Origin of the sequence: Streptomyces sp. NPDC002566 (assembly GCF_042889585.1) — a bacterium.
In the GTDB taxonomy this organism is placed as follows: domain Bacteria; phylum Actinomycetota; class Actinomycetes; order Streptomycetales; family Streptomycetaceae; genus Streptomyces.
Genome location: NZ_JBIARD010000005.1, coordinates 165,954 through 370,296, shown reverse-complemented (window position 1 = coordinate 370,296; position 204,343 = coordinate 165,954). Strand labels below are relative to the sequence as shown.

176 protein-coding genes, 2 tRNA genes and 2 pseudogenes (1 of these 180 running past the window's edge) are annotated in these 204,343 nt (G+C 71.8%); 80 read left to right on the top strand and 100 right to left on the bottom strand.

All coding sequences use genetic code 11. The annotated features are described in order from the left end of the window. Positions 1 to 171: 171 nt before the first annotated feature. The 4 genes from ACFYXA_RS23225 to ACFYXA_RS23210 form a co-directional block, all read right to left on the bottom strand. Positions 172 to 2,295 (bottom strand): fructose-specific PTS transporter subunit EIIC, encoded by a 2,124-nt coding sequence (locus ACFYXA_RS23225; protein WP_389035826.1) that lies wholly within the window; start codon positions 2,293 to 2,295, stop codon positions 172 to 174. A 250-nt stretch (positions 2,296 to 2,545) separates the two neighbouring features. Then, positions 2,546 to 3,493 (bottom strand): 1-phosphofructokinase, encoded by a 948-nt coding sequence (pfkB, locus tag ACFYXA_RS23220; protein WP_352246417.1) that lies wholly within the window; start codon positions 3,491 to 3,493, stop codon positions 2,546 to 2,548. Continuing rightward, complete coding sequence (locus ACFYXA_RS23215) at positions 3,490 to 4,251, bottom strand: DeoR/GlpR family DNA-binding transcription regulator (RefSeq protein WP_130442264.1); 762 nt, start codon at positions 4,249 to 4,251, stop codon at positions 3,490 to 3,492. The genes pfkB and ACFYXA_RS23215 overlap by 4 nt, the downstream gene beginning before the upstream one ends. A gap of 217 nt (positions 4,252 to 4,468) precedes the next feature. After that, complete coding sequence (locus ACFYXA_RS23210) at positions 4,469 to 6,046, bottom strand: MFS transporter (RefSeq protein WP_389035822.1); 1,578 nt, start codon at positions 6,044 to 6,046, stop codon at positions 4,469 to 4,471. 63 nt (positions 6,047 to 6,109) lie between these two features. Between ACFYXA_RS23210 and ACFYXA_RS23205 the strand changes: the two genes are divergently transcribed. Next, positions 6,110 to 7,111 carry a helix-turn-helix transcriptional regulator gene (locus tag ACFYXA_RS23205; RefSeq protein ID WP_389035819.1) on the top strand — a complete coding sequence of 334 codons (1,002 nt, stop codon included), beginning with the start codon at positions 6,110 to 6,112 and terminating at the stop codon, positions 7,109 to 7,111. Between the two features lie 2 nt (positions 7,112 to 7,113). Here ACFYXA_RS23205 and ACFYXA_RS23200 read toward each other — a convergent pair whose 3' ends face one another. After that, on the bottom strand, positions 7,114 to 7,704 hold the full coding sequence (locus tag ACFYXA_RS23200; protein WP_389036192.1) for a TetR/AcrR family transcriptional regulator: 591 nt from the start codon (positions 7,702 to 7,704) through the stop codon (positions 7,114 to 7,116). A 596-nt stretch (positions 7,705 to 8,300) separates the two neighbouring features. Continuing rightward, positions 8,301 to 9,296, bottom strand: a complete 996-nt coding sequence (locus ACFYXA_RS23195) for a sigma-70 family RNA polymerase sigma factor (protein ID WP_352246421.1) — start codon at positions 9,294 to 9,296, stop codon at positions 8,301 to 8,303. Between the two features lie 173 nt (positions 9,297 to 9,469). Between ACFYXA_RS23195 and ACFYXA_RS23190 the strand changes: the two genes are divergently transcribed. Then, the gene (locus tag ACFYXA_RS23190) at positions 9,470 to 9,985 is read left to right on the top strand and encodes a GNAT family N-acetyltransferase (RefSeq protein ID WP_389035816.1); all 516 of its coding nucleotides are present in this window, start codon (positions 9,470 to 9,472) and stop codon (positions 9,983 to 9,985) included. A 54-nt stretch (positions 9,986 to 10,039) separates the two neighbouring features. Here ACFYXA_RS23190 and ACFYXA_RS23185 read toward each other — a convergent pair whose 3' ends face one another. After that, entirely contained in the window at positions 10,040 to 10,804 is a 765-nt protein-coding gene (locus tag ACFYXA_RS23185) for a dioxygenase (protein ID WP_389036189.1), read from the bottom strand. Positions 10,805 to 10,978: 174 nt separating this feature from the next. Between ACFYXA_RS23185 and ACFYXA_RS23180 the strand changes: the two genes are divergently transcribed. Further along, the gene (locus ACFYXA_RS23180) at positions 10,979 to 11,488 is read left to right on the top strand and encodes a MarR family winged helix-turn-helix transcriptional regulator (protein ID WP_130442254.1); all 510 of its coding nucleotides are present in this window, start codon (positions 10,979 to 10,981) and stop codon (positions 11,486 to 11,488) included. A gap of 82 nt (positions 11,489 to 11,570) precedes the next feature. Here ACFYXA_RS23180 and ACFYXA_RS23175 read toward each other — a convergent pair whose 3' ends face one another. Both ACFYXA_RS23175 and ACFYXA_RS23170 read right to left on the bottom strand, forming a co-directional pair. Further along, the gene (locus ACFYXA_RS23175) at positions 11,571 to 13,109 is read right to left on the bottom strand and encodes an MFS transporter (protein ID WP_389035811.1); all 1,539 of its coding nucleotides are present in this window, start codon (positions 13,107 to 13,109) and stop codon (positions 11,571 to 11,573) included. A gap of 163 nt (positions 13,110 to 13,272) precedes the next feature. Next, positions 13,273 to 13,917, bottom strand: coding sequence for a TetR/AcrR family transcriptional regulator (locus ACFYXA_RS23170; protein ID WP_389035808.1), 645 nt, complete (start codon positions 13,915 to 13,917; stop codon positions 13,273 to 13,275). 519 nt (positions 13,918 to 14,436) lie between these two features. Here ACFYXA_RS23170 and ACFYXA_RS23165 point away from each other — a divergent pair. Then, positions 14,437 to 15,663: a M6 family metalloprotease domain-containing protein gene (locus ACFYXA_RS23165; RefSeq protein ID WP_389035805.1), complete on the top strand. Its 1,227-nt coding sequence runs from the start codon at positions 14,437 to 14,439 to the stop codon at positions 15,661 to 15,663. 172 nt (positions 15,664 to 15,835) lie between these two features. Then, on the top strand, positions 15,836 to 17,599 hold the full coding sequence (locus ACFYXA_RS23160) for an IclR family transcriptional regulator C-terminal domain-containing protein (protein WP_389035802.1): 1,764 nt from the start codon (positions 15,836 to 15,838) through the stop codon (positions 17,597 to 17,599). Between the two features lie 79 nt (positions 17,600 to 17,678). On the opposite strand, the gene ACFYXA_RS23155 is transcribed toward ACFYXA_RS23160, so the two are convergent. Next, entirely contained in the window at positions 17,679 to 19,949 is a 2,271-nt protein-coding gene (locus tag ACFYXA_RS23155; RefSeq protein ID WP_389035799.1) for an ADP-ribosylglycohydrolase family protein, read from the bottom strand. 486 nt (positions 19,950 to 20,435) lie between these two features. Here ACFYXA_RS23155 and ACFYXA_RS23150 point away from each other — a divergent pair. The 3 genes from ACFYXA_RS23150 to ACFYXA_RS23140 all read left to right on the top strand — a co-directional run bounded on the left by ACFYXA_RS23150 (position 20,436) and on the right by ACFYXA_RS23140 (position 21,391). Continuing rightward, positions 20,436 to 20,508, top strand: a tRNA-Arg gene (locus ACFYXA_RS23150). A gap of 113 nt (positions 20,509 to 20,621) precedes the next feature. Then, on the top strand, positions 20,622 to 20,951 hold the full coding sequence (locus tag ACFYXA_RS23145; RefSeq protein ID WP_389035796.1) for a hypothetical protein: 330 nt from the start codon (positions 20,622 to 20,624) through the stop codon (positions 20,949 to 20,951). A 104-nt stretch (positions 20,952 to 21,055) separates the two neighbouring features. Further along, complete coding sequence (locus tag ACFYXA_RS23140; protein ID WP_389035793.1) at positions 21,056 to 21,391, top strand: deoxyxylulose-5-phosphate synthase; 336 nt, start codon at positions 21,056 to 21,058, stop codon at positions 21,389 to 21,391. Positions 21,392 to 21,469: 78 nt separating this feature from the next. On the opposite strand, the gene ACFYXA_RS23135 is transcribed toward ACFYXA_RS23140, so the two are convergent. Together ACFYXA_RS23135 and ACFYXA_RS23130 are read right to left on the bottom strand one after the other, a co-directional pair. After that, positions 21,470 to 22,606 (bottom strand): tyrosine-type recombinase/integrase, encoded by a 1,137-nt coding sequence (locus ACFYXA_RS23135; protein WP_389035790.1) that lies wholly within the window; start codon positions 22,604 to 22,606, stop codon positions 21,470 to 21,472. A 102-nt stretch (positions 22,607 to 22,708) separates the two neighbouring features. Further along, on the bottom strand, positions 22,709 to 22,990 hold the full coding sequence (locus ACFYXA_RS23130) for a helix-turn-helix domain-containing protein (protein ID WP_389035787.1): 282 nt from the start codon (positions 22,988 to 22,990) through the stop codon (positions 22,709 to 22,711). 477 nt (positions 22,991 to 23,467) lie between these two features. Here ACFYXA_RS23130 and ACFYXA_RS23125 point away from each other — a divergent pair, with 477 nt between their 5' ends. From ACFYXA_RS23125 to ACFYXA_RS23100, 6 genes are all read left to right on the top strand, one after another. Beyond that, a complete protein-coding gene (locus tag ACFYXA_RS23125) occupies positions 23,468 to 23,689 on the top strand; it encodes a helix-turn-helix transcriptional regulator (protein WP_389035784.1) in 222 nt (73 codons plus the stop codon). Between the two features lie 679 nt (positions 23,690 to 24,368). Next, positions 24,369 to 25,535 carry a DUF3631 domain-containing protein gene (locus tag ACFYXA_RS23120; protein WP_389035781.1) on the top strand — a complete coding sequence of 389 codons (1,167 nt, stop codon included), beginning with the start codon at positions 24,369 to 24,371 and terminating at the stop codon, positions 25,533 to 25,535. 305 nt (positions 25,536 to 25,840) lie between these two features. Continuing rightward, positions 25,841 to 26,341 carry a plasmid mobilization relaxosome protein MobC gene (locus ACFYXA_RS23115; RefSeq protein ID WP_383475389.1) on the top strand — a complete coding sequence of 167 codons (501 nt, stop codon included), beginning with the start codon at positions 25,841 to 25,843 and terminating at the stop codon, positions 26,339 to 26,341. Next, the gene (locus tag ACFYXA_RS23110) at positions 26,338 to 28,035 is read left to right on the top strand and encodes a mobilization protein (protein ID WP_389035776.1); all 1,698 of its coding nucleotides are present in this window, start codon (positions 26,338 to 26,340) and stop codon (positions 28,033 to 28,035) included. Before ACFYXA_RS23115 ends, ACFYXA_RS23110 begins: the two co-directional genes overlap by 4 nt. Positions 28,036 to 28,148: 113 nt before the next feature. Further along, entirely contained in the window at positions 28,149 to 29,888 is a 1,740-nt protein-coding gene (locus ACFYXA_RS23105; protein ID WP_389035773.1) for a hypothetical protein, read from the top strand. Positions 29,889 to 29,913: 25 nt separating this feature from the next. Next, complete coding sequence (locus tag ACFYXA_RS23100; protein WP_155058527.1) at positions 29,914 to 30,309, top strand: hypothetical protein; 396 nt, start codon at positions 29,914 to 29,916, stop codon at positions 30,307 to 30,309. A gap of 18 nt (positions 30,310 to 30,327) precedes the next feature. On the opposite strand, the gene ACFYXA_RS23095 is transcribed toward ACFYXA_RS23100, so the two are convergent. After that, entirely contained in the window at positions 30,328 to 30,876 is a 549-nt protein-coding gene (locus tag ACFYXA_RS23095; protein ID WP_389035768.1) for a flavoprotein, read from the bottom strand. Continuing rightward, positions 30,873 to 32,144: a helix-turn-helix domain-containing protein gene (locus tag ACFYXA_RS23090; protein ID WP_389035764.1), complete on the bottom strand. Its 1,272-nt coding sequence runs from the start codon at positions 32,142 to 32,144 to the stop codon at positions 30,873 to 30,875. The genes ACFYXA_RS23095 and ACFYXA_RS23090 overlap by 4 nt, the downstream gene beginning before the upstream one ends. A 175-nt stretch (positions 32,145 to 32,319) precedes the next feature. On the opposite strand from ACFYXA_RS23090, the gene ACFYXA_RS23085 reads away from it, so the two are divergent. From ACFYXA_RS23085 to ACFYXA_RS23020, 14 genes and pseudogenes are all read left to right on the top strand, one after another. Further along, positions 32,320 to 32,757: an ATP-binding protein gene (locus tag ACFYXA_RS23085; RefSeq protein ID WP_389035761.1), complete on the top strand. Its 438-nt coding sequence runs from the start codon at positions 32,320 to 32,322 to the stop codon at positions 32,755 to 32,757. A gap of 2 nt (positions 32,758 to 32,759) precedes the next feature. After that, positions 32,760 to 34,079: a UDP-N-acetylglucosamine 1-carboxyvinyltransferase gene (locus tag ACFYXA_RS23080; protein ID WP_389035758.1), complete on the top strand. Its 1,320-nt coding sequence runs from the start codon at positions 32,760 to 32,762 to the stop codon at positions 34,077 to 34,079. Next, positions 34,076 to 35,305 carry a metallophosphoesterase gene (locus ACFYXA_RS23075; protein WP_389035755.1) on the top strand — a complete coding sequence of 410 codons (1,230 nt, stop codon included), beginning with the start codon at positions 34,076 to 34,078 and terminating at the stop codon, positions 35,303 to 35,305. Before ACFYXA_RS23080 ends, ACFYXA_RS23075 begins: the two co-directional genes overlap by 4 nt. Beyond that, a complete protein-coding gene (dcd, locus tag ACFYXA_RS23070) occupies positions 35,302 to 35,841 on the top strand; it encodes a dCTP deaminase (protein WP_383475410.1) in 540 nt (179 codons plus the stop codon). Before ACFYXA_RS23075 ends, dcd begins: the two co-directional genes overlap by 4 nt. Then, positions 35,838 to 36,374 carry a deoxycytidine triphosphate deaminase gene (locus ACFYXA_RS23065; RefSeq protein ID WP_389035752.1) on the top strand — a complete coding sequence of 179 codons (537 nt, stop codon included), beginning with the start codon at positions 35,838 to 35,840 and terminating at the stop codon, positions 36,372 to 36,374. The genes dcd and ACFYXA_RS23065 overlap by 4 nt, the downstream gene beginning before the upstream one ends. Next, positions 36,371 to 37,468 (top strand): glycosyltransferase family 4 protein, encoded by a 1,098-nt coding sequence (locus ACFYXA_RS23060; RefSeq protein ID WP_383475415.1) that lies wholly within the window; start codon positions 36,371 to 36,373, stop codon positions 37,466 to 37,468. The genes ACFYXA_RS23065 and ACFYXA_RS23060 overlap by 4 nt, the downstream gene beginning before the upstream one ends. 88 nt (positions 37,469 to 37,556) lie before the next feature. After that, positions 37,557 to 38,609 carry a serine hydrolase domain-containing protein gene (locus ACFYXA_RS23055; protein WP_389035747.1) on the top strand — a complete coding sequence of 351 codons (1,053 nt, stop codon included), beginning with the start codon at positions 37,557 to 37,559 and terminating at the stop codon, positions 38,607 to 38,609. Positions 38,610 to 38,729: 120 nt separating this feature from the next. After that, complete coding sequence (locus tag ACFYXA_RS23050) at positions 38,730 to 41,471, top strand: TIGR02391 family protein (protein ID WP_389035744.1); 2,742 nt, start codon at positions 38,730 to 38,732, stop codon at positions 41,469 to 41,471. 624 nt (positions 41,472 to 42,095) lie between these two features. Then, entirely contained in the window at positions 42,096 to 42,851 is a 756-nt protein-coding gene (locus tag ACFYXA_RS23045) for a DUF5131 family protein (RefSeq protein ID WP_389035740.1), read from the top strand. Between the two features lie 99 nt (positions 42,852 to 42,950). After that, on the top strand, positions 42,951 to 44,078 hold the full coding sequence (locus tag ACFYXA_RS23040; protein ID WP_389035737.1) for a three-Cys-motif partner protein TcmP: 1,128 nt from the start codon (positions 42,951 to 42,953) through the stop codon (positions 44,076 to 44,078). 594 nt (positions 44,079 to 44,672) lie between these two features. After that, positions 44,673 to 48,116: an NACHT domain-containing protein gene (locus ACFYXA_RS23035; protein ID WP_389035734.1), complete on the top strand. Its 3,444-nt coding sequence runs from the start codon at positions 44,673 to 44,675 to the stop codon at positions 48,114 to 48,116. A 95-nt stretch (positions 48,117 to 48,211) separates the two neighbouring features. Further along, a pseudogene (locus ACFYXA_RS23030) lies at positions 48,212 to 48,399 on the top strand (phosphotyrosine protein phosphatase); the annotation flags it as partial. A 214-nt stretch (positions 48,400 to 48,613) separates the two neighbouring features. Then, positions 48,614 to 48,694 (top strand) — tRNA-OTHER (locus tag ACFYXA_RS23025). Between the two features lie 249 nt (positions 48,695 to 48,943). Then, positions 48,944 to 49,138 (top strand): DUF5708 family protein, encoded by a 195-nt coding sequence (locus tag ACFYXA_RS23020; protein ID WP_389035731.1) that lies wholly within the window; start codon positions 48,944 to 48,946, stop codon positions 49,136 to 49,138. Positions 49,139 to 49,225: 87 nt separating this feature from the next. Here ACFYXA_RS23020 and ACFYXA_RS23015 read toward each other — a convergent pair whose 3' ends face one another. Next, positions 49,226 to 50,005, bottom strand: coding sequence for a DUF4239 domain-containing protein (locus ACFYXA_RS23015; RefSeq protein ID WP_389035728.1), 780 nt, complete (start codon positions 50,003 to 50,005; stop codon positions 49,226 to 49,228). Positions 50,006 to 50,044: 39 nt separating this feature from the next. Between ACFYXA_RS23015 and ACFYXA_RS23010 the strand changes: the two genes are divergently transcribed. Both ACFYXA_RS23010 and ACFYXA_RS23005 read left to right on the top strand, forming a co-directional pair. Continuing rightward, positions 50,045 to 50,311: a hypothetical protein gene (locus ACFYXA_RS23010; RefSeq protein WP_389035725.1), complete on the top strand. Its 267-nt coding sequence runs from the start codon at positions 50,045 to 50,047 to the stop codon at positions 50,309 to 50,311. Between the two features lie 123 nt (positions 50,312 to 50,434). Further along, positions 50,435 to 50,656, top strand: a complete 222-nt coding sequence (locus ACFYXA_RS23005) for a cold shock domain-containing protein (protein ID WP_389035722.1) — start codon at positions 50,435 to 50,437, stop codon at positions 50,654 to 50,656. Positions 50,657 to 50,726: 70 nt separating this feature from the next. On the opposite strand, the gene ACFYXA_RS23000 is transcribed toward ACFYXA_RS23005, so the two are convergent. The 3 genes from ACFYXA_RS23000 to ACFYXA_RS22990 form a co-directional block, all read right to left on the bottom strand. Beyond that, positions 50,727 to 51,311: a hypothetical protein gene (locus ACFYXA_RS23000; RefSeq protein WP_389035719.1), complete on the bottom strand. Its 585-nt coding sequence runs from the start codon at positions 51,309 to 51,311 to the stop codon at positions 50,727 to 50,729. Between the two features lie 252 nt (positions 51,312 to 51,563). Beyond that, entirely contained in the window at positions 51,564 to 52,850 is a 1,287-nt protein-coding gene (locus ACFYXA_RS22995) for an MFS transporter (protein WP_389035716.1), read from the bottom strand. Between the two features lie 290 nt (positions 52,851 to 53,140). Beyond that, a complete protein-coding gene (locus ACFYXA_RS22990; protein ID WP_389035713.1) occupies positions 53,141 to 54,082 on the bottom strand; it encodes a LysR family transcriptional regulator in 942 nt (313 codons plus the stop codon). Positions 54,083 to 54,207: 125 nt separating this feature from the next. Between ACFYXA_RS22990 and ACFYXA_RS22985 the strand changes: the two genes are divergently transcribed. From ACFYXA_RS22985 to ACFYXA_RS22955, 7 genes are all read left to right on the top strand, one after another. Continuing rightward, positions 54,208 to 55,212: a fumarylacetoacetate hydrolase family protein gene (locus tag ACFYXA_RS22985; protein ID WP_389036186.1), complete on the top strand. Its 1,005-nt coding sequence runs from the start codon at positions 54,208 to 54,210 to the stop codon at positions 55,210 to 55,212. Beyond that, positions 55,209 to 56,180 (top strand): cyclase family protein, encoded by a 972-nt coding sequence (locus ACFYXA_RS22980; protein ID WP_389035710.1) that lies wholly within the window; start codon positions 55,209 to 55,211, stop codon positions 56,178 to 56,180. The genes ACFYXA_RS22985 and ACFYXA_RS22980 overlap by 4 nt, the downstream gene beginning before the upstream one ends. A 23-nt stretch (positions 56,181 to 56,203) precedes the next feature. After that, on the top strand, positions 56,204 to 57,325 hold the full coding sequence (locus ACFYXA_RS22975) for an FAD-dependent oxidoreductase (protein ID WP_389035707.1): 1,122 nt from the start codon (positions 56,204 to 56,206) through the stop codon (positions 57,323 to 57,325). A 71-nt stretch (positions 57,326 to 57,396) separates the two neighbouring features. Beyond that, positions 57,397 to 58,398, top strand: coding sequence for an amidohydrolase family protein (locus ACFYXA_RS22970; RefSeq protein WP_389035704.1), 1,002 nt, complete (start codon positions 57,397 to 57,399; stop codon positions 58,396 to 58,398). Positions 58,399 to 58,419: 21 nt separating this feature from the next. Next, complete coding sequence (locus ACFYXA_RS22965; protein ID WP_389035701.1) at positions 58,420 to 59,358, top strand: VOC family protein; 939 nt, start codon at positions 58,420 to 58,422, stop codon at positions 59,356 to 59,358. A 107-nt stretch (positions 59,359 to 59,465) separates the two neighbouring features. Then, positions 59,466 to 60,443 (top strand): fumarylacetoacetate hydrolase family protein, encoded by a 978-nt coding sequence (locus ACFYXA_RS22960; RefSeq protein ID WP_389035698.1) that lies wholly within the window; start codon positions 59,466 to 59,468, stop codon positions 60,441 to 60,443. Beyond that, positions 60,440 to 61,291 carry an SDR family NAD(P)-dependent oxidoreductase gene (locus ACFYXA_RS22955; protein WP_389035695.1) on the top strand — a complete coding sequence of 284 codons (852 nt, stop codon included), beginning with the start codon at positions 60,440 to 60,442 and terminating at the stop codon, positions 61,289 to 61,291. The genes ACFYXA_RS22960 and ACFYXA_RS22955 overlap by 4 nt, the downstream gene beginning before the upstream one ends. Positions 61,292 to 61,614: 323 nt before the next feature. Here the strand turns inward: ACFYXA_RS22955 and ACFYXA_RS22950 are convergent, their stop codons facing one another. From ACFYXA_RS22950 to ACFYXA_RS22895, 12 genes and pseudogenes are all read right to left on the bottom strand, one after another. Next, positions 61,615 to 62,466, bottom strand: a complete 852-nt coding sequence (locus ACFYXA_RS22950) for an SDR family NAD(P)-dependent oxidoreductase (RefSeq protein WP_389035692.1) — start codon at positions 62,464 to 62,466, stop codon at positions 61,615 to 61,617. Between the two features lie 34 nt (positions 62,467 to 62,500). Further along, the gene (locus ACFYXA_RS22945) at positions 62,501 to 63,937 is read right to left on the bottom strand and encodes a hypothetical protein (RefSeq protein WP_389035689.1); all 1,437 of its coding nucleotides are present in this window, start codon (positions 63,935 to 63,937) and stop codon (positions 62,501 to 62,503) included. A 75-nt stretch (positions 63,938 to 64,012) separates the two neighbouring features. Further along, a complete protein-coding gene (locus ACFYXA_RS22940; RefSeq protein WP_389035686.1) occupies positions 64,013 to 64,657 on the bottom strand; it encodes a guanylate kinase in 645 nt (214 codons plus the stop codon). Next, entirely contained in the window at positions 64,654 to 65,214 is a 561-nt protein-coding gene (locus tag ACFYXA_RS22935; RefSeq protein WP_389035683.1) for an AAA family ATPase, read from the bottom strand. Before ACFYXA_RS22935 ends, ACFYXA_RS22940 begins: the two co-directional genes overlap by 4 nt. Before the next feature lie 189 nt (positions 65,215 to 65,403). Next, the gene (locus ACFYXA_RS22930; protein WP_389036183.1) at positions 65,404 to 66,096 is read right to left on the bottom strand and encodes a response regulator; all 693 of its coding nucleotides are present in this window, start codon (positions 66,094 to 66,096) and stop codon (positions 65,404 to 65,406) included. A 102-nt stretch (positions 66,097 to 66,198) separates the two neighbouring features. Further along, positions 66,199 to 66,684, bottom strand: a pseudogene (locus ACFYXA_RS22925) (sensor histidine kinase); the annotation flags it as partial. Positions 66,685 to 67,275: 591 nt separating this feature from the next. Next, positions 67,276 to 68,064: a hypothetical protein gene (locus tag ACFYXA_RS22920; protein WP_389035680.1), complete on the bottom strand. Its 789-nt coding sequence runs from the start codon at positions 68,062 to 68,064 to the stop codon at positions 67,276 to 67,278. Positions 68,065 to 68,161: 97 nt separating this feature from the next. Further along, on the bottom strand, positions 68,162 to 68,893 hold the full coding sequence (locus ACFYXA_RS22915) for a ferritin-like domain-containing protein (protein ID WP_389035677.1): 732 nt from the start codon (positions 68,891 to 68,893) through the stop codon (positions 68,162 to 68,164). A gap of 91 nt (positions 68,894 to 68,984) precedes the next feature. Then, positions 68,985 to 70,280, bottom strand: coding sequence for a phosphatase PAP2 family protein (locus ACFYXA_RS22910; RefSeq protein WP_389035673.1), 1,296 nt, complete (start codon positions 70,278 to 70,280; stop codon positions 68,985 to 68,987). Positions 70,281 to 70,573: 293 nt separating this feature from the next. After that, a complete protein-coding gene (locus tag ACFYXA_RS22905; RefSeq protein ID WP_389036180.1) occupies positions 70,574 to 71,779 on the bottom strand; it encodes an acyltransferase family protein in 1,206 nt (401 codons plus the stop codon). 141 nt (positions 71,780 to 71,920) lie between these two features. Then, entirely contained in the window at positions 71,921 to 72,526 is a 606-nt protein-coding gene (locus ACFYXA_RS22900; protein ID WP_389035670.1) for a hypothetical protein, read from the bottom strand. Then, the gene (locus ACFYXA_RS22895; RefSeq protein WP_389035667.1) at positions 72,523 to 73,215 is read right to left on the bottom strand and encodes an RNA polymerase sigma factor; all 693 of its coding nucleotides are present in this window, start codon (positions 73,213 to 73,215) and stop codon (positions 72,523 to 72,525) included. Before ACFYXA_RS22895 ends, ACFYXA_RS22900 begins: the two co-directional genes overlap by 4 nt. Positions 73,216 to 73,339: 124 nt before the next feature. Here ACFYXA_RS22895 and ACFYXA_RS22890 point away from each other — a divergent pair, with 124 nt between their 5' ends. Further along, entirely contained in the window at positions 73,340 to 74,014 is a 675-nt protein-coding gene (locus ACFYXA_RS22890) for a nucleotidyl transferase AbiEii/AbiGii toxin family protein (protein ID WP_389035663.1), read from the top strand. A gap of 20 nt (positions 74,015 to 74,034) precedes the next feature. Here ACFYXA_RS22890 and ACFYXA_RS22885 read toward each other — a convergent pair whose 3' ends face one another. The 3 genes from ACFYXA_RS22885 to ACFYXA_RS22875 form a co-directional block, all read right to left on the bottom strand. Continuing rightward, positions 74,035 to 75,192, bottom strand: coding sequence for a M20/M25/M40 family metallo-hydrolase (locus ACFYXA_RS22885; protein WP_389035660.1), 1,158 nt, complete (start codon positions 75,190 to 75,192; stop codon positions 74,035 to 74,037). A gap of 97 nt (positions 75,193 to 75,289) precedes the next feature. Then, the gene (locus tag ACFYXA_RS22880) at positions 75,290 to 76,024 is read right to left on the bottom strand and encodes a rhomboid family intramembrane serine protease (protein WP_352246449.1); all 735 of its coding nucleotides are present in this window, start codon (positions 76,022 to 76,024) and stop codon (positions 75,290 to 75,292) included. After that, positions 76,021 to 77,253: an MFS transporter gene (locus ACFYXA_RS22875; RefSeq protein ID WP_389035655.1), complete on the bottom strand. Its 1,233-nt coding sequence runs from the start codon at positions 77,251 to 77,253 to the stop codon at positions 76,021 to 76,023. Before ACFYXA_RS22875 ends, ACFYXA_RS22880 begins: the two co-directional genes overlap by 4 nt. Positions 77,254 to 77,422: 169 nt before the next feature. Here ACFYXA_RS22875 and ACFYXA_RS22870 point away from each other — a divergent pair, with 169 nt between their 5' ends. Together ACFYXA_RS22870 and ACFYXA_RS22865 are read left to right on the top strand one after the other, a co-directional pair. Further along, positions 77,423 to 78,406 carry an ArsR family transcriptional regulator gene (locus ACFYXA_RS22870; protein ID WP_389035652.1) on the top strand — a complete coding sequence of 328 codons (984 nt, stop codon included), beginning with the start codon at positions 77,423 to 77,425 and terminating at the stop codon, positions 78,404 to 78,406. 661 nt (positions 78,407 to 79,067) lie between these two features. After that, positions 79,068 to 79,571, top strand: coding sequence for a glutathione peroxidase (locus ACFYXA_RS22865; protein WP_352246452.1), 504 nt, complete (start codon positions 79,068 to 79,070; stop codon positions 79,569 to 79,571). 147 nt (positions 79,572 to 79,718) lie between these two features. Here ACFYXA_RS22865 and ACFYXA_RS22860 read toward each other — a convergent pair whose 3' ends face one another. From ACFYXA_RS22860 to ACFYXA_RS22850, 3 genes are all read right to left on the bottom strand, one after another. After that, positions 79,719 to 79,910: a DUF397 domain-containing protein gene (locus ACFYXA_RS22860; RefSeq protein ID WP_351091464.1), complete on the bottom strand. Its 192-nt coding sequence runs from the start codon at positions 79,908 to 79,910 to the stop codon at positions 79,719 to 79,721. A gap of 252 nt (positions 79,911 to 80,162) precedes the next feature. Beyond that, positions 80,163 to 81,020 (bottom strand): helix-turn-helix transcriptional regulator, encoded by an 858-nt coding sequence (locus tag ACFYXA_RS22855; RefSeq protein WP_130442206.1) that lies wholly within the window; start codon positions 81,018 to 81,020, stop codon positions 80,163 to 80,165. A gap of 346 nt (positions 81,021 to 81,366) precedes the next feature. Beyond that, positions 81,367 to 82,122 (bottom strand): GPP34 family phosphoprotein, encoded by a 756-nt coding sequence (locus ACFYXA_RS22850; protein ID WP_351091466.1) that lies wholly within the window; start codon positions 82,120 to 82,122, stop codon positions 81,367 to 81,369. Between the two features lie 238 nt (positions 82,123 to 82,360). Here ACFYXA_RS22850 and ACFYXA_RS22845 point away from each other — a divergent pair, with 238 nt between their 5' ends. Both ACFYXA_RS22845 and ACFYXA_RS22840 read left to right on the top strand, forming a co-directional pair. After that, positions 82,361 to 84,907 carry a D-alanyl-D-alanine carboxypeptidase gene (locus ACFYXA_RS22845; protein ID WP_389035644.1) on the top strand — a complete coding sequence of 849 codons (2,547 nt, stop codon included), beginning with the start codon at positions 82,361 to 82,363 and terminating at the stop codon, positions 84,905 to 84,907. 172 nt (positions 84,908 to 85,079) lie between these two features. Next, positions 85,080 to 87,062 (top strand): MFS transporter, encoded by a 1,983-nt coding sequence (locus ACFYXA_RS22840; RefSeq protein ID WP_389035641.1) that lies wholly within the window; start codon positions 85,080 to 85,082, stop codon positions 87,060 to 87,062. Positions 87,063 to 87,115: 53 nt separating this feature from the next. Here ACFYXA_RS22840 and ACFYXA_RS22835 read toward each other — a convergent pair whose 3' ends face one another. After that, positions 87,116 to 87,955: a hypothetical protein gene (locus tag ACFYXA_RS22835; protein WP_352246456.1), complete on the bottom strand. Its 840-nt coding sequence runs from the start codon at positions 87,953 to 87,955 to the stop codon at positions 87,116 to 87,118. A gap of 88 nt (positions 87,956 to 88,043) precedes the next feature. Here ACFYXA_RS22835 and ACFYXA_RS22830 point away from each other — a divergent pair, with 88 nt between their 5' ends. Together ACFYXA_RS22830 and ACFYXA_RS22825 are read left to right on the top strand one after the other, a co-directional pair. Beyond that, positions 88,044 to 88,829 (top strand): SDR family oxidoreductase, encoded by a 786-nt coding sequence (locus ACFYXA_RS22830; protein WP_389035636.1) that lies wholly within the window; start codon positions 88,044 to 88,046, stop codon positions 88,827 to 88,829. A gap of 173 nt (positions 88,830 to 89,002) precedes the next feature. Beyond that, positions 89,003 to 90,562 (top strand): sodium:solute symporter family protein, encoded by a 1,560-nt coding sequence (locus tag ACFYXA_RS22825; RefSeq protein WP_389035633.1) that lies wholly within the window; start codon positions 89,003 to 89,005, stop codon positions 90,560 to 90,562. Positions 90,563 to 90,630: 68 nt separating this feature from the next. On the opposite strand, the gene ACFYXA_RS22820 is transcribed toward ACFYXA_RS22825, so the two are convergent. The 4 genes from ACFYXA_RS22820 to ACFYXA_RS22805 form a co-directional block, all read right to left on the bottom strand. Beyond that, positions 90,631 to 91,755 (bottom strand): ADP-ribosylglycohydrolase family protein, encoded by a 1,125-nt coding sequence (locus ACFYXA_RS22820; RefSeq protein ID WP_352246459.1) that lies wholly within the window; start codon positions 91,753 to 91,755, stop codon positions 90,631 to 90,633. A 130-nt stretch (positions 91,756 to 91,885) separates the two neighbouring features. After that, positions 91,886 to 92,461 (bottom strand): hypothetical protein, encoded by a 576-nt coding sequence (locus ACFYXA_RS22815; protein ID WP_352246460.1) that lies wholly within the window; start codon positions 92,459 to 92,461, stop codon positions 91,886 to 91,888. 186 nt (positions 92,462 to 92,647) lie between these two features. Continuing rightward, a complete protein-coding gene (locus ACFYXA_RS22810; protein WP_389035627.1) occupies positions 92,648 to 95,260 on the bottom strand; it encodes a bifunctional FO biosynthesis protein CofGH in 2,613 nt (870 codons plus the stop codon). 67 nt (positions 95,261 to 95,327) lie between these two features. Further along, on the bottom strand, positions 95,328 to 96,194 hold the full coding sequence (locus ACFYXA_RS22805; RefSeq protein WP_389035624.1) for an LLM class F420-dependent oxidoreductase: 867 nt from the start codon (positions 96,192 to 96,194) through the stop codon (positions 95,328 to 95,330). A 186-nt stretch (positions 96,195 to 96,380) separates the two neighbouring features. Here ACFYXA_RS22805 and ACFYXA_RS22800 point away from each other — a divergent pair, with 186 nt between their 5' ends. Beyond that, a complete protein-coding gene (locus ACFYXA_RS22800) occupies positions 96,381 to 97,892 on the top strand; it encodes a CehA/McbA family metallohydrolase (RefSeq protein WP_352246463.1) in 1,512 nt (503 codons plus the stop codon). Between the two features lie 191 nt (positions 97,893 to 98,083). On the opposite strand, the gene ACFYXA_RS22795 is transcribed toward ACFYXA_RS22800, so the two are convergent. Genes ACFYXA_RS22795 through ACFYXA_RS22785 form a run of 3 tightly spaced genes read right to left on the bottom strand, consistent with a single transcriptional unit; the run spans position 98,084 to position 99,633 of the window. Continuing rightward, a complete protein-coding gene (locus ACFYXA_RS22795; protein WP_352246464.1) occupies positions 98,084 to 98,476 on the bottom strand; it encodes a PIN domain-containing protein in 393 nt (130 codons plus the stop codon). After that, entirely contained in the window at positions 98,473 to 98,751 is a 279-nt protein-coding gene (locus ACFYXA_RS22790) for a hypothetical protein (protein WP_389035620.1), read from the bottom strand. The genes ACFYXA_RS22795 and ACFYXA_RS22790 overlap by 4 nt, the downstream gene beginning before the upstream one ends. Before the next feature lie 24 nt (positions 98,752 to 98,775). Beyond that, complete coding sequence (locus ACFYXA_RS22785) at positions 98,776 to 99,633, bottom strand: endonuclease/exonuclease/phosphatase family protein (RefSeq protein ID WP_389035617.1); 858 nt, start codon at positions 99,631 to 99,633, stop codon at positions 98,776 to 98,778. A 45-nt stretch (positions 99,634 to 99,678) separates the two neighbouring features. Between ACFYXA_RS22785 and ACFYXA_RS22780 the strand changes: the two genes are divergently transcribed. Both ACFYXA_RS22780 and ACFYXA_RS22775 read left to right on the top strand, forming a co-directional pair. Next, positions 99,679 to 99,909 (top strand): hypothetical protein, encoded by a 231-nt coding sequence (locus ACFYXA_RS22780; protein ID WP_352246467.1) that lies wholly within the window; start codon positions 99,679 to 99,681, stop codon positions 99,907 to 99,909. After that, complete coding sequence (locus ACFYXA_RS22775) at positions 99,906 to 100,205, top strand: type II toxin-antitoxin system PemK/MazF family toxin (RefSeq protein ID WP_352246468.1); 300 nt, start codon at positions 99,906 to 99,908, stop codon at positions 100,203 to 100,205. The genes ACFYXA_RS22780 and ACFYXA_RS22775 overlap by 4 nt, the downstream gene beginning before the upstream one ends. Before the next feature lie 16 nt (positions 100,206 to 100,221). On the opposite strand, the gene ACFYXA_RS22770 is transcribed toward ACFYXA_RS22775, so the two are convergent. The 6 genes from ACFYXA_RS22770 to ACFYXA_RS22745 all read right to left on the bottom strand — a co-directional run bounded on the left by ACFYXA_RS22770 (position 100,222) and on the right by ACFYXA_RS22745 (position 107,792). After that, complete coding sequence (locus tag ACFYXA_RS22770) at positions 100,222 to 101,712, bottom strand: aldehyde dehydrogenase family protein (RefSeq protein ID WP_389035611.1); 1,491 nt, start codon at positions 101,710 to 101,712, stop codon at positions 100,222 to 100,224. Next, positions 101,709 to 103,439, bottom strand: coding sequence for an amidohydrolase family protein (locus ACFYXA_RS22765; RefSeq protein WP_389035608.1), 1,731 nt, complete (start codon positions 103,437 to 103,439; stop codon positions 101,709 to 101,711). Before ACFYXA_RS22765 ends, ACFYXA_RS22770 begins: the two co-directional genes overlap by 4 nt. Before the next feature lie 124 nt (positions 103,440 to 103,563). Further along, positions 103,564 to 104,682 carry an LLM class flavin-dependent oxidoreductase gene (locus ACFYXA_RS22760; RefSeq protein WP_351091494.1) on the bottom strand — a complete coding sequence of 373 codons (1,119 nt, stop codon included), beginning with the start codon at positions 104,680 to 104,682 and terminating at the stop codon, positions 103,564 to 103,566. 123 nt (positions 104,683 to 104,805) lie between these two features. Further along, on the bottom strand, positions 104,806 to 105,576 hold the full coding sequence (locus tag ACFYXA_RS22755) for an SDR family NAD(P)-dependent oxidoreductase (RefSeq protein ID WP_389035604.1): 771 nt from the start codon (positions 105,574 to 105,576) through the stop codon (positions 104,806 to 104,808). 9 nt (positions 105,577 to 105,585) lie between these two features. After that, positions 105,586 to 106,542: a TIGR03619 family F420-dependent LLM class oxidoreductase gene (locus ACFYXA_RS22750; RefSeq protein WP_389035601.1), complete on the bottom strand. Its 957-nt coding sequence runs from the start codon at positions 106,540 to 106,542 to the stop codon at positions 105,586 to 105,588. Then, positions 106,539 to 107,792, bottom strand: coding sequence for an amidohydrolase family protein (locus ACFYXA_RS22745; RefSeq protein WP_389035598.1), 1,254 nt, complete (start codon positions 107,790 to 107,792; stop codon positions 106,539 to 106,541). Before ACFYXA_RS22745 ends, ACFYXA_RS22750 begins: the two co-directional genes overlap by 4 nt. A 241-nt stretch (positions 107,793 to 108,033) precedes the next feature. On the opposite strand from ACFYXA_RS22745, the gene ACFYXA_RS22740 reads away from it, so the two are divergent. Both ACFYXA_RS22740 and ACFYXA_RS22735 read left to right on the top strand, forming a co-directional pair. Further along, entirely contained in the window at positions 108,034 to 111,006 is a 2,973-nt protein-coding gene (locus tag ACFYXA_RS22740) for a BTAD domain-containing putative transcriptional regulator (protein WP_389035595.1), read from the top strand. 203 nt (positions 111,007 to 111,209) lie between these two features. Next, positions 111,210 to 111,500 (top strand): hypothetical protein, encoded by a 291-nt coding sequence (locus tag ACFYXA_RS22735; RefSeq protein WP_352246476.1) that lies wholly within the window; start codon positions 111,210 to 111,212, stop codon positions 111,498 to 111,500. A gap of 67 nt (positions 111,501 to 111,567) precedes the next feature. On the opposite strand, the gene ACFYXA_RS22730 is transcribed toward ACFYXA_RS22735, so the two are convergent. From ACFYXA_RS22730 to ACFYXA_RS22720, 3 genes are read right to left on the bottom strand one after another with little or no spacing between them, the layout of a single operon-like run. After that, entirely contained in the window at positions 111,568 to 111,966 is a 399-nt protein-coding gene (locus ACFYXA_RS22730) for a type II toxin-antitoxin system VapC family toxin (protein WP_389035590.1), read from the bottom strand. Next, positions 111,966 to 112,262, bottom strand: a complete 297-nt coding sequence (locus ACFYXA_RS22725; protein ID WP_389035587.1) for a hypothetical protein — start codon at positions 112,260 to 112,262, stop codon at positions 111,966 to 111,968. The genes ACFYXA_RS22730 and ACFYXA_RS22725 overlap by 1 nt, the downstream gene beginning before the upstream one ends. Before the next feature lie 55 nt (positions 112,263 to 112,317). Continuing rightward, positions 112,318 to 113,940 carry a FadD3 family acyl-CoA ligase gene (locus ACFYXA_RS22720; protein WP_389035584.1) on the bottom strand — a complete coding sequence of 541 codons (1,623 nt, stop codon included), beginning with the start codon at positions 113,938 to 113,940 and terminating at the stop codon, positions 112,318 to 112,320. A 96-nt stretch (positions 113,941 to 114,036) separates the two neighbouring features. Here ACFYXA_RS22720 and ACFYXA_RS22715 point away from each other — a divergent pair, with 96 nt between their 5' ends. Genes ACFYXA_RS22715 through ACFYXA_RS22705 form a run of 3 tightly spaced genes read left to right on the top strand, consistent with a single transcriptional unit; the run spans position 114,037 to position 116,391 of the window. After that, on the top strand, positions 114,037 to 115,194 hold the full coding sequence (locus ACFYXA_RS22715; protein ID WP_389035581.1) for a lipid-transfer protein: 1,158 nt from the start codon (positions 114,037 to 114,039) through the stop codon (positions 115,192 to 115,194). A 10-nt stretch (positions 115,195 to 115,204) separates the two neighbouring features. After that, positions 115,205 to 115,621: an OB-fold domain-containing protein gene (locus tag ACFYXA_RS22710; protein WP_352246481.1), complete on the top strand. Its 417-nt coding sequence runs from the start codon at positions 115,205 to 115,207 to the stop codon at positions 115,619 to 115,621. Then, a complete protein-coding gene (locus ACFYXA_RS22705; protein WP_389035577.1) occupies positions 115,618 to 116,391 on the top strand; it encodes an enoyl-CoA hydratase/isomerase family protein in 774 nt (257 codons plus the stop codon). The genes ACFYXA_RS22710 and ACFYXA_RS22705 overlap by 4 nt, the downstream gene beginning before the upstream one ends. Before the next feature lie 10 nt (positions 116,392 to 116,401). Here the strand turns inward: ACFYXA_RS22705 and ACFYXA_RS22700 are convergent, their stop codons facing one another. Then, positions 116,402 to 118,735, bottom strand: a complete 2,334-nt coding sequence (locus ACFYXA_RS22700) for a PQQ-binding-like beta-propeller repeat protein (RefSeq protein WP_389035575.1) — start codon at positions 118,733 to 118,735, stop codon at positions 116,402 to 116,404. Positions 118,736 to 118,939: 204 nt separating this feature from the next. Next, entirely contained in the window at positions 118,940 to 119,683 is a 744-nt protein-coding gene (locus ACFYXA_RS22695) for a VOC family protein (protein ID WP_352246484.1), read from the bottom strand. A 122-nt stretch (positions 119,684 to 119,805) separates the two neighbouring features. On the opposite strand from ACFYXA_RS22695, the gene ACFYXA_RS22690 reads away from it, so the two are divergent. Beyond that, positions 119,806 to 120,453, top strand: coding sequence for a TetR family transcriptional regulator (locus ACFYXA_RS22690; protein WP_351091517.1), 648 nt, complete (start codon positions 119,806 to 119,808; stop codon positions 120,451 to 120,453). 167 nt (positions 120,454 to 120,620) lie between these two features. Here ACFYXA_RS22690 and ACFYXA_RS22685 read toward each other — a convergent pair whose 3' ends face one another. Then, positions 120,621 to 121,073, bottom strand: a complete 453-nt coding sequence (locus tag ACFYXA_RS22685) for an Lrp/AsnC family transcriptional regulator (RefSeq protein ID WP_130442156.1) — start codon at positions 121,071 to 121,073, stop codon at positions 120,621 to 120,623. An 82-nt stretch (positions 121,074 to 121,155) separates the two neighbouring features. Between ACFYXA_RS22685 and ACFYXA_RS22680 the strand changes: the two genes are divergently transcribed. Then, on the top strand, positions 121,156 to 121,773 hold the full coding sequence (locus ACFYXA_RS22680; RefSeq protein WP_352246485.1) for a LysE family translocator: 618 nt from the start codon (positions 121,156 to 121,158) through the stop codon (positions 121,771 to 121,773). 6 nt (positions 121,774 to 121,779) lie between these two features. Here ACFYXA_RS22680 and ACFYXA_RS22675 read toward each other — a convergent pair whose 3' ends face one another. Continuing rightward, the gene (locus ACFYXA_RS22675; protein WP_389035569.1) at positions 121,780 to 122,277 is read right to left on the bottom strand and encodes a nitroreductase/quinone reductase family protein; all 498 of its coding nucleotides are present in this window, start codon (positions 122,275 to 122,277) and stop codon (positions 121,780 to 121,782) included. Next, positions 122,274 to 123,494 (bottom strand): acyl-CoA dehydrogenase family protein, encoded by a 1,221-nt coding sequence (locus ACFYXA_RS22670; protein WP_389035566.1) that lies wholly within the window; start codon positions 123,492 to 123,494, stop codon positions 122,274 to 122,276. Before ACFYXA_RS22670 ends, ACFYXA_RS22675 begins: the two co-directional genes overlap by 4 nt. A gap of 150 nt (positions 123,495 to 123,644) precedes the next feature. Here ACFYXA_RS22670 and ACFYXA_RS22665 point away from each other — a divergent pair, with 150 nt between their 5' ends. The 3 genes from ACFYXA_RS22665 to ACFYXA_RS22655 all read left to right on the top strand — a co-directional run bounded on the left by ACFYXA_RS22665 (position 123,645) and on the right by ACFYXA_RS22655 (position 128,916). After that, entirely contained in the window at positions 123,645 to 124,820 is a 1,176-nt protein-coding gene (locus ACFYXA_RS22665; protein ID WP_389035563.1) for an acetyl-CoA acetyltransferase, read from the top strand. Between the two features lie 57 nt (positions 124,821 to 124,877). Continuing rightward, the gene (locus tag ACFYXA_RS22660) at positions 124,878 to 125,576 is read left to right on the top strand and encodes a pyridoxal 5'-phosphate synthase (RefSeq protein ID WP_352246488.1); all 699 of its coding nucleotides are present in this window, start codon (positions 124,878 to 124,880) and stop codon (positions 125,574 to 125,576) included. Positions 125,577 to 125,910: 334 nt separating this feature from the next. Continuing rightward, positions 125,911 to 128,916: a protease pro-enzyme activation domain-containing protein gene (locus ACFYXA_RS22655; RefSeq protein ID WP_389035560.1), complete on the top strand. Its 3,006-nt coding sequence runs from the start codon at positions 125,911 to 125,913 to the stop codon at positions 128,914 to 128,916. A gap of 109 nt (positions 128,917 to 129,025) precedes the next feature. Here the strand turns inward: ACFYXA_RS22655 and ACFYXA_RS22650 are convergent, their stop codons facing one another. The 6 genes from ACFYXA_RS22650 to ACFYXA_RS22625 all read right to left on the bottom strand — a co-directional run bounded on the left by ACFYXA_RS22650 (position 129,026) and on the right by ACFYXA_RS22625 (position 133,665). Beyond that, a complete protein-coding gene (locus ACFYXA_RS22650) occupies positions 129,026 to 129,949 on the bottom strand; it encodes an oxidoreductase (protein ID WP_389035556.1) in 924 nt (307 codons plus the stop codon). 163 nt (positions 129,950 to 130,112) lie between these two features. Next, on the bottom strand, positions 130,113 to 130,802 hold the full coding sequence (locus ACFYXA_RS22645) for a class I SAM-dependent methyltransferase (protein WP_389035554.1): 690 nt from the start codon (positions 130,800 to 130,802) through the stop codon (positions 130,113 to 130,115). 63 nt (positions 130,803 to 130,865) lie between these two features. Beyond that, on the bottom strand, positions 130,866 to 132,056 hold the full coding sequence (locus ACFYXA_RS22640) for a hypothetical protein (RefSeq protein ID WP_389035551.1): 1,191 nt from the start codon (positions 132,054 to 132,056) through the stop codon (positions 130,866 to 130,868). Positions 132,057 to 132,127: 71 nt separating this feature from the next. Then, on the bottom strand, positions 132,128 to 132,718 hold the full coding sequence (locus tag ACFYXA_RS22635) for a GNAT family protein (RefSeq protein WP_352246493.1): 591 nt from the start codon (positions 132,716 to 132,718) through the stop codon (positions 132,128 to 132,130). A 4-nt stretch (positions 132,719 to 132,722) separates the two neighbouring features. Further along, entirely contained in the window at positions 132,723 to 133,214 is a 492-nt protein-coding gene (locus tag ACFYXA_RS22630) for a Zn-ribbon domain-containing OB-fold protein (RefSeq protein ID WP_389035546.1), read from the bottom strand. Position 133,215: 1 nt separating this feature from the next. Further along, complete coding sequence (locus ACFYXA_RS22625; protein ID WP_389035543.1) at positions 133,216 to 133,665, bottom strand: DoxX family protein; 450 nt, start codon at positions 133,663 to 133,665, stop codon at positions 133,216 to 133,218. Between the two features lie 189 nt (positions 133,666 to 133,854). On the opposite strand from ACFYXA_RS22625, the gene ACFYXA_RS22620 reads away from it, so the two are divergent. The 4 genes from ACFYXA_RS22620 (at position 133,855) to ACFYXA_RS22605 (ending at position 140,283) form a co-directional block, all read left to right on the top strand. Further along, on the top strand, positions 133,855 to 135,054 hold the full coding sequence (locus ACFYXA_RS22620; protein ID WP_352246496.1) for an NAD(P)/FAD-dependent oxidoreductase: 1,200 nt from the start codon (positions 133,855 to 133,857) through the stop codon (positions 135,052 to 135,054). A gap of 404 nt (positions 135,055 to 135,458) precedes the next feature. After that, on the top strand, positions 135,459 to 137,006 hold the full coding sequence (locus ACFYXA_RS22615) for an FAD-dependent oxidoreductase (protein ID WP_352246497.1): 1,548 nt from the start codon (positions 135,459 to 135,461) through the stop codon (positions 137,004 to 137,006). A 144-nt stretch (positions 137,007 to 137,150) separates the two neighbouring features. Then, the gene (locus ACFYXA_RS22610) at positions 137,151 to 139,376 is read left to right on the top strand and encodes an acetate--CoA ligase family protein (RefSeq protein WP_389035538.1); all 2,226 of its coding nucleotides are present in this window, start codon (positions 137,151 to 137,153) and stop codon (positions 139,374 to 139,376) included. A 7-nt stretch (positions 139,377 to 139,383) separates the two neighbouring features. Then, on the top strand, positions 139,384 to 140,283 hold the full coding sequence (locus ACFYXA_RS22605) for an enoyl-CoA hydratase/isomerase family protein (RefSeq protein ID WP_389035535.1): 900 nt from the start codon (positions 139,384 to 139,386) through the stop codon (positions 140,281 to 140,283). Between the two features lie 3 nt (positions 140,284 to 140,286). Here the strand turns inward: ACFYXA_RS22605 and ACFYXA_RS22600 are convergent, their stop codons facing one another. Then, positions 140,287 to 141,144 (bottom strand): hypothetical protein, encoded by an 858-nt coding sequence (locus ACFYXA_RS22600; protein WP_389035532.1) that lies wholly within the window; start codon positions 141,142 to 141,144, stop codon positions 140,287 to 140,289. 177 nt (positions 141,145 to 141,321) lie between these two features. On the opposite strand from ACFYXA_RS22600, the gene ACFYXA_RS22595 reads away from it, so the two are divergent. Next, positions 141,322 to 141,906, top strand: a complete 585-nt coding sequence (locus ACFYXA_RS22595; protein WP_389036177.1) for a flavin reductase family protein — start codon at positions 141,322 to 141,324, stop codon at positions 141,904 to 141,906. Between the two features lie 28 nt (positions 141,907 to 141,934). Here ACFYXA_RS22595 and ACFYXA_RS22590 read toward each other — a convergent pair whose 3' ends face one another. Then, positions 141,935 to 143,239 carry an MFS transporter gene (locus ACFYXA_RS22590; protein WP_389035529.1) on the bottom strand — a complete coding sequence of 435 codons (1,305 nt, stop codon included), beginning with the start codon at positions 143,237 to 143,239 and terminating at the stop codon, positions 141,935 to 141,937. Between the two features lie 71 nt (positions 143,240 to 143,310). Between ACFYXA_RS22590 and ACFYXA_RS22585 the strand changes: the two genes are divergently transcribed. Next, positions 143,311 to 144,312, top strand: coding sequence for a GlxA family transcriptional regulator (locus ACFYXA_RS22585; protein ID WP_389035526.1), 1,002 nt, complete (start codon positions 143,311 to 143,313; stop codon positions 144,310 to 144,312). On the opposite strand, the gene ACFYXA_RS22580 is transcribed toward ACFYXA_RS22585, so the two are convergent. The 3 genes from ACFYXA_RS22580 to ACFYXA_RS22570 form a co-directional block, all read right to left on the bottom strand. Next, complete coding sequence (locus ACFYXA_RS22580; protein ID WP_351091554.1) at positions 144,302 to 145,351, bottom strand: Zn-dependent alcohol dehydrogenase; 1,050 nt, start codon at positions 145,349 to 145,351, stop codon at positions 144,302 to 144,304. The genes ACFYXA_RS22585 and ACFYXA_RS22580 overlap by 11 nt on opposite strands. Further along, on the bottom strand, positions 145,351 to 146,508 hold the full coding sequence (locus ACFYXA_RS22575; protein WP_389035523.1) for an acyl-CoA dehydrogenase family protein: 1,158 nt from the start codon (positions 146,506 to 146,508) through the stop codon (positions 145,351 to 145,353). Before ACFYXA_RS22575 ends, ACFYXA_RS22580 begins: the two co-directional genes overlap by 1 nt. 333 nt (positions 146,509 to 146,841) lie before the next feature. Beyond that, the gene (locus ACFYXA_RS22570; protein ID WP_389035520.1) at positions 146,842 to 147,753 is read right to left on the bottom strand and encodes an SDR family oxidoreductase; all 912 of its coding nucleotides are present in this window, start codon (positions 147,751 to 147,753) and stop codon (positions 146,842 to 146,844) included. Positions 147,754 to 147,838: 85 nt separating this feature from the next. Between ACFYXA_RS22570 and ACFYXA_RS22565 the strand changes: the two genes are divergently transcribed. Beyond that, entirely contained in the window at positions 147,839 to 148,774 is a 936-nt protein-coding gene (locus ACFYXA_RS22565; RefSeq protein ID WP_351091560.1) for a cyclase family protein, read from the top strand. 419 nt (positions 148,775 to 149,193) lie between these two features. Here the strand turns inward: ACFYXA_RS22565 and ACFYXA_RS22560 are convergent, their stop codons facing one another. The 4 genes from ACFYXA_RS22560 to ACFYXA_RS22545 all read right to left on the bottom strand — a co-directional run bounded on the left by ACFYXA_RS22560 (position 149,194) and on the right by ACFYXA_RS22545 (position 153,496). Beyond that, positions 149,194 to 149,697, bottom strand: coding sequence for an ATP-binding protein (locus tag ACFYXA_RS22560; protein ID WP_389036175.1), 504 nt, complete (start codon positions 149,695 to 149,697; stop codon positions 149,194 to 149,196). 529 nt (positions 149,698 to 150,226) lie between these two features. Beyond that, a complete protein-coding gene (locus ACFYXA_RS22555; RefSeq protein WP_389035516.1) occupies positions 150,227 to 151,135 on the bottom strand; it encodes an acyl-CoA dehydrogenase family protein in 909 nt (302 codons plus the stop codon). Position 151,136: 1 nt separating this feature from the next. Continuing rightward, positions 151,137 to 152,273, bottom strand: coding sequence for an acyl-CoA dehydrogenase family protein (locus ACFYXA_RS22550; protein WP_389035512.1), 1,137 nt, complete (start codon positions 152,271 to 152,273; stop codon positions 151,137 to 151,139). 5 nt (positions 152,274 to 152,278) lie between these two features. Then, the gene (locus ACFYXA_RS22545) at positions 152,279 to 153,496 is read right to left on the bottom strand and encodes an amidohydrolase family protein (RefSeq protein ID WP_389035509.1); all 1,218 of its coding nucleotides are present in this window, start codon (positions 153,494 to 153,496) and stop codon (positions 152,279 to 152,281) included. A 220-nt stretch (positions 153,497 to 153,716) separates the two neighbouring features. On the opposite strand from ACFYXA_RS22545, the gene ACFYXA_RS22540 reads away from it, so the two are divergent. After that, a complete protein-coding gene (locus ACFYXA_RS22540) occupies positions 153,717 to 155,234 on the top strand; it encodes a class I adenylate-forming enzyme family protein (RefSeq protein ID WP_389035506.1) in 1,518 nt (505 codons plus the stop codon). A 22-nt stretch (positions 155,235 to 155,256) separates the two neighbouring features. Here the strand turns inward: ACFYXA_RS22540 and ACFYXA_RS22535 are convergent, their stop codons facing one another. Then, on the bottom strand, positions 155,257 to 155,763 hold the full coding sequence (locus ACFYXA_RS22535) for an EF-hand domain-containing protein (RefSeq protein WP_389035503.1): 507 nt from the start codon (positions 155,761 to 155,763) through the stop codon (positions 155,257 to 155,259). A gap of 184 nt (positions 155,764 to 155,947) precedes the next feature. Then, positions 155,948 to 156,328: an STAS domain-containing protein gene (locus ACFYXA_RS22530; protein ID WP_130442101.1), complete on the bottom strand. Its 381-nt coding sequence runs from the start codon at positions 156,326 to 156,328 to the stop codon at positions 155,948 to 155,950. Between the two features lie 400 nt (positions 156,329 to 156,728). Here ACFYXA_RS22530 and ACFYXA_RS22525 point away from each other — a divergent pair, with 400 nt between their 5' ends. Continuing rightward, entirely contained in the window at positions 156,729 to 157,295 is a 567-nt protein-coding gene (locus ACFYXA_RS22525; RefSeq protein WP_389036171.1) for an RNA polymerase sigma factor, read from the top strand. After that, positions 157,292 to 158,587: a zf-HC2 domain-containing protein gene (locus tag ACFYXA_RS22520; RefSeq protein ID WP_389035500.1), complete on the top strand. Its 1,296-nt coding sequence runs from the start codon at positions 157,292 to 157,294 to the stop codon at positions 158,585 to 158,587. Before ACFYXA_RS22525 ends, ACFYXA_RS22520 begins: the two co-directional genes overlap by 4 nt. Positions 158,588 to 158,629: 42 nt before the next feature. On the opposite strand, the gene purU is transcribed toward ACFYXA_RS22520, so the two are convergent. Together purU and ACFYXA_RS22510 are read right to left on the bottom strand one after the other, a co-directional pair. Next, a complete protein-coding gene (purU, locus tag ACFYXA_RS22515; RefSeq protein WP_389035496.1) occupies positions 158,630 to 159,514 on the bottom strand; it encodes a formyltetrahydrofolate deformylase in 885 nt (294 codons plus the stop codon). A 130-nt stretch (positions 159,515 to 159,644) separates the two neighbouring features. Then, positions 159,645 to 160,091, bottom strand: a complete 447-nt coding sequence (locus ACFYXA_RS22510) for a hypothetical protein (protein ID WP_130442094.1) — start codon at positions 160,089 to 160,091, stop codon at positions 159,645 to 159,647. A gap of 174 nt (positions 160,092 to 160,265) precedes the next feature. On the opposite strand from ACFYXA_RS22510, the gene ACFYXA_RS22505 reads away from it, so the two are divergent. Then, positions 160,266 to 161,582: an ABC transporter substrate-binding protein gene (locus ACFYXA_RS22505; protein ID WP_389035493.1), complete on the top strand. Its 1,317-nt coding sequence runs from the start codon at positions 160,266 to 160,268 to the stop codon at positions 161,580 to 161,582. Between the two features lie 88 nt (positions 161,583 to 161,670). On the opposite strand, the gene ACFYXA_RS22500 is transcribed toward ACFYXA_RS22505, so the two are convergent. Next, positions 161,671 to 163,383, bottom strand: a complete 1,713-nt coding sequence (locus tag ACFYXA_RS22500; protein WP_389035490.1) for a hypothetical protein — start codon at positions 163,381 to 163,383, stop codon at positions 161,671 to 161,673. 214 nt (positions 163,384 to 163,597) lie between these two features. Continuing rightward, positions 163,598 to 164,983, bottom strand: a complete 1,386-nt coding sequence (locus ACFYXA_RS22495; protein WP_352246514.1) for a transcriptional regulator — start codon at positions 164,981 to 164,983, stop codon at positions 163,598 to 163,600. Positions 164,984 to 165,299: 316 nt separating this feature from the next. On the opposite strand from ACFYXA_RS22495, the gene ACFYXA_RS22490 reads away from it, so the two are divergent. The 3 genes from ACFYXA_RS22490 to ACFYXA_RS22480 are packed head-to-tail and all read left to right on the top strand — an operon-like array spanning position 165,300 to position 168,396. Further along, on the top strand, positions 165,300 to 165,962 hold the full coding sequence (locus ACFYXA_RS22490; RefSeq protein WP_352246541.1) for a bifunctional DNA primase/polymerase: 663 nt from the start codon (positions 165,300 to 165,302) through the stop codon (positions 165,960 to 165,962). 50 nt (positions 165,963 to 166,012) lie between these two features. Beyond that, on the top strand, positions 166,013 to 166,804 hold the full coding sequence (locus tag ACFYXA_RS22485; protein ID WP_351091582.1) for an ABC transporter ATP-binding protein: 792 nt from the start codon (positions 166,013 to 166,015) through the stop codon (positions 166,802 to 166,804). After that, positions 166,780 to 168,396 carry a transporter gene (locus ACFYXA_RS22480; RefSeq protein WP_389036166.1) on the top strand — a complete coding sequence of 539 codons (1,617 nt, stop codon included), beginning with the start codon at positions 166,780 to 166,782 and terminating at the stop codon, positions 168,394 to 168,396. The genes ACFYXA_RS22485 and ACFYXA_RS22480 overlap by 25 nt, the downstream gene beginning before the upstream one ends. Before the next feature lie 340 nt (positions 168,397 to 168,736). Here the strand turns inward: ACFYXA_RS22480 and ACFYXA_RS22475 are convergent, their stop codons facing one another. Beyond that, the gene (locus tag ACFYXA_RS22475) at positions 168,737 to 169,672 is read right to left on the bottom strand and encodes an alpha/beta hydrolase (RefSeq protein ID WP_352246517.1); all 936 of its coding nucleotides are present in this window, start codon (positions 169,670 to 169,672) and stop codon (positions 168,737 to 168,739) included. A 511-nt stretch (positions 169,673 to 170,183) separates the two neighbouring features. Continuing rightward, positions 170,184 to 170,876 carry a metal-dependent transcriptional regulator gene (locus tag ACFYXA_RS22470; RefSeq protein WP_351091588.1) on the bottom strand — a complete coding sequence of 231 codons (693 nt, stop codon included), beginning with the start codon at positions 170,874 to 170,876 and terminating at the stop codon, positions 170,184 to 170,186. 273 nt (positions 170,877 to 171,149) lie between these two features. Here ACFYXA_RS22470 and ACFYXA_RS22465 point away from each other — a divergent pair, with 273 nt between their 5' ends. Then, positions 171,150 to 171,905, top strand: a complete 756-nt coding sequence (locus tag ACFYXA_RS22465) for an SIS domain-containing protein (protein ID WP_389035484.1) — start codon at positions 171,150 to 171,152, stop codon at positions 171,903 to 171,905. A 69-nt stretch (positions 171,906 to 171,974) separates the two neighbouring features. On the opposite strand, the gene ACFYXA_RS22460 is transcribed toward ACFYXA_RS22465, so the two are convergent. From ACFYXA_RS22460 to ACFYXA_RS22450, 3 genes are all read right to left on the bottom strand, one after another. Further along, positions 171,975 to 173,423, bottom strand: coding sequence for a PAS domain-containing protein (locus tag ACFYXA_RS22460; protein WP_389035481.1), 1,449 nt, complete (start codon positions 173,421 to 173,423; stop codon positions 171,975 to 171,977). A 145-nt stretch (positions 173,424 to 173,568) separates the two neighbouring features. After that, complete coding sequence (locus ACFYXA_RS22455) at positions 173,569 to 174,033, bottom strand: GNAT family N-acetyltransferase (protein WP_389035478.1); 465 nt, start codon at positions 174,031 to 174,033, stop codon at positions 173,569 to 173,571. Positions 174,034 to 174,397: 364 nt separating this feature from the next. Beyond that, positions 174,398 to 175,498, bottom strand: coding sequence for a citrate synthase 2 (locus tag ACFYXA_RS22450; protein ID WP_130442074.1), 1,101 nt, complete (start codon positions 175,496 to 175,498; stop codon positions 174,398 to 174,400). 328 nt (positions 175,499 to 175,826) lie between these two features. On the opposite strand from ACFYXA_RS22450, the gene pdxH reads away from it, so the two are divergent. Continuing rightward, positions 175,827 to 176,456: a pyridoxamine 5'-phosphate oxidase gene (gene pdxH / locus ACFYXA_RS22445; RefSeq protein WP_352246542.1), complete on the top strand. Its 630-nt coding sequence runs from the start codon at positions 175,827 to 175,829 to the stop codon at positions 176,454 to 176,456. Between the two features lie 56 nt (positions 176,457 to 176,512). Here pdxH and ACFYXA_RS22440 read toward each other — a convergent pair whose 3' ends face one another. The 9 genes from ACFYXA_RS22440 to ACFYXA_RS22400 all read right to left on the bottom strand — a co-directional run bounded on the left by ACFYXA_RS22440 (position 176,513) and on the right by ACFYXA_RS22400 (position 189,206). Beyond that, positions 176,513 to 177,130: a TetR/AcrR family transcriptional regulator gene (locus ACFYXA_RS22440; protein ID WP_130442072.1), complete on the bottom strand. Its 618-nt coding sequence runs from the start codon at positions 177,128 to 177,130 to the stop codon at positions 176,513 to 176,515. Then, a complete protein-coding gene (locus ACFYXA_RS22435; protein ID WP_389035473.1) occupies positions 177,118 to 177,861 on the bottom strand; it encodes an enoyl-CoA hydratase family protein in 744 nt (247 codons plus the stop codon). The genes ACFYXA_RS22440 and ACFYXA_RS22435 overlap by 13 nt, the downstream gene beginning before the upstream one ends. A gap of 52 nt (positions 177,862 to 177,913) precedes the next feature. Next, positions 177,914 to 179,044 carry an acyl-CoA dehydrogenase family protein gene (locus tag ACFYXA_RS22430; protein WP_389035471.1) on the bottom strand — a complete coding sequence of 377 codons (1,131 nt, stop codon included), beginning with the start codon at positions 179,042 to 179,044 and terminating at the stop codon, positions 177,914 to 177,916. Positions 179,045 to 179,124: 80 nt separating this feature from the next. Next, positions 179,125 to 180,978: an acetyl/propionyl/methylcrotonyl-CoA carboxylase subunit alpha gene (locus ACFYXA_RS22425; RefSeq protein ID WP_389035468.1), complete on the bottom strand. Its 1,854-nt coding sequence runs from the start codon at positions 180,976 to 180,978 to the stop codon at positions 179,125 to 179,127. A gap of 11 nt (positions 180,979 to 180,989) precedes the next feature. Then, positions 180,990 to 182,588: an acyl-CoA carboxylase subunit beta gene (locus ACFYXA_RS22420; RefSeq protein WP_389035466.1), complete on the bottom strand. Its 1,599-nt coding sequence runs from the start codon at positions 182,586 to 182,588 to the stop codon at positions 180,990 to 180,992. After that, positions 182,585 to 184,264 (bottom strand): acyclic terpene utilization AtuA family protein, encoded by a 1,680-nt coding sequence (locus ACFYXA_RS22415; RefSeq protein WP_389035464.1) that lies wholly within the window; start codon positions 184,262 to 184,264, stop codon positions 182,585 to 182,587. The genes ACFYXA_RS22420 and ACFYXA_RS22415 overlap by 4 nt, the downstream gene beginning before the upstream one ends. Then, positions 184,261 to 185,073, bottom strand: a complete 813-nt coding sequence (locus tag ACFYXA_RS22410; RefSeq protein ID WP_389035461.1) for a TIGR03084 family metal-binding protein — start codon at positions 185,071 to 185,073, stop codon at positions 184,261 to 184,263. The genes ACFYXA_RS22415 and ACFYXA_RS22410 overlap by 4 nt, the downstream gene beginning before the upstream one ends. A 95-nt stretch (positions 185,074 to 185,168) precedes the next feature. Further along, positions 185,169 to 186,119 (bottom strand): DMT family transporter, encoded by a 951-nt coding sequence (locus tag ACFYXA_RS22405; protein WP_389035458.1) that lies wholly within the window; start codon positions 186,117 to 186,119, stop codon positions 185,169 to 185,171. A gap of 156 nt (positions 186,120 to 186,275) precedes the next feature. Then, positions 186,276 to 189,206, bottom strand: a complete 2,931-nt coding sequence (locus ACFYXA_RS22400; RefSeq protein WP_389035456.1) for an FAD-binding and (Fe-S)-binding domain-containing protein — start codon at positions 189,204 to 189,206, stop codon at positions 186,276 to 186,278. A gap of 121 nt (positions 189,207 to 189,327) precedes the next feature. Here ACFYXA_RS22400 and serC point away from each other — a divergent pair, with 121 nt between their 5' ends. Then, the gene (serC, locus tag ACFYXA_RS22395) at positions 189,328 to 190,446 is read left to right on the top strand and encodes a phosphoserine transaminase (protein WP_352246529.1); all 1,119 of its coding nucleotides are present in this window, start codon (positions 189,328 to 189,330) and stop codon (positions 190,444 to 190,446) included. A 98-nt stretch (positions 190,447 to 190,544) separates the two neighbouring features. On the opposite strand, the gene ACFYXA_RS22390 is transcribed toward serC, so the two are convergent. Both ACFYXA_RS22390 and ACFYXA_RS22385 read right to left on the bottom strand, forming a co-directional pair. Next, complete coding sequence (locus tag ACFYXA_RS22390) at positions 190,545 to 192,110, bottom strand: cellulase family glycosylhydrolase (protein WP_389035452.1); 1,566 nt, start codon at positions 192,108 to 192,110, stop codon at positions 190,545 to 190,547. A gap of 354 nt (positions 192,111 to 192,464) precedes the next feature. Continuing rightward, the gene (locus ACFYXA_RS22385; protein ID WP_389035450.1) at positions 192,465 to 193,451 is read right to left on the bottom strand and encodes a WD40 repeat domain-containing protein; all 987 of its coding nucleotides are present in this window, start codon (positions 193,449 to 193,451) and stop codon (positions 192,465 to 192,467) included. A gap of 89 nt (positions 193,452 to 193,540) precedes the next feature. On the opposite strand from ACFYXA_RS22385, the gene ACFYXA_RS22380 reads away from it, so the two are divergent. Then, entirely contained in the window at positions 193,541 to 194,215 is a 675-nt protein-coding gene (locus ACFYXA_RS22380; RefSeq protein ID WP_389035447.1) for an SGNH/GDSL hydrolase family protein, read from the top strand. A 123-nt stretch (positions 194,216 to 194,338) separates the two neighbouring features. On the opposite strand, the gene ACFYXA_RS22375 is transcribed toward ACFYXA_RS22380, so the two are convergent. Together ACFYXA_RS22375 and thpR are read right to left on the bottom strand one after the other, a co-directional pair. Beyond that, on the bottom strand, positions 194,339 to 195,331 hold the full coding sequence (locus ACFYXA_RS22375; protein WP_389035444.1) for an aldo/keto reductase: 993 nt from the start codon (positions 195,329 to 195,331) through the stop codon (positions 194,339 to 194,341). A gap of 289 nt (positions 195,332 to 195,620) precedes the next feature. Beyond that, positions 195,621 to 196,193: an RNA 2',3'-cyclic phosphodiesterase gene (thpR, locus tag ACFYXA_RS22370; RefSeq protein WP_352246546.1), complete on the bottom strand. Its 573-nt coding sequence runs from the start codon at positions 196,191 to 196,193 to the stop codon at positions 195,621 to 195,623. A gap of 121 nt (positions 196,194 to 196,314) precedes the next feature. On the opposite strand from thpR, the gene ACFYXA_RS22365 reads away from it, so the two are divergent. Next, on the top strand, positions 196,315 to 196,902 hold the full coding sequence (locus ACFYXA_RS22365; protein ID WP_352246547.1) for a Uma2 family endonuclease: 588 nt from the start codon (positions 196,315 to 196,317) through the stop codon (positions 196,900 to 196,902). A 47-nt stretch (positions 196,903 to 196,949) separates the two neighbouring features. On the opposite strand, the gene ACFYXA_RS22360 is transcribed toward ACFYXA_RS22365, so the two are convergent. Further along, positions 196,950 to 198,314 carry an MFS transporter gene (locus tag ACFYXA_RS22360; RefSeq protein ID WP_389035441.1) on the bottom strand — a complete coding sequence of 455 codons (1,365 nt, stop codon included), beginning with the start codon at positions 198,312 to 198,314 and terminating at the stop codon, positions 196,950 to 196,952. A gap of 24 nt (positions 198,315 to 198,338) precedes the next feature. Further along, positions 198,339 to 198,776 (bottom strand): MarR family transcriptional regulator, encoded by a 438-nt coding sequence (locus ACFYXA_RS22355; protein WP_352246549.1) that lies wholly within the window; start codon positions 198,774 to 198,776, stop codon positions 198,339 to 198,341. A 166-nt stretch (positions 198,777 to 198,942) separates the two neighbouring features. Between ACFYXA_RS22355 and ACFYXA_RS22350 the strand changes: the two genes are divergently transcribed. Next, on the top strand, positions 198,943 to 199,125 hold the full coding sequence (locus ACFYXA_RS22350; RefSeq protein WP_351091634.1) for a ribbon-helix-helix protein, CopG family: 183 nt from the start codon (positions 198,943 to 198,945) through the stop codon (positions 199,123 to 199,125). A gap of 139 nt (positions 199,126 to 199,264) precedes the next feature. Here ACFYXA_RS22350 and ACFYXA_RS22345 read toward each other — a convergent pair whose 3' ends face one another. Then, a complete protein-coding gene (locus ACFYXA_RS22345) occupies positions 199,265 to 200,716 on the bottom strand; it encodes an NCS2 family permease (RefSeq protein WP_389035436.1) in 1,452 nt (483 codons plus the stop codon). A 112-nt stretch (positions 200,717 to 200,828) separates the two neighbouring features. Between ACFYXA_RS22345 and ACFYXA_RS22340 the strand changes: the two genes are divergently transcribed. The 3 genes from ACFYXA_RS22340 to ACFYXA_RS22330 form a co-directional block, all read left to right on the top strand. Further along, positions 200,829 to 201,221, top strand: a complete 393-nt coding sequence (locus ACFYXA_RS22340; RefSeq protein WP_389035432.1) for a DUF2530 domain-containing protein — start codon at positions 200,829 to 200,831, stop codon at positions 201,219 to 201,221. Between the two features lie 107 nt (positions 201,222 to 201,328). Continuing rightward, the gene (locus ACFYXA_RS22335) at positions 201,329 to 203,731 is read left to right on the top strand and encodes an HAD-IC family P-type ATPase (protein ID WP_389035429.1); all 2,403 of its coding nucleotides are present in this window, start codon (positions 201,329 to 201,331) and stop codon (positions 203,729 to 203,731) included. 183 nt (positions 203,732 to 203,914) lie between these two features. Further along, a protein-coding gene (locus ACFYXA_RS22330; RefSeq protein ID WP_389035426.1) for a DUF4344 domain-containing metallopeptidase crosses the window boundary here: on the top strand, positions 203,915 to 204,343 show its start. The gene runs 492 nt beyond the window's last position; 429 of the gene's 921 nt are visible here — the first part of the coding sequence; the start codon lies at positions 203,915 to 203,917; its stop codon lies beyond the right edge, outside the window.

The following is a 204,343-nucleotide window of genomic DNA, read 5'->3' as shown; positions in this document are numbered from 1 at the left end:
AATTCGCGTGTATTGTGTTTGTTGTTTTGGTTCGGCGCCGGGTGGGGTGCGCTCGGCGGGGCGCCCGGGGTCGGGGGCCCCCCCCGCCCCGGGCCCCGCCCCCCCCCGGGGGGGGGGGCCCCCCCCCCGGCCGTTCGTGTCAGCCGAGTGGCCGGTACCGCGAGCCGCGGCTCACGCCGCGACCGGCTGCTTCTGCTGCGTGGCCGAGGTGGCCGCGCCGGTGCCCGGGCCTGCGGCGGAGGCGTCGGGGGCCGTCTTGCGCAGGCCCTTGAGGACGACGACCAGTGCGGTCGTGACGCACACGCCGGCGGCGATGGCGACCAGGTAGAGGACCGCGTTGCCGATCAGCGGGACCACGAAGATGCCGCCGTGCGGGGCGCGCAGCGTCGCGCCGAAGGCCATCGACAGGGCGCCGGTCACCGCGCCGCCCGCCATCGAGGCGGGGATGACGCGCAGCGGGTCGGCCGCGGCGAACGGGATCGCTCCCTCGGAGATGAAGGAGGCGCCGAGGACCCAGGCGGCCTTGCCGTTCTCGCGCTCGGTCTGGGTGAAGAGCTTGCCGCGCACGGTGGTGGCCAGGGCCATCGCCAGCGGCGGGACCATGCCGGCCGCCATGACCGCGGCCATGATCTTCATCGCCGAGTCGCTGGGGTTCTGGACGGCGATGCCGGCCGTGGCGAAGGCGTACGCGACCTTGTTGACGGGGCCGCCGAGGTCGAAGCACATCATCAGGCCGAGCAGGATGCCGAGCAGGATGGCGTTGGAGCCGGACAGTCCGGCGAGCCAGTCCGTCATGGCCTTCTGGGCCCCGGCGATGGGCTTGCCGACCACGACGAACATCAGGAAGCCGACGATCATCGAGGAGATCAGCGGGATCACCACCACCGGCATGATGCCGCGCAGCACCGGCGGGATCTTGATCCGCTGGATGCCGAGGACCACGCCACCGGCCAGCAGACCGGCGACCAGGCCGCCGAGGAAGCCCGCGGCGATGGTGGAGGAGATCATTCCGCCGACGAAGCCGGGCACGAGACCGGGCCGGTCCGCCATGCCGTACGCGATGTATCCGGCGAGGACGGGGATGAGGAAGTTGAAGGCGACGCCGCCGATCTGGAACATCAGGGCGGCCCAGCTGTCGACCTGGGTCCAGGAGAAGTGTTCCGTGACCGCGGGTGCCTTGCTGATCTCCCAGCCGCCGATCGCGAACCCGAGGGCGATCAGCAGACCGCCCGCGGCGACGAACGGGACCATGTAGCTGACGCCCGTCATCAGCCACTTGCGGAGCTTGGTGCCGTAGCCGTCGCCGGCTTCCCCGGCCCGCTCGACCGGCGTGCCGCCGCCGGCGGAGGCGCTGACCTCGCCGCGCTCGGCCTTGCCGCGGACCTCGGAGATCAGCTCGGCCGGGCGGTTGATGCCCGCCTTCACGCCGACGTCCACGGTGGGCTTGCCGGCGAAACGGTCCTTCTCACGTACGGGCACGTCGTGGGCGAAGATCACGCCGTCCGCGGCGGCGATGACGGCCGGGTCGAGCCGGGTGAAGCCGGCCGAGCCCTGCGTCTCGACGACCAGTTCGACGCCCGCCTCACGGCCGGCGTTCTCCAGCGACTCGGCCGCCATGTAGGTGTGCGCGATGCCGGTGGGACAGGAGGTGACGGCGACGACGCGGAAGGGGCGCTCGGCGGGGGTCTCGCCGGGTGTGCCGCTCGGAGCCGGCATGGGTGTGGTGCTGCCCGCCGTGGCGTCGGCGGAGGCCGCCGCCGACGCCACGGCGGCGTCCTGGGTGTGCTCACCGGCGCTGCCGGTGGCGTCGGCCGCGGTGTCCGTGTCCGCCACGGTGTCCGTGCCGGCCGCCGGCTCTTCGCCGCGGATCAGCGCGGCGGCGGCGCCCGCGTCCCGCACCGACCGCAGTGCGGAGGTGAAGTCGGCGTTCATCAGCTGACGGGCCAGGGAGGACAGGATCGTCAGATGGGCGTCGTCGGCGCCGGCCGGGGCGGCGATCAGGAAGATCAGGTCGGCGGGGCCGTCGGGCGCGCCGAAGTCGATGCCTTCGGCGGCGCGCCCGAAGGCGAGCGTCGGCTCGGTGACGTGGGTGCTGCGGCAGTGCGGGATGCCGATGCCGCCGTCGAGGCCGGTCGGCATCTGCGCCTCGCGGGCGGCGACGTCGGCGAGGAAGCCGTCGAGGTCGGTCACCCGGCCCTGGGCCACCATGCGCTCGGCGAGGGATCGCGCCGCCGCTTCCTTGGTATCGGCGGACAGGTCGAGGTCGACCAGGTCCGCGGTGATCATGTCACTCATCGCGGGCTCCTTCGCACGCGTATCGCCCGGAGCGTGAGGTGGGCGGGGGTGGGGACGGGGACGGAGAGGGGGGAGGGGGAGGAGCAGGAGGCGGGGCGGGGGACCCCTCGCCTCGGCGGTGTCACACGGCGGCTCAGGTCGCCTCGCGACCCGTTGCCCTGCTGCCCGCCACGAGCGGCGAGTAACACATCCGCTCGCCACCCCTGCCCGGGGCGTGCGACGAGGGGCGCGGCCGTGCTCTGCGGTGCGGTCATGACACCGGCTCCTTCAGTTCGCGGTCCGTCGGGAGTTCCGCCGTGACCGTCACCGCCGCCGGGTCCAGATCGGCCGGGGTCGGCATCACGCTGCCGGGGAGCTGGACCGCGGCCGCGCCGTGCGCGACGGCGGAGGCGAGGGCCTGCGGGCCGCTGCCGCCGGCGATGAGGAAGCCGGCGAGCGAGGAGTCGCCGGCGCCCACGTTGCTGCGTACGACGTCCACTCGCGCAGAGGCAAACCAGGCGCCCCCGTCCTCGACCAGCAGTTGTCCGTCGGCGCCCAGGCTGGCGAGCACCGCGCGCGCCCCCATCTGCCGCAGTTCCTCCGCCGCCTTCACGGCGTCGCCCACCGTCGCCAGCGGCCGCCCGACGGCCTCCGCGAGCTCCTCGGCGTTCGGCTTCACCACGTCGGGCCGCTCGCGCAGCGCCTCCAGGAGGGCGCGCCCCGAGGTGTCCAGCGCGATCCGCGCTCCCCCGGCGTGCGCCCGCGCGACGACATCGGCGTACCAGGACGGCGCGAGGCCCCGGGGAAGGCTGCCGCAGCAGGCGATCCAGTCGGCGTCGTGCGACTGCTCGCGCACGGTCTCCAGGAGCAGTTCCTGCTCGGCGGCGCTCAGCTCCGGGCCGGGCGCGTTGATCTTCGTGAGCACCCCGTCGGACTCGGCGAGCGCGATGTTGGAGCGGGTGGCCCCGGCGACCGGCACCGGTGCGACCTCGATGCCCTGCGCGTCGAGCAGGTCGGCGACGAGCGCGCCCGGCGCGCCGCCCAGGGGCAGGACGGCGACCGTACGCCGTCCGGCGGCGGTCACGGCGCGCGAGACGTTGACGCCCTTGCCGCCGGGGTCCATGCGTTCGCCGGTGGCGCGGATGACCTCGCCGCGCTCCAGCGACGGGACCTCGTACGTGCGGTCGAGGGACGGGTTGGGGGTGACGGTGAGGATCATGCGCGCACTACTTCCGTGCCGCCGCGCTCGATGGCGGCGGCGTCGTCGGGGCTCAGCCCGCTGTCGGTGATCAGCAGGTCCACGTCGCTCAGGTCGCCGAAGCGCGCGAAGTGCTCCTGGCCGTGCTTGGCGGAGTCGGCCAGCAGCACCACCCGGCGGGCCGCCGCCATCGCCGCGCTCTTGACGGCGGCCTCGGCGAGGTCGGGCGTGGTCAGACCGTGCTCGGCGGAGAAGCCGTTGGCGGCCACGAACAGGACGTCGGCGCGGATCTCGCCGTACGCGCGCAGCGCCCAGGCGTCCACGGCTGCGCGCGTACGGTGCCGTACGCGCCCCCCGACCAGGTGGAGCTGCATGCCCGGGTGGTCCGCGAGGCGGGCGGCGATGGGCAGGGAGTGCGTGACGGCGATCAGCGAGGCCTCCAGGGGGAGGGCGGCGGCCAGGCGGGCGATCGTCGTACCGGCGTCGAGGATCATCGTGCCCTCGGACGGCAGCTCGGACAGGGCCGCCTTGGCGATGCGGTCCTTCTCGTCCGCGGAGGTGCTCTCGCGCTCCGCGAGGTCCGGCTCGAAGTCGAGGCGTCCGACGGGTATGGCGCCGCCGTGGACGCGGCGGACGAGGCCGGCGCGGTCGAGGGCCTTCAGATCGCGGCGGATGGTCTCCGCGGTGACCTGGAACTCCTCGGCGAGCGACACGACGTCCACACGGCCGCCGTCACGGGCGAGCCGCAGGATCGCCTGCTGACGCTCCGGTGCGTACATGTCCGCTTCGCCTCCGAGTCGTGCCCGAACGTGTGGTTTCTACAGGGAGGCTACGCCCGGTTTTCCGGAAAGTAAACAGGTTCGGGCCCGAATCGGGCATGAACGGACTTCACGCGGCCGCCGTCGCAGGGTTGCGCACACGCCGAAGGGCCCGGCGTCCATCGCCGGGCCCTTCCTCGGAGACCTCGTTCTCGGGACCTCGTCCGCGCGACCCCGTTCAGCCGACGAGTTCGGACGCCGTCTTCTGCCCGGGCAGCTTCCTCGCGTCGGCAGGCTCCCCGGCTGCCGCCTCCTCCTCGGTGCCCTCTTCCCCGGCCGCCGCGTCCGCGCCTTCCACGTGCTGCGCGGGCCGCTTCGGCAGGGCGAACATCAGCAGGAAGATCGCGCCCATCACCGCGGCCACCCAGCCCAGCGCGTACCGGAAGGCGTCCGCGAACTCCGGGCCCACCTGGGCCGGCGTCAGACGCTCGCCGATCCGGCCGAAGAAGACCACCGCCACCAGGCCAAGACCGAGCGCGTTGCCCATCTGCTGCACGGTGTTGATCAGCCCGGAGGCCGACCCGGCGTGCTCGCGCGGCACCCCGGACAGCACCGCGTCCGTCAGCGGCGCGACGATCAGGCCCATGCCGACGCCCATCACCACCAGGGGCGGCGCCATCTGCCAGGACGTGATGTCGAGGCCGTACCGCGCGGACTCCCAGATGTAGAGCAGAACGCCGAGGGCCAGGGTCAGCGCGCCCGCCTGGAGCACCTTGCGGCCGAAGCGCGGGACCAGCTTCTGCACGGACAGACCGGCGGCCGTCGAGACAGCGAGGGAGAAGGGGACGCCGGTCAGACCGGCGTGCAGCGGGGTCCAGCCCAGCCCCTCCTGCATGTACAGCGTCCACACCAGGAAGAAGATGCCGAGGGCGATGCCGAAGACGAGTTGGACCGCGATGCCGGCGGCGAAGCTCTTCACCCGGAACAGGGAGAGCTCGATCAGCGGAGAGCCGTCCCGCGTGCCCTTGCGCCGCTCGTACACGACCAGGGCCCCGAAGACGACGAGCGAACCGGTCATCGAGACGTGCCCCCACAGCGGCCAGCCCAACTCGCGCCCGCGGGTGAGCGGGTAGAGCAGCATCAGCAGACCCAGCGTCACCAGCGCGACGCCGACGAGGTCGAGCTTGAGCGCCCTGGGGGCGCGGGACTCGGTGATGAAGCGGCTGCCGAGGATCAGACCCGCGACGCCCACGGGGAGGTTGATGAGGAAGATGGGCCGCCAGCCCAGCCCGAACAGGTTCCACTCCGTCAGGAGCGCGCCCAGCAGCGGGCCGGAGACCGCGCCGAGCCCCACGATCGCGCCGAACAGCCCGAACACCTTGCCCCGCTCATGCGCCGGGAAGGTCGCGTGCACGATCGACAGCACCTGCGGGACCATCAGCGCCGCCATGGCTCCCTGGAGGATGCGGGAGGCGACGAGCATCTCCGGGTTCACGGCGAATCCGCACAGCGCGGAGGCGAGGGTGAAACCGCCGATGCCGACGAGGAAGAGCCGCTTGCGGCCGTGGATGTCACCGAGACGACCGCCGGTGACGAGACCGGCGGCGAACGCGAGCGCGTAGCCGGCGGTGATCCACTGGATCTGGCTCCAGGAGGCGCCGGCCTCCTGCCGGATGGACGGGATGGCGATGTTGACGATCGTGACGTCGACGAGGTCCATGAAGGCCGCGGTCATCACGATCGCGAGGGCGAACCAGCGGCGGCGGTCCCCGGCGCTCGGGGGTGTGGACGTCGGCGGTGTCTCGGTGGAAGTCATGCCCCGGAGACTAGGAGCCCAGTAGGTCAGATCGTGTCCTAGTGGTGCGGCATCCTCGAAGGCATGACGACGGACACTCCGGCACGGCTGCTGCAGCTCCTCTCCCTCCTCCAGACGCCCCGCGAATGGCCCGGCGGCGAGCTCGCCGACCGGCTCGGGGTGTCCCGGCGCACGGTCCGGCGCGACATCGACCGGCTGCGCGAACTGGGCTACCCGGTCCAGGCCACGATGGGGTCGGACGGCGGCTACCGGCTGGTCGCCGGCAAGGCCATGCCGCCGCTCGTCCTCGACGACGAGGAGGCGGTGGCGATAGCGGTCGGCCTGCGGGCCGGCGCCGGGCACGCGCTGGAGGGCGTGGACGAGGCCTCGGTGCGTGCGCTGGCCAAGCTGGAGCAGGTGCTGCCGGCCCGGCTGCGCCACCGCGTCTCCACGCTGCAGGCCGCGACCACCCCGCTGACCAGCGGCGACGGCGCGAGCATCGCCCCTGAGACGCTGACCGTGATGGCGTCCACGGTGGCCGGCCATGAGCGGCTGCGGTTCGCCTACCGAGCCAAGGACGGCACCCAGTCCCGCCGTCTGACCGAGCCGTACCGGCTGGTGTCGACCGGTCGGCGGTGGTACCTGGTGGCCTACGACCTCGAACGGGAGGACTGGCGGACCTTCCGCGTCGACCGGGTGCGCGACCCTTTCGCCACCGGCGCCCGCTTCACCCCGCGGGAACTGCCGACGGGGGACGCGGCGGAGTACCTGCGCCGGTCGATCCACCGCCGCCCGGACACCCGTGAGTACGCGTACGACGTCACGTTCGCGGAGCCGGCCGAGTTCGTCACGGCCCGGCTGCCCGCCTGGCTCACCTCGGCCTCCGAAACCGGCGAAGGTTCCGACGACGGGACCACGGGCGGCTGCCGGCTGCGTGGGGTGACCAGTGACCCGGTGGAATGGGTGGCGATGCGTCTGGCTCTGGTCGGCTGCGAGTTCACCGTTCACGGGCCGGCTGAACTGGTCGAGTGCGTGAGGGAGTTGGGCGGGAGGCTGGGCAGGGCGGGGGCGGGTCCGCAGAGGTAGGGCTACTCCCAGCCGGCCCCGCGGAGCTTCTCCAGGTTGCGCAGGGCCAGTTCGGCCGGGCCCTGCGGGCCGGTCGGCGGCTGGTCGCCCCGGGACCAGCTCTCGACGGCCACCCTCACCGCGGCGTCGGCGACCGCCGCGGTGAACCGTTCGTCGGCGGTCAGGCCGGTTGTGTCGTCGTGCTCCTGCGTGCCCGCTCGCCGCTCCCGCAGGATCTGCGCGAGCGTCTCCTCCGAGGTGTGGCAGACCTCGGCCCAGACCTTGCCCAGGGCAGGACTGCTCGCGGCGAGGCGGATCAGGGTGCGAGCCCATTCCCAGGACGCGGCCGACACCCCCTCGCCGGGGGTGAGGGTGTGCCGCACCGCGTGTTCCAGCGCCTGCGGCAGGGGCAGTTCGGGCGGGGCATCGCGCACCGCGTCGGCCCAGCGCCGGGCGCCCTCCGCGTAGAGGGGCGCGACGGCTTCCTCCTTGGTCGCGAAGTACCGGTAGAAGGTGCGGGGAGCGATGCCCGCGGCGCCGGCGATGTCCTCGGCCCGGGTGGCTTTGAGGCCGCGGCTCACGAAGAGGCGGGCGGCCGCCCGCGCGATCTCCATCCGTGTCGCCGCTTTGCGCCGCTCGGTGAGTGAGGCCGAGGACGGGACCGGAGCGGGGGTGGAACTGGTCACAGTTGCAGGCTATGCCCCTGTGACACAATCTGCCATTCAGGCGGGCCACCCCGGGGTTCAGGTACGGGGTGACCCGCCCTTCGGCAGGTCCGGGCGCGGGCGGGCGAGCCTGGCGCGCGTGACCGGGGTGAGAAGAAGGCCGGGCCCGGCGCCTTGGGGGGGAAGGCGCCGAGGCCCGGCCTGGGGCAGTCCCGCCGCCGGGGGGGGTGCGTCGGGACGTGGTCCGGGGGTTCCTGCGCATGGCATGCGAAGCGGACGCTCGGCGCGGAACCGAGATGCGACGCAGGCCACGTGGTCGTACGGCTTCGGGGTCCGGTGGGTCCGAACTCCCGTGCCTGGAATTCTTGTTCCCCCGGTGTCACCGGTTAAGCGGCGTTGTATCGCCATGTTGGCCGCGGACTTCGGCCACCGTGCGCGCGAGGCGGCTCAGTCGGCTCGTCCACGCAGCGGCGCGGCGCCGCCCGCGAGGGGCGGCGCACAGCGCGGTGTTCACGGCGCCTTGAGGACGGCACCGGTCCCTTGGGCTACGCCGCCGCCTCGAACCCGGTGGACCGGGCGAGCTTCTTCAGCTCCAGCAAGGCGTGCTTCTCGATCTGGCGGATGCGTTCACGGGTCAGGCCGTGCTGCTTGCCGACCTCCGTCAGGGTGCGCTCCCGGCCGTCCTCGATGCCGTAGCGCATCTTGATGATGGAGGCCGTGCGCGGGTCGAGGCGGTCGATCAGGCCGTCGAGCTCCTCGCTGCGCAGCAGCGTCAGAACGGACTGCTCCGGCGAGACCGCGGAGGTGTCCTCCAGCAGGTCGCCGAACTGCGTCTCGCCCTCGTCGTCCACCGACATGTTCAGCGAGACGGGGTCACGGGCCCAGTCGAGCACGTCGATGACGCGCTCCGGCGTGGAGCCCAGCTCCTCGGCGATCTCCACGGGCTCCGGGTCACGGCCGTTCTCCCGGTTGAACTCGCGCTGGACGCGGCGGATGCGGCCCAGTTCCTCCACCAGGTGGACGGGCAGCCGGATCGTGCGCGACTGGTCCGCTATCGAGCGCGTGATCGCCTGGCGGATCCACCAGGTCGCGTACGTGGAGAACTTGAAGCCCTTGCGGTAGTCGAACTTCTCGACCGCGCGCACCAGTCCCGCGTTGCCCTCCTGGATCAGGTCGAGCAGGGGCAGGCCGCTGCGCGGGTAGCGGCGGGCGACCGCGACGACCAGGCGCAGGTTGGAACGGATGAAGACGTCCTTGGCGCGCTCCCCGTCGGCGACGAGGGCCTCGAGCTCCTCACGGGAGGCGTCCGCCTTGGACTCCTCGTACCCGTCGAGGACCTGTTGCGCGAACACACCCGCTTCGATGATCTGCGACAGCTCGACTTCCTTGGCGGCGTCGAGCAGTGGTGTGCGCGCGATCTCGTCGAGGTACATGCCGACCAGATCGCGGTCGGCGAGCTCCCCGCCGTGGACGCGAACACTGCTTGCCGCGCCGGTCTCGCCGGTGGCGGACTGACGACGGGCGACGGCACGGGTTGCCATGCGTGCTCCCTTGCGATGGTGGGTCAGCGGGTGGTCCGTAGACGCTCGGCACTCTTCTCGTGTGCCCGGCATCCGATGGAAACAACGACTGGAATCAGGACAGAATTCCCAACCCGACCCACGAATTTTCTGATCATGCAGTACCCTGTCCGGCCACCCAGGGAGGCGAGAGGATGTCGGACCGTACAGAGGTGCAGGTCAGACCGGGAGTCGAGGCGGACCTCGAAGCCCTCACGGAGCTCTACAACCACTACGTACGTGAGACGCCCATCACATTCGACACGGTGGCCTTCACGGTGGAAGAGCGCCGCCCTTGGCTGCTCTCCCACCCTGAAGACGGGCCGTACCGCCTGATGGTTGCCGTGGACGCCGGTTCACAGGAGATTCTGGGCTACGCCACCTCCAGCCCTCACCGCCCGAAGGCCGCCTACTCGACGTCGGTGGAGGTGGCGGTCTACGTCGCGGCGGGCGCCGGCCGCCGCGGTGTCGGCACCCTTCTCTACGAGGCGCTCTTCGAGGCGCTGGCCGGCGAGGACCTGCACCGCGCGTACGCGGGCATCGCGCTGCCCAACGAGGCGTCCACCCGTCTGCACGAACGCTTCGGGTTCCGCTACCTCGGCACCTACCGGGAGGTCGGCCGCAAGTTCGGCAGGTACTGGGACGTGGCCTGGTACGAGAAGGAGCTGTGACGGCACGGGGCGGCTCGGCGAGGCGGCGCGGGCAGGCGCGGTGCCCCCGCGCGCTCAGCCGAACTGCACCGACCGCTTGGCCAGGCCCAGCCAGAAGCCGTCGATCACCGACCGTTGCTCCCCCAGCTCGCCGAACGCGTCCGCGGCGCCCATCGTCACGAACAGCGGTGCGAAGTGCTCTGTGCGCGGGTGGGCGAGCAGGCCCGCCGGTGACTTGCGCGTGAAGTCGAGGAGCGCGTCGACGTCGCCGGCGTCGAGCGCCCGCCGCCCCCAGTCGTCGAACTCGGTCGACCAGCGGGGCACGCCGCCGGCGTGGCGCAGCGCGGCGAGGTTGTGGGTGAAGAAGCCGGAGCCGACGATCAGCACGCCCTCCTCCCGCAGGGGCGCGAGCCGGCGCCCGATCTCCATCAGCCGCACCGGATCGAGGGTCGGCATGGAGATCTGCAGCACAGGGATGTCCGCGTCCGGGAACATCTCGACGAGCGGGACGTACGCACCGTGGTCGAGGCCGCGGTCGGGGATGTCCTGGACGGGCATACCGGGGGCGCGCAGCAGCTTGCGCACGCTTTCGGCGAGCTCCGGCGCGCCGGGGGCGCCGTAGGTCACCCGGTAGTAGTGCTCGGGGAAGCCCCAGAAGTCGTAGACCAGGGGGACGGTCTCCACGGCGCCGAGGGCGAGGGGGGCCTCCTCCCAGTGGGCGGAGACCATGAGGATCGCCTTGGGGCGGGGCAGGCCGGCGGACCAGGCGGCGAGCTGGCCGGGCCAGACCGGGTCGTCCGCGAGGGGTGGAGCGCCGTGGCTGAGGTACAGGGCGGGCATGCGCTCCCGCTCCTGCGGGACGGCGCGTTCCTGAGCGGCGGGGGCGGACATGGCGGTGACTCCCTCCGAGGGCGGGACCCTCGACAGCTTTGCTTGAAGACTAAACTTCATCTCCATCTCACTGTACGCACCACTTGTTTAAGTTTCAAGGACGAAACCCGTACAGTGGAGTACATGAAGACGGCTGCCGCACCCGCTGAAGAGCCCCAGTGGCTCACCGCAGAGGAGCAGCGCATCTGGCGCTCCTACCTGCACGCCACGTACCTCCTCGAAGACCACATGGACCGCCAGCTCCAACGTGACGCGGGGATGCCGCACGTCTACTACGGGCTCCTCGTCAAACTCGCCGAGGCCCCGCGCCGGCGGCTGCGCATGACCGAGCTGGCCATGCAGGCGAAGATCACCCGGTCCCGTCTCTCCCATGCCGTCGCCCGCCTGGAGAAGAACGGCTGGGTGCGCCGCGAGGACTGCCCCTCGGACAAGCGCGGCCAGTTCGCGGTGCTGACCGAGCAGGGACTGGAGATGCTGAAGAGCGCCGCGCCCGGCCATGTGAACGCCGTCCGCAACGCGCTCTTCGACCGGCTCACCCCGGAACAGCAGAAGTCCCTCGGCGAGATCATGGAGATCATCGCCGAGGGACTGCAGCCCAACGAGGCGGGGGCGGACCTGCCCTGGCTGAGGTGAGGCCCGCCGGGACGCGGGTGCCAGCCGGCGGGCGCCGATCCGCACGCGCCGGCCGGCGGGGAGCCTCCCTAGCGGCCGGGGGTCAGTGGGCGACCACCGGGACCGGCATCGCGTCGTCGGCGTCCTGCGCGTCGGAGCCGGTCACCGCGCCCATGTCCGGCTTGCCGGCGTTGACGAGGGTGAGGGCGATCACCGCGGCGGTGACCAAGATCCCGACGGCGAACCAGATCGCGTTGGTGTAGCCGTGCACCATGCCCTCCAGCTGGACCAGCTGCCGCTGCGGAGCGGAGGTCGCCGAGGCCATGTGGTCCGTGATGTACGACGTGGTCGCGGACGCGGCGACGGTGTTCAGCAGGGCCGTGCCGATCGCGCCGCCCACCTGCTGCGAGGTGTTGACCATCGCGGAGGCGACACCGGCGTCCCGGGCCTGGACGCCCTGCGTGGACAGGGACATGGCCGGCATGAACGCCGAGCCCATGCCCAGGCCGAGCAGCAGCATCGCCGGCAGCAGCAGGGTCGCGTAGGAGGAGTCGATCTCCATGCGGGTCAGCAGCAGCATGCCGAGCGCGGCGACCAGGAAGCCGGGGCCCATCAGCAGCCGCGGCGGGACCCGGGTCATCAGCCGGGCGCCGATCTGGGTGGACCCGGTGATCATGCCCACGATCATCGGCAGGAAGGCGAAGCCGGTCTTCACCGGCGTGTAGCCCTTCACGACCTGCAGGTAGTAGGTCAGGAAGAGGAACAGGCCGAACATGGCGATGATCGCCAGGCCGAGCGAGAGGTAGACGCCGCCGCGGTTGCGCTCGGTGACCACGCGCAGGGGCAGCAGCGGGGCCTTGACCTTCGCCTCGACCAGCACGAACGCCAGCAGCAGCACACCGGACGCGACGAACATGCCGACGGTCAGGGAGTCGCTCCACCCATCGGACTCGGCGCGCGTGAAGCCGTACACCAGCGCGACCAGGCCCAGGGTGGACAGGACGACGCCGGGGATGTCGAGCGGCGAGCGGTTGCGGCCGCCCTCCGGCTCACGGATGACGAAGTACGCGCCGGCCGCGGCGACGACGGCGAAGGGGATGTTCACGAAGAACGTCCAGCGCCAGTCCAGGTACTCGGTGAGGAAGCCGCCGAGGATCAGGCCGACGGCGCCGCCGCCGCCCGCGATCGCGCCGTAGATGCCGAACGCCTTGGCGCGCTCCTTGGCGTCGGTGAACATCACGGCGAGCAGGGAGAGCGCGGCGGGTGCGAGCAGCGCGCCGAACACGCCCTGGAGTGCGCGGGCGCCGAACATCATCGCCTCGTTGGTGGCCGCGCCGCCCAGCGCGGAGGCGGCGGCGAAACCGGCCAGGCCGACGACGAAGGCCCGCTTGCGGCCCCACAGGTCGGCGATCCGGCCGCCGAAGAGGAGCAGACCGCCGAAGGCGAGGGCGTAGGCGGTGACGACCCACTGCCGGTTGCCGTCGGAGATGCCCAGATCCTGCTGGGCGGAAGGCAGGGCGATGTTCACGATGGTGGCGTCGAGGACGACCATCAGCTGGGCCAGCGCGATGAAGACGAGCGCTTTCCAGCGGCCCGGGTCCGCCTGGACGGCGCCGGGAGCCTTGCTGGCTGTTTCAGACATGGAGGTACCCACTTCGGGACTGCGTGACGGAAAAAAGACGAGAAAAGGCGCGGCACGTCGACGACACGGCAACGGCGACGGCCGGAAGGTCTGCGGGCTGACGCGGGTCAGCTCGGGTCTGACTGAGTGACGTAGGTCGGATGGGTGAGGTGACTCAGGTGGGTCAGGCCTGGCGGAGGTCCTCCATGGTCACGGCCGCGCCCGGCAGAACGGATCGGGCCGGGGCCCGCAGTCCGTCCAGGAACAGCTGAAGATGGCGGTGGACGAAACGGTCGGCGCTCAGGCAGGCGGTGCCGGCCGGCGGGCGGCTGAGCTGGGCCACGGCGACCATCAGGTCCCCGATGCCCACGTCGGCGCGGAGCTGCCCCGCCTGCCGGGCGCGCTCCATGACCTCTTCGATCAGCTGCTCGGCGCGGAGCCGGGCGGCCACGAGGTCGGGGTGGTTCTCGTCGAACGTGCTGGCGACCATCGGGCAGAGCGCGCCGATGCGCTCGTCGGCGGCCCCGTGCACGAAGCGCTCCAGCGCGCCGAAGGCGTCGCCGGTCTCCGCGAGCGCCTGCCGGGCCGTCTCGGCCGTCCGGTCCATGACGGAGCAGACGACCTCGCGGATCAGCGCGTCGCGGTCGGGGAAGTTGCGGTACACCGTGGCGTTGCCGACGCCGGCCCGGCGGGCGATGTCGTCGAGCGGCACGTCGGGGCCGAGTTCGACGAACATCTCGCGGGCGGCGGTGACGATCCGCTCCCGGTTGCGCACGGCGTCGGCGCGCGGCCGGGTCGCCTTGCGCGTCGCGGGGTGGACGGTCTGCACGGTGCACTCCTTCGAATCGGTTGATCCTTGAACCGAACCGGGGAAGCGTTCCCCGTTTTGCTCGGACACTGGCTAAACGGGGGAACAGTCCCCGTTAATTCCGAGAGCCGGACCTTTTTCATGTGACCTGGATCACCTCTGCCCCTACCTTCCGGTAACCCACGATCGGCCGCCCCAGCGCGCGCGCCACCACTTGACGACGGAGGGTGATGCCGAGGGTGCAGCCGGTGACCGGCGGCTGCCGGAGCGAAGGGTCCCCGCATGCAGCCGCAGCCCGAGCGCCCCGAGACGAGCGCCGGGCCGGGACGGCTGCGGGGGGACGGTGCGCGTGCTACCGCTCCCGCCGAGGAAGCGGGGGGCCGCGCGCGCCCCGGCGCTTCTGCTGCGCAACCGGGGGAAGGCCCCGGCGCTCCTGCTGCGGAGGCGCCGTCGGCCTCCTCAGGGGACGCACTCCCTGCGGCCCTGCCCCGCGCGCCCCGCCGTCGGATACGCACCCGCCGGGCGGCCGCACTCGCGTCCGTGACGGCTCTGACCCTGGCGGTGAGCACCTCCGCGGGCTCCGGACGGCTCCCCCCGAACCCGGCGACGGGCGGGGCCGGCCCTGTTTCCCCCGCCCGCACCGCCGCCCACACTCCTTGCCTGATCTACGGCAGCCCCACCGTGCAGATGTCGGAGGGCGTGCCGACGCCCGGCGGCTACGCACGCTCCACGGGCACCGTCCGCGCTCTCACGCTGATGATCGACTTCTCCGACGCGCCGGGCGCGGGCAACGCGCTGGACCGCTACCGCGAGTTCTTCCCGCAGACCCAGGAATGGTTCCGCACCGCGTCCTACGGCCGCCTCGACTACCGCCCCGACACCCCGATCCCCGGCTGGCTGCGCATGCCCAAGTCCTTCGAGGAGTACGGCATGGAGCGCGGCGCGCCCTTCGACCCCGGCTACCGGCGGCTGATCCAGGACATCGTGGCCGTCGCCGACCCCAAGGTGGACTTCCGCTCGTACGACCTGATGAACGTGCTGGTCACTCCCAACGCCGGCCCCTCCGCGCTGGACACGGTCCTGTCGGTGACGTTCGCCGGCAACACCGAGGCCCCGGTGGCCGACGGCGTCCCCGTCGCCAACGCGTCCTTCGTCTACTCCCGCCAGGACGACGGCTCCGGCACCTACGACCGCACCGGCTACCGGGTCCTCCCCCACGAGAACGGCCATGTCTTCGGCCTGCCCGACCTGTACACCCAGGAGGGCGGGGGCGCGGTCGGCCACTGGGACATCATGAGCGAGGACTGGGGGTCCAACAACGACCTGCTCGGCTGGCACAAGTGGAAGCTGGGCTGGCTGGACACCGACCAGGTGCGCTGCGCGAGCGCGACCGGCACCGCCGAGTACACCCTCACGCCGCTGTACCGTCCCGGCGGCCCCAAGCTGATCGTCGTACCGATCGACCGTCGTACCAGTTACGCGTTCGAACTGCGCGCGCACGGCGGCAACGACGAGACGGTGTGCCGTCCCGGTGTCCTCGTCTACAAGATCGACGCGGAGGTGGACACCGGCATGGGCCCGGTGCGCGTCCATGACGCCCACCGCGACAGCGGCGGCTGCACCCGCAGCCCCAACGTGCACGCCGAGCTGTCGGACGCGGCGTTCGCGCCGGGTGAGACGTTCGAGGACCCTGAGCAGGGGCTGCGCGTCGCGGTGACGGCGGCCGACCTGGAGGGGAACTACCGGGTGCGGGTGACACGGTCGTAGGCGAAGGCCCGGCGGCCGCGCATTACGGTGGGGCCTGCCGCCACCGCCGTACCGCCGCACAGTCGTATGGCCGCACCGCCGTATCGCCGCACCGCCGTATCGCCGTATCGCCGTATCGCCGCACAGTCGTATCGCCGCACAGTCGTATCGCCGTATCGGAGAACCGAAGCTCATGCCCGCGAACACGCCCACGCCCGCCGGGGATCCGCCGAGGCCGAACGGACCGCTGCGGTCCCCCGGGGGAGGGCGCGGGACGCCGGGGCCGACTGGGCGGGAGGCGGCCGTGCCGGAAGTCGCCGTCGCGGAAGTCGCCGTCCCGCAGGATGCGATCGCACCGGATGATGCGGTGGCGCCGGATGATGCGGTCGCACCGGATGATGCCGTGGCCACGGGTGATGCGGTGGGCCCGCGGGAGGCTGTCGCGCCGTTGATCCGGGGGATCGCCGTGCTCCGGGAACTGACGGCGGCGGGCGGCACGATGAGCCTGAGCGGTCTGGAGCATGCCACCGGGCTGGCCCGCTCCACGGTCGACCGCATCGCGGCGACCCTGGCCCGCATGGGTCACGTCCGCCTGGACGGCAGGGACGTCGTACTCGCGCCGCCCGTGCTGGAGTTGGGCAACGCCTACCTGGCGGCTCTCCTCCTCCCCGCCCTGCTCGGCGGCCGGGCGGACCGACTCGCGGACGAACTAGACGAGTCGGTCTCCCTCGCGGTCGCCGACCGGGACGGCATCCGCTTCATCCACCAGGCGACCCGCCGCCGTGCGATGTCCCTCAGCTTCCGCATCGGCGATCTGCTCCCGGCCGAACGCACCGCGCCCGGGCCGCTGTTCGCAACGGAATGGACCGACGCCGACTGGACCCTCTGGCGCACCCGCCGCACGACGGACCCGGACGGCAGGGACTTCCCGGCGCTCCCGCCACGCACCCCGGACGCGACGCGCGAACAGGACTTCGCCCGCCGGACGGACCAGGCGGCGCGCGACGGCTGGGCACTGGACGACCAACTCATCGAACCGGGCCTGGTGGCGGTGTCGGTCCCGGTACGGCACCCCGGCACGTCCCGGATCGCCTGCGTGGCGAGCGTGGTGAGCCACACGAGCCGTCATACGGCCGAGGACCTACGGGCTACGCTCCTGCCCCGCCTGCGGGAGGCGGCGGACGCGATGCAGCGAGCCCTGCACGAGAGCGCTCCCCCACAGCCCACGCCACCCCCCTCGCCCCTGGCTCTGTGGACGGGCGCTTCCAAGCAGGAACTGGGCCGCGAGTTCATCGAGTCCCTGGCCAGGGGCCTGACGGTGCTGACGGCGTTCGACGAGGGGAGACCCGAGCTGACCCTGGCGGAGGCGGCGAGGGCGACGGGCCTGACGAGAGCGACGACGCGCCGGGCCCTGATCACGTACGAGCACCTGGGCCTGGTGACCCGGTCGCCGACCGGCGCCTTCTCCCTGACCCCCCGAGTGCTGGCCCTGGGCTTCCCGCCCCTCTCCCGCACCACGCTCCCCCGCATCGCGGCTCCCCACCTGAAGACCCTGACGGACCTGATCCAGGAGTCGACGTCGCTGGCGGTCCTCACGCCCTTCGGCGACGAGATCCGCTGCACGGCCGGCGTGCAGGCCCGTCACGTCATGAGCGCGTCCATAGAACCCGGCACACACCTGCCGGCCCCCGAGACGGCGGCGGGCCGCCTGCTCCTGGAGGGCACCCCGCACGCCCTGGTCGACGAGCAGTGGGAGGAGGGCCTGCGCGCCCTGGCCGTCCCGGTCCACGACCGCACCGGCCGCACGGTCGCGGCCCTGACCATGACCGCCCACGCGGCCCGCCGCACCCCGGAGGAATGCGAACGCGACCTCCTCCCCCACCTACGGACGACAGCGGCCCGAATCGAAACGGACCTCCACATGACATCCCGCTTCACCCGAGTCCGGTTGACCTGACCCGCCCTCGAAGAAGGGCGAGATGAGGCGGGTCAAGACCCTCGGTTGTCCGATGCTCCGGACTCCCGCAGCCAGTGGATCACCAACCCGGGTAGCGGCCATGCCAGTGGGGATCCCAACCACTGGTGTACTCGCCGCCACTGGGGGAGTCGGTGAGCTGGGCGATGAGATCGCGGGCCAGGGTGTCGAGAACCCAGGCCAGTTCGTGGCGGCTGACCAGGTCGACCGGCAATGCCTCGGCGCCGTGCGCGGCGCCGAGGAACGCCCCGGCCACACAGGCCACCGAGTCGCCGTCGGGTGCCAGGGCGGCGAAACCCAGAGCCGCGTCCACCTGGTCCCGGTCGGGGAACGAAGCCGCGACGTACAGTCCGCCGAGCAGCGCCGAGGGCGCGGTGGCGTCCGGGGCGAGGCGCGCGAGCCGAGCCGCCTCGCCGGGATGTTCGTCGGCCTGCTCGAGCGCCGCGTGCAGTCGATCGCGTTCGTCGGCGGTGAGGGCGGGATCGTCAACGTCGTCAAGGGCATGAATGCCCTCCAGCAGCGCCTGCCGTACCTGCGACCGCCCGCCGGTCAGGCTCTCCTGCATGTGCGGCCCGCTGGTCAGGCAGTGCCCCGCCAGTACGACCGCATGCGCCGCCGCGGACTGCGCGGCGGAGTCGCCGTGTGTGAAGGCGGCGATCTCGCGTGCCCAATAGGCTGACGCCTTCGAGCCCTCGGCAGCGGTGCCCGCCACAGCGACAGGAAGAGCACGGGTGAGCGCGTGGCAGCCGCGGCTGGTCGTCGGACTTCCCATGCCGCCGGGCTCGACCCGTGAAAGGGCGGTGACGGTCGCCGGTGCGGAACCGCGTCGTTGGGCCAGCACGGGCACCTGGGCGAGCCAGCCGTCCGGCCACACCCTGTCGTCCTCCGCCCCGACCCAGCGGCTCCGCATCCGCTCGGACTCGATGCCCTGCAGAGCGGCCCACCGGCAGTAGGCGTGGAACACCACACCTGGGGTCGGCCCGAGGCCCCTGTGGGCGCTGCGCACGAGAGCGCGGATCGTGCCCTCGGCGGTGAAGCAAGCCAGCTGAGTCGAGACCCCGGCCCGCAACGGGACGCCGGACGGCAGCTTCCCCCCGGCGGCGCCGAGGGTGTCCCCGACGGCCAGTCCGAGCAGCAGGCCGCGCACCCGGGAAAGGGCCGTCTTCTCCTTCAGGAAGCTCTTGGGCCGCCCCGGCTCCGCGGTCCGGTCCCGATCCGGCTTCCTGCTCTCCTCGAATGCCTCAGGACGCTGGGCCTGATCCCGCTCGGCGGACTCCGCCGCCTCGTGAGGCGCCGAGGGCCGGCCTGGGGCGTCGTCCTTCCCGCCGCGGGCGGTGAGCACCGCCAGCCGGACCAGGTCTGCCCCGGTGTGGCCGGGCCAGCCGTGGACGACCCGCTGCCACTCCTGAGGGACGCCCGAGCAGCCCCAGCGCGCGCCGAGCAGTGCGCCGGCGATCGCCGCGACGGTGTCCGTGTCCGTGCCGGCCCGCACTGCCGCCTCCAGGGCGAGGCGAAGGTGCTGGGCCGGGAACTCGCCTTGCGCCGGCGACAGTTCGGGAACGGCTGTGCGGGTGATCGCCGACCAGGCGGCCTGCAGCGCGTGGACGACCCAGCCGTTGTTGGTGAAGTGGTGCGGCGGGTGGGCCTCCGCCTCGTCCAGCCGTCGCGCCCACACGCCTCGGCGCTCCGCGGGAATCAGGTCCAGGCCGGCGCGTACACCGTCGAACGTGCCGTCGAGCACCGCGATGCGGATGCCCGAGCACCACAGCACGCAGGCGTCGGCGCAGTCCGGGTCCGGATGGGTGAGCGCGCTGACGGCGACGGCGGCCTCGGCCATCGCCTGAGGGTCGCCCAGGTGACTCAGGGCGACGATCCCGGTGCGCATGAGCGAACCGTTGCCGGCGGCGCGTTCGTTTCCGGCGCTGAAGCGACGGGCGGCGTCGAGCAGAGCCGCGCCCGGCGCCCCGTCGGCACGAGCGGCGGCCCCCAGGACGGTGCGGGTCTGCGCGCCGACGTCACTCGCGCCGCCGCTCAGCCACTTCTGGAAGTTGACGGCGATCGCGTCGAGAGCCTCTGGGGTGCGCAGGTCCGCGCCGGTGGCCGCGACCTCGGCGATGCAGACCTGCATCTGGGTGTCGTCGGAGTACTCGCCGGGCTCGTACGGTCCCAGCCCGCCGCCGATCATCCGCGGCTGCTGGTCGTCGCGCAGTCGCGCCTCGAACTCGTAGGGCACGCCCAGCGCGTCGCCCACGGCCGCACCGAGAAGTACGCCGGCGGCCCGGTCGACGCTGTGCGCGTCCAGTCGGGGGTGCGGAACGCGGGCATGGGGCATCGGGGGCTCCGTAAGGTGCGGCGGCGCGCGGAAGAGGCGGACCGGACGGACGGTGACGGGACGTGGCAGGCGGCAGTGCGAGGCGGGGGCGCCCGGGCGGCGCAGGCGTGAGGAAGTTCCGAAAACGATGTGTGTGTCCGCACATTGACGCCCCGCCAGCTTGGCACAGGACGACACTTATCGTCAATGAGACGATTGAAGTCTTGGCGGTTGCGGGATGCCTGCCCCTCGGCAATCACCCGGCCCGTCAACTCGACGGGTCGAGCCCTCCGCCAGGGAGGTTCCCGCGCGCCGAGGCACACGGCCTGACCACCTCAGCACCCGGCTTACCGACGCCAGCGCCCAACCGAGCCCTGATCCGGTAACCTGTGGACCGAGCGCCCCGGCAGGCGCCGTGGCATGCGTCGTGGGCCCTCAGCCCACCTCCTCGACACGGCAGCTCGCCCCGGGTCGCTCAGGGCTTGACCAAGGTTTCGCCCAAGCCCCGCCTTCGTAGCTCAGGGGATAGAGCACCGCTCTCCTAAAGCGGGTGTCGCAGGTTCGAATCCTGCCGGGGGCACAGAGAAACACCTGGTCAGAGGCCCTTTCGTCCGACGGACGGGAGGGCCTTCGTACTCGCAGCACACATATGGCACACATGCAGCTGTGGGCAGAGGTGGGGAGCTGTGTGAGATGCCCGCGAAGGACGAGTTGGCCCGGCGCCGGCACGACAAGCTGGTCGACCGCTTGGAGAGCCTGATGCGGGCTTCACTGAAGCCTCGCTACCGGGGCTACCACGGGCAGCTGATCCTGAGCAGCGGCGATCTTGAGGAGATGGGCGAACTCAAGGACGTCCGTCGTGCTGCACGCGAGGCGGGCCGTCGTCTCGGCTGGCAACCGAAGACCCACATCGTCGACGCAAGACTCTTCGTGTACGACGACCGCGAGGTCCCCAGAGAGATCAGCGAGCTGGCCGCGAGGGATGCTGCCGCCGTCGACGCAGCACTCCGAAGGGGCGAGTAGAAGCAAGTACGGTCGGCCATCGCCGCCCCACCTTTACTGAAGGGCCTGCGCAGGCTGCCGGAAATCTGTCGAGCCCGACCCTGTGGTGGCTCTACCCTTCCCGCATGGCCCATGCCAAGACCTCGTACGTTTGCCTGCCCTGCCGGGCCTCGTACAAGCAGCCCTACCCCGGCTACCACGACCACGACCGGGTCTGTCCACGCTGCGCCGAACCACTGATCCACGTCGGCTCCGCCTTCGCGGCACCCAAGAGGCGGGACACCGCCGCCTGGCGCACTCTCTCAGTGCTGCTGCACGCCGGTGTGCGCTTCCACAAGAGCTGCTGCGGCGGCCCCGGCTACCGCCCGCGCACCCTCCGCGAGGTGCGCGAGCGGATGGCCTACGCCCAGGCCACCGGACAACCATTCGCTCGGGCGTTGGTCCGCCGCGACCTGCCCTAGCAGCCCGACAGCAGGGAGCGTTCCGCCGCGCCGCCGAAACGACCCCTGCTGTCAAAGACAGCACGGATTTGGCACACATCACGCCGCGGGATCCTCCAGGACGGCCACGGCCTCGGCAGCCTTGCGGGCTTCCTTCTCCGCTTTCTCCAGCTTGGCCTTCGCCTTGGCCAGTTGCTTGGAGCGGCGCTTGTGCATCTTCTTCGAGACCTCGTCCAGGCGGTCCGGGAAGAGATGCCCGTACGTGTCCAGGGTCAGCGTCGCCGACTTGTGGCCCAGCATCGTCTGGACGACGTTGACGTCCGCGCCGCTGGCGATGGCGAGCGAGGCTGCCGTGTGCCTCAGCTTGTGCGGGGTGACCTTGAGGTGCCCCAGTCCGGCCTTCACGACCGCCGGCGCGAAGAACCGCTGACGGAAGTTGCGGGCCCGCAGAGGCCCGCGCTGCGGGGCGGTGAAGAGCAGTTCCTCATCTCCCCGCCCCTGGACGTGAGGCTTCAGCTCCTCGGCCAGGAACCGCGGGATCGGTACGGAGCGACGCTCGTGGTTCTTGGGGGTGTCAAGGTAGAGCTTGCCGTTGTCCTCGACGTACGCCTCGACGATGTGCGCCCGGCAGGCGTCCAGGTCGACACGTCCCACCTTCAGCGCGGACGCCTCACCCCAGCGCAGACCCGTGTAGGCCAGCAGCAGGATGAACACCCGGTAGGCGCCTGCCGCGTTGGCCAGCCCGTCGACCTGCATGTCGTCGAGGTACACGTGGTCAGCGGGCATCACCTTCGGCAAGGGCACGCCGACAGCCGGGTTGACCGCCAGACGACGGGCCTTGACCGCGTAGCCGAGAACACGGCTGAGAACGACGTACGCCTTGCGGACCGACCGAGGGCTCAGCTTCCTGCCGCCGGTCGCCTCGCCGGACAGCAGGTCCGCGAGCCACTCGGCGATGTCCTCGAAGTGGATGCGGTCCAATGGCGTGGTGCCCCACTTGGGGATCACGTGGACGTCGAGAACACCGCGATAGCGGCCTCGGGTTGAACGCTTGAGATGGAGCTGCGCAGCCAGCCAGGACTCCGCTATCTCTGCGAACTTCGCCCGCGCGGCGGCTGGATCACGGTAGGAGCCGTCGCTGAGGCGGGACTCCATCTTCGTCCGCTCCGCCTCGGCATCGACCTTGCGGGTGAAGGTCTTCATCTTCGGCTTGCCGTCAGGGTCGTACCAGCGCACGCGGTAGCGCCCCGGTGGCGTACGGCCCGCCCGCTTGGCTTCCGCCGCAGCGCGAACGTACGCCGCGTGCCCTATGCGGTCCTCAATCCAGACCCGCGCCAACTAGCACCCCCTCCGGTCATCACTGGGCCCTGACGGGAGTGGCAGGAGCAGGGTCGCGGGAGGAACGCCGAGCCCGGTGGCGATGGCGACGAGGTCGTCGATGTCGCAGCGGCGGCGGGCGCGTTCGGTGCGGCTGAGGGCGGTGTTGGCCATCGGGCGGCCCAGTGCGGTGCAGCGGGCGCCGAGCTGGTGCTGGGTCAGCCCGCGCACGAGGCGTAGGTGCTCGATGGCGCGGGCGGCGTGAAGGCCGGCGGGGCCTATTTCGACAGGTCGGTTGGGCATGACAGATAGCTGTAACTTGCAGCCGACCGCTATGGCAAGAGTTAGTTCTTAAACTCTCCAAAAGTCGTTCGGGGGCGAAGTGGTGTTCGTCTCGTCGAATTCCGGTACATCACGAGCCGTTTCAGCGAGGAGGTTGTGCTACCTTCCCTCCGCGTCAAAGAATTGGGCGATTTGAGCACCTATCGGATGAGGTGTCCGGCGGGCTGGCCGCGTCACTCCTGACTGCTGGACACCGCTTCTGAGCTGCCGAGGTACCGGATTCCGGCACCTCGGCCGGTTGCTTCGCCGCAGAAAATTTCGGCTTCCGCGGGAGCCATTTCGGCAACCGGCGATCCGCCCTTACAGTTTTGGTCTTCCCCGGCGACGCCGAGGGAAGTAACCGGGAGTTTAAGAATTCACTCTGGACGCTTCCCAGGTGGTGTGGCTGTGTCGCCCACGCCTGCCATCAAAAACCCTGATTCCGATATGGAGACCTCATTGCCGAACCACTCCCCGCGCCTTGCCGGCGCCGAGCGTGACCAGCTCGCCACTCCCGCCGACGTGGCCGCGTACCTCGGGGTACCGGTCAAGACCCTCTACCAGTGGAAGTACCGGGGCATCGGCCCCAGCGTCCACAAGGTCGGCCGTCACCTGCGCTACCGCTGGCGGGAGGTGGACTCGTGGCTGGATGCCCAGACGTCGTACGACCTCACGGCCTGACCCCGCGTCTGGCGCGGACAACGAAGCGGCCCCCGGCGCGCCAACGCCGAGGGCCGAAGACTTCCCGACTGATCGCCCATCCCTGAACGAACGAGCTGGTGAGGGGCGGGACTTTGCCCGTCCTACCCCTCACCGGAGAGGAACGCCTATGGAGGACCCTACGTCCCCCAGCTCCACGAACACCTCCCCGACCGGCTGGCCCACTCCGGCGATCCCTGGCGAGGGCGTCCCCTGGCGCCGCAGGGATCAGGCGGACACACGGTCCCCAGCGTCGGGGACCGTCGAGCACTCGGCGGATGTGGAAACACACGGGGACCGTCCCTGGCCGTCTGCTGATGCTGGTGTTGGGGACCGTCCCCGCGACGTGCCCGCTGCTCGGTCCCCGCACGTCCCGGTCCCCGTATCGGCATCCAGTGCAAAATCGCAGGTTAGCGGCGGGAAATCGGGGACCGGTCCCCAAGAGGCTGCAGTTGCACCAGGGGACCGCCATGGGGACCGTGATCACGGTCCCCGCCAGTCGCCAGGGTCTGACAGCCCCGTGGCGGGAACCGCCCAGCAGGAGGGGACCGGTCCCGTCGACGCACCGGGACCGGATCACGGGACCGTCTCCCGGCCTCCTCAGGGACCGGCAGACCCTGAGGAACAAGGTTCCGGTGAGGGTGCGGAACTGCTGCATGAGTTGCGGGCGGTGATCGGGAAGTACGTCGTACTGCCCAGTGACGAGGCACTGACAGCGGTCACCCTGTGGGTGGCGGCCACGCACATCCAGACCGTTCTGCAGCACGCGCCGCGTCTGGCAGTCGTCGGCCCGACGAAGGGCTGCGGCAAGTCCCGGGTTCTGGACGTGCTCCACGAGACCGTGCACCAGCCGATCATGACGGTGAACATGTCCACGGCGGTGCTCTTCCGCGTCATCGGCAAGAACCCGCGCACGATCCTGGTGGACGAGGCCGACACCATCTTCAGCAAGGCGGGCGACAACGAGGACCTTCGCGGCCTGCTGAACGCCGGACACCAGCGCAACCGGCCCGCCTGGCGCATCTCCGGTCCGGAGCACAAGCCGACCCCGTATCCGACCTTCGCCATGGCCGCGCTGGCCTCGATCGGCGACCTGCCCGACACGATCACGGACCGGGCGGTCGTGCTCCGCATGCAAAAGCGCAAGCCGGGCGAGAAGGTGACCCCGTTCCGCTCGCGCTACGCCACACCGGAACTGAACGCACTGCGGGACAAACTGGCCGCCTGGCTGGGACCGCTGCGCGGCACGGCCGGCCGCATGGCGCCGACCATGCCGGTGGAGGACCGGGCGGCGGACACCTGGGAGCCGCTGATCATCATCGCCGACCTGGCCGGCGGCCACTGGCCCGCCAGCGCCCGTGCGGCCTGTGTCGCGATGACCCGGTTCGAGGCCGTCCAGGACGAGCAGACCAACCTGAAGACAAGGTTGCTGCGCGACATCCACAGCGTCTTCGAGGCACACGGCAACCCCGAAGCCCTGTCCTCCCTGGATCTGGTCACCGCCCTGCTCCAGGACCCCGACGCCCCCTGGGCAGAGCACGGCACCAACGGGCTCAACGCCTACCACCTGGGCAGAATGCTCCGGGACTTCGACATCCGCCCGGCCAACTACCGGTTCGACAAGGGCAGGCAGGCCAAGGGGTACGCCCGTAACCGGTTCCTCGACAGCTGGGCCCGACACTGCCCCGACCTCACCGAGACGGCGCCCGCCCCCACGCACGACGCCACACCCGCGCCCCCGGCCCAGGGCAAGCCGCCCGCCGCCCCGGCGGGTCAGCTGCCCATCGGCCCGCGCAGCGGCCCCGTCAGCCCGAAACGCGCCCGCTGACCCGCCTCCCGCTGGGTCCGTATCACTGCGTCGCATCCGTCCCCGCGCAGGTCACCGCGGGGACGGATGTCCTCGCCGGGACGGACTTCTCCGTACCTGCCCGAGTGTCCGTACCTGTGCTGACCAGGCATGGGACGCATGCGACGCACGTGACACATCTCCCGCCCCCTCACCACCGGAGCGCATCCTTGCACGAACAGCACCACGAACTCCCCACAGCTCAACAGCAGACGCACACCACCTCAGCCCCAGACAGCGCAGCAAGTTGTCGGGTAAGGAGTCCTTACCCGGCCTCCGCCCCCGAGATGGCGGAGGCACCCGGCGCCGAGGGGGCACCGAGGTCGGTCGGCCCGGGGGTGCCGACCGAGACGGGAGCCACCAGACCGTCGCCGCACGCCGCGCAGACACCGAAGCCGCAGCGCCGTCTGCGTCAGTCGCGCCTGCGTGAGCGCCGCGTCCACCCCCGCTACAGCGACAGCGAGTTCACCGACCTCGCCCACGCCGCCGCGCTCTGCCGCATGCAGACCGGCGGCTACGTCGCCGAGGCGTCGCTCGCCGCGGCCCGCGCCGAGGACCCGACGGCGGCGATCGCCGACTACCGCGCCATGGTGAAGGCGCTGATGGCCGCCAACCGCCAGCTGGGCATGATCGGCAGCAACCTCAACCAGCTCACCTGGCACCTCAACAAGGACGGCGCCTGGCCCGAGCCAGACGTCGTCCACCGGCTCCTGGCCCGCGTCGAAGCGTCGATCGACGACGTGGACACCGCCGTCGCCCAGGTCACGGAGGGAAGGCAGGGCCGGTGATACCGAAGATCATCACCGGCAAGGGCAGCACCCGCCGCCTGATCGCCTACCTCTTCGGCAAGGGCGACGCCAACGAGCACGTCGACCCCCACCTGGTCGCGTCCTGGAACGACTTCGCCCCCGATCCCGGCCGCAGCCCGCACCGCGACCCCAAGGAGGTGGAGAAGCAGCTCTACACGCAGCTCGACCAGCCGGTGGCGATGCTCGGCCGCCAGGCTCCGAAGACCACGGTCTGGCACTGCCCGGTCCGCGCCGCCCCAGAGGACCCCATCCTGTCCGACGCCCAGTGGGCGGAGATCGCCCGCCGGATCGTGGCCGCCGCCGGCATCGCCCCCGCGGGAGACGCCGAAGCCTGCCGCTGGGTGGCCGTACGGCATGCCGACGACCACATCCACATCGCCGCCACCCTTGTCCGCCAGGACGGCCGCCGCCCCAAACGGGACTACGACATCCGGGCCGTCCAGCGCGAGGCCCGAGAGATCGAAGTCGACTACAGGCTACGGCGCTTGAAGCCGGGCGACGGCACCGCCGCCAAACGCCCCACCAGCAAGGAGCACTTCAAGGCCAAACGCCAGGGCCAGGACGCCACCGCCCGCGAGATCCTGCGCATGCGGGTGCGCCGCGCGGTCGCCGCCGCGGCCGACGAGGCCGAGTTCTTCTCGCTGCTGGAGGCGACCGGCGTGGATGTACGCCTCAAGCTCGCTCCCTCCGGCGACGCGCTCGGCTGCAACTTCGCCCTGCCCGGCAACGTGAACGAGGAAGGCGACCTGGTGTGGTTCGCGGGCTCCACCCTCGCCCCTGACCTCTCCCTGCCCAAGATCCGCGAACGCCTCGCCACCACCAGCCCCGAGCCGGCCACCATCCACCCTGGCAACCCGTGGCACCAAGCCACCGCCGCCACCGAACGCATCCCCCACCACCTCACGAAAGCCGACGAGCAGACGGCCCAGGGCCAACTCGTCGCGCTTGGCGCGGCGCTGGACCTGCTGCCCGTCATGGCACCGACCGCGGCGCGGGCCAAACTCGAACAAGCCGCCGCTGCCTTCGAGCGCGCCACCCGCTCCCGCATCGCCGCCGACCTCGACAGCACCCGCGCCCTGCGCCGCAGCATCCAGACCATCTGGCGCGAGAGGCCACAGGACAGTGACGGCACCGGGCTCACCATGCTCCTGGACGCCGCACTCACCGCGGTCGCCTTCGCGCTGCACTGGCACCGCACCCGCCAGCACGCCCAGCAGGAGGCGGCAGCCGAACAGGCCCTCCTCCATCTGCAGACCGCGTACGCGCAGACCGTCGAGCCCGTCCTGGTCGGCCTCGCCAGTCGGACACCTGGCCCGCAGACCAAGCGCCGCTTCGCCCACCACCTTCAGGATGTGGTTCCGGAGCACGCCGAGCGCATCCTCAACGACCCCGCTTGGGACGCACTCGCCACCGTGCTCGCTGAGGCAGAGGCAGCAGGACACGACGCAGCCACCGTTCTCGGCCAAGCGCTGCACCAACGTGCCCTGGACGGCGCCCGCAGTCTCGCCCGCGCGCTGACCTGGCGTATCCGCCGCCTCGGCGAGCGCCACGTTCCTGGTCCTTGGGCCCAGGCAGCCAGGGCCCACAGTGCCATGCAACGGTCCAGTGTGCCGGTCCACCCCGCGGCAGCTATCGGCCAGCCACCACAGGGGTCACCGACACGGCGGCGCTGATCAGGCCCTCAGCGAGCCAACGCCTCGTGTGCAAATTGGCTTCGGACTAGGGGCGCCTTTCGGTCAACATTCAACCGGGACGCCATCATGCACGGCTTGTGCGGGTTTGCGGTATGGCCGCACTCGCCGTGCGCGTGGACGATGCCCCTTTGTGCCTGCCGAGATGTCATCCCGGTTGGTTCGCTGGACACGGGGGTGGGGAGTTGGCGTTCGCAGAGCATCAGTCGGTCTTTTCGGCGCCTGCGGTACCGCTGGGGACCGCGGATGTCGCCGGAGACGTGATCCGTCACGGCGTGTACACCGAAGGCGTCACCCGCCGGTTGAGTGCCGCCGCCTTCGCCCGCACGGACTGGCTGGCCGTGCTCCGTGCCCAACTCGCAGACCTGTGGAAGAAGCTGAAGGCAGCCGTGCGGAAACGCCTGCGGTGGCTGTTTCCCGCGAAGGAAGAAGAGAAGCCCGCTGACGCGTCCGAGCCGGCGCCTCCGTCGGTCGTGCTGGGCGAGGACTATGCGGTCTGGGTCCGGCGCCGCATCAAGAAGTCGGAGCGGCCGGTGCCGGTCTACGGTTTTCACCAGGAACCCGTCATCCACGCCAGCGACCGTGCCATCCGCCACATGCGAAGACGACGAATAGCAGTCACGGCGGTGATCGCACTCGTCGTCTGGCAGGTGATCGCCGGAGTTCTGACGGCGGGTTGGGCGGCTCTGGTCCTGCTGGGCGGGGTGTGGGGCGTCTATGTGGTCGAACGCTGCCTGGCGCAGGCGCGGTTCAACGCGCTGCTGGCCGGAGAACTGCATGCACCCACACCGTCCGTGCAGGCTCACGCGCTGCCGTACCTCTACGAGCGTCGACGAACCGGTGACCGGCACCGATTTCTCGGGGGAGGTCTCCAGGCATGGAACGAGGCGGTCATCGGCATCGACGTGGAGCCCGCGCCGGAGGGCCAGGACGAGGATGACGACATCTCCGGGCCACCTCCAGGATTCGCCTCACCGGCGCAAAGCACAGGCCAGCCCGACATGGCCGAGGTGGCCAAGGCTGTCCTGGAGGCGCTGGCCAAGCAAAACAAGCCGGTGGCCCGCAAGCCGCTGAAGCATTTCACCGTCGCCCAGTTGCACGCCCATGTCGCGCGCCGCCTGGACGACCCGGCGCCCGCTCACCACCGCGAGCACCCCATCCCACGCATGGAAGTCATCGGGATCGCCGGCATCCACTACAAGCGGTGGGACGAGATCGACGACGACACCTGGCGCAGCCTGCACACCCTCGCCGTGGACAGCTTCGGCGACAAGCCCGTCGAGGAGATCGCCCGCCGCTACATCTGGGCCCGTGTCACCGCCTGGAACGGCGACCTGATCGCCGCCATACTCGTCCACTTCGCCTACCAGGGCGGCTTCCTGCGCGTCACCGTTCGCCCGCACATCATGGGTCCGCTCAACCCGAAGGCGGCCGGACTCAAGTCCGCCGACCCCCGCAACCTGAAGTGGCTCGCCCGCACGGCGTTCAATGCGCTCGGTGACGTCTACGTCGGACTCGATCGGCTCATACGCCGCAAGCCGCGCAAGCGCCCCGAACTCGATCCGGGCAGTGGCCCGGTCAGCCTTCGCGAGGTCTACAGCGTCCGCTGGCTCGAGGACATGCACATGAACGACGACGCCCGCTACTACGTGCAGATGATGCAGCGCCGCGTCTTCGACTCCACCGAGATCTTCCTGCGCGACCACAACGTCGACATCGCCGCCTATCAGCAACAGGCCACCGCGATCTACAACTTCGGCGTCATGAACGGCGGCACCATGACCGGCCCCGTACAGGCCACGCCGTTCTCCGCCAACCCCTCCATGACGAACTGACCCACGAGCCCGCCAGGAGCCCCGCATGGCCATCCGCCGCCAACCCGACCCGGTCCCCAACGGTCCCAACTTCGGGATCATCAACAACGGCGACATGACCGGGCCCGCCCAGGCCGCCCCGTTCTCCCAGAACGCCACCCAGACCAACAACATCACCAACGAAGCCGTTGACAAAGCCCGCGAAAGCATCGAGGACCTCCGGCGACGCCTGGAAGGACTGCGGGGCCAGTACCCCGAAGCAGACGCCGCCCTTCGCGACCTCGCCATGATCACGCCGCGCCTCGACGAACCCGAACGCGAGCCCGGCACCGTGCGCTACATGCTCCAGAACCTCGTCGAACGCTGCGGCGGCATCCCGAACCTCCTCGCCGCTGCCCAGCTCGTCCAATCCACCGTCCTGGCTCTGCTACCCAGCTCCTGACCAAGCCGCCCCTCAGGGTCAACCAGGGAGCCTGGGCTCCAGCAGCTCCAAGGCTTCCTCCCAGCGGAAGCGATCGGCGCCGCCGCCCGCCTTGGGGCGATGCGGCTCGTAGCTGCCGATCCGAACATTCATCTCGCCCAGCTGGTCAAGGCTTCGGCGGTAGGCGGGATGGGCTGCCTGGGCCGTGTTCAGGTATGGCAGGACGGCCGTGGGAATGCCCATGCCGTACGCCTCGCACAGAACGCCCAGGGCGAGGGTGTCGGAGATGCCGGCAGCCCACTTGTTGACCGTGTTGAAGGTAGCCGGCGCGACCGCGATGGCGTCCGCAGGTGGCAGAGGTCGGGCCTCGCCCGGCGTACGCCAGGCCGAGCGGATCGGATAGCCGGTCTGGGCTTCGATCGCCTCGGTGTCGAGGAAGCCCAGACCCTGCGGGGTGGCGATCACACCGACGTCCCAGTGCCGTTCCTGCGCGGCGGTGATCAGCCTGCCGACGTCGCCGGCGATGCCGCAGGCGCACACGACGACGTAGAGGAACGGCTTCTTCTCCGGGGCGTTCGGCTCGGTCACGCAGGGACTCCCAGTTGGCGGCTGAAGTGGTGCAGTTCCGGCAGGGTACGGCCGCGGTCGCGTGCGGCCATGTCGGCGACCAGGTCGCGGACGGCGGGGCGCCGCACGTCCTGGGCGGCACAGGTCTCGGCGATACGGAGGGCTTGGTAGCCGTCGGCGAGGCGGCCCTGCTGACTGTAGGCACGAGCCGCCTCCACCCAGAGGGCGGCACGGCGCTCGGGCACAGGGATGTGTCGACGCATGAGGGGGCGAGCCGCTTGAAGGGCGAGCCCGGAGTCGCCGAAGGCCACTAGGGCGCTGAGCTCGTGGAGGGCGACGTTCGTGGGGCTGAAGTTTGCCCAGGCGTCCGGCCGGTCGAGCGAAACGTAGCGGGCGACCTCTTTGGCCTCGGAGAGGAACTCTTCGGTGGCCACGCGATCGCCTCGACCACTGGCTGCGGTCACGCCACGCAGCAGCAACAGCCCTACGGCGGCCAGGTACTTCGGGGATCGACGGTCGTAGGATCCGGTGAGCTGGTCGGCGGTGTGCCGGACGAGGGTGACGGCTTGGGCGGTGTGCTTCTCACGGGCCAGGACGTGGGCCTGCACGCGAACGCTGGAGGCGAGGACCACGGGGTCGCCGGAGCGTTCGGCCTCGGCCATCGCGCGGCCGACGGCGAGCCAGGCGTTGCCCTGATCGTGCTGCTTGAGCAGGAGGCTTGTCGAGGTCTGGTACGTGGTGGCCAGCAGGGCGGACAGCACATCGCTGTCTGCCGCATCACTAGAGGCCAGCCTCAGATCAGCGATCAAGCCGGGCAGGCTTCGTTCCAATTCCGCGTAGTCGCAGGTGTAGAAGAGTCTGCGGGCAGCGCCGACCCGTTCACGGAGGACCGCCGTGTCCAACGGAGCACCGGAGGTCGTCGGGCTCAGGCCAGGCAGAAGAGCTTGCACCAGGTCGTCGTGGGTGGCAGCGGAGGTGGCTGGGGTCGCGAGGGCGGCAATGCTCGCAGCGAGGAAGGTACGGCGGTGCATGTCTTCATCTTCGGGGTGAGTGGCGGAGGCGTCGGGAGCAGTGGCGAGGCCCAACTGCTGAGGTGGGATCTTGAGTTCCTGCGCGACGGCACGCAGGACGCGAATGTCCTCTGTGCCCCGGCCACCTTCCAGGCGACTGACCTTGGACTGGTGGTAGCCGAGCGCGGCGGCGACGTCCTTCTGCGAGCGTCGCTGTAACACCCTTGCCTGACGGATCACTTCACCGATCCGTCTCGCTTCACTGTGTGCTCCGGCCATCTGCCACGGCCCCTTCCGCCGCCGCCGATCCTGCCTGTTCAACCGAGCGTAGATCAGCCGTACTTCGCCGTGATGCAGCTCCTGCATAACCGATGCAGCGCCAGCACCTGGGCTAACCACCCGCCGCGACCAGCTGGTTGCGTGAAGTGGCCGCACCAACTTCGGGAGGCCGCTCATGGCAGCGCACCAGCTCAACCTGTCCCTACCCGCTACCCCCACCGCGGTCGCCTCCGCCCGGCACCAGGCCGCAGAGGCGATACAAGGCTGGGAAGCGGATCTGGGCGACGAGGTGGTGCACACGGCCGAGCTGGTGATCAGCGAGCTGGTCACCAACGCCGTCCGGTACGCCGGCTCCGGCCAGGTCTCCATGGAGGTGCGGCTCATTGAGGCCGTCCTACGCGTCGAGGTGTGCGACTCCAGTCCGGTGCTGCCTCGGCCCGATTTCCCGGACGAGCACAGCGAGAACGGCCGGGGCCTGTTCCTCGTCGCCGCTCTCACCGACCGGTACGGCGCCGAGCCGACGCCCACGGGCAAACGGTGCTGGGCCGAGATCGCCCTGACCACGGGCCCGGACCACGAAATCGCCGTCTCCCTTCCCCTCCAGAGGAGTTGATGATGCCGACCACCCGCACCCCGGCCGTCGCAGCCGAAGTGATCGCCGTACGCCCCGGTCCCCCGCTCTCGGGCGCCGTCGCCGTGGACGGCTCGAAGAACGCCGCTCTGCCCTTGCTGGCCGCCGCGGCAGCCCTCGGCCGCCCGGTGCGACTGGGCAACATCCCGGCGAACACAGACGTCCAGATCATGCAGGCGCTGTTGCAGCAGGCGGGCTGGCACGTCGCACACCCGGCGGGCGAGCCAACGAGCGCAGTGGTCCTGCCGACGGAGAGCCAGCGCACACATCCCGACCTGGCTCAGGCCGCCCACATCCGCGCGTCGTACTACCTGGTGCCCGCTCTACTCGCCCGCCACGGTGCGGCCCGCTTGCCCTGGCCGGGAGGCTGCCGGATCGGCGCCCGCGGGATGGAACTGCACTTCAAGGTCTACGAGGCGTTCGGCGACCGGACCGCATTAGACGACTCCGGCTACCGCGTCGAGGCCGTCATGCCGCACACCGGCACGGTCTCGCTGGTGCTGCCGTTCCGCTCCCGTGGGGCCACGGTGGCCGCCGTCCTCCGTGCCGTGACGACCGGTCGCCCGTTGCGACTGGGTGGCCCAAATCTCTCACCGGAGGTCCTGTGCGTGCTGGACGCGCTGGACGCTGTGGGCTGGGAGATCCGGGTCGGCGAGGATGTTCTGACCCTTTCGCCACCGTCTTCCGGACAGGGTAACGCCGTGGTGTGGGAGGTACCCGGAGACAAGATCGAGGCCGGCACCCTGGCCTGCGCCGTCGCCGCCACGCGTGGCGAAGCATGCATCAGGGGCGTAGGCGGCAGGGATGTGGGGCCACTGGTCTTGGCTCTCACGCAGTTGGGCATTCCTGCCGACGTCGAGGGCGGTGCGCTCTCTGTCCGCGCCCAGGACGCGAAGTCGGCAGGGCGCCCTCTCCGCGCTATCGCCTCCCTCAGCCCGGGCGGCCTGGACGCCGACTTCGAACCGCCCCTCATGGCACTCGCCCTCGGCCTACCCGGCACCCACCTCTTCGCCGACGCGATCAATCCCGGCCGCCACGGCAACCTGTTGCCCCAACTGGCCCGCCTCGGAGCCAAGATCGAGGAGATCTCCCCCACCGAATGCCGTCTGACCGGCCCCCAGCGACTGACCGGCGCGGGTGTGGAGGCAACCGACATCCGCACCGGCTCCGCCCTCATGGTCGCTGGCCTCACCGCGCGAGGCGTCACCACCGTTGGCGGCCTCGACCAACTCCGCCGTGGTCACGCCGACCTCCCCGGCAAGCTCCGTGCGCTGGGTGCCGACATCTGCGAGGTCACCCCATGACCGCCACCCGCACCCTGCGCCAGATCGTGGCCACCACCGACGTCCACTCCACCCTCGACCACGCCGCCCCGTTCCTGACCCACCTCCACGTTCTCCGCCCGACCTCGCTCGTCGTGGACTGCGGCGACTTCTTCGAAGGCTCGGGCTACTACCGCCTCGCTCACGGCACCATCGAGCGCAAGATCCTGCTCAAGCTGTACGACGTCCTGGCGCCCGGCAACCACGGGTGGCCGCACCACTTCGAACCCGACCTCCACTGCCTCACCGTCTGCGCCAACGCCGTCCATGCCGACACAGGCGACACGCTCTTCCGCCGCGTGCGGGTCGTCGAGATCGACGGCCGACGCGTCGGCGTCACCGCGGTGATCGGTCGGCAGGCTTTCCACTCGATTCCCGTCGGCCAGCGCGCCGAACACCGCGTCACCGATCCTGTCCAGGCGCTGCGCGAGCTGATGCTCGCCCACCACCATGAGGTGGACAGCTGGATCCTGCTCAGCCACTCCGGGTTCGACGAGGACCTCAAGCTGGCGGCTGCATGCCCGTTTCTAGACGTGATCTTCGCCGGGCACTGCCACAGCGATCAATCCGGCCCGGCTCGGGTGGGCGACACGCTCATCGTCAAAGGACGGGAACTCGCCGACGGGTACGCGGTTGCCACGCCGATCGGGCCGGGCTGGGGCGCCGGCACCACTCGCTTCCCGGACCGGAAACCAGCAGCTGTTCCAGCCGAACTGTCAGAGGCGATCAAGGAAATCGGGAGAGTCGGGAAGGAGTTGGCAAGCGGCCTCGGGCCCGTCGCTCGGGCGTATAGCCACCAGACACCCGATCGCCGCGGCCTGCTCCTCGACCTGGCCACGCGTCTGCGGAGCGGACTCGGCGTCGACGCAGTCATCCTCAACCACACCGCGCTGCGGCCTGTCCCGCTCGACGACATCCTCACGCTGGGCGACCTGCTCGCCATCGAGCCCTTCGGCAACCAGCTCGTTCACGCCCGTATCCCAGAACACTTCCGTCAGGACGTTCACGGCCTGTTGACCTCCCTCACGGAACAGGCCGGTCCTCTCGTCGCGTCGCCGGACCCGTTGCCGGACGGCATCACCACGATGCTGACCACCGACTACCTCGCAGACAACTACCTGGCCGGCCGCTCACACGCAGCAGGGCTGCTCCTCGGTCAGGCCCTCAAGCACGTCCTCACTGCGCCCGCCGACGGAGGCACGCGATGATCCTCACCGGCCCCGAAATCACCGCCGCCGCGCACGACGGCCGCCTGCGGATCACGCCCTTCGCCTCCGAGCAGGTCAATCCCAACAGCTACAACGTCCGCCTCGGCCCGATGCTGCTCACCTACACCGCCGACGTCCTGGACGCCCACCAGCCGAACGCCACCACCGAGTGCACGATCGGACCGGACGGGTACGTCCTCCAACCCGGCGAGCTCTACCTCGGCCACACCCTCGAAGAGGTCGGCTCCGACGTCTTCGTCCCGCTGCTGTTCGGTCGGTCTTCCGTCGGACGGCTCGGCCTCTTCGTGGAGATCACCGCCCCCATCGGGGACATCGGCTTCCACGGCCAATGGACCCTGATGCTCACGCCGATCCGCCCCCTCCGCGTCTATTCGGGCATGCGGATCGGACAGATCATGTTCTTCGCCTCCGTCGGCCCCATCTCGCCATACGCAGGCAAGTACCAGGCTGCGACCGGCCCGCAGCCCTCCGCCTACTGGCGCGACGTGACCAAGCTCCGGGCGGTGGCCTCGTGATCCTCACCGGACTCGCGATCGCCGCCGCTCAAGCCACGGGTGAGATCGTGATCGAACCGTACGATCCGGCCCGCCTCTCCCCCAACGCATACGACTGGCGCCTCGGCGACACCCTGCGCATCTGCGACGCCGATCTGGACGCGGCCTCTCCGACTCCGTACGCCGAGACCGCCATCCCGGACTCCGGATATGTCCTGCACCCTGGCGTGCTCTACCTCGGCATCACCCTCGAGATGACCGGATCGGAGACGTACGCCCAATTCCTCAACGGCGACCGCACCATCGGCGCGCTTGGCATCTGGGTCCACGTCTCCGCCCCGCTCGGGCATCAAGGCCACGCGATCCGCTGGACGCTGGAGATCCGTGCCGCCAGACCGGTCCGCGTCTATCCGCGGATGACCTTCGGCAAGCTCGTCTTCCTGCACAGCCTCGGCACCCCGGCCAGCTACCAACAGCACGGCCTCAAGTACACCGCGACCGCAGGCATCGACATCTCGCGCCTCTACGAGGAGCTCGCCGGAGGTGGCACGTGAGTCCACAGGTAGCGACCGTCCTCGACCTGCCCTTCGGCAGCGCCGGCGGCAGTGTCGAGCTCTTCCTCGACCTCTACACCGGCAAGAACCCACCGATCTCGGCCAGCGCCTTCATGCTCGCCCCGCAGGCGCCTCCGCCCCACCTACCTGCGGAGCTGGAGCTGGTGGCCGTACCTGGTAAATGCCTCTCCGGGCCTCCATTCACGGCGTACGTGGCCGCGTTGCGCCGGGCCCTGGCGCAGCGCATCGACCCATCCAGCGTCGACGTCCTCCACCTCCAACACCTCACCTTCGGCGGAACTCCGGCCCTGATACGCGCCCTACCCGCACACCCTCGCATCGCGCTCGTCCACGGCACCGACCTGCTGTTCGCCGAAGCCCACCGTGACCAGCTGCGTGTCCTGCAGGAAACCGCGCGTCTCGCGGACGCCATCGTCGTCCCGACCGGCGCCATGGCGGATCGGCTCCTTCAGCTCGCACCCACCACGCAGCGCAGGAAGATCGCAAAGATTCCCTGGGGCATCCCCGACCATCTGCTCACCACCCCACCGCCGCGCCCGGCCCGCCGACCGACCGGACACCTCCGGCTGCTCTACGCAGGACGCCTCACCGCCGAGAAGGGCATCGAGGCACTCCTACGCGCGATGCCCGTAGCCCAAGCCGTTGAACTGAGCATCGCAGCGCCTCGTCACCAGTTCCATGGTCTTGCCCCACTTCTGCGCCAGCTCAAGGTCCACGTCCGCTATCTCGGCTGGCTCAGCCGTCCACAGCTGTGGAGAGCCTTCGCCGACCACGACGTCCTCGTCATGCCCTCGACCACCCTCGAAGCCATGGGCCTCGTCGCTCTCGAAGCCCAAGCCTGCGGACTACCGGTCGTCTACCAGCCCGTTCCAGGGCTGAGCGATACCCTCGCCGCAACCGGCCTGGCCACCGACTTCACCAACCCAGCCACCCTCGCCCAAGACCTCAGCCGTCTCCGCTGCGCACCCGGCCTGTTGGCGACCCTCCAAACTGCGGGCCGCACCAACGCCGCTCGCTACCCCCTCAAGGTCACCGCCGCTGCTCTGGCCGACCTCGGCAAACAGCTCATCTGACCTGTTCGTGCCGCAGCCGGTTCCGGTCCGGCCTCCTCACTACGCTGACCAACGGGACATCTCACGGCCCACGATCGATCGGGAGACCATGGCGCTCGACCTCGACACCGACCGCATCCACCGACTCCTCCACGACGGTGCACGCGACAAGATCTACCCAGGCGCCGTGTGGGCCGTCGGTGACAGCCGAGGAACCCGAGCTAGCGGCAGTACAGGCGTCCTGGATCCCGAGCGGCCCGACGAGCCGATGCGGAGCGACACCGTCTTCGACGTCGCCAGCCTGACCAAGATCCTTGCTGTGTGGTCATCCATCGGTTGCCTCGTCGAGGACGGCAAGCTCCAACTCGACGCGCCGCTTGGCGACTTGTGGCCTGAAGTGAGCGGACATCAACTGGCGCAGGTGACCGCACGCCATCTGCTCACCCACACCGCCGGCGTCCCGCTCCGGGCCAACCTCAAGAACCTGTACGGCACCGACCCGCAGGACGTCCGCGACGGCGTCCTGCGTGAAGCCCTGCATCGCCCGCCCGGCGAGGCCGTGGAATACACCGACCGCGCCGCCCTTATCCTCGGCTACCTCGCCGAGCACCTCTCCGGTCAGCGGCTCGACGCGCTCGCAGCCGAACGCGTCTGGCGCACGCTGGGCATGGCACAGACCTGCTTCGGGCCGTTGAGCCTCGAGGCAGCCGCCCGCTGCGCACCGACCGAACTCGACGACGGCACGGGAACCCATCTCAAGGGGACCGCCCACGACTTCTCTGCCCGTCTGCTCGGCGGGGTGTGCGGCATCGCGGGGGCCTTCTCCGTCCTCGACGACCTCGCCACGTTCCTGCGCTACCTCCTCGATCCCAACCAGCCCAACGCATCACCCGGATTCAGCGCGGACTGGATCAAGGAATCCCTCCAGATCCACACCGGTGAACTGGCGCCGCCCCGCGGCCTGTTCTGGCACCCCGCACCAGGCACGACGCCGGAAGCCGACGACGTCTGGGTGCACTACGGCTTCACCGGCACCGCCATGTGGCTCTCCCCCCGGAAGGACCGCTGGGCAGCTCTGCTCACCAACAAGCTCTACTACAGCCGGGACCGCGAACCTCTCACCGGCATCCGCAACGAGTTCCGCTCCCTCGTCGTCGCCTGAACAGCCCCGCCGTTCAGGCTCCGACCACTAGCTCATCCACAGAGACGGCGCCCTCGCTCAGCTGGAGGTCCTGGTCGAATAAGGGCGTCGAGAGTGTGCTGGGTAGTTGAGAATGATGGCATGGCGCTGGGTGAACAAGAGCAGCAAATTCTCGATCTCATCTACGGCTTGGTCTATCCCCAGGGAACCTGGCCCACTTACCGCACGGTCGATCTACACATGGACAAGCGCCTCGGCATCGGTGATACCCAGGCCGCATTGCTGTCCGTGTCAGAGGAGTTGCTGAGGCGTCCCTGGCAGGTCGGGTTCTATGACAACGACGAAGTCCGCCTGACCCTCCGCGGCGTCAATGCCTGCCAGTGCGGCAGAGACGATCTTGACGCTCTCGCTTCCTTCTTGGGTTGGGTGTGCTCGCGTGAGGCCCAGACGCCAGTCGACCCTCCCGACTTCATGGTCACCAGCCGGGAGTACGCCGAGGCGCGCGGACTGGATTTGGGCCCTGTGCCTGATGCCCAACCTCCCCAGCCAACTCCTCCGGGCCAGCAGTCTGTTTCTCCAGAAGCGGCTAGAACTCGGGAGACGATGATTCACCTCCGGGTCCTCGGCATGCTGGTGCCGAGTTTCTGGCAGTCGGCAGGGCACAGTCACGAAGGCCCATGGGATTGGACTTTCGTCATCGACCGGCGTCGCCTGCGACGCTATCGCGAAGTCCGAGGCGGTGCTGACCTCCTTCGAATCGAGGAGGAGCTTCAGCAGAGCGCCCCTCTGGCAGTCGCGCCGGCGCCCCAACCGGAAACCGACACGCCGGACGAGCAAACGATCCTCGCGGGCGATGTAATCACCACTGCTGAGGACGCCCGAGTGGTTGTTCCGAGCCCCCGCGCCGGCTACGAGACCATGCTGTCAGTGCTGCGCGAAGACGTCGCTGCACTGTGCACCGCAGCCGTGAGCCAGGAGCGCTACGACGACGCCATCTTCGACGCCTTCCGACACGTGGAAGCCGAGGTACAACGCCGCACCGGACTGCATGACGTGATTGGGAGCCGACTGCTGCAACATGCGTTCATGGAGGAGGGGCCACGCCAGATCAAGGTGACGCACCGACAAGGTGACCAGCAGCGGCTATACGAGATGTTCGGGGCCGCAATCGGCCTGCATCGTGGAGACCGTGCACACAAGGACAAACCAGCCCTCATCTGTCGGACCTTGCAGGAATGCGTGCGGCTCCTCGCCCATGCTTGCGTCCTACTCGATCTCCTTGATCGGGACATGGCCGTGACCCCGACGATTCTCGGCTATGCCCAGCGCGACGACGACACACTGACTCTTCGGGTGGAACGCGCCACCCCAACCACCCGAGTTCTCATCGACGAACGGCCATGCCCAGTCCTACGCCGCGGCCTCGGGACTATCACAGTGTCCACAGTCGGCATTCCGACCGACGAACATGACGTAGTCCTGATCGACGGCTCGCTACAAAGCCCCAGCACGCCAATCTGGTTGGTCAGGGCAGCAGGACTGGCGAACTGGTACCGCGTGGAGGAGGTCAACATCCCCCTCTACACAAACCAGGACTGCATCGAGCCCCTGGACGTCACCGGCATCCGGCTCGTGATCCGAGAAGCGGGAGTCGAAGGCCAACGGATTGTCGCAACCAAGCGCTCCTACGTCCCCGGTGACTACGTCACATGGAGCTGGGACACCACGAGGACGCTATCTCGTGCTTGGGCCCGCGGCCGCTCCAACGAGCCAGCGTTTGTCGTATTCGACGCATCAACACTCTTTGACGGCGATCCGACTGCAGCTGCGCACCCAGCCCGCACCATGCGCATCAGCTTGGAACCGCCTTTGATCAAGGCCCGTGTCAAGGAGTTCCATCCCCTTCGTGCGCTGGCCTGGAAGACGGACGGCACGGCCGCTTGGACCGAGCCGATCGACAATCCCAAGATCAGCTCTGACAACAGCAGTTCCGTCTCCGTCGAACGCCAGAAGGGCATGCGCGTCAACGCGACAGGCCACTGCACGCTCCGTCTGGAACACGAAGGACAGTACGCCGAAGCAGTGGTCGAAGCCGGCGCACACCCCCGCGGCACTGTCACGGACTGGGTCACCGCCCTACCACCCGTCAGTGACATCATCTGGACGGAGAAGACCGGACTACTGATCGCCACCCGTGAACCCACCATCTGGCAGATCGACCCCAGCACGCGGAAACTACAGCCGGCTGCGGGTGTCGTACCCAAGCCACCGTTCTATGGAGGGGTCGAGACCCTGGCCCGCGCTGGAAACGGTGACTTGGCAATCCACCTCTTCGGCGAGCCGGACCTCCTGGTCCTCACCACGAACTCGGACTTGAGCGCCAGCTACACCGTCAGCAAACCTGAGCCGGAAAACTCGATTTTCGCTTTCGCCTGGCAAGGCATGGATCTCATCATTGCCATGCACACCCAGACGCTCTGGCGTTACACCCCCGATGGCCAGTACACGTTGCTTGGCCGAACCCCCCACCTCATCAAACGGCTTGCTCCGGATCCGGCCACCGGCAAACTACTGGGGATCACTGTCGAGACGAAGAGACAGCAGATCTGCCGCATTGACCCAGACCAGCCCGACGCCATGGAAGAACTGCTCGCCGATCCGCTGCAGACAAACACGCTTGCCGCTCTTGCACCAGCGCGGAGCGGCGAGATCTACGTGACGGACTTCTACGGCGGACGACTCCTATGCGTCGGCCCCGACGGCTCGCTCACCACGATGGTCGCGGGCCTTAAGAACCCCAACGCAGTCGGTGTCGACGGCGACGGAACGGTCTATGTGGCGGACTTCGCGGACCAAGCTGTCATCAGGCGGGTCATGCCGTGACCCTGTGCCAGAGAGCGCGCTACGCCGTTGGAGAGCCGACAAGGTGCAAGAGGCCCTTACCCGTTTGGTGACCGCACGGTCTTGCGTTGACCGCACGTGCGCAGTCGCAATGCCGCGCCACTCGCTGTCCTCCGCCAGGGCAATCTTCGCCGAGGCTGGGGGCCCAGTAGCGCCGACCTCTTTCCGTCTTGGGTCCCATGCCCTCCGCGTGCCCATAAGGGCGGTGAACTGAGGTCACTAGCGGTGCCTCAGCCGCCTCACGGCTACAAACAAGTAGCGCGAATCTGCAGGTCAGCACGCCTCCCTCGAGAGAAGCGCCGTCGCTTCCCAAGCCGAGAGCGCGAGTTCGCTGCTCGTCACGCGCTCCATGAGGCCGTGGACAGCCGCCGGGCTGTGCGGGCGTCCAGCGGTGAGCCGATACCTCACGGCCGACGGCTTCTACTGACGGCTAGCCATCAGACATCGGCTTTCGATCCCAACTCCCCCTTCACAGAACACCTGTTCGACGTGAAGGATGGGGGTGATCGCGTGTCAGTTCGGCACGTCGCTCGTTAGGCAGCGCAGTCGAAGCGCCGGGTGGGAAAGCGCTGATGACCAGCGTCCACCCGCTACGGGAGGGGACCCATGGGCGATCGCAGCACAATCGAGTGGACCGAGGCGACCTGGAATCCCACCACAGGATGCGACCGGATCTCCCCCGGGTGTGACAACTGCTACGCCTTGACGTTATCCAGGCGCCTCAAGGCCATGGGCGTTGCCAAGTACCAGACTGACGGGGATCCCAGGACATCCGGCCCGGGCTTCGGCCTCACCCCTCACCCTGACGCACTGGCCATTCCCCGCCAGTGGAGGGCCCCACGGATGGTCTTCGTCAACTCCATGAGCGACCTTTTCCACGCCAAGGTCCCCCTTGACTTCGTCCGGCAGGTCTTCCAGGTGATTGCCGAGACTCCCCAGCACACCTACCAGCTACTGACCAAGAGAGCCCGCAGGCTGCGACGTGTGGCTGGTGAACTCGACTGGCCCTCCAACCTGTGGATGGGCGTCTCCGTCGAAGATGCAGAGCACCTGGATCGTGTCGACGACCTTCGACAGGTTCCCGCAGCCGTGCGCTTCCTGTCCTGCGAGCCGCTTCTCGGTCCGCTTACCGGTCTACAACTGGACGGCATCGGTTGGGTTATTGCCGGAGGCGAGTCCGGGCCCCACCATCGCCCCGTACAGGAGGAGTGGCTGGTGGACATCCGCGACGCCTGCAACCACGCCGAAGTGCCCTTCTTCTTCAAGCAATGGGGTGGCCGCAGCCCGAAGTCAGGGGGCCGCGAACTCGACGGAACAACGTGGGACGAGATGCCGGCCCGACTGCCTGTCGCAGCCCATTAACGGCCAAAGTCCAGCAGACGCCGTACGCACTCTGGTGACATATGGCAACGGTGTGTGACCCTCTCCCCAGCGAGGCCGACGGGAGTAGGGGGACCGATCGTGGCCGTACCGAAGGATGCCGTGTGGGAACGCGATCCGCACACGGCTGCCAAACATGACTTACTGAAGCAGTACTTGGCGGCATGGGCGCCGATTCTGCTGTCACGACTCGACGTGATCAGTTACGCCGAAGGCTTCGCGGGTGCCGGCGTCTACAAACAAGGCGAGCCCGGCTCCCCGGTCATCGCTTACGAAGTCTTCGCCGACGCTCTGCACCGGTTCCCGAAACGTATGCGGGTGATCCTCATGGAGGAGGACGCCCGGCGCGTCAAAGAGTTACAGCGCCAGATGGAGCTCGCCCGCTCCCGGCAAACGGACGACATCACCAAACGAATAGCGGTCGATATACGTCACGGAGATTTCCACCCGGCCCTCCTGCAGAGGCTGCGGAGCATCGGCGCATTGGGGAAGCCTCTCTTCGTCTTGTTGGACAGCTTCGGCGGACCCGACATCCCCTTCTCGCTCCTCCAGGAGCTGGGGCGCCATCCCAGCACCGAAGTGATGGTGACCTTCGAGCCCAGCTTCCTCACCCGGTTCGCCGAGAAGCACGACGGCCACCGCCAATTCGGCGACGAAGCCTTCGGAAGCCAGGAGTGGCAAGGCGTCTTCCAGCAGCCGCCGTCAGGCAAGTTCACCTTCCTGCGCGAGCAATACCGGAACACGCTGCGCCAGGCCGGCTTCACGCACACGCTGTACTTCGAGATGGTCGACGAGGGCGGCAGGATGCTCTACCTGATCTTCGGCACCCAGCACGAACTGGGGCTGGAGAAGATGAAGGACGCCATGTGGAAGGTGGACCCTTCCTATGGCGTCCGCTACCGCGACCCCAGGGACACTCAACAGCAGATGCTTGACCTCGTATTCGAACCAGATACGGCTCCGCTGCGACGGATCCTGCACGACTTCATCTCCGAAACGCCCAATGGGCGAAGCATCCCCGAGCTCAAGCGATACGCCCTCTTGGAAACCGTCTATCGGCCCGCCCAAGTGATCGAGGCCGTCCGACAGTTGCGTGAGGCGGGGGCCGTGACAACGGAACCTCGTGCCATCAACTCCAAGACGCGAGTGAGCCTGGCGGTGATGCCGCCCACTACCCGTCCGTCAGCCGAGCAAGGCGCTCTCTGGTGAGAGGCCGCGATGGCACATGAGCCTGGGAAACGGCGTTGACTCGTAAGAACTACCGAGAGGAGTTTTCCCAGGTCAACGCACATTACCTTGCGCAGCCCCAGGTCAGCGCGCGCCCGTCACCATTCGCTGCCCAAGTGGCAAGATACAGCTCTCTGCCACAAGCAGGGCGCACCGCCCCGGTTCTGATGGAGGCTCTGATGCGCTTCGTGCTGATGCCGGCCAGACCGGTAGGCCGGCGGGCGGGAGCCCCGGCTGCGGGACACTGGCGATGGCCTGTGCGTCGCCTTACCGGTCCGGGCGGACGCTGATCGCGCCCGGACTTTCACAGGGCGGAGACCACGAGGGCTCAGGCACCCGAACGCCAACCGCCCTTGTCTCGCCCCCACCTCTCGGCGTGACGTCTTACCATGGGGCGGTGCTCCGCCAGAGATCCGGAGCAAGCAGTGTGGGTCGGTCGGGCGGAGTACGGTCGGGGTGAGCAGGGCGGGGCAGGCTGGGGAGGTCGGCAGTGTCTTCCGATGCGAGCTGGCCACGCACTTGGCCGTACACGGGCTCCGTGGCCGCCCGGTGTCGGGGCTGGACGTTCCTGTAGGGGTGTGGCCCGTCCGGCTGGACTTCGAGACCAGCGACCCGACCGACGACATCCGTGTCACCTTCTCCGACGGGCGCCGCGCCTACGTGTCCGCGAAGCGAAAGATCGACCGAGGGCGTCCGCTGGAAGAGACGCTGACGGGGTGGGTGGGACAGGCTCCGACGCTCGGCCCCGACGATCTTCTGGTCATCGCCGGCGAGGAACTCGTCGGGCCGGTAAAGAACCTCGACCGGGCTCTGCGACGCCGCCGTGCGGGCCTGCGCATGGAGACTGGTGACGAGTCCAGGGCCCTCGCCCTCCTCGCCGACCGGCTTCCGTCACGGGTCCGCGAGCTCGTCCTCGACCGGGCGCGTGTTCTCCACCTACCCGGCTCGACCGGACCTGCACCGCACCGTGACTTCCTGGCTGCCCTGATGGACCTCGTCGTGGCGGACGCACAGGGACACCGTGCCGTGAGCGCCCTGGCCGACTTCTTCCATCGGCAGGCGGGCGAGGCGCTCGGGAGTTCCGCCGAGGACTGGGTTGCCGCCCTGACCGCCTCGAGGGTGACCGTGCTCCCGGACCAGGGGGGTCCGGTGGCGATGCGTCTGGCCTCCCGTCGGAACGCCGTCGACTCGTACCGCACCCGGCTTACAGCGGAGGCCGGACGGATCGACCTCAGCCTGCTCGCCGATGACCTCCCGCCCCTCGTCGTCGACGACCTCATCGGCGGCCTCCGGATCGACGTGGAGGGCGAGCGCACCTCCTCCTTCCTCCTCCAATACCTGAGGCGCTGGCGCCGCATGCTCATCGTGGGGCAACCGGGCTCAGGCAAGTCGGTGGCGGTACGCGAGATCGCGGCCCACTGCGCCAGCCACGCGGACGCCCCCGCCCCGATCCCCGTGTCGCTGCCGCGTCTGCTGAAGGGACAGCCGCGACGCTTGACCCTCGATGGCCTGGTCAATGACGCCGTGGCGGACACCGTGCAGGACGCGGACCGGGGACCGCTCGCGGCGTACCTCCATGAGGAAATCGGTCAAGGGCACGTGCTCCTCCTCTGCGACGGGCTGGACGAATGCGGGGCGCGCGCGCCGTGGGTCGCGCAACAACTCGAAGAGATTCTCGCCTCTCTGCCCCCCTCCTGCGGGTTCGTGGTCACGACACGGACGAACGGACAAGGGGCCGCGGCGCGGCTCGGCCTGCCCCGGGTCGAGCTCGCGCCTCCTCAGAATCTCGACGCAACGGTCGACAGCATCCTCGTCGCCTGTGCCAAAGCACGGATTCCCGGGCCGGACCGAGCGGCCTTCCTTGCAACGCGACGCGCCTGGATCAAGGATGCGAAGAAGGAACACGCGCATCTGCTCGCAGTGCCGCTGCTCGCCGCTCTGCTCGCCCTCGTCTGCGCGAACGTGCCGGACGCCGACCTTCCTAAAGGGCGTGCGGCGTTGTTGCACCGCGCGGTGGAACAGTCCGTGCACCGGTGGGAGGGGCTACGGGGGACGCTCGACCCGGCCCGGCCCTGGGCACCCGCCCTGACGACGGGCATGCTCCTCGACGGATTCGTCACGCTCGGACGGCTCCTCGAGGGCGAGGCGACTCCTCCAGCGGGACGCGCCCTCGAGTCACTGACCGGCATGCTGAGGGACCCGCTGCGATGGGCCATGCCGCCCGCCGCAGCCGGCGAGGTGGCGGAGCACGTACTCCGGTTCTGGGACGAGCACGTCGCCGTGTTCGTGGTGAACGGCGCGGGCGAACTCACCACCCGCAGCAAGGTCTTCGCTGAGATCGCAACGGCCATGTGGGCACAGTCGTGCGGGGCCGAGGAACTGCGGGACTGGCTGCGCCACGCCCTCGTCCACACGGACTCCGACGGGGCTATCGCACTCGCCGCCGGACTCGATTCCCGTACGGCTGAGGCTCTGCTCGACGTCGGCGAGACACAGCGGGAGGCCACCCTCATGGTGGCTGACCTCGCGGCGCGCGGTGTCGTGGCTCTTTCCGACGGCGAACTGGAACGGGCCCTGGACCAACTCACGGACGGTGCTCTTGGCGCGCTCGCGGGCGAGCCGGTACTCCCGCGCGGCCCTAGCAAACCCCCGGAGTTCTTCCCGGCGCTGTGGGACAAGACGCGTGACGCGGGGCCCTGGCCCTTCGTGGAGGCCGCGTGTCTGCTGGCCCTGCCCTCGACATCGCGGCGTGGGCGAGCGGACCTTGTGGAACTGTCCGAGCTCGATGACACCGCCGAGTCGATCGCCCGGGCCCTCTGCGCGCTGACGGACGCCCGCACGGACGCGGCCCCCTTGGGCGGAGCGGAGATCGACGCGCTCCGCGCGGTGCTGGCGCTTCCCCTGCCGCAGGACTCCGAGATGGTGCAGAAAGGGCGGCGCAGTTGGGAGATGGTCGGTGGCGGCCGCCTCACACCAGGGCTCGAGCAGGTCGCCCTAGGCGCGGCCGAGCACCTGGGAGAACTTCCCGACGACGCGGGTGAGTACGTGTTCGCCCTCGCGATGCACACGCCTGGGTACGTCGCCGAGAGGATCTACGCCGTACTCGCACGCGCGGGATTCGACACGAGTCGGCGTTGGGGGAACATCGCCGCTCAGCTGCGAGACTGGGCATCCGGCGCCCTGGACGACAGAGCGGCTCTCCTTTCGGACCTCGTGTCACTCCACGGCCGGTGCCCGGAGTCCACAGGTGGGGATTTCTGGTCGCTCACCGCCCTCGGCGACCTTCTCTCGGCGACCGGATACTCCGATGCCCCGGCGCACGAGATCGACCGCGCCTTCGCCCACGACAGCGCGGCGGAACGCCGGGCGTGGCTCGACGCGATTGCTGACGCGTACGACATCGACAAGGCGGCCGTGGCTACCCAGGCTCGTCACCTCCAGCAGATCACCGCGCCCGATGCCCTGCTGGACGAATGGCTCGTCGCGGGCACACCGCCTCTGGTCAAGCCCTCGCCCATCCCCGGCGTCGGGCAGGTCCTCACGGACGCCCAGCAGACGGCGTTGCTGGCGTGCCTGGAAGCGGACTCCTCGTGGATGGCGTGGTCGGCGGCGAACGTGCTGATCAACCTGGAGGGAGGTCGCGTTCCGTGGGACGGTCAGGAGCTGTTCGGCAGGGACATGACCCATTGGCCTCGCCACCGGGCGGCCCTATTCCACGCCGTCGCCATCATGACCTCAGGCGATCGGCGCACTTCGCTCCTGGCACGGGCTGCTTCCGCGGAGTCGGCAGACCACCGAGTGGCGGCGAGAATACTGATCTCTGCCGTACCGCGTCTCGACCCCAACGGTTCGATCGTGGAGGCGCTGCGCCGGGACGCCGACCTGTCGGTCCGTCCGAAGGACGCGCATCAAGTCACGCCTGGCCCGACGCACTGGAGTTGTAACCACTGCCGGACGGTCCAGGCCCTCGACACCGAGGACTGTCCGGAGTGTGACGACGGTGTGCGCCCTCGGTCCTGAGGGGTGAGTCAGGAACAAAACCACGCGCGACGTGTCGGGCGAAGGCGACCACCGCTGGAAATGGAGCGGCGGTCACACGGAGTCCACCAATCATGATCCTCACCGTTGACGCGGTGAAGGAATCCGACGTGCGCGTCACGATGGGTTGCGGCGACACCTTCACCAGCAAGCGCTACCTGACTGGAAGCTGGACGACCTCGCCGACCAGGGCGTCGAGGCTGTATATCCCATCCGCGACCAGATCAAGACGATGGTCGTGCACCTAATCACCGGGATCACGCCGGCGAACCAAAGGCCACAGCGTAAGCGCCTTACGCGCGGCAACGACCGGATCGGTTGGGCAAGCACAAGCCGACAACGGCGGCTCTTACCAGTGTGTTTCGGGGTGCGGACCCACGATGCCTTCCGGAACACATGCAGCACACATGCGGCCGAGAAGCGCTGCGAACACGCGAGAACCGGCAAAGCGTGTTCCGCAGCTCAACCGCTCTTCGTCGGTAGTTTGCGCAGGTCAAGACCCCGCCCAGGGAAAACTCCTAAAGCGGGTGTCGCAGGTTCGAATCCTGCCGGGGGCACCAGCGCAAAGGCCCCGGACCGATCATGGTCCGGGGCCTTTGGCATCCACTTCTGACAACACACACGGCCGCACCACGATTGATCGCGGGGCGGCCGTGACATGACGAAGGCGCGACTTCCGATCCATCGAAGTGTGTAGTGCGCATCTCATCCGGCGGGTTGAGGTTGCGCCCCGCCTCCCCACCTAGGGTTGTGGGCGAGCAACAGCCCTGGTCGCCAGGGACGTAGCGACTTCAAGGAGAACAGTCACCATGGCTCCCGCCTCGAAGAACGTCGTCGAGGGTGCAGTGTGCGCCGTCATCGGAGTTGCGCTGCGCATGTTCACCGAGGATGTCCACATTCCCGTCTTCACGCTCACGAAGGTGGGCGTGGTGCTGATCGCCATCGGTGGCATACAGCTGCTTTACGGCGTGTACCAGGCGTTCAGCGCGCGGAGTGCGGAGTAGCGGATGGCCGGTCAGCGGCGTACCGCTCGGACCGCGCCGCCTGGTTCCGCCAGCACCCCGGCGTGTCCGGGCGTGCCAGCCCAAGCGTCACCAGAAACGCTGGAGAACTCCTTCCTTGAATACATGAGGACTGACCGCCAAGTCACCCATGAACGGGTAATCCAGCGTCACAATGAGGGCCGTACTGAAACCGAGCAATGCGCTCACTGCCATCGTCAGAAAAAAGTGAGCGACAAAACTTTCAATTTCGAGCATGCAGACGAGAAGCGTGACCGCCAAGCCGCCGCCGAGAACTAGGGCGTAAAAGATCGGAGGAAGGTTATGGTCGCTCCGCTCGATCCGTTGACGCCGGTGGAGGATCACCTCGTCCAGATTCTTTACCATGTCACCATAGAATACGGATTCCTTGCCTGAATCGGGCGTCTGCCGTTGAATTGTGGAGATTAGATTCTCGAGCGGCTGGCTGGCTACGGGCACTTTCTTCCCGGCCTTCATGGTTGGCCACTCATCCCCCACGACGTCATGAACATAGTGGTCCACGGCACCGTCGATGGCCGCGCGTGCCTCACCGTCGAAAACTTGCGCGTTCCGGACCAGCTGTGAAAGCGCTGTGGCCTCCCCGGCCACATCTGTCCGCGCCGTCTGAACTTCCTGCCATAGCACAACAATACTAAAAGCCAGAATAACGCCGTAAATAGCTCCGTACAGCCCCAAAGCGATCGGCAGCCCTTCGTTCAGCTTAGGGAGATACGGTTTCGCAAATCGGCGTACGACGGCGAGCAGAATGGCCCCGGTCAGGGCGAAGACTCCGACGACCAGCAAGACGACTGCCGGCCCGGGCATATGGCTCAACAGCCATCGACTCACTTCAACAGCCCTTCTTCACAGTTGTGGCAACCTGCGCGCGTGGCCAGCGCGGACATCGCATTGAGCCGGCACTTCGCCCTGATGCTCATGAGAGCACGTCATCAGGTCAGGCCGTCAGATACCACGCTGGCCGAGCCGACCGGAAAGGACACCGTGAAGTGCCAGGTGAGTCCCGGCGTCACTGCACGGGGTGGCCGGTGGCGGGGCCATCGGGAGATGATCGACGCGATCGCGTTGCAAGCAGACGCACGCCTGAACGCGGATGCCTGTGCTGCGGCCGGTACGTCTTTCGAGCGGCCCGGCTGAAGCGTCACCGTGCTTCACGGAGGACCGGGCCAGCCTGGGCGGCCAGACCGTGTGATCTTATGAAATAGATGAGGGGAGAGACAGACGAGTCGCCGCAGGGGGACCCGTAAGGTCGCCGCAGTCGTGACTGCGACTGTGCGCGAGTGGAGGGACGAGGAGGGTTGGGGTGTCCTCGACTCGCCCGAGACCCCTGGAGGATGCTTCGGCCACTACTCCGACATTCAGACGCCCGGCTTTCGCACGCTGTCACCAGGGCAACAGGTTGATCTCTCTTGGGAAGCACCCGGCTTCAAGCAGGACGGCTACGACTACCGGGCAGTGAGCATCGTCCCCCGCCCCGTCTGACATCCACGGCCGCGAACGCTGCACGTGGTCAAAACACGTCGTGGCCGGGGCGGTCGTCTCCGCGACGGCCTCAGCGCTGACTGTTGCGGAATCCGATGACCACGGCACCCCACCAGCAGGCCTGAGACACGAGAGCTGTCGCGGCTCCCCGGGCGAGGAAGCGCGGGGCAAGGGCGGCGGCAGAGCTCCGTTGCGTCATGCGTCTGTTCAGGAGCCCGGCCTGGAGGCCGTTGAGTGTGAGGACGAGCACCAGCCCCAACTTGATGCGGGTGAGGGCGGAGCCGAGGTCCGGGTGGAGCATCACTCCGCTGGCCACGAGACCGACGAGGCCGGTCCAGATGGGGACGTGGAGGCGGCCCGCGCTGTTCAGGGCCTCACTCAGGGTGCAACGGCCCGTCAGACACAGGAGAGCGTAGTAGTCGGCCACCAACACCGCTCCGAAGCCGAGCACGAGCGAGGCCAGATGGGCGAAAAGCGCCATGGTGTGGAGGGTGGCGTCCACGCGCAGGTGCAGGGATATCCAGGCGCATGCCGAGAGACCCAGGCAGGCGGCGAGTGCGGCAGCCCCGACCGTCCACCACGTGTCGTACAGCCCCAACCGCCGGGTGGGCGCCGCCTGAGGGGACATGGGCGACTCCGGGGGCAGTACGGACACAGACGACTCCTGGGGCGATCACGGGCGAGATTTAGGTAAGGCTCACCTAACAGTGATTTCAAGTCAAGGCCGGAAAGTGATCAGGGTTCCAACCGCGACGCAAGCGTGATCAGGGCGTGCCGCTCCCGCGACCTGCCCTTCGTCCGCCCAGGCGAGGTCGTCGCAAGGGCGCGGCTGTACTGCAGTGAAGTACAGCGACCCCGCCGACCAGCACCGACCGTCCATGCCCCTGTCTCCTGGCCCCGTGCCAGGTCAGCCCGCCGTCTGCTGGATCGGTTCCGGGGTGGCTCCCGTCCGGCGGCGTCGGGCGGCGAGGCCGAGGGCGGCGGTGGCGACGGCCCCGGCGAGGGCGAGTACGCCCAGGGCGTTCGCCAGCGCGCCGACGGCGGAGGTGAGCGCGAGGACCACGAGCGGGCAGATGAACTGGCCGAGGAAGAAGGAGCCCGTCCACAGGCCGGTGCCGCGGCCGCGGTCGGCGTAGTGGAGCTTGGACATGGCGAGGGTGAGCAGACTCGGCAGCATGATGCCGCTGCCGAGGCAGTTGATCACCGCGCCGGCGGTCAGTACGACGGGGTCGGGGGCGAGCCAGATCACCGCGAAGCCGACGGCGGACAGGCCGAAGGCGGTGGGCAGCCAGGCCTGCGGGCTGCGGCCGACCTTGGCGAAGACGACGGCGCCGATCACGACCGCGGCACTGGAGCAGGCTGTGGCCAGTCCGATCACGCCGGTGCTGCTCACGCCCATGTCGTCCAGGAGGAACGCCATCTCCACCTGGACGGTGTAGAAGAGGACGGCGCCGAAGAGGGTCAGCGCGCAGGTGCCGGCCAGTGGACGCCAGGGGAAGGGCCGCTCGGCCACCGGTTCCGCGGCGGTGGTGGCGGGCTCGTCCGCGTGGTCGGCCGGGCGGGGCCGCGGCAGGAAGGCGGCCATGGCCGGGGCGAGCAGCAGGCTCACGGCGTAGGCCCAGAACGGTGCGCGCCAGCCGGCCGATCCGGCCGCACCGCCCAGCACGAAGAAGGCCGTCGCGGAGATCGAGGCGCACATCGTCTGCATCGCGAGGTAGCGGTCGCGTTGCCGGCCGGAGTAGTAGTCGCCGATCAGCGTGGTGCTGCAGGTCATGATGGCGGCTTCGGCGACGCCGACGAGGGCGCGGCTGGCGACGATGGCGCCGAGGGAGTCCAGCCACAGGGGGGCGGTGCCGAGGATCGCGTACAGCACGGTCGAGACGACGAGCAGGCGTTTGCGGCCGAGCCGGTCGACGAGGACGCCGGCGAAGGGGGCCAGCAGCGCCAGGGAGAGGGCGGGGATGGTCAGGGCCATGGGAACGAGCGCGTCGACGCCCGGCACGTCGGCGAAGTGGGCCTGCATCTGCGGCAGGACGGGGGCGATGAGCACGGCGCCCAGGATGGGCAGACAGGCGCCGGCCATCAGCAGCGTGAGGCGAAGCAGGTGGCCGCGGCCGGTGACGGTGTGTTCGGGCGGGGCGTCCGCGACAGCTGCGGGAGGCGGGGAAGGGAGCGGGGGCACGGATGCGGGCATGCGGGAACTCCACGTGGCGCGTCGGGAGGAGGACGGGGCGGTGCGGCCCTCGTGGTCGGGCCGTCCGGTATCCGTGGCAGGTTCGGAGCGGGGAGCCGATGACTGCCGGACGTCGCGGCGGGCCGGCTCGCCGGGCGCCTGCGCGGTCCCGGCAGCGGGGGATGGTGTGGCTCCGGTGTCCGGTGGGGACGACTATGGGTCAGCGGACAGGTCCTGCCTAGCCCTCATTTGATCGATATCCAAGATGTGGATCATCCGTACCTTGGATGCTGGGCACCTGTAGGAGCCCGCTATCTCGGTGCGACAGTGGCGATACGGCCGGGCTGGGAAGCGGCCAGCTCCGCTCCCACGCGGGCCGCGGTCTCGCGCAGCCAGATGTGGGCCGCGTCGTGGGTGTGCACCGGGTGCCACCACAGTGCCTCCTGGAGAGGGACCGCCCCGTAGGGCGGTTCCATGAGGCGTACGGCGGCCACGCCGCGCAGCTTCTCGGCGAGGCGCTGCTGTACCAGAGCGATCCGGCGGGTGCCCGCGACCAGGAAGGGCAGTGCTTGGAAGCTGTCGACGGAGACCTCCACGCGGGGATCGACACCGAGCATGCTCAGCTGCCGGGCGGCCGGAGCGTCGTAGGCGCGCTGGTAGATGACCCAGGGAAGCCGTGCCAGGTCGTCCATGGTCAGCTGGTCGCCGACCTCGTCGTTCGTCTCGGCCACCAGGAAGGCCCAGCGGTCGGTGAACAGGTCGACGGTGGGGAAACCGCTGATGATGCCGCGCGGCATCAGAAGCCCGTCGGCCGTGCTGAGCAGCGGTGCCGTGTCCTCGGTGACATCGATGGGTGTCCTCTGGAAGCGCAGCCGTACCCCCGGGGCCTCGGCGTGCACGGTCCGGGCGAGTTCGGCGCCGAACACGGCGAGGGCGTAGTCGGAGGTGAGCAGGGTGAACTCGTGCTCCTCGCTGCCGGGGGAGAAGTCGGCCCTGCTGCTGAAGACCCGTTCCAGCAGGTCGCAGGCGGTCGAGGTGCGGTCCAGCAGAGCGCGGCCGAGGGCGGTCAGTTCGTACTGTTTGCCGACGCGTGAGAGCAGGTCGTCGTCGAAGTGGCGGCGCAGGCGGGCCAGGGCCGCGCTCATCGCCGGCTGACTGAGCCCGACGCGCTGCCCGGCGCGGGTGACGTTGCGTTCCTCCAGCAAGGCCCGCAGGGACAGGACGAGATTGAGATCGAGGCCGGAGAGGGACATGGCGCCTCCAGAGCGAGCCCCTTGCGGGCGGCAGTCATTCACACCACAGATGATCATTATCCAAAGAATCTATTTCCCAGATTACGGGGTGGCGGTCACATTGGTCTCACCGCAATCTGGAGGACATTCCCGTGAACCTCGCAGCCGCTTCCGCGTCCTTCTCCGGACCCTTCGCCCTTGGCGTTCTCTCTGCCTCTGACCTGGTGTCTTTCCCTGGTTTTGTGGCCCCCGGGGGGCGCGTTCTGGATCTTCGTACGGCCCTCGGGGAGCCGGCCCTGACGGCTCGGGGGATCTTCGAGCGCTGGGACGAGCTGCTCCCTCGCCTGCACGAGTTCGCGGCCGACGAGACGGCCGACTGGCGGCCGTTGGAGCACCTGCGGGCGCACGCGCCGGTCGAGCCCCGCCAGGTCTTCCAGTCCGGTGCCAACTACCGGCAGCACGTGATCGACCTGGAGGTCGCCCACCGGGCCCCTGACGACCCCCGCACCGTGGAGGAGGCGCGCGCGGAGATCGCCGCGGTCATGGACCGGAGGGCGGCCGAGGACCTGCCGTACGTGTTCACCGGCCTGCCGAGCGCGATCACCGGCCCCTTCGACGACGTCGTACTTCCGGACTGGGCCGAACAGCCCGACTGGGAGCTGGAGTTGGCGGCCGTCATCGCCAGGCCCGCCTACCGGGTGACGGTCGCGGAGGCCCTGGAGCACGTGGCCGGCTACACCATCGCCAACGACCTCACCGACCGCTCCAGCGTCTTCCGCCGGGACATGAAAGCCATCGGCACCGACTGGCTGCGCTGCAAGAACGCTCCCGGTTTCACCCCGCTCGGCCCGTGGATCGTGCCCGCCGAGTCGATCGCCGACCCGGGTGACCTGCGCGTCACGCTGAAGCTCAACGGCGAGACCATGCAGGACGAGTCCACCAAGGACATGCTCTTCGGCATCGCGCGGCTGGTGTCGTACATCTCCCGGACCTCCCGGCTTCTGCCCGGCGACCTGGTGCTCACCGGCAGCCCGGCCGGCAACGGAATGCACTGGGGACGGCTGCTGCGCGACGGCGACGTCATGGAGGGCTCCATCACGGGGCTGGGCGCGCAGCGCAACCGCTGCGTCGCCGAGAGGACGGCGTCGTGACGGCCCCGCCCGACCCCACGGATGCCGAGGCCGCGATCGCCGAGGCCGCCAAGCGGTGTTCCAACTGGGGGCGTTGGGGCGAGGGCGACGTGCTCGGCACGCTGAACTTCCTCGACGAGGCCAAGCGCCGCGAGGGGGCGGCCCTGGTCCACCGGGGCACGAGTTTCTCGCTGTCGCAGCGGTTCGACATGAACGGGCCGCAGAAGGGCTGGCGCCGCCGCACCAACCCCGTCCACACCATGCTGGACACGGGAACGGACGCGGCGCTGGGCAACCAGGGCTTTCCGCACGGCATCGGCGGCGCCGACGACGTGATCACGATGCCCCTGCAGTGCTCCACCCAGTGGGACGGACTCGGACACATCTTCGACCACGGCAAGGCGTGGAACGGACGCGACGCCGCGAAGACCGTCACCTCCGACGGCGATCTGGTCACCGGCATCGAGCACATGGCCCCGTACGTCGCCGGACGCGGAGTCCTCCTCGACGTCGGCCGGGTGATCGGCGACGAACGCGGAGAACTGCCGGACGGTTTCGCGATCACCGAGGAACACCTGACCGCGACAGCCGAGGCGCACGGCGTGGCCGTAGGCCGCGGGGACATCGTCGTCGTCCGGACCGGGCGGCTGACGCGCGCCCGCCGCGAGGGCTGGGGCGACTACGCGGGCGGAGACTCTCCCGGCCTGTCCTTCACCACCGCCGGCTGGCTCCACGCGAGCGAGGTCGCCGCCATCGCCACCGACACGTGGGGCTTCGAGGTACGGCCGAACGAGTTCGACGGCGCCTTCCAGCCGCTGCACCAGGTCGTCATCCCCCACATGGGCCTGCTCATCGGCGAGATGTGGGACCCCGACGCTCTCGCGGACGACTGCGCGTCCGACGGCGTGCACGAGTTCTGGCTCACCGCCGCGCCCCTGCCCATCACCGGAGCCGTCGGCTCCCCCGTCAATCCCGTCGCCGTCAAGTGACTCGTCCAACAAGGGAGTTGGCCATGGAAGGAAAGAGAGTCCTGGTCATCGGAGGGGGCACCTCCGGCAACGTCATGACCGTGCTGCTGCGGCGGGCCGGCATCGACGTCGACCTCGTCGAGGTCAAGGAGGACTGGAACGTACGCGGCTCCGGCATCACGCTTCAGGGCAACGCCCTGCGGGTGCTGCGCGAGATCGGCGTCTGGGACGAGGTCCGCGAGCACGGCTTCGGCTTCGACTCCCTGGGGCTGACGACGCCCGACGGCACCGTGCTCCACGTCGGCGACGTCCTCCGCACCGGCGGAGACGACCTCCCCGCCACCCTGGGCATGCAGCGCCCGGTGCTCCAGCGCATCCTCGTCGACGCCGTCCGGGCATCCGGCGCGAACGTCCGGCTCGGCACCACCGCCGAGATCCTCACCGAGGACGACACGGCAGTGAGCGTCCGGTTCAGTGACGGCACCGAGGGCGGCTACGACCTCGTCGTGGCCGCCGACGGCCTGCACTCCGCGACCCGCGCCGCCATCGGCATCGACGTCGGACCCGAGCCGACCGGCATGGCCATCTGGCGTGTCCCGGCGCCCCGCCCGGCCGGAGTGGAGCGCAGCGACCTCTGCCACGGCGGTCCCTGCTACATCGCCGGCTACTCGCCCACCAGCAAGGACACGATCTACGCCTATCTGGTCGAGGCCGGCCGCGACCGCGACACGATCCCGCCCGAGTCCTACGCGCAGGAGATGCGCCGCCTCGCGGAGGGCTACGGCGGTGCCTGGGACGAGATACGCGACTCGATCACCGACCCGGCGCAGGTGAACTACACCTGGTTCGACCGGATGCTGGTCGAGGGGTCCTGGCACCGGGGCCGGGTCGTCCTCGTCGGCGACGCCGCGCACTGCTGCCCGCCCACGCTGGCCCAGGGCGCGGCCATGGCCCTGGAGGACGCGTGGGTGCTGTCCCAGCTGCTGACCGACGGATCCGCGTGGGACGAGGAACTGCTCACGCGCTACCACGAGCGGCGGATCGACCGGGTCCGGATGGTCGTCGAAGCGTCCGTGCAGATCGGGCAGTGGCAGCTCGACGGCGTGCCCGGTGACGTGCCCGGGCTGCTGGGCTCCACGATGCCGGTGCTCAGGGAGCTGCCGTGACGGCCCACCCGCCCCCGGCTACCGCTGGGAGCCGCCCTCAGCCCGAGCCCCGCCCCTCGTCGAGCAGGCACGTGCACACTTCCCCGACTGTCGACGTACACGCGCACCTCCTGATCCCCGAGGTCGAGGCCCTGGTGGCCGGCCTGCCGGGCCTGGCGGAGGCCAAGGCCCTCGACGCCCGCCGCAACGGGCCCGCGGCCCAGGCCGTCAGCGGCCCCATGGTCGCCGAGCGCGTCCCGAAGCTGTCGGACGTCGCCGTACGACTGGCCGCGATGGACGCGCAGGGTGTGGACGTCCAGCTGGTCAGCCCGTCGCCCTCGCACTACCACTACTGGGCGGACGAGGAGACGGCGGAGAAGGTGTACCGGCTCGCGGGCGAGGCGACGGCCGCCCACTGCGCCCAGGCGCCCGGCCGGCTGCACGGTCTGGGTATCGTCCCCCTGCAGCACCCGGAATCAGCGGTACGCGCGCTCGAACTAGCCTTGGGCATGGGGCTGTTGGGCGTCGAGATCTCCTCGCACGCTCCGGGCCGGGAGCTGTCCGACCCCGCGTACGAACCCTTCTGGACCCGGGCCGAGGAGACGGGCGCGATCCTCTTCCTGCACCCCTTCGGCTGCACGCTCGACGAGCGCCTCGACCGGTGGTACCTGTCCAACACCGTCGGCCAGCCCACCGAGAACGCCGTCGCGCTCTCGCACCTGATCTTCTCCGGGGTGCTGGACCGGCACCCGGAGCTGAAGGTCGTCGCCGCGCACGGGGGCGGCTATCTGCCTACCCACATCGGCCGCTCCGACCACGCCTGGTGGGCCCGCTCCGACGCGGGCGCGGGCTGCGCCCACCCGCCCAGCAGCTACCTCAAGCGCCTGTACTTCGACTCCCTGGTCCACGACCCGCAGGTACTGCGGGCGCTGATCGGCGCGGTCGGTCCGGACCGTGTGCTGCTCGGCTCCGACTTCCCCTTCGACATGGGCGCCGAGGACCCCGTCGGCGCACTGCGCGCCGCACGCCTGCCCGCCGACGACTTCCACGCCGTGCGCGGTGGCAACGCGACAACGCTGCTGCGCCTCACCTGACCCCGCACAGGAGAACCCGCCATGAGCGCACGTCTGCTCACCCATCTGCGGCACGTCGACCTCGCCGTGCCCGACTACGACAAGCAGCTCGACTTCTACGCCGGCATCTGGGGTCTGACCCAGGTCGCCGAGGACTCCGGGATCTCCTTCCTCGCCGCCGAGGGCAGCCCCGAGCAGTACGTGGTGCGGCTGCGCAAGGCCGGGGAGAAGCGCCTCGACCTCGTCTCGTACGGCGCCGGCTCCACCGAGGACGTGGACACTCTCGCCGAGCAACTCCTGGCGGGAGGCGTGCAGTTGATTTCCCAGCCGGGAAAGATCGACACACCCGGCGGCGGCTACGGCTTCCGCTTCTTCGACGTCGACGGCCGCACCATTGAGGTCTCCGCCGATGTCGAGGCACGGCAGCACCGCCGTATCGAGGAGAAGGAGGCGATCCCGGTCCGCCTGTCGCACGTGGTGCTCAACTCCCCCGATCTGAACAAGACCCGTCAGTGGTACGAGACGCACCTCGGCTTCCGGCTCTCCGACACCCTCAGTTCGCCGCACATGGGCGAGGTCATGCACTTCATGCGGATCTCCAACCAGCACCACTCCATGGCCGTCGCCAAGGGCCCGCACACCTCCCTGCACCACGTCTCCTTCGAGATGCGCGGCCTGGACGAGTACATGCGCGGCTCCGGCCGCGTGATCCGCGCCGGCTTCAGGAAGGTCTGGGGGCCGGGCCGGCACCTGGCGGGCGACAACACGTTCACGTACTTCCTGGACCCGCACGGCAACACCGTCGAGTACACGACGGAGTTGGAGCTGCTGGACGAGGACACCTGGCACCCCCACGTCCACGACTTCTCCCAGCCCGAGGTCACCGACCAGTGGGGCACCGCCAATCCCATGAACGAACTGGTCGCCAAGGAGTCCTTCAACGACGTCGACCGCGGCTGTTTCCTCGCCCCACCGGTCTGACCCCCTCGAACCCCGGGGACGCGGTGGCCCTGTCAACCGCCCTGACGCCCTTGCCGCGTCCCCGGTTTCCACCGCTGTTCGAAGACCGCCGGAGCCTGGAGCCGTGCATGCGTTTCGCCACCTATGAACATCGACACCAGCGCCGGGCAGCCGTCGTGGAGGAGGACGGCACCCTCCACCCGGTGCCCGGGACGCGCTCGCTCACGGAGCTGATCAGCTGCGGCGACGGACTCGAAGCACTCCTTCGCGCCGGCGCCGCAACGCTCGACGTCCCGCCGGGCCCTCATGTGTCCGAGGTGCGGCTGCTGCCACCGCTTCAGCCGCCCACCGTGCGGGACTTCGTCACCTTCGAGGAGCACGTCGAAGGGGTACGGCGATCCGTCGACGGGGCCGGCGCCGACGGGGTGCCCGAAGCCTGGTACGACGCCCCGACGTTCTACTTCACCAACCCGTACGCCGTCATCGGCGCCCACGACGACGTCCCGGTGCCGCCGGGCAGCGAAGTCCTCGACTTCGAGCTGGAGGTCGCCGCCGTCATCGGCCGGGAAGGGCGGGACCTGACGCCGGGACAGGCACGGGACCACATCATCGGCTACACGGTCTTCAACGACTGGTCGGCCCGCGACCTGCAGTCCCGCGAGATGCAGGTCCGTCTCGGCCCGTGCAAGGGCAAGGACACGGCCGCCACCCTCGGCCCGTACCTGGTCACCGCCGACGAGCTGGAGCCGTACCGCGACACCGACGGCTTTCTGCGCCTGGCGCTGACCGCCTCGGTGAACGGCGAGGTCGTCGGCAAGGACCTGCTGTCCAACATGAGCTGGACCTTCGAGGAGATGGCCGCCTACGCCTCACGCGGCACCGTCGTCCACCCCGGCGACGTGCTCGGCTCCGGCACCTGCGGCAACGGCGGCTGCCTCGCCGAGCTGTGGGGCGTCCGGGGCGAGCAGTCCCCGCCCCCGCTGAAGCCGGGAGACACCGTCACCCTCACCGTGGAGGGCATCGGCACGGTCTCCAACACCGTGGTCGCGGGCAGGGATCCCGAGCCGCTGCCGACCGCCCGCCGCCGCACCCGGGAGCGGCCGTGAACGCCCCGCACCCCCGAAGACTCCTCGGCAAGGTCGTCGTCGTGACCGGCGCCGCGCGCGGTCAGGGCGCCGCCGAGGCCGAGGCACTGACCCGCGAGGGCGCCCGTGTCATCGCCACCGATGTGACCGAGGCCCTCGGCTGCCGCCGCCTCGATGTCACCGACGAGGAGCACTGGGCGGAGCTGGCCGCCGAACTGCGGGAGTCGTACGGCCAGGTGCACGGCCTGGTCAACAACGCGGGCATCACCTGGCGCGCCCGCCTCGGCGATGTGACCCCCGACGACTTCGCCCGCGTCCACGCCGTCAACGTCACCGGCCCGCTGCTCGGCATCCAGCACCTGACGCCGCTGATGCCGCCCGGCTCGTCCATCGTCAACGTCGGCTCCACCGCCGCGCTCAGCGGCCACTACCCGGTCGCCTACACGACCAGCAAATGGGCGCTGCGCGGCCTGTCGAAGACCGCGGCCACGGAGCTCGGCCCGCGCGGCATCCGCGTCAACACGATCCACCCCGGGTTCATCGAGACCGAGATGACCGCCTCCGCCGCCCCCGCCTTCCGCGAGGCGAACATCCGCGAGACCCCTCTCGGCCGCACCGGCACGGTGGACGAGATCACCCCGCTCGTGGTCTTCCTCCTGTCCGACGAGTCCTCCTTCATCACCGGCGCCGAGATCCCGGTCGACGGCGGCCTCACCGCGCACGGCGGCGTCAAGTCGATCTCGGACGCTTTGCGTTCGACTGCTGGGGATTCGGCTGCTGCGAGTCCGGAGGGGTCCCGGTGGAGATCGACCTCGGGCAGGTCTGACCAGGCGCTGCTCGGCAGCCAGCAGCGCGTGAGCGATGCGTGAGCGGACTGGCCGATACAGGGTGGCATGCCCCGGATCATGTGGCTCGCCGCGCAGTTATGACCAGGGGAAAACAGCATCGCGCGGCAGCGTCGGGCATCCCCCGGCAAGGATCCGATCCCGGCGCCGCCCTCTGGCTCGGCCTGGGCCTGACGCTGACACCCAGCACCGGGTGATGGCACATCACGGCCGCCGTCTGCCAGTACCGGCACCCGCTGAGCGACCGGAAACGACGAGGGCAACGCCAGAAGCCTCACAGGGCAACGGCACGGAAGGCAGTGGAAAGTGCCCACAGATCACTCGTCTGAACGCCGGCCCTGATGCGCTCAGGTCGCTGCCCGGCCCCGGCGGTCCGGAGGCGTTCCCAGTCCCGCTTGTGGTTGACCGCCGTCCACCGGGATGTGGGCGCCGTTCACGGCTCCGGAGGCCGGTGAGAGGAGGAAGGCGATGACCCGGGCGACCTCCTCGGCGTTCAGCAGGCGTCCGGCAGGGTTGCGCTCCGCGTATGCCTCGTAAGCGTCGGGGTCACGTCGGCGCAGGCGGTCCCAGCTCTTGCCCGGCAGAAGAATGGAACCGGGGCTGACGGTGTTGACCCGGACTCCGTACGGGGCGAGTTCCTGACACAGGGCACCCGCGAGGTAGATCTCCGACGCCTTGGCCGCTCCGTACTGCGCCGGGAAGCGGGGCTTCCACCCCGAGATGGAGGCGACGATCACCACGGAACTGCCGGGCCGCAGGCTCTCCAGCGCCGACCGCACTGTGCGCACCGCATGGCCGCCGTTCAACTCCCAGGTCGCCTGCCAGTCGTCGCGGGTCGAGTCGAGCAGGCTCCCGCCGCGCTTGCCACCGATATTGGCGACCAGCCCGTCGAGGCCGCCGAGTTCGCTGCCCGCCTGTCGGGTGAAGTCCTCCAGTTCATCCGGTGCCAGGACGTCCACGGATCCCGTCACGACCCGGGCGTCGAAGTCCTCACGCAGCTCGGAAGAGGCCCGCGCGAGGGTGTCCGGGTCGCGGCCGCAGATCGCGAGAGACGCTCCCTCAGCGGCGAGAAGCCGGGCGGTCGCGTATCCCAGCCCCTTGCTGCCGCCGGTCACCAGGAAAGATCTGCCGCGCAGTCCGTACGTGACACCCGGCGCTGTCGCAGCGCTTTCCATGGCCTCTTCACGCTGGTCGTCCATGACGTCACTCTGTCACCCGGCCGTTCGCCGGCGGTCAACGCACCAGCTTGCGGATGACGATGCCCACGATGAGGGTGGTCATCAGCATTCCCGCCGCTGTCAACGCGACCGCGAGCGCCGACCAGCCGGCTGTCTTGAGTTCGGACGGCATGCCGGTGCCGACGTTCAGCCACAGGGCAAGAGCCAGAACGAAGCTGTTTCCGACGCCGGTCACATCCGTGAGGTCTCGTCCCGGTTCGCGCACCGCGCCCGCCAAATGGAGCACCACGCCCGTCAGTGCGATTCCCAGCGCCAGCGCACGCGCCGGGTTGCGCGCCCGCACTCCCCAGCCGAGGACCCCGCCGACGACGCCCCGCCCGATGGCGCGCCGCAGTGGCGGCAGATCTGCCGTCTCGCGCTGCCGGGCAAGGTAGTAGAGCTCGTCGACTTCGCGGTTCCGGTTTCTTCTGGCCAGTGCCGACCGCACGGACTCCAGTGCCACGGCGGTCACTTCGGTGAAGGAGCGCTCCAGGAAGGACAGGACTTGCGCACCGTTGCGGAAGACCTCGCCGGCGAGTTCCATGTCACCGACGCTGGACGAACTGTCGAGGCTGTATCGGGAGTTGCCGGACGGAAGACCGAGGGTGCCCGTCACCGAGGAACCGTGCAGGCTGATCACGGACGGCGCGTCGGACGCCGAGATGAGCGACACGACTGTCGTGTTGTGAAGGACGAGGCGAGCCGCCTCATCAGCCTGACTGCTGTCCGCGCTGCCGCCGAGCCCGAGGTTGCGCACCTCCACGGGCCCTCGGACGGTGCTGTTGCTGATCGTGCTGTCCTGCGCGGGAACGACCAGTCCGTTCACTCGTACCGTCTCGCTGCAGCGGAGCTCGTTCGCCCGCAGCGGCTCGTCGAGTCGTACCCGCCGCAAAGTGAGCTCGGGCGTCTCGACGTCGTCGATCTCTATCGCCGACAGCCACAGATCGTCGAAGGTGATGTCCTCACGGGCCCGCAGTCCTCGCACGACTACGCGAGGCCAACCGAGGCGGCCGCCCGTGGCCTGGCTGCGGATCACGAGCGAGGACACGCGTGTGTTGCAGATCCGGATCGGTCCGCGCAGCGCGTTGATCTGTACGAGCTCTTCCACGCGGAGGCGCTCCAGCCGGGTGTGCCCGCACGAGTGCAGAGCAAGAAAGTCCAGCGCGGTGTCGATGATCGTGACCTCGCATCCCATCGAGGCATTGCGGATGGTCAGGCGGCCGATCCGGCTGTTCACCACCACGAGCGCGTCCGCCTCCACGTGGTCGACGACCAGTTCGTCGATGTGGCAGGAGCGTACAGTGAGCGCTCCGTCGATGGTCATGCGCTCCAGGGAGACGCGGTCGGCCGATACGGTGTCGAGCAGAAGGTCCGTCGGGACCTCGTCCTGATGCAGATGCACGCTGCGGTCGATGACGGTGCGCTGGCGCCCGATTCTCGCCAGGTCCTCCAACGTCCGGACAACTCCCACCCGCATCCCCCTGCTGATCGTCGCCGTTGATGTCGCTGTGCGTGTCCGCTGACGTGTTCACACACCGCGCTGCGTCGCGCTCGGGTGAGCCCCGTTTCCGTCCGTGCCGAGCCCGAGAGCCGCGAACAGTTCCTCCGTGCCGAAGGCGTCCGGTGGCCCGTCGAGCGCGCAGACGATCTGCTTGGCGGCCGTCTCCGGCTTCGTACGGTCGGTGCGTACCACCATGTCGAACAGGTGCCGGACGTCGGATCCGAGAACGTCCTGTGCGGTCTCGTCCCAGGCGGTGAGCCGCTTCGGAGTGTCGGTGTCTCCCCTGTCACGGGACCGTGTCTCGCACACGCTTCTCGGAACCCAGAGAAGGACGCGCAGCCACGTGGTCGCCGGACTGCGGTCCAGCAGCGTGCGCATGTCGGTGACGTTGCCTATGTGGGCGATGGGGATTCGGCCGTAACTCTGCGGCTGGGCGAGAGAAAGGGCGTCGACCGCGTAGACGTTGCCGTATCGCCGGGTCTCCACGACGATCCTGCCCTGGCGGCGCAGGTCATCGAGTTCCTCGGCGGTGACGAACCGGTATCCGGCTGAACGGCCGCTCCCCTGCTTGAGCTTGGTGACCGGTTCGAAACGTGGATCGGCGTGGCAGAGGGCTGCCGTCAGGGTGTCCTTGCCGGCGGTGGGAGGTCCGTATAAAACGATCGCGCTCACGGGTTCCTCAGCAGCCGTTGCGCGATGGACTCGATCTGCTCGGCCAGCGGGCGTGAGGCGCCGATGCGGTTGTCGATGACGTGGTGAGAGGTCACCGGACCGAGGTCGAGGCCGCTCGTGTAGGTGGGCCAGTGCGTCAGCTTCCACGTGTCGCGGGAGGCGTTGCGCGAGATCAACCGGTCTCGCATCGATTCCAGGTCGCTGTCCACCCACAGGGCCTCGAGACGGGCTCCGGCCCTGCGACACCGGCGCGCCACCCGTGAAGTCCATTGCGCATCGGCGCTCTCGGCGAGGAACGGCGCCACGGCGACCACGGACGTTCCGCACTCGAGGTTCTCCCAGACCGCCTTCATCAGGCACTCGTACTCGAGGGGCCTGGCGTGCTCCAGGTAGGCGGGACTGTGACGGTCGTCCGGATCCCCACCCAGTGCTAACAGCAGTCGCTCGGTCATCGGGCGGCTGATCGTGTCCTTGTCGAGCATGGCCCAACCGGTCGCCGCCGCCAGAAGCTTCCCGGCCTCCGACTTGCCCGATCCGGCATACCCTGCGACAAGCACAAGGGTGATGGTGCCTAACGCAGTGGTCACGCTGTCCGCCCCCGAGATGTCTCGCTACAACATGGCCCACTTTGTGGGTGGCTGGGGAGTATAGCGCCGAATGAGGGGCCTGCCGTAGCCGAATGCAGGGGGCTCGTCTGGCGTGATGTCCGAGGGGATTCCGCCCCGCACCCTCGGCAGGGCCGGACTTCAGATTCCGCCTCGGCCGGCGCCCGTCACCCCCGTCTCGTAGGCGACGATCACGAGTTGGGCTCGGTCTCGGGCGTGGAGTTTGGTGAGTAGGCGGCCGATGTGGGTTTTGACCGTGGCCAGGCTCAGGCGGAGGTGTTCTGCGATCTCCGTGTTGGACAGGCCTCGGGCGATCAGGCCGAGCACTTCCAACTCGCGGTCGGTGATCGCGTCCAGGGAGCGGCTGGGTGGGCGGGCCGGCTCCGGGCGGCGGGCGAACTCCGCTATCAGGCGGCGGGTCACCGAGGGGGCGAGCAGTGCCTCCCCCGCGGCGACGACGCCGATGGCGGTGAGGACCTCCGTCGGCGGGGTGTCCTTCAGCAGGAAGCCCGCGGCGCCGGCGCGCAGGGCGGCATAGACGTACTCGTCGAGGTCGAACGTGGTGAGGATGAGGACGCGGACGCCGGACAGGGCCGGGTCGGCGCTGATCCGCCGGGTCGCCTCGATGCCGTCGAGGTCGGGCATGCGTACGTCCATCAGGACGACGTCCGGGCTTTCACGGCGGGCGAGTTCGACGGCCTCGGCTCCGTTCGCGGCCTCGCCCACGGCCGTCATGCCGGGCGTGTGGTCGACGAGGACCCGGAAGCTGCCGCGCACCATCGCCTGGTCGTCGGCGATCAGCACCCGGACGGGGCTCACGTCGGTCACGGTCATCGGCTCCCTTCGGCGGGCAGACGGACGGACACCGCGAAACCGCCCTCCGGCCGGGGGGCCAGCCTCGAAGCTGCCGCCGTACATCATCGCGCGCTCCCGCATGCCCAAGAGGCCATGCCCGCCGGGCAGTTCGGGGGTGGCCCGGCTGCGCGCGGACGACGGTCCCTCGTCCACGATGTCGATGCGCACCTCCCGCGCGTCCGCCTCGACCGTCACCCGGCAGCGGGTCGGGGCGGCGTGCCGGACCACGTTGGTGACGGCCTCCTGGACGATCCGGTAGACGGTCAACCGCGTTCCCCCGGCCAGACCTTCCACGGACCGCACCGTCAGGTCGACCTCCACTCCGGCCCGGTGCGCCTGCGCGGCGAGCCGGTCGAGTCGGTCGAGATCCGGCACCGGTCCGAGGGGCGCGCCCTCGGTGCGCAGGACGCCGAGCGTGCGCCGCATCTCGGTGAGGGCCGCACGGCTCGTTTCCTCGATGACCTTGAGGGCGGCCCGCGCCTCCGCCGGGTCGGCCTCCGCCACATGCCCGGCGACGCCCGCCTTGACGGCGATCAGGCTGAGGTTGTGCGAGACGATGTCGTGCATCTCCCGGGCGATCCGCAGACGTTCCTCGATCAGCGCCCGCTCCGACCGGCGCCGCTGTTCCCCGGCGGCTGCGGCCCGGCGCCCGCGCAGGACGAACCCTGCCCCCCACGCCCCGCCGATCACCAGGAGCACGACCGAGGCCAACCCGACGGCGCCCCGCCAGTCCTCGCTGGGAGTGACCACCGCTTCCCCGGCGTAGACGGCGCCGCATGCCACCGGCAGCGCCACCGCGAGCGCGGGCACGGACCGGCGGGCGGGCTCTGCCAGTCCGACGAGGTAGGCCGCGAGCCCGGCGGCGGTGTACGGCTCGCGGGGGATGTCGAGGAGCGACGCCGTGGTCAGGGCGGCCAGTACGGCCGTCAGCACCGCGACGGGCCAGCGGCGGCGCACGGCGATCGGCAGGCCGACCATGGCTGCGATCAGCAAGCCGAGCCAGGGCGGCCCTGTGTAGACGGGCTGCCCGTCGTCGGAGGCCAGCCGGGCGAAGCCCACGTACACGGCGGTGAGGGCCAGTGCCGCGACGAGGTCGAGGGCGTGAGCGTGGCGCTGCCCTTCGGGCTTCATGGCCCGACCGTACCTGTACGCGTCCACTCAACCTGCCTGTCCCAGCAGCGCCATCAGCGCGAACGTCACCAGGGTCAGCGGCACCCAGCGCAGCACCGCCGCCCGGCTGGGCCGGGGCGCTCGGCACAGCAGCGCCAGACCCAGCGGCACGAAAGCGGCGCACAGTCCGGCCAGGGCGACCAGCGACTGAGGCATCGTGCCCTTCAGCACCCCCAAGGGCAGCGCCGCGGTGAGGCCGAGTGCGGCGGCACGGATCGGGCCGAGCACCCGCGTGCGCCAGGCGCCGAGGGCGAGGACCACCCACCCGGCGAGGATGGCGAGGTTCAGCGCGGCGAAGACGTGGAACGCGCCGTAGCCGGCGGAGACCGCATCCGTGGCCGCCTCGGCCCCCTCGGTGCGCACCAGTTGGAAGGCCAGATGGTCCACGCCCGCGTGGAAGGTGCGGGCGAAGAGCCCGGACATCACCAGGACGCCGCCCCACAGGCCCCAGCCGGCGCTCCGCGCCCCGATCCTTGCGGCCATCAGCGTCACAGCGGGCCACAGCAGCAGGTTGCCCGCGGCGAAGAGGCCGTACGCGGTGGCCATCAGCGTGGGGTGCCGCTCGTACGCGGCGAGTTGGTCAGGAAAGAAGAAGTGGAAGCGGGCCCTCAGTATCGCGCCGGTCAGCATCAGGAGCGGGCCGAGCACCAGTGCCGTGCCGCCCACCCAGCGTCCGGGAAAGCCGGTGGCCTCCAGCCGTTCCACGGGCAGCGCGCTGTGGAGGCGGGTGCCGATCGTGGTGGTCGGGGCGGGCATGGACGTCGTCGGGTTCGTCATGCCGATGACGATGCCTCTGCCTCCCCCTGAGGGGCGTCGGACCAGGAACTGGTCTTCGGGGTCAGACCTGGGTATGACCCTCTGGCTCCGGGCAGGGTCAGGCCGCGTTTGTCCGGGCCTCCGGGTGTGGGGTCAGGATCGCGGTGACGACCGTCGTGGATGACTTCATGACGTCGGTGACGAATCGCAGGCGGCCGACGGTGAGGCGGCGTAGGGCCGGGCCGTGGTCGGTCGCTACGACGAGGGCGGCTGCGAGCAGGAGCAGCCGCCACGCTGCCATCACCGGGCGGCGCGTCGGGCGGGGCAGCTCCGTCAGGGAGGCGTGGAGGCGCTCGCAGTGGAACGGGACGTGGCGCTGCTCGTCGGACAGGATCCGGGCTGCCACGTCCGCGGTGAGCGGGTCGTCCGTGCCTTCGCGCAGGGCGCGGTAGTAACGCAGGGCCACCACTTCCGCGATCATCAGCACCAGCAGTTCCATGCGCAGGCCCATCAGGCGCCGTAGCCGTACGAAGACCGTGTCGCTCCAGTGGCCCGTCAGCGTCTTCTGGCCGCCCGCTGCCAGGAGCAGGGCGAGCAGGCGGGCGTGGTTCTGTTCCTCGGCGACGAAGAGTCTGACCGCCTGCGCGTATTCGGCGTCGCCGGCCTGGTCGGCTTTGGCGACGAGGTTGGCGCCGTCGCCGTTCTCACCGACCTGGAAGCGCTGGATGCCGGCCCACACCGCCGGGTGCAGCGTCGCGCCCCGCGTCCAGTCCGGGTCGCCCTGGGCGCTCCTGCGGTCGTGTTCGTCCTCGAACCGCCTTGTCCACTCGGCGAAGCCGCTCGTACGCACCCGGTCCCCGCTTCCCGGACACGGACGCCGTGCCCCGGAAAGGGGGACGCGCGCGGGGGCCGAGCCGTTGCCTTCGGCTTCCGCGGTGGTCTCAGGCCGGCTCGGGTTGTGGTTCCGGGCGTCGGGTCGGGGGGAGGGACGGTTCCCAGAGTCTGGTGGTGCGCCGGTAGCCGTAGATCACCGAGGTCATCGCCAGGATGAGGAGAGGGCCGGACACGGCCGGGTACGCGGCCAGTTCCATCGGCAGGAAGCGGTACGACACCAGGAGCGCGGCGAAGACCGCGGTGCCGTGGAGGACGAGGTGGACTCCCGCCCGGTCCCAGCCCCGGTCGAACGAGCGCAGGCCCGCCTCGATCGTGAGCGCGAACACCACGCCGGCGACGAGGTCCACGCCGTAGTGGTAGCCGAAGCCGAGGGTCGCCGTGAGCGTGGCGATCAGCCAGAACGTGCCCGCGAACCGCAGCAGGCGGGGCGCCTTGCGGGTGTGGATGAAGATCGCGACGGACCATGCCGTGTGCAGGCTGGGCATGCAGTTGCGGGGGGTGAGCCCGTCGTACGGCACCGGCTGGGGGACGGTGACCGTCGGCGGGGTGTTCGGCCACAGGTTGGCCACCGCCCACTGCACGCCGCCGGTGCCGGAGGCCCCCGGGCCGTAGGCGAAGACCGGCCCCACGACCGGGAAGATCATGTAGATGGCGGGCCCGAGAAGGCCGATCACCAGGAAGGTGCGGACCAGGTGATGGCGGGGGAAGCGGCGCTCGGCCGCCACGTCGCGCAGCTGGTACAGCGCGACGACGACCGCGGCGACCGCGAGCTGCGCGTAGACCCACTGCAGAAGGTGGGAGCTGATCGGGCTGGTGGCCTCGACCATCCGGCCCACCAGCCATGACGGGTTGCCCAGCGCCTGATCGGCGGTCGCCACGTAGGGGTCGAGCACGTCGGTGCGTGTCTTCGCCGTGATGAACAGCCAGGTGTCGCCGATCTTGCGGCCGGCCACCAGCAGCAGGGCCAGGCCGACGCCCTTCAGCAGCAGGACGCGTTCCGGGCCGGTGCGGCGCGTGACGGCGATGACCGCGGTGCCCAGCATCACCCACAACGCGCCGTTTCCGACGGAATGGTCCTCGGGTATCCGGGCGTCGACCGCCCACCGCACCAGCGCGAAGACGGCGTCGATGCCGATCGCCGCGCCGGCCGCGATGAACCGCTGCCGCCAGGTGAGCACCACCATCATCAGCGCCAGACCGCCGTACAGCGGCCCCGGCTTCGGGGCGAACACCAGGGCTTCCACCTGGGTGGTGACGGGGCCCGGTTCGCCGTAGCGGCGTGCGGCGATCTCCAGTGCGACCAGGAGCACGAGAGCGATCGCCCCCGCCGTCGCCCACAGCATCGCGCGACCGTGACGCCGCGCGACCGGCGAGATCCTGTCGCTTGTCCGCGAAAACACCCGCGATGGTCTAGTTATCAATCGTCTGGCCGATTTTGTCGAGTGGTCGATGAACGAAAGGCGACAGGGGTGACCATCGCGAGATCGAACATACTATCGGAGAGGGGGTGAAGTCGGGCTTGGGTCCTGAATCGGTCACCCTTGGGGCGGCGCGGGACTCCTGAGTCTTCTCCACCCCGGCTGTCTATCACCGTGCTCCGCCGACCGGAAGGTCGGCCGTCACAGTGACGCCGGGATCACCCGCCGGCTCGCCGCCGTAGTCGCCGGGAGAGAGCGCGGCCCCATCTCTGGGACGGGGTCTCGACATAGCGGTGGGTCAGCCAGGAGAGAGGGAGGAGAGCGGCTACGAAGGCTGCCTCCAGCACGAGGTCGTCGCGGGCGGAGCGGCCGATCGTGGCGTCCGTCACGGCCAGCATCACCGGGTGGAGCAGGTACACGGAGTAGCTGATCGCCCCCAGGACCGTCAGCCAGCGGGGGGTCCGCCGGTGCCGGAGGGCCCAGCCGGCGGCGAAGGTGAGGACGGCAAGCAGGAACGCCGCGAGCCAGCCGCGTTCCGTGAACTGTCGGGTGTCGCCGTGGCCGTGGGCACTGGCCACGGCGCACAGCAGCACCGCCGCGGTCGCGCAGGCGGTGGCCCGCCACGTCACCTGACCGTGCTCGGCGCGGTGGATCGCCGTGCCCAGGAACATCACGGCGAGGATCGTCAGCCCCTCCCAGACGGGGACCGTGCCGTTCGTCGTCACCAGCAGCAGGGCCAGCAGTCCGCCCAGCACACCCCCGGCCGTGCGCAGTACGGGCCGCCCGGTGCAGGCGCAGCAGACGGCGGCCGCCATGGCGACGGAGGCGATCGCCACCAGCGGGCCGGTACCCAGGGCGTGCGAGAGGGCCGAGGGCGGCAGGCTGACTCCGGCCGCGACGCCGGCGGCGGCCAGTACGGCCAGGGTGACCGCGACCGTCGCCGAGCGGTGGTGCCGGCCCACCGTGAAGAGGGCGACGGTGAGGAGGTAGAAGGCCATCTCGTAGGAGAGCGTCCACAGGACCAGCAGGAGATTGGGGGTGCCCAACAGCTCCTGGAACATGGTCAGATGGGCGGCGGCCACGGTGGCCAGGGGCTGCTGCGCCAGGTCGGGGCGGATCCGGGCCAGGTCCAGCGCGTGCAACGCCGCCAGCGCCGTGACGGCCACCGCCCACAGCGGGTACACGCGGAACAGGCGTCCGATCCAGAACGTCCGCACGGAGCCGCCGCGTTCGAGGGACGCGGGGATGATGTAGCCGCTCACCAGAAAGAACACCATGATGCCGTAACGGCTGGTGTTGAACTCGGGCATCAACTCCTGCCGGAACTGCGGCAGGAACGCGTACGAGGAGTGGTCGAAGACGACGACCAGGGCGGCGATGCCTCTGAGGGCGTCCAGCCAGCCGACCCTGGGTCTCTCCCGCAGCGGTGTCACTTGGGGTGAGAGCGGTGAATCCGTACGTAATCGGCTGGGGTCCACGGGTACCTGGGAGGGGGGCATGGGCAAGCGCCTTTCTTCGCGTGGGAGATCGCACGCCGGAGGGCGAGTCGTTCTGGTTGCCGGGTGTTACTTCTTCGGCTTCGAGCCGTCCGGGAGGGCGAGTTTCAGGGGGACGCAGGGTTCCGTCCTGGTCCCGGCGGCGTAGTGCTCGACCGCACGGGCCCTGTGGTCGCCCGCCGTGTTCTCGAAGGCGAGCAGGTCGCCTCTGCCCAGGGTGAGGTCCCAGCTCGACTTCAGGGGTATTACGGGTACGGGGTCGCCCTGCTCGTCCAGAGCCACCAGCGTGGAAGCGGGGGCGCTGCGCTCACACACGTACCCCGGTGGGAGTACGTCGATCGTCACGTGGATCTCCCAGGGGCGCAGCGCCCTCGCCAGGGCCTCCTGGGCCTCCACGCTGATGAACTGCTCCCGGACCGTGAGCCTCACCTTGCCGTCGCCGCGCCCCTGCACCGCGTACGCGACCGGCTGGGCCGGTGGTTCGGAGGCGAGCACGGGGCCGAACCCGAGCAGCGGGGCGAGTCCGAGCAGCGCGCAGGGCAGCGCCACGACGGCCAGGCGGCGGGGGGTGAGCAGGCGGCGCGGCGGTGTCGCGCGGGGCGGCTGCTCGCGGGTCGCGATGTCCCGTTTCAGCTCGGCCAGCAGACGGTCCTCGAACGTCGGCCTCGTGCTCATGCCTCTCCCCCGATGACGTACATCAGGGGCCCGTCCGGCGTCCGCGCCGCCTCCGGACGCCGCCGGGTCACGGGTGCAGCCGAAGCCATGGGCGCGGCACTCGCAGTCGTCGGGACCGATGCCGTCGTCGCAGCCGACGCCGTCGTCGCGGCCGCCTCTGCGCGCAGCGCCCTGCGCGCGCGGTGCAGGCGCACCCTCGCGGTGACCTGGCGGATGCCCAGCGCGGCCGCCGCCTCGGTGACCGTCAGCTCGTCCACCGCGATCAGCTCCATGACCGCCCGCTCCCCCTCGGGCAGTCGGGCCAGCGCGGCCAGGGCGCGCCGCCCCGGGCTCTCCGCGTCGAGCTTGTCCTCCAGACGGACGACGTCGTCGGCGTCCAGCAGCCGTCTCCCGGACAGGCGCAGATCGCGTGCGGCCTCACGGGCGATCCGGCGGCGCTCCGACGACACGACGTTGCGCGCGACGCCGTACAGCCAGGCCGTCTCGCTGCCGAGGCTCGGGCGGTACGAGGCGGCCGAGTCGAGGACGGCGAGGAAGATCTCGGCGGTCAGGTCCGCCGCGGTGTGCGGGTCGTCCACCCGGCGGGCCACGAAGCGCAGAACGGCGTCCACATGGCGTCGGTAGAAGTCCTCGAAGAGGCGCGGGTCCCGTAACGCCGCCTCCGGCTCACCCCGTTCAGCACCGTCCACGGGCGGTCTCCTTGTCGTCGTCGGGCAACGTCGTCGTCTGTTCTTGGCCCGAGGCGAAAGAAGCGTTACACGGGGCGGGCGTGACGTGTGTGCCGTCGGCCGCCCGTTGCCCGAGACTGACCCTGTGAGAGTGACCGATCTGCACCGCCGTCTGCTGGCCGACCTGCTCGACGCGGGCGCGCCCTACCTCCTGGCGCTGACCGGTGGTCACGCCGCCCAGGCGCACGGGCTCGTGGAACGCGTCGTACGGCATGTGGCCGTCGCGACCGAGAGCCCGGCCGGGATGGAGGAGATCGCCGGCGTGCTCCGGGCGGGGCTGGAGGAGCGCGGGTGGCTCGTCCCTCGGCCCCCGGAGACGGATCCGCTCTCCGCCCGGCTGGTCGTCGTCGAACCGGTCACCGGTGAGGAGTGCCAGGTCGACGTCCTCAAGGAGGTGCTGTGGCGGCCGCCCGTTCCCACGGATCTGGGTCTCGCCCTCTCCCTGGAGGACGTGGTCGGCACGAAGGTCCGGGCGTTGGCCGACCGGGGGCTGGCCCGCGACCTCATCGACGTCCACGCCGCCGCGGGGCGCTGGAGCCACCCCGAGCTGGAGGAACTGGGCCGTCGCCACGCTCGCGACGGCTTCGACCTCGCCGACCTCCAGGCCCGTCTGACCGGCGCGGAGATGATCGACGACGTCGAGTTCACCGCGTACGGCCTCGACGCTCCCGCCGTGGCCGCGCTGCGCCGGTGGGCGCAGGAGTGGGCGGACGACATCGCGGAACGCCTTCTGGAGTCGTCGCCTCCGGAGGAGGAGTGAGGGTCATCCGGCGGGCCGGTTCAGCGGCGGTCGAGGGCCCGGGTGATCAGTTCGGCCAGTAGACGGGTGCGGGGGAGCATGCGGGGGATCTTCACGTGTTCGGTGTCCGCGTGGGGGCCCTCGCCCACCGCGCCCAGGCCGTCCAGGGTGGGACAGCCCGCCGCCGCCGTGTAGTTGGCGTCGGAGGATCCCCCTACGGCTCTTCCCGTCAGGGGCGCCTGGCCCAGGTCCACGGCGGTGCGTGCGGCGAGGGCGAACAGGTCGGCGGAGGCCTGCGGTGGCATCGGCGGGCGTTGCGCGCCGCCCGAGATCTCCAGGTGCGCGCCGGGCGTCACGGGAGCGAGGCCGCGTACGAGGGCGTCGACGCGGTGCTGCGCCGTCGCCGTCGGCACCCGGACGTCCACCCACAGGCTCGCCCGCGCGGGCACCGTGTTGCGGACGCTGCCCGACGACAGCAGCGTCGGCGTGACGGTCGCCGCGCCGAGGACGGGGTGGGCGGCGTCGGCGGGCAGCGCGGCCTCGATGCCGGCGACGGCCAGGACCTGGTGGGCCGCCTCGACGGAGGCGTTGATCCCCTCGTGCGGCTCCACCCCGGCGTGCGCGGCCCGGCCGTGCACCACGATCTCGTACCGCGAGGTGCCCTTGCGGGCGGTCTTCACCGCGCCCCGCGCGTCAGCCGCCGCCTCCAGCACGAAGGCGGCCGCGCAGCGCCGCGCGGTCTGCTCGACGAGCGCGCGCGAGGTCGGGGAGCCGACCTCCTCGTCCCCGGTGACCAGCACGCACACCCCGGACGGCGAGGGCAGCGAGGCCAGCGCGTGGAACATCTGCACCAGGCCCGCCTTCATGTCGAGGACGCCCGGACCGCGGGCGATCCCGTCCTCGGCCGACCAGGGGTGGGAGCGGAGCGAGCCGAGGGGCCACACCGTGTCGTGGTGGCCCAGCAGCAGGACGCGCGGTCTGCCGAACGTCCACCGCAGGTGGGTCACCCCGTCGATCACGATGGTCTCCGGCGCGGCTCCCAGCAGCCGTGCGCCGAGCGCACCGACCGTGCGGGCGCTGCGCGCCACCGCGGCGTGGTCGGCGGAGAAGGACTCGCACCGCACGAGTTCCTCCAGATCGGCCAGCATCGCCCGCAGGCCGGCCGGCATCGCCGGCGGCTCCGCCCGCCGTCCTGGCATGGCCCGTCTCCTTCCGCCGGAGCGCCGTCGCCGTATCCACGACGGTAGGGCGGGTCGGGACCTGCCACCAGCGGCGGGGCCGCGAGGACCCGCCCGGTCAGAGCAGGCCCAGGTCGTCCAGCTCCTTGTGGAGGGCCGCGCGGGGGTGGTCGGCAGGCGTCGACGGCACCGAGCGGCGCTTCGGGGCGCGGGCGGCGGCAGCGGTCGCGAGTGCCGGGGCGGCCTCGGAGCGGGTGCCGCGGTCGCGGTCTCGGAAGAGCCAGGCTCCCGCGAGACCGCCGACCAGCCCGCCCAGGTGGCCCAGCCAGCTCACGCCGGGCGTGCCGGGGACGGCCGTGGTGAGCAGGTAGGCGAAGGAGGCCGCCATGACCAGGCCGATCAGGGTGTCGATCAGGTGCCGGTCGAAGAGCCCGCGGACGACGACGTAGGCGAAGTACCCGTAGACCAGGCCGCTCGCGCCGACCGTCACCGCGTCGCCCTGCTCCAGGAGCCACACCGCCGTGCCGCTGGTGAGGGCGACCAGCAGGCTGAGAGCGAGGAAGCGGGCGACGCCGCGGTACGCGGCGAGGAAGCCGAAGACGAACAGCGGGCCGGAGTTGCTCTCGATGTGGGCCCAACTCCAGTGCAGGAACGGCGCGGACAGCACGTGGGGCAGCGATCCGACGTCGCCGGACGAGACGCCGTAGTCACGGGCGAGTCCGTAGTCCTGTGCGGCGTTGGCCAGTTGGACCAGCCAGACGATCGCCAGGAACGCGAACACCGTGAAGAACGCCTTGCGCGCCTCCGCGATCAGCTGTTCCGGACCGACCGGTGTCCCTTCCGTCCTGCTCATCCCGCTTCCCCTCCCTGGCGGACCCCGTCCCCCTCTCCTCGCACTCTACGGAGTGCGGCGGCTCCCCGGGATCCCGCCCGGGCCAGCGTCAGGGTCACCACGACCGACGCGAGCGCCATCGCCATCATCGCCGTTTCCGGCGAGGTGAGTTGGGCCGCGGTGCCGGCGAGGGCGGCGCTCACGCCCTGGAGGGTGAGCATCCCGGCGGAGTGCAAGCCGAGGGCCTGGCCGGCGAGTTCGGGCGGGGTGAGGGCCATCAGGCGTTCCTGCTGGACGAGGCTCGCGCCGAAGCCGGCGGAGGCCACGGCGACGGCGACCGCGGCTACGGGCAGCGGCGGGCGCAGGACGAACACGGCGTACGGGGCGGCCAGGAGCAGCAGGAGAGGGGTGGCGAGGCGGCTGCGCACCGCGGGTGGGAGGAGGCGGCCGACGGCGAGGTCGCCGGCCAGCATGCCCAGCGCCGCGCACGCGAACAGCGTGCCCGCGGCATCGGGGTCGTAGGACACGAAGAGGGCTTCGCAGCCGACGATCAGACCGTTGGGCAGCCACAGGCCGAGGTAGAGCAGCCGGCGTGGTCGGGAGGACCACAGGCGGGCGTTGGTGCGCCAGGTCCGCGCGACCGAGGGGCGGCCCACGGCACGGGGTGCGCGGACGGTCAGCCCGACGCGGGCGACGAGCGCGGCGCCGGCGTGGAGGAGGGCGGCGAGGAGGAGGACGGGGCGCGGGGAGAGGACGGCGACGAGGACGCCGCCGGTCGCGTACCCGGTGATCTGCAGCAGCCCGTGCGTCATGTTGAAGACGGACCGCGCGGCGAGGTAGCCGCCCTCGGGGGCGATCTCGTTGAGCAGGCCCCAGCGCACCCCGCCGCCGAGCGCCGCGACCAGCCCCTGCGCGAGGACGGCGACGAAGACGGCCCCGATCGGCAGCCCCGGCAGGGCGAGTACGGCCGTGAGGGCGGCGAACGCCAGGGAGAGGCCGGCCAGGACACGTCTCGGCGGGAGGCGGTCGGCCCCGGAGAGGAGGAGCGTCGCGCCGAGGACCTGGGCGAGGGACGGCCCGAACATGCTCACCGCCGAGAGGAACGGGGAGCCTGTGGCGCGGTGGACGAGGGTGCCCAGGGCGAGTCCCGCGATGGTCTGGGCGGCGGTGTGGGCGGCTGAGGACAGGAGGAGGGGGGTGAACTCCGGGGTGCGGAAGAGGGGTCGGTATCCGGTCGCGCTGAGCGTCATGCGGGGAGTCTCGGGCGGGGCGGGAGGGGGTGGTTATTGTTTCGCCGGGCTGCGAAACGTTGGGGTGCGGTGGGGAGTCGGGCTTGGCTGGGCCTGGCGTGGGAGGGGCGTGAGCCCTGGCTCCGAGCGGGACCGTTCTGCCGTGTGGCAGAGGTGAGGGGGTGGGCGGGTGGGGTGGTGGCAGGTGAACGCCGACACGCTCGCCGGGAGCCGGTTTCTGATCTCGCCGCTCGCCGAGACCTTCGCGAGTCTGAAGCTGCTGCACTCCGGGGTGGGCGCTCATCCCGGGGAGACGGCCTGGCTGCGGGCGCATCTGCCCGGTTACCGGGCGCGGCTCGCCGCCGATCCGGTCACGGCGCGGCTGGTGCGGGCGGGGCTCGGGCGGCACTGGCTCGCGGACTTCCTGACGCCCACCCCGAGGGACGGGGAGAGCTTCGAGGACGGCCTCGGGCGGGTGCGGTCGGCGGGGGCGGCGGACGCCCGTGCGCATCTGCGGGTGTCCCTCGCGGGGCCGCTGCCGGCCGTCCTGGAGCGGGACGATCTGCCCGAGCGGGCGGCGGCGCTGCTGGAGTACGTGTGGGAGGCGGCCGTACTGCCCTACTGGGAGCGGCGGCGCAGAGTCCTCGAAGCGGATGTCGCGGTGCGGACGGCGCAGGTCAGTCGAGGTGGGTGGGCCTCGGTGCTGGATTCGTTGCGGCCGGGGACGCGGTGGCTCGGGGAGAGCCGGCTGCAGGTGAACCTGCATGAGTACCCCCCTCGGGAGATCTCCGGCGCGGAGCTGCTGTTCGTGCCGGTGACTCCGCACGCGGGGTGGGTGTCGTGGGAGGAGGCGGAGGGGCGGGGAGGGGTGGGTCGCTATGCCGTGGTCTATCCCTGCGTGGGGGCTCTCGCCGGGGACTGCGGCGGCGCAGCGGCGACGCCTGCGTTGAACGCGCTGCTGGGGGCTGGGCGGGCGGTGGTCCTGGTGCTGCTCGGGGAGGGGGCGCTGACCACGACGCAGCTGGTCGCGTTGACCGGGCAGGGGTTGGGGTCGGTGGGCCGGCACCTGCGGGTGCTGCTGGACGCGGGGCTGGTGGAGCGGCGGAGGGTGGGACGGTCGGTGCTGTACTCCCGGACGGGGGTGGGGGATGCGGTGGTGGGGGCGGGGGGTTAGTTGTTGCGCGGGGGTGTCGTGCGGGTCGGCTGGGGCTGGGGCTGGGGGGTGGGTCGCGCGGCCCGGCGCCACCGGGGTGCCGCCGCGCCCACCCGTGCCGCCCCAGCGACACGACTGCCCGCGGTTGGACGGACCGGGCGGGCCCGCGCGGTTTGGCGGGTGTGCGGCCTGCGCGGCTGGACGGGTGCGCGGCCCGCGATTAGGCGCGCGGCCTGCGTGGTTGGGCGGGCGTGCGGCATGCTCGGGCGGGGCGGGGTGCTGGGTGGGTGCCGGGTTGGGCAGCACCGGGTAGGGGCGCGGGGAACTGCGCGAGCGGCCACGACGGCGCAGCAGCGAATCGACGCCGCATCGCGGCACCCCACCCGGCCCAGGCCGCACGGCTGGACACCGGGTGCGGCAGTGCCGGGTAGGGGCGCGGGGAACTGCGCGACCCGCCACGACGGCGCAGCGGCGAACCGACAACGCATCGCGGCACCCCACCCGGCCCAGGCCGCACGGCTGCACACCGGGTGCGGCAGCACCGGGTAGGGGCGCGGGGAACTGCGCGAGCGGCCACGACGGCGCAGCGGCGAGCCGAGAACGCAGGGGCGCACGGTGCTTTCCAGGCACCGCGCCCAGGTGAGGGGCGGGCTGAGCCAGCGGAGCGTCTAGCATCGCGGGCATGACTACTGATGCTGTTGGTTCGCCCCTCGACGTGGAGATCGGTGCGCTCAAGGGAGGCGGCGCTGAGCTCTCGCGGTATGCCGGGCAGGTCGTGCTGGTGGTGAACGTCGCGTCCAAGTGCGGCCTGACGCCGCAGTACACGGGGCTGGAGCGGCTCCAGGAGCGGTACGCCGAGCAGGGCTTCACCGTGCTCGGAGTGCCCTGCAACCAGTTCCTCGGACAGGAGCCGGGCTCCGCCGAGGAGATCGCCGAGTTCTGCTCCGCCACGTACGGCGTGACCTTCCCGCTGACCGAGAAGGTCGAGGTGAACGGGGACGGCCGGCACCCCCTCTACGAGCGGCTCGTAGGCTTCGCCGACGCCGAGGGCCACGCCGGCGACATCCGCTGGAACTTCGAGAAGTTCCTCATCGGGCGGGACGGCACGGTCGTGGCCCGTTTCTCGCCGCAGACCGAGCCGGAGTCCGCCGAGGTCGTCGCCGCTGTCGAGAAGCACCTGGGCTGAGAATCCCCGGGCCGGGATCCCCGGGTGCCCTAGGGCGCAAGCCGAGCCCCCTCGGCAAGGACGGCGAGCTCGTCGAGAGGGCTTGGCCGGTCGCGGCACGGGGCGAGGAGATCAGGACCTGTCCTCCCCCTGAGCCGTGACCGGAGACTACGCCTTGACCGAGGCGACGAAGACGTTCCACGCGGTGGCGGGGAAGTCCAGCACGGGCCCGTTCTCGACCTTGGAGTCCCGCACGGCCATGGCCGCGACGACCGGCGACTTGATCTCGACGCACGCGCCGTTGCCGGTGGAGTAGGAGGACTTGGTCCACGTGTCCGTGGCACCCTGACGAATTGCCATTTTTTTGCTCCGGATTGCCGGTGTGATGAGTTGCTGTGTCGCCGCCCCGGGCAGGAACGCGAGCCCAGGAACGGTTTCCGCCAACGGCGTTGCCCGATGGCGTGATCGACGCTACTCGCCGACATCGACGTACGAAGCGACTATTCACTCGACCGGATGGCATATTCCAGATGAGTCTTCCATCCAGGTTGGGTGGGGTGTACTCTGCGGCACCTTCCACACCCGGCGGCCTCTCAGTGGCCGCCGACGGCCCTACTGGGCGTACTCCTTGGCGATCCGCGAAATGAACTGCCGGGACTGCTCGACGTTCAGCGCCTGCGCCCGCAGATGCTCGTACATCACGCTGTACTTCTGGACGTCGTTCGGCTTCTCCAGGTACAGATCGCTGGTGACGCCCTCGATGTAGACGACGCTGGAGTCGGACGCGTCGGGGAACTCCAGGATCGCGTACTGGCCGTTCAGGCCCGGGTGCGCGCCCATGTCGAAGGGGATCACCTGCACGGTGACGTGCGGCAGTTGGGACTGCTCGACGAGATACTCCAGCTGATCCCGCATCAGGGACCTGCCGCCCACGACACGACGCAGCGCCGCCTCGTCCATCACCGTCCACAGCCGCAGCGGGTTCTCCTCGGCGCTGATGCGCTCCTGACGGCGCATCCGGACCTGCACGCGCTTGTCGATCTCGGCCGGCGCGGTCTCCGGCAACGCGCCGGCGATCAGCGTCTCGGCGTACTGACGGGTCTGCAGCAGGCCGGGCACCACCTGCGGGTCGTACACGCGCAGGCTCGCCGCGTCGGTCTCCAGGCCGATGTAGACGCTGTAGGGGACATCCCCGAAGGCGTGCCACCAGCCCTGCTGGCGGGAGTCCTTGGCCATCTCCATCAGCGAGTCGACCATCCGCTGGTCCTCGACCTCGTAGACCCCGCACAGATCACGGACGTCACGCTGGCTGATGCTGCGCCGGCCGTTCTCCAGACGGCTGATCTTCGACTGCGACACGAGCAGGCGGTCGGCGACCTGTTCCGCCGTCATGCCCTTGTCCTCGCGGAGTTTGCGCAACTCCTGGCCCAGCCGGCGCCGCCGGACGGTGGGATTGACATTCGACGCCACGGGACGTGCACCTCCGGCTGCATGCCTGTATCTGACACTTTGCGTATCTGCTGTTGAGCAGACTGCCACCAAGGTGCTTTCCACCGCTGGAAAACAGTGGATATGCGATCGCCTGCCCCGGACATGCGTCCGCGCGGGACGGCGGCACCGAAGGACGTCCCTGACGGACGTACGGCGTCACCGCCCCGCGCGGGCCGCGGCGGCTCCCGAACGGGTCTTACGGGCCGTGCACATCGCAACGGGTACTGCGGGTGCTACGGGTACTGCGGGTGCTACGGGTGCTACGGGTGCTACGGGTCTCACGGGGGTGAAGGGGGTCCCCGTCAGCCGTCCCTCAAGGGTGTGCTCAGTGGGCCACGACGCGTGCCATGGCGCTTCGATGAGGCTGCACCGGAACGCCACGGGCGGGCTCCGGGGCCGTCCTCGCTCCCGGTCCGGCCTGACGGCCGGCCTGGGCCGGGCTCCGGCGCGGCTGGGCCGCCGCGCCGTTCTGAACGTCCATCACGGCGTGCGCCACGAGGCCGCCCATGGGGTCGTGCCTGATCAGGTCCCGCAGCCGGGAGCGGGACGAGCGTCCCTCGTTGCCCGGGTACAGGTGCTTGCCGAGACCGACCGCGTGCGCCAGCGCGGCGAGGGCCGCGGTCCGCGGGTCCGGCGGCACGCCGGTGCGGATCGCGGAGTCCAGCCGGGCCCTGATCTCCCGGCTGATCGCCGTGTCGGTCGCCTGGTAGCGAGTCGTCGGCAGCACTCCGCACATCTGGCCCGCCACGGCATGCACCATGCCGCACCGCTCCAGATGCGAGAGGTAGGTCTGACGGAGCCCCAGCCGGGGTCCGCCGATCCAGTGGACGGCCCGTACGGGAGCGCCGCGCCTTCGCAGCAACTCCAACGCGCAGTCCAGAGTCGGATCTCCAGTCGGCCGTGGGGACACCACGGCGATACGATCCCCGTCTGGGGCTATCCGTCCGGCCAGCGCCAGCTCCACTAGCTGCGCTCCGGCCAGACCAAGGTCGAGCGACTGCGGCTGCGCAGTGGTACCCGTGGTCGGGTCCAATGCCAGCAGCAGAAGCTCCTCCGGAAGTGTTCTGCGGCTCCTGCCCATCCATGCCTCCCCGCGTGGATGAATGACAGGGTGACCCCTCTCACATTCATCTGTCGAGGGTGCGTGACCGGTTCGTAGTGGAACCAGTAGGTATGTCGTTCTCGTCTACCGCAGGAGCCAAGGTCACTACCCAGGACACTGGTAGATGGTTCGGACAGCGCGTACGGCACTGTCTCGGGCGGCGGTTCACGGTTCGGCAGGCGCGCGCGGTGGGCGTGCGGCACATGAGGAGGCATCGGTGGCGGGCGAGTCCCCCGACAAGTCGAAGTCGAAGCAGCGCGAGTCGTCGGCAGAACCGACGTCGGGGAGCGCCGGCGCGGTTCCCGAGGCTCGGGGTCCCAGGGTCGCGGCGGCACGTGACGGCGAGGCGTCGAGCTCGTCGAGTGCGGCACGCGGGGGTGTGGACACGGCGACAAGGGTGTTCTCCGTCCGCGAGCTGAAGACCGACGAGGACGGGCAGGAGGAGCGGGGCGAGCCCGAGGAGAGCGCTGAGGAGGCCTCAGAGGCGGCTGAGGGCTCCCCGGAGAAGGCCGACGCCTCCGACGGGGCCTCCGGCGGCTCGGGGGGCGGCGACGAGCGCCTGCGGGCAGCGGTGGCCCAGTGGGTGGCCTCCGCGGACGAGGAGACGGCCGGGAAGGCCCCGGAGAGCACGAAGGACGCGAAGGACGCGGACGAGACCGAGGGGTCGTCCGCTGTCGAGGAGGAGTCCGAGAAGGACTCCGAGGCGAAGCCCGTCGCCAAGTCAGCGCCCAAGTGGGCCGCTAAGGGCGACGCCAGGGCCGAGGACGAGGCCTCTCCGAAGGACGAGGCGGACGACGCCCCCGAGGACGAGGCTCCCAAGGGTGGCGACGCCTCCGAGGACGACACCGCCGAGGACGACGAGCCCGAAGCCGGCAAGGCCGACGACGCCCCCGAGAACGACACCGAGGCCAAGGACGCCAAGTCCCCCAAGGCCGCCGAAGACGACGAGGACGCCGACACCGACGCCCCCGTCGACCAGCCCACCGCCATCTTCAAGATGCCGTCCGCCAAGCCCGCCGTGGACCAGCCCACCACGATGCTGAAGCTCGGCGGCGACGCCACCGAGCCCGCGTCCGGGGCGAAGAAGGACGCGAAGAAGCCGGCCACCGACGAGCCGAAGGCCGACGCCGAGAAGCCGAAGGCCGACGACGAGGCGAAGCCCGCCGACGACAAGGCGAAGCCCGCCGGCGGCGAGGCGGAGTCCGACCCCACCCCCACCCCCGAGCGCACCAGCAAGTTCGTCGCGCTCAAGCCCCTCGACGACCCGTCCACCCGCAAGCCGGCGACCGCCGCCCCGGCCGAGCCCGACGCCAAGACGACCGCCGAGCCTGAGGCCAAGCCGGCCGCCAAGCCGTCCCCGCAGCCGGCCACCGAGCCCTCGAAGCCCGCGAAGCCGGCCGCCGAGCCCGCGAAGCCGGCCGCCGACGCCACCGCCGTCGTGCCGCAGATCGGGCCCGAGCGCACCACCCAGCAGCCGCTGCCGCCCAAGCCGCCGCTGGACCTGCTGGCCGAGCTGACCAACACCCCGCCGCCCCCGCCCACGCCGCTGCGCACACTGGGCCGCCGGGTCAAGATCTGGACGCCGCTGTTCGTGCTGCTGGTGATCGTGTTTGCGATCGCGCAGGCCGTACGGCCGCTCCCGGCGCCCGCGCTGGCTCTCACCGCGAAGGAGACGTACACCTTCGAGGGCGGCAAGCTCACGCTGCCGTGGCCCGGCGAGGGCCAGGGTTCGATGGACGTCACCGGCATCGGCACCATGAGCGGCTTCGGCGACCAGAAGCCCGTGGCCATCGGCTCGGTGGCGAAGGCGATGACGGCGTACGTCGTGCTCAAGGGCCACACGCTGAAGTCGGGCGAGGAGGGGCCGGCCATCACCGTCGACCCCACCGCCGAGAAGGAGGGCGGCTACGACGTCAGCGGCGGCGAGTCCACCCTCAACACCGTCAAGGCGGGCGACAAGCTCACCCTGCGTCAGGCCCTGTCGGCCGTGATGATCCCCTCGGCGAACAACATCGCCCGGCTGCTGGCCCGTTGGGACGCGGGCAACGAGGCGGCCTTCATCGCCAAGATGAACGCCACCGCCAAGCAGCTGGGGATGACGAACACGAAGTACACCGACGCCTCGGGGCTGAAGGAGACCACCGTCTCCACCGCCGCGGACCAGGTGAAGCTCGGCAACGAGCTGGTGAAGATCCCCGCCCTGATGGAGATCACCAAGCTGCCGAAGTGGATCGACCCGACCGGCAAGGAGTGGCGCAACTACAACACGCTCGTGCCGTACAACAACGCCATCGGCCTGAAGACCGGCTCCACCAGCAAGGCCGGCGGCAACCTGCTGTTCGCCGCCACCAAGGAGGCCGGCGGCAAGACCGTCACCCTGGTGGGCGCGGTCCTCGGCCAGCACACCGCGCCGATCATCGACACGGTCAACGCGGTCAGCAAGACCGCGCTGCTCGCCGCCCAGGACGCGATGACCTCGGCGAAGATCCTCAAGAAGGGCGACGTCGTCGGGTACGTGGACGACAAGATGGGGCACCACACGCCCGTCGTGGCCACCGAGGACGTCTCGGCGGTCGGCTGGGCCGGGCTGACGGTGAAGCTGTCGTTCGCCCCCGGTGAGGTCCCGCACACGGCGAAGGCGGGCACCCAGGTGGGCACGCTCACCGTCGGCGACGGCGTCAGCGGGGCCGTCAAGGTTCCGGTCGCGCTCAAGTCGGAGCTGGCCGAGCCGGGCTTCCTGGACAAGCTGACCCGCGTCAGCTGAGCCCCGCACCGCTCACAGCCCCCTCACGCACCCCGCCGGGCAGCCGCCCGGCGGGGTGCGTGCTAGCGTCCGGAACCGGGACAGGTCGGCGGTCGTGGCGACGCGGCCGTGCAGCGGGCGCGGACGCGACGCGGCCGAGGACGGGAAGACGGGACACGGGGAGTGCCTTCAGGTGGCCACTGCGGAGCCGAGACGCGCCGACGACACACGGGTGCGCCTGCCCGCGCCGCAGGCGGGCGACCACGACCGTGACACCCGCCCGGCCCCCGCTGCCCCAGACGCCTCAGGCGCCCCGGACACCCCCGACGACGACCTCGCCTCCGGTGACCCCGTGAAACCCGACGCCGAGCCTGCCGGCCCGCGGAACACCACCGCCGCCCCGCAGGAGACCGCCCCGCAGGAGACCGCCCCCGAGCCCACCGCTGCTCCGGGCGGCGTCGCCGAGCGGGCGCGCGCCTGGTGCCGGCGGCATCTCGTGCTGTCCGTGACCCTGCTGTCCGGTCTCCTCCACGTCATCTGGTTCTTCACGTTCGCGAACAGCGGCGGGGACCTGGCGGCGCAGGACGCGTGGGCCGAGTTCGTCGGCCGGCACCCCGACTCCGCGTACAACCTCGCCTGGTACGGCGGGATGCACCCGGTGTCGTACAGCGTGGTGTCGCCGTATCTGATGTCCGTGCTCGGCGTCCGTACGACGATGATGATCGCCGGGACGATCTCGGCGGGGCTGCTGACGCTGATCCTGCTGCGCTGCCGGCCGGTACGGGACCCCCTGCCGCCGGCGCTGGCGGGCGTGTTCGGGCTGCTGTGCAACGCGATCTCGGGGCGGGTCACCTTCGGGCTCGGCACCATGTTCGCGCTCGGCGCGGTCGCCGTCGTGTTCTGCTGGCCGCACCGCTGGCGCTACAAGCGGTGGGCGAAGGCGCTGTGCGCCGCGCCGCTGGCCGCGCTCGCCACGATGGGCTCGCCGGTGGCGGGCCTGTTCGTGGGGCTGGTCGCCGTCGCGATGTTCCTGCAGAAGCGGCGGCCGGGCGCGTGGGCGCTGGGCCTCGCCCCGGCGGTGGTCGTGGCGCTGTCCGCCTGGCTGTTCCCGTTCTCCGGCACCCAGCCGATGCTGTTCGGCTCGACCGTGCTGCCGATCCTGTTCTCGGTGGTGGTCTACGTCGCCGTCCCGCAGGACTGGACGACCGTGCGGATCACGGCGGCGGTGTACGGGACCGCGGTGCTCCTGGTGTGGATCGTGAGCTCGCAGATCGGCTCGAACATCACGCGGCTGCCGATGCTGTTCGCGGGTGTGGTGCTGATGGCGGCGCTGCCGTTCGCGGCCCCGAAGACCCGCAAGTGGTACGCGATCGTGCTGACCACGGCCGTGTTCGTCGGCTTCGTCGGCTTCAAGACGGTCGACGACATCATCCACACGACGCCGAGGGCGTCCTGGGCGCGCGAGCTGGCGCCGCTGGTCAACGAACTCCAGGAGGTCGGCGCCGAGCGGGGCCGGGTGGAGGTCGTGCCGGCCCGCTCGCACCGGGAGGCGTCCGCGCTCGCGCCGTACGTGAACCTGGCCCGCGGCTGGAACCGCCAGGCCGACATGAAGCGCAACCCCCTCTTCTACGACGACACCCTCAACTCCGCGAACTACCACCAGTGGCTCCAGCGGTGGGCCGTGCACTTCGTGGTCCTGCCGAAGGACGAGCCCGACGGGGACGGCGGGCAGCGAGAGCGTGCGCTGCTGCAGCGCGGGCTGCCGTTCCTGGAGCAGATCTGGGGCGACGCCAACTGGCAGCTGTTCCGGGTGAAGGACCCCGCGTCCCTCGCGGAGCCGAACGCCGTCGTGCAGCGGGCGGCGCAGGGTGAGCTGACGGTGGACGTGCGGAAGGCCGGGCGGGTGCTGATCAAGATCCCGTACTCGCCGTGGCTGAGCATCGTCGACTCGGAGGGCGAGAAGCTGGAGCCGCCGCAGGAGACCCAGGCGTCCAAGGACCGCTCCGAGGGCGAGGCCAAGACGTACGACAACCTCAACGGGTGCCTCTTCGAGACCGAGGAGGACAGGGAGGGCGACAAGTGGACGATGCTGGTCGCCCCCCGGGCGGGGACGTATCGCCTTGCCGCGCCGTACGAGCTGCCCCGGGGGACGCCTTGCCCGGACGAGATGCGGTGACGTTCCCGTCCCGGTGACCGCCGGCCGGAGCGGGCGTCGCCGCCCGGGGCCGGTCAGCGCAGGTCGGCCACGTACGCGTCCGTGCCGGGGACCGTCGGGATGAAGGGCGCCAGCAGTTCCAGCCGTCCGAGGCCCGACTCCCCCACCGCCGTCTCCAGGTCGGCGAAGTGGGCGTCCCAGCAGTCCCTGGGGTCGCTCTGCAGGAACCACAGCAGGGTCAGCCGGGTGCCGACGCCCTCGACCTGCTTGACGTAGGTCATGCGGTCGCCGGGGAGGGGGGTCGGGCGGAAGACGGTCACCATCGCCGCCGGTGAGCCGGCGAGACGCCGGGGGAGCAGGCGGGTGCGCAGCCAGTCCAGGAGGGCGGGGCGCTGCTCGGGGGTGTCGGCGTCGACGACCTGGAGGACCAGTCCGGCGTAGGGGTGGTCGAGGGCGTGGAAGTCGCGGGGGCCGGCCGCGCCGTCGCGGTAGACGGTCGTCTCGTGGTCCTGGAACGCGGTGAAGACGTGGGTGCGGTCGCGGTAGACGCGGGCGTCCCGGTTGAGGCGCTTGTTGATGGCGACCGTCCAGCGCATGTGGTCGTCGTAGCGGCCGTCGGTGATCCAGTAGGTGGAGAGGTAGCAGCCGGCGGTGACGGGCTGGGCGATGGCCGACTTCTCGGGGGCGCGCAGGAGCTGGAGGTCTCGGGTGGCGACCCAGCGGCGGCCCGCGTACATCCAGGGCATGGCCATCGCGCCGGCGTAGTAGTGGTCGTCCTCGTACCAGCGGTTGTAGGCGTACTCATGGCCGGGGTGGGGTTCGACCATGGTGATCAGGGCGTGGCCGGGGTGGACCCCGTAGGGGCCGACGGCGGCCAGTTCGGCGTAGGTCTCGCTGCGGGTCTCCTCGCTCATGGCGTTCCCTTCCGTCCTCTTCCGTCCTCCTGCGGTCGCCCATACTCTGACGCCCCATCAGATGATGCGCCAGACCCGGGAGGTCCCGATGTCCCTGCTCACCGGCAAGACCGTCGTCGTCTCGGGAGTCGGCGCCGGGCTCGGTCACCAGGTCGCCGCCGCGGTCGTACGGGACGGCGGCGCCGCGGTGCTGGGGGCGCGGACGGAGGCGAACCTCGCCAAGAGCGCGGCGGAGATCGACCCGGACGGGACGCACACCGCGTACCGGGCGACGGACGTCACCGACGAGGAGCAGTGCGCTGCGCTGGCCGGGCTGGCGGTGGAGCGGTTCGGCGGGATCGACGCCGTGGTGCACGTGGCGGCCTGGGACTCCTACTTCGGCGGGCTGGAGGACGCGGACTTCGCGACCTGGCAGTCGGTCATCGACGTGAACCTGCTGGGGTCGCTGCGGATGACGCGGGCCTGCCTGGAGGGGCTGCGGGCGCGGGGCGGTTCGGTGGTGTTCATCGGGACGCAGTCGGCGGTGGCCGCGCCCTCGCAGGTGCGCCAGGCGGCGTACGCGGCGTCGAAGGGGGCGCTGACCAGCGCGATGTACTCGCTGGCGCGGGAGCTGGGGCCGTCCCGGATCCGGGTCAACACCGTGCTGCCGGGGTGGATGTGGGGGCCGCCGGTGCGGGCGTACGTGCAGTTCACGGCGGCGACGGAGGGGGTGGCCGAGGAGGTGGTGCTCGGGCGGCTGGCGGAGCGGATGGCGCTGCCGGAGCTGGCCACGGACGCGGATGTGGCGGACGCGGCGGTGTTCCTGGCGTCGGACCGGGCTCGGGCGATCACCGGCCAGTCGCTGCTGGTCAACGCGGGGGAGCTGATGAGGTGAGCCCTGAGGTGGGCCTTGCGGTGGGCTGTCGGTGAACCCTCGCATCGGTTCATGTGAGTGAACACAGGACACCATGACGAATAGCTTTACCTCCCTTTGACCCTACGGTTACTTGTCGTGTTCACGCGACAGCGCCCACGATGAGCGCCGGGCTGATCCCTGGGAGGGCGCACATGAACGGTCTCGACTGGGCCGTGCTCATCGGCTACTTCGGCGTGATGGTCGCCATCGGCTTCTGGTCCCACAAACGCGTGGACGACGTCAGCGACTTCTTCACCGCGGGCGGCAGGATGCCGTGGTGGCTGTCGGGCATCTCGCACCACATGTCCGGCTACAGCGCGGTCATGTTCACCGGGTACGCCGGGATCGCCTACACCTACGGCGTCACCTCCTTCGTCACCTGGTCCTTCCCCATCGCGATCGGCATCGCCATCGGGTCCAAGCTCTTCGCGCCCCGCATCAACCGGCTGCGCTCGCGCCTCCATGTCGCCTCCCCGCTGGAGTACCTGAAGAACCGCTACGACCTGAAGACGCAGCAGGCGCTCGCCTGGTCCGGGATGCTGCTGAAGATCGTGGACGTGGGCGCCAAGTGGGCCGCCATCGCGACCCTGTTGTCCGTCTTCACCGGCATCTCCCTCAACCAGGGCATCCTGATCACGGGCGGCATCACGGCCGTGTACTGCACGATCGGCGGGCTGTGGGCGGACGCGCTCACCGAGTTGGGGCAGTTCGTCATCCAACTGCTCGCGGGCGTCGCGATGTTCGTCGCGGTTCTGGCCGAACTCGACGACAAGGGCCTCGGGCCGGTCAGCGCGTGGGACGAGCCGGCCCTGAAGGGCCACGCGGAGCCGCTGGTCGGCGACTACGGCGTGGTCTTCCTGCTGGCCTTCCTGTTCATCAAGCTGTTCGAGTACAACGGCGGCATGCTCAACCAGGCCCAGCGGTACATGGCCACCGCCACCCCGCGGGAGGCCGCCCGCTCGGCACGGCTGTCGGCGGTGCTGTGGCTGGTGTGGCCGCTGGCGCTGTTCTTCCCCATGTGGATGTCACCGCTGCTGGTGAAGTCGCAGAAGCCGAACGGCTCCGACTCCTACGCCCTGATGACCGAACAGCTCCTGCCGCACGGCCTGTTGGGCCTCGTCATCGTCGGCTTCTTCTCCCACACGATGGCCATGTGCTCCTCCGACGCCAACGCCATCGCCGCCGTCTTCACCCGGGACTGCGCGCCGGTGGTGTGGCGCAGGGCGCGCACCTGGAGCGAGGGGCAGGGCCTGCGGGTGGCGCGGATCGCCACGGTCGTCTTCCTCGGGCTGTCCATGGCGGCCGCGACCCAGGTCAACTCCCCCGCGTTCAAGGACATCATCACCGTGGTGATCAAGTGGGTGGCCGGGCTGATGGGCCCGATGGCGATCCCGATGATGCTCGGCCTGCTGCGCCCGTTCCGCCGCTCCGGCCCGACGGCGGCCCTGACGAGCTGGTCGATGGGCCTGCTCGCCTTCTGGCTGGTCAACTACCCGATCAACTGGAACGTCGAGGGCGGCGTGCCCCTCCAGTACCAGGTCTCGGTGCCGCTGGCGGTCTCCCTGGTCCTCTACATCCTGATCGGCTACCTGAAGCCGGAGGACACCCCGGAACGCCTAGCGATCATCGACCGCGTCAACGGCGACGGGGGCGGCACGGGCACGACGGCAGCGGAGCGCGAGCAGGGCGCCTCAAGCCCGTCCGGCGTTTGAGGACGAGGCCCGTTCAGGCCGAAGCGGGGGCCCGGAGGCGGCAGCCCCCGGGCCGGCATCGACAGAACTCACTCCACCCCACCCCGGGGATAACGCGCCAACCAGGCGGCGGAAGCCCCCGCGGGGCTGTGGAGGGCCGGCCCCTGCGTCATCTCCATCGCGAAGTCGTCGCACAGTTCCAGCATCGTCGGACGGCCCTCCAGCTCGGCCACCCAGGCCGGCGGGAGGGCCGTCTCGCCGTGCAGCGCGCCGAGCAGCCCGCCGGTCAGCGCGCCGGCCGGTGCCGAGCGGGCGCCGTGGTTCACCGCGAGTCGCAGCCCGTGCCGGACGTCCTCCGCGACGAGGGCGCAGTACACGGCCGCCGACAGCAGCCCCGCCGCCGTCCCCTCCCCCGCCAGCTCCGCCACCCGCGCCGGGCCGGGCATCCCCTGCCGCACCGCGCCGAGCGCGTGCTGCAGCGCCTCCGACACGGGCTCGTGCCCTGGGCGGGCGGCCAGCACGGCGAGCGCCCGCTGCACCGCACCGTCGAGACTGTCGCCGCGGGCGAGGGCGTGCACGGTGACGGCGTACGCGCCCGCGGAGAGGTACGCGACGGGGTGGCCGTGGGTCTGGGCCGCGCACTCGACGGCGAGCTGGGCGACGAGCTGCGGTTCCCAGCCGACCAGCAGCCCGAAGGGCGCCGACCGGGCGGCTGCCTCGGGGCCCGTCCCGTCGGGGTTCTTGGGCGCCTCCAGGGTGCCCATCACCTCGTCGCCGAGCCCTAGGAGCAGCGCGCGGGGCGGGTCCCGGCGGACGTACAGCCACTCCTCGTGGGCCAGCCAGCCGTCCTCCTTGCGGCGCAGGTCGGGGCCCCAGTCGCGCTGGGTGGCCGCCCATCTGAGGTAGGCGCGGTGCAGGTCGGTCGGCGGGTGCCAGGCGCCGGTGTCCCGGCGGACCTGGGCGCGGATCAGGCCGTCCACGGTGAACAGGCTGAGCTGGGTGAGGTGGGTGACGGCGCCGCGACGGCCGTGGACGGGTGCGAGGTCGACGACGCCCTCGGGGCCGTGGGCCTGCCGGATCTCCTCCAGGCCGAGCCGGTCGACGGGCGCGCCGAGGGCGTCCCCGACGGCGGCGCCCAGCAGCGTGCCGCGCACCCGGCTGCGGAAGTCCTGCTGTTCGGTACGGCCCCAGACCGGGCCGGCTGTCGCACCCACCAAGTCCTCCCGGCACCGTCCGTACGTACGACGTTCGCCACTGTAATCGAACGAGGCCGGAGCGGCAGAGGAGGTCTGCCCGGCACGGCCGGGGGCCGCCTGTCACGGACGGGCAGGGTCGCCGACGCGCTCAGTTGACGACGCGCACCTTCGTGCCCGTCGCGCCGAACGCCCACAGGGCCGAGCCGTCGGCCTTGGCCATGCGGATGCCGCCGGTCTGGGCGCCGGCGGCCGGGTTCGGGGACGCGCCGTCGACGGCGTTGGAGAAGGCGACGTTCACGCCGGACTTCACGGTGAAGTACACGATGTGTTCGATCGCGACACCGTCGGAGCCGGTGGTTGCGTCCTTGCGCAGGGAGATCGTGTAGTTGCCGGGGTCGGGGTCGACGGTGCCCGGCCAGACGAGGAAGGTGCGGCGGGCCGCGTCGTCGGCGTCGACCAGCCAGACGCGGCGCTGCTGGAGGGAGTAGACGATACGGCGGCCCGTGCCGGAGTCCTCGGGCACGGCGGCCTTCGCCGGGGCGGACGGCGCGGACGCCGGGGGCCGGGGGCTCGCGGAAGCCGACGCGGAGGGCTTGGCCGCCGTCACCGCCGGCCGCTCCCCCTTGTCGGCCTGCAGCGTCAGCGCGCCGACGGCGACGATCGCGCCGGCCGTGAGACCGGTGACCCAGGCCCACGAGGGAAGCCGTCGGGCAGCCACGGGCACCTCTCCTCAGGTACGGGGCCCCGTCCTCCGGGGCCCGATCATCGTACTGTGCGGTTCCCGCCCCCGGGTTCCCGTCCCCCGGCCGCCGGTTCCCGTCCCCCGGCCCGCGATCCGACGCCGGAACCGCCCGGCCCGACGCCGGAACCATGCCCGGCCCGGCGTCGGATCGCGCTGTCCGCGGGGGGCTCAGTCCAGCACCGGGAGCAGTTCGGGCAGATGGCCGTCCGAGGCGGTGGCCGCACGCTGCCGTTCCTCGGGTACCTCGCCGTACAGGGTGGTGCGGGGCCGGGAGGGGCGGCCGGCCGCGTCGGCGACGGCGATCAGGTCCTTGACCGACTTGTAGGAGCCGTAGGAGGAGCCCGCCATCCGGGAGATGGTCTCCTCCATCAGCGTGCCGCCGAGGTCGTTCGCCCCGGAGCGGAGCATCTCGGCCGCGCCCTCCGTGCCCAGCTTGACCCAGCTGGTCTGGATGTTGGGGATCCAGGGGTGCAGCAGGAGGCGGGCCATCGCGGTGACCGCCCGGTTGTCCCTTGTCGTCGGTCCCGGGCGGGCGATGCCCGCGAGGTAGACCGGGGCGTTGGTGTGGATGAAGGGGAGCGTCACGAACTCCGTGAAGCCGCCGGTGCGTTGCTGGATCCCGGCCAGGGTGCGCAGATGGCCGAGCCAGTGCCGCGGCTGGTCGACGTGGCCGTACATCATCGTCGAGGAGGAGCGGATGCCCAGTTCGTGGGCGGTGGTGATGACCTCGATCCAGGTCGCCGTGGGCAGCTTGCCCTTGGTCAGGATCCAGCGCACCTCGTCGTCGAGGATCTCGGCGGCCGTGCCGGGGACGGAGTCGAGGCCGGCCTCCTTCGCCGCCGTCAGCCACTCGCGGATCGACATGCCGGTGCGGGTCGCGCCGTTGACGACCTCCATCGGCGAGAAGGCGTGCACATGCATGCCGGGGACGCGTTCCTTGACCGCCTTGGCGATGTCGAAGTAGGCGGTGCCGGGCAGGTCGGGGTGGATGCCGCCCTGCATGCAGACCTCCACCGCGCCCACGTCCCAGGCCTGTTGGGCGCGGTCGGCGACCTGCTCCAGGGAGAGGGTGTAGGCGTCGGCGTCGGTGCGGCGCTGCGCGAAGGCGCAGAAACGGCAGCCGGTGTAGCAGACGTTGGTGAAGTTGATGTTGCGGGTGACGATGTAGGTGACGTCGTCGCCGACCGCCGACTTGCGTACGTCGTCGGCGACTTGGCACAGGGCGTCCAGGGCGGGCCCGTCCGCGTGCAGGAGGGCGAGGGCCTCCTCGTCGGTGAGCCGGGTCGGATCGTCGGCCGCCGTGGCCAGCGCCTGCCGTACGTCGGTGTCGATGCGCTGCGGGACCATGCCGGGGGCGGCGGCCTCGCGCAGGGCGGCCCAGTCGCCGTAGACCTCGTCGAAGTCGTCACGCCGGTCGGAGGTGCGGCCGTCGGTGTCGATGGTGCGGTGCAGGTCGGTGCGGCCGGACGCCTCGAAGGCCTCCTCCGGCTCCTGCCACGGGAGCCCCTCGACGACGGCGTCCGGACGGGCGAGCCCGGTCGCGGGGTCGGCCAGCGCCCGTACGTGCGGCCGCAGCCGCGGGTCCAGCCAGGGCTCGCCGCGCTGGACGAACTCCGGGTAGACGCACAGCCGTTCGCGCAGGGTGAAGCCGGCGGCCGCCGACTTCGCGGCGAGTTCCTCGATCTGCGGCCAGGGGCGTTCGGGATTGACGTGGTCGATGGTGAGGGGCGAGACGCCGCCCCAGTCGTCGATGCCGGCGCCGATGAGGCGTTCGTACTCGGAGTCGACGAGGTTGGGCGGCGCCTGGAGGCAGGCGCTCGGGCCCATGATGTGCCGGGCGACGGCGACGGTGGCGACCAGTTCGTCGAGTTCCGCGTCGGGCATGCCGCGCATCGCGGTGTCCGGCTTGGCGCGGAAGTTCTGGATGATCAGTTCCTGTATGCCGTGGTAGGCGCGCGAGACCTTGCGCAGCGCGAACAGCGACTCGGCGCGCTCCTCGTAGGTCTCGCCGATCCCGATGAGGACGCCGGAGGTGAAGGGCACGGAGGAGCGGCCGGCGTCCTCCAGGACGCGCAGCCGCACGGCGGGCTCCTTGTCCGGCGAGCCGTGGTGGGGGCCGCCGGGCTCCGACCACAGGCGGGTCGCGGTCGTCTCCAGCATCATGCCCATGCTGGGCGCGACGGGCTTGAGCCGCTGGAAGTCGGTCCAGGACATCACGCCCGGGTTCAGGTGGGGCAGCAGCCCCGTCTCCTCCAGGATGCGGACGGAGACGGCGCGGACGTAGGCGATGGTGTCGTCGTAGCCGTGCGCGTCGAGCCACTCGCGGGCCTCGGGCCAGCGGTCCTCGGGCTTGTCGCCGAGGGTGATCAGGGCTTCCTTGCAGCCGAGGGCCGCGCCCTTGCGGGCGATGTCGAGGACCTCGTCCGGGGACATGAACATGCCGTGCCCGGCGCGGCGGAGCTTGCCGGGGACGGTGACGAAGGTGCAGTAGTGGCACTTGTCCCGGCACAGCCGGGTGAGGGGGATGAAGACGCTCTTGGAGTAGGTGATGACGCCGGGGCGGCCGGCCGCCTCCAGGCCCGCGTCCCGGACGCGGGCGGCGGACGCGGCCAGGTCCTCCAGGTGCGCGCCGCGGGCCTGGAGCAGGACCGCGGCCTCGGAGACGTCGAGGGCGACGCCGTCCCGGGCACGTTTGAGCGCGCGACGCAGGGCGTTCTCGGTGGGTCCTGCGCCGCCGGGGCGGTCGGCGGGTCCGGTTCCGGAGGTCGCGGAATTCGTCATCTCTTGAGCATACGTTCGCGCTGATCAGGGCCGACGGGGACGCCCGGATACGCCTGACCGGCCGGCGTCACGCGACGACGCCGGCGGCGGGCAGGTACCGGGCACAGTCGTCGAGCACCCCCAGGACCTCCTTCTCCCCCGCCGGGGGCAGTTGCAGCACGACCTCCTCGATGCCCAGGTCGGCGTAGTACGCGAGCTTGCCGGGGGACGGCTGGACGGCGTACGGGACGACCTGGAGGGCGGACGGGTCGCGGCCGGCGTCGGCCCAGGCGGCGCGCAGCACGGGCAGCGACTCGGACAGGCCGCGCCCGCCGATCGGCAGCCAGCCGTCGGCGTACTCGCCGATGTGGGCGAACAGTTTGGGTCCCGCCGCCCCGCCGATCAGGGTGCGGGGTCCGACGACCGGGCCGCGCGGCCGCTGGACGGGTTTGGGGTGGGCGTCGCTGGCGCGGACGGAGGCGTAGGGGCCCTGGTAGGCGGTGGGCCGCGCCGACCACAGGGCGCGCATCACCGCCATCCGGTCCCGGACGAGTTCACGGCGGGTGCGCCACTCCACGCCGTGGTCGGCGGCCTCCTCGACGTTCCACCCGTAGCCGAGGCCGAGGGTGAACCGTCCGCCGGACAGGTGGTCCAGGGTCGCGATCTGCTTGGCGAGGCCGATCGGGTCGTGTTGGGCGACGAGTGTGATGCCGGTGCCCAGGCCGAGGTTCTCCGTCACGGCCGCCGCCTGGCCGAGGGCGACGAAGGGGTCCAGGGTGCGGCCGTACTCGCGGGGCAGGTCGCCACCGGCGGGGTAGGGCGTGGTCCGCTCCACCGGGATGTGGGTGTGCTCGGGCAGGTAGAGGCCGGCGAACCCGCGTTCCTCCAGCTCACGGGCGAGGCGGGTCGGGGTGATCGTCTCATCGGTGAGGAAGATCGTGACGGCGATGCGCATGAGTGGCCTTTCGTCTCGTCCGACTCGGCGACGCGGGAGTCGCCCTCATCTGTACCGCCGCAAGGAGCCACTGTCCATACCGACCGGTCGGCATCAGAGAGTGGGGCGGCACGCTCCGCTCTCCCGCCGCCCGTCGATTCCCTTCCCGTCGTGGGGAGTTCACGTCCGCCGGGAACGGTTGCAGGCATGTGCCAAGACGACGCAGGGCTCGGAAGACGCGCGCTTTTCGTGACGGGTGCCGCCGCCGCGCTTACGCTCTCAGGCGTGAGCTTCGCCTCGGCCGCCGACGGTCATGAGCAGCAGACGAGGACTGTACGGGGCACGCTTCCCGCCGGTTCCCCCGACTTCGTGTATGTCCCCGTCGACGTCCCGCCGGGAGTGCGGGAGTTCAGGGTGTCGTACACCTACGACCGTCCCGCCGTCCCCGCCGGCACGCCCGGCAACGCGCTCGACGTCGGCGTCTTCGACGAGCGGGGCACGGAGCTCGGCGGAGAGGGCTTCCGGGGCTGGTCGGGAGGCGCCCGCACGGAGTTCTTCGTCCGGGCGGACGAGGCGACGCCCGGGTATGTCGCCGGACCGGTGCGCGAGGGCACGTGGCATGTGGCGCTGGGCCCCTACACGGTGGCGCCGCAGGGCCTGGCGTACGAGCTGACGATCACGCTGACCTTCGGCGAGCGGGGCGAGACCCCCCGGCCGGTGTACCCGCCGGAGCGGGCGCGGGGCCGGGGGCGAGCCTGGTACCGGGGCGACTGCCATCTGCACTCCTGGCACTCCGACGGCCGCCGCACACCCGGCGAGATCGCCGCGCTGGCCCGGGCGGCGGGACTGGACTTCGTCAACACCTCGGAGCACAACACCCATGCGGGGCACGGCGCCTGGGCGGACGCGGCCGGCGACGACCTGCTGGTCCTGCTGGGCGAGGAGGTCACCACGCGCAACGGCCACGTCCTCGCCCTGGGCACGGATCCCGGCACCTTCGTCGACTGGCGTTACCGGGCCCGCGACAACCGCTTCGGCCGGTTCGCCCGCCGGATCAGACGGGCGGGCGGCCTGGTCGTCCCGGCCCACCCGCACGCCACGTGTGTCGGCTGCGGCTGGCGGTTCGGGTTCGGGGAGGCGGACGCGGTGGAGGTGTGGAACGGGCCGTACACGCCGGACGACGAGGTGGCGCTGGCCGACTGGGACGCGATGCTGGCGGCGGGGGCCCGGGAGGGCCGTAAGGACTGGATCCCGGCGATGGGCAACAGCGACGCGCACCGGGACCCGGATCCGGTGGGGTCGCCGCAGACGGTGGTCCTGGCCGAAGACCTGACCCGCGACGACATCCTGGCGGGCATCCGCGCCGGGCGGTCGTACGTCGCCGAGTCGAGCAGGGTGTCGCTGACGTTCACCGCGACGGACGGCCGGGGCGAACGGGCGGGCATCGGGGAGCGGCTGAAGGCGGACCGGGAAGCGCCGGTGACCGTCCGCCTGGAGGTGCGCGGCGCGCCCCGCTGCACGGTCCGTTTCGTGACCGACCAGGGCGTCCTGTTCACGAGCGCTCCGCTGCCGGTGGCGGGCGCGGGGGTCGTGGAGTGGCGTACGACGCCTTCGTACGCGGCGTACGTACGGGCCGAGGTACGGCACGAGGTGGCGGCGGGGCCGGTGCCGGGGGCGTTGGCGGCGTTCACGAATCCGGTCTTCCTGGGACGGAACTGAAGCATCCCTCTGACGGGAAAAGGGGCAGCACCTCCTGCTCGTCGTCCCGGTCCGCGAGGACCTGGAGACGGACGCGTCCAGCGGCGCGGAGCTGCCCCGGATGCGCGAGGTCATAGACGCCGACCGGCCGAAGGCGGCCACGACGAAGTGCCCACGCCACTGGCGAGAGACACCGGACTGAGACGGCCACGTCAGACCTTGATCACACGAACACCCGGGCCGCCCAGCATCAGCAGGTCCTCGGGGTCCGAGGTCAGGATGGTCACGGGCGCGGGTGACGTGACTGCGGTGGCTACGACGATGGCGTCGAGGGCGTGTTTGTGGCCATGGAGTCCGGCTGCGGCGAGGAGCTTGCTGGCGTGGCGGGCGATGGCTTCGCTGGGTGGGACGACGTTGACGCGCGAGACGGCGTAATCGAACCGGGCCTGGTTGATTTTGGGGTCGCGGGCTTCGACGAGGGTGACGGAGCTGATGATGACGCGGATGTCCTCGGCCTCGGCGGCAGCCAACCACTCGGTGAGTTCGGGTGTGCGGCGTACGAGTTTGGACAGGCCCTCACAGTCCAGGACGAGGGTGCCGCTCACGCGGCGTCCGCCGAGCCGGCCGCGTCGCCACGCAGGAGCGCCCGCTTGGCATCGATCGCAGCCTGGTCGACGGGGCCGTGCTCGGCTTCGGCGTCCTCGATGAGTTCACGCAGCCGGTCGCGCTCCAGCTGCCGCTGGATGAGGCCTTCAACGTAGGCGGACATACCGCGTTTGCCGGTGCGCGCCTTGAGTGCAGCGATAGTGCCTTCGTGGAGGGAGACGGAGACCGGGCGGACGGGACCTTCACCGGGGGCAGGGTCGGGGACGGTAACCATGGGGCCATATTAACAAAACTCTTGTTAATGAGCGGGGCGCTTGTACGGATCGCCGCTTGGCGGGGTGTCCGCCGCCAGGTCCGCGACCACCGCCGCGTGGTCCGAGGGCCACACGCCGTCGACGGGGCCGTGGCCGGCGCGGCGGACGGCGCGGATGTGGCCCTCGCCCGAGGGGCCCGGTAGGCCGACGTGGATGTAGTCGATGCGGGCGGGGGGTTCCAGGAGGCGGGCCGCGTAGGGGTTCTCGGGGGTCCAGGTGGCGGAGGGGGCCGTCGGGTCGGCGTACTCCCAGGCGTCGTACAGGACTTGGCCGGGCACCGCGGGCTCGGTCTTGTAGCCGCCGAAGAGGCGCACCGCGTCGGAGTCCGGCACGGCGTTGAAGTCGCCGGTGACCACGGGCGGGAAGGGGGTGTCGCCGCGATGGCGGGCGACGAACTCGGCGAGTGCGGTGACCTGTTGGCGGCGTACGGCCGCGGCCGCCGGGGCCGAGGAGAGGTGGGCGGTGAAGAACGGGACGTCGTGGGCGGGGGTGGCGAGGCGGGCGTACAGGGCGGTGCGGCCGTCGGCGAGGTCGGCAGGCGCGGGCAGTTCGAGCACCTCCCGCTCGACCACCGGCCAGCGGCTCAGCACCGCGTTGCCGACGTCGACGGACGCGTCCCCGATCCGGCGCCGCCAGCGCCCGGGGGACGGGGACGGGCCCCAGGCCCAGTGCAGGCCCAGTTCGCGGGCGAGCCACTCCGCCTGGTTCTCACCGCCGGAGGCCCACACCTCCTGCAGTCCGACCACGTCGGGACGCAGGTCGCGCAGCACGGACAGGATCGCCTTCTGCCGCGCCTCCCACGGCCCGAAGCGCCACCACAGGTTCCAGGTCACGACCCGCATCGACAGCCTCCGCTCCACGGCACATGAGCATCGTATGATGGCTGCATGACGATTAACATGACGATGAGCCTGCCAGACGATGTGGCGGCATTCGTGAAGGCCAAGGGCAACGCCTCCGCCTACACGGCGCGCATACTGCGTCAGCAGATGCTCGCCGAGGAACTACAGAGGTCGGCGCGGGTGCGCGCCGAAGCCGACATCACGCCCACGGTCGCAGAGCCCGGTGAGCATGAAGAGGCCACGCTGGAGCGGTGGGGCCGGGTGGCGGGGCGATGAGGCGCGGGCACGTCTACGAACTGCGCTTCGCCGGTGGGCCGGCACACGTCCTGGTGGTCTCCTCCGATGTCCTCAACGACCAGCATAAGTCGGCGACCTGCGTGTTGATCTACCCGCAGCAGGTGCGCGAGGCCACACTGGTGGACATCCCCGTGAGCTCCCCCTCCTCCGGCACCATCGTGCTGGGTGAGTTCCGGACGCTGGCCGCCACCCGCTTCACCAATGACCTGGGCCCTGTGGAGGAGCGGGTGATGGAGGCGGTCGAGATCGGGCTTCGCGCCGTTCTCGATCTATGACCGCCGGCAGCGGTTCTCACCCCGGCCAGACGATCGCCTGAACCTCGCTGTACGCGTGCAGGGCGTAGGAGCCGACGTCGCGGCCGACTCCGCTCTTCTTGAAGCCGCCGAAGGGGGCTTCCATGTTGCGGGCGACCGTGTTGACGCCGACGCCGCCGGCGCGGAGGCGGCGGGCGACGCGGAAGGCCTTCGCCACGTCGGCGGACCAGACGTAGTCGATCAGGCCGTAGTCGCTGTCGTTGGCCAGGGCCACCCCCTCCTCCTCGTCGTCGAAGGGGATCACCACGACCACCGGGCCGAAGATCTCCTCCCGGGCGACCCGCATGTCATTCGTGCAGTCGGCCAGGAGGGTCGGGGCGACGTAGAAGCCGCGTGCCAGCGGCGGGCGTTCACCGCCGGTGACGACCACCGCGCCCTCCTTGCGGCCCAGTTCGACATACGACTCCACCCGGTCGCGGTGGGCGGCGGAGATCAACGGGCCGACGACGGTGTCCGGTTCGCTCGGGTCGCCCACCTTCAGCCGGCCCGCGTACGCCGCCAGACCCTCCACCAGCCGGTCGTACACGCCCCGTTGGGCCAGGACGCGGGTCGGGGCTGTGCAGATCTGGCCGCTGTAGAAGGAGAAGGTGGTGCCGATCCCGGCCACCGCCGACCTGACGTCCGCGTCGTCGAGGACGAGCGCCGCGCCCTTGCCGCCCAGCTCCATCAACTGCCGCTTCATGCAACGCCCGCACTCCTCGGCGATGCGCTGCCCGACCGCCGTGGAACCGGTGAAGCTCACCATGTCGACGTCCGGCGAGGACACCGCCGTCTCACCGACCTCCACCGCGCGGCCGGAGACGACGTTCACCACGCCCCTCGGCACACCCGCCGCCTCCAGCGCCTCCGCCATGCGGTACACGGACAGCGGGTCCTGCGGGGCCGGCTTCACCACCACCGTGTTGCCCATGGCCAGCGCCGGAGCGACCTTGCCCGCCGGGTTCGCCCACGGGTTGTTGTACGAGGTGACGCAGGTGACGACGCCGACCGGCTGGCGTACGGCCAGCGCGCCCGTGATGCCGGACTTCCCCATCGGGCCGGCCTCGTTGATCTGCGGCGGGATCGCCCACTCGGCGGGCTCCACGCGCGCGTACCGGCGGAAGCGGGCCGCCCCGACGCCCACCTGCATCGCCCGCGCGGTCCCCGTCGTCGCGCCCGTCTCCGCGCGGGCCAGTTCGGTGTACGGCCCGAGGTGGCCGCGGATGAAGTCCGCGGCCCGGGCCAGCACCGCCGCCCGCTCCTCGGGCGCCGTCCGCGACCAGGGGCCGAAGGCCTCGCGGGCCGCCGCGCAGGCCGCGAGCACCTGCTCCCGCGATGCCTCCGGAGCCCATCCGACCCTCTCCTCGGTCGCCGGGTCGGTCACCGCGTAGTGACCGCCGTCCGGTTCGACCCACGCACCGCCGACGAACAGCCGCTGCCCGTCGCCCACTCGGTCCCCGCCGGCGGCCGGCCCGGATCCCCGGCTCACTTCGTCGCCACCGTCCGTGTGTCGCGGCCCGAGCGCAGCACCCGGCCCGGCACCGCCCCGGTCACCACGTCGTCGCGGATCGCGGCGACCCCGTTGACCCACACCGCCCGCACGCCCAGCGCCTTGGAGTCCAGCCGTGGGCTGTCTCCCGGCAGGTCGTGCACCAGGGTGGCCGTGCCCGCGTCGATCCGCTCCGGGTCGAACAGGACCAGGTCGGCATGGAAGCCCTCCTCGATCCGGCCCCGCTCCCGCAGGCCGAACAGCCGCGCGGGGTCGTCGGTGAGCATCTTCACCGCCTGTTCCAGGCCGACGAGCCGGCGTCCGCGCAGACAGTCTCCGAGGAACCGGGTCGTGTACGGCGCCCCGCACATGCGGTCCAGGTGCGCGCCCGCGTCGGAGCCGCCCAGCAGCACGTCCTCGTGCTGCCAGGTCTCCGCTCTGAGCGCCCACGACGCCGGGTCGTTGTCCGTCGGCATCGGCCACAGCACCGTGCGCAGCCCGTCGGCGGCGCAGATCTCCACCAGGCAGGCGAACGGGTCCAGGCCGCGTTCCGCCGCGATGTCGCGCACCACCCGGCCGCTCAAGCCCCGGTTCGCCTCGCTGTAGGTGTCGCCGATGACGTACCGCCCGAAGTCGGCAAGCCGCCGGAAGACGCCCGCCTCCTTGGAGTCGGCGCGCCGCAGCATCTCGGCCCGGACGGCCGGGTCACGGAGCTTCTCGATCCGCTCCGGGACCGGCAGCGCGAGGACCGGCCCCCAGCCGGGGATGAGGTTGAGGGCGCAGAAGGTGCCCAGGGACATGTTCATCGGGGTGAGGATCGGCATGGTCAGGGCCACCACCCGGCCCCCGGCCTTCCGCGCCCGCTCGCTCGCCGCCAGCTGCCGGGGCACCCGCTCCGGCACGGCCGCGTCGACGGTGAGGACGTTCCAGTTCAGGGGGCGTCCGGCCGTCGCGCTCATCTCGACGAACAGGTCGATCTCGGCGTCGCTGAACTGGTCGAGGCAGCCCGCGACGATCGCCTCGATCTGGGTGCCCTCGTGCTCCCCGACGGCGCGTGCCAGCGCGAGCAGTTCCCGGGGGCGGGCGTGCCGGGAGGCGACCGGCTGTCCGTCGCCGTCGGAGTGGGTGGAGGACTGGGTGGTGGAGAAGCCCCATGCGCCGGCGTCCATCGCCTCGTGCAACAGCCGGACGATCGCGTCGAGTTGTTCCTCGCTGGGCTGTCCTCCGATCGCGTCCGGCCCCATCACGTACCGCCGCAGCGCGCAATGCCCCACCATGAAACCGGCGTTGACGGCGATCCGGCCCTCCAGCGCGTCCAGGTACTCTCCGAAGGAGTGCCAGTTCCAGGGCGCGCCCTCCTCCAGCGCGACCAGCGACATGCCCTCGACCTTGGACATCATGCGGCGTGTGTAGTCGGCGTCGCCGGGCCGCTCCGGGTTGAGCGGCGCGAGGGTGAAGCCGCAGTTCCCGGCGGCGACCGTGGTGACCCCGTGGTTCAGCGAGGGCGTGGCGTAGGGGTCCCAGAACAGCTGGGCGTCGTAGTGGGTGTGCGGGTCGACGAACCCGGGGGCGAGGACGAGCCCGGAGGCGTCCTCGACGGACCTCGCCTCCTCGGTGACGTGGCCGATCACGGCGATGCGGCCGTCCCGTACGCCGACGTCGGCGACACGGGCGGGCGCGCCCGTCCCGTCGACGACGGTCGCCCCTTTGATGACGTGGTCGAGCATGGGGGTGACTCCTTCGAGTGCGTGAGGATGCCTGCCTGGGGGCGCGGGGCTGTACCGATCTGCGGCTCCGCCGCGTGGGCGCGGCCAGCCACGACGCACCCGCACCCTCACCCGCCGACGGCGATCACGCGGCGGCCCGGAACCGCGAGGTGCGGTGCACGGGATCGGTGTCGATCTTCGGGATCACGTGCTCCCCGATCAGCCGGATCGTCTGCAGCGTCTCCTCCTTCGGCACCCCGACGGGCAGTCCGAAGGACAACTGGTCGGCGCCCGCCTGCTCCCACCGCTTGCACTGGCGCAGCACCTCGTCCGGGTCCCCGCAGATCAGCAGCTCCTCCTCCACCAGCAGCTCCACGAACTCCGGGGTGTACTCGGGCAGCGTCTCGGGCCACTCCGGGAAGCCCTCGGGCCGCGGGAAGGTGTCGTGGTAGCGGAAGACCAGCGAGGGCAGGTAGTGCAGCCCGCCGGAGGCGGCGATCCGGATCGCCTCGTCGTGGGTGGGCGCGCAGATCGCGGTCGTCGTCACCATCACGTTGTCGTTGACGAAGTCCCCGACCGGCTCGGCGTTCACGATCGCCGTCTTGTACTGCTCCAGCACCCACTCCATGTCGGAGACCTTCTGGATGCTGAAGCCGAGCACGCCGAGGCCCTTGCGGGCGGCCATCGCGTACGAGGGCGGGGAGCCGGCCGCGTACCACATCGCCGGGTGGGACGAGCCGTACGGCTTGGGCAGGACCTTCCTCGGCGGGAGCTGCCAGTGCTTGCCCTGGAAGCCGGCGTACTCGTCCTGGAGCCACATCTTGGGGAACTCGGCGATGGTCTCTTCCCAGATCTCCTTGGTGTAGTTCATGTCGGTCACGCCCGGGATGAACCCGAGGATCTCGTGGGAGCCGGCCCCGCGTCCGCTGCCGAACTCGAAGCGTCCCTCGGAGAGGTGGTCGAGCATGGCCACCTTCTCGGCGACCTTCACGGGGTGGTTGACCTGGGCCAGCGGGTTGAAGATGCCCGAGCCGAGGTGGATGCGGTCGGTCGCGTGCGCGAGATAGCCGAGGAAGACGTCGTTGGCGGAGAGGTGGGAGTACTCCTCCAGGAAGTGGTGCTCGGATGCCCAGGCGTACTTGAAGCCGGACTTGTCCGCCTGGATGACGTACTCGGTCTCCTCCATCAGCGCCTTGTGCTCGGCCAGCGGGTCGGTCTCCGCGCGCTTGCCGACGTATCCCTGTACAAAGAGCCCGAATTCCAAGGAGGTTCACCGTCCCCAGGTCACCGATTCCTTTTCTGACGACTCGTCAGATCAGCTTGCCGCCGACTGTGGCACCGCCCCCTCGCACCGTCAATAGCCGCACCACCACGAGCTGACTGACCGTCAGATGATGCTGACCCCGGCCAGCCATCCCCCATCGATGACGAAGGGCTGCCCGGTGATGTAGGAGGAGTCGTCGGAGGTGAGGAACAGCGCCAGCCGGGCCACCTCCTCCGGGCGGCCGATGCGGCCCAGCGGCACGAGCTTGCGGTACAGCCCGTCGAGTGCCTTGGCGGTCTCCTCGGCGTCCGCGGCCGGGTCCAGGGCGGCCGGGTTCGACATCGGCGTGTCGATGGCCCCGGGGCACATCGCGTTGACGCGGATGCCGCGCGGGGCCAGTTCCAGGGCGGCGACCCGGGTGAGCCCGACGATCGCGTGCTTGGTCGCCGCGTACGCGCCCACGGCCGCCATCCCGGTCAGTCCGGTGTAGGAGGCCGTGTTCACGATGGTGCCGCCGTCGGCCATGGCCGGGGCCACCGTCCGCACCCCCAGGAAGCAGCCGACCTGGTTGACCCGGACGACCTCCATGAACTCCTCGAGGGGCGTGTCGGTGAGGGAGTTGAACCGCAGGATGCCGGCGTTGTTGACGAGGCCGTCGACCCGGCCGTACGCCTGCTGCGCGGTGTCGAGCGCGTGCCGCCAGCTGTCCTCCTCGCGCACGTCGAGGTGCGCGTACAGCGCCCCGATCTCGTCGGCCAGGGCCTGCCCCTGCTCGTCGAGGACGTCGGCGACGACGACCCGCGCGCCCTCCGCCGCGAACAGCCGCGCCTCCTGCTCGCCCTGCCCGCGCGCGCCGCCGGTGACGAGCACGACACGTCCGTCCAGCTTGCCCATGGTGTCTCCTCAGGGGTGTGCGGCGATGCCGGGCCGGGGGCCGGCGTCGAGGTGCGGGGCCACGTCGGCTCCGAACGCCTCGATCTGGTCGGTCAGTTCGGTGCGGGAGCGGCAGCGGAAGCGGACCTGGATCTGGTCCACGCCCATCGCGCGGTACTCCCGCAGGGAGTCGGCGAGCTCCCGCGGCGGGCCGGTGAGGGTGCGGCGGCCCACGTCCCAGGCGGGCGTGCCGACGTAGAGGGGCTCGGTGATGGCCCCCACGGTGAACGGGGCGTCAAGGCCCGCGCCCGCCCGCAGGGAGCGGAGGCGCTCGATCTGCGCGGGCAGCCGGTCGCGCGGGTCCCCCTGCGGCAGCCAGCCGTCGCCCCTGAGGGCGGCGCGGCGCACGGCGGCCGGGGAGGAGCCGCCGACCCAGAGGGGCACGCGCGGCTGGGCGGGCCGGGGGCGCTGGCCCAGCCCTTCGAAGTCGTACGCCTTTCCGTGGTGGACGGGGTACTCCTCGGGACCGAGCGCCGACCTGAGCGCGTCGACGCACTCGTCCAGGACGGCCCCGCGGCTCGTGAAGTCGACGCCGAGCGCCTCGAACTCCTCCGGTACGTGCCCCGCGCCGACGCCGAGGATCAGCCGGCCGCCGCTGAGGTGGTCGAGGGTGGCGTACTGCTTGGCGGTGACCAGCGGGTGCCGCAGGCCGACGATCGCGACATGGCTGAGCAGCCGGACGCGTTCGGTGACGGCGGCGAGGTGGGCGAGGGTGGCCACCGGGTCGTACCAGATCGTGCCCATCGTGGACGCGAGCCGGCGCGGCACGGCGACATGGTCGCAGCAGGCGACGTAGGAGAATCCTGCGCGGTCGGCGGCGCGGGCGACGGCGACCAGGTCGGCGGGCCCGGCGTCGGCCTCCCAGCGCTCGGCGTACAGGGCGGACTGGGACTGGACGGGCAGCTGGATGCCGTAGGCGAGGCTCACCGGGCGCCGCCCGGCCACAGACCGTCCCGCGTCAGGCCCAGCAGGTCGATCGCGTTGCCCCGGACGATCCGTTCGACGACCTGGGGGTCCAGGTGGCCCATCTGCGCCTCGCCGACCTCACGCGACTTCGGCCAGGTGGAGTCGGAGTGCGGGTAGTCGGTCTCGTACAGCACGTTCTGGACGCCGATCGCGTCCAGGTTCCTCAGTCCGAACGCGTCGTCGAAGAAGCAGCCGTACACGTGCTCGGCGAACAGCTCCGACGGCGGGCGGTGGACCTTGTCGGCGACGCCTCCCCAGCCGCGGTTCTCCTCCCAGACGACGTCGGCGCGCTCCAGGATGTAGGGGATCCAGCCGATCTGTCCTTCCGCGTACATCACCTTGAGGCCCGGGAAGCGTTCGAACTTGCCGCTCATCAGCCAGTCGACCATCGAGAAACAGCAGTTGGCGAAGGTGATGGTGGAGCCGACGGCGGGCGGGGCGTCGGCGGAGGTCGACGGCATACGGCTGGAGGAGCCGATGTGCATGGCGACGACGGTGCCGGTCTCGTCGCAGGCGGCGAGGAACGGGTCCCAGTCGTCGGTGTGGACGGAGGGCAGCCCGAGGTGCGGGGGTATCTCGGAGAAGGCGACCGCGCGGACCCCGCGCGCGGCGTTGCGGCGGACCTCGGCGGCGGCCAGCTCGGCGTCCCACAGCGGGATGAGGGTGAGCGGGATCAGCCGGCCGCGCGCCTGCGGGCCGCACCACTCCTCCACCATCCAGTCGTTGTAGGCGCGCACGCACAGCAGGCCGAGCTCGTGGTCGGCGGCCTCGGTGAAGGTCTGGCCGCAGAAGCGCGGGAAGGTGGGGAAGCAGACGGCTGACTGGACGTGGTTGACGTCCATGTCGGCGAGGCGGGAGGGGACGTCGTAGGAGCCGGGGCGCATCTGTTCGTAGGTGATGACCTCCAGCTTGATCTCGTCCCGGCTGAAGCCGACGGCGGTGTCGAGGCGGGTGAGGGGGCGGTGCAGGTCCTCGTAGACCCACCAGTCGCCGACGGGGCCGTCGTCCCCCGGCGCGCCCATGACGGGCGCGAAGCGGCCGCCGAGGAAGGTCATCTCCTTCAGCGGGGCGCGCACGACGCGGGGTCCGGTGTCCAGGTACCGCTTGGGGAGGCGGTCCTGCCAGACGGCGGGGGGTTCGACGGTGTGGTCGTCGACGGAGATGATCCGCGGGAAGCTCTCGTCGGTCGCCAAGGTCTCCGATGTCTCCATGGGGGCACGGTAGCGCCGATCTGACGGTCCGTCAGTAACGGTGTGCGAGACGGTTTCGTACGCGTTCATGAGCGGTGACAGCGCGCGGCGGGGCCGGTTCGCGGGCCTTCGTGTGCGGAGGATGTGTCACGGCTGTGTCGCTTCCGTGTGCCGGTCCGCGATCGGCGTCGCCCCCGGCTGACGGTTCCGGCACGGACAGGGCAAACTGACCTGGTCGGTCATGATGCCTAGGGGGACCCCGATGAACGAGGGTGTACCGCGCGCACCGGAGCCAAGACGCCCCGGCTCCTCGGAGGAGCCCGCGGCGCTGCGCTTCGACGTGCTGGGTCCGGTGCGGGCCTGGCGCGGCGATCAGCCGCTGGCGACCGGATCTCCTCAGCAACGCGCGCTGCTCGCCGCCCTGTTGCTGCGCGAGGGACGTACGGCGACGGCCGCCGAGCTGATCGACGCGCTGTGGGGCGAGGAACCGCCGTCGCAGGCGCTGGCGGCGGTGCGGACGTACGCCTCCCGGCTGCGCAAGGCGCTGGACCCCGGCGTTCTGGTGAGCGAGTCGGGCGGGTACGCGGTGCGCGCTCCGGCCGACGGCTCGCTGGACCTGACGGCAGCTCAGGAACTGTCCGCCGAGGCGGAGAAGGCGCGCGGGGCCGGGGATCTGCGGCAGGCGCGGGAGACCTTGAACCGGGCGCTGGCGCTGTGGGACGGCGAGGCGCTGGCCGGGGTGCCGGGCCCGTACGCGGAGGCGCAGCGCGTCCGCCTGGAGGAGTGGCGGCTCCAACTCCTCGAAAGCCGGCTCGACATGGACCTGGAGCAGGGCTGCCACGCGGAGGCGGTCTCGGAGCTGACCGCGCTGACGGCGGCGCATCCGCTGCGCGAACGCTTCCGTGAGCTGCTGATGCTGGCGCTGTACCGCAGCGGCCGGCAGGCGGAGGCGCTCGCGGTGTACGCGGACACGCGGCGGCTGCTCGCCGAGGAGCTGGGTGTGGATCCGCGGCCCGGCCTGCGTGAGCTGCAGCGCCGTATCCTCCAGGCGGATCCGGAGCTGGCGGAGCCGTCGGCCGCGACTGAGGCGGCGGTGGTGCGGGTGCGGCCCGCGCAACTCCCGGCCACGGTGCCGGACTTCACGGGCCGGGCGGCCTTCGTGACCGAGCTGAGCGAGGTGCTGGCGGGGGCGTCGGGGCCGCAGGGCGGCGGTGAGGGCCGGGTGATGGCCGTGTCGGCGCTGGCGGGCATCGGGGGCGTCGGCAAGACGACGCTGGCCGTGCACGTCGCCCACCAGGCCCGGTCCGCCTTCCCCGACGGGCAGTTGTACGTCGACCTCCAGGGCGCGGGAGGTCGGGCGGCCGAGCCGGTGACCGTTCTCGGCGCCTTCCTGCGGGCCCTCGGCACGGCGGACTCGGCGGTGCCCGACTCCCTGGAGGAGCGGGCGGCGCTGTACCGGTCGGTGCTGGACGGGCGGCGGGTGCTGGTCCTGCTGGACAACGCCAAGGACGCGGCGCAGGTGCGTCCGCTGCTGCCGGGCACGGAAGGGTGCGCGGCCCTCGTGACCTCCCGGGTGCGGATGGTGGGGCTCGCGGGCGCGCATCTGGTCGACCTGGACGTGATGTCCCCCGACGAGGCGCTGTCGCTGTTCACGAAGATCGTGGGCGAGGAGCGGGTGGCGGCGGAGCGGGAGGCCGCGCTGGACGTCGTCGCGGCCTGCGGCTTCCTGCCGTTGGCGATCCGTATCGCCGCGTCGCGGCTCGCCGCCCGCCGCACGTGGACGGTGTCCGTCCTCGCGGCGAAGCTCGCCGACGAGCGGCGGCGGCTGGACGAGCTCCAGGCCGGCGACCTCGCGGTCAAGGCGACCTTCGAACTCGGCTACGGCCAGCTGGAGCCGGCCCAGGCGCGTGCCTTCCGGCTGCTGGGCCTGGCGGACGGCCCCGACATCTCCCTGCCGGCTGCGGCGGCCGTCCTCGACCTGGCGCAGGAGGACGCCGAGGACCTGCTGGAGTCCCTCGTCGACACCTCCCTGCTGGAGTCGGCGGCCCCCGGACGCTACCGCTTCCACGACCTGGTCCGCCTCTACGCGCGTGCATGCGCGGAACGGGACGAACAGCCGCCCGGCGAGCGGAAGGCGGCGATGTCCCGCCTCCTGGACTTCTACCTGGCGACGACGTCGGGCGTCTACGCCATCGAGCGGCCCGGAGACCGGCTGGTGGACCATCTGGCGGGGACGGAGTACCCGGGGCTGCGCTTCGCCGAGGCCGCCGCCGCGCTGGACTGGCTGTACAGGGAGGCGGACTGCCTGCTCGCCTGCGTGCGCCAGTCGCTCGGCGACGAACGGCTGCGGCGGGCCACGGACCTGCTGTGGGCCGCCAAGGACCTCGCGGAGTCGGGGGCCAACGCCCGTGACTACGAGGTGTCGGCGGCGGCCGCCCGCGAGGCCGCGCGCGCCGTGGGCGATCCGCGCACGGAGGGCCGGGCCCGGATGGCCATCACCAACGTGCACCTCGTCGCCGGCCGGTTCACGCAGGCCGACGAAGAGGCCGCCCAGGTCATGGAGTTGACGCGCGTCACCCGGGATCCGCTGCCGAGCGGCTGCACCCCGAACGACCGCGGGATCATCGCCCTGTACCAGGGCCGCCACCGTGACGGCGAGGCCCTCCTGAACGAGGCCATCGCCAACTACCGGGCCGACGGCAACCGGCCGGGCGAGGCCAGCGCGCTGTGCAACATGTCGCGGATCCTCCTGGCCACCGGCCGCACCTCGGGCGCCGTGGCGCTGGCCCGGGAGGGCGTCGCCATCTACGACAGGCTGGGGCACTCCCTGCGGGGCGCGAACGCCCGCTACGCGCTGGGCCTCGCGCTGACGCAGGCCGCTCAGCTGGAGGAGGCCGTCAGCTGCCTCGACGACGCGCTGGAGGTGTTCCGGGAGTGCCGCCAGCGGCTCTGGGAGGGCATGACCCTCTTCCGCACGGCCGAGGTCCATCTCGCCGCGCGCCGGTCCGCGCAGGCGGCGGCCATGGCCGAGCACTCCCTCTCCGTGCTGCGGGGCATCGGGGGCGAGTGGCGGCGCGCGAACGTGCTGACAGTGCTCGGGCGCAGCCTGCGGGGGCTCGGGCAGTCGGATCGGGCGCGGGCCTGCTGGCAGGAGGCGCTCGCCGTCTTCGAGCAACTCGGCTCGCCGGAGACCGAGGAGGTCCGGGCGCTGCTGGCCCCCGTCCCGGCGGCCTGAGAAGGCCCTGGTCCGGCGCATTCATCGTTCGTTTATCGCCGTCCGGCAGGCTCGTCCCACGTCGATCCGGCGCGTCGGGGGGCAGGCGGGTCGATGTCGGTCCCCACCACTAGGGTGGGCGCCCCGAACGCCCGTCCAGCGACCCGCGGGGGAGTCGCTGGACGGGCTTCACGGACCTCGTCCCGTCCTTTAGGAGTCACATCATGAGCGAGCAGCACAACAGCGAGGCGCAGGCCGCCGCCAAGCCGGCGGAGAACCACGCCACGGGCGAGAAGCCGGCCGTCACCACGCTGGAGAACCACGCCACGGGCGGCGTCGCCGACGTCCGCACCCTTGAGAACCACGCTACCGGCGGTGTCGCCGACGTCCGCACGATGGAGAACCACGCCACGGGCGGCGTCGCCGACGTGCGCACCCTTGAGAACCACGCCACCGGCGGCGTCGCCGACGTCCGCAAGATGGAGAACCACGCCACCACTGAGCGCGCCGAGTAGGCGCCCCGACGGGGGAGTTCGGCCGCGGTGGCGGGGAGGGGACGCCACCGCGGCCGACGTGTGTCCGTCAGAGCGCGATCACTCGGACCCGCTCATCACACAGCTTGGTCATGTCGTCCTCGTCGGAGGTGTAGAGCACGACGTCCCCCTCCAGTTGTCCGGCGATCACCGCGAGCGCCGCATCCATCGCGTACTTGTGGCCATGCAACCCGGTGTTCCTGAGCAACGCGATCGCCCGCTGGGCCACTTCGTGCGTGACCGGCTCGACAGCGACGCGGGACATGGCCCACGCCCAGGCACCATGCTGCACCTGTCCGTGATACGCCTCGATCAGGGTCATGGAACTGGTGACGACACGGATGCCCGACCGGTGAGCGTCCTTGATCCGCGCGAGCATGAGGCGCTCGCCGCGCACAGTTCTCGAGAGCCCCTCGCTGTCCAGGACGTAGCAGAGGGCGGACGTCATCAGCCTGCCTTCCGGTACGGCTCACGAGCACCTTCGTCGCGGGCCGCGCCGCTTTTGCGAGCGGTGAAGTACCGCTCGTGTTCACGTCGCTCCACCTCGGCTGCCGCGAGCTCGTCCTCTGCGAGAGGACCGTGCTCACTCTCGAGCCACTCCACCAGCTCCCCCAGCCGGTCCCGCTCCCGCTGGTGTTCTATGGCCCGCGTGACGTAGGCGCTGAAGGCCCCCGGCCCGACCTCCCGCCGGATCTCCTCGGCGAGTTCCTCAGGCAGCGTCACGGTGTACTTCTTGGTTGCCATACCAGGAACCATACCACCGGCGAGGCCACGATCATCACCCAGCGTGTTCCAATGGTCACTCTGCTCGTACGGGCGGCCGGGTGCCCTCCCGTAGCTCTCCCTTGACCACCTTCCCGCTCGCGTTGCGTGGCAGGTCCCGTACGAACTCGACCGCTCTGGGCACCTTGTAGTTCGCCATCTCCCTGCGGGACCAGGCGATCAGGTCGTCGGCGGTCAGCTGTGCGCCGGGGCGGCGGACCACGTAGGCCTTGCCCACCTCGCCGAGGCGGGCGTCCGGGACGCCGATCACCGCCACGTCGGCCACGTCGGGGTGCAGGCCCAGGAGTTGCTCGATCTCCGCCGGATAGGCGTTGAAGCCGCCGACGATGAACATGTCCTTGATGCGGTCGGTGATACGCAGGTTGCCCTCGGCGTCCAGGACGCCCACGTCGCCGGTGCGCAGCCAGCCGTCCTCGTCCAGCACCTCCGCCGTGGCCGCCGCGTCCTCGTAGTAGCCGCGCATGACGTTGAAGCCGCGGACCAGGACCTCCCCCGGGAACCCGGGACCGAGCACCGCGCCCTCGGCGGAGACCACCCGCACCTGGGTGCCCGGGATCGCCCGGCCGGACGTCGAGGCGATCACCGCCGGCTCGTCGCCCCGGCGGCACATCGTGACGATGCCGCTCGCCTCGGACAGGCCGTACGCCGTGAGCACGGTGGACACGCCCAGCTCGCCCCGCAGCCGTTCCACCAGCCGCAGCGGCACCACCGCCGCACCGGTCACCACCAGTCGCAGCGCCGAGAGGTCGTAGGCGTCACGGGACGGGTGGTCCAGCAGGGACTGGTGGAGGGTCGGCGGGCCGGGCAGCACCGACACCCGCTCCGACGCGACGTTCGCCAGCACCGTCTCCACGTTGAACACCGACTGCGGGATCATCGTCGCGCCCCGCGTCAGACAGGCGATGACGCCCGCCTTGTAGCCGAAGGTGTGGAAGAAGGGGTTGACGACGAGGTAGCGGTCGCCCCGGCGCAATCCGGCCAGCTCGGACCAGATGTCGTACGCCCGCAGCGTCTGCGCGTGGGTGATCACCGCGCCCTTGGGGCGGCCGGTCGTGCCGGAGGTGAAGACGATGTCCGAGGGCCAGTGGCCGGCCACCGCCCCCGCCCTCGACCGGACCTCGGCCGCGCCCACCCCCTCCCCGCCCGCGAGGAAGTCCTTCCAGGTGCGGAAGCCGACGGGCGCGTCCTGGGACAGCACCACCACCTCGCGCAGCGCAGGCAGCCCGGGCAGCGGCCCCTCCCCCGGCCCCTCACCGGCCGCCCGCCGCAGCGACGCCACGTACGAGGTCCCGAGGAACGTGCCGGTCACGAACAGCAGTCGCGCGCCGCTGCGCCGGAGCACATCGGCCGCCTCGCCGCCCTTGAACCGCGTGTTCAGGGGGACGAGGACCGCGCCCGCCGACACCGCTCCGAGCGCCGCGACCATCCAGTCCAGGGAGTTGGGCGCCCAGATCGCCACCCGGTCGCCCGGCTCCACCCCGTTCTCCAGGCAGGCCGCCGCCGCACGCTCCACGCGGGCGCCCAGCTCGGCGTAGGAGACGCGCGTACGCCCCTCCACCACCGCCTCGGTGTCCGCGAACCGCACCGCGGCCCACCGGACCAGCTCCGGGATCGTCTCCCACTCCACGTCACGGCCCATGACGCCTCCCCGGCAAGGTAGCTGACTGACCGTCAGATTAGCTGTAACCTGACGGTCTGTCAGCTCCGTCCGTCCCTGTCGCGGAGGTGTGCGCGCATGCCCGGAGCACCAGGAATCAAGGACGCCACCGCCGTCGTCGGCATCGGCCAGACGTCCTTCGCCAAGCGCCTCCCCGAGGACGAGAAGACGCTCGCCTGCCGCGCCGTCGTCGCAGCTCTCGACGACGCCGGGATCGCCCCCGGCGAGGTCGACGCGCTCGCCTCCTACACCATGGAGGAGACCGACGAGGTGGAGCTCGCGAAGGCCGTCGGCTTCGGGGACCTCACCTACTTCTCCCGCGTCCCCTACGGCGGCGGCGGCTCCTGCGCCACCGTCGCCCACCTCGCCGCCGCCATCGCCGCCGGACAGGCGACGGTCGGGGTCGCGTGGCGGTCGCGGAAGCGGGGCAGCGGGCCCCGCCCGTGGACCAACACCGCCGTCCAACTCCCCACGCCCGCACAGTGGACGCGGCCCTACGGGCTGCTGCGGCCCGTCGACGAGATCGCCATGCTCGCCCGCCGTTACATGCACGAGTACGGCACGACCCGCGACCACCTCTTCAACGTCGCGCTGGCCTGCCGCAACCGCGCCAACCAGAACCCCGCCGCGGTCATGTACGAGCGGCCCCTCACCCGGGAGTCGTACATGACCTCCCGTTGGATCAGCGAGCCCCTGTGCCTCTACGACAACTGCCTCGAGACGGACGGGGCGTTGGCGTGCGTGGTGGTGAGCCGTGAGCGCGCCCAGGACTGCCGGCAGCGGCCCGTTTACGTGCACTCCGCCGCGCAGGGGCTGCCCGCCCAGCACCACGGCATGGTCAACTACTGGAACGACGACCCGCTCACCGGCCCCGCCTGGGCCGCCGCCCGACACCTTTGGAAACACGCCGACTTCACCCCGCAGGACGTCGATGTCGCCCAGATCTACGACGCGTTCACCCCGCTCGTCCCGCTGTCCCTGGAGGGGTACGGCTTCTGCGGCCGGGGCGAGGGCGGCGCGTTCACCGAGGGCGGCGCGCTGGAGACCGGCGGACGGCTGCCCGTCAACACCGGCGGGGGCGGGCTGTCCGAGGCGTACGTCCACGGCTTCAACCTCATCAACGAGGGCGTCAAGCAGCTCCGCGGGACCAGCACCGCCCAGGTCCCCGGCGCCGCCACCTGCCTCGTCACCGCGGGCGAGGGGGTCCCGACCTCCGCGCTGCTGCTCAGGAACTGAGGAGTCCGAGATGCTCGAACCGGTCGTCGACACCGACGGCGCCCCCTTCTGGGACCACGCCGCCCGCGGCGAACTGCGCGTCCAGGCCTGCGCGGACTGCGGCGAGCCCCGCTTCCCGCCCCGCCCCTGCTGCCCGCACTGCCAGTCCTTCGCGAGCCGATGGCGGCGCACCGACGGACGCGGGCGCCTGTGGTCGTTCGTCGTCCCGCACCCGCCGCTGCTGCCCGACTACGCCGCCCACGCCCCGTACAACGTCGTCGTGGTGGAGCTGGCCGAGGCGCCGAGGATCCGGCTGGTCGGCAACCTGGTGACCGAACCCGGGGCGCCGCTGGACTCGTTCGACCCGGCCCGGTTGCGCATCGGCGCCCGGGTGCGGGCCGTCTTCCCCGAGGGCGGCCTGCCCCAGTGGGTCCTGGAGCGGCCGTGAGCGTGCGGCTGTCCCGCGACGGGGACACCGGCGTCGCCGTCGTCACCCTCGACCGGCCGGACCGGCTCAACGCCATCGACCTCGACATGGCCGGGCGGCTGCGCGAGGTGTGGCGGGAGCTGCGGTTCGACGACTCGGTGCGCGCGGTCGTCCTCACGGGCGCGGGCCGGCGGGCGTTCTGCAGTGGCATCGACCGGGACGCCGTCGTGCCCCAGCCCGCCTCGCCGTACATGCAGGACGATCCGCTGCTCACCGTCGGCCCGAAGGCCAACGACCTGTGGAAGCCGGTCCTCGGCGCGGTGGAGGGCATGGCGTGCGGCGGCGCGTTCTACCTGCTCGGCGAGTGCGAGTTCCTCGTCGCCGGCGCCGACGCGGTCTTCTTCGACCCGCACACCACGTACGGGATGGTCAGCGCGTACGAGTCGGCGCTGATGGCGCAGCGGATGCCGTACGGGGAGGTCGCCCGGATGACGCTCATGGGCGCCGCCGAACGCCTCTCCGCGCGCCGCGCCCACGACATCGGCCTGGTCTCCGAACTCACCGAGCCGGGCGAGGCGTTGCCCACGACGCTGACCCACGCGGCGACCCTCGCCGGCCTGCCGCCCACCGCCGTCCAGGGCACGGTGAGGGCTCTCTGGGCGACCCGGGCCCCGTCCCGTGCCGCGGCCTTCGCCGAGGCCCCCCACCTCATCACCCTGGGCAACCTGCCCCCGGAGCGTCAGGCGGAGCTGTTCACGGGCCGCCGGGCCGGGGGGTACCGGGTGCGGTGAGCGGGCCGGGTCAGGTCGTCCGCGCCGTGCCCGTGCCCTTCTCCGCGTCCAGGGCGTAGACGCAGCGGTCCTTGCTGCAGGCGTAGACGACTCCGTCGCGGACGACCGGGGAGCCGGTGATCTCGCCGCCGGTGGCGAGCTTCCAGCGCAGGCGGCCGTCGTCGGCCTTGAGGGTGTACAGGAGGTGGTCGGTGGAGCCGAAGTGGATGCGCCCCTCGGCGACCGCGGGGGCGCCCACGATGTCGCCGCCCGCCTGGAAGCGCCACTTGGGCGTTCCCGTGACCGCGTCGAGGGTGTAGAGGCCCTTGCCGCTGCCGACGTGGACGTGACCGCCGGCGACCAGCACCGGGTCGATGGAGGAGCGGGCCTCGGTGGCGATGCGCCAGCGGTCGCGGCCGTCGGCGGCGTCGAGGGCGTAGACCGTGCCGAGGTAGTCGGCGAGGTACACGCCGCCGCCGGTCACCGCCGGGCCGGGCACGAACGCGGGCGGGGACAGGAAGACCGCCGGGGCCTCGAAGTGCCAGCGCACCATCCCGCTCGCCACGTCGACGGCGAGGACGCGGGTGCCGGCGGAGAGGTAGACGTAGCCGTCGGGGGCGGCCGTGACCCGGACGGGGACGCCGCCGCAGGACGCCATGTCGCCGATGGGGTACGACCAGCGCTCGTCGCCCGTGCGGGCGTCCAGGGCGCGCAGCCGGGCGTCCTGCCAGACGTAGACGGTGCCGTCGTGCAGGGCGGGGCCGGCCTCCGGTGACTCGAAGTCGCTCTGGCAGCCGGTCACCTCCCACAGCTTCTGGCCGGTGGAGGCCTCCCAGGCCTGGACGCCGCCGCCGCGGGTGCCGGTGACGACGGTGCCCCGCTCGGCCTTGAGGCAGTACACCCAGCCGTCCGTCGGCAGCCGCCACAGGTCGGTGCCCTCACGGGCGTCGAGGGCGAACAGGGTGGGGCCGTCGGAGGCGTGGACGCGGCCGTCGGCGACCGCCGTGGACCAGGCCACGTCCCGCGTCTTGAAGCGCCGCCGCCCGGTCGCCACGTCCAGCGCGTGCACCTCGAAGGAGGTGACGTAGACGAGGTCGCCGGCGACGGACGGGGTGCCCCACACGTCGTTGGACATGCGGAAACGCCAGGGGCGCCAGCCGGCCGGGGTCTCCGGCGGCGCGGACGGGGCGGCCGGCAGGGCGGCCGGGTCGGCGCCGTTGACGCCGGGGCGGGGGCGCGACCAGGAGGCGACCAGGCCGGGCTCGGGCAGGGGTGCCTTGACGGCGGCGGTGGCGCGGACGTCGGCGACGCGCGGCCCGGGGCCGATCGGCACGGCGGCGCCCGGCAGCCGGACCGGGCCGGTGCCGGGGGCGGCCGTCGCGGGGCGGGAGAGGACGACCGGGTCGTGCGAGGGCGGCGGCGGGGGCGGCAGGGCCGGCCGGGCGGGGCTGGGCGCCGGTTTCGCCGGGCGGCCCCCGCGGCGCGTCTCGATGAGGGCGACCGCCTTCTCGGGCAGCCACGCCGACGCCGTGCCGCTGTCGTCGGATCCCGAGCCGAAGAGATGCGGGGCGAGCTGGGCTTGCAGGTCGGCGGGGTTGGGGCGGCCCGTGGCGTCCATCTGCATACAGGAGTCGATCAGCGGGCGCAGCTCGTCCGGGAGCCCGTCGAGGTCGGGCTCCTCGCGCAGCAGCATGAAGACCGTCTCGACCGGGTTCGCCCCGTGGAACGGCGGGTGCCCGGTGGCCGCGAAGACCAGCATGGAGCCGAGCGAGAACACATCGCTCGCGCCGGTGACGCTGCGCGAGTCCTTCGCCTGCTCGGGGGACATGTACGCGGGCGTGCCGACCGCCACGTTCGTCATCGTCAAACGCGTGTTCGACACTCCGGAGGCGATACCGAAGTCGATCACCCGGGGGCCGTCCTCGACGACGAGGACGTTGGACGGCTTCAGGTCCCGGTGGACGAGCCCGGCGCCGTGGATGGACTGCAGCGCCTCGGCGACGCCCGCGGCCAGCCACCGCACCGCCTGGGCCGGCAGCGGCCCGCACTCGTTCACTATCTCCTCGAGGGAGGGCGCGGGAACGTAGGCGGTGGCCAGCCAGGGCACGGCCGCGCGCGGATCGGCGTCGACGACGGCGGCCGTGTAGAAGCCGGAGACCGCCCGCGCCGCCTCCACCTCGCGCGTGAAACGCACGCGGAAGAGCTGGTCCTCGGCGAGCTCGGTGCGGACCGTCTTGATCGCCACGCGCCGGCCCGAGGCCGACCGCGCGAGATAGACCAGCCCCATGCCGCCGGCCCCCAGCCGTCCCAGCACCTCGAACGGCCCGATCCGCCGCGGATCGTGCTGCGTCAGCTGATCCACCACTTGCCTGCCACCTCCCCGTACGAGCCACGCCACCCGTGTGTGTACGCGACCCCGTGCAGCCCATTTGTGTACGCGGCCCCGTGCAGCGTCTCACCACCGCACCGCCGTGGCGGCACGCACCCCGATTCTTCCTGGCCCGGCCACCGGTTGCGAACCCGGCGACAAACGGGGTGTCCAACGCCATTCCCGGGCAAAAGCTACAGCTCAGCGCTCCAGAACCGCGAACGACGCCCCTTGATTGTCGGTGACCACGGCCACCGTTCCGTACGACGCGGTGAACGGCCCCGCCTGCACCCGGCCGCCGAGCCGGGTCACCGCGCCGAGCGCCGCCTCGCAGTCCTCCACGCCGAAGTGGACGAGGAAGTGCGGCGGCATCATCTCGGAGAACACGTCGGTGACCGGCGCCCGCCCGAAGTCGGGTTCCGCGCCGGACCCGAACAACGCCTCGTGGAAGAGGTGCCCGTAGAAGGTGTTGGCCGTCCCGGTGTCACGGGCGTAGAGCTGCGCCCAGGCGAACGCGCCGGGCCGGTGCCGGACGCCGAACCCGCGGTGGACGCCGGGCTGCCACAGGCCGAAGACGGCGCCCTCCGGGTCGGCGGCGAGTGCGGCCCGGCCCAGGTCGTCGACCGGGTAGGGCGCCATGACCACCTGCCCGCCGGCCGCCTGCACCCGGCGCACGGTGGCCCCGGCGTCCGGCGTCGCGAAGTACACCGTCCACACGGTGGGCATACGGCCGTCCGTCTTGTGCGCGAGACCGGCGACGGGCTCGCCGTCCAGCCGGGCCCACACGGTGGCGCCGTACGCCGTACCGGGCTCCTGGAACTCCCACCCGAAGAGCTCGCCGTAGAACCGCTTGCCCGCGTCCACGTCGGGAAGCTGCGCGTCCACCCAGCAGGGGACGCCCTCCGTGACGCCCGCCGCGTCCACCGATGCCCTGTTTTCGGCCATGCTGCCAAACTAACCGCGCCGTCCGCGGGCCGCAGACCAGGCACACCCGCCCCTCGACCCCCTCGCACCCCATTTGCAGTCGGCCGAATAGCGCTCCGATCACCCCTCGGTAAGCTGACGGCATGACAGGACAAGTGCGTACCGTCGACGGCCGCGTGGCCGGTCGGCGCGGGCAGGCGACGCGGCAGAAGCTGCTCGACTGCCTCAGCGAGATGCTCAGCTCCTCCCCCTACCGGGACGTCAAGGTCATCGACGTCGCCCGGAGGGCGGGCACTTCGCCCGCGACGTTCTACCAGTACTTCCCCGACGTCGAGGGCGCCGTCCTCGAGATCGCCGAGCAAATGGCCGCCGAGGGAGCCGGGTTGACCGAGCTGCTCGAAGGACGGTCCTGGGTCGGCAAGGCGGGCTGGCAGACGGCCCAGGAACTCGTCGACGGCTTCCTGGAGTTCTGGCGGAAGAACGACGCCATCCTGCGCGTCGTCGACCTCGGCGCGGCCGAAGGCGACAAACGCTTCTACAAACTCCGTATGAAGATCCTCAACTCGGTGAACAACTCCCTTTCGGACGCCGTCGCCGAGTTGCAGGCCAAGGGCCGCGTCGACAAGGACGTGAACCCGGCCGCGATCGCGGGTTCGATCGTCGCGATGCTCGCGGCGGTCGCCTCGCACCAGAAGGGTTTCCAGAGCTGGGGCGTGAAGCAAGCCGAACTCAAGCCGAACCTCGCCCTGTTGGTGCACCTGGGCATCACCGGCAAGAAGCCGACGAAGTAGCGCCCTTGTAGCACTCCCGCATCGATGCCCCGAGTCCTGTCACGCAGGCGGTGGTCCACCCCGGTGGGCCACCGCCTGCGGCCGTGTGAGGAGGATGTGCGGTCCTGTGCGGTCCTCACCGGCGCCCGGCTCGAAGGTGTGCGAAAGTGCGCGCGCGGGCGCCCTGTTCACGCCGGCAGCGGGCGGTCCTTGACGACGTGCTTCATCACGAGCGTGGACGTCAGCCGCTGCACCCCCGGCAGGGTCGCCAGCCGCTCGTCGTACAGCCGCTGGAAGGCGGCGAGGTCGGCGGTGGCCACCCGGAGCAGGTAGTCGGGCTCGCCGAACAGCCGCTGCGCGTCCAGGACGTGCTCCACCTCGCCGACGGCCCGCTCGAACTCGGCGACGGTGTCCCGGTCCTCCTGCCGCATCGAGACGAAGACCAGCGCCTCGAAGCTCAGCCCCACCGCGGCCGGCTCCACCACCGCGCGGTACCGGCTGATCGCCCCCGACCGCTCCAGCTCCCGCAGTCGGCGGTGACAGGGCGAGACACTCAGCCGCACGCGCGCGGCCAGCTCCGTCACGGTCAGCCGCCCGTCCTGCTGCAGCTCGGCAAGAATCTTCCGGTCCACGTCGTCCATGCGGCAGATCTTTCTTCAAGCACGCGCTTGCTGGGAAAACTCCGGGAACACCTTCGCCCGTATCGGCACTAATGTCCCTTCCATGGACTCGGGAACCCTGCTCTCCTTCCTCCTCGTCGACCTGCTGCTGGTGTGCGTGCCGGGCGCGGACTGGGCGTACGTGATCGCCGCCGGGCTGCGCGGCCGCTCGGTCGCCGCCGCCGTGGGCGGCCTGGTCGGCGGGTACGCCCTGCACACCGCTCTGGCCGCGGCGGGCCTGGCGGTGCTGGTGGCGGGCTCGCCGGCGCTGCTCACCGCGCTGACGGTCGCGGGCGCGGGCTACCTCGTGTGGCTGGGGTGGAGCGTGCTGCGCCGGCCCGCGGTGCCGGAGGCGGGGGAAGCACCCGCGACCGAGGGCGGACGGCGGGTCTTCCTGCGCGGGGCGGCGATCAGCGGCCTGAATCCCAAGGGCCTGCTGCTCTACCTGTCGGTGCTGCCCCAGTTCCTCGTCACCCGGGACGCGGTCCTGCCGGTGCCGGCGCAGACCGCCGCCCTCGGAGTCCTGCACATGGCGTGCTGCGCCGCCGTCTACCTGACGGTGGGCCTCCTGGCCCGCACCCTGCTCGGGGCCCGCCCGGCCGCCGCCCGCGCGGTCACCCGCACCTCGGGGGCGGCGATGCTGGGGATCGGGGCGTTCCTGCTGCTCCAGCATGCCTTCTGAGCGCCCCTACGGGGCTTCCGGGGCCTCCTGGGCGTCTCTGAGGGTGATCCGGAACAGGCGGATCTCGCGTTCCACCCGCGCCTGGTACGTCGCGTAGGGCGGCCAGAACGCCAGCGCCGCCCGCCAGGCCGCCGCCCGCTCCTCGCCCGTCAGCAGGCGGGCCGTCACGGGGAGGTCGGCGCCCTTGAAGCTGATCTCGGCGTCGGGGTGGGCGAGGAGGTTGGCGGTCCAGGCGGGGTGGCCGGGGCGGCCGAAGTTGGAGCCGACCAGCAGCCAGCTCCCGCCGCCCTCCTCGGGCACGCAGGCGAGGGGCGTACGGCGGGGCCGCCCGCTGCGCGCGCCGGTGGCGGTGAGGACGACCCCGGGCAGCATCTGCGCGCTGAGCAGCACCTTTCCCCGGGTGAGCCGGTGGACGGCACGGTCCAGGGCGGGAATGACATGAGGCGCGACCTTGGCGAAGGCCGGGGCCGAGGACATCTTCTGCACGAGGCGTACGCCGATCACGCCGTCACCTCCGGCCGCCCGAAGACGCGGGCCTCGTCGGCGGCGCGGGCGCGCAGCCGGTGCGCCGGGCCGAAGAGCAGGTCGTCGCCCGTGGCCCGCTTGAGGTACAGGTGGGCGTCGTGCTCCCAGGTGAAACCGATTCCGCCGTGCAGCTGGACGGCCTCGGCGGCGGCGGTGCGCTGGGCCTTGAGTGCCTGGGCGAGGGCGAGCCCGCCGACCCGCTCGCCCCGGGGCGTCGCCCAGGCGGCGTAGTAGGCGGCGGAGCGGGCGGCCTGGACCTGGACGTGGACGTCGGCCAGGCGGTGCTGGACGGCCTGGAAGGAGCCGACGGCCCGGCCGAACTGCTCGCGCTGCCCGACGTACTCGACGGTGCGCTCCAGCGCGCGGCCGGCGGCCCCGGCGGCCTCGCAGGCGAGGACGGCGGCAGCCTGGTGGCCGAGCCGCAGAAGGGCTCGCAGCACCTGCTCCCCGTCTTCCTCTCCCAGCAACTCCGCTTCCACGTCACGCAGTTGGACGCGCCCCAGCGGACGGGTCGCGTCCAGCGCGGTCTGCCGGGTGCGGACGAGGCCGGGGGCGTCCCCGGGGACGAGGAAGAGGAGGGTGCGGGAGCGGACGTATCCGCCCGTGCGGGCGGCGACGAGCAGCAGGCCGGCGCTGTGCCCGTCGAGGACCTGCGCCGCCTCCCCGTACAGCCGCCAACCCGCGCCGCCGTCCCGCCCACCGCCGTCCCGCCCGCCTGCCGTCCGGCGGGCCTGGACGCCGCCCGCGCGTCCGCCGCCCGCCCAGTCGCCGTCGTTGCCGCCGGTCAGCCCGAGGGCGGTGGCCAGGGCGGGGCCGGGGACGGCGAGGGCGGCGGTGAGGTCGCCGGAGGCGAGACGCGGGAGGAGGGCGGCCCGCTGGGCGTCGTCGCCGAGGGCGAAGACCAGCGGGGCGGTGAGGACGGAGGTGGCGAGGAGCGGGGAGGGGGCGAGGGCGCGGCCGGTCTCCTCGCAGGCGAGCGCGAGGTCGGTGACCGGGCAGCCGACGCCGCCGTACTCCTCCGGGAGGGCGAGGCCGGGCAGGCCGAGCTGGTCGGCGAGGGCGGCCCACAGGGCGGGGTCGTGGCCGGCGGGGGCGTCGAGGGCGGCGCGCAGTTCGTGGGGGCCGCAGCGTTTGCAGAGCAGTTCCCGCAGGGTGCGGCGGATCTCGTCCTGTTCGGCGGTGAAGCCGGGGTCCATGGGCGGCACTCCCCTCCGGAACGCCCGCTCCGGACGCCCCTGTCCGGACCGCTCCGGATTTGACGGAGCGTCATATTAGGGCGGGCGACCGGGGATGCCCAGAGCGACGACGCCTGCCCGGGCGTACGTTTCTGATGTACCGTCAGATTCATGGTGACCGTCAGCTCTCGCAGGGTCGCCGTGGTCGGCGCGGCCCTCTCCGACTGCGGCCGGGTGGACGACGCGACCCCCTACGCCCTGCACGCCCAGGCGGCCCGCCGCGCGCTCGCGGACGCGGGACTGGACCGCGCCCACGTCGACGGCTTCGCCTCCGCGGGCCTCGGCGCCCTCGCGCCCGTCGAGGTGGCCGACTACCTGGGCCTGCGGCCCACCTGGGTCGACTCCACCTCCGTCGGCGGCTCCACCTGGGAGGTCATGGCCTCCCACGCCGCCGACGCGATCGCGGCCGGGCACGCGAACGCCGTCCTGCTCGCCTACGGCTCCACCGCCCGCGCCGACATCCGGGCGGGCCGGCGGACCGGCACGTTCGCGTTCGGCGCCCGCGGCCCGCTCCAGTTCGAAGTCCCCTACGGCCACACCCTGATCGCCAAGTACGCGATGGCCGCGCGCCGCCACATGCTCGAACACGGCACGACCATCGAGCAGTTGGCCGAGGTCGCCGTCCAGGCCCGCGCCAACGCGGCCCTCAACCCCGACGCGATGTTCCGCACGCCGGTCACCGTGGACGACGTCCTGTCGGGCCCGATGATCGCCGACCCGTTCACCAAGCTGCACTGCTGTCTGCGCTCCGACGGGGGCGCGGCGGTCCTGCTGGCCGCCGAGGAGTACGTACGGGACTGCCGCACCGCCCCCGTCTGGATCCTCGGCGCCGGCGAGCACGTCTCGCACGCGAGCATGACGGAGTGGGACGACTTCACCGTCTCGCCGGCGGCGGTCAGCGGGCGTCTTGCCTTCGGGCGGGCCGGGGTGGGGCCGGCGGAGATGGACTTCGCGCAGATCTACGACGCGTTCACCTACATGACGCTGGTGACCCTGGAGGACCTCGGTTTCTGCGGGAAGGGCGAGGGCGGGGCGTTCGTGGAGAAGGGCCGGCTCAGGGTCGAGGGCGGGGAGCTGCCGGTCAACACCGACGGGGGCGGCCTGTCGGCCCAGCACCCGGGGATGCGCGGTCTGCTCCTGCTGGTGGAGGCGGTACGGCAGCTGCGCGGCGAGGCGGGGGCGCGGCAGGTGCGCGGGCGGGACGGCGGCCTGCCCCGCCTGGGCGTGGCCTCGGGGACCGGCGGATGGTTCTGCTCCTCGGGGACGGTGGTCCTGGGCCGGGAGTGAGAGCCGTCCCGGCCCGGACGCGCCCCCCTACGGGAGCGCGCGGGCGATACTCGCGGCATGGCAACGGATCTTCACGAGCTGCTGAGGTCGCTGCGGGTGTGGGACCCGGAGGTGACCGAGCTGCCGCCCTTCGACCCCGGGGCGGCGCCCGCCGATCCGCTCACGCTGTTCACGGCGTGGTTCGGCGAGGTCGCGGCGGCGGGCGAGCGGGAGCCGCACACGATGACCCTCTCGACCGCCGACGAGGAGGGGCTGCCGGACGCCCGGATCGTCATGCTGCACGGCGCCGACGCCTCCGGCTGGTCCTTCGCCAGCCACGCGACGAGCAGGAAGGGCCGCTCCCTCGCCGCCCGCCCCTACGCGGCGCTCACCTTCTACTGGCCCGTCCTGGGCCGCCAGGTCCGGCTGCGCGGCCCGGTCGCGGCGTCGCCGTCCGCCGAGTCCCAGGCGGATCTGCACGCCCGCTCGACCGGTGCGCTGGCCGCCGCGCTGACGGGCCGGCAGAGCGAGGTCCTGGCGTCGCCCGAGGAGCTGGCCAGGGAGTCGGAGGCGGCCTGGGAGCGGGCCCGCCGTGAGCCGGACGCCCCCTCGCCGACCTGGACGCTGTACCGGCTGCGGCCCGAGGAGGCGGAGTTCTTCCAGGGGGACGCGCGTCGGCGGCACCTGCGGCTCAGGTACCGGCGGGAGGGCGCGGCCCAGGAGAGTGACACGGGCCGGGGGGACGTGCCCTGGGTCAGGGAACTGCTGTGGCCTTGACCACAAGAGACGATCAATGTCCACGGATGTTCCAATTTGTCTGATCACGGTCAGATAAAAACCACTCCCCGCTCGTAGCGGTCGCCCTGACGACGCGTAAAGATTCACTTCTGGCTGTCGTCCGCCGCGTGGGAGCGGTGACACCGCCGGGGGGGCTCACGTAGGTCGTCCTGTCCGGGCTCATCGTGCCCGGACCCAGTGAACCGGCTCTTCACGCTTTCGCCGTGCCCGCGTGCGCGCAGTTCCGCGCGCACGTCCGCACGGACGCGCCCCTTCCGCGGTCTCACCCGCCCGCGCCCTGACCGGGCGACAGGGACCGCGAGAAGGAGTGTGCATGGGCCGAACCGCCCGTGAGAAGGCGTTCAGGTGGAGTGCGGCGACCGTCGCCGCCCTGGCCGTGACCGCGACCATGACCCCGTTGTCGTACGCGACCACGAACGACGAGCCGGCCCCGCAGCGGGTCGGTTCCGCGCCGAAGATCCCGCAGGGCGCCGTCCGCGCGGCGGACCCGGCGGCCGGGGAGTCGCTCGACCTGAGCGTCGTCCTGGAGCCCCGTGACCCGGCGGCGCTGAGCCGTTTCGTCGCCGAGGTGTCCGACCCGAAGTCGCCGAACTACCGCCGCTACCTCGGCACGGGTGAGTTCGCGAAGGTCTTCGGCGCGCTGCCGCAGACCGTCGAGAAGGTCCGCGCCGAGCTGGAGGACAAGGGCCTCACGGTCGGCGAGCTGGGCTCCGACGGGCTCACCCTGCCCGTGCGCACGACGGTCGCAGAGGCGTCCAAGGCCTTCTCCACCGAGTTCGACGGCTACAAGCTGAAGGACGGCGACACCGGCCTCACCAACACCCGCGCCCCGCAGTTCGACGGCGCGGTCGCGGACGACGTCCGCGGTGTGGTCGGTCTGAGCACGCTCGCCTCGTACGAGCCGCGCAACACCGGCGCGAAGAGCGCGGCCCGCAAGCAGCGGACCGCGGTGACGAGCGACGGCGCCCGTCAGTCCCGGCTGACCGGCACCACGCCGACGATGTGCACGTCCATCAGGGACCTGTACGCGTCGACCGACGGCGGCTCCCAGCCGGCCTACGACAAGCAGGACTACTGGAGCGCCAAGTCGCTGGCCTCGGCCTACAACATGGCGGACCAGCCCAACGTGCAGACGGGCACCACCATCGCCGTCTACTCGCTGGAGAACTACGACCTGCGGGACATCAACAGCTACCAGGCGTGCCACGGCACGAAGGTCCCGGTCAGCTCGGTGCGGGTCAACGGCGGGCCCTCGGATCCGGTGGACATGGACCTCGGCATCGGCCTGGAGACGGCGCTGGACGTCGAGACCATCGTCGGTCTCGCCCCGCAGTCGAAGATCCTCGTCTACCAAGGCGAGAACACCTGGGACCAGGGCACCGAGACCTTCCGCCGGATCGTCAACGAGAACCGCGCGAAGGTCGTCTCGGTCAGCTGGGGCAGCTGTGAGCTGAACACCCCGAACGAGGTCCTCGACGCCGAGAACCTGATCTTCCAGCAGGCGGCCGCCCAGGGTCAGACCGTCGTCGCCGCCTCCGGCGACAGCGGCTCCACCGGCTGTTACGTGCCCGACTACGCCGCGCCGAACGCGAACCAACTGGTCACCGACAACCCGGCCAGCTCGCCGTACGTCCTCGGCGTCGGCGGCACCACCATGCGGACCGCGGTCACCAACCAGACCACCTGGAACGGCTCCGGCGGCGGTGTCTCCCGGCGCATCCAGCTGGCGAACGACGGCTTCCAGAACCGCACCGGCGCCGGCTACAGCAACGCCTGCGGCGCCGGTGACGGCAAGGTCTGCCGCCAGGTGCCGGACGTCTCCGGCGTCGGCGACCCGGCCACCGGCTACCCGGTCGCCTTCGGTCACGACAGCAACGGCACCCAGTACTGGAACATCATCGGCGGCACCAGCGGCGCCGCCCCGGTGTGGGCCGCGCTCATGGCGCAGGCCGACCAGGACCTCGCCTGCCAGGCCAACGGCTCGGTCGGCTACGTCCACTCCGCGCTGTACCAGCTCCCGGGCACCGCGTTCCGTGACGTCACCACCGGCAACAACAACGTGACGGCGTCCGGCAACTTCAGCGGTTCATACCAGGCCGGCACCGGCTACGACCTCGCGACCGGCCTCGGCTCCCCGAACGGCCGCGAGATCGTCAAGGGTCTGTGCCAGGCCGTCCCGGCCTCCCCGGCCAGCACGTTCAACGCGCTGACCCCGGCCCGTGTCCTCGACACCCGCTACGGCATCGGCCGCGCCGGCACCAACCCGGTCGCCGCGAACGGCACCGTCAAGCTGAAGGTGGCGGGCGTCGGCGGCGTCCCGGCGACCGGCGTCACCGCCGTCGTCGTCAACGTCACGGCCGTCTCGCCGACCGCGTCCGGTTTCCTCATCGCCTACCCGAGCGGCACCACCCGCCCGTCCTCGTCCAACATGAACTGGCTGAAGGGCCAGATCGTCCCGAACCTGGTGACCGTCCCGGTCGGCAAGGACGGCTCGATCGACCTCTTCAACGCCGGCGGCGGCACCACGCACTTCATCGCCGACGTGTCCGGTTACTACTCCACCGAGGCCGGCGGCGGCACCTACCTGGCCAAGGGCCCGGCCCGGATCCTCGACACCCGTAACGCCATCGGCGTCCCGGGCAAGACCCCGGTCGCCGGCAAGGGCACGGTGTCTCTCCAGGTCGCGGGCGCCGGCGGCGTGCCGGCCTCGGGCGCCACCGCCGTGGTCCTCAACGTCACGGCGACCGCGCCGACCTCGACCGGTCACCTGATCGCGTACCCGAGCGGTGCGACCCAGCCGACCGCGTCGAACATCAACTGGCTCAAGGGCCAGACCCGTCCGAACATGGTCGTCCTGCCCATCGGCCCCGACGGCAAGGTGAACCTGTACAACGCCGGCACCGGCACCGTGCACTTCATCGCGGACGTCTTCGGCTACTTCTCGTCCGCGGCGGAGGGCTCGTCCTTCCACACCGCGGGCCCGAGCCGACTGCTCGACACCCGGTACGCCCTCGGCACGGCCCGCAACACGCCGATTCCCGGCGGCACCAACCTGGTGCTGAACATCAACGACGGCCACACCCTGGCGAACGCCAAGGCCGTGGTCCTCAACGTGACCGTCACCGCCCCGACGTCCAACGGCTTCCTGACCGTCTGGCCCGACGGAACCACCCTGCCGAACGCGTCCAACCTCAACTGGACCGCCGGCCAGACCGTGGCCAACCTGGTGACCGTGCCGGTCGTCAACGGAAAGATCGACTTCCGCCCCAACGCCGGCAACGCCCACGTGATCGCGGACCTGTTCGGCTACTACCTCTGACCGACGGCCCGCAACACCCCTCTCACAGCCCCCGCCCCCGCCGCTCACATCAGCGGCGGGGGCGGGGTCGTTCGTGCGGCGGACGGGGCGACGAGGGCGATCGCGGTGATCACCCGTGGGTTGGCGACGAAGTCGCAGTGGCGCTCGTCTTGTCGAGGAGCGTCAGCTCCTCCTCGGTCAGGCGCAGGCTTCCGGCGGCGATGTTCTGCGCCAGGTGTACCGGGTTCTTGGTGCCGGGAATGGCCAGCACGTGCGGACCGCGGTGAAGGGTCCAGGCGAGCCGCACCTGGGCCGGCGTCGCATCGTGGGCGCGGGCAACGGACTGAACGTGTGCGTCCTGTTCCCGGCTTGCGGCTGCCTCGCGCCGCAGGCCGGAGACCGCGAAGAACGGGACGAAGGCGATGCCCTGCTCCCCGCACAGGTCCACCAGCCCGCTCTCGTCGGCGTGGCGCCAGTCCAGGCCGTAGGAGTTCTGCACGCAGACCACGGGCGCGATCCCCTGGGCCTCAGTCACGTGCTCGGGCAGGACACCCGAGAGACCCAGGTGCCGGATGAGTCCGGCCTCACGCAGTTCGGCGAGAGCGCCGAAGTGCTCGGCGATCGAAGCTGTGCGGGGGCCGCCGATGCGCAGGTTCACCACGTCCAGGCAGTCCCGGCCTAGCTGTCGCAAGTTCTCCTCGACCTGGCCACGCAGCTGGTCGGGGCGGGCTTCGGCGATCCACTCGCCGGAAGGGTCGCGTCCGGGGCCGACCTTGGTCACGACGACCACGTCGCCGCGCCAGGACGCGAGGGCGCGGTTGATGAGTTCGTTCGCGGACCGCAGTGCCGAGAAGTAGAAGGCCGCCGTGTCGATGTGGTTGACGCCCTGCTCGAACGCGCTGTGCAGCAGGGCGACGGCGGCAGCGCGGTCGATCGGCGTGCCGTCGGAGTTCCCCAGCATGCCGTTGCCTGTCAGCCGCATCGCGCCGTAGCCGATGCGATTCACTTCCAGGTCCCCGAGCTTCCAGGTACCTGCTGCCGCCGCTGCGCTCACCGTGCTCCTCAGCCCGTGGGTCCGTCAGGTGCTGAAGTATGGAGCCGTCACGTGTGCCGCGACAGGCCAAAGCGCGCGGCGAAACGTCACATTCCCTTCGGGAACGAATCATCGCCGCGAAGCCGTTGGACTTGTCGAGGAAAGCGTCGGTCGCGGCGGCCTGTCATGTGACGGTGTCGTCGGCTTTCGTAGCCGGTTGTGCCGGCTTTTGGGCCAGGAGGTATGCCTGTTGGCCCTGGCGGGGTTTTTCCTGGGCGTTCGGTTCGCGGATCAGGCGGGCTTCAACTGGCAGTCCGGCCCGGGTCAGCAGGTCGGTGATGTGGTCCGGGGAGACCCAGTAGACGTCCAGGGACAGGTCGTGGCCGTAGGCGTTCTCCAGGTGCCGGAGCCTGTCGCCGGCCTTGAAGGCGAGCAGCAGATGGCCGCCTGGAGCCAGTACGCGGTGGAACTCGGCGAACACCACCGGCAGCAGCTCCGGAGGCGTGTGCACGATCGAGTACCAGGCGATGACGCCGCCGAGACTGCCGTCCGCCAGGTCCAGGTCGGTCATCGATCCTTCGTCGAACCGCAGGTCCGGATGCCTGCGACGGGCGACCACGACCGTCTTCGGGGACAGGTCGATGCCGAACGCGGTCACCCCGAGCGACTGGAGGTGCGCCGTCACATGGCCGGGCCCGCAGCCGAGGTCGGCGACCGGTCCGGCGTCGAGGGACCGCGTGAGCTGGGCGAACGTGCTGATCATCGCGCGGCCGTACAGGTCGCCTTCGAACAGCGGCGGGACGAGCTCGGCGTAGTCGACGGCGACGGTGTCGTAGGCCAGCCGAGTCGCGTGCAGGTAGGTCGGTTCGGTCACGGGTGCAGACCTTAACGCCCCTGAGGATTACATCCGTTGGCCTTCAGCTGTGAGAGGGGAGCGTCACGTGGCGACGCAGTCTCGGATGACCTTTCTTGCCAACAGGCGTCCGGGTGCGGACAGTTCCTCGGCGATCGCGTCCGCCAAGGGGGTGTCGAGTGTGATCGTCGCCGGGTGGGCGTCGGTGTGGGAGAGGCGGGCCAGGCGTTGGGGTTCGGGTACGAGGGCGCAGTCCTCGCCCCGGCGGTGGCCGGGCCGCTCGGCGTCGGTGTGCAGGGGGCCCTCGGGGCCGTCTCCCGTGCGGTGGGGCAGTGCGTGGGCGTGCGCCGCGACCCGGTCCCAGAACTCCCGCTCGGTGCTCGCGCCCTTGCGGTGGCCGAACGTGCGGGCCGTCACCGCCAGCCGGTGCACCTCGGAGCCGACGGCGTCGGCCAGTCGCCGGTCGCGCAGGACGGAGTCCATCGCCCGGGTGGACGCTATCCGGGCGGCGACCTCGTCGGCCTGGAACTCGACGTGCAGCGAGCCGGACCGGGTGAGCCGGGTCAGCAGCCGCGCCGTGCCCCGCACCAGCAGGCCGGGCAACCACATGATCCAGTTCCGGCGTCCTCGGGCGGTGAACAGCCCCGCCCCGACAGCCGTCTCGTCCGCGCGCCGCGAGAGGTCGGACACCGTGAAGACGGGTTCCGACGGTTCCTGGATCCGGGTCAGCTCGGCCCCACCCCTCAAGGCGCCGAAGGCCGTGCCGACCAGGGTGCCGCGCCGGACGTCGGCCGCCGCGAAGTGCCCCAGCTCGTGGGCGACGGCAGCGACACGCTGCTGCGGGGTGAACGTCTGCCAGAGCGGCAGGCCCAACTCCAGGCACGGCCTGCGGCGGACGCCCGTGAGGGAGAGCCGTACGGCGAAGTCCCCGCTGAGCTGAACGATCTCGATGCGCCGCACCCGGGCGGCGTCCGCGATCGAGTCCAGCAAGGCGAACAGGGACGGCGCGTCGTCCCGTCCGAGCGTGGGCAGGTCGGGTCTGGGCCTGCTGAAGCGGGGCCTCACCTGGACGGCGAGCCCGATCATCAACAAGCCGATCAGCGGCTGCACCACGGTGCTCCAGCCGAGAAGGACGAGCAGCAGGCCGCCGATCAGCAGACCCGCCGTACCGACGTGCACCAGCGCGGCCAGGCCGCAAGCGGCCGCCGCCGACCAGCCGATCCGGCGGGCACCAACCGCCTCGGCATCTCTTGAGGACACTTCAAGCTCACGCATCGCGCTTCCCCCCTGATGACAACGCGTCGATCACAGAGTGCCCCGATCAACATCAGGAACGTATAAGGGAATTACTCCGGGTCGGTCGACAGGCGGCCGTGGCGGTGGACGTCGCGCCAGGCGTCCCTGCGGCCCGCCTCCCACATCGCCCCGCGCAGGGTCCCCTCGTACCGGAAGCCGCACCGCTCAGCGACCCGGCAGGACGCCTCGTGCCCTACGGCATGACCCAACTCCAGTCGGTGCAGGCCGAGTTCCCCGAACGCCCAGCTCGCCATCAGCCGCAGGGAACGGGTGGCCACCTGGCGGCCTCGCGCCTCGGGCAGCACCCAGTAGCCGACGTTGGCGACGCTCTGCACGATGTCGAGGGAGTTCAGCCCGATCTGCCCGAGGACCGTCCCGTCACCGGCGTCCGTGACGCAGAAGGCCGCGCTGGTCCCGGCCACCGCCTGGGCGGCCTTCGAGCGCAGCGACTTCCGGGCGTCCCCGGCGTCCGTGATGTCCCGCAGCGGTGTGTTCCAGCGCAGGAACTCGGGGTCCTGGTGGCCGCGCAGCCAGGCGTCCACGTCGGCCTCGGCGTCCGGGTCCCAGGCGCGCAGGAGGAGGCCGTGACCATGGAGGCCGGATGCGGGCAGGACGGAGTGCGGCACGCGTATCTCGGTCATCCGGTCATTGAACACCGGGAGCACCCGGAGCCCCCGCAGGCCCGTCCGGGGTTCCCGCTCGACCGTCCGCGCCAGGGCCGCCACCGGCGTCCGCACCGGCGTCCGTACGGCGGAACACCGGCACGCCCGCCCGGAACGTCACCTCCAGCTCCGCCCCGGCGGACAGCTCCCCCGGGCCGACGATCTCCGTGGCCATCCGCGGCCCCTCCGCCAGATCGACCACCGCCACGACGTACGGCGTCCGCTCCCCGAACGGCGGCAGGTCGTTGCGGTGGACGACGGACCAGGTGTAGAGGGTCGCCCGGCCGCTCGCGTCCTCCCAGCTCACGTCGTCGCTCCAGCAGTACGGGCAGAACTCCCGCGGGTAGTGGTGAGCCCGCGCGCAGGCCGCACAGCGCCGGATCAGCAGCCGGCCCCGCGCCGCCGCGTCCCAGTACGCGCGCGTGAAGGCGTCGGCGTCGGGGACGTCGTACCGGCCCTCGGCCGCCGCGCCCATCTCAGAACCACCCCAGCGCGCTGTCCAGCGACCACGTCTGCCACGCCATCGCGAACAGCGCCACCGCCGAGATCAGCGCCATCATCGCGTTCTGCCCCTGCTCCGCCCAGTCGTGGACCATGAGGGTGAAGTAGAGGAGGTTGAGCAGCAGCCCGCCCGCCAGTGCGACCGGGGTCAGGAAACCGACGACGAGACCGAGCCCGAGCGCCAGTTCCGCGTAGACGACCACGTAAGCCATCGCCCGCGGCCTCGGGGCCACCACCCTCTGGAAGCCCGACCGTACGGCGCTCCAGCGATGCCGGGCCGCGACGTCCGCCGCCCACGCGATGCCCGTGCCGCGCTCGAACCAGCCCTTTTTGTCCTTGTGCCGCCAGCTCTCCAGCCACCACAGGCCGAGCCCGATCCGCAGCACGGCCAGCCATTGCGCACCGGTGAGCCAGATCGTGTCCATGAATCTGACGGTACGTCAGTTCAGGAGGGCGGGGAAGGCCGCCGAAGCGCCCGCGTCACCACGTCACGTCCATGAACGGACGCCCGCGGCACACGCTTCGCGCAGACCTCCCCCAAGCGTGATCGATCCGCAACCAATTCCGGTCTTGACCGAGACCCATCAACGTTTTACGTGATTACGCTCCCGCTCATGGCCGACTCCGCACCACTCGAGCACACCACCGCAAACGCTTCCGGCGGCGATTCCGGGAACCCCGCCGAGCGCCCCGTCTACGTCATCGGCGGCGGCCCCGGCGGGCTCGCCGCCGCGTACGAGCTGCGGACGCGGGGGATACGCGCGGTCGTCGTGGAGAAGGCGGACCGGGTCGGCACGTCCTGGCGCCGGCACTACGACCGGCTGCATCTGCACACCACCCGGCGGCTGTCGGCGCTGCCCGGCCTCACGATGCCGCGCCGCTTCGGACGCTGGGTCGCCCGGGACGACGTGGTGCGGTACCTGGAGAAGTACGCCGAACACCACGACCTGGAGCTCGTCACCGGCGTCGAGGTCTCCCGCGTCGAGCGCTCCCCCGACGGGACCGGCTGGCTGCTGCGCGCCTCCGGCGGACGCGAGCTGACCGGGGCGGCGGTCGTCGTCGCCACCGGCTACAACCACACCCCGTCGCTGCCCGACTGGCCCGGCCTCGAGGACTACCCCGGCGAGCTCGTCCACGCGTCCGCCTACCGCGACGGCGCCCCGTACGCCGGCCGGGACGTCCTCGTCGTCGGCGTCGGCAACACGGGCGCCGAGATCGCCGTCGACCTCGTGGAGCGCGGCGCGGCGCGGGTGCGGCTGGCCGTGCGGACCGTCCCGCACATCGTGCGCCGGTCCACCGCCGGCTGGGCCGCCCAGTACAGCGGCATCCTCGTGCGCCGGCTGCCGGTGGGGCTGGTGGACCGGCTCTGCCGGGTGATGGCGAAGGCGAGCGTCCCGGACCTGTCGGCGCACGGGCTGCCGCGTCCCGACACCGGGCTCTACACCCGGGCCAGGCAGGGGGCGATCCCGGTGCAGGACGTCGGCCTGATCGACGCGGTGCGCGCCGGGAAGGTGGAGATCGTGGCCGCCGTGGAGGGCTTCGAGGACGGCAAGGTCGTCCTCGCCGACGGCTCCCGCGTCGAGGCGGACGCCGTCATCGCCGCGACCGGGTACGAGCGCGCGCTGGAGGATCTGGTGGGGCACCTCGGCGTGCTCGACGAGCAGGGCCGCCCGCTCGCCCACGGCGGCCGCGCCCCGAAGGACGCGCCGGGCCTGTACTTCACCGGCTTCACCACCCCGATCAGCGGCACCCTGCGCGAACTCGGCCTGGACGCAGAACGAATAGCGAAGGCGATACGCCGCCAACTCGGCTGACCGGGACGCCCGGGTCGACCGTCGCCCGGCTCACCGCGCCACCTGGCTCGACCGTCGGTCCGGCCGCGGCTGACCGCGCCGACCTGGGCCGCCCCCGCGGCTTGGCAGGCCGCGCCGTCCCCTCGGCAGGCCCCGCCCACCCAGTCGACCGCCACCCCAACCGCGCCCACCGCCCCGACTGACCCGCCACCCCGACCGACCCGGCATCACGGCCGGCTCCGCCGCCTCGGCCGACCCCACCCCCAGCCGACCGCCCCCACCCCACCACCCCCAACTCCATTGCCATAGCTGCCCGTTACAGATGACTTCGGTGTGCCCGGAGCGTTGTCCCGTGCCTTTGTGCGGAGCCAGAATGTGAGGCCTGTTCACCTTTCCGGGCACCACCCCCTCGACGGAGGCCGCACGTGGCAAGTGAAAGACAGCTCTCCCCCGGTTCCGGCGCAGCCCTCTCCCGCCGCTCCCTGCTCGGCCGCACCGCCGCTGTGGCCGCGGGAGCCACCGCCGGCGCGACCGCTCTCACCGCGACCGCCGCCGGCACGGCGACCGCGGCCGGCGCCGGGACCTCCGCGACCGCGCGGGACGTGGACGTCGCGATCGTCGGCGCAGGTCTCGCCGGCCTCACCGCGGCACGCGATCTCGTGGCGGCGGGGAAGAAGGTCGTCGTCCTGGAGGCCCGTGACCGCGTCGGCGGCCGGGTGACGGGCCTGCCGCTGGCGGGCGGCGGGGTCACCGAGGGGGGCGGTGAGTTCATCGGCCCGACCCAGGACCGTGTGAAGGCGCTCGCCGACTCCCTCGGCGTGGCCACCTTCCCCACCTACAACAGCGGCAAGAACCTCCTCTACAAGGACGGCAAGAGAACCCCGTACGCCACCGACGGACTGCTCGGATCGGTCCCGCCGATCGACGCGGCCGGGCTCGCCAACGCCGCGATCGTGCAGGCCAGCCTGGACGACCTGGCCAAGCAGGTACCGGTCGACGCGCCCTGGACCGCCGCGAAGGCCGCGGAGTGGGACCGGCAGACCTTCGAGACCTGGCTGCGCGCCAACGCGGTGGTCCCGTCGGCGAAGTTCCTCCTCGACGTGGCCTGCACCTCGATCTTCTCGGCCGAGCCCCGCGAACTGTCTTTCCTGTTCGTCCTCTTCTACATCGCGGCCGCCGGCAACCCCTCCACCCCGGGCACCCTGGAACGCCTCACCGAGACCGCGAACGGCGCCCAGGAGCTGCGCTTCGTCGGCGGCTCCCAGCTGCTGCCGGTCAAGCTCGCCGCCACACTCGGCGACCGGGTGGTGCTGAACGCCCCGGTGCGCTCCATCTCCCGCTCCGGCAGCCGGTACGTGGTGAGCGCGAACGGCACGACGGTCACCGCCGACCGTGTCGTCGTCGCCCTGCCCCCGCCCCTCGCGGCCCGCATCTCCTACGACCCCCTCCTGCCGGCCGCCCGCGACCAGCTCACCCAGCGCATGCCGATGGCCTCCGTCGGCAAGGCCATCGCGATCTACGACACCCCCTTCTGGCGGGCCGACGGCCTCAACGGCCAGGTCGTCAGCGACACCGGCGTGATCAGCTCCACCTTCGACAACTCCCCGCCCGACGCCTCCTACGGCGCGCTGATGGGCTTCATCGAGGCCGACAAGGCACGGGCCCTGGACGCGGCGAGCGAGGCGGAGGTCAGGGCGGCGGTGCTGAAGGACTACACGACGTACTTCGGCGAGAAGGCCGCCCACCCGACCTCCTTCGTGCTTCAGCGCTGGAACAACGAGGGCTACACCCGGGGCGGCCCCGTCTCCATCGCCCCGCCCGGCGTGCTCACCCAATACGGCCCCGCCTTGCGCGCCCCCGTCGGCGGCATCCACTGGGCCGGCACCGAGACGTCCACCCACTGGATGGGCTTCATGGACGGAGCGGTGCGCTCGGGCGAGCGGGTGGCCCGGGAGGTGCTCGCGGCGCTGTGACGCCCGGGGCCGCGACACCGCCGGTTTCGCGGCCCGGCGCGAAGGGGGCATCTCCTCTGTGCAAGCCCATTCCTGACAGACCGTCAGTTCTGTAACCTGACAGTTCGTCAGTTACTTGGCAGTCACACAGGAGCGGGCGGGCCCATGCTTGGATCAACCCACGGCACCCTCACCACCGACTCCCGCCGGGCCCGGGTCCTCGCCTGCGAGGAACGCCCCGGGCCCGCCGTCCACGGCCGGTCCGCCGACGCGGACGACCTGGACGTCAGCGGACGCCCGCTGTACCAGGCCGTACCCGATCTGGACCGGTTCTTCCGCCCCGAGTCCGTCGCGGTGATCGGGGCCTCGGACGCCGAAGGCCGGCCGAACACGGGCATCACCCGGCAACTGGCCGCCTGGGCGGAGCGGGTGGGGGCACGGCTGCACCCGGTGCACCCCACCCGCGCGACCGTCTTCGGCATCCCGTGCGCGCCGTCCGTCGCCGACCTGCCCGAGCAGGTCGACCTGGCGGTGCTGCTCGTCGCCGACCCGCTGCCGGTGATCGAGGAACTCGCCGAGACGAAGGTGAAGTTCGCGGTGGTCTTCGCCTCCGGGTTCGCGGAGACGGGCGCGGAGGGCGCGGAGGCGCAGGGCCGGCTCGCGGCGGCCGTGGCCCGCTCCGGGATGCGCTTGCTGGGCCCCAACACCAACCTCAACGCCTTCGAACGGTTCCGGGAGGACCTCGACGGCCCGGCCATCGCGCTGATCACCCAGTCCGGCCACCAGGGCCGCCCCGTCTTCGCGCTGCAGGAACTCGGCGTCCGCCTCTCGCACTGGGCGCCGACCGGCAACGAGGCGGACCTGGAGACCGCCGACTTCCTCTCCTACTTCGCCGAGCAGCCCGAGGTGGGCGCGATCGCCTGCTACGTCGAGGGCCTCAAGGACGGCCGCGCCTTCCTGCTCGCCGCCGACCGGGCCGCCCGGCGCGGCGTCCCGGTCGTCGCGGTCAAGGTCGGCCGCACCGAGGTGGGCGCGCGCACCGCCGCCACCCACACCGGCAAGCTGACCGGCGCGGACGACGTCGTGGACGCGGCGATGCGCCAGTACGGCGTGATCCGCGTCGACGGCCTGGACGAACTCCAGGACACCGCGACCCTGCTGGCCCGGGCGAAGCCCCCGCGCGCGGACGGAGTGGCGGTGTACGCCATCTCGGGCGGCACCGGCGCGCACGTGGCCGACCTGGCGACGGCGGCCGGACTGCGGCTGCCCGAGCTGTCCGCCGCCAAGCAGGCCGAGCTGCACCAGTGGATACCGGAGTACCTGAACGTCTCCAACCCCGTCGACAACGGCGGGCACCCGGTCGGCGACGAACGGGGCCGCAAGATCATCGACGCGATCCTCGACGATCCCGGGATCGGTGTGCTGATCTGCCCCGTCACCGGCCCGTTCCCGCCGCTCAGCGACCGGCTGGTGCGGGACCTGGTCGACGCGGCCGAGACCACGGACAAGCTGGTCTGCGTGGTGTGGGGCTCGCCGGTCGGCACCGAGTCCGCCTACCGGGACGTCCTGCTCGGCTCCTCCCGGGTGGCGACCTTCCGCACGGTCTCGGGCTGCCTCACCGCCGTCCGCGCCCATCTGGAGCACCACCGCTTCGTACGGGACTACCGCTCCCCCTTCGACCAGGCGCCGCGCACCCCCTCCCCGTCCTTCCGCAAGGCGCGGATGCTGATGCGGCCGGGGCAGCAGCTGAGCGAGCACGCTGCGAAGCAGCTCCTTCGCGCGTACGGCATACGCGTACCGCGCGAACAGCTGGTGACCAGCGCGGCGGCTGCGGTGCGGGCGGCGGGGCCGGTCGGCTACCCGGTGGTGATGAAGGCGTCCGGCGCGCAGATCGCCCACAAGACCGAGCTGGGCCTGGTGAAGATCGGCCTCACCTCGGCCAGCCAGGTCCGCGACGCCTACCGCGAGCTGACCGACATCGCCCGCTACGAGGGCGTCGACCTGGACGGCGTCCTCGTCTGCCAGATGGTCGAGCGGGGCGTGGAGATGGTCGTGGGCGTCACCCATGACGACCTGTTCGGGCCTACGGTGACGGTCGGGCTGGGCGGCGTCCTGGTGGAGGTGCTGCGGGACGCGGCCGTCCGCGTGCCGCCCTTCGGCGAGGACCAGGCCCGGGCCATGCTCGGCGAACTGCGCGGGCGGGCCCTGCTGGACGGCGTCCGGGGCCGCCCGCCTGCGGACCTGGACGCGCTCGTCGAAGTCGTCCTGCGTGTGCAGCACATGGCTCTCGAACTGGGCGACGACCTGGCCGAGCTGGACATCAACCCCCTGATGGTGCTGCCCCGCGGGCAGGGCGCGGTGGCGCTGGACGCTTTGGCGGTGTGTCGCTGAGATGCGCATGAACAATTCCCCCGATGACTCCACTTGGACGGACAAGCCGGAAAGATCCGCTGACTCATTGGTACTGCACGCCACTGACAATCACGTCTCGACCCTCACCCTCAACCGCCCCCAGGCACTCAACGCCATCACCCCTGACCAGCGCGAACACCTGATCCAGCACCTCGCGGACGCCTCCGCCGACCCGGAGATCCGGGCGGTCGTCCTCACCGGGACCGGACGGGGCTTCTGCGCGGGCGCGGACCTGCGGGGCGGGCCCGCGAGGGGGGCCGGCGGGAACGGCGACAGGAGCAGGGGCGGTACGGGCGGCAGCGGGACCGCGCCCGGGGAGCGGATCCCCGGCGACGTGGCCCGGACCCTCCGGCTCGGCGCGCAGCGTCTCATCGCCGCCGTGCTGGACTGCGAGAAGCCGGTGATCGCGGCGGTGAACGGCACGGCGGCCGGCCTCGGCGCGCACCTCGCCCTCGCCTGCGACCTGGTCCTTGCGGCGGAGTCGGCCCGCTTCATCGAGGTGTTCGTACGGCGCGGTCTCGTCCCCGACGCCGGCGGCGCCTACCTCCTGCCCCGGCTCATCGGCCCGCAACGCGCCAAGGAGCTGATGTTCTTCGGCGACGCCCTCACCGCGGCCGACGCCGAACGCCTCGGGCTGGTCAACCGGGTGGTGCCGGACGCCGACCTGGACAAGACGGCCCGCGCCTGGGCGGAGCGCCTGGCCGGCGGCCCCACCCGCGCCCTCGCCCTGACCAAGCAGCTCGTCAACGCCTCCCTCGACTCCGACCGCGCCACCGCCTTCGCGGCGGAGGCGGCCGCCCAGGAGATCAACATGACGACGTCGGACGCCCAGGAAGGCGTGGCGAGCTTCGTACAGCGGCGGGAGGCGCGGTTCCGGGGGCGCTGAGGCTCAGGGATCCCGGGTCAGCACCCGCGGACTGCTCGCGTCCGGATCCCCGAAGAACACGAACAGCTCGGGCGACCGCTCCGTCCCACCGGAAGACCAGACCGTCTCCCCACGGCAGCCGTCCTCCTCGCCCGCCTCGTCGGCCTCGCCCGCCTCGTCGGCCTCGCCCGCCTCGTCGGCGGCGAGGCGGACGGCCACGCCGTCCCGTACGCGACCCGGCTCCAGCCGCCAGCTCCCGGCACCGTCGCACACCACGAGGTCCGCGGTCGCCCGGACGCCGGGATCGACCGGCATCCGCGTCAACTCCGCCCGGCCGCCCGGAAGCAGCTTCAGCACGGCCCCGTCCTCGCCGCGCCAGACCCCGGCGACCCGTTCGGCGGACAGCGGGGGCGGCTCGTACTCCTCGACCAGGCCCGCCGCCGTGGCCAGGGGCCCGGCGACGAGGGCGAGGACGAACAGGACGACGGAGGCGCCCGCGGCCCGCCACCACAGGCCCCGGCTGCCCGTCGGCCGCACGCGCGCGTACTCCATCGCGAGCACCGGCAACACGCCGAGGGCGGCGAGGCAGGCGGCCGTGGCGGGGAAGGACATCCCCGCCCACACGGCCCCCACGACGGCCCACACCGCCCCGACGAGCGTCACGCCCAGCAGACGGCGCGCCCACAGCGGCCATGGGACGCGGCGCAGCATGACGTCGGCGACGACGGCTCCCGGAAGGATCTGCGCCCCCGCATGCAGCAGTCCCAGCACCGGCAGCAGCACCGGCGCGAAGAGGAACAGACAGAGCAGCCCGAACGCCGGGCCGTAGCCGACGCCGTAACGATCGGCCGCCAGCGCCTGCCAGAACAGCAGCGCGGACACCGCCGGAAGCTGCGCCGCCCCCGCTGCCACAGCCGCGGCCGACTCGGGCCACGCCCGCCGCGGACCCACCCCATGCCGCACGCCTGCCCACCCCATGCGAGCAGCGTAGAAGTCACCGCCGGACCTCCCCGCAACACCCTTCCTATCTGACGATCCGTCAGCTTCAATGGCGACATGATGGGACACGCAGGCATGGCGGCCGCCGCAGTCCGCCACCTCCGGGGCAGGCCGGTCGAGGCGCATCCCCGGCCGGAGTTGCGCTGTGTCCGCGAGGACGAGCGGGCACCGGTGGACCAGGGCGAGTTCCGGCGCGTGCTGGGCACGTTCGCGACGGGCGTCACGGTCATCACCGCGCCGGCCGGCGCCGACGAGGACGCGCCCGCGGGCTTCGCCTGCCAGTCGTTCACCTCCCTCTCCCTCGACCCGCCGCTGGTCGCGTTCATGGTCGGCCGCACCTCCACGACCTGGCCGCGGATCGCACGCGCGGGCGTGTTCTGCGTGAACGTCCTGAGCGCGGACCAGGCCGGACTGTGCCGCGCGTTCGCGGTGAGCGGCGCCGACAAGTTCGCGGGCGTCGCCCACGACCCCGCCCCCACCACCGGCTCGCCCCGGCTCACCGGCGCGCCGGCCTGGATCGACTGCACGATCCACGCGGTGCACACGGGGGGCGACCACCTGATCGTGGTGGGCCGGGTGAACGCCCTGGGCGCCTCAGGCACGCACGAACCACCGCTGCTGTTCCACCGGGGCCGCTTCCTCTGACCCCGCCCGCAGCAGCGGTCAGGACGGATCAGCGGTCGCTCGGGGCCACCGCCTCCGGCCTCCGCCGGATCACCAGGGCCATCAGGGCCGCCGCCGCGCACAGCGCGCCGGACGCGTACCAGACCATGTCGTACGTGCCGAAGACGTCTCGGGCGACGCCGCCGAGGAAGGCGATCAGGGCCGCGCCGACCTGGTGGGCGGCGAGGACCCACCCGAAGACGATGGCGCTGTCGTCGCCGTACTGCTCGCGGCACAGGGCCAGGGTGGGCGGGACGGTGGCCACCCAGTCGAGGCCGTAGAAGACGATGAAGAAGACCATCGGCAGGTGGACGGACGGCGCGAGCAGCATGGGCAGGAAGAGGAGGGAGAGGCCGCGCAGCGCGTAGTACACCGCCAGCAGGCGGCGGGAGTCGAAGCGGTCGGTGAACCAGCCGGAGGCGATCGTGCCGGCGACGTCGAAGACGCCGATGACCGCGAGGAGCGAGGCGGCGGCCGTGACGGGCATGCCGTGGTCGTGGGCGGCGGGCACGAAGTGGGTCTGCACCAGGCCGTTGGTCGAGGCCCCGCAGATCGCGAAGGTGCCGGCCAGCAGCCAGAAGGGGCCGGTGCGCGCGGCGGAGAGGAGCACGGAGACCGCCCTGCGCGCGGCGCCCGTCACCGGCGCGGGCTTCGGGACGAACTCCCGTGCGCCGTAGGGCTTGAGGCCCACGTCGGCCGGGTGGTCGTGCAGCAGGAGCCAGACGAAGGGGACGACCACGAGGGCCGCCAGCGCGACCGTCAGCGCCGCGGGACGCCAGTCGTAGCGTGTGACCAGCCAGGACAGCAGCGGCAGGAAGATCAGCTGACCGGAGGCGGAGGCCGCGGTGAGGATGCCGCTGACCAGGCCGCGCCGCTCGGTGAACCAGCGGTTGGTGACCGTCGCGGCGAAGGCCAGCGCCATCGCCCCCGAGCCGGCACCCACCAACAGGCCCCAGAAAAGGAGCAGTTGCCAGGCCGAGGTCATGAACACCGTCAGTCCGGAGCCGGTCGCGATCACCGTGAGGGCGACGGCCACCACCCGGCGGATGCCGAAGCGGTCCATCAGCGCCGCCGCGAACGGCGCGGTGAGCCCGTACAGCGCGAGGTTGACCGAGACGGCCGCGCCGATCGTGCCGTGCGACCAGCCGTACTCCTCGTGCAAGGGGTCGATGAGCAGCCCCGGCACCGAGCGGAAGGCCGCCGCCCCGATGATCGTCACGAAGGTGACGGCGGCGACGAGCCAGGCGCGGTGGACACGCCTGCGGGCGGGCTTGAGGTCTTGTGCGGCGGCGAGGGCTTCGATGGTCCGGGTCACGCCATAGAGCTTCGGGCACGGGGCCACGCCCATCGAGTGGGCCGAAAGACAGCGTTCGTTAGGATCGGGCCATGGAAACGGCCACGGGCTCGCGCCCCCACCGCGTCGTCGTCCTCGCCCTGGACGGCCTGCTCCCCTTCGAGCTGGGCATCCCGCACCGCATCTTCGGCCGCCCCAAGGACGCCGCGGGCCGGCACCTGTACGAGGTCGTCACCTGCTCGGTCCGCCCGCCCGGTCCGGTCGAGACGGACGCCGACTTCGCGATCCAGGTCGGGCACGGGCCGGAGACGCTCGCCACCGCCGACACCGTGATCGTCCCGGCCTCCTACGAGCTGGGCCCCGTCTTCGAGGAGGGCGTGCTGACGGAGGACCTGGCCGCGGCTCTCGGCCGCATCCGCCCCGGCACACGCCTCGCCTCCATCTGCACCGGCGTCTACGTCCTCGCCGCCGCCGGCCTCCTCGACGGCCGCCCGGCGACCACGCACTGGGCCGACGCCGACCGCCTCCAGCGTCTCTTCCCGCGGATCCGGGTCGACCCGGACGTCCTGTTCATCGACGACGGCGACGTCCTCACCTCCGCCGGGGTCGCCGCCGGGATCGACCTGTGCCTGCACATGGTGCGCCGCGACCACGGCACCGCCGTCGCCAACGAGGTCGCCCGTCGCACGGTCGTCCCGCCGCACCGCGACGGCGGACAGGCGCAGTACATCGAGCGGCCCGTGCCCGACCCCCAGCAGGCGACCACGACCGGCGCCCGCGCCTGGGCCCTCGGCCGCCTCCACGAGCCGCTCCAGCTGCGGGACATGGCCGCGCGGGAGTCGATGTCGGTACGCACCTTCACCCGCCGCTTCCGCGAGGAGGTCGGCGTCAGTCCCGGCCAGTGGCTCACCCGGCAGCGCGTCGAACGCGCCCGGCACCTGCTGGAGTCCACCGACCTCTCCGTCGACCAGGTGGCCCGTGACGCCGGCTTCGGCACCGCCCAGTCGATGCGCCAGCACCTCCAGACGGTGCTCGGCGTCACCCCGACCGCCTACCGGCGGACGTTCCGGGCCGGCGCCGCCCTCAGAACGTGAGGACCGCCCTCGCCACCCGCCCGGCCTCCGCGTCCGTCGCCGCCTTCTCGAAGTCCTCGACCGGGTAGGTCCGGGTGACGAGTTCGTCCAGCAGCAGCCGTCCCTCGCGGTACAGCGCGGCGTACAGCGCGATGTCCCGCTGGGGGCGGGAGGAGCCGTAGCGGCAGCCCAGGATCGACTTGTCCAGGTAGAGCGACGAGACGAGGAAGGACGCCTCCGCCGTCGCGGGCGGCACGCCGAGCAGCACGGCCTGGCCGTGACGGTCGAGCAGGTCGATCGCCTGGCGGATCAGCTCCACCCGCCCCACGCACTCGAACACGTGGTCCGCCCCGGTCGGCAGCAGGTCCCGCACGCCGTCCGCCGAAGCCAGGAAGTCGGTGGCCCCGAACCGCCGCGCCACCGCCTCCTTCGCCGGGTTGGCGTCCACGGCGACGATCCGCCCCGCGCCCGCGATCCGCGCGCCCTGCAGCACGTTGAGCCCGATGCCGCCGGTCCCGATGACGACGACGGACTCCCCGCGGTCCACGCGCGCGCGGTTGAGCACGGCCCCCACCCCGGTCAGCACCCCGCAGCCGATCAACGCGGCGGACGTCAGGGGGACGTCCTGCGGTATCCGCACCGCCTGCACGGCCTTCACCACCGTCCGCTCGGCGAACGCGGAGTTGGACGCGAACTGGAACACCGGCCGCCCCGCGCGCGTGAACGGCCGCCCCGGCCGCCCGATGGCCCGCCGGCACATCGTCGGCCGCCCCCGGTCGCAGTCCGCGCACGTCCCGCAGTTGGCGAGCGTGGACAGGGCCACATGGTCCCCGGGAGCCACATGGGCGACCCCGGCGCCCACCGCCTCCACCACCCCCGCGCCCTCGTGCCCCAGCACCACCGGCGCCGGGAAGGGGATCGTCCCGTCGACCACCGACAGGTCGCTGTGGCACAGCCCGGCCGCCGACACCGCGACGAGCACCTCCCCGGGGCCCGGATCGCGGACGACGAGATCGTCGACGACCTCCGCCCGCTTCCCGTCGAACACCACGCCACGCATCAGACGACCCCCTTGCGCTCTCTGGGCAGGCCGAGCACCCGCTCGGCGATGATCGTGCGCTGGATCTGGTCGGAGCCGCCGTAGATCGTGTCGGCCCGGGAGAACAGGAACAGGTGCTGCGCTTCGTCGAGTTCGTACGGCGCGGTGGGCGACCAGTCGGCCGGCCCCACCCCCGCGGCCGCGCCCCGCACCTCCACCGCGAGCTCCCCGAGCCGCTGGTGCCAGCCCGCCCACAGCAGCTTGGCCACACTGGGCGCGCCCGGCCCGCCGGAGCCGCCGAGCGTGCGCAGCGCGTTCCACCGCATCGCCCGCAGCTCGGCCCACAGCTCCACGATCCGGGCGCGGAGGACGGGATCGTCGGCCGCGCCCGTCTCCACGGCCGTGCGCACCACGCGCCCCAGCTCCTCGGCGAACCCGATCTGCTGGGCCAGCGTCGAGACCCCGCGCTCGAAGCCGAGCAGCCCCATGGCGACCCCCCAGCCGTCGCCGTCGCCGCCCACCACGTGCTCCGCGCGGGCGTGCGCCCCGTCGAAGAAGACCTCGTTGAACTCGCTCGTGCCGGTCATCTGCCGGATGGGCCGCACCTCGATCCGCCCGGGCTGGTCCATGGGCACGAGGAGGAAGATCAGCCCGTGGTGGCGGGTGGACTGCGGGTCGCTGCGGGCCAGCACGAAGCACCAGTCGGCCTCGTGGGCGAGGGAGGTCCAGATCTTCTGCCCGGTGACGCGGTAGTCGCCGTCGGCCGTCCGCTCGGCACGCGTGCGCACACCCGCGAGATCCGATCCCGCGCCCGGCTCGCTGTACCCCTGGCACCACAGTTCCTCCCCGGCGGCGATCGCCGGCAGGAAGCGGCGCTTCTGGCCGGCGCTGCCGTGCGCGAGGAGCGTCGGCGCGAGCAGGTTCTCCCCGATGTGACCGGAGCGGGGCGGGGCGCCCGACCGCGCGTACTCCTCGGCCCAGGCGACCTGCTGGGTGAGGGTGGCGGTCCGGTTGCCGTACCCCCCTTCCGCCCAGCCGAGCCCGATCCAGCCGGCGCTCCCGAGGGTCCGTTCCCAGCCGCGCCGGTCGGCCTGTCCCTGTCCGCCGGCGTGCGCGGCCAGCCACGCCCGCGCGTCCGCCCGGAACTCGTCATCAGCCGCGGCAAACCCGAAGTCCACGCTGCCTCCTCCAGCCGGGGACCACACGGCCCCGCTCACAGGTGTCGATATCCGGTGAGGTGCGCTCCGCAGCCCCGCCCGGCCACGTTCCGCCCCCCTCCCCCGGAAGCAGTAGGGACCGGAGCCGATGCCCGATTCCGGCGCCGGCACCGCCACGCAGTGGGGACCGTTGGACACGGCCCTGCTGCTGCACCAGCCCGGCAGCGGCTCCGCCGTCAGGCGCGCGCTGCCTCGGCCCACCACCGCCTTGAGGCGCGCCGGAACCGCGTCGCCGGCGTGGCCGCCTCGGCTTCGCTCGCACGGGATGCCGCCCCCGCCCGCCGGTGCCCCCGCTCATGCGTTGGGTCGTGCTCCCTGTGCCGCCGCACGGGCCATCTCCTGGAGGCGTTCCAGCATCGGCATGGGGTCCGAGCCGACCGCTCCCGCCAGCGCCTGGCCGATCCGGTCCGGCGTCCAGCCGTCGGAGGCGTAGGCCGAGCGGAGTTCGCGGGGCTGCGCCCACACCGCGATCTTCTCACCGGCGACCGTGTAGACCTGGCCGGTTATCCCCAGGTCGCGCGCGCGGTCCGACAAGAGGAAAGTCACCATGGCGGCGACGTCCTCCGGCTCGCCGATCTCCGCGAGTTCGGTCGGCACTCCGGCCGACATCCGGGTGCGGGCCACGGGGGCAACCGCGTTGGCGCTCACCCCGTACTTGTGCAGGCCGAGCGCCGCGCTGCGCACCAGCGAGATGATCCCGCCCTTGGCCGCGCTGTAGTTGGCCTGCGAGACGGAGCCCTGGTGGTTGCCGCTGGTGAAGCCGATGAGCGTGCCGGACCGCTGGGCCCGCATGACCGCCGAGGCCGCCCGGAACACGGTGAACGTGCCCTTGAGGTGGGTGGCGACGACCGGGTCCCACTCGTCCTCGGTCATGTTGAACAGCATCCGCTCCCGCAGGATGCCGGCCACGCAGACGACCCCGTCGAGCCGCCCGTAGGACTCCATGGCCGTGTCCACGACGCGTTGTCCGCCCGCCATCGTGGAGATGTCGTCGGCGACGGCGACGGCCTCCCCGCCGGCCGCCTCGATCCCCTTGACGACGGCCTCGGCGACCTCGCTGGTGGGTGAGGCGCCGGCCACGGAGACGCCGTAGTCGTTGACGACGACCCGCGCCCCCTCGGCCGCCGCCGCGCGCGCCACCGCCCGTCCGATGCCTCGTCCCGCGCCGGTGACGGCGACGACCTTGCCGCTCAAGAAGTTCCCCACGCCGGGCCCCTTCCCGCAGTTTCTGACGGACCGTTAGATTTTATGGCCCGTCAGTCAGTCGGGGACAAGCCCCGGGGAGGCACGAATGGCACTGCCCTCGCTCCATCCGGCGTTCCAGGACATCGCCAAGCGCGTCAACAACTGGGGGCGCTGGGGGGACGACGACGAGATCGGCACGCTGAACCTGATCACCGACGAGGTCGTGCGGGCGGCGGCGGCCGAGGTCCGGACGGGCCGCCGGGTCCCGCTCGCCCTGCCCCTGCGGGAGGACGGCGTGCAGACGGGGATGATCCCCGGGCGGGTCAACCCGCTGCACACCATGGTGCAGATCAACCAGGAGATCTTCGGCCCGGGCTCGGTGGCGTGCAGCGACGACGCCGTGACGATGGGCCTCCAGGCGGCCACCCACTGGGACGCGCTGACCCATGTCTCGCACTCCGGCAAGCTCTACAACGGCCGCCCGGCCGGCACCATCACCCCGCACGGCGGCGCGGAGTTCAGCGGCATCGACAAGGCGCGGCACGTCGTCTCGCGCGGAGTGCTGCTGGACGTGGCACGCGCGCGGGGCGTCGACCGGCTGGCCGGCGGTCACGCGGTCACGCCCGAGGACCTGGAGGCGGCCGAGGAGCTGGCGGGGACGCGGGTGCGGGCCGGCGACATCGTGCTCGTGCGGACCGGGCAGATGCGGCTGTACCTCGCCGGGGACAAGCACGGGTACGCGTACCCCTCGCCGGGGCTGTCGCTGCGCACCCCGGAGTGGTTCCACGCGCGCGATGTGGCCGCCGTCGCCGACGACACCCTCACGTTCGAGATCTTCCCGCCGGAGATCGACGACCTGTGGCTGCCCGTGCACGCCCTCGACCTCGTGGAGATGGGGATGCTCCAGGGGCAGAACTGGAATCTCGAAGAGTTGTCCACAGCCTGTGGAGAAGAGGGGCGCCACTCGTTCCTGCTGTCGGCGATGCCCGAGCCGTTCGTCGGCGGGACCGGGACTCCGGTGGCGCCGGTGGCGATCCTGTAGGGCGGTTCGGGGGCTCCGGCCGACGGCGGCCGCGGCGGGGCGGCGCACACGGTTCGACGGATGGTGGCGCGCCGCTGCCCGCCCCGAGCACGGCACCGCGCGCCACCATCCGACTCGGCGTACCCTCCCCTCGGTTCCCCTCGGCCCTGAGGGCTCCGACGCCGAATCGGCGATCCGCACTCGGCGAGGGCCTCCGTCACCGACGCCCTCGTCGTCCCCTCACGGCGAATCGCTGACCACAAGCGTGATCAAACGGACACGTGACGTCAACACCCGATCGGTGATTTGTTGCTTGCACCCCGTTTTGTCGCGGGCGCGCACGGAAGCACGCACGGGCGCACCGAGGCCCGCCGGGGACACACGCCCCACATCCCCTGCCACCGTGCACCGGCCGTACGGGGCCGCCCGTACGCCGCGCGTCACACAGCTTCGTACGCGATCCCCCCGTACGACGGTTTCTGACAGACCGTCGCCGTCCCGCCCGTCGGGCCGGTGTCCGGGCGGGGCGCCGCACAGCGGTCGAGTTCGCACCAGATGCGCTTGCCGGGACCCTCGACGCTCCAGCCCCAGCGGTCCGCGAGGCAGTCCACAAGGGCCAGTCCGCGGCCGCCCGTGGCGTCGTCGCCCACACAGCGGGGGACGGGGGCGCGGTCGCTGCTGTCGGCCACCTCGAGCCGTACGACGCCCTCCCAGGGCCCGCCGGCGCCCTCCGGTGCCCCTCCGGCCGCGCCCGGCAGCGAGAGCCTCAGGACGGCCGGACAGCCCGTGTGGACCACGGCGTTGGTGACCAGCTCGGAGACGAGCAGGATCAGCGTCTCGGCGAGCGGCTCGTCGGCCCCTATCCCGGACCCTGCGAGGCGCCCACGGGCCCACCTGCGGGCGCGACCCACCTCAGTGGGGTCGGGCCGGATCTCCAGCTGCACTTGAAGCACCTGCACCGCTCACACCATCCGAACCGGCGGACACATGGCCGCGCGCCACGTGAGCCACGCTAGCCACGCGAGGACCATGACGACGAGGGCCACGATCGTAGCCATTTTCTGCATGACCAGAACAACGATCAGGGGCAGAGTGACGGAACGTGAATCCCTTGAGAGACAGCTTGGTTGACGTACAGTCACCTCAACAAGCGCTTCGGGCATATTCCAGCGCGAAGGAGTACCCGTGCGGCATACTGTGCGACGCTCATCGCGGGAAGTCGAACAGACGGGGCCGTGACGCCCGTCCGCCCTGCGAGCAGCGGTGCGCACCCCCGTTCCCGGCGTCGCCCCAGGGGCTCGGCCGGCACGGTCCGCGCTCACGGCAACTCGCATCTCACAGAAGGTACCGGAGCGACCACCCGACTCCGGGCCGTGACGGGTCACCGATCGGACACAACCGAATCTCACATTCCGTGACCATGTCTTGCCACGATCAGTGACACGCACCGCGCGGCCCGCCCGCGCTTGCACATCACCGCAGGCAGGCGGCCTGCGGCGGCTGGTGGCCCGGCGTCGTCAGCAGGTCCTCGGCGAGCCGTTCCTCACTCTCCGTACTGCCCCCCGTACGCCTCGTGCGCACCCAGGAGCGCTTCAGCAGCAGATGAACCTCCGCCTCCCAGGTGAATCCCATCCCGCCGAACACCTGGAGGCAGTCGCGCGCTCCGCGCACGGCGGCCTCGTCGGCGAGCAGCCGGGCCGCCGCCACATCGGCCGGACCGGCGGTGACGGCGGCCGCGTACACCGCCGCCCGGGCCACCTCCACGCGCACCAGCAGGTCCGCGCAGAGGTGTTTGACGGCTTGGAAGGCGCCCACGGGCCGCCCAAACTGCTCGCGCGTGCGCGCGTGTCGCACGGCGAGCTCGCACGCGCGCGTGGCCGTGCCGAGCTGCTCGGCGGCGGTGAGGAGGACCGCGACGGGATCGGGGGCCGGGGCCCGGCCTCCCGGCGTCCGGTGCAGCGGGGTCAGCGGGTCCACCGACCGCAGGGGCCGCGCGCCCTCCGCGTCGCCCAGGACGACGTCCGCCTCGGCCAGCCACTCCACCAGGCCGCCGTCGACCGCGGTCACCACGCTCTCGCCGGTCGCCGCGCCGGGCACCTCACCCGCCGCGAGGAAGGTGGCCGTCAGCGGGCCGGGCAGCAGGGCGCGGCCGGCCTCCTCGAAGGCCAGGACAGCCTCGGGCAGGCCCAGTCCGACGCCGCCGTCCGCCTCGGGCAGCCGGAGCGCGAAGAAGCCGGCCTCCCCGAGGTCCCGCCACAGCCGGCGGTCGAGCCCGGGCCGGGACACCGCCGCGCGCAGCTCCTCGGGGCCGAACCGCCGCGCCAGCAGCTCCCGTACGCCGTCTCGCAGGTCCCGCTGGTCCTTCGTCAGCCGGAAGCGCACGTCAGCCTCCCTTCGGCAGGCCGAGGATCCGCTCGCCCACGATGTTGCGCTGGATCTGCGAGGTACCGGCCGCGATGGTGTACGAGAGGGAGGAGAGCCGGTCCAGCACCCAGGGCCGCTCCAGGTCGAGGGCGTCGTCGCCGAGGACGTCGGCCGCCGCGTCGTAGAGCTCCTGGCGGGTGTGCGAGTAGCTCAGTTTGAAGACCGAGCCGCCCGTGCCGGGCACGCCGCCGCCCGTGGCCTCCGCCTCGCTCACGTTCCACTGGGTGAGCCGCCACAGCGCCCGCAGCTCGGCGTTGAGCCTGCCGAGCCGCCTCCTGAGGGCGGGATCGTCCCAGCGGCCGTTGCGACGCGCCTCGCGGGCGAGTTCGCCGAGGGTGCGCCGGCAGGCGACCACCTCCCCCGCGAACGCCGTGCCGCGTTCGAAGGACAGCGTCACCATCGTCACCCGCCAGCCGTCGTTCTCCTCCCCCACCCGGTTGGCGACGGGCACGCGCACGTCGTCGAGGAACACCTCCGCGAACTCGGCGGATCCGGCGAGCGTCCGCAGCGGCCGTACGGTGACGCCGGGGGCGTCCATCGGCAGGGCGAGCCAGGTGATGCCCCGGTGCCGGGGGGCCGACGGGTCGGTGCGCACCAGCAGTTCGCACCAGTCGGCGACCTCGGCGTGCGAGGTCCAGATCTTGGAGCCGTTCACCACGTAGGCGTCGCCGTCGCGTCGCGCGCGTGTGCGCAGCGCCGCGAGGTCGGAGCCGGCGTCGGGTTCGCTGAAGCCCTGGCACCAGACCTCCTCGCCGCGCAGGATCGGCGCCAGCCAGCGCTCCCGCTGGGCCGCGGTGCCCTCGGCGGCGATGGTCGGCCCGGCGTGCAGCAGTCCGACGAAGCCCGCGCCGACGTAGGGCGCGCCCGCCTCCTCCGTCTCCTCCAGGAAGATCAGCCGCACGGTGGGGGAGGCGTCCCAGTGCACGTGCGCGTACCCGGCGTCGTACAGCATGCGCTGCCAGCCGAGGTCGTAGGCCCTGCGGGCCGGCCAGTCGTCCGGGGAGGGCTTCGGGGGCAGCGTGGGGAGCGCCTTGGCCAGCCATTCCCGCAGCCGGGCCCGGAACTCGGCTTCCTGCGGGGTGTCCGCGAGGTCCATCGGCGTCACCCGGAGCGGTCGGGACGGCGGTCGCGGTCGAGGTCCAGGCCGAGCATGCGGATGGCGTTGCCCCGCATCAGCTTGTAGACGGTCTCGTCGTCCAGGCCCTTCACGTGGTCGAGGGCGACGTCCTTGGTGTGCGGGAAGGTGGAGTCGACGTGCGGGTAGTCCGTCTCGAAGGTGGCGTTGTCGCGGCCGACGACGTCCAGGGACGCCACGCCGTGCTTGTCGCGGAAGAAGCAGCAGAAGATCTGCCGGTAGTAGTACGTCGACGGCGGCTCGGGGACGATGTCGCGGACCCCGCCCCAGGCGCGGTGCTCCGCCCACACGTCGTCGGCGCGCTCCAGGGCGTAGGGGATCCAGCCCATCTGGCCTTCGGAGTAGGCGAGTTTCAAGGCCGGGAACTTCACCAGGACGCCGCTGAAGAGGAAGTCCATCATCGAGGCCATGGCGTTGTTGAAGCTCAGCGAGGCCTGGACGGCGGGCGGCGCGTCCGGTGAGGCGGCGGGCATCTGGCTGCTGGACCCGATGTGCATGTTGACGACCGTGCCGGTCTCCTGGCACACCGCGAAGAACGGGTCCCAGTAGCCGGAGTGGATGGAGGGCAGGCCCAGGTAGGTGGGGATCTCAGAGAAGGTCACCGCGCGCACGCCGCGCGCGGCGTTGCGCCTGATCTCGGCGACGGCCAGCTCGACGTCCCACAGCGGGATCAGGCACAGCGGGATGAGCCGGCCGCCGCTGTCCCCGCACCACTCCTCGACCATCCAGTCGTTGTAGGCCCGCACGCAGGCCAGCGCGACCTCCTTGTCGTGCGCCTCGGCGAAGGTCTGGCCGCAGAAGCGCGGGAAAGTGGGGAAGCAGAGGCTGCCCTCGACGTGGTTGAGGTCCATGTCGGCGAGCCGCGCCTTCGGGTCCCAGCAGCCGCGTCGCATCTCCGCGCGCGTGATGCCCTCCAGCGTCATCTCGTCGCGGTCGAAGCCGACGGCGGCGATGTTGCGCTTGTACGGGAACTGGAGGTCCTCGTAGATCCACCAGTCGGTGGGCGGACCGTCGGGGTCCATGGTGATCCGGTACTTGCCGCCCACGTATGCCAGCTCCCCGATCCCGGCGGTGAGGGGCTTGGGGCCGCGCTCGTGGTACTTGCGCGGCAGCCAGGTCTCGAAGAGGTGCGCGGGCTCGATCACGTGGTCGTCGACGCTGATGATGCGGGGCAGTTCGGTCATGGTCCCCTCCGCCTGGCGGACGCGTGCTGAAAGGCCGCAGGTGCCACGGCCGGGTCCGCGGGCCGTGGTCCGGCGGGCGTGGTCCGGCGGACCCGGAATCTGATGGCCCGTCAGATCTGTTCTGCCCAGCAGGCTAGTCCGCGACCCCTGGACCGACAAGGCGACGAGCCCTACGCTCTGCCCACAATCTGACTGAGCGTCAGCTCTTGAGGGGGCCGCCGTGACCGACACCGCCCACGCCCTGAGCGCGTCCCGCACCCTGTGGGACCTGCTCGACCGCCGCGCCGCCCTCACCCCCGACCGCCCGGTCCTCCTCCAGGGCGACCGCGCCCTGACCTTCGGCGGGCTGCGCGAGCGCGCCGAACGCACCGCGGCCGGCCTGTACGACATGGGCGTACGCCCCGGCACGGTCGTCGCCTGGCAGCTCCCCACCCGCCTCGAGACGGCCGTGCTGGCCTTCGCGCTGGCCCGGCTGGGCGCCGTGCAGAGCCCGGTCATCCCGTTCTACCGGGACCGCGAGGTCGGCTTCGCGCTGCGCGAGTCCAAGGCGGAGTACTTCGCCGTGCCCGGTGTGTGGCGGGGCTTCGACCACGGCGGGATGGCGCGCCGCCTGGGCGCGAAGGGCGTCTTCGAGGCCTACGACGACCTGCCCGAGGGCGATCCGGCCGTGCTGCCCGCCCCGCCCCGCGACGGCACGTCCGTACGCTGGATCTACTGGACCTCGGGGACCACCTCCGACCCCAAGGGCGTGCTGCACACCGACCGTTCGCTGATCGCGGGCGGCTCCTGCCTCGCCCACGCGCTGCGCCTCACCGCCCGCGACGTCGGCTCGATGGCCTTCCCGTACGCGCACATCGCCGGCCCCGACTACACGGTCATGCTGCTGCTGTACGGCTTCCCGGCGGTGATGTTCGAGCAGTTCGCGATGCCGGACGCGCTGGCGGAGTACCGGCGGCACGGGGTGACGGTGGCGGGCGGCTCCACGGCGTTCTACTCGATGTTCCTGGCCGAGCAGCGCAAGCGGCCCGGCGACCCGGTGATCCCCTCGCTGCGGCTGCTCGCGGGCGGGGGCGCGCCCAAGCCGCCGGAGCTGTACCACGCCGTCGCCCGCGAGATGGGCGTGCAGCTCACCCACGGGTACGGGATGACCGAGGTGCCGATGATCACCATGGGCTCGCCCGACGACACCCCGGAGAACCTGGCGACGACGGAGGGACGGCCGCCGCGGGGCATGGAGATACGGATCGCGCCCGACGGGGAGGTGCGGCTGCGCGGGGAGGCGGTCTGCCGGGGCTACCTCGACCCCGCGCAGACGGCCGAGGCCTTCGACGAGGAGGGCTTCCTGCGCACCGGGGATCTGGGGCGGGTGACCGGCAGCGGCCATCTCGTGCTCACCGGCCGGCTCAAGGACGTGATCATCCGCAAGGGGGAGAACGTGTCGGCCAAGGAGATCGAGGACCTGCTGCACACCCACCCGGCGGTGGGCGACGTGGCGGTGATCGGGCTGCCGGACCCCGAGCGCGGGGAGCGGGTGTGCGCGGTGGTCGAACCGGCGGCCGACGCGGGCGCGCTGACCCTGGAGGCGGTGACGGCGCACCTGCGCGCGGAAGGGCTGTCGCCGCACAAGCTGCCCGAGCAACTGGAGGTCGTGGACGCCCTTCCGCGCAACGAGACGCTGCGCAAGGTGCTGAAGTACAAGCTGCGGGAGCGGTTCTCGGCCGCGCCGCCCACGCCGTGAAGAGGGCGCCCGGCGACCGGGGCTACTCGGGAACGGTGAAGTAGCGGGCGAAGGCGGGGACGACGTCCGTCTCCAGGACACGGCCGTCGGTGTCCGCGTCCAAGTCGGCGGCGACGGCGCGCGCGGCCTGTCCGGGCACGCCCAGGCAGGTCAGCACCCGCACGGTGTCCTCCACGGTGACCGCTCCGTCGGCGCCGGCCACGGCCAGGGCCGCGTGCAGGAACGGGCGGGCGATCTCGCCGAACCGGTCGGGGTTGTCGCGCAGTCGCTTGACCGCCCCGCCGACGAACTCCTCGCGCGTGATGCGCTGGTCCCCGTCGCGGTCCGCCATCCCCGCCATGCCCTGCCAGAACGCCTCGGCGCCGGCGTACAGGGCCTGCCCCTTGTCCGAGCGGGCCGGGGTGTCGAACTCGGTGAGCAGCGCCTGGGCCGCCGCCGCGAAGTCCTCGCGGCTGATGTAGCCGTTGCCGTCCTGGTCGAAGGTGGCGAACCGGCCGGCGATCCTGCGCTCGTACTCGCTGCTGACCATCTCTTCTCGGACCGCCTTACGTCGTCGCGTGCGGGTGCTTGTCGGCAGGGAGCGTACGACGCCGGCGACGCCCCGGGGACGGAAAGGCGGCGGTTGTGCCTGAACCGGGGTGAATTCGGGACAAACGTATGGCGCGCCGACGTGAGGTGACTCTCCGTCGGGCGCGAGGACCTTCAGGCGCGCGTCAGGCGGACAGGGGCTCGGTTCCGTCGTCCACGGCCGCCGGGACGTCGCCGTACACGTCGAAGAGGCGGCGCACCCCCAGCGCGCCGAGCACCCGGTTGACGTGGGAGTGCTCCTCGGCTCCGCGCGCCGGCAGGATCAGGCGCAGCCTGCCCCGGCAGGAGCGGATGAGGCGGCGGGAGGCGATCAGGACACCGACGCCGCTCGAGTCGCAGAAGTGCACCTCGGAGAGGTCGAGGACGAGGCTGTGCCTGCCCTCGGCCACTTCGTCGTGCACCCGCTGACGCAGCACCGGTGACGTCACGAGGTCCAGCTCACCGGAAACATGGAGCACGGCCCATCCGCCGCGCTCGACGCCGATCACTTTGAAAGCCACCACCACGCCCTTCAGTCGCCGAAACGGAAGCTGTCCCTTCGCTTCCTCGCAGCGCGGCTGCCCAGCGGCCGTTCCCCGAAACTCCGCACAGAAAACTGCCCATGAAGAAAAGAGGCCTGATTCAGTCGCTTTCGGTCCCGTTCAAACATGCTGAAACAGGGTCGTTCGAACCCGATCACGGGCGGAACGGACCGGCCCGGCGTGCTGACGCCCCTTTACCACCCCCGGCGCGACGGGGGGCGCACATTGCGACAAAGGGGCGTGCGCCGACCGGTGTGCCGACTACATTCGAGCCGACGGGGGACGCACGCTGGACAAGGACACAGGTCGGCGAGGACGCCGAACGGAGCAGGGGCGAGGGGGTCGCAGGGTGGAGAAGGACACACTGCCCCGCTGGGACCGCACGATGCAGCAGCGACTCGCGCACGGGGAGGCCGCCGCCCTCGGTGAGCTTTATGACCGGTTCGCTTCGCTCGTGCACGGACTCGCCCACCGCGTGCTCGAAGACGAACGGGCCGCCGACGGCATCACCCGCGAGGTCTTCGCCCACGTCTGGGAGCACCCCGACGCCTACGACCCCCGGCAGGGCCCCCTGCGCACCTGGGTGGCCTCCCTGACCCACCGCCTCGCCGTGCGGCGGCTGCGCGCCACCGAGACCGAGGCCCTCGGCGACGGCGGCCCCGGCACCGCCGAGCAGCGGGAGGACCTGGAGAACAAGGTCCGGCACGCCTCCGTCGCCGCCCGCGCCGACTACATCGTCCAGTCCATGCCGGCCCCGCTGCGCGCCGCCCTGGAACTGGCCTACTTCCAGCGCCGCGACTACCACCAGACCGCCGCCGACCTCGGCGTCACCGAGGACGAGGCCCGCCGCCGCCTCCGCCTCGGCCTGCAACTGCTGTCCACCGCGCACGACACGACCACCCCGGACGCCACCGCCCCCGGGGCGCCGCCCGGATACGGGGGCGCGGCATGACCGCCCCGCACGGCGACCGGCACGACGGCACGGCCCACGGCACGAACCACGGCTCGGACCACGACCCGTACGACGACCGGCGCCACGACCCGGACGGCCGCGCGTCGTCGCCCCCGCCGCTGGAGCACCCGGTGCTGAAGTCGATGCTGGGCGCCTGGGCGCTGGCGGCCTGCTCGGCGGAGGAGACCGCGGCCGTCGAGGAGCACCTCGGCGAGTGCGGGCCCTGCGCCGACGAGGCGCTGCGGCTGCGCGAGGCGGTCGGCCTGCTCCAGCGCCCCGAGAGCCTCGACCTCGACCCCGCCCTGCGCACCCGCGTCCTCGACGCCTGCCTGGACCGGCGCCCGCCCCGCGTCCCGGTGCCCGTCTGGGCGTCGTCGTACGACGCGGAGACCGCGCGACTGGACGCGCTGCTGCAGGACTTCGGGGACGCCGAGTGGCACGCGCCCGTGCGGCTGCGCTGGTTCCGCGGCGAGGGAGCGACCAGCCGCCGCACGACCGTCGCCGGGGTCATCGCCCATCTGATCGCCGTGGACGGACTGGTCGCCGCCGCGCTCGGCCTGGATGACCCGCTGCGCTCGGGCGGCGGCCCGGGCCACGACCGCGGGACGGCGGCGGCCGCGAGGGACGACGCGGGCGCCGGCCGTGCGCCGGTGGCCGTCCGCACCCCGGCCGCGCGGACCGAGGCCTTCTGGGAGGCCTCGCACTTCCCGCCGACGCGTTCGGTGCGCGGGCCGTGGCGGGAGCAGACCCACGCCGTCGTGCGCACCGTCTCCTTCACCGGACCGACCCCCGGCGCGCTGCCCGTGTCGTACGGCCACTTCGAACTGCCCATCCGGGACGCGCTCTTGGACCGGGCCTTCGAGTGCTGGGTGCACGCCGAGGACATCGCCGACGCCGTCGACTACCCGTACGCCCCGCCCGCGCCGCGCCATCTGCACGGCATGATCGACCTCGCGGCGCGGATGCTGCCGAAGGCCCTCGCCGCGCGCCGCCGGGCGGGACTTGCGGCGCCCGGCGCCCGACGGCATCTGGTGAGCGCCGGCAGTCCCGGCCGCAGCCTCCGCCTGGAGATCGAGGGCGAGGGCGGCGGGCAGTGGCTGATCCCGCTGGACTCCCCGGGTGCGGTGGGCTCCGCCGACCACGAGGTGGCCCACGTGGCGCTGGACGACCTGGAGTTCTGCCGGCTGGCGGCCGGTCATGTGCCGCCGGAGGAGGCGGCGGCGGGGCAGCTGGGGGACCGCTCGGCGATCAGGGACGTGCTGTTCGCCGCGGCGAGCCTGAGCCGGATGTAGGTCCGGCCCGGGCCGGACCAGGGGCCGGCCGAGGGCAGCAGGTCAGGCGAACACCACCGTGCGGCGGCCGTTGAGGAGGATGCGCCGCTCCGCGTGCCACTTCACGGCCCGCGCCAGCGCCTGGCACTCCACGTCCCGCCCCACCGCGACCAGCTGGTCCGGGGTGACGTCGTGGCCCACCCGCTCGACCTCCTGCTCGATGATCGGCCCCTCGTCGAGATCGGCCGTCACATAGTGCGCCGTCGCGCCGATGAGCTTCACGCCCCGCGCGTGCGCCTGGTGGTACGGCTTCGCGCCCTTGAAGCTTGGCAGGAAGGAGTGGTGGATGTTGATGATCCGCCCGCTCAGCTGCTTGCACAGGTCGTCCGACAGCACCTGCATGTACCGGGCGAGGACGACCAGCTCGACGTTCTCCCCGCGGACGATCTCCAGAAGCTGGGCCTCCGCCTCGGCCTTGTTCTCCCGCGTCACCGCGATGTGGTGGAAGGGAATGTCGTACGAGGCCACCAGCTCGGCGAAGTCGGTGTGGTTGGACACCACCGCCGCGATCTCCACCGGCAGCGCGCCGATCCGCGCGCGGAACAGCAGGTCGTTCAGACAGTGCCCGAACTTGCTGACCATCAGGACGACGCGCATCTTCTCGTCGGCCCGGTTGATCTTCCAGTCCATGTGGAAGGAGTCGCCGATCGCCGCGAAGCTCGCCCGGAGCTTGTCCACGGTCACCGGCGCCTCCGCCGAGAAGTGGACGCGCATGAAGAACAGTCCCGTGTCGTGGTCGCCGAACTGCTGGCTGTCCTCGATGTTGCAGCCGGTCATGAAGAGGTAGCTCGACACGGCGTGCACGATGCCCTGCTTGTCGGGGCAGGACAGGGTGAGGACGTACTGGTCGGCGAGGCTCGCCGAGGCTCGGGTGGACTGCTCACTCATGCAGCACAGGGTCTCACGACGGCCCGCGCGGCCCGGCATCCGTCCGCAGGGCGGGCAGGGAGGACGGGACGGACCGGGCGGCCCGGACGGAACCGGGGCGGACCGGACGGAGCCGATGAACCGGGCAGAGCTACGCCGACCTGGTCAGGATGCGCAGCACCTCGAGCGTGCGCGGGGGCGCGTCCGCGTCCTCGCCGTCGGCCGCCGCCATCCGGACGTGCGCGTCGCGCGCCGCCCGCACCGCCTCCGGCCAGCCGGGGTGGTCGACGTACGCGGAGACCGGCGCGTCCGGGCCGACCTGGTGCATGATCCGCAGCACGCGCAGCACCGCGGTGTCGACGAGCGCCGCCTCCTGGGAGTCACGGAAGATCGTGCCGACGTACTTCTCGGCGGACCAGTTGTCCAGCCAGGTGTCCTCGACGAGGCGGTACACGGCGTCGGTGACGTCACCGTAGCCGTCCACCCCGGCCAGCCAGACGTCCCGCTGGAACACCGGGTCGGAGAGCATGTGCAGCGCGGAGCGCACATTGCTGCGCCAGCGCCACCACGGCATGTCGTTCAGTGGCATGCCGCCCATGGTGGAGGAGCGACGGCCGCGACGGGAAGAGTTCTCCGAACCTTGTTGCACGGTCGTCGATCGTACGTTCTCCGTCCCGCGCGCCTCGCAGGCCCCTGTAATTCACCTCCGCGTCACCAGACGTCGACCAAGGGTCACTCCAGGGTTGGCCGTGTGAGGGAATCGTGTGGGGCCATGACCGGCAGGCGACGCACGCGAAGCACCTTCCTCCCCAGGCTCCTCCGCTTCACCGGCTCCACCAGGGCCGCCGTCCTCGCGGCGGGCGCACTGGCGGGCTGTACGTCGCTTCTCGCCGGCTGCGGGGTCGTCCCCGGTACCACGGGGGGTTCCGGGGGCGGCCCGGTCGTCGTCATGACCTGGGCACCCGAGGGCACCGGCGCGACCAACAAGCCCGGCATGCCCGCCTTCGCCCTCGCCTACGCACGCTGGGTCAACGCGAACGGCGGCATCGGCGGCCGCAAGCTCACCGTCCTGACCTGCAACGACCACAACACCGCCGTGGACGCGGCGAAGTGCGCCCGGCGGGCCGTCAAGGAGGGGGCGGTGGCCGTCGTCGGCTCCTACAGCCAGCACTCCGACTCCTTCTTCCCGCACCTGGAAGGCGCCGGCATCCCCTACATCGGCGGCTACGGCGTCACCAACGCCGAGTTCACCAGCCCGCTGTCCTACCCGGTCAACGGAGGCCAGCCCGCGCTGCTCGCCGGGCTCGGCAAGGAACTCGCCGGGAACTGCGGTCCGGTCGCGCTGGTCCGCCCCGACACCATCGCGGGCGACGCCCTGCCGCCCATGCTCGACGCCGGCCTGACCACGGGCGGGCACGACTCGGCCGAGGACCAGCGGGCCCCCGAGGACTCCGCCGAGTACTCCGGGCAGGCCGAGAAGGCGCTGAAGGAGGCGACCGGCGACCAGAAGGAGAAGGGCTGTGTGATCCCCGCCCTCGGCGACCGCACCGCCACCTTCATGGACTCCTTCCGCCGCACCCGCGACGACTACGCCGACGTGCGCACCGCCACCGTGCTCGGCAGCGTCGACCAGACGGTCGTCGACTCCACCGGCGGCGCGTCCAGCGCGTTCGAGGGGGCCTACGTCACCGGCTGGTACCCGGTGGCGAGCGATCCGCGCTGGGACGGGATGAAGAAGGTGATCAGCGAGAGCGCCTTCTCCGACACCCGGATCGACGCGGCGGACACCGGCGTGCAGACCACCTGGATCGCGTACGCGGTGCTGCGCGCGGTCGTGGAGTCGCTCGGCGACGGCGAGGTGAGCGCCACCACCGTACGGGGCGCCCTGGACGACGGGCTGAGGATCGACACGGGCGAGCTCACGCCGGCGCTGCGCTGGCAGTTCAGCGACAAGCTCGCCTCGATCGGCCTTCCGCGCCTGGTCAACGCCCATGTGACCCTGCAGACGGTGAGGCGGGGTCGGCTGGTCGCGGCGAAGCCCGGGTTCGTGGACGTCACGCGGACGATGGAGAAGGCCGAGGTGGACTGAGGAGCCGCCGAGGTGGGCTGAGGGGGCGCCCCGAGCCCGTCGGCGCCGGCGGGGAAGGGCTCCCGCCGGCGTCGCGACCGTCGAGCCGTCAGAGCTGGACGGGCTGGCGCTCCGTCAGGCCGTACTTCCGCGCGATCTCGTTCCACACCTTCGCGGCCCGCGCCTTCTGGGTGCTGGCGGTGCCGCTCGCCCGGTTGCCGGCCTGCGTCTGGGGCGTGCTGCGGGCCTGCCCCTTCTTGCAGTTGCGCTTCTTGTCGCCGGCGACCTGGTCGGCCCAGGCCGCGTAGTGGTCGTCGGCCGACGCCGACGCCTGCCACGCCTTGGTCAGGGCGTCGGTCAGCGCGGCGTGGTTCGGCAGCTGGTCCACACTCAGGGCGGACAGCTTGGTCACCAGCTGGTTGCGCTGCTGCGCCGCGCCCCGCAGATCGGTGGCCGCCTGCGCGAGATCGGTGCACGCCTTGACGTCGGCCACCGCGCTGATCACCGTGGCCCGGCTGCTGCCGCTGTCCGAGAGCAGTTTGTCCAGCGCGATCGCCTGCTGTTCGGCCCCGTCGGCGGACGCCGAGGCGGAGCCCTCGGTGGCGGGCGCGGACGCGGCGACGGTCTTGTTGTCGTCGCCCTTGTCGCCGCCGTCGCCGCCGGCCCCGAGCAGCGCGCCCGCGCCGACCCCGAGGACGGCGATGCCCACGCCGATCGCCGCGATCATCGGCAGCCGCGAGCCGGTACGGCTGTCACGGCCGCGCCCGTGGTCGTCGTCCCGCCGGCCGCGCCGGCCGCCGGAGCCGTCGCCGGGCGGGGTGTAGGAGGGCTGGGGGGCGGCGGGGTGGCCGTGCCCGGCGCCCTCGCGCTCGGAGATGCGGGGAATCTGCTGCGTGGAGCCGTCGGCCGGGCCGTCGCCGGCCGGGCCGTCGCGGAAGAGGTTCTCGAACCCGGCGGGCGGCTGCCGGTCCGCGCCGCCCCCGCCCGGGCCGTACGGCCCCTGGCCGGTGACGGGCGGGATGTACTGGGTGGCCTCGGCGTCCGGGGAGGCCGCCGCGCGGCCCAGGTAGTGGGTGGACTCCGACGGCGTCTCGGGCGGCAGCGCGCCGGGACGGACCGGCGGGATGTACTGCGTCGCGCCGTCGTCGGCGGGGCCGGACGGGACGGGGGGTATGTACTGCGTCGCGCCGTCGTCGCCGGGGCCGGACGGGACGGGCGGTATGTACTGCGTCGCCCCCTCGTCGGCCGCAGGGGGCTGCGGGTAGGAGGTGTGGTGATCGCCGCCCGGGACCGGGGGCATGTACTGCGTCGCGCCCTCGTCGGCGGCGGCGGGCGGCGGGAAGGAGGCGGGGTGGCCGCCGCCGTGGCCGGACGGGACCGGCGGTATGTACTGCGTCGCCCCCTCGTCGCCGGATGCGGGCGGAAGCGGCGCGCCGGGCATGCCGTGGCCGTAGGACGGGGCCGGGGCGCCCTCCGGGGGCAGGGGGCCCGCGCCGGCCGGGCGGGGCGCGCCGGCACCGTCGGGGGACTGCTGCGTCCACGCGTCGGAGCTCGCGCCCTGCGGGGCACCCCACTGCTGCTGGTCCGCCGGGAGCGGCCAGCCCTGCCCGGGCTGCTGCTGCTCCGGGCCCCAGGGCTGGCCCCAGGTCTGGCCGCCGCCCGGGGCGGACGCCGAGGGCTGCTGCTGCTCGTGCGGGCGGGGTCTGGAATAGGAAGCGTTCGTCATGCCCGGCAGCAGGGGCTCCCCGCCGTCGGAGGGCAGCACGATGCCTTCGTGCGCGGGCCGCGCCGAGGGCTCCTCGCCCTGTCCACTCTGCGTCACCGGGACTCCTACGAATGGGGGACCTTCGTCAATCGTCGGCTCACGCTACCGGGTTCCCCGAATCCCGTGCCACGCAGCTCAGGACGTGACGTGCCTCCCAGTGACGTCGGTAACAGAACCGGAGCGCCGTGCGCTGCGTCCGCCGTGCCCCGCGCGACGAAGGGCCGCTTCCGCTTGTGGCGAGGACCCGTTCACGCCACGGCGCCCCGTCCGTTCAGGCGGCGGTCTGCAGGTCCAGACGTGCTCCGAACTCCCTGACCACCGCCTCCTCCCGGAACGGCTCCAGCCGCTGCTGGAGGTCCTCCAGGTACTCCGCGCCCCGGTTGGAGCGGAGCGTCTCGAGCAGTTCCACCGCCTTCAGGCCGGTCGCGCAGGCCTCCTCGACCTCGCGCTTCTGCACCTGAGCCGTGGCCAACAGCACATAGCCGATGGCCCGGCGGCGGGCCCGGCTCTCCGGATGCCCGGCCAGGGACTGCTCCGCGCAGCGCGCCGCCGCCTCGGCCTGGCCGAGGTCCCGGTGGCAGTGCGCCAACTCGTCGGCCAGGTAGGCCTGGTCGAAGTGCGCGATCCACGGCGGGTCGTCCCCCGACCCCGGATCGGCCGCGTCCAGCGCCGACACCGCCCGCGCGGACGCCGTCTGGGCCGCCCGTACGTCGCCCATCAGCGCGTGTCCGCGGGCCTCCGCGGCGTGGAACATCGCCTCCGCGCGCGGGGTGACCCGCCCGCGCGCGCCCTCCTGCGCCGCCCGCGCCAACTGGGCGATCTCCCGCGGGTTCCCGAGCTGCGCGGCGAGGTGGCTCATCGAGGCGGCGAGCACGTAGCCGCCGTAGCCGCGGTCGCCGGCGGCCTGCGCGAGACGCAGGGCCTGGATGTAGTAGCGCTGGGCGAGGCCGGGTTGGCCGGTGTCGACGGCCATGTAGCCCGCCAGCTCCGTCAACCGGGCCACAGCGGCGAAGAGTTCACGCCCGACGGCCTCCCGGTAGGAGCCGGCGAGGAGCCCCGAGACGACGCTGTTGAGATAGTGCACGACGACCGGGCGCACATGCCCGCTGCCGTACTGGTGGTCGAGGTCGACGAGCGCCTGGGTCGTCGCCCGTACCGCCGCCACGTCGGACAGGCCCACCCGCGGCCCCGCCGTACGCGCCACCTGGGCGTCCGCGGACGAGATCAGCCAGTCCCGGCTGGGCTCGACGAGCGCCGAGGCGGCCACGGACGAACCGGACAGGAAGTCCCGGCGGCCCACGTCGCTGCGCCACAGTTCGCAGACCTGCTCGATGGCGCCCAACACCGTGGGGGAGAACTGGAGGCCGACGCCGGACGCGAGGTTCTTGCCGTTGGCCATCCCGATCTCGTCGATCGTGACCGTGCGGCCGAGTTTGCGGCCCAGCGCCTCGGCGATGATCGCGGGCGCGCGGCCACGCGGTTGCTGCCCGCGCAGCCAACGCGCCACGGACGTCTTGTCGTAGCGCAGGTCGAGGCCGTGTTCCGCGCCGCACATGTTGACGCGGCGGGCGAGTCCGGCGTTCGAGCACCCCGCCTCCTGGATGAGCGCCTGCAGCCGTTCGTTCGGCTGCCGTGCGACGAGAGGCCTTGCGGCCATGGGCACTACCCCCTGTGTCTTGGCGGCTCGCGTGCGGCGGCGGCGCCTTACCGCGTTCCGAGTTGACGTCTCTTCCACCGGATGTTTCCGGCCGTGAAGATCGATGCCCCGCTCGCAAGGCGAAAATGCGAGGCATGTGAGGATTGCCGGGTGCGGGGCCCTTTCGGACGGAAGCCGACCCCCGAACGTCACTACCCGCTTCCGCGCCCGTTCCTGCCGCGCGCCCCCGCGCATGCACCCGTGCGCCCCGAACGGGGGCCCGGTGCTCCTCCCCCGCGCACACGGGCGGGCGTAACCCCTGGTGACGCCCGGAGTTGTGCTCGTCGTGGAAGAGACCATCGCGGGCGCCGAAGCCACCCAGATCCCGAAGCAGCGCGGAGAATCGCTGCTGGAGACCGCAGTTCGCTATGTCGAGGAGCGTCACTGGGAGGTGGTCCCCGGCACCTGGCTGGAAGCCGTCGACGGGGTGCAGCGCTGTTCCTGCGACGACACTGCGTGTCCGGCGCCCGGCGCGCACCCCGCGCGGCCCGACTGGGCGGCCCAGGCGACGGGCAGCGCGACCGTCGCCCGGCGTATGTGGCAGCAGCAGCCGTCGGCGTCGATCCTGCTTCCCACGGGACGGACCTTCGACGCGATCTCCGTGCCGGAGACGGCCGGGTTCCTGGCGCTGGCGCGCATGGAGCGGATGGAGGCGACGCTGGGGCCGGTGACGCTGACGCCCGACCGGCGGATGCAGTTCTTCGTCCTGCCGGGTACGTCGGCGAAGGTGCCGGGGCTGGTCCGCGCGCTGGGCTGGTCTCCGGCCTCGCTCGATCTCCTCGCGTGGGGCGAGGGTGCGTACGTGGCCGCGCCGCCCACCCGGTTCGGGTCCCGCGGGGCCGTGCAGTGGGCGTGCCGTCCGACGCCGGCGAACCGATGGCTGCCGGACGCGGAGGAGTTGATCTCGCCGCTGGCCTACGCGTGCGGGCGGGAGCGCTGAGGGCGCTTTCGGCTCCACTGAAGTCGGCTGTCACAGCCTAGAGTTCTGGCATGACCTCCGATGCAGTCGTCGCCGGTGCCGCTGTCCGTGTGCGCGGGCTCTGGAAGCGGTTCGGGCAGCAGGTCGCCGTGGCCGGGATCGATCTCGACCTGCCCGCCGGGAAGTTCATCGGGCTGGTCGGCCCCAACGGAGCCGGGAAGACCACCACGCTCTCCATGGTCACCGGGCTGCTGCGGCCCGACCAGGGAAGCGTCGAGGTCGTCGGCCACGACGTGTGGCGCGATCCGGTCGAGGTGAAGGCCAGGATCGGCGTGCTGCCCGAGGGACTGCGGCTGTTCGAGCGGCTGTCCGGGAGCGAACTGCTCGGTTACAGCGGCCGGTTGCGCGGCCTGCCGGGCGCCGAGGTGGACAAGCGGGCCGGCCAGTTGCTCGACGTCCTCGACCTCGCCGGGGCCCGGCACAAGCTCGTCGTGGACTACTCGACGGGCATGCGGAAGAAGATCGGGCTCGCGGCGGCGCTGCTGCACAACCCCGAAGTGCTCTTCCTGGACGAGCCGTTCGAAGGCGTGGACCCGGTGTCCGCGCAGACCATCCGGGGTGTGCTGGAGCGCTACACCGCCTCCGGCGCGACCGTGGTGTTCTCCTCCCATGTCATGGAGCTGGTCGAGTCGCTGTGCGACTGGGTGGCCGTGATGGCGGCGGGACGGATCCGCGCCCACGGCCCGCTGGCGGAGGTGCGCGGCTCCGCACCCTCGCTCCAGCAGGCGTTCCTCGAACTCGTCGGCGCACACGGCCGGGACGCCGTCGCCGACCTCGACTGGCTGGGCGGCGGCGCCCGGTGACCGGCGTGACCGGCGTCGTCGTACGGCTGAAGCTGTCGCTGGTGCGCAACGGGCTGCGGCAGTCGGGGGGCCGGCGGGCCGCGTACGTCGCCTCCGCGGTCGTCACGCTGCTGTTCGCCGTGCTCCAGTTCGTCGGCCTGGTCGCGCTGCGCGGGCACGCGCACGCGGCGTCGCTCGGGGTGTCGCTGGTGGCCGTGCTGGGGCTCGGCTGGGCGGTGGTGCCGCTGTTCTTCCCCAGCGGCGACGAGACGCTCGACCCGACCCGGCTGGTGATGCTGCCGCTGCGGCCGCGCCCCCTGGTGCGGGCGCTGCTCGCGGCCTCCCTGGTGGGCATCGGACCGCTGTTCACGGCATTGACGCTGCTGGGCTCGGCGATCGCCGTGACGCACGGGGCGGTGGCGTACGGGACGGCCGTGCTCGGCGTCGTACTGGGGCTGCTGGTGTGCGTGGCGCTGGCGCGGGCCGTCGCCGCGGCGAACATCCGGCTGCTGACCAGCCGCAAGGGCCGCGATCTGGCCGTGCTGAGCGGGCTGGTGATCGCGATCGGGGCGCAGGTCGTCAACTTCGGCGCGCAGCGGCTCGGCACGGCCGGGCTCGGGCCGCTCGATCCGGTGGCGCGGGTGCTGGCCTGGGCGCCGCCCGCCTCCGCGATCGGCGCGGTGGACGCGGCGAGCCAGGGCTCGTACGGCGTCGCCGCTGCGCGGCTCGTGGTGACCGTGGGCGCGTTGGCGGCTCTGGTGGCGCTGTGGGCGCGGAGTCTGACCCGGCTGATGACCGCGCCCGACGGCTCCACCCTCCAGGCCGCCGAGCCGTCGGCCGAGGGCCGGCGGTCCGGGCGGGCCCCGGGGGCGCGGCGGCTGCTGCCGGACGGGCGCACCGGCGCGGTCATGGAACGCGGCCTGCGCTACGTCTGGCGCGACCCCAAGACGAAGGCGGCGTGGGTGTCCTCGCTGGCCATCGGGCTGATCGTGCCCGTCTTCAACGCGGTCCAGGGCACCGGCTCGATCTACTTCGCCTGCTTCGCCGCCGGGATGCTCGGCATCCAGATGTACAACCAGTTCGGGCAGGACACGTCCGCGTTCTGGATGGTCGCGACGACCGTGTCCTCGACCCGGGACGCGTACGTAGAGCTGCGCGCGCGTGCCCTCGCGCTGCTGGTGATCACCCTGCCGTACGCGACGCTCGTGACCGCCCTCACGACGGCACTGCTCGGCGACTGGGCGCGGCTGCCCGAGGCGCTGGGGCTGTCGTTCGCGCTGCTCGGCGCGATGCTGGCGACCGGGGCGTGGACCTCCGCCCGCTTCCCGTACTCCATCCCCCAGGAGGGCTACAAGAACGTGGCCCCCGGGCAGGCGGGCCTGGCCTGGATCGCCATCTTCGGCGGCATGGTCGCCGCCGCACTGCTGTGCGCCCCGGTCATCGCGCTGACGATCTGGCTGAACGTGAGCGCGGGCGGCGACGCGTGGACCTGGACCCTGCTGCCGGCAGGCGCGGCCTACGGAACGGCGCTCACCCTGCTGGGCCTACGCCTGGCAGCCCCCCACACGGCAACCCACCTACCGGAGATCCTCACAGCGGTGAGCAAGGGCTGAACCAGGGAACTGGAAGTCGCCCGGTATTCGGGCTCACTTCCGACAAGGGCCAAGCCCAGCCCACCAAGGGGCGCGGGGAACTGCGCGACCAGCCCCCACAACCCGCACCCACCCACGAGCGCCCCGCCCCCAGAACCACTTCCGACGAGGGGCACGCCCAGCCAACCCAGGGGCGCGGGGAACTGCGCGACCAGCCCCCACAACCCGCACCCGCCCACAACCACCCCGCCCCCGGGACCACCTCCGACAAGCGGCACGCCCAGCCAACCCAGGGGCGCGGGGAACTGCGCGACCAGCCCCCACAACCCGCACCGCACCCGCCACGAGAAGACCCCCGGCGCTACCGAGCGAGCACCCCTTCCAGGAACGGCTCGATCGCCGACCGCCAAGCCACCGGCTGGTCATAGTGGACGAGATGCCCCGCGTCGGCGACCTCGGCGTACTCCCCGCGCGGCAGCACCCGCACCATCTCCTGCGCCTCCGCCCGCCCCAGCTCACCGTCGAGCCCGCGCACCACGAGGGCCGGGCACTGCACCTGCGTGAGCTCCTCCCAGTGCGCGTCGAGCACCCACGTCTCACGGGACTTCAGCATCTGCTCGGGCTCGAACACGGGCTCCCAGCCGTCGGCGGACTCGCGCATCACCTCGGCGTAGAACTCGCCCCGCGCCGGATTGGGGCGCTCCACCCAGGGATCGTCCTCGCCGAACCACTTGCGAACGTCGGCGAGGGTGGCGAAGGGAACGGGCCAGGACTTGAACCAGTCGGCCCACTCCCTCTGCGAGGCCGCGCCGAGCGCGGAGGCCCGCATGTCGCAGATGACCACGCCGGCAACGAGATCGGGCCGCTTGGCGGCGAGCTGCCAGGCGGTCAGCGCCCCCATGGCGTGGCCGATGAGGACCGCGGGGGCGAGACCGAGCTGTTCGAGAGCGGCCTCGGCGTCCTCGACGTACGCCTCACGGGTGTAGGCGGCGGCCTGCGGGGGCTTCTCGCTCCGGCCGTGACCGCGCTGGTCGAGGGCGATGGCCCGATGCCGTTCGGCCAGCCAGCGGGCGGTGGACGCCCAGTGCGAGGCACGGCCCATCAGGCCGTGCAGTAACAGGACGCCGGAGCCCGCCCCTGCCCCCGCCCCCTTGCCCGCGCCTGCCGCGGCCGGCGACTGGGCCGGGATCATGATGTCCGGCGCATGGTCCGGAGGGTCTCCCTTGGGCGGGTCACCGAACTCCCAGGCGGCCAGGCGTACGCCGTCCGCTCCGGTCACGTCGATGCGTCGCGCCATACGTTCTGGCACCCCCCTAGCTCCGCTGTGCTGCCGCTACCGCTGCCTACCCTCACGCATCACCCTGCGCGCCGTCATTCACTCCGTCACTCGCACATTATCGAACTCTTATTCGAGAATTGGTTCTTCCGCGGCCAACACCCCTCGTTCGAGTGACCTCGCTCAAGGATTGATCGCCCCGACCGAGGGGAGATCTTCAGCGGGGGGCGGACCGCTCGGGGAAAACGGTCCGCGGGGAATGACCCTGAGAGCTCGGGGCTCCGGGTCAGAACAGGGGAGGACAGGCCCCGGCGCCACACGGCGCCGGGGCCCTCCTGTCGACTGCGGCACACCATCCCGCCCCCTCAGGTCATGCCTCACGCGACAGGGTGGCACGCGCGGCGGCGATGCGCTGCGATTCGACACAGGGAATCACCGATCCGATGACATCCACCCGTGCCTCAACAGCCCCTTTGACGCCAGGAATTGAGCAAGGCTCAGCACTGGCCGAGCACCCGGCGCCGGCGGCGCCTCAGCGCTTGGCGACGAACACGTGGGAGGCGACGTCCGACGCCAGCTCGGCCGCCTCGCCGCCGCTGCCCACGAGGACACCGCCGGCCGACTCCGTCACGCTCACCACCGAGCCTGGCTGCACTCCGGCGCGGCGCAGCGTGTACATCAGCTGCGCGTCCGTCTGGATGGGCTCGCCGATCCGGCGCACGACGACGTTCTTGCCCTCCGTGCCGGGGTCGAGGTCGGCGAGGGACACCATCCCCTCGTCCAGGAACGGGTCGGCGCCGTCCTTCTCGCCCAGCTCCTCGAGCCCCGGGATGGGGTTGCCGTAGGGCGACTCGGTGGGGTGCCGGAGCAGTTCGAGCACACGGCGCTCGACGGCCTCGCTCATCACGTGCTCCCAGCGACAGGCCTCGGCGTGGACCTGCTCCCACTCCAGGCCGATCACGTCGACGAGGAGGCACTCGGCGAGGCGGTGCTTGCGCATCACGCGCGTGGCCAGCCGACGGCCCTCGTCGGTCAGCTCCAGATGCCGGTCGCTGGCCACGGAGACCAGGCCGTCGCGCTCCATGCGCGCCACCGTCTGGCTGACCGTCGGCCCGCTCTGGTCGAGCCGCTCGGCGATCCGGGCGCGCATGGGGACCACACCTTCCTCCTCCAGCTCGAGGATGGTGCGGAGATACATCTCCGTGGTGTCGATCAGTCCGGACATACGTGCCCCTCGATTAGCTCTGCCGAAGGCCGGCCGGCTCCGGCGCGTGCGCTGGCCCTGACTTCAATTCTGCCGGATACCACTGACAACCGTGCCGCCCCGCCCGAACGAGCAGCCCCGAGGCCCTCGCCGTATTGACACCGCACTGGTCCAGACCGCACCGTGATCCGCGACACGGCGGGCGGGCGCCGACCGCCGTCCACCGCGCCCGGCACCTCTCGCACGGCCACCCACCACCTCGCACCCACCCGACACGGCAAAGGGGCCCCTCGGATGAGCGACCGCACGCCCGCCGCACAGTTCTTCGACGCGGCGATCGAGCTGCTCCACCGCGTCCGCGACGAGAACTCGGCGGACATCCAGGCCGCCGGCGGCCTCCTCGCCGACACCGTCGCCTCCGGCGGCCGCCTCTTCGCCTTCGGCGCCGGCCACTCCTCCCTGGCCGCCCAGGACGTCGTCTACCGTGCCGGCGGCCTCGCCCTGATGAACCTGCTCGCCGTCCCGGGCACCGTGGGCGTGGACGTCACCCCCGCCACGCTCGGCTCGGCCCTGGAGCGCGTCGACGGCCTCGCGGCCGCCGTCCTCGACACCTCGCCGGTCCGCGCCGGCGACGCCCTGGTGATCATCTCCCTGTCCGGCCGCAACGCCCTGCCCGTGGAGATGGCCCTCAACGCGCGCGCCCTGGGCGTGAAGGTCATCGGCGTGACCTCTGTGGCGTACACCGAGGAAACGAAGTCCCGGCACGCCTCGGGGACGTTCCTGAAGGACCACTGCGACGTCGTCCTGGACTCGAAGATCGCGGTCGGGGACGCCGAGCTGACCTACGACACCGTCCCGGCGCCCTTCGCGCCCGCCTCCACGGTCGTCACCACGGCCCTGCTCCAGGCCGTCATGGCCACGGCGGCCACGACCCTCGCCGACCGCGGCGTCGAGCCCCCGCTGCTGCGCTCCGGGAACGTGGACGGCGGCCACGAGTGGAACGGCCGGGTGATGGAGCAGTACCGCGACCGGATCTTCTACCGTCACTGAGCCCGCGCCCCTCGGCAGTCGCCCCAGCGGGGACGACCGACCGCTCGGGGCCGGGCACGGCCCGCCGCGTCAGGCGATCCCGCCCTCGACGCCCCCCGACGCTCCCCGGGCGCCCGCGTCCGTCGCCCCCGCGAGGTCCAGCGACCCCGCTATCCGCACGGCCACGTCCTCCGCGTACGTCGCGTCGGAGCGTTCGAAGGGGCTGCGGCCCGCGCCCCGGAGGAACGTCACGACGCCCAGGGTGCGCCCCCGGCTGCGCAGCACCGCGCACAGGGCGTGGACGGTGTCCTCGGGCCACTGACGCGCGCGTGCCCACTCGCGCGCCTCCTCCGCCGCCACCGTCCCCGCCGACGCCCGCACCGAGCCCGCCCGCGCCACGCACTGGAGGGCAGGGTGGCCGTCGGCGTAGCGCACGGGCAGCCCCGCGTGGCCGGTGAGCGCGCTCGGTCCTGGCCCGCCCGAGGGAGTGGCCGCGACCCGCACCAGCCGCCGGGCCCGGTTCCCGCCGCCGCTCGCCTCGCCGTCGGCCGCGGGCGGCCCCTCGACGCGGTCGATCACGGCGTGGTCGGCGAACCCGGCGAGCGCGAAGTCGAGGTGCACGGTGGCCGCCTCCGCCGGGTCCTCGCACTCGGCGGCCGCGCGGGACGCCCGGTGCAGCTGGTTGGCGCGGAACCGCAGCAGCGCGGCCTCCTGCTCGCCCAGCTTGGCCTCGGTGACGTCCTGGAACAGCCAGGCCACCCCGAGCGGCACCGGCTCCTCCGTGAGCGGTGACGCCAGCCGCAGGAAGCCGCTCCGCCAGCAGCGCCGCTTCTCGCCGTCCGGCGAGCGCACCCCCACCCACATCTCGGCGGGGGCGGGCGGGGCGCCCTCGGCGAGGACGTGCGTCAGCGCGTTCTCCAGCTCCTCCACGCCGCGCGTGAGCAGTTCGCCCAGGGGGCGGCCCAGGACGGTCGTACGGCCCGTGCCGAGCGCGCGGGCGGCGTGCGCGTTGACGACGGCGGGGCGCAGGTCGGCGTCGACGAGGACGACGCCCCAGGACGCGTCCTCGAGCAGCGCCTCGCTGAGCGCGATGGAACGCTCCAGGTCGATCTGCGCGTGCACCTCGCTGAACGCGCAGTACAGTCCGGCCGGCTTGCCGTCGGTGCCGTGGACGGCGGCGGACTGGGTGCGGACGAGGACCCGGCCGCCGTCCTTGGTCAGCAGCGCGAACTCGTGCACCTGGCGGCCCGGCGCGTGCATCGCGGACGTCAGACGGCTCTCGACCTCCGGGGCGTCCGCCTCTCTGACCGCCCAGCCGGCGAAGCCGCGACGGCCCACGGCCTCCCGCGCGCTCCAGCCGAGGATGCGTTCGGCCTCGCGGTTCCAGTGGGTGACGACCCCGTCGGCGTCGAAGGCGCACAGGGCCGCGTCCATCCCGTCGAGGAGGGCGGCGAGCAGGTCGGAGCCGTCCGGGCCGGGCCGCTCGGGCTCGTCCGGTCCCAACTCGTCGGTGGTCCCACTACGCCGGGAAGCACTCACCTGAACCCCCTGCAGGTTCGCTCACGTGCCCTCATTCAACTTGAACGTGACGCAGCGCACATATGGTTCCCGCAAGTTCGCGGAGGACAACTTCGGGGAGGAATCGCCGCCCCCGGGAGGAGGGCCGCCACGTCCGCGTATCGCGCTACCCGGCCAGCCTCAGGTCGACCCACACGTCGCTCTCGCCGTCGAGCGTGTACCGCTCGGTCTCGGCGAACCCGCGCGCCAGCGCGAACCGCAGGCCGTCCTCGTTGGCGGCCAGCACACACGTCTCGACCGCCTCGGCACCGAGCTCACGCGCGTGGGCGAGCGCGCGGTCGTAGAGGGCGGCGCCGTAGCCGCGCCGGCGGTATGGGGGCAGCACGCGCGCGATGACGGTGGCCACGGCCTCCTCGCCGCCGGCCGCGGGCGGGCGGACGGTCGTGCAGCCGACGAGGACGTCGCCGGCGTAGGCGTTCTCCAGCCGGTAGCGCTCGGCACGCGCGCGTACCTCGTCCAGGGTCAGGGCGGCGGGCGGCACGATCAGATTGTGGACGTGCCGCCACTGCTCCAGCATGGCCTCGCCCTCGACGGGCTCCACGCGCAGGACATCGCTTCGAAGATCGGTCACCCCGGCAGGGAACCGCGCCGCGCCCCGCGCGTCAACGCGTTCGGCCACGCCGGGCGGGAGGCGGAGGGCGCCGCCGTCGACTTCTCGAAAAAAGACTTGAAGCCGCACCGGGGGCTTTTTAGTGTGGTCGCACCGAGGAAAGGAGGTGGTTCGGAGCATGTATGCACACCGGACGTCGGAGGTGGCTGCGGGCTAGCGGCCCGTCGCCCCGCTTCAGTGCGGTGCCGGACCAGCGCGTGTGAGACGCGCGCAGCCGGCCAGTTCCACGCAGTCACCCGACCCGCGAGTCGCCGGTACGTCCGGCCGGCCCTCCCAAGGGAGGACCAGACTCGCGGGTCGTCTGCGTTCCAGGGGCGTCGGCCCGCTAGTGGGCGATGTCGCCGTAGCCCTCGATCTCCTGGGGGCCGCGGGCGCCGGGGCCCGTGTAGCGGGCCGAGGGGCGGACCAGGCGGCCCGTGCGCTTCTGCTCGAGGATGTGCGCCGACCAGCCGGCCGTGCGGGCGCAGGTGAACATCGAGGTGAACATGTGCGCCGGGACTTCGGCGAAGTCCAGGATGATCGCGGCCCAGAACTCGACGTTCGTCGCGAGCACCCGGTCTGGCCTGCGGGCGTGGAGCTCCGCCAGGGCGGCCTTCTCCAGGGCCTCGGCGATCTCGAAGCGCGGGGCGCCCAGTTCGCGGGCGGTGCGGCGCAGCACGCGCGCGCGGGGGTCCTCGGCGCGGTAGACGCGGTGGCCGAAGCCCATGAGGCGTTCGCCCTTGTCGAGGGCCTGCTTGACGTAGGCCTCGGCGTCACCCGTGCGTTCGATCTCCTCGATCATGCCGAGGACGCGGGAGGGCGCGCCGCCGTGGAGCGGGCCGGACATGGCGCCGACGGCCCCGGAGAGGGCTGCGGCGACGTCGGCGCCGGTGGAGGCGATGACACGGGCCGTGAAGGTGGACGCGTTCATGCCGTGTTCGGCGGCGGAGGTCCAGTAGGCGTCGACGGCGGCGACGTGCTTGGGGTCGGGTTCGCCGCGCCAGCGGATCATGAAGCGTTCGACGACGGACTGCGCCTTGTCGATCTCCCGCTGCGGCACCATGGGGCGGCCTTGGCCGCGGGCCGACTGGGCGACGTAGGACAGGGCCATGACGGCGGCGCGGGCGAGGTCCTCGCGGGCCTGCTCGGCGTCGATGTCGAGGAGCGGCTTCAGTCCCCACACGGGGGCGAGCATGGCCAGCGCCGACTGGACGTCGACGCGGATGTCGCCGGAGTGGACGGGGATGGGGAAGGGTTCGGCGGGCGGCAGGCCGGGGTTGAAGGCGCCGTCGACGAGGAGGCCCCAGACGTTGCCGAACGAGACGTGGCCGACCAGGTCCTCGATGTCGACGCCCCGGTAGCGGAGGGCGCCGCCCTCCTTGTCCGGTTCGGCGATCTCCGTCTCGAACGCGACGACTCCTTCGAGCCCGGGTACGAAGTCGGACATCAGGCGGCTCCTCATGATGTGGGCGGCTCTTTTTTTGCGGTGACGGCGGTACGACGACGGTACGGACGGTGTGCGCGGCATGCGGTGTACGCGACGGCGGCGCCGGCGGATCCACGGCCCGTGCGGGGCTCGCGGTCCAGGGCGGTCACCCCGGTGATGCCCAGTGCGCCGTCGGGTCACCCACCGGGGCGGCATCTGCACCATATCCCCGAGTGTCACCTTTGGGGAGCCCTTACGGCACTCAGTGCCACCTCCTGTGGCACGGCCGGTCATACGGCAGGATGACCATGTGAACGCAGCAGACGCCGCCTCCCCCGATCCTGCCTCCATGCGCAAGCAGTACCGGGCCGAGGGCCTGACCGAAGCCGATCTGGCCGCCACGCCGGTGGAGCAGTTCGCGCGCTGGTTCAAGCAGGCGGCGGCCGAGGCTCACCTGTTCGAGCCGAACGCCATGGTGGTCTCCACCGCGGACGCCGAGGGCCGGCCCAGCTCCCGCACGGTGCTGCTGAAGAGCTTCGACGAACAGGGCTTCGTCTTCTACACCAACTACGACTCGCGCAAGGGCCGCGACCTGGCGGAGAACCCGTACGTCTCACTGCTCTTCCCGTGGCATCCGATGGCCCGCCAGGTCATCGTGCGGGGCGTGGCCCGGCGCACGGGGCGGGACGAGACCGCCGCCTACTTCCGCACCCGGCCGCACGGCTCCCAGCTGGGCGCGTGGGCCAGCGCGCAGTCCTCGGTGATCGACGGCCGCGCCGGTCTGGACGCCGCGTACGCCGAGCTGGCGGCCCGCTATTCCGAGGGCGACCAGGTGCCGGTGCCGCCGCACTGGGGCGGCTTCCGGGTGGCGCCGGAGTCGGTGGAGTTCTGGCAGGGCCGCGAGAACCGCCTGCACGACCGCCTGCGGTACGTCGCGGAGGCGGACGGCAGCTGGCGGCTGGAGCGGCTCAGCCCCTGAGCGTGCTCCACCGGCGGCTGGAGCGGCTCAGCCCCTGAGCAGCCGCGGCGGCCCGTTCAGCGCAGCGCCTCCTCAAGGAGCGCCGCCCACTGCGCCACCACCCGTTCGCGGCGGGCGCTGTCGTCGGTGAGGAGGTTGGCGAGGCCGAGGCCGCGGGCCATGTCCAGGAGGCCCTGGACGGTCTCGCGCACGCCCGGACGGGACTCGTCGGCGCCGAGGAGCTGGACGGCGATCCGGTGGGTCTCGCGGCCGACCCGGGCCTCCAGTTCGGTCACCCGGGGCCGCAGCGGCTCCTCGTCGGAGGCGGCGACCCACAGATGGAGGGCGGCGCGGAAGAGCGGGCCGGTGTAGAGGTCGACGAGGGCGGCCACGACGGCCTGCCGGTCCCCTGCCGCACCCTCGGGGAACAGGGCGCGCAGCGCGGTGGAGCGTTCCTCGGCGACGTACTCGACGGCGGCGGTGAAGAGGTCCTCGCGGGTGGGGAAGTGGTGCTGGGCGGCGCCGCGGGAGACGCCGGCGCGCTCGGCGACGACGGAGACCGTGGAGCCCGCCCAGCCGTGTTCGGCGAGGCAGGCCACGGCGGCCTCCAGGAGCCGCTGCCGGGTGGCGCGGCTGCGGTCCTGTTTGGGGGCGCGGTCGCCCGGGACACGGTCGGCCGTGCTCACAGCACCCATGCGGGATCCCGTCGTTCGAGGAAGGCCGTCATCCCCTCGTGTGCGTCGGGCTGGGAGAACAGCGAGGCCGTGAGCCGGCTCATCCCGCCCGCGTCCTCGGTGAAGGCCTCCAGCACCTTAACCGTGAGTAGCTCCTTCGTCCTGGCCAGGGCTTGTGGGGCGGCCCGGCGCAGGCCGTCGAGGACGGGGGCGAGGGCCTCGTCCGGGCCCTCCTCGCCCGCGGCGGCGGTGACCAGGCCGATGCGGGCAGCTTCCCGTGCGCCGAACCGCTCGCCGGTGAGGCAGTAGCGGGCCAGGGCGCGCGGGTCGACGCGGGGCCGCAGCGGCAGCGCGATGACCGCGGGGGCGACGCCGACGCGGACCTCGGTGAATGCGAACGTCGCCGCGGCGGAGGCGACGGACAGGTCGCACGCGCCGAGCAGTCCGAGACCGCCCGCCCGTACATGGCCGTCGACGCGGGCCACGACGGGCTTGGGCAGGCGGACGATCAGCTCCAGCAGGCCGGTGAACGCCTCGGCGGGCGGCGGGTCGCGCAGGTCGGCGCCCGCGCAGAAGGTGTTCCCGGTGTGGGTGAGCAGGACGGCCCGTACGCCGGGGTCCTCGCCGCACCGCTTCAGGGCGTCGGTCAGTTCGGCCACGAGCGCGCTGGAGAGGGCGTTGCGGGTGTGCGGGGAGTCGAGGCTGAGGGTTTCGACGCCCCGCGCGCGGGTGCGGCCGATCAGCGGTGTCATGCGTGTTCCTCCCTGAGCCGCTGGCGCCGCGGCCGGCGCGGCTGCGAGCTGGTCAGTACGACTTGGGCAGGCCCAGGGTCTGGTGGGAGACGTAGTTGAGGATCATCTCCCGGCTCACCGGGGCGATACGGGCCACGCGCGCGGCCGATATCAGCCGGGCGAGGCCGAACTCGCGTGTGAGGCCGTTGCCGCCGAGGGTGTGCACGGCCTGGTCGACCGCCTTCACACAGGCCTCCCCGGCCGCGTACTTCGCCATGTTGGCGGCCTCGCCCGCACCGGCGTCGTCGCCCGCGTCGTACAGACGGGCCGCCTTCTGCATCATCAGGCGGGCCAGTTCCAGTTCGATGTGTGCCTGCGCGAGGGGGTGGGCGATGGCCTGGTGGGCCCCGATGGGGGCGTTCCAGACGGTGCGTTCGCGCGCGTAGCCGACCGCCTTGGCGAGGGCGTGGCGGCCCATGCCGATCGCGAAGGCTGCCGTCATGATCCGCTCCGGGTTGAGGCCGGCGAACAGCTGGAGCAGGCCCGCGTCCTCGTCGCCGACCAGGGCGTCGGCGGGCAGCCGGACCTCGTCGAGGACCAGCTCGAACTGCTTCTCCTCGCTGTGCAGTTCCATGTCGATCATGCGGCGGGTGAAGCCGGGCGCGTCTCGCGGGACGATGAACAGGCAGGGCTTGAGCCTGCCGGTGCGGGCGTCCTCGGTGCGGCCGACGACGAGGGTCGCGTCCGCGATGTCCACGCCGGAGACGAACACCTTGCGGCCGGTGAGCAGCCAGTCCGTGCCGTCGCGGCGGGCCGTGGTGGTGATGCGGTGGCTGTTGGAGCCGGCGTCGGGCTCCGTGATGCCGAAGGCCATCAGGCGGGAGCCGTCCGCGAGGGCGGGCAGCCACTGCTGTTTCTGCGCCTCGGTGCCGAAGCGGGCGATGACCGTGCCGCAGATCGCCGGGGAGACGATCATCATCAGGAGGGGGTTGCCCGCGGCGCCGAGCTCTTCGAGGACGAGCGAGAGTTCGGTGATGCCGCCACCGCCTCCTCCATACGTCTCGGGGAGGTTGACGCCGATGTAGCCGAGCTCGGCCGCCTCCCGCCAGAGGGTCCGGTTTCCGGCGTCGGGGTGGTCCTCGGCGAAGGACGCGACGGCCTTGCGGAGGGCTTGGTGCTCTTCGGACTCGATGAGGTCGGTCACTGTGGCTCCTTCGTGTGCGTCGTCGTCGTGGCTGGTCGCGCTCGCGCGGCGCAGCCGCATATCGATACGGCCCGGCGCCCCTAGGGTTCGTTGCTGTCGACCACCGCCAAGAGGGCACCGACCTCGACCTGTTGCCCTGCCGTCACTTGCAGGGCTGTCACCGTGCCCGTGGTCGGGGATGCGATGACGTGTTGCATCTTCATCGCTTCGAGCCAGATCAGCGGTTCGCCGGTGCGGACACTCGATCCGGTGATGAGACCGGGCGCGACCTTGACGACGGTGCCGGGCATGGGCGCCAGCAGGGAGCCCGGGGCCCGGTCGGCTGCCGGGGCGGGGAAGCGCGAAAGAGCCGTGAGGACCGTGGCGTTGACGTGGACCTGGTCGCCGTACCTGGCGACCTCGAACCTGCGCCGGACGCCTTCGGCTTCCAGGACCACCAGGTCCGCTCCGGCGTGCACGACGCGCACGCCGTCCGCCACCAGGCCGTCCCGGGTGTGGTGGTAGCGGACCTCGTGCTCCTCGCCGCCCAGCGCGTACCGCTTGATCTGCGGCTGCGACGGCAGGTTGCGCCAGCCGCCGAAGCGGGAGCGGCCGTGGGCTTCGGCGAGGGCCGCCGCGAGCGGGGCGTACGGGTCGGGGGCCGGCTCGGTGAGCGAGGTGAGGTGGCGGTCGTAGAAGCCCGTGTTCATGCGGGCGGAGGTGAACTCCTCGTGGCGCAGGGAGCGGACGAGCAGGTCGCGGTTGGTCACCGGGCCGTGGATCGCGGCCCGCTCCAGCGCCCCCGCCAGCGTGCGGACGGCCTCCGCGCGCGTGGGGGCGTGCGCGACGACCTTGGCGAGCATCGGGTCGTAGTGGACGCCGATCGTGTCACCGTCGGCGTAGCCGGTGTCCAGGCGGACGGCGTCGGGGACGGCGAGGCGGTGCAGCACTCCGGTCTGGGGCGTCCAGCCGGTCGCCGGGTCCTCGGCGTAGAGGCGGGCCTCCACGGCGTGGCCACGCGCGCGTGGGGGCTCGGGGGCGAGGGCGTGCCCTTCGGCGACGCGGATCTGCTCGGCGACCAGGTCAAGCCCGAACACGGCCTCCGTGACGGGGTGTTCGACCTGGAGGCGGGTGTTCATCTCCAGGAAGTGCGCCCTGCCGTCGGCGACGAGGAACTCGACGGTGCCCGCGCCGACGTAGTCGACCGCGCGCGCCGCCCGGACGGCGAGGGCGCCGAGCTCCCGCGTGAGCGCGTCGGAGAGGCCGGGCGCCGGGGCCTCCTCGATCACCTTCTGGTGGCGGCGCTGGAGCGAGCAGTCGCGCGTGCCGAGCGTCCACACGGTGCCGTGCGCGTCGGCGAGGATCTGCACCTCCACATGGCGGCCGTCGACGACGTACGGCTCGACGAACACCTCGCCGTCGCCGAAGGCGCTCGCGGCCTCCGTGCGCGCCGCCTCCAGGGCGCCGTGAAGGTCCTCCGTACGGCGTACGACGCGCATGCCGCGCCCGCCGCCGCCGGCGGCCGCCTTCACCAGCACCGGCAGGTCGGCGTCCGTCAGGGCGTCCGCGCTCAGCGGGGGCAGGCCCATGAGCGCCTTGGCGCGCGTCTTGGAGGCCATCGCCTCGATCGCCTCGGGCGGCGGCCCGATCCAGACCAGGCCGGCGTCCAGGACCGCGCGCGCGAAGCCGGCGTTCTCCGAGAGGAAGCCGTACCCGGGGTGCACGGCGTCCGCGCCCGCCGCCACGGCCGCCTTCACGATCAGGTCGGCCCGCAGATAGGTGTCGGCGGGCGCCGAGCCCGGCAGACGTACGGCCGCGTCGGCCACGCGTGTGTGCAGGGCGTCGTCGTCGGCGTCCGAGTGCACGGCGACCGTCCGGATGCCCAGCTCCCGGCAGGTGCGGAAGACGCGGCAGGCGATCTCGCCCCGGTTGGCGACCAGCAGAGAAGCGATCACTGGAGTTCCCCTCACATCCGGAAGACGCCGAAGCCGCCGCGCGCGCCCTCGTAGGGCGCGGTGTGGACGGCGGACAGGCACAGCCCGAGGACGGTGCGGGTGTCGCGCGGGTCGATGACGCCGTCGTCGTACAGCCGCCCCGACAGGAACATCGGCAGCGACTCCGACTCGATCTGCTGCTCCACCATGGCGCGCAGCGCGGCGTCGCCGTCCTCGTCGTAGGGCTGCCCCTTCGCCGCGGCCGACTGGCGGGCGACGATGGAGAGCACCCCGGCGAGCTGCTGCGGGCCCATGACGGCCGACTTGGCGCTGGGCCATGCGAACAGGAAGCGCGGGTCGTAGGCCCGCCCGCACATGCCGTAGTGCCCGGCGCCGTACGAGGCGCCCATGAGCACCGACAGGTGCGGCACGCGCGAGTTGGACACCGCGTTGATCATCATCGCGCCGTGCTTGATGATGCCGCCCTGCTCGTACTCCCTGCCGACCATGTAGCCGGTGGTGTTGTGCAGGAACAGCAGCGGGATGTCGCGCTGGTTGGCGAGCTGGATGAACTGGGCGGCCTTCTGCGACTCCTCGCTGAACAGCACGCCCCGGGCGTTCGCCAGGATGCCGACGGGATAGCCGTGCAGGGTCGCCCAGCCGGTGACCAGGCTCGTCCCGTACAGGGGCTTGAACTCGTCGAAGTCGGAGGCGTCGACGATCCGGGCGATCACCTCGCGCGGGTCGAAGGGTGTGCGCAGGTCGCCTGGGACGATCCCCAGGAGCTCCTCGGGGTCGTACTTCGGAGGGACGGCCGGGCCGGGATCCTCGTACGCCTTGCGGTGGTTCAGGCGGGCCACCACGCGGCGTGCCTGCCGCAGCGCGTCCGGCTCGTCGACGGCGAAGTGGTCGGCGAGGCCCGACACGCGCGCGTGCATCTCCGCGCCGCCCAGCGACTCGTCGTCGCTCTCCTCGCCGGTGGCCATCTTCACCAGCGGCGGACCGCCGAGGAACACCTTCGCCCGCTCCTTGACCATGATCACGTGGTCGGACATGCCGGGGACGTACGCGCCCCCGGCGGTGGAGTTGCCGAAGACGACGGCGACGGTCGGGATGCCGGCGGCGGACAGCCGGGTCAGGTCGCGGAAGACGGCCCCGCCCGGGATGAAGATCTCCTTCTGGGAGGGCAGGTCGGCGCCGCCCGACTCGACCAGGCTGATGCAGGGCAGCCGGTTGGCGAGCGCGATGTCGTTCGCCCGCAGGGCCTTCTTCAGCGACCACGGGTTGCTCGCGCCGCCGCGCACGGTCGGGTCGTTGGCCGTGATCACGCACTCCACGCCCTCGACGACCCCGATGCCGGTGACGAGCGACGCGCCGACGGCGTGGTCGCTGCCCCACGCGGCCAGCGGCGACAGTTCCAGGAACGGCGTGTCGGGGTCGAGGAGCAGCTCGACGCGCTCCCGGGCGAGGAGCTTGCCGCGCGCGCGATGCCGGGCGACGTACTTCTCGCCGCCGCCCGCGAGCGCCTTGGCGTGCTCGGCGGTCAGCTCGTCGAGTTTGGCGAGCATCGCCTCGCGGTGGGCGCGGAAGTCGGGGCCGTGGGGATCCAGCGCCGACGGCAGGACGGTCACAGCAGGACCTCCGGGATGTCCAGGTGGCGGGAGCGCAGCCATTCGCCGAGGGCCTTGGCCTGCGGGTCGAAGCGGTGCCGGGAGGCGGCGCCGGCGCCGAGGAGGCCCTCGACGACGAAGTTCAGGGCGCGCAGCTCGGGCAGGACGTGCCGGGTGACCGTCAGCCGGGCGCTCTCCGGGATCAGCTGCCGGAACCGGTCGACGGTCAGCGTGTGGGCGAGCCACCGCCACGCCTCGTCCGTGCGCACCCACACCCCGACGTTCGCGTCCCCGCCCTTGTCCCCGCTGCGGGCCCCGGCGACGAGCCCCAGGGGGGCATTCCGCACGGGTCCGGCCGGGAGGGGGTCGGGCAGGGGCGGCTGCGGTACGGCGTCGAGGGCGAGGGTGACGGCCGGCGGGGGCACCGGGACGCGGCGTCCGTCGTCGAGGACGGCCGTGTGCTCCACCGTGTCCTGCGGGACGTAGGCGGCCTCGAACACCCCGTAGGGGGAGCCCCTTCCGGGCGGGGCGAGGACGTGGAAGCCGGGGTAGCTCGCCAGGGCCAGCTCGACGGCCGCGCCGGTGAGCGCGCGTCCGACGGCGGCCTCGTCGGGGTCGCGGACGACGAGCCGCAGCAGCGCGCTCGCCCCCTCCTCGGTGTCGGCGTCGGCCCGGTCGGTGCGGACGAGCTCCCAGTCCGCCTCCTGCGGGCGCGCCTTCTCGAACACATCCCCCATCTGCTGCCGCACCAGCGCCGCCTTCGCCTCGATGTCGAGGCCGGTGAGCACGAAGACGACCTCGTTGCGGTGGCCGCCGATCCGGCTGAGGCCGACCTTCAGGTCCGGCGGCGGGGCCTCGCCGCGCACGCCGTCGATCCGCACCCGGTCCGGCCCGTCCTGGGTGAGCCGTACGGTGTCCAGCCGGGCGGTGACGTCAGGGCCCGCGTACCGGGCGCCGCCGGTCTCGTACAGGAGCTGGGCGGTCACCGTGCCGACGTCGACGAAGCCGCCCGTCCCCGGGTGCTTGGTGATGACGCAGCTGCCGTCGGCGTGGAGCTCGGCGAGCGGGAAGCCGGGGCGGCGGACGTCGCCCGCGCGGAAGAAGGCGTGGTTGCCGCCGGTGGCCTGCGTGCCGCACTCCAGCACGTGCCCGGCGACGACGGCTCCCGCGAGCCGGTCGAAGTCGGTCGGAGCCCAGCCGAAGTGGGCGGCGGCCGGCCCGGTGACCAGGGCCGCGTCGGTCACCCGTCCGGTGACCACGATGTCTGCGCCCTCGCTCAGGCAGGCGGCGATGCCGAAGCCGCCGAGATAGGCGTGGGCGGTGAGGCTCCCGGGGTGGCGGGCGCCGAGGTCGTCGCCCTCGACGTGGGCGACCCGCACCGGGACGCCGAGGCGGCCGGCGAGTTCGCGCACGGCGTCGGCGAGTCCGGCCGGGTTGAGGCCGCCGGCGTTGGTCACGACGCGGACGCGCCGGTCGTGCGCGAGGCCGAGGCACTCCTCCAGCTGGCGCAGGAAGGTGCGGGCGTACCCGGCGGAGGGGTCCTTCAGCCGGTCCCGGCCGAGGATCAGCATGGTGAGTTCGGCGAGGTAGTCGCCGGTGACGACGTCGAGTTCACCGCCGGTGAGCATCTCGCGCAGGGCGTCGAAGCGGTCGCCGTAGAAGCCCGAGGCGTTGCCCACGCGCAGCGGCGCGGTCACCGGACCGGGGCCTTCGCGCCGTCGCCTGACTTCGGCGGGCGGCCGGCGCCGGGCGGCCCCGCGAAGGCCTGCGCGACGTCCAGCCAGCGGTCGGCGTCGGGTCCTTCGGCGCGCAGGGCCAGGTCGGCGCGGTGGGCGCGCTGGGTGACCAGGAGGCAGAAGTCGAGGGCGGGGCCGGTGACGCGGTCGGCGGCGTCCTCGGGGCCGTACGTCCACAGCTCGCCGCCGGGGCCGAGGAGTTCGACGCGGAACTCCTCGAACGGCACGGACAGCCCGTGGACGCCGAAGGAGAAGTCACGGGTGCGCACGCCGAGGCGGACGATGTGCCGGAGCCGGTCGGTGGGTTCGGGGGTCACGCCCAGCGCGTCGGCCACGTCCCGGGCGTGGGCCCAGGTCTCCATGAGCCGGGCGGTGGCCATGGAGGCGGCGGTCATCGGAGGGCCGTACCAGGGCAGACGCGCGCCCTCGGGCACCGCCGCCAGGGCGTCCTGGAGGGCCGCGCGCCCGTCCCGCCAGTCCGCGAGCAGCTGCGCGGGCGGTTTCCCGGCCCCCTCGTTCGCGCCGTTGTCCACGAAGTCGCCGGGTTCCGCCAGCGCCTTCTCCACCTCGCGGGCGAAGGCGGCCTGGTCGGTCACGGCCAGCACGGAGGAACGGTCGGTCCAGGCGAGGTGCGCGATCTGGTGGGCGACGGTCCAGCCGGGGGAGGGCGTCGGGAGCGCCCACTGATCGGACGTCAACTCAGCTACCAGCAGGTCGAGTTCGTCGCTCTCGGCACGCAGGTCGGCTAGCACGGGCGTGGGGTCGGCCATGGGGGGAGCATGGCAGCGGGCCTAGAAACAAGCAAGCATGCTTGCATTATTTGCTGCACGGGCACGCACGCGTGCAGGCCATGGACGACCGCGCCTCACACCTCCGGCACAGCCGTCTTGACGCGCCCCACCTGGGTCCGCACGGCCCCCATGCTCGCCGCGACGACGAGGGCGATCGCGGCGGCCTGCGCGGCGGAGAGCGTCTGGCCGAGGACGAGGAAGCCGGACAGGGCGGCGAGGGCGGGCTCCAGGCTCATCAGGACCGCGAACGTGGAGGCGGGCAGGCGGCGCAGGGCGAGGAGTTCCAGGGTGTACGGCAGGACCGAGGACAGCAGCGCCACCGCGGCCCCGAACCCCAGCGTCACCGGGTCGAGGAGCCTGGGGCCGGACTCGGCGAGCCCCAGCGGCACGAAGAGCAGCGCGCCCACCGCCATGGCCAGCGCAAGACCGTCGGCCTGCGGGAAGCGGCGGCCCGTGCGGGCGCTGAAGACGATGTACGCCGCCCACATCACGCCCGCACCCAGGGCGAACGCCGCCCCCACCGGGTCGAGGTCGCCGAACCCGCCGCCGCCGAGCAGGAAGACGCCCGCGAGGGCGAGCGCGGCCCAGACGAGGTTGACGGCGCGCCGCGAGGCCAGGACGGACAGGGCGAGCGGGCCGAGGACTTCGAGGGTGACCGCCGGGCCCAGCGGAATGCGGGCCACCGCCTGGTAGAAGAGGCCGTTCATCGCGGCCATGGTGACGCCGAAGACGACGACGGTGGCCCAGTCGGCCCGCGAGTGCCCGCGCAGCCGCGGCCGGCAGACGACGAGCATCACGACGGCCGCCACCAGCAGCCGCAGCGCCACCACGCCCAGCGCGCCCGCCCTCGGCATCAAGGTCACCGCGAGCGCGCCGCCGAACTGCACGGACACACCCCCGGCGAGCACGAGCCCGACGGGCCCGAGGGATCCCCAGCGGCCGCTTGGACCAGCACCCGCCCCCGTGGAGGCGGAGGCGGACCGGGACGACGGGGTGGACGTGGCGGCGGTGTCGGAGGTGCTCACGGGCGGTCCTGGATCTCGGCTCGGGAAGAGCGCCGACGCCGACGGCGACGACACGGGGCGACTAGGCGCATGCGTTCAGCAAGATGTACTTTCCAGTCCACGGTAATGGACCAGGACAGGAGTGTGAAGCGGATTAGCCGCTGTCACCCCGTCATCTCAGATCCCGGACGCCCTGGACCCTCCGGACGCCCCGGACGCGTCGGACGTCCTCTCACCGGACGCCCCCTCCAACGCCCCCTCCAACGCCTCCGCCAGCACCTCCGCCAGATGCCGCCCCCGCACTCCCGCCAGCTGTTCCAGCTGGGTCCGGCAGGAGTAGCCGTCCGCCAGGACCGCCGCCCCCGGGGGAGCCTCGCGCACGGCGGGCAGGAGCTGTTCCTGCGCGCAGCGCTCGGAGACCTCGAAGTGCCCCTTCTCGAAGCCGAAGTCGCCGGCCAGGCCGCAGCAGCCGCCTGCCAGCTCGCCGGTGAGGCCGGCGGCCGCGCGCAGGCGGCGGTCGGGCGCGTCGCCCAGCACCGCGTGCTGGTGGCAGTGGGTCTGGCCGACCGCCGGGCGGTCCAGGCGCGGCGGAGTCCAGTCGGGGGCGTGGCGCTCCAGGGTCTCCGCGAAGGTGAGGACCCGGGCGGCGAGACGTGCCGCGCGCGGGTCGTCGGGCAACAGGTCCGGCAGGTCGGTGCGCAGGGCGGCCGCGCAGCTCGGCTCCAGGACGACGACCGGGGCCGCCGTCTCCAGCACCGGTTCCATCAGGTCGAGCGTGCGGCGCAGCACCACGCGCGCGTGGTCGAGCTGCCCGGTGGACACGTACGTCAGCCCGCAGCAGACGCGCCCCCGGCGGGCCGTCAGCAGCCGCAGGGCGGAGCGGGAGCGGGCGTCGCCGACGGGCCGTCCGCGCATCCGCAGCGTCGGCGGCAGAGCGACCCGCAGCCCCGCCGCCTCCAGCACCCGCACGGCCGCCCGTCCGACGGCCGGCGAGAGATGCTCGGTGAACGTGTCCGGCCACAGCACGACGAGATCGCCCGTGCCGTCAGCGGGGCGCCTGCGCCGCCACCAGCGGCTGAACGTCTCCCGCGCGAGCCGTGGGATCGTCCGCTCCGGCGCGATCCCGCCCGCCCGTTTCACCGCCCACGCGACCGGCCCCGTCGAGGTCAGCGCGTTGAACAGCGGCACCGCGCGCGTGCGGCTCGCCCAGCGCAGCCACACCGGGAGCCGGCCCATGCTGTAGTGCGCGGCGGGGCGTCGCCGGCCCGAGTAGTGGTGGTGCAGGAACTCCGCCTTGTAGGTGGCCATGTCGACCCCGACCGGGCAGTCCGAGCGGCAGCCCTTGCAGGACAGGCACAGATCCAGCGCCTCCCGCACCTCCTCCGAGCGCCAGCCGTCGGTCACCAGCTCGCCCGCCAGCATCTCGTGCAGCAGTCGCGCACGCCCGCGCGTGGAGTGCTGTTCCTCGCCGGTGACGCGGAAGGACGGGCACATCACGGCGGGCCCGGACGCCGTCGCCGTACGGCACTTGGCGACGCCGACGCAGCGCCGGACCGCCGCCGAGAAGTCGCCGCCGTCGCCGGGGTAACCGAAGGCCACGTCGACGGGCTCGCGGGGCAGGACGGAGAAGCGCAGACCGGAGTCCAGGGGCGCGGGCCGCACCAGCATCCCCGGATTGAGCAGGTCGTCCGGGTCCCACACCCCCTTCGCCCGCTCGAAGAGGGCGACCATGTCCGCGCCGTACATCGCCGGCAGCAGTTCCGCCCGCGCCTGTCCGTCGCCGTGCTCGCCCGACAGCGAGCCGCCGTGGGCCGTGACCAGCTCGGCCAGTTCCTCCGAGAAGCGGCGGAAACGCGCCACGCCCGCCGCGCCGAGCAGGTCGAAGTCGATGCGGACGTGGATGCAGCCGTCCCCGAAGTGCCCGTACGGGGTGCCGCGCAGACCGTGTGCGGCGAGCAGCGCCCGGAAGTCGCGCAGATACGCGCCGAGCCGGGCCGGCGGGACCGCGCAGTCCTCCCAGCCGGGCCAGGCCTCCGAACCGTCCGGCATCCGGGTGGCGGTGCCGCTGGCGTCCTCGCGGACCCGCCACAGGGCCCGCTGCCCGGCCTCGTCCGTCACCACCATGGCGTCCACGACGTCCGCCCCGCGCAGGACGGCCTCCGCACGCGTGCGTGCCTCGCCCGCCGAGTCCCCGCCCGTCTCCACGAACAGCCAGGCCCCGCCCCGCGGCAGCCCCGCAGGCGACGGCACCAGGTCGGCCGCCATGCCCTCGACCGTCAGCGGCCCGTACTGAAGCAGCCCGGCTGCGGCCTCGGCGGCGGCCGTCTCGTCGGCGTAGCCGAGCACCGCGAGCGCACGCGCGCGTGGCGCTTCGACGAGGCGGACGACGGCCTCCGTGAGCACGCCCAGCGTGCCTTCCGAGCCGCAGAAGGAGCGGGCCACGTCGGCGCCGTTCTCGGGCAGCAGGGCGTCCAGCGCGTACCCGGAGATACGGCGGGGCAGCTCGGGGAAGCCGGTGCGCAACCGGGCCAGCTCGCCGTCGACGAGTTCCCGCAGACCGTCCGGCGCCCCGCTCCACCCCCGCCCGAGCCGCAGCCGCCCGCCCCGCGCGGTCACCACGTCCAGCTCGCGCACGCTGTCCGCCGTCGTCCCCCAGGCCACCGAGTGCGAGCCGCAGGAGTTGTTGCCGATCATCCCGCCGAGCGTGCAGCGGTTGTGGGTGGACGGGTCGGGCCCGAAGCGCAGCCCGTGCGGCGCGGCGGCCTCCTGGAGCCGGTCGAGGACCAGCCCCGGCTGGACGACGGCGGTGCGCGCGCCGGGGTCCAGGGAGACCAGCCGGTTCATGTGCCGGGTGAAGTCCAGCACCACCCCGACGCCGGTGGCCTGCCCGGCGATCGACGTGCCCCCACCGCGCGGCACCACGGGCACCCCGCGCTCCCGGCACACCTCCAGCACGGCCGCCACGTCGTCGGCGTCGCGCGGGGCGACGACGCCGAGCGGGACGCGACGGTAGTTGGAGGCGTCCATGGTGACCAGCGCCCGGGAGGCGACGTCGAACCCGACGTCACCCCTGACGGCCTTGCGCAGTTCGTCCTCGAGATCCGACATCCGTCCCACCGATCAGCCCGTCCGCACCTGGGTTCCTCGGACTATGCCCTCCCCCTGATTCTCGTCTCACCCGACGGACGAGGTTTCGCCCGCGTTTACGGAAACGGCTACGCTCGCCTGCGTGGCTGAGATCCAGATTCCTGCTGACATCAAGCCCGCCGACGGTCGATTCGGCGCGGGCCCCTCCAAGGTGCGGATCGAGGCGCTGGACGCCCTGGCCGCCACCGGCACCTCACTCCTCGGCACCTCCCACCGCCAGGCCCCGGTCAAGAACCTGGTCGGCCAGGTGCGCGAGGGAATCTCCGAGCTGTTCCAGGTCCCGGACGGATACGAGGTGATCCTGGGCAACGGCGGCTCCACCGCCTTCTGGGACATCGCGACCCACGGCCTGATCGAGAACAAGTCGCAGCACCTCAGCTTCGGCGAGTTCAGCTCGAAGTTCGCCAAGGCCGCCAAGCTGGCCCCCTGGCTCGCCGAGCCCACCGTCATCTCCTCCGACCCGGGCACGCACCCCGAGCCCGAGGCCGAGGCCGGCGTCGACGTCTACGCCTTCACGCACAACGAGACCTCCACCGGCGTCGCCGCCCCCATCCGGCGGGTGCAGGGCGCCGACGAGGGCGCGCTGGTCCTGGTGGACGCCACCTCCGGCGCCGGCGGCCTCCCCGTCGACATCGCCGAGACTGACGTCTACTACTTCGCCCCGCAGAAGTCCTTCGCCTCCGACGGCGGCCTGTGGATCGGCGTCTTCTCCCCGGCGGCGATCGAGCGCGCCGAGCGCGTCCACGCCTCCGGCCGCCACGTCCCGGAGTTCTTCTCGCTCCCGACGGCGATCGACAACTCCCGCAAGAACCAGACGTACAACACCCCGGCCCTGTCGACCCTCTTCCTGCTGAACCAGCAGCTCGAGTGGATCAACGGCCAGGGCGGCCTGGACTGGTCGGTGCGCCGCACGGCGACCTCGGCCCGCACGCTCTACGGCTGGGCCGAGGACGTCAAGTACGCCGACCCGTTCGTCACCGACCCGGCCAAGCGCTCCGCCGTCATCGGCACGATCGACTTCACCGACGAGGTGGACGCCGCCGCCGTCGCCAAGGTCCTGCGCGCCAACGGCATCGTCGACACCGAGCCCTACCGCAAGCTCGGCCGCAACCAGCTGCGCGTCGCGATGTTCCCGGCGATCGACCCGGCGGACGTCGAGGCCCTGACGAAGTGCGTCGACTACGTGATCGAACAGCTCTAACCCGTACGGCAGCACCATGAAGGGCGCTCGGTGACGGCACCGGGCGCCCTTCGCCGCGTCCACGGGGCCTCGCGGCCCCGCCTGCCCTCGTGGCGGGTCTACGTCGCCGTGCAGCTCACGCTCGGTACGCCTCCCCCGCCCGGCGCCCCGCCGAAGCCGAGGCTCGCCGAACCGCCCGCCGGGACGCTGCCGTTGTGTGCGGCGTTCGCCGCCGTCACCGTCGCACCGGTCTGGGTGTACGTCGCGTTCCACATGTTCGTCACCTTCTGGGCGCCGGGCCACGTCCAGGTGACCTTCCACGAACTAAGCGGCTTGGAACTGGAGTTGGTGACCTTCACCTCCGCGTTGAAGCCGCCTCCCCAGTCGCTGCTGACGCTGTAGACGGCGGTGCAGGCGGGCGTGCCGCCACCCGGGTCGCCGGGATCGCCGCCTCCGGGGCCGGGAGGGAAGCCCGGGGCCTTGATGCTCGTTAGGTAGCCGTCCCTCACGGTGTCCACGGTCGTCCAGTCGTCCTTCAGGATGCCGCCGGTGTCACCGGAGTTGGGGTTCCAGGACCAGAAGGTCCAGTGGAAGGAGTCGTTGCCGTACGCCGACGTCGAGCGCAGGTAGCTCACCAGGGCGGACAGCCAGCGCTGGTCGACGGTGGACTGGAGCGTCGTGCCGAACTCGCCGAGCCAGACCGGGGCGATGTTCTGCTTGAAGATGTAACCCCAGTACCGGTCCCAGATGCCCGGCATGTTCGCGGGGAACGAGGGGTCGCTGAACCAGGGCTGCTGGGCCACGCTGGTGGCGTAGTCGTGCGCCGAATACACCAGCCGGTCGGCCACGTTCAGACGGACCGGGTACTGGGCGACGCCCATCAGGTTGCCGCCCCACCAGTTGGAGGAGCCGTTGAAGCTCTGCACGCCCTCCACGAAGATCAGCAGCTGCGGGTTGACGGACAGGACCGCGTTACCGGCCCGCTCGGCGGCCAGCCGCCAGTCCCTGGTCGTGTCGCCGCACCCCCAACAGGCCGGATCATGCGGCTCGTTGTGCAGATCGATGCCGACGACGGCGGAGTTGCCGGCGTAACGGCCCGCCAGCGCCTTGAGGTTGGCGATCCACGTCGACTCGGGAACCGCCTGGGTGTACCAGAGCGCCGACTGGCCCGCCGAGTCCGGCCGGTGGCGGTCCAGGATGACCTTCAGGCCGGTCTGGCCGGCGTAGCCGACGATCTTGTCCAGGACCTGCAGCGAGGTCAGGCCCTGGAGGTCGGCGTTCTTGCCGCCGGAGAAGTCGACACCGACGGGCGTCGCACCCGGCTTGAGGATGTCGTCGCTGTAGGGGACGCGGAGGGTGTTGTAACCCAGCGTCCGGATCTGGTCGACCATGCTCTTGTAGTCGCGGGTCCACAGGCCGTGGACGACCCGGTTGTCGGTCTCGAAGCCGAACCAGTTGATGCCGGCGACGCGGACCGGCTGACCGGCGGAGTCCAGGAGCCGGCGTCCACTGGTGTGCCAGTAGCCGGCTCCGGCGTCGGCGGAGCGGAGCCCGCCCGCCGCCGTCCCGGCTCCGGCCCCCACGTCGGCGGCGGTGTCGGCGGTGGCCCGCGCGCCGGCCGCCAGCGGTAACACGAGCGCGGCGACCACCGCGCACAGCGTCCTGCGCAAGCTGGTGCGGAACATGTGCCTGTTCCTCTCGGGAGGTGCGGGCCGGAATCAGTGGGAGCGCTCCCACCCCGCTCTCCCATGGAAGTCAAGACGCATGAACACGTCAAGATGCGGAACGCTGCGGACTCGGCTTCGCGCCCGACCGGGGGGGGGCGGCTGACCTCCCGCCGATCCCGGTTACCTCCGCAGCCCCCGGGGGGCGTCCGCCGCCCCGGGGGCTTTCGCCGCTGCCGGCGCGGCGAACCGCCTCGCTGCCCGCACCCCCCGGGCCTCCGCTACCCCCGGGGCCTTCCGCTCCCCCCGGGGCCTTCCCCCGGGGGGGCCTTCCCCCCCCCGGGGCCCCCACCCCCGGCGTCTCCGCCGCTCCCGCTACCCCCGCCGCCGCAGTCGCCGCACGCCGAACGCGGCCAGGCACAGCGCCGCCAGGGCCGCCGCGCCCAGCTTCACGGTCCTGCCCGCCCCCTCGCCGCCACCGTCCCCGCTCTTCGAGGACGCCGAACTTCCGCCTCCGGAAGCGGACTTGCCGCTCCCCTCGGCATCGCCCGGAGCGTCCTCCGCCTGCACCGGGCTCTGCTCGCCCTCCGTGCCGTACAGCAGCTTCGAGCCGTCGGCCGAGAAGCTGACGGACTCCCCCTGCCGCTGCAACGGCAGGTCGAGCCGCCCCAGCCGCTCGGGCCGGCCGCCGTTCCAGTCGTAGTCGATGCCGCCGAAGTAACCGCGCACGGCGAGACGCCGGCCGTCCGGGGAGAGGGCGGCGTCGGTGGCCCACAGGTCGATGGGGGCGACGGGCCTGAACACGTTGACGCCGGAGGCGGAGAGCCGGGCCGGGCCCTCGTAGAGGTGCCCGCCCTCCTCCTGCTTGTCGATGATGTAGACACGGCCGGTCTTCGGGTGCACCACGAGCGACTCGGCGTCGCGCGGACCGTCCTGGTACTTCACGACGTACTGCGTGGCCCGGACCTTCTGGTCCTTGAGTTCCTTCGGCTCGGGCAGCCGGTACACCCACACGTGGTCCCACTCGACGCCGTCGTTGTCGCCGATGTCGCCGACGTAGAGCTGGCCGTCCGGTCCGACGGCGATCGCCTCGACGTCGCGCGGGGTGCCCACCCCGGTCATGGTGATCGTCGCGACGGTGCGGCCGGTGGAGCTGTCCACCGCGTAGAGGAAGGCGCCCTTGTCCTGGTCGTTGTGCGTCCAGTAGATCCCGGGGTGCCGGCGGGAGGCGGCCAGGCCGCTGGACTCGGTGATGCGCGGGTCCTCGATCGTGAAACTCCCGTCGCCGTCGGCGGCGGAGGCGGGCACGGTGAGGGCGCCCACGAGCAGGGCCCCGGCAAGGAGGGCGAACGGTCGACGCATGCCCCAAGACTGCCACCCCGCCCGGCCTTTGCGTCGTCCGTGGCAGGCCTCACACCCCACACGTCACCTTGATCCCTCATGATGAGCGGATGCTCAGGTTGATGCCCGTCGGCGACTCGATGACGATCGGCAGCGCGGGTGAGCACACCTGGCGCTACCGCCTGTGGCGGCACCTGTGCGAGACGTACGGCGGCTCGTTCACCCTCGTCGGCCCGCGCGAGACCCTGTACGACAAGGCGGCGGACGCCCCCACCTCGTACACGTACGCCGAACCCGGCTTCCCGCGCCGGCACCTGGCCGGGTGGGGCGAGGGCTGGCTGCACATGGCGCCGCTGGTCGGCGAGGCGGTGCGGGAGCAGCGGGCGGACGTCCTGCTGGTCTCCCTGGGCCTGATCGACCTCGGCTTCTACACGAACGCCGAGCAGACGGCGGACAACGTCCGCGCGTTCGTCGCCGAGGCAAGGGCGGCCCGGCCGGGGGTGCGGGCGGTGCTGCTGCCGGTGATCCCCAACGTCCGCGCCGCGAACGACGCGCCCTTCGCCACGCAGGTCGCCCGCTTCAACGAACTGCTCGCCAAGACGGCGGCGGACCTCGACCAGCCCTCGTCGCCGCTGCTGATGGCGTCGGTCCCGGAGACGTGGGACATCCACACCGACACCTACGACGGCACCCATCCGAACGCCAGCGGCGAACACAAACTCGCCGGCGCGTTCGCGGACGCGCTGCACCAGGCGTGGGGCATGGGCGGCCCCTACGACCCGTAGGACCCGTAACACCCCTAAGGCCCGTAGGGGGCGCAGAAGTTCGCAGGCCCCGGAACCCCCGGTGCCCTACGACCCGTACGCCCCCTACACCCCCGACGACACAGCCGGCTGACGCTCAAGTCCTCACCAGGCGAAGGCCTCCGGGGACGGACCCGGGCCGGGGAAGATCTCGTCCAAGCCGGCCAGGAGCTCGTCGGACAGCTCCAACTCCACTGCGCGGACCGCCGACTGGAGCTGCTCGGCGGTGCGGGGGCCGACGATCGGGCCGGTCACGCCGGGGCGGGTGAGCAGCCACGCAAGGGCGGCCTCGCCGGGCTCCAGGCCGTGCTTGTCGAGAAGGCTCTCGTAGGCCTGCACCTGTGCGCGGACGCCGTCGTCTTCCAGGGCGGCGGCGGCCCGGCCGGAGGCGCGGCGGACGCCCTGCGCCTCCTTCTTGAGGACGCCGCCGAGCAGTCCACCGTGCAGCGGGGACCAGGGGATCACTCCGAGCCCGTACTCCCGCGCGGCCGGGATGACCTCCATCTCGGCGCGCCGTTCGGCCAGGTTGTACAGGCACTGCTCGCTGACGAGCCCGATGGTGCCGCCGCGGCGGGCGGCGATCTCGTTGGCCTGGGCGATCTTGTAGCCGGGGAAGTTGCTGGACCCGGCGTAGAGGATCTTGCCCTGTTGGACCAGGACGTCGATGGCTTGCCAGATCTCCTCGAACGGGGTGTTCCGGTCGACGTGGTGGAACTGGTAGACGTCGATGTGGTCGGTCCCCAGCCGCTTGAGGCTGGCGTCGACCGCGCGCCGGATGTTCAGCGCGGAGAGCTTGTCGTGGTTGGGCCAGGCGGCCCCGTCGCCGGCCATGTTGCCGTACACCTTCGTGGCGAGGACGACCTTGTCGCGCCGCTCGCCCCCCTTGGCGAACCAGCTGCCGATGATCTCCTCGGTGCGGCCCTTGTTCTCGCCCCACCCATACACGTTCGCGGTGTCGAAGAAGTTGATACCGGCGTCCAGCGCCGCGTCCATGATCGCGTGGCTGTCCGCTTCGTCCGTCTGCGGTCCGAAGTTCATGGTCCCCAGGACCAGTCGGCTGACCTTGAGTCCGGTACGTCCGAGCTGCGTGTACTCCATGGGGCCCCAGCCAACGCCTTGAAGCCCACTCGAAGCAAGCAAGCGCCCGCCTGCGATCGCCGCGAGGACAACCCCTCAGGGGGCGCGGGGAACTGCGCGACCAGCCCTCACAGACCCGCAGCCGACCGGCGACGGCCCCCACAGACCCGCAGCCGGCCGGCGACGGCAAGCACCCCGAGCCGCCCGGCCAGCGGAGCTAGAGCGCCGCGGCCACCGCCACGACGACGAACATCAGCACCAGCACGGCGGCCATGATCCGGTTACGGGTTTTCGGGTCCACACCACGAGCCTAACCGGCCCCGCCCAGTGCCCACCGGCCGACCGGGTCGTAGCGGGGCTGCTCCCCCGGCGTCCCGGACCTGGGCAGGTTGCTGCGCACCAATACCAGCTCGCCCACCGTCCACGTCCGGCCGGCGAAGGCGTCCAGCGTCTCGACGTGACGCCGGACGTCGACGGCGTCCCGGCTGCGGGCCAGCGTCAGGTGGGCCTTGTAGCGGCGGTGCTCCCCCATGTCGAGGCCGGCCTTGCGCGCCGCGGCCTCGGCCCGCTCGGCGAGCAGCCGCAGCGCCGCCGTCTCGCCGTCCGCCCCGGCCCACAGCGCCCGCCCGTGCCCGAACTGCCCGCCGCCCCGCAGCGCGAGAGCGAAAGGCGCGGTGCGATGCGCGACCCGCGCCAGCCGGGCCGACAGCTCCGGTACGACGTCGTCGTCGACCTCGCCGTAGAAGGCGAGCGTGAAATGCCAGCCGGGCCGTCCGGTCCAGCGCAACGCGTCCGCACCGGGCAGCTTCCGCAACGCGGCCACCTCGGCGGCGAGTTCGAGGACGACGTCCTCGGGAGGCAGGACCGCTGCGAAGAGTCTCATACGGTCAGTCTGCCCCTGCCCCAGCCCCTGCCCCGGGTTCCGGGCGTGTCCCGGACGCCGTACGTATCGTTGTACTGCGCGGCTGCACCCGCCCACGGGACAGCCGGGGAGGAGCGCCACGATGACCGTCGTCGACGACAGGATCGCCATGGCCGACGCGAACACCCAGCGCCTGGACGAGTGGTTCGAGCGGCTGGAGCAGATGCCCGTCCCCGAAGGATTCCGGGTCGAGATCGTCGGGGGCAGCGTCCACATGACACCTCAGAGGGCCACTCACTGGGAGATCATCTTCCAGATCGCCTTGGCTGTCCGCGAGAAGTCCGGGAAGGGCGTCAGGGTTCTCTCCGACGTCCGCATCGACTTCCCCGGTCAGGAGAACGGCTTCTGCCCGGACGTGGTCAGACTCCGCGACTCCGCTGAGGCCGACGACGAGGGCCGCTGGCGTCACGACGACGTCGAGTTCGTCGCCGAGGTGATCTCCAAGGGCACCGCCGCCAACGACTACGGCCCCAAGAAGACCGCCTACGCCGTCGCCGAGGTGCCCGTCTACCTCGTCGCCGACCCCTACCAGGGCAAGTGTCACCTCTACACGCAGCCCAAGGACGGCGAGTACCTCAGTGAACTGTCGGTGGTCTTCGGGACGGACGTCGACATGACCGCCACCCCCCTCGGCCTGACCCTCAAGACCGACGAGTTCCCCCGCGACTGAACCCGTGCGCGGCCGATCCTGAGGGTCCGCCGAACGTCGGACCGGGGCTACGCCGCCGCGGCCAGCTCCTCCCGCTCCCGCGGCACGAACCGCACCGTCGGGTGCCCGTGGCGCCAGCCCACCGCGAGCCGCAGACCGCCGATGCGGGTGAGGATCACACCGATCGCGACGGCCGCGACGGCGGAGACCGCGCCGCCCGCCGCGAGGCCGGCGCGGACGCCGTACACGTCGGTGATCCAGCCGGCGATCGGCGCGCCCACCGGGGAACCGCCCAGGAAGACCATCATGTACAGGGCCATGACCCGGCCGCGCATGGCGGGGTCGGTGCCCATCTGGAGGCTGGTGTTCGCGGTGACGTTGAGCGTCATGCCGAACACCCCGATCGGGGCCATGAGCAGGGCGAACAGCCACAGGGACGGGGCGGCCGCCGCGACCAGCTCCAGCACGCCGAAGGCGATCCCCGCCGCGACCAGCACCCGGAGCCGGGCCGTGCCGCGCCGGGCCGCGAGCAGCGCGCCGATCAGCGAGCCGACGGCCATGAGCGTGTTGAAGAGGCTGTAGGAGCCCGCGCCGGCGTGGAAGACGTCGTCGGCGAAGGCGGTCAGGTAGACGGGGAAGTTGAAGCCGAAGGTGCCGACGAATCCGACCAGGACGATCGGCCAGATCAGGTCGGGGCGTCCGGCGACATAGCGCAGGCCTTCCCGCAGCTGGCCCTTGCCGCGCGCGGCGCGCTCGACGACGTGCAGTTCACGGGCGCGCATCAGCAGCAGGCCGGTGATGGGCGCGACGAAGGACAGGCCGTTGGCGAGGAACGCCCAGCCGGTGCCCACACCGGTGATCATCAGGCCCGCGACGGCGGGGCCGACGAGCCGGGCGGACTGGAAGTTCGCGGAGTTCAGGCTGACCGCGTTCTGCAGCTGCGCCGGGCCGACCATCTCGGAGACGAAGGACTGGCGGGCGGGGTTGTCGAGCACGGTCGCCAGGCCCACGGCGAAGGCGGCGACGTAGACGTGCCAGACCTGGACGTGTCCGGAGAGGGTGAGCGCGGCGAGCGCGACGCCGGTGAGGCCCATCGCGGCCTGGGTGCCGAGCAGCGTGCGGCGCTTGGACAGCCGGTCGACGAGGACGCCGCCGTAGAGCCCGAAGAACAGCATGGGCACGAACTGCAGGGCGGTGGTGACGCCGACGGCGGTGGCGGAGCCGGTGAGGCTGAGCACCAGCCAGTCCTGGGCGATGCGCTGCATCCAGGTGCCGATGTTGGAGACGACCTGGCCGGCGAAGAACAGCCGGTAGTTCCTGACCCTCAGGGAGCTGAACATCGAGGACTTGCGGGCGCCTTCGGCAGGCGCCGGTGGAACAGTGTCGTGGGTGGTCGGTGCGGGGGCGGAGTCTGCTCCGGGTCCCGAACTCAAACGGGTTCGCCTCCTTCTGGCGTCCTACAGGTGTGCGAGTTTCTCCAGCACGGGGGCGGCGGCGCGCAGCTTCGCCCACTCGTCGTCGTCGAGGCCGTCGACGAGGGTGGCCAGGAAGGCGTTCCGTTTGCGGCGGCTCTCCTCGAGCATGGTTTCGGCCTGCTCGGTCTTGGTGACGACCTTCTGGCGCCGGTCCTCAGGGTGCGGCTCCAGCCGGACCAGGCCCTTGGCCTCCAGCAGCGCCACGATGCGGGTCATCGAGGGCGGCTGCACGTGCTCCTTGCGGGCGAGTTCGCCCGGGGTGGCACTGCCGCACAGGGAGAGGGTGCCGAGCACCGACATCTCGGTGGGGCTCAGCGACTCGTCGACCCGCTGGTGCTTGAGCCGACGGGACAACCGCATCACGGCGGATCGCAGGGAGTTCACGGCGGCAGCGTCGTCGCCATGGGTAAGGTCCGGCATGTTCTTTAGCGTAACTCATTACCCTCGCTAAGGACCACTGCAGGGGTCCCCGAGTGCCCGTGACGCCCGCCACGCAACCTCACCTGTACCCGAATGTCACTCATACGGGTGATACGTGCGCGGAATGCCTCCCACCGTCCCGATACGTGCCGCGACCCTCGTAGCCATGGGGACCAGTGTGCTCAGCCTGCGAATAGACCACGACCTGCTCGAACGGCTCCGGCACCATGCCGCCAGAAGCGGGATGAGCGTCCAGGACTACGTCGTCCAGACGCTCGTCCGCAACGACTTCGACGAGCGGTTCCAGATCGCCGTCGAGGAGACGGAGAAGTTCTACGGCCTCGCATGAACCGCGTCGAGCGGATCACGCGAGGCCGCAGGGCTCACGCATCGGCCGGCCCGAAGGCCGGGTTCACACCGGTCGGCTCACCGGCCCGTGGGCCCGCCGGCCGGCAGGCCTGTGGACCGGGCGGACCGGCGGTCCGGCATCAGGTCAGTCCGAGAGCCGGCATCAGGTAGTAGAAGGCGAACACGGCGGCGACGACGTACATCGGCGTCGGCACCTCCCGGCCCCGCCCCGCCGCGAGGCGCAGCACGGCGAAGGTGATGAAGCCCATGCCGATGCCGTTGGTGATCGAGTAGGTGAACGGCATCATCACCATCGTCACGAAGGCGGGGACGGCGATCGTGTAGTCCGCCCAGTCGATGTCCCTGACCGAGTTCGCGAGGATCAGGAAGCCGACCGCGACCAGGGCCGGGGTGGCCGCCTGGGACGGGACCATCGTGGCGACGGGGGCCAGGAAGAGGGCGACGGCGAACAGGCCGCCGGTGACGAGGTTCGCGAAGCCGGTGCGCGCGCCCTCGCCGACGCCCGCCGTGGACTCCACGAAGGCGGTGGTGGCCGAGGAGGAGCTCGCGCCGCCCGCGGCGACGGCGATGCCGTCGACGAAGAGCACCTTGTTGATGCCGGGCATCTGCCCCTGGGCGTCGGTCAGCTTGGCCTCGTCGCTGACGCCCATGATCGTGCCCATGGCGTCGAAGAAGCAGGACAGCAGGACCGTGAAGACGAACAGGACGCCCGTCAGCACGCCGACCTTCGAGAACCCGCCGAACAGGCTGACCTGGCCGATCAGGCCGAAGTCGGGGCTGGCCACGGGGTTGCCCGGCCACTCCGGGGTGGTCAGGCCCCAGGACGGCACGTCGGCCACGGCGTTGACGATCACCGCGAGGACGGTCATCGCGACGATCGAGATCAGGATCGCGCCGGGCACCTTGCGGACGATCAGCGCCAGCGTCAGCAGCGCGCCGAGGACGAAGACGAGCACCGGCCAGCCGGTGAGGTGACCGCCGGTGCCCAGCTGGAGCGGGACGGTGGTCTGGGCGACGTCCGGGATGCGGGTGACGAAACCGGCGTCCACCAGGCCGATCAGCATGATGAACAGGCCGATGCCGATGGAGATCGCCTTGCGCAGCCCGAAGGGCACGGCGTTCATCACGCGCTCGCGCAGACCGGTCGCCACGAGCAGCATCACGACGAGACCGGCGAGGACCACCATGCCCATCGCGTCCGGCCAGGACATCCGGGGCGCGAGCTGGAGGGCCACGACGGAGTTCACGCCGAGGCCGGCGGCGAGGGCGATGGGGACGTTGCCCACGACGCCCATCAGCAGCGTGGTGAACGCCGCGGTCAGGCAGGTCGCGGTCACCAGCTGACCGTTGTCGAGCTGGTGACCGTACATGTCCTTCGCGCTGCCGAGAATGATCGGGTTCAGCACGATGATGTAGGCCATCGCGAAGAAGGTGGCGAAGCCTCCGCGGATCTCACGGGCGAGGCTGCTGCCGCGCTCGGAGATGCGGAAGTATCGGTCGAGAGCACCGTGCTCGGGCGTACTGCCCGGCTCCTGCGGCGCGGGGTCCTTGGCAGTGGCCGAGGGCGACATTGGCGTTTCCTACGAACAGAAAGGGACAAAGACAAACCGTTTCAGTATGAACACATAGATGAAGCCACGCCATCTCCGCGCGTAGACCGACAGGCCTCGTAGGCTGTCCCCCATGGCCCCCTTCCTTACGGGATCTCCCAGACACGAGGCGCCGGAGCCCCTGGAGGGCCCCGTGGTCGGCACCGTCACCGGCGGCACCGTCATCTGGTTCGTCCTCTTCCTCGCCCAGCTCCCCTTCTACGGCTGGTACGAGGACCACGGCCATCTGTGGTGGCTGTGGACCTGCCTGGCCGGCGCGGGCCTCGGCCTCATCGGCATCTGGTACGTGCGCAAGCGGGACGCGGCGATCAAGCGGGAGGCCGCGAGGGCGGGAGACGCGGCGGACGCCACGCACGCCGGGGACACGGCACACGGCGGGGACGCGACGGACGCGAGGCACACCGGGGACGCGGCGGACGCCGCCGGCCTGCGGGGCGTCGACGCGCGCCCCTCGGACAACCCCTAGGACCCGTAATACCGCCGCACGACGGGTACCCTCCCCCCTCCTCCCAGGGTCGGATCTTTCGGACTTCCGGCGGGTGACCGCCCTAATCCGCACGTACTGTCGAACCCATGACCCACACCGACGCCGACGCCGAGCACGCCGCCACAGCCGCAGCAGCCGCCCCGGCTCCCCCGGCGGCGACCGGGCTCACCTCCGCCGAGGTCGCGGAGCGCGTCGAGCGCGGTGAGGTCAACGACATCCCCGTCCGCAGCAGCCGGTCCGTCGGCGAGATCGTCCGGGCGAACGTGTTCACCCGGTTCAACGCGATCATCGGCGTCCTGTGGCTGGTCATGCTGGCGGTCGCCCCGATCCAGGACAGCCTTTTCGGCTTCGTGATCCTCGCCAACACCGGCATCGGCATCATCCAGGAATGGCGGGCCAAGAAGACCCTCGACTCCCTGGCCGTCATCGGCGAGTCCCGGCCGACCGTGCGGCGCGACGGCGTCGCCGTACGGGTCGGCACCTCCGAGCTGGTTCTCGGCGACCTCATCGAGATCGGCCCCGGCGACAAGATCGTCGTCGACGGGACCTGCGCGGAGGCGGACGGGCTGGAGGTCGACGAGTCGCTGCTCACCGGCGAGGCCGATCCCGTCGTCAAACACCCCGGCGACGAGGTCATGTCCGGCAGCTTCGTCGTCGGGGGCGGCGGCGCGTTCCAGGCGACCAAGGTCGGCCGCGAGGCGTACGCGGCGCAGCTCGCCGAGGAGGCCTCGCGGTTCACGCTCGTCCACTCCGAGCTGCGCTCGGGCATCTCGAGGATCCTCAAGTACGTGACGTGGATGATGGTCCCGGCCGCGATCGGCCTGGTCGTCACCCAGCTGATCGTCAAGGAGAACGACCTCAAGGACTCCATCGCGCGGACCGTCGGCGGGATCATCCCGATGGTCCCGGAAGGGCTGGTCCTGCTCACCTCGGTCGCCTTCGCGATCGGCGTCATCCGGCTGGGCCGCCGGCAGTGCCTGGTCCAGGAGCTGCCCGCGATCGAGGGCCTCGCCCGCGTGGACACCGTGTGCCTGGACAAGACGGGCACCCTCACCGAGGGCGGGATGGACGTCACCGAGGTCCGCGCGCTCGACGGGGCCGACGACGCCTACGTACGCCGGGTGCTCGGCGCGCTCGGCGAGGCCGACCCGCGGCCCAACGCCTCACTCCAGGCGATCATCGACGCCTACCCGGACGACGCCGACGGCTGGCGCTGCACCGAGGCGCTCCCCTTCACCTCCGCGCGCAAGTTCAGCGGGGCCACGTTCAGCGAGGGCGACGGGGAGCGGAGCACCTGGCTGCTGGGCGCCCCCGACGTCCTGCTGGGCGCCGACGACCCGGCCCTCGCGGAGACCGAGCGGCTCAACGAGCAGGGCCTGCGGGTCCTGCTGCTCGCCCGTGCCGCCGGCGACCTGTCCGACGCGGAACCGGCCCGGGGTGCGCGGGCCACCGCGCTCGTCGTCCTGGAGCAGCGGCTGCGCCCGGACGCGGCCGACACCCTCGGCTACTTCGCCGAGCAGGACGTCCGCGCCAAGGTCATCTCCGGGGACAACGCGGTGTCCGTGGGCGCGGTCGCCGCCAAGCTCGGCCTGGACGCCCGTACCGTCGACGCGCGCGAACTGCCCGTCGGCCGGGACGACATGGGGCGGGAGCTGGACCGGGCGACCGTGTTCGGGCGGGTCACCCCGCAGCAGAAGCGGGACATGGTCGGCGCGCTCCAGTCCCGCGGGCACACCGTCGCGATGACCGGCGACGGCGTCAACGACGTGCTCGCGCTCAAGGACGCGGACATCGGCGTGGCGATGGGCTCGGGCTCCGAGGCGACCCGGGCGGTCGCACAGATCGTGCTGCTGGACAACAGCTTCGCGACGCTGCCCTCGGTGGTGGCCGAGGGCCGGCGGGTGATCGGCAACATCACCCGGGTGGCGACGCTCTTCCTGGTCAAGACGGTGTACTCGGTGCTGCTGGCGCTGCTGGTGGTGTGCTGGCAGGTGGAGTACCCCTTCCTGCCCCGCCACCTGACCCTGCTGTCGACGCTGACGATCGGCGTCCCTGCCTTCTTCCTCGCCCTCGCCCCGAACACCGAACGCGCCCGCCCGCACTTCGTGCGCCGCGTCATGCGGTACTCGATCCCGGGCGGGGTGCTGGCCGGGGCGGCGACCTTCACGACGTACCTGATCGCCCGCCACCACTACACAGGGCCGGGCGCGCTGGACGCGGAGACCAGCGCGGCGACGCTGACGCTGTTCCTGACCTCCATGTGGATCCTGGCGATCATCGCCCGCCCGTACACGTGGTGGCGGATCGCCCTGGTGGCGGCGATGGGCGCGGCGTTCCTGGTGGTGCTGGTGGTGCCGTGGCTCCAGGATTTCTTCGCCCTGAAGCTGGTCGGGGTGTCGATGCCGTGGACGGCGGTCGCCGTCGCGGCGGCGGCGTCGGCGCTGCTGGAACTGCTGTGGCGGTGGCTGGACCGGCGTTCCCCGGAGTGACCTGACGCAAAACGGCCTCAAGTAGGTCATTGCACGCAAAAAGGTCGTCGATCATAATCCGCGTGTCGGGCTCGAGCCCTGCCTCCGGCATCCTGCCGAACCCGCGATACCGCCGGCCGCCCGGGAAAGAGAGCTGACCAGGTGCTGAGCAGTGGTGGGTACTCGGGCGTTTCGAGGACCGCTGTGGCGGGAGCGCTGCTGCTGCTCGCCTCCTTCGCGGTCGCCTCCTGCGGCGGCGGAGGCGACAAGGCCGACGCCCCGAACGGCAAGGTCACGGTCGTCTACGAGGACGACACGGTCAAGCCCGCGGACCGACGGGCGGTGGCGGTCGTCCGGCGGTCCCGCGTGCTCGAGCAGGTGGCCGGCTGGCTGAACACGTCGGTCGCCCTCCCGCACGACCTGGTCGTGAAGGTCACCGACGAGGTCCCGCCGGGAGTCACGGACGCGGTCACTCAGCCCGACGGCAGGACCGTCTATCTGCCCCCGCCGTTCCTGACCCAGATCCAAGGGGTGCTCGGCAAGGTGGTCAAGACCGTCGAGCGTCCCGCTCTGTTCCCCCCTTCCAGCTACAACGTCGACGACCTGACCGCGCTGTCGACCCAGTTCGTCTTC

What these genes read in the sequence shown, in the direction of transcription:
- ACFYXA_RS23225 (WP_389035826.1), bottom strand. Translation starts at nt 2,295, where the DNA reads ATGAGTGACATGATCACCGCGGACCTGGTCGACCTCGACCTGTCCGCC.
- pfkB (WP_352246417.1), bottom strand. Translation starts at nt 3,493, where the DNA reads ATGATCCTCACCGTCACCCCCAACCCGTCCCTCGACCGCACGTACGAG.
- ACFYXA_RS23215 (WP_130442264.1), bottom strand. Translation starts at nt 4,251, where the DNA reads ATGTACGCACCGGAGCGTCAGCAGGCGATCCTGCGGCTCGCCCGTGAC.
- ACFYXA_RS23210 (WP_389035822.1), bottom strand. Translation starts at nt 6,046, where the DNA reads ATGACTTCCACCGAGACACCGCCGACGTCCACACCCCCGAGCGCCGGG.
- ACFYXA_RS23205 (WP_389035819.1), top strand. Translation starts at nt 6,110, where the DNA reads ATGACGACGGACACTCCGGCACGGCTGCTGCAGCTCCTCTCCCTCCTC.
- ACFYXA_RS23200 (WP_389036192.1), bottom strand. Translation starts at nt 7,704, where the DNA reads ATGGAGATCGCGCGGGCGGCCGCCCGCCTCTTCGTGAGCCGCGGCCTC.
- ACFYXA_RS23195 (WP_352246421.1), bottom strand. Translation starts at nt 9,296, where the DNA reads ATGGCAACCCGTGCCGTCGCCCGTCGTCAGTCCGCCACCGGCGAGACC.
- ACFYXA_RS23190 (WP_389035816.1), top strand. Translation starts at nt 9,470, where the DNA reads ATGTCGGACCGTACAGAGGTGCAGGTCAGACCGGGAGTCGAGGCGGAC.
- ACFYXA_RS23185 (WP_389036189.1), bottom strand. Translation starts at nt 10,804, where the DNA reads ATGCCCGCCCTGTACCTCAGCCACGGCGCTCCACCCCTCGCGGACGAC.
- ACFYXA_RS23180 (WP_130442254.1), top strand. Translation starts at nt 10,979, where the DNA reads ATGAAGACGGCTGCCGCACCCGCTGAAGAGCCCCAGTGGCTCACCGCA.
- ACFYXA_RS23175 (WP_389035811.1), bottom strand. Translation starts at nt 13,109, where the DNA reads ATGTCTGAAACAGCCAGCAAGGCTCCCGGCGCCGTCCAGGCGGACCCG.
- ACFYXA_RS23160 (WP_389035802.1), top strand. Translation starts at nt 15,836, where the DNA reads ATGCCCGCGAACACGCCCACGCCCGCCGGGGATCCGCCGAGGCCGAAC.
- ACFYXA_RS23155 (WP_389035799.1), bottom strand. Translation starts at nt 19,949, where the DNA reads ATGCCCCATGCCCGCGTTCCGCACCCCCGACTGGACGCGCACAGCGTC.
- ACFYXA_RS23145 (WP_389035796.1), top strand. Translation starts at nt 20,622, where the DNA reads ATGCCCGCGAAGGACGAGTTGGCCCGGCGCCGGCACGACAAGCTGGTC.
- ACFYXA_RS23140 (WP_389035793.1), top strand. Translation starts at nt 21,056, where the DNA reads ATGGCCCATGCCAAGACCTCGTACGTTTGCCTGCCCTGCCGGGCCTCG.
- ACFYXA_RS23130 (WP_389035787.1), bottom strand. Translation starts at nt 22,990, where the DNA reads ATGCCCAACCGACCTGTCGAAATAGGCCCCGCCGGCCTTCACGCCGCC.
- ACFYXA_RS23115 (WP_383475389.1), top strand. Translation starts at nt 25,841, where the DNA reads ATGGCGGAGGCACCCGGCGCCGAGGGGGCACCGAGGTCGGTCGGCCCG.
- ACFYXA_RS23105 (WP_389035773.1), top strand. Translation starts at nt 28,149, where the DNA reads ATGGCCGCACTCGCCGTGCGCGTGGACGATGCCCCTTTGTGCCTGCCG.
- ACFYXA_RS23100 (WP_155058527.1), top strand. Translation starts at nt 29,914, where the DNA reads ATGGCCATCCGCCGCCAACCCGACCCGGTCCCCAACGGTCCCAACTTC.
- ACFYXA_RS23090 (WP_389035764.1), bottom strand. Translation starts at nt 32,144, where the DNA reads ATGGCCGGAGCACACAGTGAAGCGAGACGGATCGGTGAAGTGATCCGT.
- ACFYXA_RS23085 (WP_389035761.1), top strand. Translation starts at nt 32,320, where the DNA reads ATGGCAGCGCACCAGCTCAACCTGTCCCTACCCGCTACCCCCACCGCG.
- ACFYXA_RS23080 (WP_389035758.1), top strand. Translation starts at nt 32,760, where the DNA reads ATGCCGACCACCCGCACCCCGGCCGTCGCAGCCGAAGTGATCGCCGTA.
- ACFYXA_RS23075 (WP_389035755.1), top strand. Translation starts at nt 34,076, where the DNA reads ATGACCGCCACCCGCACCCTGCGCCAGATCGTGGCCACCACCGACGTC.
- dcd (WP_383475410.1), top strand. Translation starts at nt 35,302, where the DNA reads ATGATCCTCACCGGCCCCGAAATCACCGCCGCCGCGCACGACGGCCGC.
- ACFYXA_RS23055 (WP_389035747.1), top strand. Translation starts at nt 37,557, where the DNA reads ATGGCGCTCGACCTCGACACCGACCGCATCCACCGACTCCTCCACGAC.
- ACFYXA_RS23050 (WP_389035744.1), top strand. Translation starts at nt 38,730, where the DNA reads ATGGCGCTGGGTGAACAAGAGCAGCAAATTCTCGATCTCATCTACGGC.
- ACFYXA_RS23045 (WP_389035740.1), top strand. Translation starts at nt 42,096, where the DNA reads ATGGGCGATCGCAGCACAATCGAGTGGACCGAGGCGACCTGGAATCCC.
- ACFYXA_RS23020 (WP_389035731.1), top strand. Translation starts at nt 48,944, where the DNA reads ATGGCTCCCGCCTCGAAGAACGTCGTCGAGGGTGCAGTGTGCGCCGTC.
- ACFYXA_RS22995 (WP_389035716.1), bottom strand. Translation starts at nt 52,850, where the DNA reads ATGCCCGCATCCGTGCCCCCGCTCCCTTCCCCGCCTCCCGCAGCTGTC.
- ACFYXA_RS22990 (WP_389035713.1), bottom strand. Translation starts at nt 54,082, where the DNA reads ATGTCCCTCTCCGGCCTCGATCTCAATCTCGTCCTGTCCCTGCGGGCC.
- ACFYXA_RS22975 (WP_389035707.1), top strand. Translation starts at nt 56,204, where the DNA reads ATGGAAGGAAAGAGAGTCCTGGTCATCGGAGGGGGCACCTCCGGCAAC.
- ACFYXA_RS22965 (WP_389035701.1), top strand. Translation starts at nt 58,420, where the DNA reads ATGAGCGCACGTCTGCTCACCCATCTGCGGCACGTCGACCTCGCCGTG.
- ACFYXA_RS22960 (WP_389035698.1), top strand. Translation starts at nt 59,466, where the DNA reads ATGCGTTTCGCCACCTATGAACATCGACACCAGCGCCGGGCAGCCGTC.
- ACFYXA_RS22950 (WP_389035692.1), bottom strand. Translation starts at nt 62,466, where the DNA reads ATGGACGACCAGCGTGAAGAGGCCATGGAAAGCGCTGCGACAGCGCCG.
- ACFYXA_RS22930 (WP_389036183.1), bottom strand. Translation starts at nt 66,096, where the DNA reads ATGACCGTGACCGACGTGAGCCCCGTCCGGGTGCTGATCGCCGACGAC.
- ACFYXA_RS22920 (WP_389035680.1), bottom strand. Translation starts at nt 68,064, where the DNA reads ATGACGAACCCGACGACGTCCATGCCCGCCCCGACCACCACGATCGGC.
- ACFYXA_RS22910 (WP_389035673.1), bottom strand. Translation starts at nt 70,280, where the DNA reads ATGCTGTGGGCGACGGCGGGGGCGATCGCTCTCGTGCTCCTGGTCGCA.
- ACFYXA_RS22900 (WP_389035670.1), bottom strand. Translation starts at nt 72,526, where the DNA reads ATGAGCACGAGGCCGACGTTCGAGGACCGTCTGCTGGCCGAGCTGAAA.
- ACFYXA_RS22885 (WP_389035660.1), bottom strand. Translation starts at nt 75,192, where the DNA reads ATGCCAGGACGGCGGGCGGAGCCGCCGGCGATGCCGGCCGGCCTGCGG.
- ACFYXA_RS22880 (WP_352246449.1), bottom strand. Translation starts at nt 76,024, where the DNA reads ATGAGCAGGACGGAAGGGACACCGGTCGGTCCGGAACAGCTGATCGCG.
- ACFYXA_RS22875 (WP_389035655.1), bottom strand. Translation starts at nt 77,253, where the DNA reads ATGACGCTCAGCGCGACCGGATACCGACCCCTCTTCCGCACCCCGGAG.
- ACFYXA_RS22865 (WP_352246452.1), top strand. Translation starts at nt 79,068, where the DNA reads ATGACTACTGATGCTGTTGGTTCGCCCCTCGACGTGGAGATCGGTGCG.
- ACFYXA_RS22860 (WP_351091464.1), bottom strand. Translation starts at nt 79,910, where the DNA reads ATGGCAATTCGTCAGGGTGCCACGGACACGTGGACCAAGTCCTCCTAC.
- ACFYXA_RS22850 (WP_351091466.1), bottom strand. Translation starts at nt 82,122, where the DNA reads ATGGGCAGGAGCCGCAGAACACTTCCGGAGGAGCTTCTGCTGCTGGCA.
- ACFYXA_RS22835 (WP_352246456.1), bottom strand. Translation starts at nt 87,955, where the DNA reads ATGAGCGAGGAGACCCGCAGCGAGACCTACGCCGAACTGGCCGCCGTC.
- ACFYXA_RS22830 (WP_389035636.1), top strand. Translation starts at nt 88,044, where the DNA reads ATGTCCCTGCTCACCGGCAAGACCGTCGTCGTCTCGGGAGTCGGCGCC.
- ACFYXA_RS22825 (WP_389035633.1), top strand. Translation starts at nt 89,003, where the DNA reads ATGAACGGTCTCGACTGGGCCGTGCTCATCGGCTACTTCGGCGTGATG.
- ACFYXA_RS22810 (WP_389035627.1), bottom strand. Translation starts at nt 95,260, where the DNA reads ATGACGAATTCCGCGACCTCCGGAACCGGACCCGCCGACCGCCCCGGC.
- ACFYXA_RS22805 (WP_389035624.1), bottom strand. Translation starts at nt 96,194, where the DNA reads ATGCGCATCGCCGTCACGATCTTCCTCACCGATGAGACGATCACCCCG.
- ACFYXA_RS22800 (WP_352246463.1), top strand. Translation starts at nt 96,381, where the DNA reads ATGTGCCAAGACGACGCAGGGCTCGGAAGACGCGCGCTTTTCGTGACG.
- ACFYXA_RS22790 (WP_389035620.1), bottom strand. Translation starts at nt 98,751, where the DNA reads ATGGTTACCGTCCCCGACCCTGCCCCCGGTGAAGGTCCCGTCCGCCCG.
- ACFYXA_RS22785 (WP_389035617.1), bottom strand. Translation starts at nt 99,633, where the DNA reads ATGCGGGTCGTGACCTGGAACCTGTGGTGGCGCTTCGGGCCGTGGGAG.
- ACFYXA_RS22780 (WP_352246467.1), top strand. Translation starts at nt 99,679, where the DNA reads ATGACGATTAACATGACGATGAGCCTGCCAGACGATGTGGCGGCATTC.
- ACFYXA_RS22775 (WP_352246468.1), top strand. Translation starts at nt 99,906, where the DNA reads ATGAGGCGCGGGCACGTCTACGAACTGCGCTTCGCCGGTGGGCCGGCA.
- ACFYXA_RS22765 (WP_389035608.1), bottom strand. Translation starts at nt 103,439, where the DNA reads ATGCTCGACCACGTCATCAAAGGGGCGACCGTCGTCGACGGGACGGGC.
- ACFYXA_RS22755 (WP_389035604.1), bottom strand. Translation starts at nt 105,576, where the DNA reads ATGGGCAAGCTGGACGGACGTGTCGTGCTCGTCACCGGCGGCGCGCGC.
- ACFYXA_RS22745 (WP_389035598.1), bottom strand. Translation starts at nt 107,792, where the DNA reads ATGGAGACATCGGAGACCTTGGCGACCGACGAGAGCTTCCCGCGGATC.
- ACFYXA_RS22740 (WP_389035595.1), top strand. Translation starts at nt 108,034, where the DNA reads ATGAACGAGGGTGTACCGCGCGCACCGGAGCCAAGACGCCCCGGCTCC.
- ACFYXA_RS22735 (WP_352246476.1), top strand. Translation starts at nt 111,210, where the DNA reads ATGAGCGAGCAGCACAACAGCGAGGCGCAGGCCGCCGCCAAGCCGGCG.
- ACFYXA_RS22730 (WP_389035590.1), bottom strand. Translation starts at nt 111,966, where the DNA reads ATGACGTCCGCCCTCTGCTACGTCCTGGACAGCGAGGGGCTCTCGAGA.
- ACFYXA_RS22725 (WP_389035587.1), bottom strand. Translation starts at nt 112,262, where the DNA reads ATGGCAACCAAGAAGTACACCGTGACGCTGCCTGAGGAACTCGCCGAG.
- ACFYXA_RS22720 (WP_389035584.1), bottom strand. Translation starts at nt 113,940, where the DNA reads ATGGGCCGTGACGTGGAGTGGGAGACGATCCCGGAGCTGGTCCGGTGG.
- ACFYXA_RS22715 (WP_389035581.1), top strand. Translation starts at nt 114,037, where the DNA reads ATGCCCGGAGCACCAGGAATCAAGGACGCCACCGCCGTCGTCGGCATC.
- ACFYXA_RS22710 (WP_352246481.1), top strand. Translation starts at nt 115,205, where the DNA reads ATGCTCGAACCGGTCGTCGACACCGACGGCGCCCCCTTCTGGGACCAC.
- ACFYXA_RS22695 (WP_352246484.1), bottom strand. Translation starts at nt 119,683, where the DNA reads ATGGCCGAAAACAGGGCATCGGTGGACGCGGCGGGCGTCACGGAGGGC.
- ACFYXA_RS22690 (WP_351091517.1), top strand. Translation starts at nt 119,806, where the DNA reads ATGACAGGACAAGTGCGTACCGTCGACGGCCGCGTGGCCGGTCGGCGC.
- ACFYXA_RS22685 (WP_130442156.1), bottom strand. Translation starts at nt 121,073, where the DNA reads ATGGACGACGTGGACCGGAAGATTCTTGCCGAGCTGCAGCAGGACGGG.
- ACFYXA_RS22680 (WP_352246485.1), top strand. Translation starts at nt 121,156, where the DNA reads ATGGACTCGGGAACCCTGCTCTCCTTCCTCCTCGTCGACCTGCTGCTG.
- ACFYXA_RS22670 (WP_389035566.1), bottom strand. Translation starts at nt 123,494, where the DNA reads ATGGACCCCGGCTTCACCGCCGAACAGGACGAGATCCGCCGCACCCTG.
- ACFYXA_RS22665 (WP_389035563.1), top strand. Translation starts at nt 123,645, where the DNA reads ATGGTGACCGTCAGCTCTCGCAGGGTCGCCGTGGTCGGCGCGGCCCTC.
- ACFYXA_RS22660 (WP_352246488.1), top strand. Translation starts at nt 124,878, where the DNA reads ATGGCAACGGATCTTCACGAGCTGCTGAGGTCGCTGCGGGTGTGGGAC.
- ACFYXA_RS22655 (WP_389035560.1), top strand. Translation starts at nt 125,911, where the DNA reads ATGGGCCGAACCGCCCGTGAGAAGGCGTTCAGGTGGAGTGCGGCGACC.
- ACFYXA_RS22640 (WP_389035551.1), bottom strand. Translation starts at nt 132,056, where the DNA reads ATGCGTGAGCTTGAAGTGTCCTCAAGAGATGCCGAGGCGGTTGGTGCC.
- ACFYXA_RS22635 (WP_352246493.1), bottom strand. Translation starts at nt 132,718, where the DNA reads ATGACCGAGATACGCGTGCCGCACTCCGTCCTGCCCGCATCCGGCCTC.
- ACFYXA_RS22630 (WP_389035546.1), bottom strand. Translation starts at nt 133,214, where the DNA reads ATGGGCGCGGCGGCCGAGGGCCGGTACGACGTCCCCGACGCCGACGCC.
- ACFYXA_RS22625 (WP_389035543.1), bottom strand. Translation starts at nt 133,665, where the DNA reads ATGGACACGATCTGGCTCACCGGTGCGCAATGGCTGGCCGTGCTGCGG.
- ACFYXA_RS22620 (WP_352246496.1), top strand. Translation starts at nt 133,855, where the DNA reads ATGGCCGACTCCGCACCACTCGAGCACACCACCGCAAACGCTTCCGGC.
- ACFYXA_RS22610 (WP_389035538.1), top strand. Translation starts at nt 137,151, where the DNA reads ATGCTTGGATCAACCCACGGCACCCTCACCACCGACTCCCGCCGGGCC.
- ACFYXA_RS22605 (WP_389035535.1), top strand. Translation starts at nt 139,384, where the DNA reads ATGAACAATTCCCCCGATGACTCCACTTGGACGGACAAGCCGGAAAGA.
- ACFYXA_RS22595 (WP_389036177.1), top strand. Translation starts at nt 141,322, where the DNA reads ATGGGACACGCAGGCATGGCGGCCGCCGCAGTCCGCCACCTCCGGGGC.
- ACFYXA_RS22585 (WP_389035526.1), top strand. Translation starts at nt 143,311, where the DNA reads ATGGAAACGGCCACGGGCTCGCGCCCCCACCGCGTCGTCGTCCTCGCC.
- ACFYXA_RS22580 (WP_351091554.1), bottom strand. Translation starts at nt 145,351, where the DNA reads ATGCGTGGCGTGGTGTTCGACGGGAAGCGGGCGGAGGTCGTCGACGAT.
- ACFYXA_RS22565 (WP_351091560.1), top strand. Translation starts at nt 147,839, where the DNA reads ATGGCACTGCCCTCGCTCCATCCGGCGTTCCAGGACATCGCCAAGCGC.
- ACFYXA_RS22550 (WP_389035512.1), bottom strand. Translation starts at nt 152,273, where the DNA reads ATGGACCTCGCGGACACCCCGCAGGAAGCCGAGTTCCGGGCCCGGCTG.
- ACFYXA_RS22545 (WP_389035509.1), bottom strand. Translation starts at nt 153,496, where the DNA reads ATGACCGAACTGCCCCGCATCATCAGCGTCGACGACCACGTGATCGAG.
- ACFYXA_RS22535 (WP_389035503.1), bottom strand. Translation starts at nt 155,763, where the DNA reads ATGGTCAGCAGCGAGTACGAGCGCAGGATCGCCGGCCGGTTCGCCACC.
- ACFYXA_RS22525 (WP_389036171.1), top strand. Translation starts at nt 156,729, where the DNA reads ATGCAGCAGCGACTCGCGCACGGGGAGGCCGCCGCCCTCGGTGAGCTT.
- ACFYXA_RS22520 (WP_389035500.1), top strand. Translation starts at nt 157,292, where the DNA reads ATGACCGCCCCGCACGGCGACCGGCACGACGGCACGGCCCACGGCACG.
- purU (WP_389035496.1), bottom strand. Translation starts at nt 159,514, where the DNA reads ATGAGTGAGCAGTCCACCCGAGCCTCGGCGAGCCTCGCCGACCAGTAC.
- ACFYXA_RS22510 (WP_130442094.1), bottom strand. Translation starts at nt 160,091, where the DNA reads ATGGGCGGCATGCCACTGAACGACATGCCGTGGTGGCGCTGGCGCAGC.
- ACFYXA_RS22505 (WP_389035493.1), top strand. Translation starts at nt 160,266, where the DNA reads ATGACCGGCAGGCGACGCACGCGAAGCACCTTCCTCCCCAGGCTCCTC.
- ACFYXA_RS22495 (WP_352246514.1), bottom strand. Translation starts at nt 164,983, where the DNA reads ATGGCCGCAAGGCCTCTCGTCGCACGGCAGCCGAACGAACGGCTGCAG.
- ACFYXA_RS22485 (WP_351091582.1), top strand. Translation starts at nt 166,013, where the DNA reads ATGACCTCCGATGCAGTCGTCGCCGGTGCCGCTGTCCGTGTGCGCGGG.
- ACFYXA_RS22475 (WP_352246517.1), bottom strand. Translation starts at nt 169,672, where the DNA reads ATGGCGCGACGCATCGACGTGACCGGAGCGGACGGCGTACGCCTGGCC.
- ACFYXA_RS22470 (WP_351091588.1), bottom strand. Translation starts at nt 170,876, where the DNA reads ATGTCCGGACTGATCGACACCACGGAGATGTATCTCCGCACCATCCTC.
- ACFYXA_RS22465 (WP_389035484.1), top strand. Translation starts at nt 171,150, where the DNA reads ATGAGCGACCGCACGCCCGCCGCACAGTTCTTCGACGCGGCGATCGAG.
- ACFYXA_RS22450 (WP_130442074.1), bottom strand. Translation starts at nt 175,498, where the DNA reads ATGTCCGACTTCGTACCCGGGCTCGAAGGAGTCGTCGCGTTCGAGACG.
- pdxH (WP_352246542.1), top strand. Translation starts at nt 175,827, where the DNA reads ATGCGCAAGCAGTACCGGGCCGAGGGCCTGACCGAAGCCGATCTGGCC.
- ACFYXA_RS22440 (WP_130442072.1), bottom strand. Translation starts at nt 177,130, where the DNA reads ATGGGTGCTGTGAGCACGGCCGACCGTGTCCCGGGCGACCGCGCCCCC.
- ACFYXA_RS22435 (WP_389035473.1), bottom strand. Translation starts at nt 177,861, where the DNA reads ATGACACCGCTGATCGGCCGCACCCGCGCGCGGGGCGTCGAAACCCTC.
- ACFYXA_RS22410 (WP_389035461.1), bottom strand. Translation starts at nt 185,073, where the DNA reads ATGGCCGACCCCACGCCCGTGCTAGCCGACCTGCGTGCCGAGAGCGAC.
- ACFYXA_RS22400 (WP_389035456.1), bottom strand. Translation starts at nt 189,206, where the DNA reads ATGTCGGATCTCGAGGACGAACTGCGCAAGGCCGTCAGGGGTGACGTC.
- ACFYXA_RS22390 (WP_389035452.1), bottom strand. Translation starts at nt 192,110, where the DNA reads ATGTTCCGCACCAGCTTGCGCAGGACGCTGTGCGCGGTGGTCGCCGCG.
- ACFYXA_RS22385 (WP_389035450.1), bottom strand. Translation starts at nt 193,451, where the DNA reads ATGCGTCGACCGTTCGCCCTCCTTGCCGGGGCCCTGCTCGTGGGCGCC.
- ACFYXA_RS22380 (WP_389035447.1), top strand. Translation starts at nt 193,541, where the DNA reads ATGCTCAGGTTGATGCCCGTCGGCGACTCGATGACGATCGGCAGCGCG.
- ACFYXA_RS22375 (WP_389035444.1), bottom strand. Translation starts at nt 195,331, where the DNA reads ATGGAGTACACGCAGCTCGGACGTACCGGACTCAAGGTCAGCCGACTG.
- thpR (WP_352246546.1), bottom strand. Translation starts at nt 196,193, where the DNA reads ATGAGACTCTTCGCAGCGGTCCTGCCTCCCGAGGACGTCGTCCTCGAA.
- ACFYXA_RS22365 (WP_352246547.1), top strand. Translation starts at nt 196,315, where the DNA reads ATGACCGTCGTCGACGACAGGATCGCCATGGCCGACGCGAACACCCAG.
- ACFYXA_RS22355 (WP_352246549.1), bottom strand. Translation starts at nt 198,776, where the DNA reads ATGCCGGACCTTACCCATGGCGACGACGCTGCCGCCGTGAACTCCCTG.
- ACFYXA_RS22350 (WP_351091634.1), top strand. Translation starts at nt 198,943, where the DNA reads ATGGGGACCAGTGTGCTCAGCCTGCGAATAGACCACGACCTGCTCGAA.
- ACFYXA_RS22345 (WP_389035436.1), bottom strand. Translation starts at nt 200,716, where the DNA reads ATGTCGCCCTCGGCCACTGCCAAGGACCCCGCGCCGCAGGAGCCGGGC.
- ACFYXA_RS22340 (WP_389035432.1), top strand. Translation starts at nt 200,829, where the DNA reads ATGGCCCCCTTCCTTACGGGATCTCCCAGACACGAGGCGCCGGAGCCC.
- ACFYXA_RS22335 (WP_389035429.1), top strand. Translation starts at nt 201,329, where the DNA reads ATGACCCACACCGACGCCGACGCCGAGCACGCCGCCACAGCCGCAGCA.